The organism is Sphingobacterium kyonggiense (assembly GCF_039536825.1).
Classification (GTDB): domain Bacteria; phylum Bacteroidota; class Bacteroidia; order Sphingobacteriales; family Sphingobacteriaceae; genus Sphingobacterium; species Sphingobacterium kyonggiense.
The window spans coordinates 534187-759499 of record NZ_BAAAZI010000004.1 but is presented as its reverse complement, the minus strand read 5'-3'; the positions used below and the strand labels follow the sequence as shown (position 1 = coordinate 759499).

180 protein-coding genes and 6 tRNA genes (1 of these 186 cut by a window edge) are annotated in these 225313 nt (G+C 38.7%); 109 read left to right on the top strand and 77 right to left on the bottom strand.

Annotated elements, in window-relative coordinates; genetic code table 11:
• Window positions 1-259 precede the first annotated feature (259 nt).
• On the bottom strand, window positions 260-646 hold the full coding sequence (locus tag ABD676_RS04325) for an SRPBCC domain-containing protein (RefSeq protein ID WP_344673442.1): 387 nt from the start codon (window positions 644-646) through the stop codon (window positions 260-262).
• Between the two features lie 60 nt (window positions 647-706).
• Between ABD676_RS04325 and ABD676_RS04320 the strand changes: the two genes are divergently transcribed.
• A complete protein-coding gene (locus ABD676_RS04320) occupies window positions 707-2074 on the top strand; it encodes a methyltransferase RsmF C-terminal domain-like protein (RefSeq protein ID WP_344673441.1) in 1368 nt (455 codons plus the stop codon).
• Here the strand turns inward: ABD676_RS04320 and coaBC are convergent.
• The 4 genes from coaBC to ABD676_RS04300 form a co-directional block, all read right to left on the bottom strand.
• Complete coding sequence (gene coaBC, locus ABD676_RS04315) at window positions 2071-3276, bottom strand: bifunctional phosphopantothenoylcysteine decarboxylase/phosphopantothenate--cysteine ligase CoaBC (protein ID WP_344673440.1); 1206 nt, start codon at window positions 3274-3276, stop codon at window positions 2071-2073. The two genes, ABD676_RS04320 and coaBC, sit on opposite strands and share 4 nt — an antisense overlap.
• 9 nt (window positions 3277-3285) lie before the next feature.
• A complete protein-coding gene (locus ABD676_RS04310; RefSeq protein WP_344673439.1) occupies window positions 3286-3612 on the bottom strand; it encodes a DNA-directed RNA polymerase subunit omega in 327 nt (108 codons plus the stop codon).
• 25 nt (window positions 3613-3637) lie between these two features.
• Window positions 3638-4561 carry an outer membrane protein assembly factor BamD gene (locus ABD676_RS04305; RefSeq protein WP_344673438.1) on the bottom strand — a complete coding sequence of 308 codons (924 nt, stop codon included), beginning with the start codon at window positions 4559-4561 and terminating at the stop codon, window positions 3638-3640.
• 217 nt (window positions 4562-4778) lie between these two features.
• Entirely contained in the window at window positions 4779-5726 is a 948-nt protein-coding gene (locus ABD676_RS04300; RefSeq protein WP_344673437.1) for an AraC family transcriptional regulator, read from the bottom strand.
• An 89-nt stretch (window positions 5727-5815) separates the two neighbouring features.
• Here ABD676_RS04300 and ABD676_RS04295 point away from each other — a divergent pair, with 89 nt between their 5' ends.
• From ABD676_RS04295 to ABD676_RS04285, 3 genes are all read left to right on the top strand, one after another.
• Window positions 5816-8224: a TonB-dependent receptor gene (locus ABD676_RS04295; protein WP_344673436.1), complete on the top strand. Its 2409-nt coding sequence runs from the start codon at window positions 5816-5818 to the stop codon at window positions 8222-8224.
• A 16-nt stretch (window positions 8225-8240) separates the two neighbouring features.
• Window positions 8241-9599, top strand: coding sequence for a hypothetical protein (locus ABD676_RS04290; protein ID WP_344673435.1), 1359 nt, complete (start codon window positions 8241-8243; stop codon window positions 9597-9599).
• Between the two features lie 84 nt (window positions 9600-9683).
• Window positions 9684-11096 (top strand): PepSY-associated TM helix domain-containing protein, encoded by a 1413-nt coding sequence (locus ABD676_RS04285; protein ID WP_344673434.1) that lies wholly within the window; start codon window positions 9684-9686, stop codon window positions 11094-11096.
• A gap of 65 nt (window positions 11097-11161) precedes the next feature.
• Here ABD676_RS04285 and ABD676_RS04280 read toward each other — a convergent pair whose 3' ends face one another.
• On the bottom strand, window positions 11162-12286 hold the full coding sequence (locus ABD676_RS04280; RefSeq protein WP_344673433.1) for a YARHG domain-containing protein: 1125 nt from the start codon (window positions 12284-12286) through the stop codon (window positions 11162-11164).
• A 188-nt stretch (window positions 12287-12474) separates the two neighbouring features.
• Entirely contained in the window at window positions 12475-12822 is a 348-nt protein-coding gene (locus ABD676_RS04275; RefSeq protein WP_344673432.1) for a phage holin family protein, read from the bottom strand.
• A gap of 151 nt (window positions 12823-12973) precedes the next feature.
• Between ABD676_RS04275 and ABD676_RS04270 the strand changes: the two genes are divergently transcribed.
• From ABD676_RS04270 to ABD676_RS04255, 4 genes are all read left to right on the top strand, one after another.
• Window positions 12974-13384, top strand: a complete 411-nt coding sequence (locus tag ABD676_RS04270) for a DUF2147 domain-containing protein (RefSeq protein WP_344673431.1) — start codon at window positions 12974-12976, stop codon at window positions 13382-13384.
• Window positions 13385-14112: 728 nt separating this feature from the next.
• Window positions 14113-15303, top strand: coding sequence for a glycine C-acetyltransferase (kbl, locus tag ABD676_RS04265; protein WP_344673430.1), 1191 nt, complete (start codon window positions 14113-14115; stop codon window positions 15301-15303).
• A 912-nt stretch (window positions 15304-16215) separates the two neighbouring features.
• Window positions 16216-18021 carry a translational GTPase TypA gene (gene typA, locus ABD676_RS04260; RefSeq protein ID WP_344673429.1) on the top strand — a complete coding sequence of 602 codons (1806 nt, stop codon included), beginning with the start codon at window positions 16216-16218 and terminating at the stop codon, window positions 18019-18021.
• 149 nt (window positions 18022-18170) lie between these two features.
• Window positions 18171-18524 carry a Rieske (2Fe-2S) protein gene (locus ABD676_RS04255; protein ID WP_344673428.1) on the top strand — a complete coding sequence of 118 codons (354 nt, stop codon included), beginning with the start codon at window positions 18171-18173 and terminating at the stop codon, window positions 18522-18524.
• A gap of 7 nt (window positions 18525-18531) precedes the next feature.
• Here ABD676_RS04255 and ABD676_RS04250 read toward each other — a convergent pair whose 3' ends face one another.
• The 6 genes from ABD676_RS04250 to ABD676_RS04225 all read right to left on the bottom strand — a co-directional run bounded on the left by ABD676_RS04250 (window position 18532) and on the right by ABD676_RS04225 (window position 24843).
• Complete coding sequence (locus ABD676_RS04250) at window positions 18532-19941, bottom strand: aldehyde dehydrogenase family protein (protein WP_344673427.1); 1410 nt, start codon at window positions 19939-19941, stop codon at window positions 18532-18534.
• 94 nt (window positions 19942-20035) lie between these two features.
• Window positions 20036-20542 (bottom strand): ecotin family protein, encoded by a 507-nt coding sequence (locus tag ABD676_RS04245; RefSeq protein WP_344673426.1) that lies wholly within the window; start codon window positions 20540-20542, stop codon window positions 20036-20038.
• Between the two features lie 88 nt (window positions 20543-20630).
• Entirely contained in the window at window positions 20631-21383 is a 753-nt protein-coding gene (locus ABD676_RS04240; RefSeq protein ID WP_344673425.1) for an aspartate/glutamate racemase family protein, read from the bottom strand.
• A 21-nt stretch (window positions 21384-21404) separates the two neighbouring features.
• On the bottom strand, window positions 21405-22556 hold the full coding sequence (locus ABD676_RS04235) for a serine hydrolase domain-containing protein (RefSeq protein ID WP_344673424.1): 1152 nt from the start codon (window positions 22554-22556) through the stop codon (window positions 21405-21407).
• Entirely contained in the window at window positions 22525-23700 is a 1176-nt protein-coding gene (locus ABD676_RS04230) for a DmpA family aminopeptidase (protein ID WP_344673423.1), read from the bottom strand. The genes ABD676_RS04235 and ABD676_RS04230 overlap by 32 nt, the downstream gene beginning before the upstream one ends.
• A gap of 54 nt (window positions 23701-23754) precedes the next feature.
• Complete coding sequence (locus ABD676_RS04225) at window positions 23755-24843, bottom strand: DUF4407 domain-containing protein (RefSeq protein ID WP_344673422.1); 1089 nt, start codon at window positions 24841-24843, stop codon at window positions 23755-23757.
• Window positions 24844-25003: 160 nt separating this feature from the next.
• On the opposite strand from ABD676_RS04225, the gene ABD676_RS04220 reads away from it, so the two are divergent.
• Window positions 25004-27127, top strand: coding sequence for a M3 family metallopeptidase (locus ABD676_RS04220; protein WP_344673421.1), 2124 nt, complete (start codon window positions 25004-25006; stop codon window positions 27125-27127).
• 369 nt (window positions 27128-27496) lie between these two features.
• On the opposite strand, the gene ABD676_RS04215 is transcribed toward ABD676_RS04220, so the two are convergent.
• Both ABD676_RS04215 and truA read right to left on the bottom strand, forming a co-directional pair.
• Window positions 27497-29260, bottom strand: coding sequence for an ABC transporter ATP-binding protein (locus tag ABD676_RS04215; RefSeq protein WP_344673420.1), 1764 nt, complete (start codon window positions 29258-29260; stop codon window positions 27497-27499).
• Window positions 29261-29268: 8 nt separating this feature from the next.
• Window positions 29269-30018 carry a tRNA pseudouridine(38-40) synthase TruA gene (gene truA, locus ABD676_RS04210; RefSeq protein ID WP_344673419.1) on the bottom strand — a complete coding sequence of 250 codons (750 nt, stop codon included), beginning with the start codon at window positions 30016-30018 and terminating at the stop codon, window positions 29269-29271.
• 205 nt (window positions 30019-30223) lie between these two features.
• Between truA and ABD676_RS04205 the strand changes: the two genes are divergently transcribed.
• Together ABD676_RS04205 and ABD676_RS04200 are read left to right on the top strand one after the other, a co-directional pair.
• Window positions 30224-30685, top strand: a complete 462-nt coding sequence (locus tag ABD676_RS04205; protein ID WP_344673418.1) for a DUF4293 domain-containing protein — start codon at window positions 30224-30226, stop codon at window positions 30683-30685.
• Between the two features lie 10 nt (window positions 30686-30695).
• Entirely contained in the window at window positions 30696-31163 is a 468-nt protein-coding gene (locus tag ABD676_RS04200; RefSeq protein WP_344673417.1) for a hypothetical protein, read from the top strand.
• Window positions 31164-31750: 587 nt separating this feature from the next.
• Here the strand turns inward: ABD676_RS04200 and ABD676_RS04195 are convergent.
• Window positions 31751-32290 carry a tetratricopeptide repeat protein gene (locus ABD676_RS04195; protein WP_344673416.1) on the bottom strand — a complete coding sequence of 180 codons (540 nt, stop codon included), beginning with the start codon at window positions 32288-32290 and terminating at the stop codon, window positions 31751-31753.
• Window positions 32291-32385: 95 nt separating this feature from the next.
• Here ABD676_RS04195 and ung point away from each other — a divergent pair, with 95 nt between their 5' ends.
• Window positions 32386-33057 (top strand): uracil-DNA glycosylase, encoded by a 672-nt coding sequence (gene ung / locus ABD676_RS04190; RefSeq protein WP_344673415.1) that lies wholly within the window; start codon window positions 32386-32388, stop codon window positions 33055-33057.
• Here ung and ABD676_RS04185 read toward each other — a convergent pair.
• Window positions 33054-34118, bottom strand: coding sequence for a DUF6695 family protein (locus ABD676_RS04185; protein WP_344673414.1), 1065 nt, complete (start codon window positions 34116-34118; stop codon window positions 33054-33056). The two genes, ung and ABD676_RS04185, sit on opposite strands and share 4 nt — an antisense overlap.
• Before the next feature lie 6 nt (window positions 34119-34124).
• Window positions 34125-34595, bottom strand: coding sequence for an Lrp/AsnC family transcriptional regulator (locus tag ABD676_RS04180; RefSeq protein ID WP_344673413.1), 471 nt, complete (start codon window positions 34593-34595; stop codon window positions 34125-34127).
• 1401 nt (window positions 34596-35996) lie between these two features.
• Between ABD676_RS04180 and sufB the strand changes: the two genes are divergently transcribed.
• From sufB to ABD676_RS04160, 4 genes are all read left to right on the top strand, one after another.
• Window positions 35997-37448, top strand: a complete 1452-nt coding sequence (sufB, locus tag ABD676_RS04175) for a Fe-S cluster assembly protein SufB (RefSeq protein WP_344673412.1) — start codon at window positions 35997-35999, stop codon at window positions 37446-37448.
• A 63-nt stretch (window positions 37449-37511) separates the two neighbouring features.
• Window positions 37512-38270, top strand: coding sequence for a Fe-S cluster assembly ATPase SufC (gene sufC / locus ABD676_RS04170; RefSeq protein ID WP_344673411.1), 759 nt, complete (start codon window positions 37512-37514; stop codon window positions 38268-38270).
• A 43-nt stretch (window positions 38271-38313) separates the two neighbouring features.
• On the top strand, window positions 38314-39621 hold the full coding sequence (sufD, locus tag ABD676_RS04165) for a Fe-S cluster assembly protein SufD (protein ID WP_344673410.1): 1308 nt from the start codon (window positions 38314-38316) through the stop codon (window positions 39619-39621).
• A gap of 253 nt (window positions 39622-39874) precedes the next feature.
• Window positions 39875-41104 carry an MFS transporter gene (locus tag ABD676_RS04160; protein ID WP_344673409.1) on the top strand — a complete coding sequence of 410 codons (1230 nt, stop codon included), beginning with the start codon at window positions 39875-39877 and terminating at the stop codon, window positions 41102-41104.
• 309 nt (window positions 41105-41413) lie between these two features.
• On the opposite strand, the gene ABD676_RS04155 is transcribed toward ABD676_RS04160, so the two are convergent.
• The 3 genes from ABD676_RS04155 to ABD676_RS04145 form a co-directional block, all read right to left on the bottom strand.
• Window positions 41414-41851, bottom strand: a complete 438-nt coding sequence (locus ABD676_RS04155; protein WP_344673408.1) for a PH domain-containing protein — start codon at window positions 41849-41851, stop codon at window positions 41414-41416.
• 42 nt (window positions 41852-41893) lie between these two features.
• Window positions 41894-41966 (bottom strand) — tRNA-Gly (locus ABD676_RS04150).
• 87 nt (window positions 41967-42053) lie between these two features.
• A complete protein-coding gene (locus ABD676_RS04145; protein WP_344673407.1) occupies window positions 42054-43595 on the bottom strand; it encodes an NAD(P)/FAD-dependent oxidoreductase in 1542 nt (513 codons plus the stop codon).
• 150 nt (window positions 43596-43745) lie between these two features.
• Between ABD676_RS04145 and ABD676_RS04140 the strand changes: the two genes are divergently transcribed.
• The 5 genes from ABD676_RS04140 (at window position 43746) to ABD676_RS04120 (ending at window position 48119) form a co-directional block, all read left to right on the top strand.
• On the top strand, window positions 43746-44324 hold the full coding sequence (locus tag ABD676_RS04140; RefSeq protein WP_344673406.1) for a LemA family protein: 579 nt from the start codon (window positions 43746-43748) through the stop codon (window positions 44322-44324).
• A gap of 35 nt (window positions 44325-44359) precedes the next feature.
• Window positions 44360-44836, top strand: coding sequence for a TPM domain-containing protein (locus ABD676_RS04135; protein ID WP_344673405.1), 477 nt, complete (start codon window positions 44360-44362; stop codon window positions 44834-44836).
• An 11-nt stretch (window positions 44837-44847) separates the two neighbouring features.
• Window positions 44848-45672, top strand: a complete 825-nt coding sequence (locus ABD676_RS04130) for a TPM domain-containing protein (protein WP_344673404.1) — start codon at window positions 44848-44850, stop codon at window positions 45670-45672.
• A 48-nt stretch (window positions 45673-45720) separates the two neighbouring features.
• The gene (locus ABD676_RS04125; protein WP_344673403.1) at window positions 45721-46848 is read left to right on the top strand and encodes a redoxin domain-containing protein; all 1128 of its coding nucleotides are present in this window, start codon (window positions 45721-45723) and stop codon (window positions 46846-46848) included.
• 134 nt (window positions 46849-46982) lie between these two features.
• Window positions 46983-48119: a DUF4932 domain-containing protein gene (locus tag ABD676_RS04120; protein ID WP_344673402.1), complete on the top strand. Its 1137-nt coding sequence runs from the start codon at window positions 46983-46985 to the stop codon at window positions 48117-48119.
• Between the two features lie 9 nt (window positions 48120-48128).
• Here the strand turns inward: ABD676_RS04120 and ABD676_RS04115 are convergent, their stop codons facing one another.
• Both ABD676_RS04115 and radA read right to left on the bottom strand, forming a co-directional pair.
• Complete coding sequence (locus ABD676_RS04115) at window positions 48129-48692, bottom strand: AAA family ATPase (RefSeq protein ID WP_344673401.1); 564 nt, start codon at window positions 48690-48692, stop codon at window positions 48129-48131.
• 2 nt (window positions 48693-48694) lie between these two features.
• Window positions 48695-50083 carry a DNA repair protein RadA gene (gene radA / locus ABD676_RS04110; RefSeq protein WP_344673400.1) on the bottom strand — a complete coding sequence of 463 codons (1389 nt, stop codon included), beginning with the start codon at window positions 50081-50083 and terminating at the stop codon, window positions 48695-48697.
• Between the two features lie 68 nt (window positions 50084-50151).
• Here radA and ABD676_RS04105 point away from each other — a divergent pair, with 68 nt between their 5' ends.
• Both ABD676_RS04105 and ABD676_RS04100 read left to right on the top strand, forming a co-directional pair.
• The gene (locus tag ABD676_RS04105; protein ID WP_344673399.1) at window positions 50152-50658 is read left to right on the top strand and encodes an RNA polymerase sigma factor; all 507 of its coding nucleotides are present in this window, start codon (window positions 50152-50154) and stop codon (window positions 50656-50658) included.
• Window positions 50658-51308 carry a hypothetical protein gene (locus ABD676_RS04100; RefSeq protein ID WP_344673398.1) on the top strand — a complete coding sequence of 217 codons (651 nt, stop codon included), beginning with the start codon at window positions 50658-50660 and terminating at the stop codon, window positions 51306-51308. The genes ABD676_RS04105 and ABD676_RS04100 overlap by 1 nt, the downstream gene beginning before the upstream one ends.
• Window positions 51309-51344: 36 nt before the next feature.
• Here the strand turns inward: ABD676_RS04100 and ABD676_RS04095 are convergent, their stop codons facing one another.
• Together ABD676_RS04095 and ABD676_RS04090 are read right to left on the bottom strand one after the other, a co-directional pair.
• Complete coding sequence (locus tag ABD676_RS04095; protein WP_344673397.1) at window positions 51345-52502, bottom strand: dipeptidase; 1158 nt, start codon at window positions 52500-52502, stop codon at window positions 51345-51347.
• Window positions 52502-54232 carry a serine hydrolase domain-containing protein gene (locus ABD676_RS04090; RefSeq protein WP_344673396.1) on the bottom strand — a complete coding sequence of 577 codons (1731 nt, stop codon included), beginning with the start codon at window positions 54230-54232 and terminating at the stop codon, window positions 52502-52504. The genes ABD676_RS04095 and ABD676_RS04090 overlap by 1 nt, the downstream gene beginning before the upstream one ends.
• Window positions 54233-54318: 86 nt before the next feature.
• Here ABD676_RS04090 and xseA point away from each other — a divergent pair, with 86 nt between their 5' ends.
• From xseA to ABD676_RS04060, 6 genes are all read left to right on the top strand, one after another.
• Window positions 54319-55656: an exodeoxyribonuclease VII large subunit gene (xseA, locus tag ABD676_RS04085; protein ID WP_344673395.1), complete on the top strand. Its 1338-nt coding sequence runs from the start codon at window positions 54319-54321 to the stop codon at window positions 55654-55656.
• A complete protein-coding gene (gene xseB, locus ABD676_RS04080; RefSeq protein ID WP_344673394.1) occupies window positions 55646-55870 on the top strand; it encodes an exodeoxyribonuclease VII small subunit in 225 nt (74 codons plus the stop codon). The genes xseA and xseB overlap by 11 nt, the downstream gene beginning before the upstream one ends.
• Window positions 55871-56068: 198 nt before the next feature.
• The gene (locus tag ABD676_RS04075) at window positions 56069-57193 is read left to right on the top strand and encodes a cytochrome-c peroxidase (protein ID WP_344673393.1); all 1125 of its coding nucleotides are present in this window, start codon (window positions 56069-56071) and stop codon (window positions 57191-57193) included.
• Between the two features lie 84 nt (window positions 57194-57277).
• Window positions 57278-60085, top strand: a complete 2808-nt coding sequence (gene uvrA, locus ABD676_RS04070) for an excinuclease ABC subunit UvrA (RefSeq protein WP_344673392.1) — start codon at window positions 57278-57280, stop codon at window positions 60083-60085.
• Window positions 60086-60096: 11 nt separating this feature from the next.
• Window positions 60097-61737, top strand: a complete 1641-nt coding sequence (gene pafA, locus ABD676_RS04065; protein ID WP_344673391.1) for an alkaline phosphatase PafA — start codon at window positions 60097-60099, stop codon at window positions 61735-61737.
• A gap of 47 nt (window positions 61738-61784) precedes the next feature.
• A complete protein-coding gene (locus tag ABD676_RS04060) occupies window positions 61785-62228 on the top strand; it encodes an RrF2 family transcriptional regulator (protein WP_344673390.1) in 444 nt (147 codons plus the stop codon).
• A 461-nt stretch (window positions 62229-62689) separates the two neighbouring features.
• Here the strand turns inward: ABD676_RS04060 and gloA2 are convergent, their stop codons facing one another.
• The 6 genes from gloA2 to ABD676_RS04030 form a co-directional block, all read right to left on the bottom strand.
• The gene (gene gloA2, locus ABD676_RS04055) at window positions 62690-63082 is read right to left on the bottom strand and encodes an SMU1112c/YaeR family gloxylase I-like metalloprotein (RefSeq protein ID WP_344673389.1); all 393 of its coding nucleotides are present in this window, start codon (window positions 63080-63082) and stop codon (window positions 62690-62692) included.
• A complete protein-coding gene (locus tag ABD676_RS04050) occupies window positions 63082-64386 on the bottom strand; it encodes a UDP-N-acetylmuramoyl-tripeptide--D-alanyl-D-alanine ligase (RefSeq protein ID WP_344673388.1) in 1305 nt (434 codons plus the stop codon). The genes gloA2 and ABD676_RS04050 overlap by 1 nt, the downstream gene beginning before the upstream one ends.
• An 818-nt stretch (window positions 64387-65204) precedes the next feature.
• Window positions 65205-66179, bottom strand: a complete 975-nt coding sequence (gene pfkA / locus ABD676_RS04045) for a 6-phosphofructokinase (RefSeq protein ID WP_344673387.1) — start codon at window positions 66177-66179, stop codon at window positions 65205-65207.
• A gap of 51 nt (window positions 66180-66230) precedes the next feature.
• Window positions 66231-67943, bottom strand: coding sequence for a protein-disulfide reductase DsbD family protein (locus ABD676_RS04040; RefSeq protein WP_344673386.1), 1713 nt, complete (start codon window positions 67941-67943; stop codon window positions 66231-66233).
• Window positions 67944-68020: 77 nt separating this feature from the next.
• Complete coding sequence (locus ABD676_RS04035) at window positions 68021-68473, bottom strand: protein-disulfide reductase DsbD domain-containing protein (RefSeq protein WP_344673385.1); 453 nt, start codon at window positions 68471-68473, stop codon at window positions 68021-68023.
• A 92-nt stretch (window positions 68474-68565) separates the two neighbouring features.
• A complete protein-coding gene (locus ABD676_RS04030; protein WP_344673384.1) occupies window positions 68566-69345 on the bottom strand; it encodes a biotin--[acetyl-CoA-carboxylase] ligase in 780 nt (259 codons plus the stop codon).
• Window positions 69346-69392: 47 nt separating this feature from the next.
• Here ABD676_RS04030 and rsfS point away from each other — a divergent pair, with 47 nt between their 5' ends.
• The 4 genes from rsfS to ABD676_RS04010 are packed head-to-tail and all read left to right on the top strand — an operon-like array spanning window position 69393 to window position 73211.
• The gene (rsfS, locus tag ABD676_RS04025) at window positions 69393-69767 is read left to right on the top strand and encodes a ribosome silencing factor (protein WP_344673383.1); all 375 of its coding nucleotides are present in this window, start codon (window positions 69393-69395) and stop codon (window positions 69765-69767) included.
• A gap of 43 nt (window positions 69768-69810) precedes the next feature.
• Complete coding sequence (ftsH, locus tag ABD676_RS04020) at window positions 69811-71883, top strand: ATP-dependent zinc metalloprotease FtsH (RefSeq protein ID WP_344673382.1); 2073 nt, start codon at window positions 69811-69813, stop codon at window positions 71881-71883.
• A gap of 50 nt (window positions 71884-71933) precedes the next feature.
• Window positions 71934-72581 carry a LutC/YkgG family protein gene (locus tag ABD676_RS04015; protein ID WP_344673381.1) on the top strand — a complete coding sequence of 216 codons (648 nt, stop codon included), beginning with the start codon at window positions 71934-71936 and terminating at the stop codon, window positions 72579-72581.
• A complete protein-coding gene (locus ABD676_RS04010) occupies window positions 72582-73211 on the top strand; it encodes a rhomboid family intramembrane serine protease (RefSeq protein WP_344673380.1) in 630 nt (209 codons plus the stop codon).
• 49 nt (window positions 73212-73260) lie between these two features.
• Here ABD676_RS04010 and ABD676_RS04005 read toward each other — a convergent pair whose 3' ends face one another.
• On the bottom strand, window positions 73261-74796 hold the full coding sequence (locus ABD676_RS04005) for a YifB family Mg chelatase-like AAA ATPase (protein ID WP_344673379.1): 1536 nt from the start codon (window positions 74794-74796) through the stop codon (window positions 73261-73263).
• Between the two features lie 391 nt (window positions 74797-75187).
• Here ABD676_RS04005 and ABD676_RS04000 point away from each other — a divergent pair, with 391 nt between their 5' ends.
• The 3 genes from ABD676_RS04000 to ABD676_RS03990 all read left to right on the top strand — a co-directional run bounded on the left by ABD676_RS04000 (window position 75188) and on the right by ABD676_RS03990 (window position 76565).
• Window positions 75188-75457: a YtxH domain-containing protein gene (locus ABD676_RS04000; RefSeq protein ID WP_344673378.1), complete on the top strand. Its 270-nt coding sequence runs from the start codon at window positions 75188-75190 to the stop codon at window positions 75455-75457.
• Between the two features lie 80 nt (window positions 75458-75537).
• Window positions 75538-75981: a hypothetical protein gene (locus tag ABD676_RS03995; protein ID WP_344673377.1), complete on the top strand. Its 444-nt coding sequence runs from the start codon at window positions 75538-75540 to the stop codon at window positions 75979-75981.
• Between the two features lie 2 nt (window positions 75982-75983).
• Window positions 75984-76565, top strand: coding sequence for a hypothetical protein (locus ABD676_RS03990; RefSeq protein WP_344673376.1), 582 nt, complete (start codon window positions 75984-75986; stop codon window positions 76563-76565).
• Window positions 76566-76574: 9 nt separating this feature from the next.
• On the opposite strand, the gene fcl is transcribed toward ABD676_RS03990, so the two are convergent.
• A complete protein-coding gene (fcl, locus tag ABD676_RS03985) occupies window positions 76575-77510 on the bottom strand; it encodes a GDP-L-fucose synthase (protein ID WP_344673375.1) in 936 nt (311 codons plus the stop codon).
• Between the two features lie 56 nt (window positions 77511-77566).
• Between fcl and trmB the strand changes: the two genes are divergently transcribed.
• Entirely contained in the window at window positions 77567-78223 is a 657-nt protein-coding gene (gene trmB / locus ABD676_RS03980) for a tRNA (guanosine(46)-N7)-methyltransferase TrmB (RefSeq protein ID WP_344673374.1), read from the top strand.
• 36 nt (window positions 78224-78259) lie between these two features.
• Entirely contained in the window at window positions 78260-79696 is a 1437-nt protein-coding gene (locus ABD676_RS03975) for a M28 family peptidase (protein WP_344673373.1), read from the top strand.
• A 35-nt stretch (window positions 79697-79731) separates the two neighbouring features.
• Here ABD676_RS03975 and ABD676_RS03970 read toward each other — a convergent pair whose 3' ends face one another.
• From ABD676_RS03970 to ABD676_RS03940, 7 genes are all read right to left on the bottom strand, one after another.
• Window positions 79732-80442 carry a M48 family metallopeptidase gene (locus ABD676_RS03970; protein WP_344673372.1) on the bottom strand — a complete coding sequence of 237 codons (711 nt, stop codon included), beginning with the start codon at window positions 80440-80442 and terminating at the stop codon, window positions 79732-79734.
• Window positions 80443-80519: 77 nt separating this feature from the next.
• On the bottom strand, window positions 80520-80960 hold the full coding sequence (locus ABD676_RS03965) for a magnetosome magnetite crystal formation protein family (protein WP_344673371.1): 441 nt from the start codon (window positions 80958-80960) through the stop codon (window positions 80520-80522).
• The gene (locus tag ABD676_RS03960; protein WP_344673370.1) at window positions 80936-81343 is read right to left on the bottom strand and encodes a DUF2752 domain-containing protein; all 408 of its coding nucleotides are present in this window, start codon (window positions 81341-81343) and stop codon (window positions 80936-80938) included. The genes ABD676_RS03965 and ABD676_RS03960 overlap by 25 nt, the downstream gene beginning before the upstream one ends.
• A 2-nt stretch (window positions 81344-81345) precedes the next feature.
• On the bottom strand, window positions 81346-81687 hold the full coding sequence (locus ABD676_RS03955) for a TM2 domain-containing protein (RefSeq protein WP_344673369.1): 342 nt from the start codon (window positions 81685-81687) through the stop codon (window positions 81346-81348).
• Between the two features lie 83 nt (window positions 81688-81770).
• Window positions 81771-82742, bottom strand: coding sequence for an oxygen-dependent tRNA uridine(34) hydroxylase TrhO (gene trhO, locus ABD676_RS03950; protein WP_344673368.1), 972 nt, complete (start codon window positions 82740-82742; stop codon window positions 81771-81773).
• An 89-nt stretch (window positions 82743-82831) separates the two neighbouring features.
• The gene (locus tag ABD676_RS03945; RefSeq protein ID WP_344673367.1) at window positions 82832-83047 is read right to left on the bottom strand and encodes a DUF3820 family protein; all 216 of its coding nucleotides are present in this window, start codon (window positions 83045-83047) and stop codon (window positions 82832-82834) included.
• Window position 83048: 1 nt separating this feature from the next.
• Window positions 83049-83807 (bottom strand): glycosyltransferase family 2 protein, encoded by a 759-nt coding sequence (locus ABD676_RS03940; RefSeq protein WP_344673366.1) that lies wholly within the window; start codon window positions 83805-83807, stop codon window positions 83049-83051.
• Between the two features lie 232 nt (window positions 83808-84039).
• On the opposite strand from ABD676_RS03940, the gene ABD676_RS03935 reads away from it, so the two are divergent.
• From ABD676_RS03935 to ABD676_RS03900, 8 genes are all read left to right on the top strand, one after another.
• Window positions 84040-84633 (top strand): RNA polymerase sigma factor, encoded by a 594-nt coding sequence (locus tag ABD676_RS03935; protein ID WP_344673365.1) that lies wholly within the window; start codon window positions 84040-84042, stop codon window positions 84631-84633.
• 70 nt (window positions 84634-84703) lie between these two features.
• Window positions 84704-85888: a FecR family protein gene (locus ABD676_RS03930; RefSeq protein ID WP_344673364.1), complete on the top strand. Its 1185-nt coding sequence runs from the start codon at window positions 84704-84706 to the stop codon at window positions 85886-85888.
• Window positions 85889-86030: 142 nt separating this feature from the next.
• A complete protein-coding gene (locus tag ABD676_RS03925) occupies window positions 86031-89651 on the top strand; it encodes a SusC/RagA family TonB-linked outer membrane protein (RefSeq protein ID WP_344673363.1) in 3621 nt (1206 codons plus the stop codon).
• 25 nt (window positions 89652-89676) lie between these two features.
• Complete coding sequence (locus ABD676_RS03920; RefSeq protein ID WP_344673362.1) at window positions 89677-91110, top strand: RagB/SusD family nutrient uptake outer membrane protein; 1434 nt, start codon at window positions 89677-89679, stop codon at window positions 91108-91110.
• 8 nt (window positions 91111-91118) lie between these two features.
• On the top strand, window positions 91119-92000 hold the full coding sequence (locus ABD676_RS03915) for a putative zinc-binding metallopeptidase (protein ID WP_344673361.1): 882 nt from the start codon (window positions 91119-91121) through the stop codon (window positions 91998-92000).
• Between the two features lie 11 nt (window positions 92001-92011).
• Window positions 92012-93013: a DUF4302 domain-containing protein gene (locus ABD676_RS03910; RefSeq protein ID WP_344673360.1), complete on the top strand. Its 1002-nt coding sequence runs from the start codon at window positions 92012-92014 to the stop codon at window positions 93011-93013.
• A 197-nt stretch (window positions 93014-93210) separates the two neighbouring features.
• Window positions 93211-93897, top strand: a complete 687-nt coding sequence (locus ABD676_RS03905; RefSeq protein ID WP_344673359.1) for a hypothetical protein — start codon at window positions 93211-93213, stop codon at window positions 93895-93897.
• Window positions 93898-93990: 93 nt separating this feature from the next.
• A complete protein-coding gene (locus tag ABD676_RS03900; RefSeq protein ID WP_344673358.1) occupies window positions 93991-94680 on the top strand; it encodes an FkbM family methyltransferase in 690 nt (229 codons plus the stop codon).
• Here ABD676_RS03900 and ABD676_RS03895 read toward each other — a convergent pair.
• A complete protein-coding gene (locus ABD676_RS03895; RefSeq protein WP_344673357.1) occupies window positions 94677-95603 on the bottom strand; it encodes a glycosyltransferase in 927 nt (308 codons plus the stop codon). The genes ABD676_RS03900 and ABD676_RS03895 overlap by 4 nt on opposite strands.
• A 124-nt stretch (window positions 95604-95727) precedes the next feature.
• Between ABD676_RS03895 and ABD676_RS03890 the strand changes: the two genes are divergently transcribed.
• The 3 genes from ABD676_RS03890 to ABD676_RS03880 are packed head-to-tail and all read left to right on the top strand — an operon-like array spanning window position 95728 to window position 99645.
• Window positions 95728-97176, top strand: coding sequence for a lipopolysaccharide biosynthesis protein (locus ABD676_RS03890; protein ID WP_344673356.1), 1449 nt, complete (start codon window positions 95728-95730; stop codon window positions 97174-97176).
• Between the two features lie 5 nt (window positions 97177-97181).
• The gene (locus ABD676_RS03885; protein ID WP_344673355.1) at window positions 97182-98546 is read left to right on the top strand and encodes an asparagine synthetase B family protein; all 1365 of its coding nucleotides are present in this window, start codon (window positions 97182-97184) and stop codon (window positions 98544-98546) included.
• The gene (locus tag ABD676_RS03880; protein ID WP_344673354.1) at window positions 98539-99645 is read left to right on the top strand and encodes a CapA family protein; all 1107 of its coding nucleotides are present in this window, start codon (window positions 98539-98541) and stop codon (window positions 99643-99645) included. Before ABD676_RS03885 ends, ABD676_RS03880 begins: the two co-directional genes overlap by 8 nt.
• 2 nt (window positions 99646-99647) lie before the next feature.
• Here the strand turns inward: ABD676_RS03880 and ABD676_RS03875 are convergent, their stop codons facing one another.
• The 4 genes from ABD676_RS03875 to ABD676_RS03860 form a co-directional block, all read right to left on the bottom strand.
• On the bottom strand, window positions 99648-100391 hold the full coding sequence (locus ABD676_RS03875) for a DeoR/GlpR family DNA-binding transcription regulator (RefSeq protein WP_344673353.1): 744 nt from the start codon (window positions 100389-100391) through the stop codon (window positions 99648-99650).
• 65 nt (window positions 100392-100456) lie between these two features.
• Window positions 100457-101566 carry a DNA topoisomerase 2-like domain-containing protein gene (locus ABD676_RS03870; protein WP_344673352.1) on the bottom strand — a complete coding sequence of 370 codons (1110 nt, stop codon included), beginning with the start codon at window positions 101564-101566 and terminating at the stop codon, window positions 100457-100459.
• Window positions 101567-102509: 943 nt separating this feature from the next.
• The gene (locus tag ABD676_RS03865; protein WP_344673351.1) at window positions 102510-103235 is read right to left on the bottom strand and encodes a YebC/PmpR family DNA-binding transcriptional regulator; all 726 of its coding nucleotides are present in this window, start codon (window positions 103233-103235) and stop codon (window positions 102510-102512) included.
• A gap of 1 nt (window position 103236) precedes the next feature.
• Window positions 103237-104187: an NAD-dependent epimerase/dehydratase family protein gene (locus tag ABD676_RS03860; RefSeq protein ID WP_344673350.1), complete on the bottom strand. Its 951-nt coding sequence runs from the start codon at window positions 104185-104187 to the stop codon at window positions 103237-103239.
• 433 nt (window positions 104188-104620) lie between these two features.
• On the opposite strand from ABD676_RS03860, the gene ABD676_RS03855 reads away from it, so the two are divergent.
• Complete coding sequence (locus ABD676_RS03855) at window positions 104621-105610, top strand: aspartate-semialdehyde dehydrogenase (protein ID WP_344673349.1); 990 nt, start codon at window positions 104621-104623, stop codon at window positions 105608-105610.
• 599 nt (window positions 105611-106209) lie between these two features.
• On the opposite strand, the gene ABD676_RS03850 is transcribed toward ABD676_RS03855, so the two are convergent.
• Window positions 106210-107196: a Kelch repeat-containing protein gene (locus tag ABD676_RS03850; protein WP_344673348.1), complete on the bottom strand. Its 987-nt coding sequence runs from the start codon at window positions 107194-107196 to the stop codon at window positions 106210-106212.
• Window positions 107197-107199: 3 nt separating this feature from the next.
• The gene (locus ABD676_RS03845; protein WP_344673347.1) at window positions 107200-108558 is read right to left on the bottom strand and encodes a DUF4270 family protein; all 1359 of its coding nucleotides are present in this window, start codon (window positions 108556-108558) and stop codon (window positions 107200-107202) included.
• A gap of 277 nt (window positions 108559-108835) precedes the next feature.
• Here ABD676_RS03845 and ABD676_RS03840 point away from each other — a divergent pair, with 277 nt between their 5' ends.
• The 3 genes from ABD676_RS03840 to pncA are packed head-to-tail and all read left to right on the top strand — an operon-like array spanning window position 108836 to window position 111552.
• Window positions 108836-110263 carry a sensor histidine kinase gene (locus ABD676_RS03840; protein WP_344673346.1) on the top strand — a complete coding sequence of 476 codons (1428 nt, stop codon included), beginning with the start codon at window positions 108836-108838 and terminating at the stop codon, window positions 110261-110263.
• A gap of 1 nt (window position 110264) precedes the next feature.
• Complete coding sequence (locus tag ABD676_RS03835) at window positions 110265-110939, top strand: response regulator transcription factor (RefSeq protein WP_344673345.1); 675 nt, start codon at window positions 110265-110267, stop codon at window positions 110937-110939.
• A gap of 22 nt (window positions 110940-110961) precedes the next feature.
• Entirely contained in the window at window positions 110962-111552 is a 591-nt protein-coding gene (pncA, locus tag ABD676_RS03830; protein ID WP_344673344.1) for a bifunctional nicotinamidase/pyrazinamidase, read from the top strand.
• An 84-nt stretch (window positions 111553-111636) separates the two neighbouring features.
• Here the strand turns inward: pncA and ABD676_RS03825 are convergent, their stop codons facing one another.
• Window positions 111637-114477: an outer membrane beta-barrel protein gene (locus tag ABD676_RS03825; RefSeq protein ID WP_344673343.1), complete on the bottom strand. Its 2841-nt coding sequence runs from the start codon at window positions 114475-114477 to the stop codon at window positions 111637-111639.
• Between the two features lie 131 nt (window positions 114478-114608).
• On the opposite strand from ABD676_RS03825, the gene ABD676_RS03820 reads away from it, so the two are divergent.
• From ABD676_RS03820 to ABD676_RS03805, 4 genes are all read left to right on the top strand, one after another.
• Window positions 114609-115151 (top strand): TetR/AcrR family transcriptional regulator, encoded by a 543-nt coding sequence (locus tag ABD676_RS03820; RefSeq protein WP_344673342.1) that lies wholly within the window; start codon window positions 114609-114611, stop codon window positions 115149-115151.
• A 101-nt stretch (window positions 115152-115252) separates the two neighbouring features.
• Window positions 115253-116959 (top strand): glycoside hydrolase family 3 protein, encoded by a 1707-nt coding sequence (locus ABD676_RS03815; protein WP_344673341.1) that lies wholly within the window; start codon window positions 115253-115255, stop codon window positions 116957-116959.
• A 95-nt stretch (window positions 116960-117054) separates the two neighbouring features.
• Window positions 117055-118482, top strand: a complete 1428-nt coding sequence (locus ABD676_RS03810) for an L-serine ammonia-lyase (protein ID WP_344673340.1) — start codon at window positions 117055-117057, stop codon at window positions 118480-118482.
• Window positions 118483-118596: 114 nt separating this feature from the next.
• The gene (locus ABD676_RS03805) at window positions 118597-119424 is read left to right on the top strand and encodes an MBL fold metallo-hydrolase (protein ID WP_344673339.1); all 828 of its coding nucleotides are present in this window, start codon (window positions 118597-118599) and stop codon (window positions 119422-119424) included.
• Here the strand turns inward: ABD676_RS03805 and lipB are convergent.
• The 5 genes from lipB to ABD676_RS03780 form a co-directional block, all read right to left on the bottom strand.
• On the bottom strand, window positions 119421-120119 hold the full coding sequence (gene lipB, locus ABD676_RS03800; protein WP_344673338.1) for a lipoyl(octanoyl) transferase LipB: 699 nt from the start codon (window positions 120117-120119) through the stop codon (window positions 119421-119423). The two genes, ABD676_RS03805 and lipB, sit on opposite strands and share 4 nt — an antisense overlap.
• Before the next feature lie 20 nt (window positions 120120-120139).
• Window positions 120140-121330: a GTPase HflX gene (gene hflX, locus ABD676_RS03795; RefSeq protein WP_344673337.1), complete on the bottom strand. Its 1191-nt coding sequence runs from the start codon at window positions 121328-121330 to the stop codon at window positions 120140-120142.
• A gap of 86 nt (window positions 121331-121416) precedes the next feature.
• Complete coding sequence (recG, locus tag ABD676_RS03790; RefSeq protein ID WP_344673336.1) at window positions 121417-123522, bottom strand: ATP-dependent DNA helicase RecG; 2106 nt, start codon at window positions 123520-123522, stop codon at window positions 121417-121419.
• A gap of 851 nt (window positions 123523-124373) precedes the next feature.
• Entirely contained in the window at window positions 124374-125123 is a 750-nt protein-coding gene (locus ABD676_RS03785; protein WP_344673335.1) for an SDR family NAD(P)-dependent oxidoreductase, read from the bottom strand.
• Between the two features lie 213 nt (window positions 125124-125336).
• A complete protein-coding gene (locus ABD676_RS03780; RefSeq protein WP_344673334.1) occupies window positions 125337-125723 on the bottom strand; it encodes a RidA family protein in 387 nt (128 codons plus the stop codon).
• Window positions 125724-125863: 140 nt separating this feature from the next.
• On the opposite strand from ABD676_RS03780, the gene nagA reads away from it, so the two are divergent.
• From nagA to ABD676_RS03670, 22 genes are all read left to right on the top strand, one after another.
• Window positions 125864-126973 (top strand): N-acetylglucosamine-6-phosphate deacetylase, encoded by a 1110-nt coding sequence (gene nagA / locus ABD676_RS03775; RefSeq protein ID WP_344673333.1) that lies wholly within the window; start codon window positions 125864-125866, stop codon window positions 126971-126973.
• Between the two features lie 78 nt (window positions 126974-127051).
• Window positions 127052-128704 (top strand): glycoside hydrolase family 10-like protein, encoded by a 1653-nt coding sequence (locus ABD676_RS03770; RefSeq protein ID WP_344673332.1) that lies wholly within the window; start codon window positions 127052-127054, stop codon window positions 128702-128704.
• A 478-nt stretch (window positions 128705-129182) separates the two neighbouring features.
• Window positions 129183-132269: a SusC/RagA family TonB-linked outer membrane protein gene (locus ABD676_RS03765; protein WP_344673331.1), complete on the top strand. Its 3087-nt coding sequence runs from the start codon at window positions 129183-129185 to the stop codon at window positions 132267-132269.
• Window positions 132270-132279: 10 nt separating this feature from the next.
• Complete coding sequence (locus ABD676_RS03760; protein WP_344673330.1) at window positions 132280-133851, top strand: SusD/RagB family nutrient-binding outer membrane lipoprotein; 1572 nt, start codon at window positions 132280-132282, stop codon at window positions 133849-133851.
• A 19-nt stretch (window positions 133852-133870) separates the two neighbouring features.
• A complete protein-coding gene (locus ABD676_RS03755; RefSeq protein ID WP_344673329.1) occupies window positions 133871-134692 on the top strand; it encodes a DUF4397 domain-containing protein in 822 nt (273 codons plus the stop codon).
• A 2-nt stretch (window positions 134693-134694) separates the two neighbouring features.
• Entirely contained in the window at window positions 134695-135672 is a 978-nt protein-coding gene (locus ABD676_RS03750) for a phosphodiester glycosidase family protein (protein WP_344673328.1), read from the top strand.
• A gap of 404 nt (window positions 135673-136076) precedes the next feature.
• Window positions 136077-137312, top strand: a complete 1236-nt coding sequence (locus ABD676_RS03745; protein ID WP_344673327.1) for an exo-beta-N-acetylmuramidase NamZ family protein — start codon at window positions 136077-136079, stop codon at window positions 137310-137312.
• Window positions 137313-137556: 244 nt separating this feature from the next.
• Complete coding sequence (locus tag ABD676_RS03740; RefSeq protein ID WP_344673326.1) at window positions 137557-140931, top strand: SusC/RagA family TonB-linked outer membrane protein; 3375 nt, start codon at window positions 137557-137559, stop codon at window positions 140929-140931.
• Window positions 140932-140950: 19 nt separating this feature from the next.
• Window positions 140951-142753, top strand: coding sequence for a RagB/SusD family nutrient uptake outer membrane protein (locus tag ABD676_RS03735; protein ID WP_344673325.1), 1803 nt, complete (start codon window positions 140951-140953; stop codon window positions 142751-142753).
• 31 nt (window positions 142754-142784) lie between these two features.
• A complete protein-coding gene (locus ABD676_RS03730) occupies window positions 142785-144206 on the top strand; it encodes a DUF4623 domain-containing protein (RefSeq protein WP_344673324.1) in 1422 nt (473 codons plus the stop codon).
• A gap of 103 nt (window positions 144207-144309) precedes the next feature.
• Window positions 144310-145758, top strand: a complete 1449-nt coding sequence (locus tag ABD676_RS03725; protein ID WP_344673323.1) for a glycoside hydrolase family 10-like protein — start codon at window positions 144310-144312, stop codon at window positions 145756-145758.
• 38 nt (window positions 145759-145796) lie between these two features.
• Window positions 145797-147644 carry an outer membrane protein assembly factor BamB family protein gene (locus tag ABD676_RS03720; RefSeq protein ID WP_344673322.1) on the top strand — a complete coding sequence of 616 codons (1848 nt, stop codon included), beginning with the start codon at window positions 145797-145799 and terminating at the stop codon, window positions 147642-147644.
• Between the two features lie 10 nt (window positions 147645-147654).
• Window positions 147655-149448 (top strand): glycoside hydrolase family 9 protein, encoded by a 1794-nt coding sequence (locus ABD676_RS03715; RefSeq protein ID WP_344673321.1) that lies wholly within the window; start codon window positions 147655-147657, stop codon window positions 149446-149448.
• 20 nt (window positions 149449-149468) lie between these two features.
• On the top strand, window positions 149469-150128 hold the full coding sequence (locus ABD676_RS03710) for a polysaccharide deacetylase family protein (protein ID WP_344673320.1): 660 nt from the start codon (window positions 149469-149471) through the stop codon (window positions 150126-150128).
• 73 nt (window positions 150129-150201) lie between these two features.
• Entirely contained in the window at window positions 150202-151032 is an 831-nt protein-coding gene (murQ, locus tag ABD676_RS03705; protein ID WP_425565265.1) for an N-acetylmuramic acid 6-phosphate etherase, read from the top strand.
• A gap of 8 nt (window positions 151033-151040) precedes the next feature.
• The gene (locus tag ABD676_RS03700) at window positions 151041-152558 is read left to right on the top strand and encodes a sodium:solute symporter (protein WP_344673319.1); all 1518 of its coding nucleotides are present in this window, start codon (window positions 151041-151043) and stop codon (window positions 152556-152558) included.
• Window positions 152559-152835: 277 nt separating this feature from the next.
• Window positions 152836-153651, top strand: a complete 816-nt coding sequence (locus ABD676_RS03695) for a purine-nucleoside phosphorylase (protein WP_344673318.1) — start codon at window positions 152836-152838, stop codon at window positions 153649-153651.
• A 53-nt stretch (window positions 153652-153704) separates the two neighbouring features.
• A complete protein-coding gene (locus tag ABD676_RS03690) occupies window positions 153705-155693 on the top strand; it encodes a putative porin (RefSeq protein ID WP_344673317.1) in 1989 nt (662 codons plus the stop codon).
• A gap of 355 nt (window positions 155694-156048) precedes the next feature.
• Window positions 156049-156372, top strand: a complete 324-nt coding sequence (locus ABD676_RS03685; RefSeq protein WP_344673316.1) for a DUF6686 family protein — start codon at window positions 156049-156051, stop codon at window positions 156370-156372.
• A 140-nt stretch (window positions 156373-156512) separates the two neighbouring features.
• A tRNA-Val gene (locus ABD676_RS03680) sits at window positions 156513-156587 on the top strand.
• 47 nt (window positions 156588-156634) lie between these two features.
• Window positions 156635-156709: transfer RNA gene (locus ABD676_RS03675), tRNA-Val, on the top strand.
• A 523-nt stretch (window positions 156710-157232) separates the two neighbouring features.
• Window positions 157233-157751, top strand: coding sequence for a hypothetical protein (locus ABD676_RS03670; RefSeq protein WP_344673315.1), 519 nt, complete (start codon window positions 157233-157235; stop codon window positions 157749-157751).
• A 118-nt stretch (window positions 157752-157869) separates the two neighbouring features.
• On the opposite strand, the gene ABD676_RS03665 is transcribed toward ABD676_RS03670, so the two are convergent.
• Complete coding sequence (locus ABD676_RS03665) at window positions 157870-158391, bottom strand: NADPH-dependent FMN reductase (RefSeq protein ID WP_344673314.1); 522 nt, start codon at window positions 158389-158391, stop codon at window positions 157870-157872.
• A gap of 219 nt (window positions 158392-158610) precedes the next feature.
• Between ABD676_RS03665 and ABD676_RS03660 the strand changes: the two genes are divergently transcribed.
• Genes ABD676_RS03660 through lepB form a run of 5 tightly spaced genes read left to right on the top strand, consistent with a single transcriptional unit; the run spans window position 158611 to window position 163273 of the window.
• The gene (locus ABD676_RS03660) at window positions 158611-159408 is read left to right on the top strand and encodes a ParA family protein (RefSeq protein WP_344673313.1); all 798 of its coding nucleotides are present in this window, start codon (window positions 158611-158613) and stop codon (window positions 159406-159408) included.
• Window position 159409: 1 nt separating this feature from the next.
• Entirely contained in the window at window positions 159410-160330 is a 921-nt protein-coding gene (locus ABD676_RS03655) for a ParB/RepB/Spo0J family partition protein (RefSeq protein ID WP_344673312.1), read from the top strand.
• Window positions 160330-161076, top strand: a complete 747-nt coding sequence (locus ABD676_RS03650; RefSeq protein ID WP_344673311.1) for a DUF5683 domain-containing protein — start codon at window positions 160330-160332, stop codon at window positions 161074-161076. Before ABD676_RS03655 ends, ABD676_RS03650 begins: the two co-directional genes overlap by 1 nt.
• A gap of 19 nt (window positions 161077-161095) precedes the next feature.
• The gene (gene dapB, locus ABD676_RS03645) at window positions 161096-161839 is read left to right on the top strand and encodes a 4-hydroxy-tetrahydrodipicolinate reductase (RefSeq protein WP_344673310.1); all 744 of its coding nucleotides are present in this window, start codon (window positions 161096-161098) and stop codon (window positions 161837-161839) included.
• A 3-nt stretch (window positions 161840-161842) separates the two neighbouring features.
• The gene (gene lepB / locus ABD676_RS03640; RefSeq protein ID WP_344673309.1) at window positions 161843-163273 is read left to right on the top strand and encodes a signal peptidase I; all 1431 of its coding nucleotides are present in this window, start codon (window positions 161843-161845) and stop codon (window positions 163271-163273) included.
• 86 nt (window positions 163274-163359) lie between these two features.
• Here lepB and ABD676_RS03635 read toward each other — a convergent pair whose 3' ends face one another.
• Complete coding sequence (locus tag ABD676_RS03635) at window positions 163360-164076, bottom strand: pyridoxine 5'-phosphate synthase (RefSeq protein ID WP_344673308.1); 717 nt, start codon at window positions 164074-164076, stop codon at window positions 163360-163362.
• A 106-nt stretch (window positions 164077-164182) separates the two neighbouring features.
• Here ABD676_RS03635 and cdaA point away from each other — a divergent pair, with 106 nt between their 5' ends.
• The 6 genes from cdaA (at window position 164183) to ABD676_RS03605 (ending at window position 175464) form a co-directional block, all read left to right on the top strand.
• A complete protein-coding gene (gene cdaA, locus ABD676_RS03630; RefSeq protein ID WP_344673307.1) occupies window positions 164183-164977 on the top strand; it encodes a diadenylate cyclase CdaA in 795 nt (264 codons plus the stop codon).
• Between the two features lie 105 nt (window positions 164978-165082).
• Window positions 165083-165991: a DUF1338 domain-containing protein gene (locus tag ABD676_RS03625; RefSeq protein ID WP_344673306.1), complete on the top strand. Its 909-nt coding sequence runs from the start codon at window positions 165083-165085 to the stop codon at window positions 165989-165991.
• A 4-nt stretch (window positions 165992-165995) separates the two neighbouring features.
• On the top strand, window positions 165996-168917 hold the full coding sequence (locus tag ABD676_RS03620; RefSeq protein WP_344673305.1) for an FAD-binding and (Fe-S)-binding domain-containing protein: 2922 nt from the start codon (window positions 165996-165998) through the stop codon (window positions 168915-168917).
• An 840-nt stretch (window positions 168918-169757) separates the two neighbouring features.
• Window positions 169758-172874, top strand: coding sequence for a SusC/RagA family TonB-linked outer membrane protein (locus tag ABD676_RS03615; RefSeq protein WP_344673304.1), 3117 nt, complete (start codon window positions 169758-169760; stop codon window positions 172872-172874).
• Window positions 172875-172884: 10 nt separating this feature from the next.
• A complete protein-coding gene (locus tag ABD676_RS03610; protein WP_344673303.1) occupies window positions 172885-174468 on the top strand; it encodes a SusD/RagB family nutrient-binding outer membrane lipoprotein in 1584 nt (527 codons plus the stop codon).
• Window positions 174469-174501: 33 nt separating this feature from the next.
• A complete protein-coding gene (locus ABD676_RS03605) occupies window positions 174502-175464 on the top strand; it encodes a DUF1735 domain-containing protein (protein WP_344673302.1) in 963 nt (320 codons plus the stop codon).
• 112 nt (window positions 175465-175576) lie between these two features.
• Here ABD676_RS03605 and ABD676_RS03600 read toward each other — a convergent pair whose 3' ends face one another.
• From ABD676_RS03600 to ABD676_RS03580, 5 genes are all read right to left on the bottom strand, one after another.
• Window positions 175577-176425, bottom strand: a complete 849-nt coding sequence (locus ABD676_RS03600) for a DUF2911 domain-containing protein (protein ID WP_344673301.1) — start codon at window positions 176423-176425, stop codon at window positions 175577-175579.
• Between the two features lie 98 nt (window positions 176426-176523).
• Window positions 176524-177789 carry a sugar MFS transporter gene (locus ABD676_RS03595; RefSeq protein ID WP_344673300.1) on the bottom strand — a complete coding sequence of 422 codons (1266 nt, stop codon included), beginning with the start codon at window positions 177787-177789 and terminating at the stop codon, window positions 176524-176526.
• A gap of 212 nt (window positions 177790-178001) precedes the next feature.
• The gene (locus ABD676_RS03590) at window positions 178002-178430 is read right to left on the bottom strand and encodes a hotdog fold thioesterase (RefSeq protein ID WP_344673299.1); all 429 of its coding nucleotides are present in this window, start codon (window positions 178428-178430) and stop codon (window positions 178002-178004) included.
• Entirely contained in the window at window positions 178417-178953 is a 537-nt protein-coding gene (locus ABD676_RS03585) for a DinB family protein (RefSeq protein WP_344673298.1), read from the bottom strand. The genes ABD676_RS03590 and ABD676_RS03585 overlap by 14 nt, the downstream gene beginning before the upstream one ends.
• Complete coding sequence (locus ABD676_RS03580; RefSeq protein ID WP_344673297.1) at window positions 178934-180166, bottom strand: sensor histidine kinase; 1233 nt, start codon at window positions 180164-180166, stop codon at window positions 178934-178936. Before ABD676_RS03580 ends, ABD676_RS03585 begins: the two co-directional genes overlap by 20 nt.
• Before the next feature lie 79 nt (window positions 180167-180245).
• Here ABD676_RS03580 and gltX point away from each other — a divergent pair, with 79 nt between their 5' ends.
• Together gltX and ABD676_RS03570 are read left to right on the top strand one after the other, a co-directional pair.
• Entirely contained in the window at window positions 180246-181775 is a 1530-nt protein-coding gene (gene gltX, locus ABD676_RS03575) for a glutamate--tRNA ligase (protein ID WP_344673296.1), read from the top strand.
• A 27-nt stretch (window positions 181776-181802) separates the two neighbouring features.
• Entirely contained in the window at window positions 181803-182675 is an 873-nt protein-coding gene (locus ABD676_RS03570; RefSeq protein ID WP_344673295.1) for a sugar phosphate isomerase/epimerase family protein, read from the top strand.
• A gap of 848 nt (window positions 182676-183523) precedes the next feature.
• On the opposite strand, the gene ABD676_RS03565 is transcribed toward ABD676_RS03570, so the two are convergent.
• Complete coding sequence (locus ABD676_RS03565) at window positions 183524-186406, bottom strand: DEAD/DEAH box helicase (protein ID WP_344673294.1); 2883 nt, start codon at window positions 186404-186406, stop codon at window positions 183524-183526.
• A gap of 79 nt (window positions 186407-186485) precedes the next feature.
• Window positions 186486-187274 carry a diaminopimelate epimerase gene (gene dapF, locus ABD676_RS03560; protein ID WP_344673293.1) on the bottom strand — a complete coding sequence of 263 codons (789 nt, stop codon included), beginning with the start codon at window positions 187272-187274 and terminating at the stop codon, window positions 186486-186488.
• Window positions 187275-187477: 203 nt separating this feature from the next.
• Between dapF and ABD676_RS03555 the strand changes: the two genes are divergently transcribed.
• The 14 genes from ABD676_RS03555 (at window position 187478) to ABD676_RS03490 (ending at window position 209842) form a co-directional block, all read left to right on the top strand.
• Window positions 187478-189025, top strand: a complete 1548-nt coding sequence (locus ABD676_RS03555) for a Do family serine endopeptidase (protein WP_344673292.1) — start codon at window positions 187478-187480, stop codon at window positions 189023-189025.
• Window positions 189026-189180: 155 nt separating this feature from the next.
• On the top strand, window positions 189181-189621 hold the full coding sequence (locus ABD676_RS03550; protein WP_344673291.1) for a low molecular weight protein-tyrosine-phosphatase: 441 nt from the start codon (window positions 189181-189183) through the stop codon (window positions 189619-189621).
• Window positions 189622-189632: 11 nt separating this feature from the next.
• Window positions 189633-189980 (top strand): hypothetical protein, encoded by a 348-nt coding sequence (locus tag ABD676_RS03545; RefSeq protein ID WP_344673290.1) that lies wholly within the window; start codon window positions 189633-189635, stop codon window positions 189978-189980.
• 42 nt (window positions 189981-190022) lie between these two features.
• A complete protein-coding gene (locus tag ABD676_RS03540; protein WP_344673289.1) occupies window positions 190023-190745 on the top strand; it encodes a peptidylprolyl isomerase in 723 nt (240 codons plus the stop codon).
• Window positions 190746-190748: 3 nt separating this feature from the next.
• A complete protein-coding gene (locus ABD676_RS03535) occupies window positions 190749-191513 on the top strand; it encodes an exodeoxyribonuclease III (protein WP_344673288.1) in 765 nt (254 codons plus the stop codon).
• A 391-nt stretch (window positions 191514-191904) separates the two neighbouring features.
• Entirely contained in the window at window positions 191905-192936 is a 1032-nt protein-coding gene (gene proB, locus ABD676_RS03530) for a glutamate 5-kinase (protein WP_344673287.1), read from the top strand.
• A 14-nt stretch (window positions 192937-192950) separates the two neighbouring features.
• On the top strand, window positions 192951-194201 hold the full coding sequence (locus tag ABD676_RS03525) for a glutamate-5-semialdehyde dehydrogenase (RefSeq protein WP_344673286.1): 1251 nt from the start codon (window positions 192951-192953) through the stop codon (window positions 194199-194201).
• A 5-nt stretch (window positions 194202-194206) separates the two neighbouring features.
• Window positions 194207-194593 carry a hypothetical protein gene (locus ABD676_RS03520; RefSeq protein ID WP_344673285.1) on the top strand — a complete coding sequence of 129 codons (387 nt, stop codon included), beginning with the start codon at window positions 194207-194209 and terminating at the stop codon, window positions 194591-194593.
• 354 nt (window positions 194594-194947) lie between these two features.
• Window positions 194948-197905 (top strand): SusC/RagA family TonB-linked outer membrane protein, encoded by a 2958-nt coding sequence (locus ABD676_RS03515; protein WP_344673284.1) that lies wholly within the window; start codon window positions 194948-194950, stop codon window positions 197903-197905.
• Window positions 197906-197923: 18 nt separating this feature from the next.
• Window positions 197924-199417 (top strand): RagB/SusD family nutrient uptake outer membrane protein, encoded by a 1494-nt coding sequence (locus ABD676_RS03510; protein WP_344673283.1) that lies wholly within the window; start codon window positions 197924-197926, stop codon window positions 199415-199417.
• Window positions 199418-199900: 483 nt separating this feature from the next.
• Window positions 199901-203107: a SusC/RagA family TonB-linked outer membrane protein gene (locus tag ABD676_RS03505; protein ID WP_344673282.1), complete on the top strand. Its 3207-nt coding sequence runs from the start codon at window positions 199901-199903 to the stop codon at window positions 203105-203107.
• Between the two features lie 5 nt (window positions 203108-203112).
• Window positions 203113-204618, top strand: a complete 1506-nt coding sequence (locus tag ABD676_RS03500; RefSeq protein WP_344673281.1) for a RagB/SusD family nutrient uptake outer membrane protein — start codon at window positions 203113-203115, stop codon at window positions 204616-204618.
• 752 nt (window positions 204619-205370) lie between these two features.
• Entirely contained in the window at window positions 205371-208328 is a 2958-nt protein-coding gene (locus tag ABD676_RS03495; RefSeq protein WP_344673280.1) for a SusC/RagA family TonB-linked outer membrane protein, read from the top strand.
• A gap of 17 nt (window positions 208329-208345) precedes the next feature.
• The gene (locus ABD676_RS03490) at window positions 208346-209842 is read left to right on the top strand and encodes a RagB/SusD family nutrient uptake outer membrane protein (protein ID WP_344673279.1); all 1497 of its coding nucleotides are present in this window, start codon (window positions 208346-208348) and stop codon (window positions 209840-209842) included.
• A 68-nt stretch (window positions 209843-209910) separates the two neighbouring features.
• Here the strand turns inward: ABD676_RS03490 and ABD676_RS03485 are convergent, their stop codons facing one another.
• Window positions 209911-211047 carry an acyl-CoA dehydrogenase gene (locus tag ABD676_RS03485; RefSeq protein ID WP_344673278.1) on the bottom strand — a complete coding sequence of 379 codons (1137 nt, stop codon included), beginning with the start codon at window positions 211045-211047 and terminating at the stop codon, window positions 209911-209913.
• 257 nt (window positions 211048-211304) lie between these two features.
• Between ABD676_RS03485 and ABD676_RS03480 the strand changes: the two genes are divergently transcribed.
• Entirely contained in the window at window positions 211305-211940 is a 636-nt protein-coding gene (locus ABD676_RS03480; RefSeq protein WP_344673277.1) for a peroxiredoxin, read from the top strand.
• 447 nt (window positions 211941-212387) lie between these two features.
• Here ABD676_RS03480 and ABD676_RS03475 read toward each other — a convergent pair whose 3' ends face one another.
• From ABD676_RS03475 to ABD676_RS03465, 3 genes are all read right to left on the bottom strand, one after another.
• Window positions 212388-213467 (bottom strand): trypsin-like peptidase domain-containing protein, encoded by a 1080-nt coding sequence (locus ABD676_RS03475; protein WP_344673276.1) that lies wholly within the window; start codon window positions 213465-213467, stop codon window positions 212388-212390.
• A complete protein-coding gene (locus ABD676_RS03470; RefSeq protein ID WP_344673275.1) occupies window positions 213457-214053 on the bottom strand; it encodes an RNA polymerase sigma factor in 597 nt (198 codons plus the stop codon). Before ABD676_RS03470 ends, ABD676_RS03475 begins: the two co-directional genes overlap by 11 nt.
• A 200-nt stretch (window positions 214054-214253) precedes the next feature.
• A complete protein-coding gene (locus ABD676_RS03465) occupies window positions 214254-214610 on the bottom strand; it encodes a DUF4870 domain-containing protein (RefSeq protein ID WP_344673274.1) in 357 nt (118 codons plus the stop codon).
• A 305-nt stretch (window positions 214611-214915) separates the two neighbouring features.
• On the opposite strand from ABD676_RS03465, the gene ABD676_RS03460 reads away from it, so the two are divergent.
• A complete protein-coding gene (locus ABD676_RS03460; protein ID WP_344673273.1) occupies window positions 214916-215146 on the top strand; it encodes a (4Fe-4S)-binding protein in 231 nt (76 codons plus the stop codon).
• 68 nt (window positions 215147-215214) lie between these two features.
• Here the strand turns inward: ABD676_RS03460 and ABD676_RS03455 are convergent.
• The 7 genes from ABD676_RS03455 to ABD676_RS03425 all read right to left on the bottom strand — a co-directional run bounded on the left by ABD676_RS03455 (window position 215215) and on the right by ABD676_RS03425 (window position 218499).
• Window positions 215215-215288 (bottom strand) — tRNA-Asp (locus ABD676_RS03455).
• Window positions 215289-215320: 32 nt separating this feature from the next.
• Window positions 215321-215397: transfer RNA gene (locus ABD676_RS03450), tRNA-Asp, on the bottom strand.
• A gap of 80 nt (window positions 215398-215477) precedes the next feature.
• Window positions 215478-215551 (bottom strand) — tRNA-Asp (locus ABD676_RS03445).
• 75 nt (window positions 215552-215626) lie between these two features.
• Window positions 215627-216700 (bottom strand): peptide chain release factor 1, encoded by a 1074-nt coding sequence (prfA, locus tag ABD676_RS03440; RefSeq protein ID WP_344673272.1) that lies wholly within the window; start codon window positions 216698-216700, stop codon window positions 215627-215629.
• 91 nt (window positions 216701-216791) lie between these two features.
• Window positions 216792-217121 (bottom strand): DMT family transporter, encoded by a 330-nt coding sequence (locus ABD676_RS03435; protein ID WP_344673271.1) that lies wholly within the window; start codon window positions 217119-217121, stop codon window positions 216792-216794.
• A 77-nt stretch (window positions 217122-217198) separates the two neighbouring features.
• Window positions 217199-217762 carry a Crp/Fnr family transcriptional regulator gene (locus ABD676_RS03430; protein WP_344673270.1) on the bottom strand — a complete coding sequence of 188 codons (564 nt, stop codon included), beginning with the start codon at window positions 217760-217762 and terminating at the stop codon, window positions 217199-217201.
• A complete protein-coding gene (locus ABD676_RS03425) occupies window positions 217744-218499 on the bottom strand; it encodes a UDP-2,3-diacylglucosamine diphosphatase (RefSeq protein ID WP_344673269.1) in 756 nt (251 codons plus the stop codon). The genes ABD676_RS03430 and ABD676_RS03425 overlap by 19 nt, the downstream gene beginning before the upstream one ends.
• A 100-nt stretch (window positions 218500-218599) precedes the next feature.
• Here ABD676_RS03425 and ABD676_RS03420 point away from each other — a divergent pair, with 100 nt between their 5' ends.
• Entirely contained in the window at window positions 218600-220750 is a 2151-nt protein-coding gene (locus tag ABD676_RS03420; RefSeq protein WP_344673268.1) for a prolyl oligopeptidase family serine peptidase, read from the top strand.
• 75 nt (window positions 220751-220825) lie between these two features.
• Here the strand turns inward: ABD676_RS03420 and ABD676_RS03415 are convergent, their stop codons facing one another.
• The 4 genes from ABD676_RS03415 to ABD676_RS03400 all read right to left on the bottom strand — a co-directional run.
• Complete coding sequence (locus ABD676_RS03415) at window positions 220826-222064, bottom strand: thioredoxin family protein (protein ID WP_344673267.1); 1239 nt, start codon at window positions 222062-222064, stop codon at window positions 220826-220828.
• A 103-nt stretch (window positions 222065-222167) separates the two neighbouring features.
• Window positions 222168-223349, bottom strand: a complete 1182-nt coding sequence (locus ABD676_RS03410) for a C1 family peptidase (RefSeq protein ID WP_344673266.1) — start codon at window positions 223347-223349, stop codon at window positions 222168-222170.
• A gap of 127 nt (window positions 223350-223476) precedes the next feature.
• Window positions 223477-224532 carry a TerC family protein gene (locus ABD676_RS03405; RefSeq protein ID WP_344673265.1) on the bottom strand — a complete coding sequence of 352 codons (1056 nt, stop codon included), beginning with the start codon at window positions 224530-224532 and terminating at the stop codon, window positions 223477-223479.
• Between the two features lie 6 nt (window positions 224533-224538).
• Window positions 224539-225313: the 3' portion of a polyprenyl synthetase family protein gene (locus tag ABD676_RS03400; RefSeq protein WP_344673264.1), read on the bottom strand. 200 nt of this gene lie beyond the right edge of the window; 775 of the gene's 975 nt are visible here — the last part of the coding sequence; the start codon falls outside the window, past its right edge; it ends in the stop codon at window positions 224539-224541.

The window sequence follows — 225313 nt, the reverse complement described above, 5'->3', positions numbered from 1 at the left end:
TGGCGGTCGATGCATGCAATGACCCTACCGTCATCGGAGGAATTGTACCGGAACTGTATTGGTTATTGGTTACTTCCTATAGGGTTCGGCGTGTTGTTATCCCGCCAATAGGTCTAACTACTCCATACTAATTACTATATACTGCCCACAGGGCTCAGACTCTTCGCTTCGCTCTGAGTTGGAAATAGCATTGATTGGTTCTCTATCCCGCCAATCGGTCTAACTACTCCATACTAACTACTATATACTGCCCCTAGGGCTATTCCTCTTCCTCATAAAACTCCAATAAAGAGGCGATATACGTATTATTCCAACCATCGACTAGGTCATCATAATCTTCATCAGGGATATTGGTTTGTTTAACTTCTAAAGAAGTTCCTTTTTTATGTTCATGAAATTTAAGGGTAACAATAGATTGTTCCTCTTGATCGCCGAAGTACCACTCTTGTACGATTTTGGTGAAAGGTTCTAACTCTAAGAATTTACCTTGGATAGCTCCGTCCCATAAAGAGAATTGCCCTCCAACCGTTGGATCAATTTCAACTAGGTCACCTGTCCATAAGCGAATGGTGATTTCTGTAGTTAATGCTCTATATAATTCTTCGGGTTCAGCGGGTATGATATAATATTTTTTAAAATCTTTCATTCTATATAAAAAGGGATTTGGATAATTCCTGTAAATTTACGCAGATTTATTAGCAAAAGCATGAGTAATTTTCTTCCTAATGCATTAGTACGTAAGCTTGGTGTTAATCCACTCTTTGACCAAGAAGCTTTCCTAGAAGCCCATGAAAACGGATTAAAGCTTACCTCAGTACGTCTGAACCCGTATAAACCAGTCGATTTAGATTTAAAATTATCGGAAGCTGTGCCTTGGTGTCCGGAAGCTTATTATTTGGATGAGCGACCTAAGTTCACCTTGGATCCTTTGTTTCATGCTGGATGTTACTATGTACAAGAGGCGTCTTCGATGTTCTTGGCTCAAATTATTAAGGAACTCGGATTGGATAAGGATACAGTCAAGGCATTGGATTTATGTGCTGCACCTGGAGGAAAGTCAACTCTGTTAAATTCTGTTTTATCGGCCGATAGCTTGCTTATAGCGAATGAAATCATCAAAGCTAGGGCAAATATCCTTGAGGATAATTTAATGCGCTGGGGGCTTTCTAATACGATTGTAACCAATAATGATCCAACAGCATTTAGGAGGTTGCCAGGTTTCTTTGATTTGATGGTTGTAGATGCACCGTGTTCTGGATCTGGGATGTTCCGAAAGGATGAGGACAGTATTGATGAATGGTCAGAAGCTAATGTAAAATTATGTAGTGAGAGACAGCGAAGGATCTTAGCTGATGTTATGCCAGGTTTGGCGACACATGGATACCTGATTTATTCTACTTGTTCTTATTCTGAAGAGGAGAATGAGCAAATCTTAGATTGGCTGATTGATGAGTACGAATTTGAAAGTGTTAGTATCCCAATAGAGGAAAGTTGGGGAATTGAAGTAACACAATCTAAAAAACACGAAGCAAAAGGCTATCGCTTTTATCCACATAAAACCAGGGGCGAAGGTTTCTTTGTCGGAGTTCTACGTTTCAAGGGAATTCAACCGATGTTTAATATCAAAAAGCTTAAGGTAGAGAAGTCTCCTGTTCCAATTGAGTCATTAAAGCATTGGATTAAGGATTATCAACAATTCAGCACTTTTGTTCATCATGATTTCGTTCATATCTTCCCTAAGGAGCTGGAAGTTTATATTAAAGCAGCTCAGCAGGTACTCTATCTAAAGAACGCGGGTACTATGGTGGGTAAATGGTTAGGTAAGGAGCTTTTACCATCGCATGATTTGGCTTTGAGCATTCATTTATCGCAAGATATTCCGACCACAGAACTGAACTTAAAGGATGCGCAGAACTTCCTACGTAAAGAACCTCTAGATCCAAGCTTATTTCCAGAAAATCTGAAAGGCTGGAGTTTGGTCAATTATAAAGGACAAACGCTAGGATGGGTAAAAGTATTGGGTAATCGTGTGAACAATTATTATCCGAAGGAGATTCGGATAGCAAATCTTTAGGATTTGCTTTGTTCTTGAATAATTAAGTTGCAAATATCCTTTGCGACCTCATCTTTTGATTTTAATTCGTAAGATGTAACCTCGCCTGAACGATTAATTACGGTGATTTTATTGGTATTATGCGCGAATCCTGCACCTTTGTCTTGCATAGAATTCAATACGATAAAGTCTAGATTCTTCCGTTCCAGTTTATCTTTAGCATGCGCTAATTCATTATTGGTTTCTAATGCGAATCCAACTAAAGTCTGATTATCACGCTTCTGTTTTCCAAGACTTGCTAATATATCGGTTGTTTTTTTCAAGTCGATACTAAAGTCTTCGGCTTTCTTTTTGATCTTCTGATCAGCCACCTCAACAGGTGTATAATCTGCAACTGCAGCACTCATAACAACAATATCCGATTCTTGGAAATGCTTATCCATTGCTTCGAACATCTGTTGTGCTGAAACTACATCTACACGGTTTACTTGACTCGGGCTATTCAATGCTGTAGGACCTGATACCAAAGTAACTTCTGCTCCTAATGCTTGTAATTGCTTGGCGATTGCATATCCCATCTTTCCACTGGAATGATTCCCAATGAAGCGCACAGGATCAATAGCCTCATAAGTTGGACCTGCAGATACCAATGCTCTTTTACCTTTTAATGGGAGATTGCTCTCAAAATGATTAGTAATAAAAGCAAAGATTTCCTCTGGTTCTGCTAATCGGCCTTCACCAACTAATCCACTTGCTAATTCACCAGTACCCGGTGGGATTATCTGATGGCCATATTGCTTTAGAAGATCAATATTATGCTGTACAGCTGGATGCTTCCACATATCTAAATCCATTGCAGGTGCAATTGCCACAGGACCTTTTGCGGAAAGGTAGACTGCTAAAAGCAGGTTATCACAAAGTCCTTGAGCGCATTTAGCTAAAGTATTTGCGGTAGCAGGAGCAAGCACAATGAGATCAGCTTGTTCGGCGATGTGGACATGATTATTCCATTCCCCGGTTTTTTGTTCGTAATAATCTACGAGAACCGGACGATTAGAAAGGGTGGAAAGTGTAAGTGGAGTAATAAATTGAGTGGCTTCTTCCGTCATGATGACCTGTACAGAAGCTTCAGCCTTACGAAGTAATCTTACTAAGGTTGCAATTTTATAAGCGGCAATACTGCCGCTTATACCAATTACAATATTTTTGTCCTTGAGAGACATCAGATTTCCTTAATCTTGCTCTTTAGAAGGATTTCTAAAGTACACTTTGTCATGTAAGAACTCATCTAAAGCTACTAATGTAGGTTTAGGCATGCGCTCGTAATGCTTCGAGATCTCAATTTGCTCACGGTTTTCAAACACTTCTTCCAAATTGTCATTGCTGCTAGCGAATTCAGATAATTTCTGATTAAGCTCTTCTTTTACATCAACTGCAATTTGATTCGCACGTTTACTGATGATGACGATAGACTCGTACAAGTTGTCTGTACCTTTGTCTAACTCTCTTAAGTCACGCGTTACGGTCGTGTTTGGAACGGTATTTTTATTTTGGCTCATATTTAAATGAATAGATATTTACGTATTATTGTTCGTTTTCTTTTGCTGTTTCAGCAGCTGTACCTGGATTTGAAACCCCAAGTTCTTCTTCGTATTTCTTTCTTGCTTTCTCATCAGCCTCTACGATTTTAATCGCCGTGGTGATTTTACGCTCTGCACTGCTACGTAGACTTTTCAACTCATTGTTGTACTTGCTTTCTGGATAATGCTCCGAGAAAGTCTCGTAATAATCCAACATTTGGTTGAAACGCTCTTCTTGACGTCTCGGTAAGCTGTTGTCAGCAAATAAATATTGTGATTTTACCAATAAGTATTCAATTTCTTCGGAATGCTTTGTATCTGGGTAAACCTTCAATACATTCTCCAGGGCAATAACCGCTGCACGGTAGTCATCTGGCAAGCCCATATTAAAATATAGCTTGGCATTATCGAATGCTTTCTTCTCTAATTTCTCACGAAGATCCTGAATCAGTGTACCAGCTTCTTCTGCTTTCTCCGATTCTGGATACAAGTTCACAAACAATTGCAATTGTTCGATAGCTTTTCTAGTATTCTCCTGATCTAAGTTAGAACGAGGGGAATCCAAATAAAAACAGTAAGCAGACATGAAACGGCACTCCTCAGCACGTTGGCTGTTTGGGTACTTATCTGCGAATTGTTTAAAGTGATAACGAGCAGAAATATAGTCTTTTAACCTATAACTAGAATAAGCGGTATAGTAATATAAATCTTCCGCCTCAGCAGTTCCTCTATAGCGGGTCACCAAATCTTCAAATAAAGTCAAGGCTTTAGAATACTTCCCTTTTTCGTAGTATTTCACAGCTTCTTGATATTTCATTTGAATGTTGTTGCTCGCACGTACTTTCTCAAACTTGCTCTTACAGCTACTCAATCCAGCTAATAGAAAAATGCCGACAATTAGGCTAAATACATGATTCTTCAAAAACATCTTACAAAGATACGTCAATTAATACTAATTTTCAATTATATTTAAAATGCGAAAATAGCTGATTTCAATTTAGCTAAAGTCGTGATGCTGTGCATTTAACAATCTTTAACTATCCTATTAGGTCAAAGAATTGGTCAACAGTCTGAATATCCTACTTCATCAACCATTCTTTATCGTAAAACAAGCCTATCGCTCAGGTAAATAATTAGTGAATAACTTATGGAAGGTTTTGAAGGAAATTACTGATTTCTGGAAGAAGCCGTGCGCCCTCGTGGGCAATCAAAAAGGTATATCTTAAAGAGTTTGGAATAATACCAAAATACTTTTTAAATGCCGTGGTAAAATGGGTGGAATGCTTGTATCCAGTCATTCTTGCTACATCAGAAACCCGATATTTACCCATTAGAATAAGCTTCTTGGCATGCTCCATCTTGGATTCTGTAATGTAATTCATCACGGTCTTTCCAAAATGCTGCTTAAAATACTTCTTCAGGTATTGTTCGTTAGTCCCTACTGCTTTTGCCAGCTCGGAAATACTATGGTTTTTTGACAGATCCTCATCAATCAGTTTCTTTACCAATTGAATCTTATCGTAATGGTCCTTATTAACAATGATCTCCTTACTCTCATTTTCAGCATAAAGACCTTCCACCTGGTGAACCAAGACTTCTAAGAGTATACTCTGTATTTTCAGTTGATTGAGGTAAGAGTCCTCTTCGTATAGGGATAAAATTTGTTGCAAGGACAGATTAATCCTTGAATCTGCCTTTGTGAGCAGCCCATGTTGAAAACGATTTTTATCTGCCAAATACTTGACATGAAAGGCAGGAAGACGATCAGAAGGTATTAACATCAACAGGACTTTATTCTCAGAGCTCATACTTTTGAACTCTAAATAGGAGGCCTTGTTAACAGGTTTCAGAATATTCTCACCAGATTGGATTAAATAGTTTTCAGATTGAATACTAAAGGTGCAATTGGCCGAACTGTCACACAACAAAATATTTAAATATCCCTCGATCGGCGTTGTAAAGCTAAAACGCTGTCTTCCTTTTAGAACCGTGAAATACATAAATGTTCCTAATTCCAGTAAGTTTTCCTTTGGAATAGACAAGGACTCATTAATAATTTCCGATTGTTTAGCTTTTTTTTCCGATTGCGTCATTTTGTTATTTAGAATAATTCTACATTTGCAGCGAAGTTATTTAGACTAGTTCTAAAGAATGTCCAAAACTAAGATATTAATCGGATATAATGAAACAAATTTACTTTACCCTCCTCTTATTATTCTGTACGACCTGCCTTTTTGCTCAAAAAGCAAATATTAAAGGGATCGTGCATTTATTGGATGGTAAGCCTGTTTCCAATGCGACTATTCGTGTTGAGGGCAGCACAATTTTATGTGTTTCTAATGAAAAAGGAGAATACATTTTAAATGAGGTTCCCTATGGCAAGCACATTATTTTGGTAACATCCCTAGAGATTAAAAACAAGAAAGTTTCCTTAAAGGTTGATCGTCCTGTTCATGACCTGCATATACACATCGACCCAAAAGGAAATATTAGCTTAGATGAGGTTCGTGTAGTACGGAATACCGAGAAGAAGGATATTGAAACAAAGGGATTTGCTGTTAATGTTATTGAAACGAAAGAAGCAGCTCTTAGAAACCTCCAAACTAATGAGTTACTTGACAAAACTGTAGGTGTTCGAGTGCGGATGAATGGTGGTTTAGGATCAACTACCAGCTATAATTTGAATGGTATGACTGGTAATTCTGTTCGAATTCTAATTGATGGAATTCCGGTATCTACCTTTGGGTCTTCTTTCAACCTAAATAGTATTCCTCCAGCCTTAATTGAACGAATTGAAGTTTACAAGGGCGTTATCCCAGCACATCTTTCGGATGATGCTTTAGGAGGAGCGATCAATGTGGTACTTAAAAAAGGGAAAAGTAATAACCTAAATGCTTCTGTATCCTATGGATCATTTAATACCACCCAGTCAAACTTGAGTGGAATGTATCGTTTGAAAAACTCAGGTTTTACAGTAAAGGGATCAGCATTCTATAATTATTCAGATAACGATTATGAAGTATGGGGCAAGTTTGTCCGTAATATTCTTCCTAATGGTCGTTATGAGTTTGTAAAAGCCAAACGCTTCAACGACGCCTATAAATCCTATGGAGGTCGAATTGAACTAGGTTACACTGATGTCAAATGGGCCGATCAATTCTTTATTGGCTACAACGGATCTGATGATTATAATGAGATCCAACATGGAGCATACATGTCCATTCCATACAAGGGTAGATTCTCCAAATCCAATGCCCATGTGGGAAGCTTAAGTTATGCCAAGAAAAATCTTTTTGTAGAGGGCTTAGAGTTTACCATGAATGCCATGTATAGCATGCGCAATGAGTTGGTGAGTGATACTGTTTCGCATTATTACAACTGGTTTGGGGAGCAGAGCTTTGGCTTGGACGGTAAACCAATTTTTACTTCACAAGGTGCGCAACAAGGTCCTAGGACCTTAAACCATATCGACCGTAATACTTTGACAGCTCGAGCTGGATTAACTTATCAGCTAAACAACCAACATCAGTTTATTTTGAACAACATCTTTTATGATGTGGATCGTGATCAACGTGATGATATGCGTTCGGTATTAGAAAGAGAATTTATCGGTACCCGTGATTTGCAAAAGAATGTCTTGTCATTGGCTTATGAGAACCAATTAATCAATGGAAAATTACGTTCAACCGTATTTGGTAAATATTATCAACAAAATGTTGACCGTATGGATCCAACATTGGTGACTGAGAACGGCGAGTCCGTAAAAAAGATTGTTACGGATCGAAATACAAAAAGTACAACAGGATATGGTTTGGCGCTTTCTTATGCTTTCAATCCGACCATCATGTTGCTTACATCAGCAGAAAAGGCAGTTCGTATGCCTACAGAAGGAGAAGTGTTTGGTAGCCCTGGTGAAAATATCATTGAGAATTTCGGTATTCGTCCAGAAATTAGCAATAACCTAAATTTAGGTTTCCGCTTAGGTCCATTTGCTCAACAAAACCATCGTTTTTCTATTACCGGATCAGGTTTCCTAAGAAATACAAAAGATAAAATCGCTCGTCGCATCAACTCTAGAATTAATGATGTGATCCAAACGGAGCCTTTCGAGAACATTGGTAAAACACAATCTGTAGGATTCGAAACCGAACTCAAATACCAGTATAAAGACTTGCAGGTATTTTTTAATCTTTCTCGCTTCAATACCCTATTCAAAATGAAGTATGATCAAAACGGGAAAGTCTTTGAACAATATAATCAACAGATTCCTAATGAACCGTTTTTCACGGCCAATGCCGGAGCACAATATGGATTGAAGGATGTAGTAGGGAAAGGCTCCAACTTATCTTTCTATTACGGAGCTGGCTTTGTTGAGTCATTTTATACCACTTCTCTAGTTATCGAGGATTTCAAAACACCAAGGCAATTCATCCAAGACTTGGGTGCAAGCTATCTTTTCCCGAACAAGAGATATGTGATAAGTATAGATGCCAAAAACATTCTTAACAAACAAGCCTACGACAATTTTGCTGTTCAAAAACCCGGAAGAGCATTTTATATCAAATTAAACTATAACATACATAATTTTTAACTCAATACAATATATCATGAAGTTCACATCTTTAAATTATCTAGCCAGTATAGGATTATTAGTATCCACATTAAGCATTATGAGTTGTAAGGACTCCGCAGTTGAAATAGTTCCACCAACAACTAATCCCGATGGAAGATGGATTACCGTTGCAGGTGCTGTTATGGGTACATCAGCCACAAGTAAACCAGGTGATGGAAACGGTGGTACCAAATTGTTTTCAGTAAGCGCAAAAGATGCAAAAGATTTCAACTTTACCATTGATCCATTTACAAATGGTGTAGAGATGAAATCTAATCGTACAGCACGTTTACAAACTTCGGAAGATGGTAATGTCCTTTTCAATATTGCATATGCAGGTGAAAACGGTGGAGAGTTTTCTAGATTTAAAATTAATGGCGGGAATAGCTTCGTCCAAGAAGATGTAACCGTCAATATCTCTCAATATGCTACCACAGCACCAAGATGGGTAAAATTGTTTGATGGAGATAAAACAGGTGTTGCTGTCAATGTAGCTGATGTAAAACCTGTTACCGAAGGAACAACGTATAAATACTCAAGAGGACGTTCAACCGTATTGGCCTTAGATCTACAAAACGTCTTAATCAAGAATTACAAGCAATATGAAATCCCACTTTCTGCTGAAGAAGAGGCAAAGGGATATTACATCAGTCGTTTGGATGCTCCAGTACTTAACAAAGCAGGTAATAAATTAATCATTGGTTTTGCTAGTGGAAAGCACGATCCTAAAACTGGTGCCGGAGATAAAAATCCTTACCCTGCTTTAAGTTCTAAATCCGTAGTTGTTGATTATCCTTCATTGGAAAACCCTAAGGTAATTAGCTCAACCATTTCTAACGGTAGTACAAATGGATACCGTAGCTTCAATGCTTTCCTAGGAAATGATGGAATGATCTACCAAGCTACGCAACGTGACGATAAAGGATCGCATATCTTAAGAATTGGTCAAAATAATGAATATGATAATTCTTACGTATTCAGCTTAGACGCTGCCTTAAAAGTAAAAGGATCATACATCGAGTGTTGGAGATATGTAGGCGATGGTATTGCTTATGTGCTCTATACGCATGATGGTGCGTCTGCTTCCAAATTCGATGCAAATCAACAACAAAGTTATGCTGCACGCGTTGATTTGAATGCTAAAACAGCAACCAAGTTAGATTTACCAGATGATGTAGATGTATATTATTTCCAACATCAAGGTATTGCTGTTGATGGTGATGACGTGTATTTAACCTATGCGCCAGTTGGTAAAGAGGGACGAATCTATGTTATTAACAGAAAAACAGGAGAGGTTAAACCGGGTGCTAAACTAGCAAACAAACCAGGAAACCACTATATCGGAACATTCTAAGATGCCTATATAAAGCCAGAAAATCAGGTGGATTGAAGATCTACCTGATTTTTGGTTTTAAAAAATAATTCAGTAGAAGAGAAAATGAGTAAACCAAAACAACAAAAAACAAACTGGATGAAAGTCCGGAAATTCCTAAATGATATTCACTTATGGGGAGGATTAATATCGGGAATCGTTGTGCTAATTGTCTGTTTAACAGGTACAATCTATGTGTACAATACGGAGATTAGAACATTGGCACAACCCAAGTATTTCAAGGTAAAAGCTGATGGAGAGAAGCTGAATCCCGATGAATTACTTGCCAAAGTAAAACCTGAGATTAAGGGTAAGATTGTTGGTATAAAGATTCCTTTTGCTGACAATGCAACCACTTCTGTTCTGTTTACTAAAAAGGAAAAGGAAGAAGGGAAAGAGTCAAAAGGAAATAAAGGAGAACCATCCAAAGAAAAGGAAGGCAATAACGCTACAGCTAGTCCTAAAGCAGAAAAAGAAGCGAATAAGTCCGAAAAATCCAATGAAGAAGTAGCCAAAGGAAACGAAGTAAAGTCTGAAGGTAAACCATCAAAAGAAAAAAAAGCACCTGCAGGTCCTGCTGGAGGGCGTGGTCCTCGTGCTAATCAATTTGCTGTTAATCCATATACAGGAGAAGCTATCGGAGATCCTTCGGATGAAAAGACGAAGACAGCAGAATTTATGCAAAAGATGTTTGGCTTACACCGCTGGTTATTGCTAAATGAAATCGAAGAACCAATTATTGATGGTGTGGAGAACCGCAAATTAGGATCTTGGATTACAGGCACAGCTACTTTGTTGTTTCTTTTAGGTGTTATTACCGGAATGGTGATCTGGTTCCCAAATAAGATTCGTTCATGGAAGAATGGTCTGAAGATCCGTTGGACGGCCAATTGGAAACGAGTGAACCATGATTTACACAATACCCTTGGTTTTTATAGTTGTATTATCTTGTTCCTAATGGCTGTTACAGGTCCTTTCTGGTCATTCGATTGGTATCGTGCTGGTTGGCAAAAGACTTGGGGAACTTATAAGTCCCCTGATGCGCCAAAAGAAGAGAAAAAGCCACTTCAATCTGTTTTACCATTAGATGGTAAACAACCATTAAGTATTGAAGAGACCATATTAGCTGTCAATAAAATATTGCCTTACGATGGTGATATCAGCATCAATTTCCCAAAGGATAGCCTTGGCACTTTATCGATCAGTAAGAATAGAGTAGGATTCTTTGCGCCATCAGCAGGGGATAAATTGACTTTGGACCAATATACGGGGGAGGCAATTGAGAAAGATATTTTCCGTGAAAAACCATTTAATGAACGTGCTTCTGCATCCATTAAAGCCTTGCATATTGGTGATATCTATGGGCCTTTCAGTAAATTGTTGTATTTCATTTCCTGTCTAATCGCCACTTCACTTCCGGTTACTGGGGTGATGATTTGGTTAAATAAGATGAAGAAGAAACCAAAGGCAGCCAAGTAACTGCATACACATAAAAAAACAGGCAAGGTTCCAATCATTGAACCTTGCCTGTTTTTATTTATTGATTATTGATCCAATTCCTTCAACCAAGCCTTTTCTTTATTGGTCAACTTAGACCGGTCAACCTGATAATTCGGGTTTGCTAAATACCAATCTGTATTCTCATAATAATCTTTCAATAACTTATCCTGAAAAACATAACCTCTTCTAGCAAATGGTAGATTCCGAAGGATCTTCTTTTCATCAGCCTTGTATTTACTCTTTTCAGTTAAGTCTGGTTGCTGATGAATGGAATAGGCGATATAGCCTTCCTCCGGATACAGGATATTTCCATTCCCCCAGTTATTGAAGTTGTACACGTATAATTCGCCTTTTGGTCTAAAGTTCTTTTTCTTAAATACTAGCTTACCTTCTTGAATTTGGAATTTTACAGCATCGCTTTCCATAATCGGGTTATTGCTCTTTGCCACATCGCTGTGTTTTCCACGGCCTTGAAGATCCCATTCTTTCGCATTTTGGAAGAATGATTTATTGATCTGGAATGTTTCGTATGATCCCATATCCAATATCAAGGTGAAATCATCGATTTGTTTATTGGCCCAACGGTTCGCTGCCGTCAAAATATATTCAAATTGATAATTCAGATCTATTGAACCCGAAAGTTTATACCTATACGTATGTTTCAATTTGTTGATGCCCGGTTTAAAAGTCGCTTTGAAATGATACACATAAAAGAAATCAACATAATTACCATCTTTGTTTCCTGAGAATTTACGTAAATCGACCGATTTGATAATTCCTTGTTTCACGTAATTGCTGTCAGCCACATAAGCCACTTGGAACGGCAGGCTTTTATCATTCAGATTAACCTTGAAATCTTTCATATATGGGTGTTTTCCTTCCACGGGAGCACCATCTACATCACCCTCTGGGGAAAAGGCCTCAAATCCAACAACAAGTTCCTTGTTTGTCTTTTTAGGATTAAAGAACTCATAATAAACAGTGACTTCGACCCATTCATTTTCTATTTTCTTCAGGCTTAGAATCTCCTTGCGTACTTGAATATCCGTTTCAACAATAGGTATCAATTGATTCCCGGAAGCATAAAATGCACCATCATTGGCAAATGCCCAAGTTTGCAAACTCAAGAAGATGGTAAATAGGAGAAGAATTCTAAGGATTGATCTCATAATAAGCGTTTCTAAGGTGAATAGCATAAAAGAAAGGACTTGCGAATTAAAATAGGCAAGTCCTTTCATGGTTTAAAAAATTTCCGAATAACGGTAATTTCTTTTTATCATCCAAGCTACATAGCAAGCCACATACTGGATGACGAACAGTGTGATAAATGTTTAATGACTAGGTCTTATCCCAGCAATTAGTTTTTGTCTGCAGTCATTTTACCGATAATCATTTCAATTACGGCAACTACAATTGCAAATAAGAGGGCAGGTAGAAACCCATCAACCTCGAATTTCGTTCCCATGATTTTATCCGAAAGCATAATCATCAATACCGTTATGATGAAGGATACCAATCCGAATGTTAACCAGTTTAAAGGGAAAGTGAATAAACGCAGGATACCACCAACTATGGCGTTTACCAAGCCTATTACTAAACCTGTTACAATTGCCCATCCAAACCCTGCTACCTGTACGCCTGGGACAATTAAAGAAGCTAAAGCAACGACTAATCCTGTAACTAATAGACTAATAATGAATCTCATAACTAATTTGTTGTGTCTGACACCCAAAATGGTCAAAATTGATGCCAATAAGGGCTTTTTAAGGTTGTCATTTTTTTTGGTAACAAAAATAATATTATGCTAACATAGAAAAATATTGTATATTCACTCTACAATTTTAAACAAGAAGGTTATGAAAAAGCTACTGATGACCCTTTGTGCGCTATTTATAGCAGTTGCTGTATTTGCACAAGCAGATCCAATATTAGGTAAGTGGGAAAACCCAAGTGGGGAAGGAAGGATCGAAATTTATAAAAAAGGCGATAAATTTTTCGGGAAATTGTATTGGATCAAAGACTCTGGTAAAAAGGATGCTAAGAATCCAGATCCTGCACAACGGAACCGCAATATCCAAGGCCTAGAAATCCTCAGCAACTTTAAAAAGGAAAGCAAAACTTACGTAGATGGCACCATCTATGACCCTAAGTCAGGTAAAACATACAGCTGTAAAATGACCTTGAAAGGAAATGATCAGCTTGATATCCGTGGTTATATCGGAATTAGTCTGCTTGGACGTTCTGAAACCTGGAAAAGAATTAAATAATTTAAGTAAACAACAAACAAAAGGAAAGGCTGCTCATTTTTTGAGCAGCTTTTTTTTTGAGACCGTTTCACTGTTAGATATGAGATGTGAGACCGCTTCGCTGTTAGATAATAAATTCGAAAAAAGAATCGGTAGGCGTTTTACCACTTACAACACAGAGCAGAGCGAAGAGTCTTAGCCCTGTGGGGGTTATTAGTAGAAAGTATATAGTATAAAGACCAATTGGCGGGGTAGCAGTAACGTCATTTACAACTCAGAGCAGCGCGAAGAGTCTTAGCCCTGCGGGCGGTATTTAGTAGAAAGTATATAGTATAAAGACCTATTGGCGGCGTAGCAGTAACGTCATTTACAACTCAGAGCAGCGCGAAGAGTCTCTGATTCCCCCCTCAAGATCAGGTCATTCTGAGGCTGGCCGAAGAAACCACTCATCTGAAAATCAGAATTGCTTTAGAGAACCTGTGGTAATAATATTTTATTGCGGTCGATGCATGCATCGACCCTACAAACACTCGTGAAATATTAAACCTAATCAACCCTAACCGTAGGGTCGAAGCATGCTTCGACCGTTTAAATATCTCCCTTTTTTTATCCCCATTACTATCTCAAATCTCACATCTCATATCTAATAGCGCAGCGGTCTCATATCTCACACTCACATTTCAAACAAACGATTTCGTAATGGGGTACTGATAAAAAACACTTATCTTAGCTTAACAAAATGAATTGCTATGTATAAAACTTTAAAGCCTGCTTTAGAAAAAGAATTGGCAGACATCAAAGATGCTGGTTTATATAAAGAAGAGCGTATTATTGTTACTCCTCAAGGTGCTGATATTAAAGTAAGCACTGGACAGGAAGTAATTAACTTCTGTGCTAACAACTATTTAGGACTTTCTTCACATCCGAAAGTAATTGAGGCTGCTAAGGCTAGCATTGATTCGCATGGATATGGTATGTCTTCTGTTCGTTTCATTTGTGGAACGCAGGATGTGCACAAAGAATTAGAAGCTAAACTTTCTAAATTCTTGGGTACGGAAGACACCATTCTTTATGCTGCTGCATTTGATGCTAACGGTGGTGTATTTGAACCATTGTTCTCCGCTGAAGATGCGATTATTTCCGATGAGCTTAACCACGCTTCCATTATTGATGGGGTGCGTTTGTGTAAAGCACAACGATTCCGTTATAAAAACTGCGATATGGCAGATCTTGAAGCACAATTACAAGCTGCTTCCGGTGCGCGTCATAGAATCATCGTTACGGACGGTGCATTCTCTATGGATGGTTCTGTTGCTCCGCTTGATAAAATCTGTGATCTAGCTGATAAATATGAAGCATTGGTGATGATTGATGAGTCACACTGTTCAGGTTTCATCGGTAAAACAGGTCGTGGTACACATGAATTGTTTAATGTAATCGACCGTGTTGATATTATTACTGGTACATTAGGAAAAGCCTTAGGTGGTGCATCTGGTGGTTTTACTTCTGGTAAAAAAGAAATTATCGACATGCTGCGTCAGCGTTCGCGTCCTTACTTATTCTCGAATACCTTGGCTCCTGCAATTGCTGGTGCTTCAGTAGCCGTATTGGATATGTTAAGTGAAACAACAGAATTGCGTGATAAATTAGAAAACAACACGCAGTATTTCCGTGAGAAGATGACAGAAGCTGGATTTGATATCAAGCCAGGTTTCCACCCAATCGTTCCGGTGATGCTTTACGATGCCAAATTAGCACAAGAATTTGCGGCTAAGATGTTAGACGAAGGTATTTATGTAATCGGTTTCTACTATCCAGTGGTTCCTCAAGGAAAAGCACGTATCCGTGTACAAATTTCTGCAGGACATGAAATTGAACACTTGGATAAAGCTATCGCTGCATTTACGAAAGTTGGTAAAGAATTAGGCGTTATTAAATAAGCCGATTTATATTTATTATATTTCAATAAATAAAAACCTTAAGAAAAGGGGAATGTCCAAAAGGATATTCCCTTTTTCTGTTTTTGACCTATCCGTTATTCAAGAAGTTTTTTTATAACTGAATAACCCCGATATACCTAATTTTCCGCGGCTAATTCTGATGTTTTTTGTCTCACATCTAATAGCGTAGCGGTCTCATATCTCATGTCTTTTTCACCAGTTTTCTTTGGTACTTCTTCGGATCTCCTTCGGAACTTGTTCGGAACTCCTTCGGATCTCGTTCGGTTAGAAGCGAACGAGATCCGAAGAAGATCCCTATCAGATTCGTAGAAATTCCGCGAGAGTATCGAAGCAATAATTTGGAAAAATGATCGATGAATCCTTGTTGAATGCACGAAACATAAGGAGTTGGAAGACGCATTATTCAGCTTGAAGATTGTTGCTATCCGTTTTATTGATGAAATTAGATTAGGCAGGTAAAACCATTGTTGAAAAGTGCACCAGGATTGTTCGATAAACCTACTAATCGACACATAGATGCTTAACTTATTTTATCCCAATTGATATATTCCCTGTCTAAAAACGCGACTTTTTGTTACATCAGCGGTTTTTATTGTGTTTTGATCGATGGTTGATTTAAGGAATAACTGATGTAAAAAACCGCTTTGAAAGGCTGTTATCGGGCAAAATAAAAAATAATGGCGAGTGCGGATAATAAACGTTTAACCGTGATTAGAAGAAGAAAGTCGAGGTTTTAGTGAGGGCTTGAATGTTGCGGCTTAACACTCAAGTAATTGAAAATTAATCAAAAGGCAACAGTCGCCTAATAAAATATTAACAAAAATTTCTGAATATTGAGGTGATAAATAGTTATCTTTGCACCTCTTATTTTAAATAATACACAATTGCTCGATGCAGAATATCAGAAACATTGCGATTATAGCGCACGTTGACCACGGTAAAACTACCCTAGTTGATAAAATCTTACACTTCACCAACCAATTCAGAGACAATGAGAATTCAGGAGAATTAATCCTGGACAACAATGATTTGGAACGTGAGCGTGGTATTACGATTGTATCTAAGAACGTATCTGTCAAATATAAAGACACAAAGATCAACATTATTGATACTCCAGGTCACGCCGATTTCGGTGGTGAGGTTGAGCGTGTATTGAAAATGGCTGATGGTGTTGTATTATTAGTAGATGCCTTTGAAGGTCCAATGCCTCAAACCCGTTTCGTAACCGGTAAGGCTTTAGCCTTAGGTATCAAACCTATTGTTGTAGTAAACAAGGTTGACAAAGAAAACTGTCGCCCTGAAGAAGTATACGAAAATGTATTTGACCTTTTCTTTAGCTTAGGTGCTACAGAAGATCAATTAGATTTTCCTGTATTATACGGTTCTTCTAAACAAGGATGGATGTCTAAAGATTGGACTAAACCAACGACGGACTTCACCGAATTGTTAGATGCAATCATCGAACATATCCCTGCACCTCAGATATCTGAAGGTACCCTACAAATGCAGGTTACATCATTAGACTATTCGACTTTCGTAGGTCGTATCGCTATTGGTCGTATCGCACGTGGTACTATTAAAGAAAACCAACCGGTTTCCTTAGTAAAACGTGATGGTAAAATCGTTAAATCACGTGTGAAAGAACTTCAATTATTTGAAGGACTAGGACGTGTAAAAGTAACTGAATGTCATGCAGGTGATATCGTTGCTGTAGTAGGTATTGAGGGTTTTGAAATCGGTGATACGATTGCTGATTTTGAAAATCCAGAACAATTAGAAGTAATGCACATCGATGAGCCAACAATGAACATGTTGTTCACGATCAATAACTCACCTTTCTTTGGTAAAGAAGGTAAATTCGTTACTTCTCGTCACATTCATGACCGTTTACAGAAAGAATTAGAGAAGAACTTAGCATTACGCGTTGTTCCTACTGAATCTCCTGATCAATGGTTAGTTTATGGACGTGGTATTCTTCACTTATCGGTATTGATCGAGACCATGCGTCGTGAAGGATATGAATTGCAAGTAGGTCAGCCACAGGTAATCGTTAAAGAAATCAATGGTCAGAAACATGAGCCTATCGAAGAATTGGTAGTAGATGTTCCTGCAGAAGTTTCTGGTAAAGTTATCGAGTTGGTTACTCAACGTAAAGGTGAATTATTAGTGATGGAAACGAAAGGTGATATGCAACACTTGGAATTCTCTATTCCATCGCGTGGTATCATCGGACTTCGTAACAACGTATTGACAGCGACTGCTGGTGAGGCTGTAATGGCGCACCGTTTGAAAGGTTATGAGCCTTGGAAAGGTACTATCCCTGGACGTTTAGCTGGGGTATTGATTTCCTTAGATACAGGTTCTACAACTGCATACTCTATTGATAAATTACAAGACCGCGGACGTTTCTTCGTAGATCCAGGAGTGGATATTTATGAAGGACAAATCTTAGGTGAGCATATCCGTGATAACGATTTGACTATCAACGTTACGAAAGGTAAGCAGTTAACAAACATGCGTGCTTCGGGTTCTGATGACAACACACGTATCGCTCCGGCTATCAAATTCTCTTTAGAAGAATGTATGGAATACATCCAAGCAGATGAGTACATCGAGGTAACTCCTCAAAGCATGCGTCTTCGTAAGATTTACTTGACAGAAAACGAACGTAAAGTTAACTCGAAGAAATTCGTTTAGTCTTTACCTGACTTATAAAATCTAAAAGGCGGCTATCTCAACAGGATAGCCGCTTTTGGTATATGTTGGCTTTTGTTGTTGGGGATAGTTATTTAGCTTCGATGAAATTCAAGTTTTTGAATATGGATAAAAAACAGGAGATTTAGGGTATGGAAGAGGAAAATGATGATTTAACCTGGCATAAGGTGCCGGTAAAGATTGATGATACCCGTAATTATGTTAAAGCCCTGCATGTGGCGGGTAAAAAGCTGTGTTTAATTCGCCAGGATGATGTTTTATCGGTTACTTCCAGCCGTTGTCCTCATGCGGGTGCCGACCTGACCAAAGGTTGGTGTGAAGGGCATAAATTAATCTGTCCTTTCCATAGGCATGAATTTGATATTGTTACAGGCAAAGGGACAGAGAAACAAGGTAATTACATCCGCATGTATCCCCTAAAAAAAGAAGGAGATGACTACTATGTAGGCATTAAACGAAGCCTTTGGGATAAGATATTTGGCTAATTCTATTTTAGAATAGCTTTCTGATTAACTGCAAGAAGCGTTGTGTTTTTTCCGTATAAGGATACCAGAACATGGCAGATAGGGGATAGCCAATTGATTTTGCAACGGCGCGTTCATGAGAGAAGGCTTTGAAACCGTACTTACCTGTAGACTGTCCAATCCCTGAGTTGTTAACACCACCAAAAGGTAAATTAGGATGCATGATTTGAATCAGGGCATCATTTACACAAGTCGATCCAGCAGAGCTGTATCGAATAACATGCTTGTTGAATAAATTATCTTTGGAAAAGACGTAGAGTGCCAGGGGTTTTTCCTTCTTACGAATACTGGCCAATACCTCATCGATCTGACTGTAATAACATACCGGGAAAATAGGGCCAAAGATCTCTTCCTGCATTAAGGTATTGTTTTCAGCTACATTTGTAATTAAGGTAGGTTCAATGTACAGCTCTTTTTCCAAATAATTTCCGCCTGCTAATACCTGAGCACCTAAGCTTTTGGCACTTTCAAGAGCCGAGGTCAATCTTTCAAAATGTTTTTTATTGATGATACGTGCGTAATCTGGAGAATTTAAAGCATCCTTTCCGAAAGCTTCCATTAGTTCTTCCCGAAATATCGATTCAAATTCACCACGTATATGTCGATGTACAAATAAATAATCAGGTGCTATACAGGTTTGTCCTGCATTGACGTATTTTGCCCAAATCAGGTTCTTTACCACCCTGCGGATATTCACATGTTTATCCACAATGGCAGGGGATTTACCCCCTAATTCTAAGGTGATATCAGCCAAATGTTTGCTAGCAGCTTCCATCACAATCTTACCTACTGTCGGAGATCCTGTAAAATGAATGTGGTCAAAGCGAAGGGCTAATAAATGCGAGCTTTCTTCTACTGCGCCTTCCACAACGGCTACATGTGCTTCGGAAAATATCTCTGTAAGGATTTTACGGATGACTTGGTTGGTATGTTCGGCAAATTCCGAGAGCTTAAGAATGCTGGTGTTGCCAGCAGCAATACTTGCCGCCAAATGCACCATAGGCAATTGAAAGGGGTAGTTCCAGGGCGTCATGATGAGGACATTACCTTTTGGTTCATAATGAAGGTAAGCCTTGTTATTGGCAAACATAGCCGACCAAGCGACTGATTTGTCCTTTGCCCATTTTGGAAGGTGCTTAATAATATGCTTGAGTTCCATTTCAACGGCAAGAATTTCCGTTATGCCGGATTCAATTGCCGACTTGTGAAAGTCATCATATAAAGCTTTCTCAATAGCCTGTTCCTCGACCCGAATCTTTGCTAATAGTTTCTTCAAAAAAGCGACACGCTTAGCCACTGACAAGTTTCGAGCTTCAAGGGTGTACTGAAGCTGTTTATTGTATATAGCATCGATTTCAGAAAGACTATTATAGGGCATATGGGTCGCGATTGTGATTTATGGTAATATCGGAAAAAAACCTGGACAAAAATTTGCCCAGGTTTGATTTGTTTTCATAGGTATGTAAAATTTTCTATTTCTTATCCTGAGCTTCGGATGCTATGTAAACATCGTTGTCGGCAGTATAGATTTTGAATTGTACATCATATTCTTCAGGAACATAAATAACCACAGGCATTCTGCCGTTGTAGTTTAAGGTAGTCCCTTGATTGGATACGAATAAATTACGTTTTGGCATATCCGGGCAAGCCATCTGCGTGCTAATGATTTCGCCTTTAGTTTTGAACACGTAGTATTCATATCCCCAACCTTGCAAATCCTTCTTCTCCAATGTTCCTTGTAATCCATAGGAATTACAACCATCGACTTCCATCATCTTTCCAATGGCAAATTCAATTTTCTTGTTTTGATCATTGTTTGAATAGGGCACTTCAATAACCATTTTCTTATATCCTTTTTCAGGAGCAGGGAAAATATTCGTATTTACTTTTACAATTGTTTGTTGTGCCATGGCCATATTTGTCATCATACCTAAGCCTAAAAATAAGGCTGTTGCTAATTGAAGGATCTTCTTTTTCATGTTGTTCATTTCTTTTATGAGTTTATGTGTGTATTGACAGCTTTACCACGCATTAACTGTACATAAGAGCCTAGGAAGTCCAAAAGGTTTAATCTTGGAATGGAATTAATTTACTTGCATCTAATTCGTTAATGAGTGCTCTTGCCAAAATTCTATTTGGGTCAATTACCGGTAATCCGAAATATGATTTTTCGCGAAGTGCTAGTGGAAGCTCAGTACAACCAAGGATAATGACCTGGGCGCCTTGTGTTTTTAAGTCATGAATAGCACTTACTAATTCATCGTGGGCGCGATTGGTAACAGGTGAAGAAATGGCTTTGATACCATAGGTTTCATCATAGATAGCTGCATGAATTTTTTCTTGCAAATCATCATTGGGTTCAATGCAATTCAATTCAAAGCACTCCAATATATTTTTATAAAGACCCGTGCTTCGGGTTCCTGTAGTGGAAAGCACCCCGATTTGGCTGTGCTCATAATGCTGCTTGATAAATTTAGCGGTTTCCTCAATCATGTTGAGCAGCTTTATCTGTGCATTATTTTTAGCTAAATCCTCTAAGATCACCTCAAAGATTCTAGGCGAATGTGCTGTATTACAAGGAATAGCAGCTACGGTAGCCCCTGCACGTTCCAGTTCATAGGTTATCTCCGCTAGGGCATGGCCAGGATTGATGGGTTCTCTTCCCAAGAGGTATTCTGTGCGATCCTTGATGCGGTTCGCTTGTGAAGACAATAAAACCGGCAAATGGTCTTGGTCTTTACGGGCATTTGTCTCTTCGATTATCTTTTTTACAATATCTACCCCCGCTAGAGGGCCGACACCACCTACAATTCCAATCATGGTTCTATATTTTTATTGTTCTTAATCCAATTCCCCCTGACGCCATTTATACATCCAGAAGGTCTGATTATTATTCAAAAATAAAGCCAATATATCGGGTATTGCTCGAAATCCATTGTCTGAATTGCTAAACGCACAAAGGATTTCTTGCGTTTTTGGATAGACTATAAAAAAGCAGCGGAAACCCGGATTTGAGCCTGTATGCCAATAGGCAGTACCAACTTCGTTAATTTGCATACGCAGACCTAAAGCAGTAGGTACATACTTGTCATCAGGGCTGATCTGACCGGATTTTTTAGCCTCTCCTGCCTTACTCAAAAAGAGTTTATAGGTAGTTGCTTTTAAACCCTTTCCCTGTAGAATGGCCTTCTCCAAAAAAGTGCAATAATCCGATGCTGTCGTATAAAGTGTATAGGCAGCGTTGCTTTTACGATACATTCCTAAATTTCTAGCCTTAGCATTGCTGTAATGACCAAAGGCAGCATTGTCTGCTAAGCGATCTTTCCACAGAATTTCTGAATCTTTCAATTTAAAAGGTTTTATGACTTCCTGCTCTACCAGTTCTTGAAAAGACTTTCCTGTGATGTGTTCCAAAGTTTCTTGAAGAAAATAGAAGCCTTCACCAGAGTACATGTAATCTGTTCCCGGTTCAAATTGTGAAGTTAATGCTGATTGACGCCATGCTTGGCTCGGAACATCACCCTCCCAGTTTAATAATCCGCTTTGATGTGTTAATACCATTCGAGCCGTGATTTTCTTAGCTTGTGGATTATTCGCAATGCGGACATACTTGTAGTATTCCCATAGGGGTTTATCCAAGGAGATAAGTCCACGATCATATAGGCGGAAAAAAGTATAGGCCATGACTACTTTGGTTAAGGATGCAGCTTGAAATGCGGTATGCACATTAACATATTCTTTTTGTCCTTGTTTCAGCCAACCGGCTTCGATAAATTCCTTTTTCCCTTTCTTGGAATAGGCTATTTGCAGACCCGGAATAGAATCTCGATCCATAATCCTTCCTAACTCTGTTATCTGCTTTTCTTTCTGTTCTAATTGCTTGATAATTTTATCTGCTTCATCTACTTGGGCAAAGCCAGAATTGAGTGCCAGTAAGAAGATTAAGAATAAGATATTTCGTTTACTTCTGTACAGCTTTTGGTAATTTATCATAGTCCAATGCGTGGTATTTCTTTAGAATGTTCAGTGTTTGTTGAATAGGTAGAGCCTTCACTGTACGACCGTTGATGCCGGTCATATCCGTAGCCATAAACATGGAATTGAGGATAGCTTCTTCGGTCGCTTCCCAGACAGCCATAAATAGAGGAGACATGAAATCATTTCCCAGATCTTCCTGATCAAATACAGGCTTATCCGTCTGATGCGGTATTCTATTTTTTGTATTTGTGCTGAAAGCAATGGAATAGTCGCCACTACCATTGGAAGAGAAAGAGCCCACATTTCCGAAAGCGATATAAGATCTTTTGGCTAACCTCTCCAGGTTTCTGGCAGAAAGGGGTGCGTCTGTAGCAATAATAATCATGCAGGAACCATCGACTTTATGTGCCTCTTTGGGTTCTTGCATATAATAATTGCCCAATTCACGCCCAACAGGTGCACCATTAATCTGCAGCACACCACCAAAATTTGTTTGAACCAAAACACCAACAGTATATCCACCACGAGATGCTGGAAGCTTTCGAGAGGCGGTGCCAATACCACCTTTATAACCCAGGCATTCTGTCCCGGTTCCAGCACCTACATTTCCTTCCAGTACAGGGCCAGATTTGGCCGCTTGAATGGCTTCCAATACATCTTTGGAGGATACATGGCGACCACGTATATCGTTCAACCCACCATCGTTCGTCTCTCCAACAACGGAGTTGACCGAGCGGACTTGCTCATTTCCGGGTAATGAAAGCATATAATCGATGAGACCATCAGCCACTTTGGGTGCATTCAAAGTGTTGGTTAATAGGATGGGTGTTTCTATATTTCCTAGCTCTTCTATTTGGGAGATGCCCATGAGCTTCCCAAAACCATTCCCGACATAAATGGCAGCAGGTACTTTTTCTTGAAAAATATTTCCAGAATGGGGTAGGATGGCTGTAACTCCAGTACGAATTTTATCACCTTGGATTAAGGTTTTTTGCCCTACAGTTACTCCGGCCACATCAGTTATGGCGTTGTTGGTTCCTGTAGGTAATATGCCGATCTGGATTCCAAAATCTCGGATACGGCCTCTTTTTTCTTGTGCTTGGCTTGAGGTTATTAAGGTTAATACTGCCAGCGCTAAAAAGGAAAATCGCTTGCTCATCTGTTTTTTGTTTTTTGTAGATGAGCAAGTATAAGAAATCTTTAGGACGCTTTGTTAATTATCGGAGAATTCTTCCTGTAATCGATCCATTCTTCGTTTGATAGAAGCATCTATTCGATAATCATCAATTTTGTCAATAGCCGATTTTTCTACTCTAACTTCCGTATCTGATTCGTAATAGTTGATTTCTTTTTTATTCTTTAGGGCATTGTCATACGCATCCCGACCACTCATCAGTTTGACAAATACCGGAAGACATTCGAAGAAGATGAAGAGTAAAGCAATAAAAATAACCGCATACTCCGTAGACTTATTGATGGTTCCATCAGGTTTTTTGTGGAGGTTGCTTAATGCGGCATTTCGATCGGCAAATCCAGCTACATTAATGGCACTATCCAAAGACTTGTCTGATAAGATGCGTTGATCCATTAGACCTTCGGCAGTTTTTCGTTGTAGTAATTCAGATTCTTTAGCTTGTATTCTAGTGCGTAAGCTATCCAGGTAAATTTGCTGTTTATTTAATTCGGATTCCTTCATTTTAGCGTAAGGGCCATAGCCCATTACACCTGAGGTCTCATCGGTCTTGGTTCCAAAGATCTCATGGTTCAATTGTTGCCTAGCTGTTTTGATGTTGGAGTCCATAGAATCTGCCTGTGATTTCAAAGCATTTAACTGCCCATACTCCACGAGGTATTTATTCTCGAAGGTTTTATTAAGGGTGTCAATTTTAGCATTTTGCTGAACAAGGTACTCTGCACGTAAATGCTCCCGGATTTCCTTGTCAAAGATTTTAAGTTCTAAAGGTCTGGAGATAACCAAACCGATAAGAATAGCCAATAAAATACGAGGCAATGCTTGCAGTAACTGCATACCACTACTGCGGCTTTTGTCAATACTCAAAACGATGTAACGGTCGAGGTTGAAGATGGCTAATCCCCATATCAAACCGAATATCATTGCATAAAAGAAGGCAAAATCACTACCGCTAAACACAAAATATAAGGCATATCCTCCTGCTAGAGCAGCAAAAAGACCAGTGAAAAATATGGTCGCACCAATGCTCACATATTTATTATGTTCTTCTGGATATTTCGCTAAAGTGTCTGCATGAACACCCGCACACCAGCAAAAGAAATCTTTCATATTATAATACTTTGTTAGTTAGACGTGTATACTTTGTATTTGTTACAGCAAAGATTGTAAAAAATTGAAAAAATTTAGGTTTGTTTGTGAAAGGCTTGGATTGGTATTCTGTATAAAATATCTTTACCTTTGCACAAAAATTGAAACAAACGATCATATAATGAATAAAAGAAGTTTTTTACCCTTCTGCGCTATTGTTGCGAGCATGGTAGTAGGGTGTAACAACGAAACGAAGAAACAACAACCCTTAGATTTGAACAATCCTCTATTAGCGAAATACGAGACAAACTTTGAGGTTCCTCCATTTGACCTCATTAAGGACGAGCACTTTAGACCTGCATTTAAGCAAGCTTTAGAATTGCACAATGCAGAGATCGATTCGATCCTTGAAATCACTGATGAGCCAAGCTTTGCCAATACTATCGTAGCATTAGAAAATGCTGGTCAATTGTTAAGTCAAGTATCAACCGTGTTCTACAACTTAAACTCGGCAAATACTAACGATACCATTCAGGCAATTGCTAAAGACATGGCGCCGGTATTGTCGGCACATGGAGACGAGATTTCATTAAACCCAACCTTATTCAAACGTGTAAAAGCTGTTTATGATAAGAAAGATGGATTAGGTTTGGATGCTGAAGATCAAAAACTTCTTGAAGAAACATACAAAGGATTTGTGCGTTCGGGTGCTAACCTTTCTGATGAAAACAAAGAGAAATTAAAGAAAATCAACGCCGAATTATCGGTATTGACTACGCAATTTGGTCAAAACTTATTGGCAGAGACCAATGCTTACCAATTGGTAGTGGATAAGGAAGCAGATTTAGCAGGACTTCCAAAGGAATTGAAAGCTGCTGCTGCTGCAGAAGCAAAAGCAAAAAACTTGGAAAACAAATGGGTTTTCACTTTACAGAATCCTTCTGTAATGCCTTTCCTTCAGTATGCTGATAACCGTGAATTGCGCAAGCAAATCTGGAATGCTTACCAGAACCGTGGTAACCAAGGAAATGAAACGGATAATAACGAGATTTTAATCAAGATTGCGAATTACCGTTTGGAAAAAGCAAAATTATTAGGCTATAGTTCGCATGCGGCATACGTATTGGAAGAATCCATGGCGGAGAAACCAGCGAATGTAAATGCTTTATTGAATAAAATCTGGACTCCTGCAATTGCAAAAGCTAAACAAGAGGCTGCAGATATTCAAGCAGAGATTACTGCTGCTAAGGATACTTTCCAAGTAGCACCATACGATTGGCGCTATTACCAAGAGAAAATCCGTCAAAAACGCTATGCTCTAAATGAAGAAGAGATTAAACCATACTTCAGTTTAGCGGATGTGCGTGAAGGTGCATTCTCTACTGCCAATAAGTTATGGGGAATTTCATTTGTCGCTTTAAACAATGTTCCTGTTTATCATCCAGAGGTGGAAGTATATGAGGTTCGTGATAAAGATGGATCACACTTAGGTTTATTGTATGCAGATTTCTTCCCACGTGAGTCTAAACGCTCAGGTGCTTGGATGACATCATACCGCAGCCAAAGCCGTAAGGATGGTAAGCGTGTAGCTCCAGTAATTTCTATCGTATGTAACTTTACAAAACCGGTTGGAGATAGTCCAGCATTATTGACTTTTGATGAAGCGACAACCTTGTTCCATGAGTTTGGTCATGCATTACACGGATTGTTCTCTAATGTAAAATATAAAAGCTTAGCTGGAACATCTGTTCCTCGTGATTTCGTAGAATTACCTTCTCAAATCATGGAGAACTGGGCAGGAGATCCTGAAGTATTGAAAAGCTATGCTAAGCACTATCAAACAAAAGAAGCTATTCCTGATGCATTAATTGAGAAAATGCAAAAGGCTGGTACTTTTGATCAAGGATTTGCAACCGTTGAATACTTGGCAGCATCTATCTTAGATATGAACTACCACAGTGCTACTACGGCAATCAAAGGGAAAGCAAATGATTTTGAGAAATCGGCAATGGCTAAGATTGGTTTAATCGATGCGATTATCCCTCGTTATAAAAGTAATTACTTCCAACACATTTTTTCAGGAGGTTATTCAGCTGGATATTACAGCTATATCTGGTCCGAGGTATTGGATTCAGATGCTTTTGCAGCATTCAAAGAAAAAGGCCTATACGACCAAGCAACAGCTGCTGCATTCCGTAGCAATATCCTGGAGCGTGGTGGAACGGGCAACCCAGCAGAGATGTACCGCAAATTCCGTGGTGCAGATCCAAACCCAATCTATTTGATGAAAAAGAGAGGTTTGTAAGGACGTGTCAAAACAAGAAGGAGGAATCAGGTAGCTGATTCCTCTTTCTTGTTTTTAGAGACTGCTACGATGTTAGATATGAGACCGCTTCGCTGTTAGGTATGGTACAGAGTAATTAGAACTATTTTTAAGGGCGGGCAGACATTCCGCTGCGCTTAGTGCTGCCCCTACGCTGGGTGGCTATTAAAGTTAAATTACAAAAACTTTCTAGGTAGCGAGTTAGGTAGGGGCGGTACTTAGTGAGCTTGAAGAAAAGGGATTTATCCCGTTCGAAAGCGAACGGAATGTCCGCCCGTTTTAGTTTAATAACAAATATTCACTTTTCGCCCATAGGTCTAAATACTAACTACTATATACTAACTACTACCATCAAATTCCCGCCGAATTAAACTGCAGATCATACAACCTACGGTAGTAACCATCCATCTCCAATAACTCATGGTGGGACCCCATCTCTTTGATTTCACCCTTATCAAGTACGATGATTTTATCCGCTTTTTGAATAGTAGATAAACGGTGGGCAATGACAATGGATGTACGTCCATCCATCAAATTTTCTATGGCGTGTTGTATTAGGATTTCTGTTTCTGTATCGATAGAAGAGGTTGCTTCATCGAGGATCAAGATCTTCGGATCATGTACTAAGGCACGTATAAAGGAAATTAACTGCCCTTGACCCGCAGATAAAGTTGAGCCACGTTCTTGAACCTGATAGTTGAAGTCTCCCGGTAGACGCATAATAAAATTATAGGCCCCCACTTTCTTGGCAGCATCTACAACTGACTCAAAACTAATATTCGGATTGTGTAAGGTAATGTTGTTTAAAACAGAATCTGAGAACAGGAAAACATCTTGTAATACCGTAGAAATAGTCTGTCTCAGATAACTTAATTCGTATTCTCGAATATCGACTCCATCAAGTAAGATTTCTCCCTTCTGTATCTCGTAAAATCGACTTAAAATATTGATGATGGAAGACTTTCCGGCTCCAGTTGCACCTACTAAAGCAAGTGTTTCTCCGGCATTGACATGGAAGCTGACATCCTTCAATACCCAGTGCTCATCATTGTAGGCAAACCAAACATTCTTGAACGTAATTTCTCCTCGAACATGCTCTGGTTTGTAGGTACCTTGATTGGGGGTGAACTCATCCGTATCCAATACGTCGAATATGCGTTCTGCAGATACCATACCCATTTGTAGGGTATTGAATTTATCAATTAACTCACGGATAGGGCGGAAGATCATGTTGATATACATGATGAAGGCTACAACCACACCCGGAGAGATAACGTCGGCTAAAATCTGTTTAGAGCCATACCAAACCAATAGACCGGTAGCAATGGCCACAATAATCTCCAATACTGGAAAGAAGATGGAGAAATACCAGTTCGCTCGAATATGGGCATTTCTATGCTCTGCATTGATGGCTTTAAACTTGCGCATTTCTTGGTCTTCACGAGCAAAGTATTGGATGACATTCATCCCGGTAATATGTTCTTGAAGGAAGGTGTTTAAATTCGATACCCAAAGACGAACACTTTGAAATGCCGACTTCATAGCCTCCTTGAAGATATATGTGGCAGCAATCATCAAAGGCATCGGAACCAATACTACTAAGGTTAATCGCCAATCGGTATAGAACATGACACCAAGAATAACCACCAGTTGCAGTAAGTCCCCAATGATCTGGATTAACCCTTCAGAGAATATATTGGCAATGGTCTCCAAGTCAGAGATTGTTCTGGTGATCAGACGACCGATAGGGGTATTATCAAAGTATTTTAATCGAAGATTGGTAATATGGTTGAATACTTGAATTCTGATATCGCGAATAACGGACTGACCCAAGGTATTCGTCATTAAAGTGTGGAAATAGCGAATTAATGTCTGCGCGATTAACAGGGCAAACATGATGACCAACATCATCGTTAATCCTTCGGATTTACCTGAAAGGATAAAATGATCTAAGGTATATTCTACTAATAAGGGTAAAGCTGGTGCAACAGCAGCCAACAAAATAGTCAAGATAACCGATACCCAGAAGATGCCCTGATAGGGTCTGATGTATTTGGCTAACCTGCCTAAAAGTTTGCTGTCATAAGCACTGCCCGCTATTTTTTCCTTTTCCAATCGTTAAACTAATTTTCTATATAAGGATACAAAACTTTTGTTAAATATAACCCACAGGCAGGGACAGAAGTTCCAGCTTTTGAACGATCCTTGCTGGCAATAACCTCTTGGATATAGGAAACTGGCTTTTTACCAAGCCCTATCTCCATTAGGGTGCCCACAATTGCACGCACCATATTCCGTAAAAACCGATCTGCACTGATATGAAATATTAATTGATCCCCTTCCCAAACCCATTCCGCACGTTTTATGTCGCAGATATTAGTAAACACCTGCGTATGTGATTTACTGAAGCAAGAGAAGTCCTGCTTACCTAACAATTCTTGCGCTGCAATGTTCATTTTTTCTACATCAGGAACATCCCGCAATTGCCAGGAGAACAGATGCTTGAAAGGATCCTTTTGGAAGTGCACCAAATATTCATAGCTTCTATCGGAAGCATCAAATCGTGCATGCGCATCCGGATGTACCGACAGCAAGCGTTTTGCAGCAATATCAAAAGGAAGTAAGGCATTCAGGGAGTGGATAAAACGCTCCGGATGTTGAAGGATGCTTGCTGCACTATTGAAATGAACATACAATTGTTTGGCATGAACACCCGTATCTGTTCGTCCAGCTCCAGTTGTTTCTACAGGCTCACGAAGTAGAATAGCTAAAGCTTCATTCAACTTCTCCTGAACAGAAACTGCATTCTCTTGCAGCTGCCAACCGTGGTATGCTGAACCATTGTATGAAATCTCAATAAAGTATCTATCCATCGTGTTTTCCACCATGCAAAGGTAATTAAATTCACCTAACCTGCTTCATGGCCAATACTCGATTCCGCTATTTTATCTTTTTATGAAAAATCCCTGACAGGCAGGAATATTACCCCAACATAGAGACATTACCTAGCCAAATAGCCTGAAACTAAATCCAAATTAAGTTGTTTCTATTATATTTGTGTATAAATAACGAAATACTATGATACAGCGTATACAATCCATCTGGTTGTTATTATCGAGCCTTAGCCTAGTTGGCCTATTTTTCTTGCCTTACATGATGTATTCTAATCCAGTCGATTTAGGTAGAAGCATCTTCGTGACTGGAGTTAAACCGCCTTCAGGTGTAGAACCAAGCTTCCTGATGATGACTATTGTGGCAGTCATCCTGACTCTAATCCCTATCTTCATTATTTTTCAGTTTAAGAACAGAAAACTTCAGCTCAAACTGATCTTAGTGCAAGTGATTTTAGTCTGTTTGTTTGCTATTTGGATGTGGATTACTGCAGACGGATTACGTGATGTAAAAGAAAGCGGAATTCATATTGGAAATATTGGTATTGGCTATTTCACTTTGCCGCTATCCATTTTGTTTATAAGCTTTGCGATCCGTGGTATACGTAATGATGAAAAGTTGATCAAATCTGCTGATCGCCTACGTTAAAATCGATCTTATGAAAAAGTTTATATACATAGCCCTTATAGGGCTATTTTTTGCCCTTCCCCGTATTGGAATGGCTCAAGAAGATACAACTGTCAATATTGTCGATGATATTCAATTTGACTTGAAATCTATCAAAAACAACAATGACACCCTACAGGTTGACTTGTTTGTCATTTCCTACGACAAAGACCCTAGGGACTTCCGTCTCAATGTTTTTGCCAGTACCTTAATTGATGCCAATGAAAAATCACACATGCTGCACAGCATTAAGATGGACCGTGTATTGATCCTTTTATCCCAAAGACAGAATTACCTGAACTATCTTTTGAAACAAGATATGCCAGTGCCTATACAACTTAAGTTTACTCCGCTGACAGCAGAAATGAAAAAGGCAAAAGCCATTAAACTTGTCTTTGAGTCACTCGAAGAAGAAGGTAAGTTTGTGGAGGCAGTGGTTAGCCCTTTGGGTAGTATATAGTAGAAAGTATTTAGTATAAAGACCTATTGGCGGGATAAGGCTTGCCACTCAGAGCGAAGCGAAGAGTCTCATTTCTCTCCCCCAGATCCCGTCATCACGACGCTAGCTGAGTGAACTTTCGTCTGTACGATAATTTGAGTTTTTTTATTTTTTATTATGCGGTCGAAGCATGCTTCGACCCTACAGTTATGGCGTTTAGCATTAATAATTTCACGATTGTTTGTAGGGGCGATGCATGCATCGCCCGCGATAAAAACGCCTACCGATTCTTTTTTCGAATTTAATATCTAACTATTGCGGTCGAAGCATGCTTCGACCCTATAGTTAAGGTGGTTAAGAACAATAAAATCACGATTGTTTGTAGGGGCGATGCATGCATCGCCCGGCAATAACACAAATAAAAAATTGTTCATGGTTTATAGTTCCTCCATCTTCGATGGAGGATGACGTAGTCTTAGGGGAGAAACAAAGACTCTTCACTTCGTTCTGAGTTGGAAATAACAAATTTGCTATCCCGCCAATAGGTCTAACTACTAAATACTCCCTACTAAATACTAAAAAAGCCGCAATCTGCGGCTTTTTCAACTTTATCTTGAATAACGAAACTGCTGTTTGTCCATCATTCCCATTTGCGATTTCATGAGTTTGATTTGTTCTTCTAGCAATTTGTTTTTATCTGCTTTCTTGGCTTCGGCAAGAAGTTTTTCTGCTTCGCGTTTATTGCGTTTTGCCATTGCGATGCCTGCAAGGCTTAATTTTGCTAGCGCAACGCTGTGGTCCATGTGAAGACCTAAGGTCAATGCTTTCTTAAAGAATTTTTCCGATTGAAGAGGTGCGCGCTGCGATTCGATTAATCCCAATAACATGTGGTAATAGCCATGCTGTGCCGGAATCAATTCGGACTCGTAATTGTTGATTTTCTTTAACCATACTTCCGCTTTATCCATGCGTTCTTTACGTAAGAACCATTGCGCAAGCAACATCTTCTCATTAAAGAAAACAGTTACCCATGCTAATATGGTTATTAGGATAGCTAAAATCCCCCATCCCCAGTGACCAAACCAGAACAAAGCTATCGTTCCCACGATCAACAAACTACATATGATAATTCGAACTAAATTTGACATAATTATTCTTAATACTGTAAGTTTGCAAATATCCGTTAATTTAGCGTGTTATACAACTTGTTTAGAGTAAAATAATGTAAAAATTGTTGTGCAGTATGTCTGATCGTTTTGATTCCAGTTGGGATAGCATCCTAAAACCTATGTTTCAGTCGGATGAAATGAAAAAGTTGTCGGCTTTTGTGCAACAGGAACGTGAAGCCGGACAGGTATTCCCACCCAATGATTTCGTCTTCAATGCTTTTCGTTTGACACCATTGTCACAAGTAAAGGTGGTTATCCTAGGGCAGGATCCTTACCACAACGATGGGCAAGCACATGGTCTATCTTTTTCTGTTCCAGCAGGTATTGCCGTTCCACCATCCTTACAAAACATTTATAAAGAACTTCAAAATGATATTCCCAATTTTCAAATCCCGAATCATGGTGATTTGTCACATTGGGCAAAGCAAGGCGTGTTATTGCTCAATGCCACCCTCACCGTTCGAGCTCATGTAGCCGGATCTCATCAGAAGAAAGGTTGGGAGAAATTTACAGATTCAATTATCCGAGCAATTTCTGATCAACAAGAACATGTGGTTTTTATTCTTTGGGGAGCATATGCCGCTAAAAAAGCAGCATTAATAGACCAAGCCAAACACCTAGTCTTAACTTCTGTTCACCCATCTCCACTATCGGTCTATCGTGGATTTTACGGCTCTAAACCTTTCTCGAAAACAAATGATTATCTCCAGGCTTCTGGTAAGAAACCAATAGATTGGCAGATTTAAGCGTAACGCTCTTGAAGGTTTTTGTATTTGTAATCCTCTAAAGGGAGGGTCTCGACATGATTGATCTTTATTTTTTGGCCCTTTTGAACGATATGGGTGAAAAGCAAGTGGCTATCGTAGGCAATATCCCAGTCGGCAGAGAAATCGATAGCTTCGCTAGCTTCTCCTAATACAACGTATTCCAATTGTCCATTGCTGGTGTAACGACTAATTTCAATTTGGCTATCTGAACGTTCATGCAAAAAGTACCATGCGCCATCTCCTACACCACCTAGATATTTAGCCATCTTCGGTACGGAAATAGGCTTAGATGCAAACTTGACTGCACCAATGATAATGTCGTTTGGCAATAGGGATGCTTTCCTGTGAAACACATTGTCTCCCAGTTGTTTTGCCAAAAAGAAGAACGATTGGAAACGGTTCATCTTGAAAGTCTTGATGCCTTCTTCCGGACTAAATGAGTTAACCTCTCGTAATTTGTTAACATTAACGATATTACTGATCGGACTAGCTTTAATTGTCTCTGGTATATTAATGCCATGCCAATAATGGTATCGTAAGGAAGATTTCATCAGCATGCGGGTGATAAAGCGAGAGCAGTTATTGTTGTTTCGTGCTACTGCACCATAAGGATAAGTTCCTTGCAAAACGCAGTCATCTCCGTATGCCTTTGCGGACTCAAAATTAATGTCTTCAGCAATATTAAAAAACAGCCTTCCTTCGCCATACATCGCGGGTTTCATCTGCTCGAAATGTGCTAGGATCTCCGGTAGGTTGCTGATTTTGTTGTCTTGGAAAATAGCCTTTACCCCAATGCTCAATCGAGGGTCAGAATCTTTGGAACGTGCGCGACCGTATCCTCTAGGTGTGATGTATCGACCGAAGTCATAGAAATACATCTCGCCGGTTGCCCGTTTTACTAATACAACACCAGTATGGCCAACTTTGAAGTTTAAATTTTTGACAATACCGATCCGTTTGAAAAACATCATCCATTTTTCATCTCCACGTATAGTGGCATCAGGCCATGTTAATATGATCGCTAAATCCTCGAAGGCCATTTTTCATTAGTATTCCAATGGAACAATTGGTTCTTTCTTGCTCGTAGACATAATCATCATGGTTTGGAAAGTCTTCACAAAAGGAATTTTGGAAATCTTCTCCATGATAACCGCCTCATATGCTTTAATATCTTTCACATAAACCTTCAACATGAAATCACAGTTTCCAGTTACGTGGTGACATTCGGTAACTTCAGGTATCGCTCGAACAGCCTCCACAAATTCAGGAATTGCATTGTGCGTATGGAAGTCCAAGGAAATCTGTATAAACGATTTGATGCCCAAACCTAATTTTTCCTCATCAACAAAAGCATGATAGCTCTTGATGAAACCGGAGTTCTCCAGTTTGCGAACGCGTTCTAATGTCGGAGCGGGAGAAAGTCCAATATTGGTAGCGAGCTGCAAGTTCGTTATACGACCATTCTCCTGAAGCAATTTTAAAATCTTTAAATCCGTTTTATCTGGTTGGTACATCATAGGGTTGCCAATAAAAATAAAGAAATATAAATATACAAAATTTAATTTGGTATTATCGCAACTATTAGGCCTTTTAGTCTGATATTTAGCTTATTTGAGCGCCCTTTCAACCTTTTTAACATCCTGTTTTCCTAATAGAAAAATAAATGTTTCTAACGGTGTATTCATGTCAGCTGCACAGTTGCAGCTGGTACTTTCTTTAGTTCTAGGTTGGGACTCCTTGAAAGGAAATTTATTAAATTAAAACGTGATGCCTATTTCTTCGCCCATGCTTTCAAGTAAACGTGTTTTGAAAGTACAAAAGTTGTAACTAACTGGCATTATGAAGCTGTTTTTTATATCCCTTATTATCTCCGTATATCCCTACATATCGAAAGCAATTTTGCTTGTGTTGAGTTCGAGAACCCTAAGGAATTTCTTAGGATCTGATATGGATCTTTTTCGGATCTCGTTCGCTTCTAACCGAACGAGATCCGAAGGAGTTCCGAACAAGTTCCGAAGGAGATCCGAAGGAGTAGCGAATAAAACCCTTGGGAGAGACGTTTAGACATCAGACAACAGACATCAGAAAATGGAAGGGAGAATTAGTAGAAAGTAAATAGATTTGAGATATGACCGTACAATCTAAATTCTTTACAGCTCAAAAAGTCTTAAATCTGTCGTCTTGTATCTTTTGTCTATCTTCTGTTGTCTAAAATTAAATTAAACGGTCGGACATTCCGTTCGTTATCGTCAAGGATAAACCCTTTCCTCAAACTCACCCAGTACTGCCCTTACCTAACGTGCTATCTAGAAAGCTTGATACTAACACTTTAATATCCGCCCAGCGTAGGGGCAGCACTGAGCGCAGCGGAATGTCTGCCCGATTTAAAAATAGATTTGAGATATGAGACCGCTTCGCTATTAGATGTGAGATTTGAGATAGAAATGAGGAAACGGTGGAAAAGGTCAAAGCATGCTTCAACGCTATAGTTAGGGGTGTTTTTTGGTTGTATTTTTATCGTTATCAGTAGGCGCGATGCATGCATCACCTGCCATCAAGTATATCAAAAAGTCTTAAATCTGTTGTCTCACATCTTTTGTCTATCTTCTGTTGTCTCTCTATGGTTCAAATCATAATTTGTAGCTATTGAAATTAATTACAGTTGAGAATGAAGGGGTTTTAGATAGTTTTAGGTTATAAATAATATCTATCGATATAATTAATATCTATGACAATCATGTAATTGTCATAATATAATCGTTCTAAATAGGCTTAATACGCATGGAAATGACTTTTGTCATTTTTTTTCTCAAAAACTGTGTCAGTAGAACACAAACATGGTCTTTAATTGCATTATAAAACGTAACTTTGCAATTCAAATGACTAAGTAAAAAAGTCTAAATTAAAGTGAAAGCGAAATGAGCAGCAAAGACGACGATTTATTAAAAGAGTTAGAGCTCGAAGAATATAAGTACGGTTTTACGACGGATATCGAGATGGACATTGCGCCTAAAGGGCTCAGTGAAGATACCGTTCGTATGATTTCACAGAAGAAGAACGAACCGGAATGGTTACTGGAGTGGCGATTAAAAGCATTTCGTCATTTCCAAACGATGACCATGCCTACATGGCAGAACTTCGAGAACCCTGATGTAGATTTTCAGGATATCTCTTACTATGCAGCACCGAAACCAAAGAAGCAATTAGCGAGTATGGATGAGGTGGATCCGGAGTTAATATCCACGTTTGAGAAGTTGGGTATCCCTTTGGATGAACAAAAGATTTTAGCAGGGGTAGTAGCGGTTGATGCGGTATTTGATTCCGTATCGGTAAAGACTACTTTCCGTGAGAAGCTGAAGGAACAAGGAGTTATTTTCTGTTCTTTCGGTGAAGCCGTTCAGGAGCACCCTGAATTGGTTAAAGAATACCTGGGAACAGTGGTTCCTCAAACGGACAACATTTATGCAGCATTGAATTCAGCGGTATTTTCCGATGGTTCATTCGTGTACATCCCTAAAGGGGTGCACTGTCCAATGGAGCTTTCCACTTATTTCCGTATCAATGCCGAAAACACTGGACAATTTGAGCGTACCTTGATCATCGCTGATGAAGACGCTTATGTTTCCTACCTAGAGGGCTGTACAGCACCAATGCGTGATGAGAATCAATTGCACGCAGCAGTGGTAGAATTAATCGCTATGCGCAATGCAGAGATTAAATATTCTACTGTGCAGAACTGGTATCCAGGAGATAAAGACGGTAAAGGTGGTATTTACAACTTTGTAACTAAACGTGGAATCTGTAAAGGTGATCACTCCAAGATTTCTTGGACACAAGTAGAGACAGGTTCGGCCATTACTTGGAAGTATCCGGGAGTAATCCTAAAAGGTGATCATTCAGTAGGAGAGTTTTACTCCGTAGCGATGACTCGTAACAGACAGGTTGCTGATACCGGTACAAAAATGATTCACTTAGGAAAGAATACCCGTTCAAAAATTATTTCTAAGGGTATCTCTGCTGGATTAAGTCATAACTCTTACCGCGGTTTGGTTAAGATTGGTCCAAATGCAGACAATTCGAGAAACTTTACGCAATGTGATAGCTTGCTGATTGGCGATCGTTGTGGAGCACACACTTTCCCATACATTGAGAGCAAAAACAAAACGGCGAAATTGGAGCATGAGGCTACTACGTCAAAGATTGGCGAGGACCAAGTGTTCTATTTGAACCAACGTGGTATCGATTCAGAGAAGGCTGTAGGCTTAATCGTGAATGGATATGCGAAAGAAGTGTTGAATCAGCTACCTATGGAGTTTGCTGTAGAGGCACAGAAATTATTGGCGATTTCATTAGAAGGGTCAGTAGGATAATTAAAGTAAATGCAATGATATTGGCCCATGCGAATGGCCCCAATTAATACCCAAAATAAAGATATGTTAAGCATAAAGAATTTGCATGCGTCCATCGAGGACAAACAAATTTTAAAAGGATTAAACTTAGAAGTTAAAGCAGGAGAGGTTCATGCCATCATGGGTCCTAACGGTGCTGGAAAAAGTACATTAGGAAATGTTTTGGCAGGACGTGACAGCTACGAGGTGACTGAAGGAACGGCTACTTTGGATGGTGTAGATTTATTGGACATGGCTCCAGAAGATCGTGCTCGCGAAGGTTTGTTTTTAGCCTTCCAATATCCGGTAGAAATTCCTGGAGTTTCTAACATCAACTTCTTGAGAACCGCGGTAAACGATATCCGTGAATATAAAGGTCTTCCTCCAATGGAAGCAAAAGAGTTTTTACAAACGGTAAAAGAAAAGCAAAAATTAGTGGAATTCTCTGCAAACCTAGCGAACCGTTCATTGAATGAAGGTTTCTCAGGTGGTGAAAAAAAACGTAACGAGATTTTCCAATTGGCGATGTTAAATCCGAAATTATCGATTTTGGACGAGACAGATTCAGGTTTGGATATCGATGCATTACGTATCGTTGCGAATGGTGTTAACCAATTGCGTTCGAAAGACAATGCATTTATCGTGATTACACACTACCAACGTTTGTTGGATTATATCGTTCCAGATTTCGTGCATGTTTTGCACAACGGTCGAATCGTGAAATCAGGACCGAAAGAATTAGCATTAGAATTAGAAGAAAAAGGTTACGATTGGTTAAAAGAATTAGATGCGCAGGATGCCTAATCGTTAATAGAAAGAGGTAATGAGCGGATTGACAACAAATAACATGAGTACATTAGTAGCAAACTCCTTATTCCAACAATTGACAGGAACGTTTCAAGAGTTGGAGACGAGTAACGATACTGCCGAGGTAACTGCCTTGAGACAGGAAGCGTTTGCTCGTTTTCAAGAATTGGGATTCCCGACTGTGAAGAATGAGGATTGGAAATATACCAATATCCAACCTTTGGTTAACAAGGCCTACTTGTTGAACGAAGATGTGGATGTTGCTGATATCGACCTTAGTCAGGCTGATATCCCGAACTTAGATGCCCATCAGATCGTTTTGATCAATGGTCAGTATGTTTTGGCTTTCGCATCTTTAGAAGATGAAATCGGATTGACCGTTAAATCTATCGAAGAGGCACAGGAAGAGCCTAATTTTATCAAGCATTTTGCAAAACATGCCGATAAAACGGGGTCCTCAACTGTTGCATTGAATACCGCATTACATACTTCAGGTATCTACCTTTCGGTAGCAAAGAATAAAGTGGTTTCTAAACCCATCCATATTGTTCATGTAGCAACGGGAGGCCAAGATTTCTTTGCACAAACGAGAAATCTATTTGTTTTAGAACCGAATGCGGAGGCTGAGATCATTGAAAGCTTTATCGCTTTGGATGGTACAGCTAAAAACTTGAACAATAAGGTGACGGAAATTGTGACAGAAGAGAATGCCAAATTGCAACATTATTACTTGCAATTGGCTACTGAAAACAGTCACTATATTAACCATATTGAGGTTTACCAAACAAAACATAGTTTATACAATAACTATAACTGTAATTTCCCGGGTGTATCCTTTGTCCGCAACGACATTAATGTTCGCTTAGACGATCAAGAGGTTGAATCGCATTTATACGGTATCAACTTATTGGCAGGAAAGCAGTTTGTAGATAACCATACTGTCGTAGATCACATGAAACCACATTGTGAATCTTACGAATGGTATAAAAACATCCCACAGGATGAATCTACTGCGGTATTTAACGGGAAGATCTTTGTGCGTGAAGATGCGCAGAAGACCAATGCCTTCCAACAGAACAACAACATGTTGATCGGTGATAAGGCTACTGTTTTTACAAAACCACAGTTAGAGATCTTTGCTGATGACGTTAAATGTTCGCATGGATGTACCATGGGTCAATTTGACGATGAGGCATTGTTCTACCTTCGCGCAAGAGGTATTGGCGAAGAAAGTGCAAGAATCCTGTTGGTGCATGCCTTTGCATTTGATGTGACATCCCGTTTCTCCAATGAGGCCGTTAGGACTTTTGTGGAAGACCGTGTTGCAAAGGGTTTAGATCGAAATTAGTAGTGTAGTTTTAGTAATAAGGCGTCTTGGCATTTTTGGCTAAGACGCTTTTTTTGTTTCTAGCGTTCTGTATTTAACTGCATATAAAAATTTGCAGTTCTGAGATAAACTCTTATTTTTGAGACATGAGCCTTTTTAATTATACAACGTACGACTTCAGACCGTGGGTTTGGTAAAGCCTTTTTAGGTCGTTAGAAGTTATTTATTGAATGTTACTCCTCGGTGGAGTTGTATAATTATACCCTTATATTTCATGGAAAAGAAGAATTGGTTTAGGACCTATTTATTTATATGGTTTGGACAGTTTGTGTCCTTATTGAGTAGCTCGGCGGTCAACTTTGCATTGATCGTTTGGTTGAGCTTAGAATTTAAATCGGCAGAGATATTGGCTTACTCGGCAATTGCTGGTTTACTCCCTCAGGCCATTATTGGCCCATTTGCCGGTGTTTATATTGATCGCTGGGATCGGAAGAAGATAATGATCTTCGCCGATGGATTTATTGCGATCTGTACCATCTTAATGACGATTGCACTTCGAGATGGACATGTTCAGTTGAGCTTGGTATACCTATTGATGGCTTGTCGATCTGTTGGTTCGGCATTTCACAGTCCAGCTATGCAAGCGATAGCACCTTTAATTGTTCCCGAGGACAAGCTTTTGCGGGTTTCTGGTATCAATCAGATGTTACAATCAGTAAGCAGTATCGCAGGTCCTGCATTAGGGACTCTAGCGATTGCTAATTTCCCGATCAACCAGGTGCTTTATTTGGACGTTATCGGCGCTGTGTTTGCCATTACTTCCTTGTTATTAATCAGTATTCCACATGTGAAGACGCAAGTATCCGGATCGATACATCAGGTATGGATAGACTTGAAGTTGGGAATGGCTGCTATTTACAAAAATAAGGGCTTAGCCTGGATGTTTATGTATTCAGTAATTGCAACGGTTGGAATTATGCCGGTAGCCATCATGTTTCCTTTGTTGACCATAGATCATTTTGGAGGTAAGGAATTTGAAATGAGTGTAATTGAAGTGATCTGGGGTGTCGGTATGCTAGTTGGTGGATCGATACTCTCGGTTTTTAAAATTTCCTTACGAAAGGTATTGCTAATTAATTCCATGCATATTTTGCTGGGTTTAAGCTTTGTATTCTCCGGTATATTGAGTCCTAGCTTATTTTGGGTGTTTGTTGGCCTGACAGGTTTAGGTGGAATGGCCATGTCCATCTTCTCAGCAGCATTTATGACGACTATTCAAGAAGAAGTCGCACCAGAGATGCTGGGACGTGTATTTTCGCTTTACTTTAGTTTTGCCATTATCCCTAGTTTGATCGGATTGCTGTTCGCAGGTAATATTGCTGATTATATCGGAGTAGCAAATGCCTTTGTTATTTCTGGCTTTATCGTGATTGCTATTGGTCTGGCGTCCTTTTTTACTCCGTCACTGATGGCATTAGGGGTTCGTAAGGATAGTGGGGAGTAGGCGGGAGATTTGAGACCGCTACGCTGTTAGATATAGGAATAGATTTCAGACAACAGATATAAGACATCAGAGGATGGCAGTTTTTCAATTCCCAACTCAGAACGGAGCGAAGAGTCTCTGTTTACCCACGAAGATCACGTAATCCCGAATCTCTGATGAGGGAACTTTAAACTATATAGGTTTTTAAGATAATTTTATTTTTATTTAAGCGGGCGATGCTTGCATCGCCCGCTTAAATAAAATAAACTACTATAATTGTTAATGTCTTAAGAAATCACCTCCCTAGTCGTTCTCCGTTGTTTATCCAGCTTACTTTTCTGTATAATCTATGACTTGGATATTCGGATTAATTTCAAGCAGTGCTTGAACCATCTCTTGATTGTTTTCTGGTGAGATGTAAATCTCATCGTAGCGGTTATAACGGACGATGATTCCATTCTTTGCAGTTGCTGGTTTTATGCCTACGTACATGGTTTTCCCTACTTCTAATTGCCGTACATCTGAAATGGATACTTTCCCAAAAAGAAAGAAAGACCGATATCTTAAGAATTCTCCATCAATTTTATAGCTGGTGGTATACATGATGATTAACAACATGCTGACTAAGATTGCGGAAATAAGCATATTGACTAGCACAGCTTCTTGCCAAGAATCACTGAGAATAGAAATGAGGATGAAAATAGGGATGAGTATTAAAAATGCTAATTTGAATTGGGATAAGTCCCTTTTTGGTTTGAAATGGTGCATACCCTAAAATAAGAAAAGCTTTCTGTATTCAGAAAGCTTTTGAGCGAAAGACGAGATTCGAACTCGCGACCCCAACCTTGGCAAGGTTGTGCTCTACCAACTGAGCTACTTTCGCTTGAAGTGCTACAAAAATACAACAAAAGAGTATTCTTGTCAATTATTTCTCTAAATAATTCTCCTTATTTAAGCGGAGAATTGGTTTCTAGCGCTTTATAGCGTCGATACAGTTCATGCCATCAATAGCTGCGGAGACAATTCCACCAGCATAACCGGCACCTTCAGCACAAGGGTAGAGTCCTTCTATCTGCGGATGTTGCAAGGTATCCTTATCTCTTGGAATTCGAATAGGTGAAGACGTACGTGATTCTACTCCGACCAAGATAGCCTCATTGGTATAATAACCTTTCATCTTTCGTCCAAATATTGGCAAGGCTCCTTGTAATGCCCGATGTACAAAATCAGGTAATACTTCCTGAAGTGCAACTGATCGAGTTCCAGGTTTATAAGAATTGATAGGGAGATCATTGGAGACCTTGTTTTGTACAAAATCAACCATACGCTGTGCTGGAGCAACTAAATTTCCTCCACCATATACAAATGCTCGCTGTTCTATCTGCCTTTGGAATTCCAGTAAGGCAAAAGGATCTTCTGCTGCATTCGGGATATCATCCAAATTGATTTGTATCACAGTTCCGGAGTTGGCATGAGGGTTATTACGTTTGGAAGGAGACCATCCATTCACGACAATTTCATTCTGCTCGGTAGCACAAGGGGCAATAATTCCCCCTGGACACATACAAAAGGAGAATACGCCACGACCATCGACCTGTTCCACCAAGCTGTAGTATGCAGGAGGAAGGTTTTCAGGCCTGATACTGCAATGGTATTGGGCTTGGTCTATAAGTTCCTGAGGATGCTCTATACGTACGCCTAAAGCGAAAGGTTTAGCTTCTAGTAACCATCCCTTTTGACGGAAAAGTTCAAATATATCTCGTGCTGAGTGACCAGTTGCCACTACGACATGTTTTGCTTTTAGGGTTTCACCAGCGTCTGTAATTACGCCTTCAACCTTTCCAAAGTTGGCAATAATGTCTACTACCTTACAATCAAAAAGCACCTCACCACCGTATTCAATAATTCGTTCGCGGATACTTTCAATGATATGCGGTAATTTATTGGTTCCAATATGCGGGCGAGCGTCAACCAAGATATCATCTGGTGCACCATGCTCAACAAATATGCTTAGAACTTCATGAACATCGCCACGTTTATTGGATCGAGTATATAGCTTTCCATCAGAATAGGTTCCTGCACCTCCTTCACCATAGCAATAATTGGATTCAGGATTAACAAAACCCTCTCGATTGATCTTGGCTAAGTCACGACGACGTTCCTGTACCTTTTTGCCACGTTCAATAACGATAGGTTTTAGACCACGTTGTAGACATTTGTAGGCAGCAAACAGTCCAGCTGGGCCAGCGCCAATAATAATGACAGGCTCGGCATCTTGAACATGTTGTAATGGAATATGGAACTCTGGTAAAACGACAGGTTCATCGATAAAATAGACTACACGCATTCGAAATAAGACCTGCTTGCCTCGGGCATCGATAGATCTTTTACGGATATGGAATCCTGAAATACGGTTAAGGGGGATACGGAGTTTCTTTGCACCTTCCTGAAGGATACGATTATCGTCCTGAATAGCCTCAGGAATTAGGGCAATTTCAATTTCTTTTTGCATATGGAATGTTGGGGTTTTATCCCAAAAACAAAGCAAAAGTAGCAAATCCTGCCATTATTTCACGTTTTTTTGCATTTGGTATATGCTTTGATATGATAATTTTATAAAAACAATTTCTTAATTTTAAAGAATACAAGTAAAACATTACACATGAAAAGATTATTAATTGCCTTAGTAGGTTTATTCACAGCACTATCATTCAGTTCTTGTGGTTACAACACCATGGTTTCCAAAGACGAGAATGTAAAGGGGAAATGGGCACAGGTGGAAAACGCCTACCAGCGTAGAGCAGACCTTATCCCGAATTTAGTAAATACGGTTAAAGGTGCCGCGCAACACGAGGAGGGCACATTGACCGCTGTAACCGAAGCACGTGCGAAAGCAACATCTGTAACAGTAGATCCATCTAACTTGTCGGAAGAAGCAATTGCGAATTATCAGCAGACTCAAGATGCCTTATCGCAATCTATCGGTCGTCTTTTAGTGAGTGTAGAAGCTTATCCTGATTTGAAAGCTAACTCTAACTTTCAAGAGTTACAAGCACAATTGGAAGGTACAGAGAATCGTATCTCTGTAGAACGTAGAGCTTATAATGAGGCTGTACAAGATTATAATACAACGGTGCGTTCATTCCCGAACAACATTATGGCAGGTATCTTCGGCTTTAAGTCTAAAGGTACATTCAAAGCTACAGAAGGTTCGGACAAAGCACCTACGGTACAGTTTTAATGAATTTATATTTTTAGAAAGATTTAAAAAGATGAATGTCGTTGATTCGCTTATCGGCATTCATCTTTTCTGTTTTCAACCTTATGGAGATATTCAATCAAGAGGAACAAGAGAAGGTCGTTCAGGCGATTAGCTTGGCGGAGAACCGTACGTCGGGGGAGATCCGCTTGGTCGTAGAGCGCCATTTAAATGGTAAAGAAGCCTATGAACAGGCTAAATCTTTTTTTGAGAAATTAAAGATGCACCATACTGCGCAGCGCAATGGGGTATTGATCTACTTAGCGACTGATGATCATCAATTTGCAATCATCGGGGATATAGGTATTGATCAGAAAGTACCTGCTGATTTTTGGGAGTCAACCAAAGATTCGATGTTGGTACATTTTAGAAGTGGAGATTATGTGAGTGGCCTTATTGAAGGCATAGATCAGGCGGGTCTACAGTTGGCAACCTACTTCCCGAGAAGAGAAGATGATGTCAATGAACTGCCGAATGATATTTATTTTGGTTAATGCGATACCTTATGTATAAGAAAACTCGTTTAGTGAGTACGTCTATAAATTTATTTTTTACTTTCCTTGTCGGGCTGGTTTTTAGTCTCCAAGCCTTTGCACAGGATTTTCCACCGGCACCCAATGCCTTGGTAAGTGACTTTACCAATACCTTAAGTGCCAGTCAAATACAAGCCTTAGAGCAAAAGTTATTAGCTTTTGAGGACTCCACTTCCAATCAGATAGCGGTAGTGGTGATGAGCAGTACTGGAGATTATGATATTGCCGATTATGGTGATCGTCTAGCTCAGAAATGGGGTGTGGGTAATAAGAAATACAACAATGGTGTACTCTTATTAGTGGCGATCAATGATCGTGCAGTAACGATTCGTACAGGTTATGGTATGGAAGGAGCAATTCCTGATATTATTGCCTATCGGATTATAGAAAATGAAATAAAGCCCGCCTTTAGACAAGGCGACTATTATAGTGGATTAGACAATGGTGTAAATGCTTTGATATCCTATTCTAAAGGGGAATATAAGGCAGATCCAAAAGAATCTTACTCTACTGAAGGTGGAGGAGGAATTCCGATCATCTTTATCGTAATCGTTGTTTTTGTGGTAATCGCGCTTATATCTAAGCGAGGTGGCGGAAATAATGGTGGTGGTCGTGTGATGGGAGGTAGAGGTTCTTCGGATTTATTCTGGTGGACTTTATTAAATTCACTTGGACGTGGCGGTGATGACAATGATGGCGGAGGCTTCGGTGGCGGCTTTGGCGGCGGCGGAGGTGGTGGCTTCGGCGGATTTGGTGGTGGAGGATTCGGTGGCGGTGGTGCCAGCGGAAGATGGTAATAATTGGTATAATTGATGTAACAACAATATAAATTTAAAATAAGAACAATGAAAAAGGTGATTTTAAGTGCAATGTTGGCAGTCCCTGCATTGCTATTTGCTCAAGAGGATTTTACGCTTAAGGGAAATATTAAGAATGTCGATGCGCCAGCAAAGATTTTCATCATGTATAGTGATGCCGGACAACGTCATGTGGATTCAGTGAATGTAGTAAAAGGTGCTTTTACTTATAGTGGGATTGTTGCTGAGCCGACTGAGGCGCAGTTAATTTTGTCTCCAGAAGGAAAGGGCCTACGTCAATTGAAAAGTCCAGAAGTAAATTCTGTTTATTTGTCGAAGGGTGTCATCAACATTACTGGAGATGCTTTACGCACAGCGACTTTAAGTGGTAATGAAATCAATAAAGATTATTCCGCTTATAAAAAGTCGTTAAGTGAAATTACAGCAGGTTTTGCAGCTATTAATGCAGAATATGCAGCAGCAACCCCAGAGGTACAACAGAGTGATGAATTCATGGCTGGTTTACAAGCAAAAGCAGGTAAGTTATATGAGAAGCAAGAAGAGATCAATGAAACTTATGTTAAAAATAACCCGAACAGCTATGTTGCTTTAGGTCTTTTAGCAAATATGGTTTCTGCGGATAACTTAAATTCATTGATTATTCCTGCATTTGATAAATTGTCAGCTCCATTAAAAGCATCCAGCAAAGGAAAGGCTTTACAAGAGAAGATCGAAAGAATAAAAACGGTTGCAGTTGGTTCTATGGCTCCTGAGATTTCATTGCCTGATACTGCAGGTAATGTGGTGAAATTATCTTCATTACGTGGTAAATACGTATTAATCGATTTCTGGGCTAGCTGGTGTGGTCCGTGTCGTCACGAGAACCCAAATGTAGTAGCAGCATTCAACAAATTTAAAGACAAAAACTTTACCGTATATGGTGTGTCTTTAGACCGTCCTGATGGTAAAGCAGATTGGATGCAAGCAATCAAAGAAGATAAATTGGAGCAATGGCCTCATGTATCTGATTTGAAATTCTGGCAGTCCGAGGTAGTGAAATTATACGCTATCGAAGGTATTCCACAGAACTTCTTATTGGATCCACAAGGAAAGATTATTGCATCAAATCTTCGTGGTGAAGCATTAGAAGCTAAATTAGCTGAAGTGTTGAAGTAAGAAAATTTGAGAATTTTTTAATTTAAAAGTCCGGATAAAATGCTGTTTTATCCGGACTTTTATATATTTTTAATGGTATTGATAATTTGTCACAACAGTTTTTTAAGCGATATGATTGATTCAAATCTCTAATTATGATGATGATCCGAAATTTAGTTTTACTGTTTTTCATTTTCCAAATCCTACAGGTATCCGCACAAGACCGTGTTGTTAGTTTTAACCAGCAATATGCAAACAGCAATAATAACAAGGTTAACATTGAAGTGAATGAGGTTCAGGAGCTCACTTATATCATGATGGCCATTACAGATTATGGAAGGAGAGATTCAAATATGGTGGATTTTAATACGGATTATTACCGCTCAGTAATAGAAAAATTTTCTCCTTATAAGGATCATGAAGCCATAAAATCATTTAATTCCCTTTTAGAAAAAAGCTTAATCTATTATATTCTTATCTCTTCAAATGCTTATGGTTTTGATTTTACTGGAAATACATTAGCAAGAACACATGTTTATACATTCCCAGCGCAAGGTGTTGGAACAATCGAAATACAAGAGGATCCAATACTCCAGTATAAGGATCAAATTGAAGATTTTGCTCAAGCATCAGGATTTAGAGAATTCTATAAGAACAATAAACCCTATTATGAAAAATTGAAATCTGATTATGTAAAGTATGGTGCTATTATAGAACAAAAAGAATGGCTTGAGGCGAAATTCGATTACAAAATCAATAGCTACAGGGTGTTGACCTCTCCATTAATTGGCGGTATAAATGCAACCAAAACTTTTGAAGATAATGGGTTTAAGGAAATGTTACTCTATTTACCAAGAATTAAACAAAGGCCAGAATGGAGCGATGAGCTTAATAGGGCAATGAACAGTCGAGTAATTTTTACAGAAATTGACCATAACTATGTTGGGCCACTAAGCGCTCAGTATAAGGACAAAATTGATGCAATCTTTCATAGAAGAGATATCTGGGTTGATTCAACAAATAAATCTACCAATCATTATCCGAACCCTATTAAGGTCTTTGATGAATACCTTACTTGGGGATTATTTATTTTGTTTAATATGGATACTGAACACAATAATGAGGCCCTTCATAAAGAAGTTATAGCACATATTGATAGTAAGATGAAACAAAAGGGATTCCCTAAATCTAAGGAGTTTAATATAGAATTAGTTCGCTTGTATAAGCTAAATCCTAATGCAAAGATTAGTGAGCTTTACGATGATTTATTGAAATGGTCTGCTACGCAATAAACTAACCTATCATTTTTGAACTGCCTTAATTACAAAATCTGCTCTTTCATTAACAGTAGTTTTAGGTAATTCTATAATCTGATAGCCATAGCTTTTATAGGTATCTACCATCATTTCATAGGTTAAAACGGCTTCCTCCCATTGTTGCTTTCTTTCCGAATCAGTTTCATAGATTTCCTTCCAAGGGGGCAGCATAAAGACTTGTGTATTGTATCTCCAACGCTCTACATAGTCTATCATCTGTTCGCTGACTTCTGATTGGATAAGTCTTGCATAGCAAATGGAATCTATAAAACTCCGGTCAAAAAAGATAGGTTTGGTCTGACCTTCCACCTGATCTATTTCCTTAAAACTTTGAATAGAACGATCAAACATAATTTCCTTGTACAAGATTTTATCTTTCCAGGGTAGGGCATTGCCGTTTGTAAGCTGCTGCTCTTTAATCAACTCACGGGCAATTTCAGGAGCTATTGCATAACCTCTTTTTTGAAGTTCAAGAAGCAAGCTTGTCTTTCCGGCTGCTGGACCACCGGAAAGAACATAGAAGTTGTCCCTTAAAATTAAACCTAGCATTCTTATCCGAATAAATTCCTAAAGATATCTTCAAGTGTGGCTACAGGTCTGACAAGGATATCGTATTTTTTGACATCCAATCCCTTGGCGTTGTATTTGGAGATGAAGATCTGTTCAAAACCAAGTTTTTCAGCCTCTTGGATTCGTTGTTCTATACGATTGACAGCTCTTATTTCTCCGGATAGTCCAACCTCACCAGCAAAAGTAATGTTTGCCGACAATGGAATATCTTGTTGTGAGGAGATCAATGCTGACACTACAGCTAAATCTATAGCAGGATCTTCTACACGAAGGCCACCAGCAATATTTAAAAACACATCCTGAGCACTTAGGCGGAAACCAAATCGTTTCTCTAGAACCGCCAATAACATATTGAGTCTTTTTGTGTCAAAGCCCGTAGAGCTTCTCTGAGGAGTTCCAAATGCGGAGTTGGACACCAATGCTTGCACCTCGATCATTAGTGGCCTGATGCCCTCTAACATCGCCGCTACGGCAATTCCACTTACCGGCTCCTCCCGCTGTGATAACATGATTTCTGAAGGATTGGAAACTTCCCGCAACCCTGTACCTTGCATCTCATAGATCCCTAATTCTGATGAAGAACCAAAGCGGTTTTTCACAGCACGTAGGATTCGATAGACATGGTGTCTATCACCCTCAAATTGAAGTACCGTATCCACCATGTGCTCCAATACTTTTGGACCGGCAATACTACCATCCTTGGTGATATGGCCAACGATGAATACAGGTGTATTGGTTTCTTTGGCAAAACGAAGTAATTCAGCAGTACATTCCCGAACTTGCGATACAGAGCCAGGAGCAGATTCTATCTGTGCAGAATGTAATGTTTGAATGGAGTCAATGACAACCACATTCGGTTCAACCTGATCAATCTGTTTGAAGATGTTCTGCATGGATGTCTCTGTCAAGATATAACAGTTGGCATTGGAACTCTGTGACAATCTTTCGGCACGCATCTTAATCTGTTGTTCACTTTCCTCACCGGAAATATACAAGGTTTTCACCTTCGGTATGGAAAGAGCAAGCTGTAACATCAAAGTGGATTTACCGATACCCGGTTCACCACCAATCAGTACAAGCGATCCAGGTACAATACCACCGCCAAGTACTCGATTGAATTCTTTATCGGGACTCAGGATACGCTGTTCCTCCGAATAGACAATTTCATGTATGATTGCTGCTTTATTACTTCGTTTATTCGTGGAAGGCGCAATGGTGCTACTTCTCCATTCTGGAACACGTGAAGAGCCCTTATCTACCACCTCTTCTACAAAAGTATTCCATTCCTTACATGAAGGACATTGCCCTAGCCACTTTGACGATTCATAACCGCAGGACTGACAGAAATATGCTGATTTTGTCTTTGCCATGTAGCGAATTTAAAAAAATGTACCTAGATGTTGTAACAATACCTTAGTATTGTCGACAAATACCTAAAATGAATACTAACCTGGAACAAGAATTCGTGGTTCTTCTGGAGGATAATCAAAATATCCTGCATAAGATTTGCAAACTCTATACGACCGATTTAGCGTCGCACCAGGATCTATTTCAGGAAATGGTAATTCAGTTGTGGCGATCATACCCAAAGTTTAAAGGTGATTCGAAGTTCTCGACTTGGGCCTATCGGGTATCCCTTAACACCGCTATCTCTCTTTATCGTTCCAAACGCAATAAAATTACAACAGTAGATTTGGATCATGCCCTAGGGAATATTCGCTATGAGGAATATAATTCCGAAGAAGAAGAGCAACTTCGGTTTTTATATGATGCTGTTAGGCAGCTCAATGATATCGATAAGGCATTGGTGTATATGTATTTAGAAGATAAGGACTATGCGGAGATCGCAGAAACCCTAGGTATTACCGAAGTAAATGCACGTGTAAAAATGAATCGCATAAAAAGTAAATTAAAAGAAATATTGGCTAAAAAAGGAGTGGTATAATGGATGGGTTAGATTTACTTAAACAGCATTGGCAAAAGAACAATGACTTTCCGAAAGTCGATAAAGAGGCTATTCGTGGAATGCTATATAAAAGTTCCTCCTCCTTAGTGAAATGGATATTTATCATTTCCTTAATCGAGTTGTCGCTTGGTATAATTTTCAATGTATGGTATTTCTTCAGTGGAATTAAAGTGGAGTATTCAGAAGAGTCGCTATGGTTGGATTACCTCGATAATACGGCCACCGTGATTGGGTATTTCATTACCTTCTACTTTATTTATGCTTTCTTTAAAGCCTACATGAAGATCCGTAATACAAAGAACACCAAAGACCTGTTAAATGATGTACTGACAGCCAGAAAACGTGTTAGTCAATACATCAGCTTTAACATTTATCTTATCATTTTTTCCATAGGCCTTGGATTTTTATCTTTTATTCTCGAAAACCATGTTTTTGAAAAAGGAACTGGTGAAATTATATTATATCTGACACTAATGATTATAGTCGGCGGGTTGATGGGGTGGTTATTTATCTCCATATTGAAACTGTATTTCCGCGTACTATATGTTCGATTGGTGAAAAAACTAGAAAAAAATTATGATGAATTAATCATTATGGAAAATGAGGATGATATTCCTCCATCCAGATAAACGATATTAATAAAAAATGGGGCTTTTGCCCCATTTTTAGTTTTCATTCTCTTTTAGGATTCGTAAGAAATTTAATCCCATAATCTTGGCAATATCTTCTTGTTTATATCCTCTATCCAATAGAGCTTTCGTCAAAAGTGGAAATTTAGATACATCCTCCAATCCTTGTGGAGTAGAATTTATTCCATCAAAATCAGATCCAATGGCAACATGGTCTATCCCTACTTTTTTCACTAAGTAATCGATATGTTTAAGGACCATTTCCATAGGCGCATTAACTTCATTCTTTTGTTTTTTGGTTAATGTAGCATACATTTTATCTGTAGAAGGTTTTTTGTCCGGATCTACTTTATGGTGTTTTTCATAGAGTTTTTTAACACGCTTAGAATAACCTGAATCTAAGAATTCTGAGAAGAAATTAACACCAATAACACCTCCGTTTTTCTTCAAAGCTTCCAGTTGTTTGTCTTTCAGGTTGCGGTAGTGTGGAGTCAATGCTGCTGCGTTGCTATGAGAAACCAATACCGGCTTGGTACTGACTTCCAATACATCATAAAATGTCTTTTCGCCAGCATGAGAAAGATCTACCATCATCCCCAATTCATTCATCCGCTTGATAATAGCACGTCCATGATCTGTTAATCCCTTTCCTTCATCCCGTTTTGTTTTAACCTCCATGGCTGCCGCAGTTACCCAAGGTAAATTATAATTCCAGGTTAAGGTCAAGTAGCGAGCACCCCGATTATAGAGCTTTTCTAAATTCTCTAAACTACCCTCGATCATGTTTCCTCCTTCAATACCGATTAAGGCAACAATCTTTCCTGATTTTCGAATGCGTTCGATATCAGCAGAATTCTTTGCGATTTCTATTTTATCAGGATTGTTTTTTACCACCTTCTCCAAGGCATCAATTTGATCATTTGCATGCTTAAATGCCCCAGTCTTCCACTTCTTATCATCCGACCAAACCGCAAATACTTGTACATCCACACCGCCTTCTAGTAGACGAGGGATATCCGTATGACCAGTTTTAAGTCGCTTGCCAATATCTTCACCAGGAAGTATGCTTTCAATAATAACATCGTTATGCCCATCGACTACGATAAGATCACGATGGATTTTTTGGTAATCCTGAGCCTGACTGGATAAACTCAACATAGCTATTAGGATAGTGGATAAAATTGACTTATTCATTATTTGGCTTTATTGATGGTTTCATAAATCACATCCTGAATTCTACTGCGCACATTCAAGTCATAAATTTTGGTGCTCACTTGTGGATGAACACGATTAGATAAGAAAATATAGATGAATTGATTTTTAGGATCTACCCAAATACAAGTACCAGTATAACCCGTATGTCCAAATACCGAGCTGTTTGCCAGCTTAGATGGATATTCTGCTTTTGGTTTTGGATCATAGCGGTCAAATCCTAGACCACGTCGGCTAGTTGCCGATTGCTTGGAAGTAAATAGATCAACCGTTTCTGGTTTGAAATATTGTGCTCCACCATATTCGCCACGATTCAACAATAATTGCCCGTAAATGGCCAGGTCATTTGCAGTAGCAAACAAACCGGCATGGCCTGCAACACCCCCTGCCATAGCAGCTCCTTCATCATGAACAAAACCTTCTAACAAGGTCTTTCGGAATACCGTATCGTTCTGTGTTGGAACCATTCTATTCTTAGCAAACCGGCTTCTAGGATTATAACCTGCGGTTTTCATGCCTATTGGTCTGTATAGAATTTGCTGTACATATTCTTGCATCGGTGTAGATGTCTCATGCTCCGCTACTTCCTTCATTACGTACATGCTGATGTCGGAGTAAACATAATTTCCAGATGGCTTAACCGCTGAGTTCAACATCTGAGGCCACATCACATCTTGATAATAATTATTTCGCAGATAAGCATTATCAGCCACCTGTACCTGATGTTGCGCATCAGCTGTGTGTTGTAGGTCTCCAGGTTTTAAACTGCGGTAAAAAGGTATAAATGGCATAAATCCTGCTTCATGCAATAGCACCGTCCGAAGTGGAATATTGGCCTTATTGGTTTCCTTCGCTTGCCATAAGTAATGCCCCATAGTACTGTCCAAATTAATCACCTTGGTTTCTTGTAGATGCATCACAACAGGCGTAGTTCCTACAATTTTGGAAATAGATGCCAAGTCATAAATATCATGAATACTATTGACTTGTTTCTTCTCATAGGTGTGGTATCCATATGCCTTTTCGAAGATCACTTGACCATCTTTTACCGCCATCACCATCATACCTGGTGCAGCATGTTGCGTAATGGCATCATTAGCGATTGCATCGATCTGTCTACTCATATTGGCAATATCCAATCCCGATTGCCTGCCTTGCGTATATTGTAAGCGAGTCTGATTGGTTAATAACTTCCCTTGAGTAATTCCTAATCCTCCGAAAATAGACATTGCAGCATTTTCTTGACCAGAAGCATCTGTTTCAGGGCTCCAAAGAATACTAGCAAAATGACTTAAATTGTTATCGTTTAAGCCTACATGGGTATAATTGTCATTAGCCCCAAAGCGACACAACACAATGTGCTTATTGTTTACGGCGGATTGTAAAACCATTGCCGCATAATTGGAGCTAAATTCTGCAGCTGTTCCCGCTACGATGATGGTATTGAAGTATTTGGTCTTCTCGTCAAATTGCTGAAAATCTACAGGAGTGACCTCTGCATAGCGTTGAAGCTGCGCAATAAAAGGAGCGTATTTTTGATTGTCTGTAGTTACAACTGCAATGCGAAGTTTATCCAGTTTTTTGAAGGGTAGGATGGACTCCTTGTTATAGATCAGCTGCGTTTTGTTGTTTAATACCTGTTTGTACTGAGCTTGGGCGGTTTGGAAAATAAAGATTAGCCCTAGGACTGCCAAGTTTATTCTTCGGATCATTTGTTTTAGGATTTATCATGTAAATGTACTAATAAAACGCACAAACACGCATTGTTCAAGGATTATTTATTGCCTATATTTGGGATATGCCTGAGATTCTGGAGGACAAGACCATATTTACACTTTCAGAAGTGTCGCGAAGTATTCAAAAAACGATAGCTGAGCGGTACAAAAGTTTGTATTGGATTAAGGCAGAGATGAATAAGCTAAACCATTACAGTCACTCAGGTCACTGTTACCCCGAGTTGTTAGAGAAAAAGGATGGAAAGATTATCGCAGAGATGCGTTCTATTCTTTGGAAAATGGACTACCATCGGATCAATAGGCAATTCATAGAAATTCTTGGTGAGCCACTTCGAGAAGGTATTACTATGCTTTTTCAAGCTGGTATTTCTTATGATCCTTTGTATGGCTTCAGTTTGAAGATCGTAGATATTGATCCAACCTTTGTGTTAGGAGAGCTGGAGAAAGAAAAAAGAGCCAGTATCCTAAAATTAAAACAAGAAGGTCTATTCGATGCGAATCGTCTAGTGCCATTTCCCATGGTTCCTAAGCGTTTGGCCATTATTTCCGTAGAAACAAGCAAAGGTTTATCCGATTTTTATAAGATTATCAATGGTAATCCTTGGGGATATCGTTTTTCTACAACCTTATTTCCAGCCTTATTGCAAGGTGACAAATCAATCCCCAGTATTATCCGTCAATTAGAAGTAATTGCAGAACGCATGGAGAATTATGATGCGGTAGCTATTATTCGTGGCGGAGGGGGAGATGTAGGTTTAACCTCCTATAACAATTACTTTTTGGCTAAGGCAATAGCGATATTTCCATTACCAGTACTAACTGGAATTGGGCACTCCACAAATGAGACCGTCAGTGAAATGGTGGCTTATAAAAATGCTATTACACCAAGTGAATTAGCCGACTTCCTGATCCAGAAGTTTCATAATTTCGCATTACCGGTGGATGAAGCAACAGAACGTATCGTTCGTGCAGCGCGTAAATTATTTGAACAAGAACATCTTCATCTAAACGAATTGGTAAATGCGATCAATTGGAATTCTAAAACCCAATTGTTAAAGAATAAAACACAGTTAGAACAAAGTGCACAACAACTATTAAGAGGGTCCAAGCTCTTACTCAAACAAGAGCTCTCTCAGCTACAACAAATGAGTCAGGAAATGCAAAGGATGAGTAAAGTGTTGTTGAAAAATGGAAATACCAGCTTATTACAGATTGAACGATTGATAGGCATGTTGAATCCCATTCACGTCCTTAAAAGAGGGTACAGCATCGTTCGCATAGATGGAAAAGCGGTGCATCAGTTGGATCAGGTAGAGGTAGGAAGTACCTTATATATCCAAGTGGAGGATGGACAAATTGAATCAACCGTAACCCAAAAGATAGAAAATCATGGAAAATAATTACACCTATAAAGACGCTTTTGATGAATTGCAGGAAATTGTCTCGGATATTGAATCTGGTGATGTTGCAGTTGATGAGCTAACAGAAAAAATTAGTCGGGCTACCCTATTGTTAGGGATTTGCAAGGCAAAATTGACTGCTTCCGAAGAAGAAGTTGAAAAACTGTTGAAAAAACTCGAAAAAGAGGATTCTAAAAATCAAGAATCAGAGTAATTCTTTTATTTTCTACAATTGTCTGTATTTTTAAAGTCCTTTTAAGCGATTTTAAAGCATAAATTCTAAATAATTCCCTTATTATTTAGAATTAGTTTAAATTTGCACCAATTCAATCTGAACAAATCCTAATACCCCGCGTGTGAATTCACCAATGGCTTTGTTCAATTGCAATTGGAATAATAAAGGATATTGAACATGAAGCGGATTTTTGTCATAGCGGCAATCGTTGGAGTTACAGTTTTGAGTACAGCTTTTCTTTCTGATAAAGGATTGAATGATCTTCGTGCATTGTACAGCAAACCCGTTAAAGAGTGGCCAAAACCAACAATTGATAGCGGTGTAAACTGGCAAGAGTTTAAATCCCTTCCGAAGATTGATACCAGTTATTTTTCTTTAATGGAACGCCCTGATGTTAAACTGGGTAAATTCTTATTCTTCGATCCTATTCTTTCAGGTTCTAATCAGATTTCATGTAGTTCCTGTCATAATCCACAGACTTCATGGGCAGACCATTCTACAGTTCCTGTAGGGCATGACCATTTAGTCGGCACGCGTAATACCCCTTCTCTATTGAACGTGTATGCCCGTAAAACCATGTTTTGGGATGGGCGAGCACATTCATTAGAAGAGCAAGCCTTAAGTCCAATAGAGGCACATAATGAAATGGCAATGGACCTCACCAAATTGGTTCCTAAGTTAAAAGCCATTCCAGCATATCGAGAATTGTTTAAAGAAGCCTTCGGTGATGATGACTTCTCCATGCCAGAGATTATGAAGGCATTAGGAAGTTTTCAACGTACTTTAACCAGTAGAAGAAGCAGGTTTGATGAGTTTCTAGATGGGAAGCATAATGCTTTAACAGATGATGAGATTGCCGGATTGCACTTATTCCGCACAAAAGCGCGCTGTATGAACTGCCACAATGGGCAATTTATGACCGATGAGGATTTTCACAATATCGGATTGACCTATTACAAACGTAAATACCAAGATCTTGGTCGATATGAAGTTACCAAAGACCCTAAGGATGTTGGAAAATTCCGTACGCCATCTCTTCGTGATGTCATGAATACAGATCCTTGGATGCATAATGGCTTATTTGAGAACATGACAGGCTTGTTGAACATGTACAACAGCGGTATGGGGATGAATAACCCCAAAACAGCAGAGCAAGAGGCCGATCCTATGCACCCTAGAATTGACCCTTTAATGAAGAAATTGGACTTAACTAAAGAGGAAATTAAGCAGATTGAAGCCTTCTTACATGCCATTACAGCGACTAAATATCGCATGAACCGACCAGAGAAACTGCCACGCTAATCTTTGTAACTATATTGCAAGATTGGTAATTTAATCTGCTGACTGCACGATGCATATCAGTAGATTTGCATACCTTTGAAAGTTATGCAAAAAAATGCAAATCATACCCCTAAGTCACACATCCAAATAAAGGGAGCCCGTGTAAATAACCTAAAGAACATCGATACGGACATCCCCAAAAACCAGTTGGTGGTTATAACTGGGATGTCAGGATCCGGAAAGTCTTCTTTAGCCTTTGATACCCTCTATGCAGAGGGACAACGTCGTTATGTGGAGTCCTTGTCGTCCTATGCCCGTCAATTTATGGGAAGGATGAATAAGCCCGATGTGGACTATATCAAAGGGATTGCTCCGGCAATTGCCATCGAACAGAAGGTGATTTCCAGCAACCCCCGCTCTACAGTAGGAACTTCAACTGAAATATATGATTACCTAAAATTACTGTTTGCTCGAATTGGAAAGACTATTTCTCCTGTTTCTGGTCAAGAGGTAAGTAAAGATACCATATCTTCAATTGTTGACCGCCTAACTGCCTATGAGGATGGTTCAACCGTCACGATCTACAGTTCCCTAATCCCTACGAACAAACGTAAGTTGAAAGAAGAGCTTTCTCTCCTACTACAAAAGGGATTCGTGCGTATTAAACGTGGCGATAAGATCCTTAAGATAGAGTCTGTTCTAGAAGACAATACCATAGCCAACAAAACTTTCAAAGAAGGCGAGATCTTTATTGTTATCGATCGTGTGGTATTGGATCATGAGGACGATACGATTAATCGTTTGGCGGATTCCGTACAGACAGCCTATTTTGAAGGTAAAGGTGAATGTGTTGTTGAGGTGAATGAGGACAGGTTTGAGTTTTCCGATAAATTTGAACTTGACGGAATTGTTTTCGAGGAACCAACACCAAATTTCTTTAGTTTCAACAATCCTTATGGTGCCTGCAAGCGTTGTGAAGGCTATGGTAAAGTAATAGGGATTGACCCAGACTTGGTAATTCCTGATAAGAGCCGTTCGGTATTTGATGGAGCTATTGCGCCATGGCGTGGAGAAAAAATGGGAGCCTGGTTAGATAAACTGGTTCGCACAGCCATTAAATTTGACTTCCCTATTCATCGTGCTTATAGTGATTTGACTAAGGCGCAACAAGAAGTCCTTTGGACTGGAAACAATTATTTCCGCGGATTGAATGACTTCTTCTCTGAATTAGAAGAACAAACGTATAAAATACAATACCGTGTTATGCTTTCCCGTTACCGCGGAAAGACCGATTGTCCGGAATGTAAGGGAACACGCTTACGTAAGGACGCTTCCTTTGTGAAGATTAATGGACATTCCATTACTGATATTGTGTTAATGCCTTTAGATGAAGCATTGTCATTATTTCAATCGCTTAAGCTTTCCGATCATGATGCTATAATCGCAAAACGTCTGCTAGCCGAGATTGTCAATCGCCTACAGTTCTTAAGTGATGTTGGGTTAAGCTATTTGACTTTAAATCGCCTTAGCAATAGTCTTTCCGGTGGAGAGTCTCAACGTATTAATCTTGCCACTTCTTTAGGAAGTTCTTTGGTGGGTTCAATCTATGTATTAGATGAGCCGAGCATTGGTCTACACCCAAGAGATACACAACGCCTAATTTCTGTGTTGAAATCACTTCGTGATGCTGGTAACACAGTTATTGTGGTGGAGCATGAGCAAGAGATGATGGAAGCAGCAGATTACCTGATTGATATCGGTCCTGAGGCAGGTATTAATGGTGGCGAATTGGTCTTTGCAGGGACTTATCAAGAGATCTTAAAAGATAAGGAGAGTTTGACAGGGAAGTATTTAAATGGTGAATTGTCCATTCCGGTTCCAGCAAAAAGAAGGAAATGGAAAGAGGCTATTCGTGTAAATGCTGCTCGAGAGAACAATCTAAAAGGCATTACGGTCGATTTTCCATTAAATGTCTTTACGGTGGTATCTGGAGTTTCTGGATCGGGTAAGACTTCCTTAGTAAAACGTATTCTATATCCCGCTTTGCAAAAAGCAGTGGGGAATTATTCCGGAGATCAAACTGGTGCTTTTGATAGCTTAGATGGAGCGATTGATCAGATCGAACAAATTGAGATGGTTGATCAGAATCCTATTGGACGTTCCACACGTTCCAATCCGGTAACATATGTGAAGGCATGGGATGAAATCCGATCGCTATACGCTAGTTTACCAGCGGCTAAGGCTAATGGCTTGAAGCCATCTGCATTTTCTTTTAATGTGGAGGGAGGAAGATGTGAAGTGTGCCAAGGTGAGGGTGTTGTGAAGATCGAGATGCAATTTATGGCGGATATCGTATTGCCATGTGAAGCATGTGAGGGAAAACGCTTTAAACAACATGTTCTGGATGTTCAATTCCAAGGGAAATCTGTATCGGATGTTCTGGACTTAAGTGTGGATGAGGCTATCACTTTCTTTGCAGATCAACCTAAAATATTAAATAAATTAATGCCTCTTCAAGAGGTGGGCTTAGGCTATGTGAAATTAGGTCAATCTTCGAGTACCCTATCAGGTGGTGAGGCACAAAGGATTAAATTAGCTTCTTTCTTGATCAAAGGGAATAATCAGAAGAAAACTTTATTTATCTTCGATGAACCTACAACCGGACTTCATTTTCATGATATAGGTAAATTGCTAAAAGCATTTCAGGCATTAATAGCTCTAGGGAATACCGTTTTAGTCATCGAACATAATCTGGATATGATCAAATCGGCAGATTGGGTTATTGATATTGGCCCTGAAGGTGGTGATAAAGGAGGTAACCTGGTCTTTGCAGGAACACCGGAAGATTTAATAACTTGTAATCAATCCTATACTGGTGACTACCTTAAACGTCACCTAAATTCAAATACTTAAACTCAAATATTATGCGTAAAAAATTTAGTTTTCTGATATTGCTGACTCTTATCAGCAATCTTGTGGCAGCACAAGTAGAAAGGCCTAAATTGGTTGTTGGTTTAATGGTCGATCAAATGCGTTGGGATTACCTCTATCGCTTTGCTGATCGCTACGGTAATGATGGCTTTAAGCGTCTCCTTCGTGAAGGATTTACTTGTGAGAATACCATTATCGACTATGTGCCAACATTTACCGCTATCGGGCACAGCTCCGTTTACACGGGTTCCGTTCCTGCCATTCACGGCATCGCCGGAAATGACTGGATCGAACAACAAACAGGTACTTCCATGTATTGTACACAAGATGATGCGGTACAGGGAGTTGGTACTACTGAAAAAGAAGGTAAACAATCTCCTAGAAACCTACTGGCTTCTACTGTCACCGATCAGTTAAAATTGGCGACTAATTTCCAATCTAAAGTTATTGGTATTGCCATTAAGGATCGTGGTGGTATTTTGCCTGCTGGTCACTTTGCAAATGCGGCTTATTGGTTTGAAGCTAAATCCGGCGATTGGATCAGTAGTACCTATTATATGGAAAACCTGCCAAATTGGGTGCAAGGATTCAATAAACAACAGCTCGCAGATAAATATCTGAAGCAAGACTGGAATACACTATACCCAATTGATACCTATAAAAACAACAGTATTGACGATGATAACGTGTATGAAGGAAAATGGGCAGGCGAGAAGTCACCAACTTTTCCTCGTAAGACTTCGGAACTGATGAAGGATGCAGGTTATGAATTGATCAAAACAACACCATTTGGAAATACCTTCACCCTTGACTTTGCCAAAGAAGCAATTAAGCAAGAAAAGTTAGGTAATAACCCAACTAAAGCTACCGATTTCTTGGCAGTGAGTTTATCAGCAACCGATTATGTTGGTCACCGATATTCACTTTCATCTGTAGAAATTGAAGATATCTACCTTCGCTTAGATCAGGATATTGCAGCTTTCTTAAAATACTTAGACAGTACCGTTGGTAAAGGTAATTATACCTTCTTCTTAACAGCTGACCATGCAGCATCTTATAACTCTCGCTATTTTATGGATATGCGTGGAAATGGTGGCTATTTCTTCTCTAGACAGTTGATTAGAACCTTAAATGAATCCTTAAAAGAAGAATTTGGTGTGGATAATTTGGTGATCAGTTTGATGAATTACCAGGTTCATTTGAACTATGCTGTTATGGAAAGCAAGAAAATGGATGAAGAGAAAGTGAAGAAGTCGATTATCAAAACATTACGTCATGAAGATGGTGTTGCTTTTGTGGTGGATATGGAAGGTGGAGAAAACATGATGATTCCATCTGTACTTCGTGAAAAGATTATCAATGGCTATAATCGCAAGCGATCAGGTGCAATCCAGATCATAACAGAGCCTCAATGGTATGATGGAACACCACGTTCTACCGGTACGACACATGGTACCTGGACACCTTATGATTCTCATATCCCATTGGTATTCATGGGCTGGGGCGTGAATAAGGGAAAAACCAATAAGGTGACCCATATAACGGATATTGCACCTACTATTTCGGCATTATTGCATGTGATGGAACCTAATGGTTCTATCGGGCAACCGATTGTAGACGTATTACAGAAATAGTCTGTTATTTTTAGTATTTTTGAAGATTAGCAAAACAAGCTTATTCTATGCTATCAAAGAAAACGAAATATGCTATTAAGGCCCTGATGGTATTGGGCCGGAATTACGGAAAAGACCCGATGCAAATCGGTAAGATTGCAGAGGAAGAGCGAATTCCCAAGAAATTCTTGGAACAAATCCTCTTAGAAATGCGTAATGCCGGAATCCTATACTCTAAAAAGGGTGCCGGTGGTGGATATAGTTTGAACAAAGCACCAGAAGATATCTATCTTTCGCAGGTTATGCGCTTAATTGATGGCCCTATCGCTTTGTTGCCTTGTGTTAGTTTGAACTTCTATCGTTCTTGTGAAGAATGCGTGGAAGAACATGCTTGCGGTATTCGTGATACCTTTGTGGAGGTTCGTAATGCCATGCTGCAGATACTGAATGACACCAGTATCTCTAATCTGATTAATAAAGAAAAGGAGTTAAACCTGGAAACAGGTAATTAATGGTCAAATTGAAAGAGCTCTCTGCTCTGATAGGACTATTTAATCCATACAAATGAAAATAAGGACAAGTGATTATGCTTGTCCTTATTTTTTGCAAAATGTTTGAAACCAACAAAAAAATGAACTCCCTTTTCGATTGTTTTATGTTGAAATATTAGCCAGATTTCTGTCGTTTTTTGTCAGTTGCCTTTATACTAAATACTCCATACTAAATACTATTCCAATGGGGTTTTATTTGACACTCCTTCGGATCTCCTTCGGAACTTGTTCGGAACTCCTTCGGATCTCGTTCGGTTCCGACCGAACGAGATCCGAACAAGATGCGATTAAGATCCAATGGAATTCCTTGGGAATACCAAAGCAAACCCTAAGCTTTTTTGATTGAAAATATAAGGAGTTAAGGCGTGTATTTTTGGGAACTAGAACAATGGATGTTGGTTTCCTAATAAGTTGATTATTTATTATCCTTCATAGAGCTCTAGAGGTAGACCATCTGGATCTTGAAAGAATGTAAATCTTTTTCCTGTATGAGGGTCTATTCGGATTTCTTCAACGGATATTTTATGGGAAAGCAATTTTTCAATTTCCTCCTCTAAATCTTCTACTTGAAAAGCCAAATGCCGTAGACCGGTGGCTTCGGGATAGGAGGGGCGTTCAGCAGGTTCAGGAAAGGAAAACAATTCGATAATATAATTGCCGTTTAGCGCCAGATCTAATTTATAGGAATTCCGTTCAGACCGATACACTTCACGGATGATATCTAGTCCGAGTATTTCTGTATAAAATTGCTTGGAAACCGCATAGTCTGAACAAATAATGGCTATATGGTGTACTTTTTGCAGGTTTAAGGCCATTACAATAGCTCCATTAGTCGTTCAAAAGCCATTCCTCGAGAGGCTTTAAGTAAAATTAGATTTCCCTCTAAAGGCTTTTCTTTTAAAGCGGTTTTTAGATCTTCGGTGCTTTCAAAATACTGTGCTTCTTCATCTCGTAAGGCATAGAAGGCCTTTCCAACGAAAATCAAACCGTTCAAATTCAATTTCTTTGCTTGTTCAATAACCTTTTTATGTTCTTCCTCGCTCTGATCACCCATTTCGAACATATCACCTAGAATAGCTACTTTCTTTTCTGCTTGAATAACTTGCAGATTCGCAATAGCTGCCGCCATACTGCTGGCATTAGCGTTGTAATAATCGGCTATCACTGTGTTTTTTTCGGTTTTATTTATCTGCGAGCGATTATTCTGAGGGACATAGCCATTCAGCCCTGCATTGATCTCCAAAGCAGATAATTCGAAATGGTGTCCAATCGCCACTGCGGCCAACATGTTTTCAATATTGTAAGCACCAGTAAGATGTGTAGCTACTTCCTGTTGTCCTTTCTCTTCTGCCAATTTCCAAAAGATAGTCAATAATGGATCGGCTATAACCAGACCGCCTTGAATGGAGTTGTTTTCTGAGAATCCATAAGTTATCGCATTGTTAATTCCGCGATCTGCAGCCATCGCCGTTAGGTATTCGTTGTCTCCTTGAATAAATAACTGTCCTTGATTTTCCTTTAGGAAGTCATACAGCTCTCCTTTGGTCTTCATAACGCCCTCAAAGGAGCCAAAACCTTCTAAGTGGGCCTTGCCTACGTTGGTAATAAAACCATGCGTAGGACGTGCGATATCGCACAAGAAAGCAATCTCCCTTATATGATTTGCTCCCATTTCAATAATCGCGATTTCCAAATCCTTTGGTAAGGAAAGAATCGTTAAAGGAACACCGATGTGGTTATTTAAATTGCCTTTTGTGGCAAATGTTTTATACCGTTGTGATAATACGGCATGCACCAATTCTTTACTGGTGGTTTTGCCGTTAGTACCGGTAATACCAATAAATGGGATGTTCAATTGCAAACGGTGGTATTTTGCCAATGCCTGAAGGCTTGCCAATACATCATCCACCAAGATATAAGCCGGGTTGTCTTGATAATAATTTTTATCATCAATTACCACATACTTAGCACCTGCAGCCAATGCTTGCTCAGCGAAGCTGTTGCCATTAAAAGAATCGCCTTTTAAGGCGAAGAAAAGACAATCTGGACTAATCTGACGTGTATCTGTACAAACCTTAGAATAGGTTAAATATAGCTGGTATAATTCTGCAACTTGCATCCTGTGTAATTTTAAACAAATGTAGGGAAAATAGACAACAGATAATAGATGACAGACAACAGACCTGCAGAAGTGCAAAATGTTGTGAAAGGTTTAGTTTTGGACATAGGGTTGGAAAAGGAGAGGTACCAAATCGTAATTGAAATACACTCAAATTTATTTTTAACTTTATTCGAAAAAAATTAGTGTAAAAAACATAAGAATCAATTTTTTAATAAAAGGGCAGTTAATGAGGCAATCCAAAGTCAAAAGAATTATATTATATATCATACTTGTTGTAATATTTGCATATAGTTTTTATGTTAGTACAGCAATTAAGCCTTATTACAGCTCTATATTAGGTGATATTGGAGGGAATCTTTTCTTTATACCATTTCTTTATATCTCCTTGTTTTTACTTAAAAAAGTTCCCGTTAAATCTTTTTTTGTCGATAATACCTTCCTTCTTGTTTTTTTCGTATTTATTGAACTAACCCAATACTTTATTCCTTTGGGAGTTTTCGATTTCCTAGATATCATAGGTTTATTTATCGGCTATGTGACATCTTTGGTCATTTTTTCTTTTTATAAAGAATATGATAAAAAATAAAGGTTGTATTATAGGTTGTCGATAGTAGTTAATTTAAGCCGTGGCGGGAAAGATGAATTTCTATTTACAACTCAGAGCGAAGCGAAGGCGGGCGATGCATGCTTCGACCGTTAAAACATTCAATAAATACTATCCCGCCAATAGGTCTATCTACTAAATACTTACTACTAAATACTATAAAAAAACAGGCAGCGGATTTTCCGCTGCCTGTTTTTTTATATATTTTGCCTTACAAAGAAAGTATCTCTACAATCCTTGTTAAGTTGGTATTGATTTTATCGATGTGTTTGATGGCTTTGCTGAATGGGGTGAATTGTACATTTCCACAGATTAGGCCGGCCATTTCACCTTTTCTACCTTCTAGTAATCCTTCGATTGCAGCTACACCTAGTCGGCTGGCTAACACACGATCCATACAGGTTGGTTTTCCACCACGTTGTATATGGCCTAGGATGGAAACTCGAACATCGTATGCAGGGAAATTAGCTTTGATTTTCTCTGCTACTACTAGTCCACCTTCCTTATCTCCTTCAGCAACGATAATGATACGAGATGCTTTGTTTTTTCTGGTTTTATCCAGACGTTTCATAATCGCATCGTAATCTACCTCCAATTCAGGGATTAATACAGCTTCAGCACCAGTACTGATACCTGAACGCAATGCGATTAATCCGGAGTCACGACCCATTACTTCTACTACAAATAGACGATCGTGCGATTCTGCCGTATCTCTGATCTTATCGACTGCATCTACTACCGTATTGATAGCTGTATCATATCCGATAGTAAAATCAGTACCGTTCAAATCATTATCAATGGTACCAGGCATTCCGATAATGGGAATATCAAACTCTTCAATGAATTTGGATGCACCTGTAAAAGTACCATCACCACCGATTACCACTAGGGCATCAATATTATGTTTTTTTAAGTTTTCGTATGCTTGTTTTCTACCTTCGAGCGTCTTGAATTCTTCGCTTCTCGCTGTTTTTAGGATGGTACCACCACGTTGTATAATGTTTGCTACGGATTTAGCATCCATCGCCATTATATCTCCTTGTACCATGCCGTCATATCCTCTGCGGATACCAAACATGTTCATTCCGTGATAAATACCTGATCTGATTACGGCACGAATGCCTGCATTCATACCTGGAGAATCTCCTCCAGAAGTTAAAACAGCAATGTTCTTAATGTGACTCATAGCTCAAATATACGATTTACTAGCATTTACGAATATTAAATTTAGATTAGCCTACTTCTTATGGTAAGCATCTAAAGCTGATTGCAAGTATGCTTTGTAACTTTCGATTTCGTAATTCGCTCCACTTGTAGGAATCAACAACTCGCCTTCATTATCCAATAAAGCATATAATGGTTGTGAGTTAGAGTTGAATCTTGTGATCTGGAATTCCGAATTTTTCTTACTTACTTTTGTGATTTTCTTGCCACTTACTTCAGAAACATATTGCTCTGCTTCTGGTAATTCCAATACACTGTCATCAACATATAATTCAACGAGAATGAATTTCTCATTGATCATGCTTTTGATGCTAGGATCAGACCATACAGTAGCTTCCATCTTACGACAGTTTACACAGTTCCATCCTGTAAAGTCAACCAATAAAGGTTTGTTCTGTGCTTTGGATGCTGCTAATGCCTCATCGTAATCGTAGTATGGATCCATACCTTTCAATGTAGCACGAGCATGGAAGTGTTGGTAATATTTTCTGCTAGCAGCATCTGCTGAACCAGCATGAGCTACAGCTCCTGTTCCTGAAGAGATATCAAAGTCTTGTGTTCCGATAGGAGGAAGGAATGCTGAAATAGATTTCAACGGTGCTCCCCACATACCTGGGATCATGTAAACAACAAATGAGAATACAATAATGGCGATGATTGTTCTCGGCACAGACATGAATTTCAAGTCGGAGTCATGAGAGAACTTGATCTTGCCGATTAGGTATAATCCCATTAAGCCAAAAATAACGATCCATAGCGCTAAGAAAACCTCACGGTCTAAGAATTGCCAGTTGTAAGCTAAATCTACGTTGGAAAGGAATTTTAAAGCTAATGCTAATTCCAAGAAACCTAATACCACTTTCACACTGTTTAACCAACCACCTGATTTAGGTAGAGATTTCAACATGGATGGGAACATGGCAAATAGGACAAAAGGAATGGCAAGAGCCATAGAGAAGCCTAGCATACCAATAGCAGGGCCTAAGCGGTCACCTTTTGTAGCCGCGTCTACTAATAAAGTACCAATGATTGGTCCAGTACAAGAGAAAGATACAACCGCTAAACTCGCAGACATGAAGAATAATCCTATCAATCCACCTTTGTCTGATTTAGCGTCAATCTTATTGACAAAAGAACTTGGTAATGTGATTTCGAATGCACCAAAGAAGGATGCTGCAAAGACCACAAGAAGTAGGAAGAATAGGAAGTTAAATATACCGTTTGTAGAGAGGGCATTCAATGCATCTGCTCCAAATGTAATTGTGATTAACATACCTAATGCTACATAGATCACAATGATAAACAAGCCGTATAAGAATGCTTGTTGAACAGCTTTCGCCGTACTTCCAGATTTTTTCGTGAAGAAACTTACGGTAAGAGGAACCATCGGGAAGATACATGGCATTAAGAATGCAATAAATCCACCTGCAATACCTTTCAAGAATATCCCCCATAACGAGACACTGCTATCATCTTTGTTTGCATCTGGAGTCGCTGCAACTGCAGCGCTGGTATCTTGTGCACTAGTATCCTGACCATCAGAGAATTCCACATCTTCAAAGTTTGTGATAAGTGCAGAGCCAGTATCAGCAGATTCTTCCTGACCAGAAGAAAATTCTACATCCTCGACATTAATTAAAGAATCTTGTGAAAAACCTACTAGAGGTGCTGTTAATGAAAGAAAAAGCCAACATGTGGCTATAAAAAAATGCTTCAAATTTAACATAATTGTTAGTTTATGGGCGCAAATCTAAGAAAAAGGCAGGGAATCCCTGCCTTTTTGTAAACGATATAACGAAAATCTTACTTAATAGTTACAGTAAATTCGTATTCATCTGGTGGTAAACAACGCTCTTTATCACAAGCCATAAATGTTGCAACTCCTTTAACTTTGGTAGGTTTGCCATTTGCTAATGCTACCTTTTGTTGGAAAATTACTTCACCATTGTAATAAGGAACATTCATTTTGAATACATCCTCGTATTTAGATTTAGGTTCTTTTGCAGCAACTTTTCCACTTACTTTAGCACCATTATCTGGCGTAAAAGTAAATGAAGTAGCAATAGGACCTCCCGAAGGAACATTTAAACCGTAAATGTGCCATCCCTGTTCAACGTTAGCTTTGATTAAAACTACCGCCTCTTTCGCGTTCACCTTCTTAGTAGCTACTGACCACTGTACGGGTTTGAATACCTGAGCAAATGCACCTGTTACAGTGAATAATACTAAGGCGATTAATAGATTTATTTTTTTCATAAAAAACCGTTTTGTTAATTGACTATAAAGTTTTCATAAAGTTTAATTCAAAGTTAGGATTATATGTTCGATAATTTATCCGTGTAATCATTTTATTGCAAAAGAAATTTCAGCTCTTTAAATTGAAAGACCTTTTCTTTTTCATTTATAGTTAGATATAATTGTCCTTCATTATCAACCTTTTGAATGGTTCCCTGAAAGATTTTATTTTCAGACGAATAATATGCCGGTATTCCCCTTTGATATAATTGCTTATTGTATTCATCTAATAAACGTTTGAGATCATCCTTTTGTCCCGAGAAATTGAAGAATCTTTTTTGAAGATGTACTAATATTTGGGCGCATGCTACTTCCAAACTCGGGATAGTCTTGCCTGTTTCTAAAAGTAAGGAGCTAGCCCGTTGTTGAATTTCTTCTGGAAATTCTTCTTGGTTTACATTGATGCCAATCCCAATTATAGATTGACGGATATTATTTCCCTGGGCTGTATTTTCAATAAGGATTCCGCAAATCTTTTTCCCGTTGAGGTAAATATCATTTGGCCATTTTATCTCTGCATGAAGGCCTTGGGTTTCAAGCCAATCACAGATACTTAAACTCACCAGGATATTTAAAAAGAAATGCTGGGATAAGAGCAGGTCTTTTGGGAGTACGAAGGTGCTAAAAGTGAGGTTTTTGTTGGGAGGTACAAGCCAAGTATTGCCTCTTTGCCCTTTTCCGGCGGTTTGGTGTCTTGCCATTATGGCAGTCCATTCAGCAAATGGCTTGAAATTTGACAGTTCAGATTTTAAATAATCATTGGTAGAGCCAATTTCATCCAAAACAATTATGTTTTGAGAGGGTGAATCTCCCGAAAATGTGTTATTTTGCAAAAGATAATGGTTTTAAAATATTTTTATCAAAAGTATAATATTTCTTAATGAGTAGAAACAAAAAAGGTTCCTTATCCGAAAAGCTTGCAGATGTTGTGATTTTAGGGATGCAAGAGAAAAAAGGAAACGAAATAGTGCGGTTGGATATGAGAGAGGTCAATGCGACATTGTCAGATTACTTCGTAATTTGTCATGCTGATTCCGCTGTGCAGGTCAATGCAATCGCTAAAAGTGTAGAAGATGAAGTTTACAAAGCATTCGGTCAAGACCCTTGGCATAAAGAAGGTCAGGGAAATGGCGAATGGATCTTATTGGACTTTGTAGATGTAGTCGTTCATATTTTCCAATCTGAAAAAAGATCCCACTATAGAATCGAAGACCTTTGGGGTGATGCGCACGTAAGTACTTATCAGAGTGCTTAATGGGCCAATAATTAGTTTAAAAATTACGTAGTATAGAGAATAAATGAAGAAAGTTCCGAGTAAGAAAATTACGCCAATGCCACCAAAATTCAATATGATATGGCTTTGGATCGCCATTTTTATAGGATTTTTTGGTCTTCAGTACTTGTTCAGTTCTGATGGGCCAAAAAGAATCACCTATAAAGAATTTGAAAGCAAATCCTTAGTTACTGGAGATGTGGAAAAACTTGTTGCCTATAAGAGCAACGATTTATGGGATGTAGAAGTTTTTATTAAAAAAGATCGTCTAGGTGAAGAAAAGTATAAGGATATCGCTAAAAGCAATAACACCTTAAACTTATCTACTAACCAAGGTCCACAATATGTTTTCTCAGAAGCTTCATCTGAAGTATTGGAGCAGAAGTTAAAAGCATCTCAAGATAGCTTAGCGGCTAATCAGCCTAAGATTGGCCTGTCTTACGAAGACCGTTCAAACCCTTATGCCGGTTGGTTTTTATCGTTCATGCTTCCATTGTTAATCATTGTTGCCATCTGGATTTTCTTGATGCGTAGAATGAATGGCGGTGCTGGAGGTGGCGGTGGTGCTATCTTTAACATTGGTAAATCTAAAGCGCAATTATTTGATAAAGAATCCCAGATAAACATCACCTTCAACGATGTTGCTGGATTGGAAGAGGCAAAAACAGAGGTCATGGAAATTGTTGACTTCTTGAAAAACCCTAAAAAATATACCGATTTAGGAGGTAAAATACCGAAAGGAGCCCTACTAGTAGGCCCTCCGGGAACAGGTAAGACCTTGTTGGCAAAAGCTGTTGCTGGTGAGGCCCAAGTACCATTCTTCTCTTTATCAGGTTCTGATTTTGTAGAAATGTTCGTTGGGGTTGGTGCTTCACGTGTAAGAGATTTGTTTAAACAAGCTAAGGAGAAAGCGCCTTGTATCATCTTTATTGATGAGATTGATGCTATCGGTCGTGCTCGTGGAAAGAACTCCATTATGGGGGGAAATGATGAGCGCGAGAATACATTGAACCAATTATTGGTAGAGATGGACGGTTTTGGTACAAACTTAGGGGTTATCATTCTTGCTGCTACTAACCGTTTGGATGTATTGGATTCGGCATTATTGAGACCAGGTCGTTTTGATAGACAAATCTCCATTGATAAGCCAGATTTAATTGGTCGTGAGCACATTTTCAATGTTCACTTGAAACCATTGAAATTGTCTGAAGGTGTAGACGCTAAGAAATTATCAGCGCAGACTCCAGGTTTTGCTGGTGCTGAAATTGCTAACGTATGTAATGAGGCGGCACTAATCGCTGCGCGTAAGAACAAACGTTCAATTGATATGCAAGACTTCCAAGATGCGATTGACCGTGTAATTGGTGGTTTGGAGAAAAAGAATAAGATCATCTCTCCTGAAGAGAAGAAAATTGTTGCTTACCACGAAGCAGGACATGCTATTGCTGGTTGGTTCCTAGAGCATGCTGATCCATTGGTGAAAGTATCTATCGTTCCTCGTGGTGTAGCCGCCTTAGGATATGCACAATACCTGCCAAAAGAGCAGTTCCTTTATACGACTGAACAACTGATTGACAGTATGTGTATGACGATGGGAGGGCGTGTGGCTGAGGACATTACTTTTGGAAGAATCAGTACCGGTGCACAGAATGACTTGGAGCGAATTACTAAACTTGCTTATGCCATGACTGCAGTATACGGTATGAACCATAAAGTAGGTAATGTATCGTTCCGTGATAGCGCTGGAGATAGTCAATTCCAGAAACCATATTCTGATACGACTGCTGAATTAATCGATGATGAAGTAAGAACATTGATTTCGGAGGTTTACGAGCGTACGAGATTATTATTGCTAGAAAAACAAGACGGACTAATCAAAATTGCTGAGAAGCTTTTGGAGAAAGAAATCTTATTCCAAGCTGATCTGGAGGAAATTCTTGGTAAACGTCCGTTCTCCAACAAAACGACTTACGATGAGTTTGTAAATGGTGGTGCTGATGGTGGAGGTGTTCCACAAACTGATTTGCCTATTCCTACAGGTGATTTAGACGATACAGAGCAAACTGTTAATAACAAAACGAATACAGAAGAACAGTAATAAATTAGCAGACAAGGCAGCTCATGCCTTGTCTGCTTTTATATATAACCATGAATATCCGGAATACGACTGCCAAGGAAAAGATGTTAAAGAAAATCCGTCAAGCGCTTCTTCAAAAGCGTGAGAACCCTCATCCTATGTTTGAGGAAACTCCGCTTTACAAAGATGAAGAGGAGCCATTGGATGTGACTTTTGCTAGGGAGTTTACACAAGTTTCTGGAAAATTTATTTACTGTGATGGTGAGATCAATCTCATTGAGAATCTTATTATCTTGGTAGAGAAGTTGAACCTTTCCAAAATGTATGTTTGGGAGCAGGAGGTTCAGCAGTTATTGGATCAATACGGATTTCCATATCGTAGTACACAGGTTCATTTTGATGAGGCTGAAGCCGGTATTACCGGTTGTGAGGCGCTCATTGCCCGTAATGGTAGCATTATGCTTAGCAATGCTAATGATTCTGGACGTCGTTTAAGTGTTTACCCGCCTATACATATTGTGATAGCAAGAGCTTCGCAGTTGGTTATGGACATCAAACATGGAATGGCTATTATCCGTGAAAAGTACAAACAAGATCTTCCAACGATGATCACGACCGTTACTGGCCCTAGCCGTACAGCTGATATTGAAAAGAGATTGGTGTTAGGGGCGCATGGCCCAAAAGAGCTTTATTTATTTTTACTCGAAGACCGTTTTTAGATGTTGCAACATTATCTATTTAACTTTCCTGTTGCTAGTGTTATTTTCGCTTTGACGATAGGATTAAGCATATACGTTTTTTCAAATCCACAGTGGTTTGGGAAATTGATGTTACATCCTTATAGTATTAGCAGAGATAAGAGTAAATTCTATCTAGTTTTTACTAGTGGTTTGATTCATAAAGATTGGATGCACCTTCTTTTCAATATGATTACCTTCTATTATTTTGGCTTCGCCTTGGAGGGGATCTTTGTGCAAGAGATGGGTTCAATTGGACACCTTATGTTTGCCTTGTTGTATATCGTGGGTTTAATACTAAGTGATATACCAACCATCATTAGACACAAGAATGATTATGGCTATCATAGCTTAGGAGCTTCAGGTGCAATTTCGGCAGTATTGTTTAGTTTTATCCTTTTCTATCCAACGACTAAGCTGTATATTTTCTTCGCTATTCCAATGCCGGCCTATTTATTTGCTGGTCTATATTTGGTTTATTGTATTTATGCTTCTAAGAGAGCGAATGATGGTATCAACCATGATGCTCACTTATTCGGTGCATTAACAGGTTTAATCTTAACCATCTTAATGTTTCCAGGGATCATAAACCACTTTATTGGACAGTTTTAGTTGGTTTTCTTAGTAGATATTCAAATTACTAAATTTATTAACTACTATCTTATCTCCAACTTTCTCTATCCAGACTTCGGAACTGAATAGCTTCAGCTAAATGTTCATTTTTAATTTCTAAGGAATTATCAAGGTCAGCAATGGTTCTTGCTACTTTAAGGATGCGATCATAAGCTCTAGCTGACAGATTTAGTTTTTCCATTGCTCGTTGCAATAAGCCTTTCCCGGTTTCATCGATTACGCAATAATCCCGTATATTTTTTACTTTCATTTGTGCATTGCTGTGTATTAAAGGTTGGTTTTTAAACCGCTCTTCCTGTATTTGCCTAGCTTGAATTACCCTCGCCCTTATATCAACACTTTTTTCTGAGGTACGAACAGTGCTGAGCTCATTGAATTCAACTGGAGTAACCTCAATGTGTATATCGATGCGGTCAAGTAAAGGGCCTGAGATTTTACTGATGTATTTCTGGACAGTTGCAAAGCCGCAGCTGCAGTTTCTATTGGGATGGTTATAATACCCACAAGGACATGGATTCATGGCTGCTATGAGCATAAAACTAGCTGGGTAGTCTACTGTGAAGCGAGCTCGGGAGATTGTAATAGAGCGAGCCTCTAAAGGCTGTCGCATAACCTCCAAAACAGTTCTTTTAAATTCAGGCAATTCATCTAGAAATAAGACACCATTATGAGCCAGTGATATTTCTCCTGGTTGGGGACTTGCTCCGCCACCTACTAAGGCTACATCCGAAATGGTATGATGTGGTGCCCGGAAGGGTCTCACGGTCAATAATGAGCTGGAACTAGGTAAGAGACCAGATACAGAATGGATCTTTGTTGTTTCTAATGATTCATCTATAGTCAATGGAGGCAATATAGTCGGGATTCTCTTTGCTAGCATTGTTTTTCCTGATCCTGGTGGACCGATGAGAATTACATTATGACCACCAGCAGCTGCTATTTCCAATGCGCGTTTGATATTTTCTTGCCCCTTTACATCCGAGAAATCTAAATCATATGAATTAACTTGCTGTTCGAATATTTCGTGGATATCAACCACACTAGGACTTATTTGAATGAAATCATTTAGAAATTCACATGTTTGCTTAAGGTCACTTACGGCAATAACATCAATACCTTCTACAATAGCGGCTTCTTCCGCATTTAACTTAGGCAATATGATGCCTTTGAAACCATCTTTTTTTGCTTGTAAAACAATAGGGAGGACTCCTTTTACGGGTAATATCTTACCATCAAGTGAAAGCTCTCCAAGAATTAAATAGGAGGCAAGTTTGCTTGTTCTAATTTGGTCTGAAGAGGCTAATATGCCGATGGCTATACTTAAGTCATAAGAAGACCCTTCTTTACGAATATCAGCAGGTGCAAGGTTAATAACGATCTTTTGGCGTGGCATTCTATAACCGATAGACAAAATGGCACTTTCTATTCGTTGTAAACTTTCTTTGACAGCATTGTCAGGGAGTCCAACAATAAAATATTTTAATCCGTTTGTTACATTAGCTTCTACAGTGATATTGCTTGCTTCAATGCCAAATACAGCACTACAATAGGTTTTTGTCAACATGTACGAAAATAATTTTATTTAATGTGAAATAAAATTATCTACATCAAGAATAACATAAAATTAACACGAGCATATATTGAATAAAAATGAGGGCAATAACAAATTAAATTAAAGATTTTGAAGATTGGCATTTGCTATGAATCATGATTTTTAATGCAGAATGATAAAATTTATATATGGTTATTGGACTACATAGCTGGAGCTAATCAGCTTTAAAGTTGAATAAGCGCTGTTTTTTTAGTAACTTATGCAATAACGGAAATGAGATAGACACTCGATATCAGATTGAATTACAATAAAGTTTTGTTATTTAAAACGATTCGGTCTATTTTTTGTTATAAATATATAGCTAAAATAAAGAATTGGTTTAACCATTAAATTGCAAAATAAAATGAACGATAACGGTAAAATTGTAACAGCCCTTTTAGCTGGATTAGCAGCAGGTGCAGTATTGGGAATTTTGTTCGCACCAGAAAAAGGAAGCGAGACTAGAGAGAAAATCAACGAATCGCTAGCTGATTTGGGAGATGCTATCAAAGAGCGCGCAGAAGAGCAGTTCGATCAATTGAATGACTTTAAAGAAAAGATCGTTGCTACTTTGAAATCTAAGCTTGGAAAAGCTGAAGGCTTTATCGATGAAGAAATCGAAGAGCACGCATAAGTCAAAGTAGAATAGATTTATACATTAGAAATTGCCAAGCTGCTTTCTTTGGCTTGGCAGTTTCCTTTTAGGGGATATGCATGGAAGAAAAAGAACAAAAATTTTCAATTTCAGATTCATTCGAGAAGTCTAAGGAATACTTAGAAACTCAATTTGAATTACTAAAATTAAAGGGGATATCAAGAATGTCTAGGATTCTAGGATCCTTGATCGTTGATGCCAGTAAGGTCTTATTGACTTTATTGATCGTATTCTTTGTGTCCTTAGCACTTGGATTTTATTTGGGTGAACTCTTAGGAAGTTATTCATTAGGATTCCTTAGTACTGGAGGTATTTTCTTAGTGATCTTGCTTATCATTCGTGCTGTAGAACCAAAGTTGGAAGCCAAATTTATGGATCTTACCATCAAACGTATTTTAACAAAATGGGATGAGGAAGATGATGATGAAGAGGAGTTAAAAGAAGAAATAAGAGAAGAAGTAAAAGAAGAGCAAGAGAATCAATCAAAACAGGAGGGATTGTAAGCATGATTGTGGATAGCAAAAATAAACGTAATAAGGTGACGAATATGACGGAGTTAAATCTAGAGATTGCTCGGTTGAAAAGTCTTAAGAAGGATCAAGAGCTCTTTCTGAAACATCAATATGTCTTGCTTAAACATAAAGTTGAAGCTCCTGCTCGTATCGCTAACTTATTATTAGACCGAGTTCCCGGCGTTGGGATGGTTAAAGGTTTGGTACAAGGAATTGGTAAAGCAACCTCCAAGAATACCAAGGGAGATTGGCTAACAAAGACTTTGCAGGTAGGATTGCCATTAGTACTTAATAAAACACTATTAAGAAATGCTGGCTGGCTTAAAAAAGGATTAGTGCTGTTAGCTTCTGAATCAGCAGCAAGTAGTGTTAATCAGGATAATGTATCCTCATGGATCGGAAAATTAACCGATATCATCAAACCAAAGAAGAAAAAGAAGAAGGAAAAATTACAGGAACCAGTAATTGGTGAAGTAATTAATCCTGCACCACCTCATCATCCGCCAATGATAACCGCTGAAGAGTCGGTGCAAGACAATATATATGGCATTCCTAAAGATAGTGAAGCCTACTAAACCAAGGATCTAAACTCCTTGGTTTTTTCGTTTGAAATCTTCATAAGCTAAAGCAATACCTTCTCTTAAGTTAGTTTTTGCTTCCCATCCCAAGCCTTTCAATTTACTTACATCCATCAGTTTTCGAGGTGTACCATCTGGTTTGCTGCTATCAAATTCCAGCTGACCTTCATAACCTATCACCTCTTTAATCATTAAAGCTAGATCCTTAATCGAGATATCCTCACCAACACCGATATTTACGAATTGTTCCTCATTATAATTGTTCATTAGGAACACACAAGCATCTGCTAAATCATCTGCATACATAAACTCTCGCAATGGTGTCCCTGAACCCCAAATACTTACTGAAGGTGTTCCATTGATTTTAGCCTCATGGAATCGACGAATTAAAGCAGGTAAAACATGTGAGTTTTCTGGATGGTAATTATCGTTAATGCCATATAGATTTGTCGGCATCACGGATATATAGTTATCGCCATATTGAAGGCGATATGATTCTATCATTTTAATACCAGCAATTTTTGCAATGGCATAAGGCTCGTTGGTATATTCTAATGGACCCGTCAATAGCGAATCTTCATTTAATGGCTGAGGGGCCATTTTCGGATAAATACAGCTAGAACCTAAAAACATCAGTTTTTTGACATCACTTTCGTGCGCATAGTGAATGACATTATTCTGAATAGCTAAGTTTTCATATATGAAATCTGCTCGATAAGTATTGTTAGCCATGATTCCACCAACTTTAGCAGCTGCCAAGAATACATAATCAGGTTTTTCCTGCTCAAAGAAAGCTTTAACAGCTTGTTGATCACGCAAGTCCAATTCTTTGGATGTGCGGGTAATCAAATTGGTATAACCTAATTCTTGCAATTTGCGTAGAATGGCTGAACCAACCATACCGCGGTGTCCAGCAACGTAAATTTTAGCTTGTTTTTCCACTTAAATGTCTTGTATACTGCAAATATAAGGTTAATTTTGCGACTTAATATTCAGGTATGGGTAAGGATAAACTTAGAAAATTTGCAGAAGTAGCTACATTTCGAAATGTAGTGCAACTGGATGCAGGTAAAGAATATAAAGGTAAATGGAGTAAAGAGTTCTTTAAGAACGATAAACCGCTAATTTTAGAGCTGGCATGTGGTAAAGGTGAGTACACCGTCAATTTAGCAAAGCTATTTCCAGAGAAGAACTTTATAGGAATTGATTACAAAGGAAATCGTATTTGGCGTGGTGCAAAGACCGCTTTAGAAGAGGGGATTGATAATGTGGGCTTCCTGCGTATTCAGATTGAAACCATCTTGGAACATTTTGATGCAAACGAAGTAAGTGAAATATGGATTACTTTTCCTGATCCGCAACCTCAAGATAGTCGTGAAAAGAAACGTCTGACTAATCCTGTATTCCTTGAGCGATATAAAACTATTCTAGCTCCAGATGGTATTATGCACTTGAAAACCGATAATGATGGTTTCTATGCTTACACCCTCGAGCAAATTGAATTACAAGATCTGCCAAAGCTTAAAGAAACAACTGATCTTTATCGCTCTGATTTAGTGGATGAAGTTTTGTCCATAAAAACATATTACGAGAAAAAATACCTTGCACATGATAAGAACATCAATTATGTGCAGTGGAAAATATCCAAAGCTTAGCTTTAATAATGGGCAGATTTTGTAACTTCAATTATTATGAAAAGAATTTACCTAATCTGCCTTGTGCTTTGCTGCCAAACAGCACTAGCACAGAAAAACCAATTAAAGGATCTGAGGAAGATCGTTAAAGAAGTTAATAGCCATTCCCAGGCTTATGAAAGACTTCAATATAGCACGGAGAATTTAGGACATCGGTTAACTGGTTCTGAAAATGGACGTAAAGCAGAAGAGTATGCTCATGATTTATTCAAGTCATATGGCCTTGATGTTTCCTATCAACCATTTACTTCGGACAGCTGGTCAAGGGAATCACTTGATTTAAGCATTCAAAATAAAGCGGTTAAATCGGTCGCATTAGCACATTCACCAGTTCATGTTGATCTAACTGCTGATTTAATGGATATGGGAAATGGCCTAGAAGCCGATTATCAAAAAGTAGGCGATCAAATAAAAGGTAAGATTGCCTTGGTGTATTTAGGTATTCTCCCTAACTCTGGTAATGGCCTTCGTAATCTTCACCGTTCCGAGAAAACAGCATTAGCTGAGAAATATGGTGCAAAAGGCATTATCTTTATCAATACCGTCAAGAACAATGTCCTATTGACTGGAACAGCTTCTATTACCGGGAAATTGATCAATATACCAGCGATCTGTATTGGTCTGGAAGATGGGATGGCCTGGAAAGATTACTTAAAAACCAATATCACAAATGCAAAGATTCAGATGCGCAATAAGGCTGGATTAACTACTTCGAGAAACATCGTCGTTCATATCAAAGGTAAGGAATTGCCCAATGAGAAGATTGTTGTTGGAGGGCATTTGGATAGTTGGGATTTAGCAACTGGTGCAATTGATAATGGTATTGGTTCTTTTGCAATAATTGATATGGCAAGAACCTTTAAGAAACTGAAGCTGAAAACCAAGCGAAGTATTGATTTTGTTTTGTTTATGGGAGAAGAACAGGGATTATTAGGATCAAAAGCCTATGTGGAAAATGCGCAAAAAGAAGGTACTATTGATCAGATAAAATACATGCTTAATTTTGATATGGTCAATGCACCTACTGGATTTTCGACCATTCGCTATGACATGATGCATCATCTTAACGAATGGGGTAAAACCTATGCCCTAGTTGACACGACCTTTAAAAATAATAATGCCTCGGGTGCAGGATTGCACAGCGATCACCAACCTTTTATGTTGCAAGGTATCCCTACGGGATCTGCAAGAGGGGGAAGATTACCTAATAATGCCGGGATGTATTACCACTCCGATAATGATGTATTTAGTTTAGTGGATAAAGCTGGTTTGGTACAGACTGTTCGTATTGGAACAGCCTATACTTATTTCCTGGCGAATGCTCCTGAGATTGCTGCAAAGAAATTAACAGATTTAGAAATCCGTGACTTCTTGGAAAAGGCAGACCTGAAAACGCCGTTGCAGATATCAGGTGAATGGCGCTGGGGGAATTGAGTTTAACTCAATTCCTCAACCTAAACACAATCAGTTTAGTTTTCATTTGCTGATACCAATTCCTGAAGCTTAGTCCAAGTTTCTTGACGAATACTGTGTTTATATTCTGAGGCTTCGCCATGAAGCCTTTGGATACTTTTATTGATATATTCCTTCCGCTCCATGGATGCAGGATGTGATGATATCCAGCTCAAGTCAGCATCTGAACTGAAATGTATATCAAATAGCTCCATCACGTTGGCTAAGCTTTTAGGGTTAATATTAGCTTCCATTAAGTATTTTACGGCAGTCTCATCAGCCTCTTTCTCCAACTTTCTGGAAAAGGCTTGTCCAGTCAAAAAGTTGGTTACTTCACCAGTTCCTGATCCGGATAACAACAAGTCCAAGCCAAAATTGGTAACTAAGGATTTCATGACATGGTTCTTTTCGCAGTGAGCTACCTCATGCGCGATAATGGCTGAAAGGTAGTCTGCACTATCTAAAAATTGAATTAGACCCGTAGTGATAAGGATATGGTCATCAGGTAAAGCAAAAGCATTAACTTCTGTATCGCGAATGACGTGAAATTTATAATTCGAACTGGAAATAGAATTATCTTTCAAAAGGGGTAGAGCTAGAGAATCAATAATTGATTTGACGCTGTCTTCATCCACTTGTTCATAAAGCTGATCAATGTTCTTGATGATCAAATTACCTAACTTTTTCTCCAGCTTATTCTCATTCTTTTCTACTTGGAAGTGTTTCATCCAATTGATTTGAGATAACCCAATGTATAGACCCGCTAATACGGCCAATAAAAATATAAATTTGCCTAAAACCCTCATTACTTTACAATTTTGTCAGTTAAATCCCCAAATAAAAACCAGCGTACATGCTTTCCCGCTCTAGTTTTTACAGCAGTATAAATCGTGGAAATGATTTCAATAATATTGATAATCAGTATCAAGGTGATATAGCCAAAATAATAGTTGTTTAACTCTTGAGACTGAAAGATAATGGAAACAGTCCACCAAAAGCCTACCGTATTGAAAAAGAAAATAAACAATTGGGATACTAAGGCTTGTGTACAATGCCATTTAACAAACTTGGTCGATTTTCTCATTCCAAAATAAAATATAATGGTAGCAATGAGGTTAAAAATAGGTAAAGGTAAGCCTGCAAGAAGAGCAAATAACGACATCAAATAACTGTTTGATGCGTATTCTCTTTCATCTTCTGTTATCCTAACAGAGTCAAAATTTAAAGTCCCTTCTTGATGTTCCATATCCAATTGGCTAATATTAAAAGAATGAGTAGGATGCTAATTAACTTATTTGTCTTTAGAAATTCTTCGACATTTCGATAAACACGGTAATAGTATTCCTTTTTGAAAATGATATCAATCAACAGTAATAGGATAATACCAATGATGATGATCAGCGAAATGATCCCTAAAGGATTGATCATGATGGCTTCTCTGAAATCGCCCTGTAGAAAAGCTAGGATAGATCTAGAAGAACCACATGATGGGCAAGGATAACCTGTGGCCAATTTAATAGGGCAAACCGTAGCTTCGGCTTCCGAATAATGTATAAAGCCTAACCAGAGTAAACCCAAAAAACAAACTATACCTGTTATTCGATATAGTTTGTTTTTATTGTCTATCATGATTAGTAATTTAATGCAATTACTAACTTTTCAAAGTTCTTATTTTTTGTTGCTCCCATTATTAAAAACCAATCAATGATGGCCCAAATACCCAACCCTCCACAGGTAAGCAATTTAGCAATCCCCAATCCTGTATCACCAATCATAAAACGGTCAATGCCCAAACTTCCTGCTATCAATGAAATGATTAATACAGTGGTCGGATCCTTATATTGTTGAATTTGTACATTTGTTAACTTGCTGTCGTCAGCTTTCGTTAATAAATCTTTGATTTCCATCAAATGATACGATTCAAAAAACTTGTTATTAGACATTAAAAACATGTCAACTTTTTGGCTTTCCATTTTGTTAGTGGTTTATTATTGAATAAAAAAATCCGATTATTCAATGAAGATAATCGGATTTTTTCAATATTTTCTTAAAAAACTTAGTTTTTTATTAATTTCTTATGCTTACGCTTAGATATTTTATCAATGTTTACCGGTTGAGGCACTTTTACATAATATCCAGTACCGTCATATTCGCGTTTATTCGGATGTGTTTTACACGCATCTGAACAACAGCCATCCATTTCCCAACCACATTCATCACATTGCGTGAAATGCTCATTACAGATAGGATTAGCACAGTTAATCATCTTAGAGGTGATTTTACCGCAGTTCTTACAGGTAGAAATAACCGAAGGATTGACAGAGTTTACAGGTACTGTAACTCGGTTGTCAAATACATAACATTCCCCTTCAAAATCCTTACCGCCAGCTTCTTTTCCGTATTTGATAATACCTCCATGTAACTGATAAACATCTTCAAAACCTTCTTTTAATAATAAGGCAGAAGCTTTCTCACATTTAATACCTCCAGTACAATAAGTCAAGATTTTCTTTCCCTTAAGGTGTTCCAACTCCTTTACTTTCTCTGGAAATTCACGGAAGTTGTCAATGTCAAATGTAATGGCATTTTTGAATTTGCCTACATTGTGCTCATAGTTCGAACGAACATCTAAAATCACCACATCCTCTTGATCTTTCATCTCCATGAACTCTTGTGGCTCAAGATGCTTACCGGTTTCAATATTTGGGTTAATGATCTTAGGATCACGAAGTCCTGAATGTACAATTTCCGCTTTATAACGACAGTGCATTTTGATGAAGGAAGGTTCTTCTACATCATCAATTTTAAATTCTGTCTTTGCAAATCGAGGGTCAGCATGTACGGCTTCCATATAGGCTTTACAAGCTTCTGGAGTACCCGATACAGTACCGTTCAAGCCTTCGTCAGCTACGATAATACGGCCTACTAGACCTAATGATTTACAAAATGCTAAGTGTTGATCTGCGAATTGTTCCGCATTTTCGATAGGGCTGTAGCAATAGTACAGCAATGTTTGATATTGTGCCATATATTCATTGATACCGCTGCAAACGGCGTTTAATGTTTTTAAATTTTATGCAAAGATAAACAAATCAGAAAAATAAAAATTGATAGTGATCACTTTTTGATTAATGGTGTCAATAAATACTCCAATCCATTGAGCTTAATTTCATAGAGTGTCTCTAGTAGCATACCGAGTCTGCCAGCAGGAAAGCCATTTTTCTTGAACCATACTAAATACGGTTCTGGCAATCTACAAAGCAAATATCCTTGGTATTTTCCAAAGGGCATTTTACTGTTTGCCAACTCCACTAGAATATTTGGATCCATCATATTAATCTCTCGTTTTCCCCTTTAATAGTCGATGTTTTAGTAATCGAAGGGCAATGATACCATGGTTAATTAAATTGGGAAGATGACCATAGTATTTTCTGAATATTTCAAAGCGCTCCTTTAAACTCTGTTTATGTCGCTGTTGAGACATACCACCCACAAGATATTTCGCCACATAGCAATTGACATTGACTATCTTCTCTGCTTTTTTCGCTGCACGAATTACCCAGTCAATATCCGAACTCAACTTATATTGAAGATCATAAGGTTCAGCAATAGAACGCTTCACATAGATCGCCTGATGACAGACATTCATGCCGTATTTGAAAGATTTCCAGGTGAATTCTTCAGGGGTTTTATGCCTTCGGTCGCCAAGGATCTCCCTTTCTTCATTCACTAACTTCGTCTCACCATAGTAGATATCGGCGTCAGCACCATATTGAAAAATCTGTTCCAAGGTCGTGCAATCGTATAATTCATCACCAGAATTAAGGAAAAGCACATAATCTCCCGTTGCTTGTTTCAATCCCTTATTCATGGCGTCATAGATTCCCTTATCGGGTTCAGAAACCAACTTATCTATGCTAGATTGATATTCCTGAAGAACATTTAATGTGCCATCAGTAGATGCTCCATCAATAACGATATATTCGATGTTTTTATAAGTCTGACCGGCTACAGAATCCAACGTAAATCGAATATCGCGTACATTATTGTACACAATCGTGATGATGGATATTTTGGGAAGCGAGACAGTCATTATATTCTTGAATTATGCTACAAAAATAAGGATTCCAATAAGAATAAACCGAGAATGTTGTTACAAATCTTTTGTAAACTTTTATTCTAAACGGTATGCCTTGTAAGTTCGATTTAACTGTAGGCTTTAATTATTTTAATAGGAAAATCAGACTATGTATAACTAATTGTAGATATTCACATTTTTTTTTGTAAAATCGTATCGAAGTTAACAATAAGTTAATCCAATACCAGTGGAATTACAGGAGATTGATAGGAAGTGTCTTGAGCAATTCATCGCCGGTGATCATAAATCTTTCGAATTAATTTATCGGACATATGGGAAAACCTTATATCGCCGTTTATTTTATATGTTGAAGGATGCTGATCAGGTTGATGAAGCATTGCAATTGATTTTTGTGAAATTATGGATGAAAAGGGATGAGCTTTCCTTAGACCGTAATTTTGCTGGCTATGTTATGCAGATGACCCAAAATACGGCCATCGATTTTATTAGAAAAAATATTAAGAATAGGCTACTCGAAGAAATTGAACAAGCAGAATCTATTTCTTTAGAATCTGTAGAAGATTCTTATTTAATAAAAGAAAGAAGAATGCTTCTTGAAGCAGCAATAAATCAACTACCAGCGCAAAGACAACGCGTATTTACCCTTTGTAAAATCGAAGGCTATAGTTATCAAGAAGTCAGTGAAATGCTGAATATTTCCACCGCAACCATCAGTAACCACCTGACGCTAGCTATGAAATCCATCAAGGATTTTACCTCCAAACATCAGAATGAAATCAAAACCTTGCTGTTTATTATGATCTCTTTAAAAAATATTTAATATCCGATTAGTGACTTTCCCTTTTCTAATCGTAATACCTTTAAACGCCTAGGCGAAATAACCAATTTTAATGAATCAAAATCATATTAAAGACTTACTCCGTAAGCACTTTGAAGGAAATATTTCTTTGGCTGAACTCCATGAGTTGGAACAATTCTTTTTGACGCAGCCGAAAGAGACTTGGGTCAAAATGCTCAATGAAATTGATGTTCCTCAATATTTCGATATAAGCAAGTCTGAGGAAGAGATTGATAACCGTCTTCAAGAAATATATCAAACGATCCAAAAAGAAGCTTTCATGGAAAAGCCTGTCTTGAAATTAAATGAGGGGAAATTTCAATGGAAACCTTTAATTAAATATCTCGCTGCAGCCTGCGCTTTGATAATTGGTTTTGCTATTTATTTCAATCAAAAGACAGAATTGCCACAGGAAATTAAAATAGTGACAGATATATTACCGGCGAAAAATATTGCTCAAATCAATCTGGATAATGGAAAATCCATAGAAGTGGATTCCTCCAAGGTAGGGGTGTTGTATAAAGATGACCAAATTGAGGTGTATAAATCTGAATCTGGTGAAATATCATATCGGGCAGCTAAAGAATCGGATGGGGTGCCACAGTATATAACCGTACGAACTCCAAAGGCAGGTGTAACAACCGTGAAATTAGCTGATGGCACAGTGGTCGAATTAAATGCAGATAGTTATATCAAGTATCCAATTGAATTTGCTGAAGATTTTCGAGAAGTAACTGTTGAGGGCGAACTTTTATTTAAGGTGGCTTCAAATAAATCTTGGCCATTTAAAGTGAAATCTAATAAACAACAATTGGAGGTATTAGGTACAACCTTCAATCTTCAAACACGTGATGGAATTGACAAAACAACTTTAATTGAAGGAAGCGTCAAGATCACTGTGGCAGAAAAAGAGTATTTACTTAAGCCTGGAGATGAGTCCATTGTTTCCGATAAGGTGAATATTAAAAATGTAAATACCACCGAAAAGACCGCATGGTCAGAAAAAAGATTTGTATTTCATAACAGCTCTTTCATCGAAATTCTAAAAGAAATAGAAAATTGGTATGATGTGGAGTTTGTAATGGAGGAACATCTTGATCTGAATGTGCAAATGGTAGGTGAAGTATCACGTAGGATTAAATTAAGAGAGTTATTGAATATTCTCGAAATGAACAGTAAATATAAATTTGAAATCCAAGAAAGGAGGGTGTTTGTAAAGAAGAATACTGCAAACTAAAAAAAAGCTGGAGATGCTGCAACATCCCCAGCGACAGGTTTTTAAAATCTGCATAACTAATTACTAAATTTTATTAACCAGTACAAATATAAGGATATCAACCATATTTTCAGGTTCTTATACTTGTGCTTTATGAACAATTATGATTAGGCAAAAAGTCCTGATGGCATTGCATTGGACCGATGTTCCGCAAGGCCGCACATTAACACCATTATATCGTACGATATTAATTATGAAGTTAACCGTATTTCTGATTTTGTTTTTTATGTTTCAAGCATCTGCTGATATATTCGGTCAGAGTGTCTCTTTGAACATGAAAAACCAACGGTTGGATGTTGTGTTAAAAGAAATCCAGAAACAAACTGGACATAGCTTTCTGATCAATTCAGCCTATTTGAAAAAGGCGAATGCAGTGAGCATTAATATTCAAAATAAATCCATTAAAGCGACTTTGGATGAGATTTTCAATTCCCAACCCTTTGGTTATGTAATCTCCAACAATGTTATAACAGTCAATCCAAATTCCATTGATGAAGTTCCACAAATTAAGATAAGTGGATCTGTACATCGTACAGATGGTTCGGGTATTGCTGGGGTGTCTGTAACGGAAGTTTCATCAGGTAGAACAACACAGACAAATGTTGACGGTAGTTTTACCTTAGATGTCAAATCCAGTGATTCCAATTTAAAATTTTCCTTTTTAGGTTATACAACCCAAACTAAGGCGGCCTCGCAAAACATGAAAGTTACCTTGGTCGCAGAAGACAAAGAAATTGATGAGGTTGTAGTAACAGGTTTCCAAACAGTTGATAAAAGTAAGTTCGTAGGCTCAGTAAGCCAGGTGGATAAAAAGGTGATTGACCGCTCAGGATCTATTGATGTTTCCAGAATGTTGCAAGGAGCTGCTGCAGGGGTAAGTGTACAGAGTACTTCCGGAACATTTGGTTCTACACCAAAAATTCGTATCCGTGGTAACTCGTCCATCAGTGCCAACCAAGAGCCGCTATATGTCATCAACGGCGTACCGATTACATCACCATCCAATGTTTCTGTTTCTCAACTATACAGTGGAGACCCTGCCTCTGTATTAAGCTCGGCAATTGCTGGTCTTAATGCTCAAGATATTGAGGATATCCAAATTTTAAAAGATGGTTCTGCAACTGCACTTTATGGAACGAGAGCAGCAAATGGGGTAATCCTTATCAAAACCAAGAAAGGATCTTATAATTCTAGAAATATTAACCTCTCAACTGCTTATTCCATCGGTGTAAAACCGAATGTAAATCAGTTCAACTTGATGAATTCCAATCAGGAGATGAAGTTGTATAAGGAAATGTATGACCGTGGTTATTTGTCCAATGCCAATTGGCCATCTTCAACCGGGGCTTTTACAGAAACTTACAAGCAACTGGCTTTGCGTAACTATAATTTAGAAGATGCTTATGCGGAGCTAAATACATCTGCAAAAGCCAATACCGATTGGTTTGATGTACTTTTCCGAAACAACTTAATCCAAGAGCATGGTATTTCTTTCTCCGGTGGGGGTGAAAAAAATACCTACTATGCTTCTGGTAGTTATTCCAAAGATGATGGTCAGGCAATAGGATTCAATCTTGACCGATTTACTGCGGATTTAAGAACAACTTTAAAAATTACCTCAGGAATTGATTTAGATGTCAATGTGAACTGGAGTAATAGAAATCAACGTACTCCGGGAACATATAATGCAGGTACTTCGTATTCAGATATAAATCGACAATTTGAGATTAATCCATTTTTATATGCCATGAACACCTCTCGTGCCATGTACCCATATAATCCGGATGGCTCCTATAAATATTATACTGAAAATCTAGCGCCATTCAACATCTTGGAAGAGTTGAATGAGAATTTTAATGATATCCGTGCGCAAGAGATTCGCGGTATGCTTAGACCAACTATTAAGCTATTCAGAAATTTAACTTATGAAGGTACTTTTGCTATCCGTAAAGCCAACAACTCCTATAACCATACCGTAACGGAGAGATCCAACGTAGCTAATGCGCACCGTGTGGATTATAATGATGTCCTAAGACAACAAAATGGATTGCTTTATCAAGATCCAAATGATGCATTTGGTTATAGGGAGACTTTTCTACCTGAAGGTGGATTTATCTTCAAAAGATCAAACTGGATGAACAATTGGAATATGAGAAACCAGTTGAATTTCTCGGACAAATTCAATGATCACCGCCTGGACCTATCTGTTGGTGCCGACATGGAGGATATCTATATTGACCGTGATTATACAAAAGGTACAGGATATCTTTATTATGCTGGCGGTATTATTTCCCCAAGTCGTCTGGCAATGATTAGAGCAGTAAACTTAGACGATAGAACCTATATTTCTTCTTTTGAACGCCTGCGTAAAATTGGATACTACTCTTTTGCACAGTACACCTATAAGGATCGCTACAACCTTGGTTTAAGTGGTCGTGTGGATGGTAGTAATATCTTCGGTAGAATGACCCGTTCCAAATTTTTACCGAACTATAGTGTCGGTGTAGCGTGGAATATTGACCGTGAGAATTTTATTCAAAATTCCAGTTTAAAAGATAAAATTGATTTCTTGAAAATTAGAGCTAGTTATGCACTTCGTGGAAATCAGTTCGAAACTTCGCCTATGTTAGATGCCAACTACGTCAACTTAACCAGATTAGACGCGGCAAATAACGCGAAAGGAATATCAGTATTAAGCCCTGAATTATTCAACTTAAATTGGGAGAAGGATTATACATCCAACTTCGGCTTTGACATTGGTTTATTCAATAAGCTGTCTTTAACAGCAGAGTATTACTACCGTGAAAACAAAGACTTAGTCACTTCACCAAATATTGCACAAGAGGAAGGTTTTACAACCAAACGTATCAATTTCGGATCCATGGTGAATGAAGGAGTAGATGTGACCATTGGCCTTAAAAACATCCTTAACAAAGAGAATTTTATTTGGGATGCCAACTTGATCTATGGATATGTGAAGAATTCCCTGAAAAATGGAGAACTACAATCTTCTTTATTGACCCAGATTACCAGATCCACAGGTTATGCTTTAGAAGGTTATCCATTAGAGGGCTTGTTTGCCTTCCGTTATGCCGGGTTAGGGACCAATGGACAACCTTATTTCTACAAAGGAGATGAGTTGGTGGATGGTATTACATCCTCAGAACGCGATCGAAGCTTAGTAGAATATATGGGTTCTCGCCAACCTTTAGGAACTGGATCTTTTGCTAGTACCATGTCGTATAAAGGTCTTGAGTTTCGCGTATTCTTAACCTATGCATATGGTCATAAAGTATTTATTAGACCTGCTGTGTCTAGGTTCTACGATGATGCCAGCTCAAAATCTGGTGATATGAATTACAGATGGGAAACCATTGGCGATGAACAGTATACCAATATTCCTGGATTGATCAGTACCATTGAACGTATCCACCTTGGTACTGTAAGTAATATTGATGATGTGGCTTACAATAGAAGTAACTTCCGCGTTGCCAAAGCCGATAATTTACGAATTAATGAAATTCAATTATCCTACGATATTGGTCGTATCATCAATAAACAATGGCCAGCTGTTAAGAACTCGAGAATCATGTTCTCCGCAAATAACATACATTATTGGACAAGTGGTCGATTAAGAGGGGTAGATCCAGAACTGTACCTAAATGGTGGTACTTCGTTGCCAAACCCTAGATCCTATACTGTAAGATTAACCTTAGGTTTTTAAGCTTATTATGATGAAGAATATTATAATGATAATTGGAACTGTAATGACTGCTTTGTCATTGAGCTCCTGTGATAAATTTATAGATGCACCCTACGATAATAGGGTGGAATTAAAAAGTACGGAAGAATTAGAAGGAATAATTACCAATGCTTATCCTTTACGTGCTGATATTTTTACAGAGATAATGACGGATAATTTCCATCATTATGCCTCCACTATGCAAGCTTCCAATGGAGCTACTTATATACCCATTTACCTGTGGAAAGATGAGTACTCGGAAAGTATAACGACGGCGACACCAACTTATGCATATTCGCACTATTACAAGAAGATCTACGAAGCAAACTTAGTAATTGAAGAAGCCGAACGAGTAAGCGGTACAGACCTGAAAAGGAAGGCACTACTAGGAGAGGCATTGATGTTAAGAGCATATGGCTATTTTTCCTTAGTAAACTTGTTTAGTCTGCACTATGATGAGGCCAAAAATGCCCAAAACTTAGGTGTCCCTTTGATCACAGAAGTGCCTAAAGAGAACAGAGGAACTTTTGATCGTGCTACTGTTAAAGAAGTCTATGATCAAATTGATGCTGATATGGAAAAGGGGTTAGCCCTATTAAAAGAAGCTTCTCATGAAATTAGTCGATCTCCTTACCGCTTCACTATGGCAAGTATTTATGCCTTCTTCTCAAGAGTCAATCTTTATAAAGGCAAATGGGAAGAAGCAGCAAGATATGCTGATTTAGTTGTAGAAGATCGAGGCACAGTGGTTAGAAAACTATCTGAAGATATTACTAGAAAGAAATCTACCTCTGAAGTCTACTTCGCACAAGAAATCATGAATCCTAGCATTCATCCTAATCTTTTATTAGTGACTCAGACGAATGTGTTTCTTTGTAGACCAATTGGATATCGTTTAGGTGGATTTTACCTGGCACATGACATATTCTATAGAACACCAAGTACGGATTTAAGAAATCAGTTGTACTCTTCTGGAGGTACTGTTATAGACTCTGTGGCACTAATCATCAAGTATGCTACACAACCTAATAACCCTAATGCAGCTGCTTCAAGATACGATGCTTTCACTATGGAGGAAGTACTGTTAAATCGTGCTGAAGCTAATCTGAAGAAAGCATCACCAGATATCGCCAAAGCAATGGCGGATATAGAAGCTATTCGCAAAGAACGTATATCTCCATACAGAGCATTAACTACCCCAGGATCGTTAGAAGCTGCGCTGAAAATCGTATTGGATGAACGTAAATTGGAATTAGTAGGACAAGGATTTAGATGGTATGATATCAAACGTCTCGGATTGAGAATTGAGCACCGATTAGTCAGAACTTCTTCTAAACCGGATGAAGTATTAGAGCCAAATGATTTAAGAACGGCTATTCAAATCCCTATTCCAGCACGTGTCGGAAATCCAAAATTAGAAAATCAGTTAAACCCTAGATAACACTGAATATGAAAAATATATTGCTAATCGTCATCATATTTCTTTGTATCGGATGTACAAAGGAAAATTATCCCTTAGGTGAAGTAGATGATAAAGTAGATTATTTCTCTAAAAGAGAAGTAAAACCAAAATCACAATGGAATGAATTGGATTATTTATGTGACTCCATGCAAAGAGCGTATGGGATAGAAATCATTTATGAATATACACCGCGTATAATCTCGGGTAACACCTTTTTTATGCCACCACAATACGATCTAGCTCTTCCTTATACCAAAGTAGTATTGGATAAAATGTGGTTACAACCGCTGAAAGAGAAATTTCCGGATTTCTTCAAAAAAGAAACACCTATTGAATTTATTCTTGCCGGTGGATATGTACATTTTAACAATGCTACAGCTACTGCAACTGCTGCAGGGGCTGGTATGAATGCACAATTTTACCGCTTAGGTATGGGTGGAGTGAACAATTTCTCCCTCAGTAAATCTTGGTTAAAAGACCACGTGGTGACCTTATACCATGAACATGCCCATCAGATAGACCACAAATATGGTCGTGGTTATTTATATGACCGTGTTTCGCAAGGTAAATACTATGGCTTAAGTGGTTATTATACAAATCCAGCCACTGGTCGCCAAAGAACAGATGATGAAGCTCAAAAAGACGGATTCTTTAAACCTTACGGTGGATATGCTCCAGAAGAAGATTTCGCAACTAGTGTAGAATATATGGTGAAATATCCGGAAAGCACAATCAAAACTTTCATCGCCAAAAACCGAGATCTGGAATCGAAATATAAAATGGTGCACCAAATGTATATGGATATGGGAATCAACTTACATGACTTGTATAAAGTAGTTGATTCTGTTGTGTATAAAGTGAACTATTAATCCTAGAAATTATGAAAAAACTAATTTATTACATGTTATTCGGATTTTGTGCCAGCATTCTATTCGCCGCATGTGAAAAAGATAATATTACAAATGCCCACTTTGATGCTCACCCGAATAGACAAGAAGAGGTGGTTTCTAAACTGAAAAAAGCAATGGTATCTTCGCCCAATGGTTGGGTAATGATGGTCAAAACTTCATTGAGTGAAGATGTATATACACCAATTGTACTTCAATTTGATACCGTTCTTAATAAAGTACAGATTACAACTGTGTATGGAATGACTTCTGAAACAGATGATTTCTTCCGGGTAACTAAAGGAACTGGAAGCCCACAATTGATTTTCTCTACTGGATCAATCATGAGCACCTTGTTCCGTATCGGCGCTAAAGCTTCCGATGTGACAGATCATATGTACAATGTAATTGCTGTTTCAGATGACGAAATTCAAATACAACCCTACAGAAGTGGTAATGTCTATTCTAAAGAAGGGGGTGTTATTTATAAAATGTTCAAAAGACCGGATGATTGGACTTGGGCTAATCAGAATATAGAATTTGACTGGACATCCACTGAATTTAAAACCAATGTGAATGGGGTCTTCGGTGAAATGAAACTCGATTATCAAAACGATACTCCCGATAGAACTGTAGAATGGCGTTTTTGGACTTGGAATAATCCATATCTATATCAAGGAGGTGACCCATTTGCCATTGAGAACAATATAGGTACAGGTGGGTTTAAACCAAATTATTATTTCATCATTACTGGAGGAATTACCAATCAGGTAAATACAACGGTGACCTTGGGCCATAATGCGGTTTCCATCTTTCCTTTCTCCTACAATAACGGGACAAACCAAGCAGCAACAGCATTGAAAAATAATATTAAATCCCATTATCTAGTGTTTAAAAGCATAAGTAGAAATGAAAATAATGTAAAAATGGAATTTGAAGCTTATGGTAAAGATGGTAATGTAATCTTAAAAGCCTCTTACGATAATAAACGATAATCCTAATGTTCAAGTCAAGGAAAATCGGCAGAAATGCCGATTTCCTTTTCTAATTTTATAGTATGCTACGTCTCCTGTTTTTTATTGCTATTCTCCCATTTTTCCTTGCCTGTAATCAGCCGGCTGGACATAAAAATATTCAAGTTCAATTTGATAATATTGCCGCAGACTCCATCGGTTTCCGATTGATCCACTATATGGATGGTGCAGAATTGTTGGATACTTTAATGCCGGTAGGTAAACCAATAGAAATAAAAGATCTCAATGAGGATATGTACTTAGCCGTTTTCTACTGGCCTCGTACATATATCCCCCATAGTGTTATGAGAAGTAAATTCTTTAATAGAGAGGAAGGAGATAATTATCAACTGACCAAGCCTTTTTATGTGGATGCTGAAAACTTAAGAGATTACCAATTTGGATTTATCGAAAAATTAAACCCAGAAGATATTGAGCTTAATCAGATTCGAGATTTTAACTTAAAAACTGATAATTGTGAAGAGTGCGCCTTATCAGAAGTCTATTGGCAAAACTACAATGCCTTCTTTCAAAGAAAAGATTCCCTATCTAAAAAGTTCAATACAGATTACTATAATGCCATTCAACAAAATGATAAAAACCTTAGACAAAAATTTTTAAAAGCAGATTCTATTAAACAAAAGGTATGGATTGATCAAGTTTACCTCAAAGATTTAAACCAACTCATAAAAGACAATGCCGATAAAAAAGTGAGTACATTTTTTCTCTTTTATCAACTCTATTTGTTTCGGGATTTCCCTAAATTCCGCAGTTCTTATGAAAGTCTGAAAGGAGACGCTTTGAAGTCAAGGTACTATCCTATGTTGAAAAAACAGTTTGATAGAGCAGAAAATACAAAAACCTAAGTTATAATATGTTAAATTAACGCTGAATTATTTAATAATCTCCTTGGAGAACTCTAAATTTAATGGACATTAATACGCGTTAATTTAATTTTTATGCCAACACTTAAACAAACTATCCTCAAATACTTCCCGATTCACAAGTTCTTTCATGCGCGATCTTTTTCGCAGGAAGGGGAGGATATGGTCATACGTGGATTTTATGAAGCCAAGAAAGGCTATAAAGGAGTCTACGTCGATGTTGGTGCACACCATCCCTACCGATTCTCCAATACCAATTACTTCTATAAAAAAGGCTGGAGAGGCATTAATATTGAACCATCTCCAGATGCAATGCCCTGGTTTAAGTTCTTTCGACCAAAGGATGTCAATCTAAATATTGGAATTTCTGAAAGTCCTCAAGAGTTAACCTATTATTGCTTTAATGAACCCGCATTAAATGGTTTTTCGAAAGAAGTATCTGAAAGTCGTGATGGGCTACACGCAAAATATAAGCTACTAAAAACCATTCCCGTTCCGACCTTACCTTTAAGAGAGGTTCTTGACAAACACCTGAAGCCTGGAAAACCGATTGATTTTCTCTCCGTAGATGCCGAAGGATTTGATTTGATTGTGCTAAAGTCGAATGACTGGAATAAATACAGACCGATATTTGTATTAGTCGAGGAAGAGCTTTCCATACCAGAACTCCATCAGTCCGAGATATACCAATTCATGCTTCAACAAGGGTATAGTCTTGTCGCCAAAACCAAAAGAACCTTGTTTTTTAAACGTAAAGAAGATTAAGCTTGCTTGTTTTTCTTCGCCTTATAGGCATTTATTTTCTTTTCAAGGAAACGAGCCAATCGTTCAAAGAAGGTGCCTTTACGATGTTTATAGAAATGTTTAATGGCTGCATATGCCGTTGGGTCTTCTTGAATAACAGTAGGGAATCGTTGTACTGCCTTTTTAGCTAATTCAACACGGTACACCTGATCCACATCCGAATGTGTTCCTGAACCATCTGTTCCCGTATTTTGTATGTAGGAACGACGAGGGTATAAAACCAATCCTTGTTGCTTAAAAATCGATAAGTACCAACGAATGGCCCATGAATTAATCTTGCCATCCTTGAATTGTTGAACCTGCTTCCAGAAATTCTCTGTACCGTCTACACTAAAAGCTTTCCGGTCCTTTCGAGTAAAATCCTTCGTGAGTGCCTCAATGTCCGGATTAAAATGCTTCCAAGCCCTTTCCCAGGTCGCCCATCCCCAAGAATTCGCTACCCGAAAGAAAAAGGATTGCTGTAAACTTTTTGGTCGCTCTACCGGATACATATAGCCCGAAATTTCCATCACCTTTTCCTCGTTTTCATATCGATTCAAAGCATCATTGAAATATTCTAAAGCAAAAGGTGAACTCTCTAAATCATCCTCTAAGACAATGATCCGACCATGTTTTTGAATGACCTGACTGACTCCCTCAATGATACTGTTCGCTAATCCTTTGTTTTGCGCACGTTCTATAATGTAGATATGTTTAAACTTCCAAGGTTCACGGATTAAAGACCGAACTTGATTCACACTGTCGATATCATTGGCCGTTTTTGGCCCGTCAGAAAAAATATAAAGATCAGATTCTTCGGCAAGTGGATTAGCCTCTAAAGAAGCCAAGGTTTTTCGGGTATGAACAGGTCTATTGTAAACAAATAGTGCAATTGGTGCTAACATGTAATCACAAAAATCAATCAATTCAAAATCAAATATATGGAGATAAACTCGTATTGCTTAAGTATAATGCTTTTTTATTATACTGTACAAGAATCTTTCCTAAATTTGTTGATTAAAGAAATTCATGAGCGAGAATACAAAAAGCAATACCCTTAAAGGCCTCTTTTGGAATACCATTGACCGCTTCGGCAACCAGGCAATGGTTATTTTGGTCAGTGTTATTATTGCTCGTATTGCCGATCCATCGGCCTTTGCACAGTATAGTGTATTGCTGATCTTCTCCACAATAGCCACCACCTTTGTCAATAGCGGATTGGCAACTTCACTTGTACGTAGCAAAGAAGTCGATCAACTCGACTACTCTACCATGTTTTGCTTTAACCTGACGGTTAGTATTAGCTTATACCTCATACTCTTTTTTGCTGCTCCTTATATGGAACAGTTTTATGGAATTAAGGGATTAGCATTGTTCGCAAGGGTTCTTTTCCTGCAAATTGTTATTCAATCCTTTGGTATTGTACAGAACGTCAAAATTCTACGGAACTTCCAGTTTAACCTCATGATGCGGAGTAATGTCTTAGCGGTTTTTCTATCAGGCGGACTTACGATATTAATGACTTATTTTGGGGCACCTATCTGGGCAATGATTTTACAGCCGGTCTACTATGCGACCTTTCAAACCCTGTTTATGTGGATATGGGGCGACTGGAAAATCGATTTTACCTTTAGTGCTAATTCCCTGAAAAAGCACCTGCATTTTTCCGTATCCTTCATGCTTTCCAACTTATTGGGTAAGGCCCTTTCCCAATTGTATTATAATTTTAATGCCAAACATTTTACAGAAACTGTAGCTGGATATTACTACAACGGTAATAAATGGGGAGAAACGCCCGGAATGCTCATGAGTTCTATTGTTCAGGGGACTACTTTGTCAACACTGGCACCTATTCAAGATCAATCTGCCCGATTCTTGAATGCTTGTCGAAAAACCATGTCCAGCTTGGTATTCGTGTTATTCCCGGTCAACATGCTCGCTATATGTGTTGGCGAACCTGCTTTCCGTTATTTCCTAACCGAAAAATGGATGCCTTCTGTGGTGCCTTTTCAATGGTTATGCTTCGTGGGGATATTTATCGCGATGACTGACCTCAATGTGAATTTTCTGAATATCAAAGGAAAATCTAAATTCTCCTTGATCCTTGAAATCATAAAATTTGGAGCATCAATCATCACCTATTTCTTAACCTACAAGCATGGCATTATGATGATCATTTATGGGCAATTGGTTATCCGCGTGATCTGCTATATCATTGCTTCTGCCATGAGTGGTAAAGTATATGGATACCTGATATTAAATCAACTGAAGGATATTATCCCAAGTTTATTGATCAGTGTTTTTGCTGCTGGAATAGCTTATTTACCGCTTTATTACCACTGGGTAGATCATGATCTTTTACTTCTAATCATACAAACTAGTATATTCGCTGTCCTATATATCGGAATCAACCATGTCCTGAAAAATGAAACTTGGTTGGAGATTTTGGGATTAGTTAAAAAGAAAATTACAAAATAAGGTTAATGGAAGTTGCAAAAGGACAATGGGTAGGCTATGAGACTGTCTTCTATCATGAGAAGACGGGCAAATATGGATTGGCCATCAATGAAGTTATTGATTATAGCAATTTAGAGATTGATCCAGAAGGTTTAGCGGCTTATCTTGATTTTGGCTATGCTGTATTCGGACATACACCCGTTAAGCATGTGAAATTCCTTTTGCCACATCAAAGTCTCAATTTGATCGATGGCCAATTACAGGTCTACAATACAGAGGATACCACTTTAAACCTGATTGGAAAAACCAGTAGGGAGGAAGATGTGCTGAACCAGATAAAAACTTCCCTTAACCAATGGGCAGATGGTTTCTCTGAAAATATTTTGATTCCTACCAGTGGTGGTTTTGATTCTAGACTGATGAATGTGCTCATCGAAGATAAATCTCGAATCCATGCCTATACTTATGGTACTTCCTTTAACCAAGGTCAATCTCGTGAATCGGTCTATGCGGGCCTGCTCTCCGAACGCCTAGGGACACAATGGTCTAGAATTCCTCTGGGTAAATTTAACGGATATATCCCGCAATGGTATGAGCAGTTTGGTCCTGCAGTTGGGGCGTCTGGAACTTACCACATGGAATTTTACCAGAAGATCAAAGAGAAGGAAAACTTCGAAAAACTACACCTATTGAGTGGTATTATTGGTGATGCGTGGGCAGGTGCTGTACATGTACCTCAAATTCAATCGGCCAATGAATACCGTACCTTGGGTTATACCCATGGTATGAGTGCCAACGCCAAATTAGCCTGCAATACCGACTACCTTTCTTTGGTAGAACCGATCTTCGATCGACAAAAAGAACATTTAGCCGATCCAGACTTCCGCATCATTACCGCTATGCGGACTAAAATGATGCTCCTTCAATATTTAATTTCCGTGCCCACCCAAATGGGCTTCCCAGGGTATTCACCTTTCGTAGAAGAGGACATTGCATTGGCCATGCTCAATTTGCCTAAGGATAGAAAGGAAAATAGAGCTTGGCAGCGTGATTTCTTCAGAAAAAATAACCTTCTTTTTGAAGAGGAAAAACACAACCATACTTATCAGAATTCCTTGAATTATTATGCCTTACTCCATGAGAAATTAGAACCATTGGATGTGGAGGTCTTGAAAGAATGCATTAATCCGGAATATCTGCATTGGATCAATGGTAAGATTCAATCTATTGGCCGCAAAGAGCGCCTGTTTCAGACTTTAATGCATACGCCGAAGGTCAAGGGTGTTCTTAAGCTTTTAGGGGCTAAGAACGACTTATTAGAAGCTTATTTTGCGTATATTACCATTATGCCAATCGAAATCTTGTTAAAGAAAAGAAATACCCATGCTTAAGACCAGCAAACTCTTATTCGTCGGAGATGTAGTGCTTAATAGCAAACCCGTATTCACGCCCAAGCTGAAAGATCTTTTTCAGTCGGCGGATTTACGTGTTTGCAATTTTGAAGCTCCATTGAAAGGTGCTGGAAAGCCTATTTTGAAGACAGGGCCTCATGTTGCTCAGGATCCTGAAGCTGTGGCATGGTTGAAACAAGAAGGCTTCAATTTTTTTTCATTGGCGAATAACCATATTTTAGATTACGGCGATGTTGCTCTTCAGAAAACCATAGCGGCAATAGGTGCAGATAACTGCTTAGGTGCTGGAGATGCAAAACAGGCCTATGCCTGCCATACCTTGACAATTAACGATACCCTATATGGCTTTATGGCCTTTGGTGAGAATGGTTTCGGAGCCTTAAATGGCGATCGTGATTATGGGCATGCTTGGGTAAATGATCCACAAGTGGAGACTCAAATTAAAGAAGCCGCGGAAAAGGTGGATGTGCTAATCTTACAAGTGCATGCTGGCGTAGAACTTTTGGATGTGCCAATCCCGGAATGGCGTACAAGGTATAAGCAATTGCTGGATGCCGGAGCAGATGCGGTAGTAGCGCACCATCCCCATGTTTTACAGGGAATGGAATACCATGAAAATAAACCCATCTTCTATAGCTTGGGAAACTTCTATTTCGATTATCCTTCAAATCATCCCCAATGGAATACAGGTGGCCTTTTAGAACTTCGTTATGAAGGAAAAAAACTGCTCGGCTTTACCATGCATGTCGTTAAAAAAACGAACAATAAGCTGGACTTAGGGAATGAAAATGAAGCCGAAAAAATGATGGCTGATTTGAATGTAAAGCTTAATATTCATTCCTACGAAGATTATGTCACGGCTTTTGCTGTTCAAGATTGGGATAAACACCACATACAATATTACGCCAAACCTTTTAACGGATTAGGGAAATATAATATCAAAGCATTGCTGAAACATGTAAAACGTAGTGTTTTCAATAGGGAGGTGGATTACCACATGCTGTGGCATAACCTATTTATTGAAAGCAACAAATGGCTCGTTGAGCGAGCCATTCGGTATAAATTGAAAGCAAAATAAGCTTAGATCACACTGATCTGATTGCTGAACTCTGCTAAACTTGGATGCTTTGGATCTAAATCCGTTATCAAATAGCTGATGTCTTTTAATGGACATACACGCATTTTCTGATTCGAATTTAATTTCTCCACGATACTCAATACGCCTAATTTCTTAGAACACTTGATCATCGCTTTTTTTATCTGAACAACTTCCCAGTCCGAATCGGTTATTCCTTCCTCAACGGAAAGACTATTTGTACCCAATAGACACAGGTCAACCTTGATCTCCGATAACTCATTGATGACTTGTGAGCCTGTAACGACATTGGTGTTGCGGGAAAGTTTCCCTCCCAATAAGATAACCTCAATATTTTCTTTCTCGGCTAATTCTAAAGCTACCAAAGGACTAATGGTGAAAAAAGTACATTGTATATCTTTAGGTACTAATCGCGCCAACTCGATCATACTGGTACCACCGCCCACTAAAACGGTCATACCGCTTTTTATTAAGGTAATAGCTTTTGAAGCAATCTCTTTTTTCGCTTCCTTGGCATATACGTTTCCTTCTTGAAATGGATATTGAAACGATCTTGATAAAGCGCCCCCATAAACCTTTAGAACCTGTCCGCTTTCTGCAAGTTCATTCAGATCCCGACGAATGGTGTCCTCCGAAACATTCAACTGAACACTTAAATCCGAAGATAATACCTTATTGTGGATATTGATCTGATGAATAATATAGGCTTGCCTTTCTTCTTTTAACATAATTCAAATTTACTTATGGGATATAAAATTATAAAAATATTCGATAAGCAATTAGGTTTATCTTCCTAATTGTCATCTTCTTCCTTTTTTGGAGGGTTTATTTTCAGATTCTTAAATCGTGGTGTAAAGCCAGGAGGCTTTTTTGTTGATTCCTCTTCTTTTGGGGTTGAAGACTCTTCTTCGCTGCTTTCTTCTGCCAGTTTAGGTTCTGCCTCAACTGACTTAGGCGGACTACTCGCTTTAAACCTTGGTTTAAAGCCTGTGGGTTTGCTACTGCTCTCCACGCTAGGAGTTTCTTCTTTCTGCTCTTCCTTGCCTGCCTGAATTTCTTCTGCCGGCTTATCCGCTGTTTCTACCTTCTTGACAATGTTACTCGCTTTAAATCTTGGTTTAAAACCCGCTGGCTTACTCGCTGTCTCTTCTGCTTGAGGGCTTTCAGTCGGATTTTCTTGTTTGTTTTCGGTGCTTTCATCAGTTTGAGCTGTTGGTTCTACTTGCTTTGGTAGATTGCTCGCCTTGAACCTGGGTTTGAAACCGGAAGGTTTACTATTTTCAATTTCCTTAGTAGAAGGGTCTAAAGGTTTCTCTTTACTTTCTTTTTCTGATGATTCCTTAGGTTCCACTTTAATTGGTGGATTTCCAGCTTTAAATCTTGGCTTAAACCCGGCAGGTTTACTCGCTTCCGTCGCAGAAGTTGTTGATACATTGGGGTTTTCTTCTGTAATGGAAGATTCTTCCTTTGGTTCTGCGGTTTTTGGCGGAGTGCTTGCCTTAAATCTTGGTTTAAAACCCGCAGGTTTAGCTGTTGGACTTGGAAGGTCTGCTTGTTTTTCTTCGGTACTTTCCGCACTTTCAACAGGCTTAGCTGCAACTTGAGCTTTGAATCTTGGTTTAAAACCTGTAGCAGACTTAGTTGTTTCTGTAGTAGCTGCTTTTTCACCATCTGCTGATGAGCTTCCCGTAACGAGTTTCTGTACGGCGCCTTCCTTATTTTCGATTAATTCAATTTCCGCTAATAGATAATCTTTCCTTAATCGATTGAACCAGAATTTTTTGCTATGGTCAAAACTCTTTTCTCCCATCAAAGCATAATCCCGATCAAATTCCTGATAAAGTTCAGGACGGGCTTTCTGCAATGCATCTAAATCTATTTTCTTCTTTGTGAAAAATTCCAAAAAGGTCAGCATATACAAATGTACAGAGACGAAACACGAAAGACAACATGCATCCGCTTTTTTTCACGAAAAACATTTTAGACGAATTAAATGAGACCGCTTCGCTAATAGATGTGAGATAGGAGATTTGAGATAGAAAAGGTGAAACCCCGACGAGAACGAACGGAATGTCCGCCCGCGTTTTGGAGATTATGGTTAAAAGGCATCAGCCATCAAATGTGATGATTTTGGGAATGTTTATTATCGGTCGAAGCATGCTTCGACCCTACAGTTAAGGTTGTTTTGAAATTATTTTACCCATTTCATGTGGGGCGATGCATGCATCGCCCGCAAACTAATTATTCATTAATATTACATTCAAATACTATGTAAAATTGCATTAGAAGTGAAAACTGTTGTTTTTTTTCATATAGTTTGAACCTCCTTCATCTTGGATTCTGTATGACAGAACCTATTGGTGGTGGAGTTGAGACTCTTCGCTCTGCTTTGAGGTGTAAATAACAAATTTGTTATCCCACCAATAGGTCTAATTACTAACTACTTAATACTGGATACTGCCCGTAGGGCAAAGGGGTTTTCTTAGGTACTCTTTCGGATCTCCTTCGGAACTTGTTCGGATCTCCTTCGGATCTCGTTCGGTTCCGACCGAACGAGATCCGAAGGAGATCCCTATTAGATCCTTGGTAAATCCGTTAGAGTCTCGAAGGAATATAAGAGCAAATCTTAACCATAGACGAAGCATATCCTTTTGAAAAAAGATACAGCTAATAAGAAATTTAAAGTTTAATTGCTCCGAATAGAAGCTTTGTAAGAATAATTTAAACAAACTCTACAGGGAAGTAGAGAAGTTAGGATGCAATTTTCTTTTCAATAATACCAGGCACAAAGGTTTGGAAACAAAAAAAGGAAGGCTCAGCCTTCCTTTTTATTAATTTCTTATCGATTAGTCCATGTTGTGGTAAACCGCTTGCACATCATCGTCTTCTTCAATCTTGTCGATCAATTTTAAGACGTCTGCAGCCTGTTCTTCTGTCAGAGAGGTATGCGATAAGGCAATGCGTTCTAGCTTCGCAGAAGACACCTCAATGCCTTTCTCCTCCAACAAACGTTGCATATTACCAAAGTCTTCAAAAGAAGTCTGTACTACGACTACATCGTTTCCTTCTTCATCAGCCTCTACATAGATTTCTTCTAATCCACCATCAATCAATTCTAATTCCAGTTCATCCATATCCAATTCCTCCGTGGCAGGGAAACGAAAGATAGATTTACGGTTGAAAATAAAATCCAAAGAACCGGTTTTCCCTAAAGAACCACCTGATTTAGTGAAATAGCTACGGATGTTAGCTACCGTTCTGTTGGTATTATCCGTCGCAGTTTCGATAAGGACAGGTACACCATGTGGGCCATATCCTTCATAAACATACTCTTCGTATCCTTTAGCGTCTTTTTCAGAAGCTCTTTTAATAGCAGCTTCCACACGGTCCTTAGGCATGTTTACTGCCTTGGCATTTTGAACCGCTGTACGTAAGCGTGAGTTGTTCTCTGGGTGAGGTCCGCCTTCTTTTACAGCGATTGCAATTTCTTTCCCAAGTCGCGTAAACTGTACGGCCATCTTAGCCCAGCGCTTGAATTTTCTTTCTTTTCTGAATTCGAAAGCTCTACCCATTTTAGTTTAATTTAATTTTAAGATTATCTAACATGTCTTTTGTCATTCCTGTCAGATCAAACGTCGGTGCCCAGCCCCAATCATTTCTTGCTTCGCTGTCATCGATGCTCTTAGGCCATGAGTCCGCAATCGATTGACGTGGGTCGTTCTCTGAGTAGGAAATCTCAAAATTAGGGAGAATTTTTTTAATTTCTTCAGCTATTTCTTTTGGAGTAAAGCTGATGCCCGCTAAATTATAACTTGAACGGATACTTAATTTCGAAGGATCGGCATCCATCAGTTCAATTGTTCCACGAACGGCATCGTCCATGTACAACATCGGTAATTCGGTGTTTTCCGATAAAAAAGAAGTGTATTTTCCTTGACGAATAGCTTCGAAGAAGATGTGTACAGCATAATCTGTAGTACCTCCTCCTGGTTCTGTACGCCAAGAGATAATTCCTGGATAACGTACCGAACGGATATCTAATCCATATTTTTCATGGTAATATTCGCATAGACGCTCACCAGCAAGTTTAGAGATTCCGTAGATACTGTTCGGATCCATCACACAGTACTGTGGAGTTTGCTCTTTTGGAGAGTGAGGTCCGAATACCGCAATCGAACTTGGCCAAAAGATCTTCTTAATACCAAATTCAACAGCTAAATCTAATACGTTCAATAAGCCATTCATGTTCAAATCCCATGCTTTCATAGGATATTGCTCACCAGTAGCGGATAACATGGCTGCTAATAAGTAAATTTGAGTAGGCTTGTACTTTTGAATAAGGGCTCTGATCGCTTCTTTGTCTAAGACATTCAATGTCTCAAAAATCTCTCCCGATGCGATCTCCTTAGGCGCACGGATATCCGATGTTATGACGTTTTCATTGCCAAATTTAAGACGTAATGCCGCTGCTAATTCTGAGCCTATTTGACCGTTTGCTCCGATCATCAAAATGCATTCTTTCATGCTTATGGAGATAGTGTTGTTAAAATTTTATCTATAATTATCCAATGACATTGGAATAAGGCGAAATTACCAATTAAATGGCTGAAAATGATGCTAATTTGAGATTTTACGCAATCGTATGATTTATCCTTTTTTGATTAAAATCTATTAATAATCAACCAAAATCATCGATATTTTAATAATTTTTTATCCATGAAAATCCTGTCCTTCGTATTAACTGCTTATAAAATGATATTATGTCAATAATTTGATGGAATAACTGAATATATTTCATGGATTCTTTCGATCTGTTGAATATTATTCCTCCTCAGCCAAAAAGTATTGTGAATTAGGGAAATATATGAGGGATAATGCGCTTTATTTAGTATGTTTGCTACCTTGAATTAATTAATTAAAATTCTTCTTTTTTATAATCTAAAGTAAAAGAAAAACTATGAAAGTTGCAGTAGTTGGCGCGACAGGTCTTGTCGGGACAGAAATGTTGACAGTATTAGCGGAACGTAATTTCCCAGTAACGGAATTGATCCCAGTAGCTTCTGAAAGAAGTAAGGGTAAGGAAATCGATTTTAAGGGAAAGAAGTATAAGGTGGTTACACCTCAAGAAGCTATTTTACTGAAGCCAGATGTAGCTTTATTCTCTGCCGGTGGTTCTACTTCCACTGAATTTGCTCCATTATTCGCTGAAGCTGGTATTACGGTTATTGATAACTCTTCTGCATGGCGTATGGACCCTAGCAAGAAATTGGTGGTTCCTGAAGTGAATGGTGATGTGCTAACTAATGATGATAAAATCATTGCAAACCCGAACTGCTCTACTATTCAAATGGTGGTGGTGATGAAGCCTTTGCATGAGAAATATAAAATCAAACGTGTTGTTGTTTCTACTTATCAGTCGGTTACAGGTACTGGGGTTAAGGCCGTTGATCAATTGATGAACGAGCGTAACGGGGTAGAAGGTGAGATGGCTTACCCATACCAGATTGACTTGAACGTTATTCCTCATATTGATGTTTTCCAAGACAACGGATACACCAAAGAGGAAATGAAAATGATCCAGGAAACCAACAAGATCATGAGCGATGATAGCATCAGAGTAACGGCTACAACAGTTCGTATCCCGGTTATGGGTGGTCACTCCGAGTCTGTGAATATCGAGTTTGAAAATGACTTTGATGTAAATGAAGTACGTGAGTTATTAGCTGCTTCAGAAGGAATCATCGTTGTGGATAATCCTGCAAACTTAGAATACCCAATGCCTAAGGATGCACATGGAAAAGATGAGGTGTTTGTTGGCCGTATTCGTCGTGATGAGTCACAAGACAAAACCTTGAACCTTTGGATCGTTGCAGATAACCTTCGTAAAGGAGCAGCAACCAATGCGGTGCAAATTGCAGAATTGTTGAACAAAAAAGGATTAGTTTAGTATATAGTAGGGGGTATTTAGTAGATAGACCTATTGGTTGGAAAATAGCTTTGCTACTTCCAACTGAGAGTGAAACGCAACGGTTTTACTACCCACTATTATAGATCAACATCGAGCATCGAAGATGATCGAACTTCCAAGAATATTTTAATACGGTCGGAGCTTGCTTCGACCGTTTATATTTTAGGAGGTAAAGGAAGAATTAAATACATTGATTTTATACCCTTTTAAATTCTCTCAACCTGCCTTGAAATGATAATGCCTAGTAGAAGGTCAGCAGAAACAAATTACTTTACTCTGAGCATCAAATTTCTAATTCAACCCTATATTTCTGCATTTCCAATCTAACAGCGCAGCGATTTCATATCGCACAGCTAATAGCGCAGTGGTCTCAATAAAAGCATAAAAAAACCGACAGTATTTTAATACTGTCGGTTTTTTTATTTCTATAGTTTTAAGTTTTCACAGTTAGCCTCGAGTTGACGAGGTCTAAGTGAGATTTAGCAGATACTCTTCGCTTTGCTCTGAGTTGGAAATGGCATTTCTACCTTTCCCGCCAATAGGTCTATCTACTAAATACTTACTACTATATACTAAAACTATCTTACAGGAACGAATTCCCAGTTGTCATCGAAGTAACTTGTACCGCTAGATCCGGTAGCAATATATCCTTTATCACCAATAGCGAAAGAAACTGCTTTCTCACGTGCTGAAGGTAAAGGTTCGTGTTTTTCAGTCCAGCTGTTATCTGAAGGGCTGAATTTCCATACTGTACCTGATAAACCTGAAGCAGAACGACCTGCAACTACATAACCATTGTTACCAATTACGAAAGTAGAAGCGTTATAACGTCTTGCATCGTAGCTATCTGTTTTAAGACTTCCTAATTTTTCCCATTTGGTACCATCGAATTTGTAGAAATCATCAGTTGCTGTATTGTTAGAATAACCACCACCTACATAAGCAACATTATTGATTACGAAAGCGTAAGCATATGCTTTTTTGAATGCAAATGAAGTAGTTTCATCTTTAGTCCATTTATCAGCAGCAGGATCGTATTTGTAGATATCACTGAATGTTTTATCAGTAGAAGTTGCACCTAAACCTACATAACCGTAGTTACCGATAGAGAAAGCAACTGCTCCGAAACGAGCTTCTCCTGGGAAGTCAGCGATTTTTTTCCAAGTGTTTGCTGTAGGATCGTATTGGTAGAAATCTTTCAATTCACCAACACCTTCACCACCAAAACCTAAACCAACATAACCTTTACCGTTCACTGCGAAACCAACTGCACTATGTCTTGCTGGACCAATGAAATTTGCTTTTGTGCTCCATTGAGAACCATTAAAAGCGTGGTTGTCTGCTAATACCTCATTTGTTTTAAGGTATCCACCTACAACATAAGCAACATTGTTTATCGTGAATGTTGAAGCTCCATTACGTGGATCCTCAGGAAATACTGTAGAGCGCGTCCATTCTGTAGGCCCTGTCTCGGTATCGCCTTCTTCATCTTTTTTACAGGAATTGAAGGATGTAATTGCTAAAGCGGCTACTAGAACTAGTACTAGCCAGTTTTTCTTATTCATAGATTATTTAAATTTTGTATATACGATATTTAATTTAACTTTCGGTTTACTGTTTTGGGTTGCCAAGATGCTGGTATTTCCCGTATTAAACAATGCCGGAGAGCCCAAAGATAAGTATAAAGATTTATTTTGTGCGTCTGGACTGTTTACAGTACGAATGTACTGGATCATATTAAAGATATACTTTCCAGGTTTTCCTGTGTTGTTACCAATAATATAAGTTCCTGTTTGTAGGGTATTCGTAAAAGGTACCGTCAAGAAACTGGTCGGTACACCAAGGTTTGCAATATATAGAATAGGCTGTGGAGCTGCCGTATAATAACCTAAGTGAGAAGAGGAAACCTCAATCTCCAATTCGGCCTTGTTAATGGCAATTCCAGGTTCTTGCATGAAATCCTTCAATGCTGGGAAGGTAAGCTCTGTTGCTACACCTGATCCTGCTTGAAAATAACTTACACCATTGGTTTCTGAAGTTGGAATAGCCTTCGATGTACTCAAATTAGCAAAAGCAGTTCCTGAGCGATCAGCATCATATTGGTTGTATTGGAAGGTCTTTTCACCCATGTTCAATACTTTAGTTCCTTTCTTACGGAAACCATCAGATCCAATATAAGAATAGTTTAATGTTACTTGCAAGGTGTCTTTGAAACCTACCATAGCCGTATTTGTAGCATCAGGCACGATCGTTAATCCTTTTACATAATCTGCAAAATTCGATGCAGAGTTAAAGGCAACATCCGAGTTCTTAATCTTTTGAAAAAACTCCTGACCTAATCCATCATCTAAACGGATATTCAAGGAGTCGATTTTATGCATATGTGGTCTGAAACGGATAGATCCTAATTCTGCAGCATCGTATTTGAATTTCTGATCGGCAAAGATGTTTGCTCCTGGGTAATAAATAGGAAAAGATATGCCCACTGGAGATGGTTTCAACGTGGTAGTTTCTAAAGCTTGCGTCAAACGGTGAACCGTGAATTTCTGTACTTTAGAAGTATCCCCAAATGCGTATCTGTTTGAATTTGGTCGTATAACCAAGTTTAAGGAGTCAAATACTGAATTTGCTGGGAAATCTTTCGTAATGCCCGCAGGGCTTAATCTAAAAGAAGTACTCACACTTAAAGAGCCAATTGCTGGTTGGGATACTTTACCCACCAATAAAGAACCAGTTGCCGCAGTTGGTATATTCGGCATCTGTATCGTTTTGACAACTGCTGATAAGCTGTCTATAGCTGTTACATTCAGATTATTAAGATTCTCGTTTTTCAACGATATAGCCATATCCTTATCACAGCTCGACAAGAATAATGCAGCACTTAAACTGAAAGTAGCAAAAAGAGAAAAACGTAAATTTTTAATCATAAATTCATTAGTCATGCAAAAGTATTGAAACCTTGTTGTTATTCCTTGTTATATTATGTTAAAAATCACCATTTAATAATCTTTAACAGCTTTAAAGGAAATAGCAACCTAGCAACACCTGCTATCAAATTTCATAAATCTTATGCTTTATATTCAACGGTTAAAACGGTTGATATGCGACAACTTATTTGTTAAACTGTTAATCAGTGTTATAAATTGTTAAAAGCATCCATTTCTTTATGCCGTGCAAATCTACTAATTTAAATTTGTTTTAATTATGTTAAAAAAGTATAAAATATTGATGCTAGCCATCGTCCTAACGGCAACAGGAGTGATTCTGGTGCTTAGTGTTTGGTTGTATGGAAGTTATCAGACCCGCAAGCAATATTATTTAGGTTCTGCGGAAAGAGAATTATTCGATGTTATACAAGGTTTTTATCAAGATAATGAAGCTGAAATTCAACGAGATAATCAAAACCAACGTCGAGGAAGAATAGATCGATTCTCCACAGCCTTAAAGAAAAGATATCCCATGGTGGATATTGATACCGTAAAAGGGCTTTTTGAATCGGAGAATTTCTGGCGAAGACCTAATAACGATAAGCCTTCAACGGATACAACCGCCAATGGACGAGCTAAAATGAGTCGTCATTTCATATCTTCTTTTGTGTTTCGCAATATCAATTGGAGTGAGGAAGTATTGGATACTTTAGCTCAGCGCTTATCTGTTGTATTGAAACAAAGGGATATGGATACACCTTTTAAACTCCATATGCTTAACCTGCCGGATGAACAAGAAAGGGATGCCAGCTTCTACCATGGAAGATTTAAGGAAAATAAATCTCGCCCGATTTTAGTAGATCCGGGTGATAACCTTTACCTTGAATTGGACTTCGATAATCCTTGGCGAAATATTGTCATGGCTATTTTCTGGCAGATATGTATTGTTATTTTACTCATCTGCTTGCTTATCGGAACTTTCTTCTATCTTTTGGATACCATCAAGAAACAAAATCAACTAGCTAAAATGCGCAAGGCATTTGTCAATAACATGACCCATGAATTGAAGACCCCCGTATCAACGGTTATGGCAGCAGTTGAATCCATTCAGCGTTTTGGTGCCAAAGATGATAAAGAACGGATGAACCGTTATTTGGCTATTTCTAGAAATGAGCTGGAACATTTATCCGATATGATTGAACGTGTATTGCAGATTGATGTTGCGGAAACAAATGGTCTTGTGCTTGATAAATCCAGTTTTGATATCGTTCTTCTATTGAAAGAATGTGTAGAGAATGCTCAGTTGTTTGCAAAAAAAGCAGTACAAGTTACTTGGGAGAGTAATGTCGAAAGCTATACTTTGATGGGCGATATGGCGCATATTAAAAATGTTTTCAATAACTTGTTGGACAACGCGATCAAATATGCTGAAGAAACAGTGCAGTTAAATATTCGCGTACAAGCTTCTGATAAAGAAATTGAAATTCAAATTCAAGATAACGGAATAGGTATTCCGAAGGCTTATCAGAAGGGGGTCTTTGATTTGTTTTTCCGTGTTCCATCTGGCAACATACATAATGTGAAAGGCTTTGGATTAGGTCTTGCCTATGTAAGGCAGATCGTGACGCAACATCAAGGACAAGTACAGGTCAAGAGCGAGGAAGGCCTTGGCAGTACTTTTATAGTGACTTTACCAAAAGATTGATATGATCAATATTTTATATGTAGAGGATGAGGAAAGCTTGGCAATGATTGTGTCGGATAGCTTGGAAGCCAATGGTTTTATGGTTCGTCATGTGCTAAATGGTCAACAAGCCTTGCTTTTTCACAATAAATATAAACCAGATATCATCATCTTGGATGTGATGATGCCTCTAATGGATGGTTTTACAGTAGCTAAGGAAATCCGCAAAACGGATTTACATACCCCCATTATCTTTCTAACCGCCATGACACAAACTGATGATGTCGTTAAGGGTTTTAAATTGGGAGCCAATGATTACATCCGCAAACCATTCAAGATTGAGGAACTGATTGTTCGAATAGAGGCTGCGATTAAAAAGAGTGGACAAGGGATGTCTTCTTCGAGATTTGTACTCGGTAATTATACCTTAGATACCGTAAAAAATGTCCTCAGTATAGGCGATGAACAAGAGAAATTGTCTTATAGGGAGGCAGAACTATTAAAAAGACTTATAGAGAGTAAGGATAAAGTATTGCCACGTGATGAGATTATTCGGACTTATTGGAGTAATGACACCTATTTCACTGGTCGTAGTTTGGATGTGTTCATCAGTAGAATCCGGAAATACTTGTCCAAAGATGAACGAATTAAGATTACCAATATCCGTGGAGTAGGCTATATGCTGACACTGGATTAATGAAGACATAAGGAATAAGAAAATGAAGGCACTGATTATTGTAGATGTACAGAACGATTTTTTACCGGAAGGCTCTTTAGCTGTATCCAAAGGAGATGAGATCATTCCCATTATCAACCAGCTCCAGAAAGATTACGACTTAATTGTGGCAACCCAAGATTGGCATCCCGCTAATCACTTAAGCTTTGCCAGTCAACATGAAGGAAAACTACCATTCGAACAGATAGACTTGTATGGTTTAGATCAGGTGTTATGGCCAGACCATTGTATTCAGGGATCTTATGGTTCTGAATTTTCGGATGAGCTGGACATGAATAGAGTAGAGGCTGTATTCCGTAAAGGGATGGACCCAAAGATTGATAGCTACTCTGGTTTCTTTGATAACGGTAAACGTAAAGATACTGGACTCGGCGGTTACCTGAGGGCTAGAAATGTGGAAGAAGTACATGTGTGTGGATTGGCAGCAGACTTTTGTGTTTATTTTACAGCAATGGATGCATTGGCAGTTGGGTTTAAGTCGGCCATCATTTCAAAAGCTACCAAGGCTATTGATAAAGGCGCTTTTATGGAGAAAAAGAACGACTTTATACAAGCTGGCGGTATATTGCTATAAGTAGAAATAAAAAATGCCCATTTAAATTATATGTTAATTTCATGTGAAACATAATTTAAATGGGCATTCAAATATTTTGATTTTTTACTGGTTTCTGTTTCGGCCCCCACCGAATCCACCTGAACCACCTGATCTAGATCCTTCTCCTCTGCCTTCACCACGCTCCCCTCTAGGACCATCCATACTTCTTTCGGAGTTATTGCTGCTACGACCACCAAAACTGCGTAGGTTATAGGTTAAACTCAACAAGAAATAACGATTCAAAGTATTGGATTGAATGTTGTTAATCGATGAACCCGTCACATTACGATTAATATTTGTCGCATTGTTTAGCAAGTCAAATCCTTTGATGGATATTTCTGCATTCTTTCTCTTCAACATTTTGTAACCTAATGAAGCATTAAGCAAGGAAATATTATTACCTCCAGAATTCATAATTCCACCATTATAGATGTAGGAATATTGGGAGCTGAAGATCATATTTTTCCAGAACTCCAGAACCAAAGTATTGCTAAGACGATGATCCGTTACCCGGTAATGGGTTACCCTTGCTGTTGGATTATCGCTAAATCGAGTGCTGTAATTGTAATGGAAACCCACAATGATCTTTCTACTGAAAGTCGTGTTCATACCTATTTGTTGGCTAAGACCATAACCATAATTTGGAGTTAACTCATCATTCAAGTAGGTGAAATTCTTATTCATGTATAAGTTGGTGTTCAAAGAAATGTTGAACCCTAATTTCTTTAACGGCAATCCATAGCTGGTTGTCGAACGGATATCGTACTGTCCACTAATATTCGTTGGAACAGTATAGGAACCACCGGCACCTAAGATTACATCATCAAATAATTGAAGCGTGGTATCTGTGATAAAGCGGTTGTCTACAATTCGGTTCTTATAAAAACTCACACTGGCATTACTGGTGAAGCTACGGCCATTAACTTTGTTGACATCCCGATATTGGAATCTTAAATCGTGTCTGTACTCTTGTTTCAAATCCGGATTACCACGTCTGATGTTTAGTTCATTGCCATTATCAATATAATCTTGTAATTGATCGATAGAAGGTACATTGGTATTGGTGTTGTAATTGAACTCCACATTTCTTTCCTTATTGAAGAAATAGACTGCTGTAAAGTTTGGCAAGAAACTACCAAAGTCTGCCACTGTGCGTAAATCATAAGGAACGGTACGATCATTTACACGAACCCCATGCTCATAATCTAATCCTACCTGAATACGTAGTGTATCCCTTTTGTTGTATGAATAGGATAAACCTGCACTTTGATGGGTAAAGTCATTTCTAAATTCATTAGATAGGCGGGCATTCAACTCTTCATATTGACCGGTTTCTGCTAAGAATTCCAGGGTTTTACGATCCGAATAATTATTGGTATTTCGAAGACCATAATTAGCTTGTAATCTAGAGAACCTATTCAAATTCTGGGTAAAGCTGATTTTTCCATTGAACCCAGAGCCATAACCATTGGTCACATTCTGTCTGTCATTGGTATCAATTCGATCCAACACCGCGTTCTTATAATAATCTACAAAGGCTAAAGTTTGCCCTAAAGCATCATTGGAACTTTTATTTCCACTCGCATTTAAACTGATAGTCTGACCCGATTTTCTAAAGCGGTGCATATAGGTCAAGGCACCACCATAATTCAAGCTATTATTGTCGTTATTGTTCTTACGGTCAGACTTATTGATCAGCTCCGTTTGGTTTTTTGTCATTTGGCTACTAGACGAATTATCCCTTCCTGATCCCCTAAATGTTAGATTAGGTGTAAAGTCCAGATTGTTCATACTGTCAATCTGCCATTTTACACGTCCACCAAAGGTATGTTCGTTATTGATAGCAGTAGCCAACTGATGGGAGTTTTGAAATTGATTAGCACGTGCTCCAGCTAAGTATTCAATGTCTGATAAGGTATTTGTGAATGTATTGGAATAGCGGAAATTATAGTTTCCATTGACTTCCAATTTTTTGTCCAGGAAGCTGTTGGAATAGTTGGCAGCACCGGCATAGGTGTCGGCTAATCCGCGTTCCGTATTGTTATTGCCTCGTCTTCCGCCACCTCTTCCTTGTTCGCCCAAGCTAGTTTCATTGATGTTATTAGCCATTAAAGTCATGGAAATCCGTTGATCCCCATTGAATGAATTTAAGGCTGTACTTAAAGCAAATTTATCAGAATCACCTTTGCCGGCATTGGCACGTCCAAAATAACCCTTCCGTTTATCGGGCTTGGTGACAATATTAATAACCTTACTACGCTTACCATCATCAAATCCGGAGAAACGAGCCTGTTCACTCTTTTCATCTATAATTTGCAGCTTATCAATGATATCTGCTGGTAAATTCTTTAAGGCAATCCTAGGGTCTGTGCTGAAGAATTCCTTACCATCGACCAGAATTCGTTTTACATCTTCTCCATGAGCTTTTACATTCCCATCTTCATCAATCGTGACTCCTGGAACTTGTGCCACCATTTCATCAGCATCAGCAAATTCCCGGGTGACGAAGTTCTTCGCATTATACTCCATGGTATCCCCTTTAACGGCAACCATTGGTGCTGCGGTAATGGCGATTTCCTCAATCATAATCTCCCCAGGCTCCATCTCAAAGCTCAATTGAACAGGTCGATCTGTTAATTGAACTTCTGCCAGATATGGCTTAAAACCCAATAAAGTACTGTTAACTGTATATGTTCCAGCAGTCAGCTTGTCAAAAGAAAATTCTCCATTGTCATTGGTCTTTGCCGCATGTTTCGTGGAATCTTTTTTGTTAAGCAATTGAACCGTCACGTTAGAAAGAACGTCACGTTTAGTTTTATCGGTAATTTTGCCGGAAAGTTTCACCTGTGCCTCTATGTTCGTCGTTAGTCCCAAACATAATAGGAGAAACAAAATGTATTTCATGATAAAGGATTGATTAATTGTGTAATAATAACTCAAAATCTTGAAATCTGTTCTATATAATCCGCAAATCACAAAAAAGATACATTCTCACAGGCTAATTGAAAAAAGGATATATTTGTTCCTAAGTTAAAATGAAAGAAACAACCCTAAGTAGAAAAGAAAAGATTTGGCAAACGGCCCTACAGCTATTTGCGACAAATGGTTATTTGGACACATCAACTAAGGAGATTGCTGCGCAGGCTGGTGTCTCTGAAGCTCTTATTTTCAAGCATTTTGGAAATAAGGATGCCCTATTGGCGCATATTGTTAAAGCCGGATACCGAAAGGTATTGATGCAGCACAAAGGGATGATGTCCTATAAAAGTGCTAAGGATTTTCTCAAGAATATGGTGCTTCTACCGAGTCAATTGGTCGCTGAAGAGCCTCTTTTCTGGAAATTACAAGAACGACTTTCACATCATTCCTTCTCTAGAACACAGCATGAGCTCTTTATTAAGCCTGTACAACCCATATTATTACGTGCTTTTATGGAGCTAGGTTATGAGAATCCAGAACTTGAAACACAATTTTTACTTCTAATTATTGATATGCTTTGGAAGAAGGAAGCTTGTGGGGATATTGAGAATTCAGCAGAGTTAGCAAGACTTATTGAGCAAAAATATCACTTAATTTAATGCGTTTTTGTGCATGTTTAATGCAAGCTTCAAACATAAATACGCAATAAGATTTCCATAAATAACCAAAATTTCCTTATTTCGTACCAAACTAATTTGTGATGATAAAAAAAATATCAACTATTTTATTATTTACCCTATTCGTTGCGACCTCTGTATTGGCGCAAAAAAGGCCTGATTTTATCACCTTTGTGAATCAAGATCATGCTTGGGTAGATTCGGTTTTTAAAACCTTGAGCCCAAAGGAAAGAATCGCGCAATTATTCTTGGTTCGCGCCCATACCAACTTGGGACAAAAATATATTGACTCGGTTCAACGTGTCATTGAAAAAGAACAATTAGGTGGATTAGTCGTATTTCAAGGTGGACCTGTTCGTCACGCGAATATGTTTAACAACTACCAAAAGGTTAGTAAGGTTCCTTTGTTAATCACCTTTGATGGTGAGTGGGGATTAGGTATGCGTATGCCGGATTCAACGATTTCTTTCCCTTACCAAATGACCCTTGGAGCGATTCAAAATAATCAACTCCTATATGATATGGGTAGACAAGTAGCCAAGGATTTCCAACGCATTGGAATGCACTTTAACTTTGCGCCTGTTGTCGATATCAACAACAACCCTAAAAATCCGGTTATCAATTTCCGCTCTTTTGGTGACAATAAGTTTAACGTAGTTAGAAAATCCAAAGCATACATGAACGGTATGGTAGATGGCGGTATTTTAGCTTCGCTTAAACACTTCCCAGGACATGGTGATACCGATGTGGATTCTCATTATGACCTTCCACAATTGAACTTCGATCGTAAGCGTTTGGAAAGCCTGGAAATCTATCCTTTTAAAGAGTTGATCAATGAGGGAGCACCATCGGTAATGGTTGCCCACATGAATATTCCTGCATTGGATAATACCCCAAATATGCCTTCTTCCATTTCCAAGAAAGTAGTTACTGACCTTCTTCGTAATGAATTAGGATTTAAAGGCCTTACAGTTACGGATGCGATGGATATGAAAGGGGTGAAGAAATTCTTCCCGAACGGTGAAGCAGATGTTATGGCAATCGAAGCTGGACATGATTTATTAGAGGTGTCTGAAAATAGTGGACGTGCTATCGGTTTAATTGAAAATGCTGTCAAAACTGGTCGTATTTCTCAAGCGGATATCGATAGACGCGTAAAGAAAGTATTGGCAGCTAAACTTTGGTTAGGTTTAAACCGCTCAACAGTGGTTAATACAAATAATCTTTACCAAGATTTAAATACACCTTCTGCACAATCACTGGTACAACGCTTGGCTGATGCATCAATTACCTTATTAAAGTCTGATCGTGGAATCAACCGTTTCGATAAGACTAAGGAAACTGCTATCGTAAGTGTGGGTATTGATAAAGCCCAAGATTTTGAGACTGGATTAACGACACAATTAACTGCTCATAAGCAATATTTCATCAAGGGAGATGAAACGGAAGAGCAATTAAAAGAATTATTGAACGAAATCAGAGAGCATAAACAAATTGTTTTGGCTATCCACGATAATCGCTCAAGACCTCGTAGCGAATTGGTTTTAAATGAGCCAACCGTAAAATTTATTGATAAATTGGCAGGTAGAAGAACGATCTCTGTGATGTTTACAAATCCATACGCGATGAACTCGGTGGATGTAATGCGCAGTGCATCGGTATTGCTGGCTTATCAGAATGATTTCTTTATGCAAAAGGCTGCTTTGAAGGCTGTTTTGAAACAACTAAAACCTACTGGAAAATTACCGGTTACCATTTCCAAAGATTTGAAATACGGAAAAGGGTTATAGTTAAGTAAAATTTAACACATATTTAAGGCCAGTAATTTTTACTGGCTTTTTTATTGATAAAAGAAAGTCTATTTTTGCTTGTAATAAATTAAATTATGGCAAAAGAGCAGATTTCTATTTTTGATATGTTTAAGATTGGGATTGGTCCTTCCAGTTCCCATACTTTAGGTCCTTGGCGTGCGGCTCAGCGGTTCGTACAAGTGTTGGTGGACCGTAATCTGCTGAGCCATGTCCAAACCGTCAATATTCTTTTGTACGGTTCCTTGGCGAAAACTGGGGTAGGGCATGGTACGGATATCGCTGTTCTTTTAGGATTGAGCGGTGATGATCCGGTAACCTTTGATGTACACGATGTGGTCCCTAAAGTGGAACGCATAAAATCCAATAAAAAATTAAACTTAGGAGCGCAGAAAGAAATTGACTTCTGTTACATTGACAACCTCTTATTTCTTTTTGACCAAAGCCTTCCTTTTCACCCGAACGCCGTTACTTTTCAGGCTTTCTTAGAGGATGGTACTGCTGTTTCAGAAACCTATTATTCCATAGGTGGAGGATTCGTCATTCAAGAAAATGATTCCGAAAGTGTCCTTTCTGAAATTGATTTACCTTTCCCGATTGATACAGCACAGGAACTCATGGTGGCTTGTATGCGTACGGGATTGAAAATCTCTGAACTTGTTTTGGAGAATGAATGTTCTTGGCGATCAGAACAAGCGACTCGTGATGGGGTGATGCAAATCTTCAATACCATTAAGGAATGTATCTATAAAGGATGTCATACCGATGGGGTATTACCTGGAGGATTACACGTGGAGCGACGAGCAGCAAAATTGAATAAACGAATGCTGAAAGGCAGAACCTATTCCGATTACGACAGTTGGTTAGAGGCTATTCGCGCGGGTGGACGTGACTTCGGTTATATTCTTGACTGCGTGAGCTGTTTCGCCTTAGCTGTAAATGAAGAAAACGCTTCTTTTGGTCGCGTAGTAACTGCACCCACAAATGGTGCTGCGGGTGTTATCCCGGCGGTACTTCAATACTATCTAGCATTTTATGATGCCTATAATGAAGATAAAATCATTCAATTTATCGCTACAGCATCAGAAATTGGCTCCATCTTTAAGAAGGGAGCTACCATTTCAGCAGCTATGGGTGGCTGCCAGGCTGAAATCGGTGTATCATCAGCTATGGCTGCTGGTGCATTGACCGAGTGTTTAGGTGGTTCACAAAGACAAGCTTTAATGGCTGCAGAGATTGCCATGGAGCATCACTTGGGCTTAACATGTGATCCTATTGGTGGATTGGTCCAGATCCCATGTATTGAAAGAAATACCATGGGGGCTATCAAAGCCATTACTGCGGCTCAACTTGCATTGCAATCAAATCCTGATAAAGCCAAAGTAAGCTTAGATGCGGTGGTAAGTACCATGTGGGAAACAGCATTGGATATGAATGTCAAGTATAAGGAAACTGCCGATGGGGGACTAGCCATTAAGGTGCCTCTGAGCTTACCAGAATGTTAATTCAACAATTAAAATATAAGGCTAACTAACAGCCTATCCTAGAAAAGCCTAAGCAAATGAATTGTTTAGGCTTTTTTACAAATGACTCTGCGCTTCTTTTTTTATCTTTGGACAATGGTCAGATATTGTGCTTTAGCATCAGGAAGTAATGGGAATAGTTATTATATAGCTAAGGGCAATAGCGCCGTATTGGTCGATATCGGTATTAATACCAAAAACATGCTGTTGCGAATGGCCAGCTTAGGGATTAACCCAGCCAATATTGACGCTATCTTTATCACCCACGAACATACAGACCATATTCAAGGATTGTCGGTATTCATCAAGCGTTTTCAAATTCCAGTATACCTTACGGTTGGTACCTACGAATCTTCGCGTTTGCAACTTCCGGATTACTTGTTGAATTTTATTAAGGCCGATTCTATTGTCAACGTAGGGGAACTTTCCATATATGCCATCCCAAAATACCATGACGCACAAGAACCTTGCAGTTTCATGGTTACCGATGGGCACTTGAATATTTCTGTATTAACGGATCTAGGCAGAATTTGTGCTAATGTGCAGAAAGCAATTGAAATATCCGATGTGATTTTCTTAGAATCTAATTTTGATGAAGAAATGTTGGATAAGGGTCGATATCCTTATTACCTAAAGAATAGAATCCGTGGTGGTCTAGGTCACCTTTCTAACCGTATTTCCTTAGAAGCATTTATGGCCCATAAAACCGATCGTGTAAAACACCTGATTTTAGGTCACCTTTCAGGTGAAAATAATCACCCTGAGCTGGTGGAAGAGTTGTTTGCTCCGCACTGCTCAGACATCAAGTTATCCGTAGCACTACGCAGCTGCGCAACCCCTTTGTTTGAAATCTCCCTTGTGGAACAAGAGCATATCCAAACAACGATAACTTATCAGTCGATACGAGTCATTCAGTATACTTAGGATAGCTGCATAGCGAAGAGTTCAGCCAAATGACCTTTTAGTTTCGCTTTTACTTCCTCCATGTCTAATTTATAGCCCAATTCACGTTCCATGGAAGTCACATCCTTATCGTCAATTCCGCAAGGCACAATGTTGCCAAAGTAACTCAGGTCAGCATTGACATTGAAGGCAAAACCATGCATGGTTACCCAGCGAGATGCCCGAACACCCATAGCACATATCTTACGCGCCTTTTCATTATCAGCATCCAGCCAAACACCCGTATATCCTGGGTAACGACCAGCCTCAATGCCATAATCCGCCAAGGTTAGGATAATAGCCTCTTCCAAGGTGCGCAGATAAAGGTGGATGTCCGTAAAAAAGTTGTCCAAGTCAAGTATAGGGTAGCCTACAATCTGCCCCGGACCATGATAGGTGATATCGCCTCCACGGTTGATTTTATAAAACGTGGCATTCTTTTCTTTTAAGCCCTCTTCATCCAATAGCAAATATTCCAAATGACCACTTTTTCCCAAGGTGTACACATGGGGGTGTTCTGTGAAAATAAGGTAATTTGGGGTTGGGTTTTCACTGTTGTTAACCCGGTTATCGTGCTTTATTGCCAAGGTCTCCGCAAAAATTGCTTCTTGCTTATCCCAAGCTGTCTGGTAATCTTGCAATCCCCAGTCTATAAATTTTACTTCTTTATTTTGCATGTTTGAAAATACCTCTCCAATTAATAAAGTAGGTTATTGTATGGATAGCGAGCATTGTGCAACTTGACAATAATCTCATAAAGCTTATCCTTCAACTCCTCTACATTTATTTTATCCGTTGCTGAAATAAAAATTGCCGGATCTGCATTCTTAGCCATCCAGGAATTACGGAAATCATCTAACCCAATCTTTATTTCTTCTCCATCTTCATCAAATTCAACCGCCGGCTTATAAGCATCAATTTTATTGAATACAGTAATGATAGGTTTGTCTACCGCACCGATATCCTTTAAGGTCTCATTTACTGCGATGATATGATCTTCGAAATATGGATGGGAAATATCCACTACATGAATTAATACATCCGCCTCACGAACTTCATCTAAGGTCGACTTGAAACATTCCACCAGGTGATGGGGTAGCTTGCGGATAAAACCTACTGTATCTGATAATAAGAACGGTAAATTTTCAATAACCACTTTACGAACCGTTGTATCTAATGTTGCAAAAAGTTTATTCTCAATCAACACATCTGATTTCGAAATCATGTTCATGATGGTCGATTTCCCAACGTTGGTATAACCCACCAAAGCCACACGAATCATATCGCCACGATTCTTGCGTTGGGTTTCATTTTGCTTATCGATTTGTTTTAAACGTTCTTTGAATAAGGAAATCTTATTCAAGATCATCCGTCTATCACTTTCAATCTGCGATTCCCCGGGACCACGCATACCGATACCCCCACGCTGACGCTCCAAGTGAGTCCACATACGGGTCAATCGTGGTAATAAGTATTGTAATTGGGCTAATTCCACCTGCGTCTTCGCTTGTGCCGTCTGTGCATGTTTCGCGAAGATATCCAAGATCAAATTGGATCTATCCAATACTTTGATTTCAAAATATTTCTCAATGTTTCTTAATTGAGAAGGGGAGAGCTCATCATCAAAAACCACCATATCGATTTCCTCGGCTTTGATGAATTCTTTGATCTCGTCCAATTTTCCGCTACCCACAAAGGTTGCACGGTCCGGATAGGCTAATTTCTGTGTAAAGATGCCTTTGGTTACTCCTCCAGCTGTACTTACCAAAAATTCCAGTTCCTCTAAGTATTCTTTGGCGGTTTCGTCTGAAACATCCGGTGTAATTACACTTACCAATACCGCTGTTTCAGGCTTTAACGCCGTGTCATATATTTTCGTTCTTGCCATGTATGTTATTAATGATCAAACATTATTCCTGAAAGGTTCCATGAGGAACCTTGTTTTTTAGGAACAAGTTTACAAAGGTAAAGTTTTTAAGAGATTTTATCCCATGAAATACTGGGCTGACTACGATGCAAATAGTTATACAATAGTCTATTCTCTGCTTTTATTAATTCAGGGTCATCTTGAAACAGCTGAATGACCGATTGTCTAGCCTCGCTCAATATCGCTTGGTCCTTTGCCAAATCGGCGATTTTCATATCCAATATACCAGATTGTTGTGTGCCCGATATATCTCCAGGACCTCGTAATTGCAAGTCTACTTCGGCAATCTCAAATCCATCATTTGTACGAACCATAGTCTCCAGGCGGGTTCTGCCTTCTCGACTCAATTTGTCGCCTGACATCAATATACAAAAGGATTGCTCCGCACCACGACCTACCCGACCCCGTAATTGATGCAATTGGGACAGTCCAAAACGCTCTGAATTCTCAATGATCATCACCGAAGCATTCGGCACATTCACACCGACTTCAATAACGGTCGTGGCAACCATAATCTGTGTCTCGCCTTTAACAAATCGCTGCATCTCGAAATCCTTATCCTTCACAGGCATCTTACCGTGTACAATACTGATACGGTAATCCGGTAATGGAAATTCCCGCATTAATCCTTCTAATCCTGCCTCCAGATAAAGCAAGTCCATCTTCTCACTCTCTTTTATCAGTGGATAAACAATGTAAACCTGTCTACCTTTGGCTATTTCTTCTCTTATAAAACCAAAAACACGGAGTCGCTGATTCTCAAAGAAATGTACGGTTTTAATTGGCTTACGGCCTGCTGGCAACTCATCGATGATGGATATGTCCAAGTCACCGTACATGGTCATCGCCAAGGTTCGAGGTATAGGCGTTGCGGTCATAACCAACATATGAGGAGGAATCACATTCTTACGCCATAACTTGGCGCGTTGTTCCACACCAAAGCGATGCTGCTCATCAATAACCACAAATCCAATATTCTTGAACTTCACTTTATCCTCAATCAAAGCATGCGTGCCAATGAGAATATCCAAAGTACCTTCTTCCAATTCTTGATGAATTAGGCGACGCGCTTTGGCAGGAGTAGAGCCTGTTAATAGACGTACATTACAAATATCATCACCCAATAGCGATTTAATACCATGGTAATGTTGGGTAGCTAAAATCTCCGTTGGGGCCATCATACAAGCTTGGTAGCCATTATCAATGGCCAAGAGCATGCTCATAAGGGCAACCACTGTTTTTCCAGATCCAACATCTCCTTGAACCAAGCGGTTCATTTGAGCGCCGGTATTACAGTCGATGCGTATTTCTTTTACCACACGCTTCTGCGCATTGGTTAATGGAAAGGGAAGACGATCATTAAAGAAGCGATTGAATTTATCGCCCACTTGATCAAAACGATGTCCCTTATATTTTTGCGTATTCAATTGCTTGTTTCGCAATAATCGCAATTGTATAAAATAGAGCTCTTCGAATTTTAATCGACGAATAGCAGCATGCAATATCTCCTCGTTCTGTGGAAAATGAATGCTCAATAGCGATTGGGCAAGTCCCAATAGCTGATGTTTTTCAATTAAATAGTGAGGTAGCGTCTCATCGACAGTCCTCAAGACAGCATGTAATGCTGTTTCTTGGAGTTTCTGAATTCCTCGCGTATCTAATCCGGCTTTTTTAAGCTTTTCGGTGGAGGAGTAAACAGGCTGCATGGTCATGTTACCGATACGTTGTGCCTGTCGATTGTATAGCTCCATCTCTGGATGACTCATAGACAGTTGCCCATTGAATTCGGAAGGCTTCCCATAAATAATATAAGCAGATCCAACCTGCAAGCTCTTCTTCAACCAAGGGATGCTCTGGAACCAAACCAATTCCATCCTTCCGGTATCATCCTTAAATTGACCTACCAAACGTCTAGCTCGCTTCTCACCAATCTCTTGCAAACTGATTAAACGACCCAATACCTGCGCGCCGATCATCTCCGAATGCAATTCCCGAACCTTATGGAATTTCGTCCGGTCGATATATCGAAAAGGATATTGTTGCAATAAATCCCCAATGCTAAATACCTGCAATTCCTTCTTCAGCAATTCTGCCTTCTGAGGACCTACACCTTTTAAATAGTCTATTGGGGTAATTAATGAAAGTTCAGCCATGAGATAATCCCACTAAATTAAGGAAAATACTGCTTATCCTTCAAATTTGATAATCGTTCAGCAAGTTTTTGGATATCCTTGAAATAATGCGACAGCATGAAGACGATTTACCGTTCAATAACCTCTCCTTTTGTTGGGTTTTTCATGGGAAATTCTTTCTGATTTCTTGGTGCTTTCAAGGGGTTTTATTCGATACTTATTCGGATCTCCTTCGGAACTCCTTCGGAACTCGTTCGGATCTCGTTCGGTTAGAAGCGAACGAGATCCGAATAAGATCCGTACGATATCCCTAGAAATTCCCTAGGTGTATCCAAGCAAACTGGAGCTTAAATAGTATTTAGTACGGAGTATTTAGTAGTTAGACCTATGGCAGGATAGCAAATTTGTTATTTACCACTCAGAGCGAAGATGAAGGAACTTCCAACTATGCACATCAGAATAAGTAAAAGAATTGAAATATAGGTAGATAAGGTGCGGTCGAAGCATGCTTCGACCCTACAGTTATGGTTGTTATCGTCAATAATTTCACGATTGTTTGTAGGGGCAATGCATGCATCGCCCGCTAATAGATAATATTTTTATACCTTAAGTCTCTGGTCTGTTGCCTCTAAAAACAAAAATCGGGCGGACATTCCGTTCGTTCTTGTTAGGGATAAATCCCTTTCCTCGAACTCACTCAGTACTGCCCCAACCTAACGTACTATCTAGAGAGTTTGTTATTTGACATTTTATAGTCACCTTAAAAGGGTGTTTAGTATCAAGTTTTAGTAATTAGACCTATGGTGGAGTTGCTATTCCAACCCAGGTCTAAATACTAAATACTATATACTTTATACCGCCCGCAGGGCATCTTACTGCACCGTTGTTCCACCGTCTACTGGTAAATTAACGCCAGAGATGTATTTGGCATCATCGGAGGCTAGGAATAGTGCGGCATGCGCAATGTCCATGGCATCACCGGGACCTTTTAATGGAACGATGGATTTGATATATTCTTTGTATTGCGGATTCGTTAAATGGGGTTCGCTCATTGGGGTCATGATATAGCCTGGGTTGATCGCATTGACGCGGATTTGGTATTTGCCAAAATCAACAGCTGCAGCACGGGTAATGGCTGAGGTTGCTCCTTTGGATGCAGTGTAGGAACCTGGACCTGCCATACCAGTTAAAGCTGATATAGAAGAAATGTTGACTATACTTCCGCCTTTTTCTTTCATATGTGGCAATACAGCTTGCATGCCCAACATAATGGAGTTAATGTTGATATTATATGTTTTTTGCCAAAGATCTTCTGTTTGTTCTTCAAAAGGTTTCGGAACGGAAATACCCGCATTATTGATCAAAATGTCGATTGAGCCAAAATGTTCCATAGCAGTTGGGACAACTTGCTCGAACCAAGTATTTCGATCGGAGACATCATGCATAATGCCGATAGCTTCTTGTCCTTGGGATTTTATTTTCGAAACAATAATATTGAGTTTTTCAATTTGTATATCGGTTAGGACTACTTTAGCGCCTTCTTGAGCAAAAAGATAGGCCATTGACTCTCCCATACCGGAAGCTGCTCCGGTAATAATGGCGACTTTTCCTGATAATCTCATAAGATTTGTTTTAATGTTTTTCTTTTAACGAATTACGACCTTTTATCGTTCCAATTCCATGATCGATGTTACTTTCTTAAAGGATTTTTTACACTTAATTGTTTTGAGAAAATTGAAATAAAAGGTGCGGTTTATGGAAAGGGGGGTAGAAATAAAAAAGCCGAATATCAATTTCATATTCGGCTTTTGTTCTTAATAAAGAATAAGTTCTTTTTATGCTTTCCAGGCAATTACAGAGATTTCGATATTTACCTCTTTAGGAAGTGTTTTTACCGCAACTGTTTCACGTGCAGGTTGATTTTCTGTAAAATAACCAGCATATACTTCGTTTATTGTAGCAAAATAATCCATGCTGCTTAAAAAGATAGAAGTCTTCACAACATCCTCATAACCATAACCTGCATTTTTAAGGATTTCACCGATGTTTTTTAATACTTGGTGTGCTTCATCTGCTACACCTGTATTGATTAACTCCATGGTCTCCGGAATTAATGGGATCTGTCCCGATACATATAAGGTTTTGTCTGCTTTTACCGCCTGATTGTAAGGACCAATAGCTGCTGGTGCTTTGTCGGTATTTAAAATTTCTTTCTTAGACATAAGATTTTCAGGTTTAATTCTTTAATCAATTTTATTTTTTTTGAATACCAAGAACAAGAATTCCTGCCTAGTATTCATGGGTAAATATACGATTAGCGGATGGCATTTTCAACAACGCTCAACATTAACTAACTTGCATTATGAAACTTAAACTTGCCTATTCCAACGGGAAAATATTCGATGCCTATTCCATACATGAGGGCAAAGCATTATTGATAAATAATGGACATATCGAAGGAATCGTTTCGGAAGATGAAATTCCGGAAGATTATCAGATTCGAGATGTTCAAGGTGCTAATATCTGCCCGGGACTGATTGATCTTCAGATATATGGTACTGGTGTTGATCTCTTCTCTTCGGAGTTAACTAAGGAGTCTTTGCTCAGCATTGATCAGCAACTCTTGGCTCAAGGATGTACTTCCTATATGCTTACTTTGGCTACAAATACCTTAGAGGTTTTTGAAGAAGCTATTCGTGTTTTTCGTGACACAAAAACAAGAGCAGCTTTGGGCTTACATTTAGAAGGTCCTTTCCTTAATCCCAAGAAGCGAGGTGCACATCCCGCTGAATTGATACAACAAGCGACAGTGCCTATTTTGAAAGGTTTGTTAGATGGGAATTCAGATGTGGTGAAAATGATGACCATTGCACCGGAGTTGGTGGAACAGGATTGTGTGGATTATCTGAATGAGCAGCATATTTTACTTTCAGCGGGTCACAGTATGGCAACCTATAGTGAGGCGACACATGCTTTCGACCATGGTGTGCCAACAACGACACATCTATGGAATGCGATGTCTCCTTTACAGCATCGGGAGGTTGGTTTGCCTGGTGCGGTATTTAACCATGCTACTGCATGCGCTTCTATTATTGTCGATGGTATTCACGTGGACTATGAAGCTGTTAAGATCAGTAAAAAAGCAATGCAAGAGCGTTTGTTCCTGATTACAGATGCTGTAGCGGCTTGTCAAAAAGGAATCTACAAACATATCTTGAATGAGGATCACTATGTACTCCCTGATGGAACTTTATCGGGTTCAGCATTGACTTTATTGCAAGCCGTAAAAAATTGCGTAGAAAAGGCGGATATTCCTTTAGATGAGAGCTTGCGGATGGCTACGCTGTATCCATCAAGGTTAATTAATCGAACAGACTTAGGAACCTTAGAGGTAGGAACAGTTGCCAATGTGTTAATATTTGATGCAGATTTTAAAGTTAAAACGGTTGTTTTAGAGGGCGAAGAGCTGTAAGGAACTATAAAGAATGAGTTACAATTTGAAACTGCGGATATAAAAACCGTAGTTTTGTAGGTTAGCAGATAAGTGTATATGAATAGAAGATTATTTCAATTTTGTTTTTTAATCCTTGCCGTAGCGATTATGGCTTCATGTGGATCGAAGAACAAACAGGCAAAAGTATTGGAGCAACCTAAGGCTGAAGTTGCCCAAGGGACGCAAGTACAAACTCCAGTGACCGATCAGGAAAACAAAGTAGCAGTAAAACCTGGTGCAGATGTAGCAAAGAAAAAAAGCGAAGCAATAAAGGAGGCAATAAAGAAAGAGTTCCGTGCCAATCTTCCTGAACCTCCAAGAGAGTTTCGTGCTGCTTGGGTAGCAACCGTAGCAAACATCAACTGGCCAAGTAAGAATAACCTGAGTACAGAACAACAAAAACAAGAAGCTATTGCGCTTTTGGACCTGCTGAAGCAGAATAATTTTAATGCAGTTATTTTTCAAGTACGTCCTTCAGCGGATGCTTTATATAAATCCAATTATGAGCCTTGGTCATATTTCTTGACTGGTTCAATTGGTAAAGCACCATCTCCATATTACGATCCTTTGGAGTTTTGGGTAGAAGAAGCCCATAAACGCGGATTAGAATTACATGTATGGTTGAATCCGTACCGAGCTCACCACTCCAATGGTGGCCAGGTAACGAGTGAATCCATGGTAAATAAGGCATCTGATTATGTTGTTCGTCTACGTAATGGCATGTATTGGTTTGATCCAGCAAATCAGAAAACGCAAGACCATGCTTCCAATGTGGTGATGGATATTGTAAAACGTTACGATATCGATGGTGTTCACTTTGATGATTATTTCTATCCTTATGCTTCGTATAACGGTGGTGGAGATTTTCCAGATGATGCAACTTGGTCAGCATACCGCAGATCGGGAGGTAATTTGAGCCGTTCAGACTGGCGTCGTGATAATGTTAATAAATTTATTAAACGTATCTATACCCAAATTAAGGCAGAGAAGCCGGCAGTTAAGTTTGGTTTGAGTCCATTTGGTATTTGGAAACCTGGTTATCCAGCAGGGGTTACAGGTTCATCACAATATGATGAATTGTATGCCGATGCTAAATTATGGTTAAATGAGGGTTGGATCGATTATTTTACGCCTCAACTGTATTGGCCAATCAATCCGCCAAAACAAAGCTTCACGGCATTGTTGAAATGGTGGGAATCAGAAAATACGCATAAGCGCCATTTATGGCCAGGACTGAATACGGTGGCTGTTTCCACATCTAATCGTGTTCAAGAGATCAAGAATCAAATTGAAGTAACACGTGAGGTTATACCAAACAGTACAGGAGCAGTTCACTGGAGTATTGCAGGATTGACAAAGAACCCTTCTATGTTGAAAGCGCTTCATGAAGGACCATATAGTCAACCGGCATTGGTTCCAGCATCACCTTGGTTAGCACACAACCCTATTCTTAAACCAACCTTGTTGTTAACTAAACAAACAAGTTCAGTCTTTGCGAAATGGTTGCACAAGCAGCCAGAGCAAGTGTTTAAATGGGTAGCTTATGCCCGATATGGAAACACTTGGGATGTGGAGATCTTTGATGCGCCACAAACAGAATTCAGTTTCCCTAAAACAAAGAATGGTCAAAAGTTAAATGCTATCGCGATTAAACCAGTAGACCGTTTAGGAAATGAAGGTGATTACATAGCAGAAGAAGTGACAGAATAATCGCTGTTATAAATAGAATTGGAAAGGCTAAATCGAAAGATTTGGCCTTTTTTGTTACAAAGGGATGTAAGTAAGTGCTGCGATGAATAGGATGGAGACTTTAAAATTACTTGACATAATTACTCTATTTAATTAACCATATGATGAAGTCTGGTTAATATAGGTTGATTTACATTTGTTTATGAAAAATTTTAAAGAACTAGGATGTTACTCAAACGTGCAATGGAGCATGAATATGACAGGTCTACTAACAATGGTTGCGGATTTATGCAGTAAGGCTGAATTTTCTTCGATGTATGTTACATTATTGAGAAAAAAGTTCGTTTTAACTTGCGGTCTTGTGCGGTTTTTAATAATAAAATTAAAAATAGTGCATTAGATTTAGAATTATTTATTAATATTGTTTTAGATACAAACCTACTTCCCGAAAGGGGGTGAAAAACAAACTATACTAAATTATTCAACTAAATTCTAAATTATGAAAGGAAGGCTACTTCTATTCGTTATTGGGCTAATTTTTATTAGTTCCAATCTCTATGCCCAGCGCAGCGTTTCAGGGAAGGTGACGGGTCCGGATGGATCACCTTTAGGGGGCGTTACGATAGTAGAGAAGGGCAAATCAAATCAAACTTCTTCGAATGCCAGTGGTAATTTCACGATTAATGTTTCTGATGGTGCTACGTTGGTATTCCGTTCGATTGGCTTTGTTACAGCAGAGCGTCAAGTGACTGGGTCTACGTTGAATGTTTCCTTACGTGAGGATAAATCAGCTATCGATGAGGTCGTAGTTACGGCATTTGGTATTGAGCGTGATCGAAAATCTCTTGGATATTCTACGCCAAAGGTTTCTGGAGAAGAGGTGGCAGAAACACAGAGAGAGGCTTTTTTTAATGGTCTTCAAGGTCGTGTTCCTGGCTTAACAGTCAACTCATCAAATGGTTTACCAGGTGCATCAGCGCAAATCGTATTAAGAGGTTTTGTTTCCATCTCTGGAGATAACAACGCCTTAATCGTGATTGATGGTGTTCCAGTGGATAACTCAACGGTCAATGAGCACGATATGGTCCATGATGGTACAAACCGGGAGAACGATTATTCTAACCGTGGGATAGACATCAACCCTGAGGATATCGAGAGCTATGTCATCATGAAAGGTGCAGAGGCTACTGCTATGTATGGTAGCCAAGGTGCGGGAGGTGCTATCTTGATTACCACTAAGAAAGGTAAAGCAGGAAAAGCAACAGTGAGCTACAGCTATTCAGGTCGTATTGAAAAGCCTTATCGCTATCCAGATCGTCAGTATGTATACTCTCAAGGTACGAACGGAGTATATACTGGAACTTCTGCTTATGCTATGGGACCTAAGTTTAAAGAAGGAGAACACCTGTTTAAGGACAATGCCCAAAACTTCTTTAGAACTGGTTTCAACCATAAGCACAATGCGACTATTGAGGGTGGTTCTGATGCGATAACTTACCGTTGGTCTAACGAATATTTTGACAACTACGGTGTGGTTCCTAATACCGCTTATCAACGATTTACTTCCAGATTGACCGGAACGACTAAAATTAATAATAAGATTGATGTAAATACCACATTCAGTTATATGGATTCGCATAATGATAAAGCGAATAAAGGGGATGCTGGTTATTTAATGACATTATTGCGTTTTAACCCTAGATGGGATGTTCGGGATTGGATTGATGAAGGTGGTAATCGGGTATTGCATAGTTCCGATATTTACAATGAATTGGATAACCCATTCTGGGATTCCTATAAGAACAGTGCATATGATGATGTAAACCGTATCTTAGGTAATACACAATTTAATTACAAACCGAATAAATGGTTGAGTTTACAAACGACTATTGGTTTGGATTATTCTTTTACCAATGGTTTCAAGATTTACCATGGTCAATCTTATAATGGTTCAGGTAATTCAAGTGATCCAGACCTTGGAGAAATGTATGTATATACCCGTACTGCTAACATCTTGACGGGAACTTTCCGAGCTTCAACAAGACATTCATTTTTCGAGAAAAACTTTAGCTTACAAACCAACTTGACGGCTAACGTTTATAATTATTATTATAACACGGATTCGCAGTATGGTAGAAAAATGTATGATCCAAATTTTTATAACATCAACAATACGGATCCTGAGGAAAGAAAAGCGAAGAACAACATAGACCGTAAGCGCAACATCGGTGTGGGATTACAAGCGATCATAGGCTATAAGTCTTTATTGTACCTAACACTTACGGAACGTGTAGAAGGGGCTTCCCGTTTAATGCCGAATAATCCAGTATATACCTATCCATCTGCATCTATTGCCTTCAACTTTACCGATATCAGCGGCATTAAGGAGAATTTGAGCTGGTTAGATGAAGGTAAATTAAGAGCCTCCATTTCGAGAACAGGTAAAGAGCCATTCCGTTCTTATGCTACTCGTTCAAACCTGGAGACTCAAATGACCTCTGGTGGTGGTTTTGCATATAGCGTTTATGGTGGTAATGCAGACCTATTCATAGAAACTACGGAAGACGTGGAGTTTGGTACTGAACTAAGCTTCTTTAAGAGAAAGTTTACCTTAGATTATACGCATTACAGACGTCGTAGTATTGACCAGATCTTCCAACCTCGTTTAAGCTATGCTACTGGTTTTATCTTGAAGACCATCAACGGTGGTGTAGTAGAAAGTAAAGGGCATGAGATTCAAGCTAACGTAGTTCCAATCGAACGTAAGAATTTCAAATGGAATTTGACATTCAACTTTACGCAACAAGAAAACATCGTTAAGTCATTAGCTAAGGACCTTCCTGAAACTTACGATTCGGATACCTGGTTAACTGGTGGTGTTCGTTCTGCTGTATTTATTGGTAAAAGTATGGGCGCTATTTCCGCTACACAATTTAAGAGAAATGATCGTGGTGACATCTTGATCAATCCACAGTCTGGTCTTCCATTACTACCAACAGAATCTTCTTTTGGTTATGTAGGAGATCGTATTCCTGATTTTACATTGGGTATTGTAAATAAATTCCGCTATAAAGACTTTACACTTAATTTCTTGTGGGATACTCGTTTTGGGGGAGATGTTTACAACTTGTTAGATTATCGTCTTTATACTTTAGGATTAAGTCACCAGACTTTAGATCGTGAGCAACCACGTGTTGTTCAAGGGGTATTAGAAGATGGTTTGGAAAATACAGCTAATCCAACCCCAAATAATATTGCGATTACACCTTATTATTCTTCAGGATATTATTACTCAAGTGTTACAGGAGAAAAATTTGTTGAAAAGGATATTTGGACAGTGAGATTACGTGATATCACGCTTGAATACAGATTGCCAAGAAACAAGATTCCTTTCTTAGGTTCAAAATCGGATTTATCTTTCTTCTGTACGATGACAGATTTAGTGTTGTTCACCAACTATACAGGTTTAGATCCTGAGTCTAACTCGAACACACCTGGTATTGGAGGTATTGGTGGTTATGGTATTGATTATGGTAATATGACCAGACCAATAGGTGTGAACTTTGGATTAAGGTTGAAATTATAAAACGAGCATTATGAAAACGAAAAGCATATTAATCCTACTTATCGCTGCTTTCTCCTTGACGGGGGTAAGTTGTAAGAAGTTTATGGATATCAATTTTAGCCCCTCTTTTCCACAAGAGGTATCTGCAGAATTGTACTTATCACCAATAATATATCAAATTGCCAATGGTTATGGGCAAGATCAGCGTATCATCAACAAGTTTACTCAAGCGATGTTAGGCTACTCTACTGATCGGGCATCCTATATTTGGGAACAACACAGTTTTCCAGGTGGTATTAGCGATGTGGGAGGTGTAATGTGGCGTATGGTGTATTTTAACCACGGTAAAAATCTAGAGAACTTATTGGCAGACGCAAAAGCTAGTAAAAAGTATGAGTTTGCTGCAATTGGTTTTGCTATTAAGGCATTCGATTATCAGTTACTTACCGATTATCACGGGCCTGTTGTTTTAGACGGTGCCTATGAAGAAAAAAGGTTACAATTCGAATATAAAGATCAACCCGATGTTTATAAACGTGTTCAATTATGGTGTGATTCTGCTCTTTATTTTTTAGATCAAAAGAGTTTCTCGGATAATAAAGCCCTATTAAACAAATACGATTACATCTACAACGGTAATATGGAGCGTTGGAGAAAATTCATTTACGGGGTCAAAGCGATGAATTATGCGCGTTATATCAACAAACCTGATTTCATTCAGAACTATGCGGATTCCGTAATGAAGTATACAGCACTTTCCTTCAGTTCTGAGGCGGATAATGCGACTGTTAAATTTACAGGTACGAATTCCAACAACTCCAATGTATATGGACAAGATCAAGCTTTGTTGAATAGTTCCTATTACAACCGTGCTGGCGCACCAATCTTAAGATATTTAACAGGAGGTGTGCGTGGAGATGTAATTGATGAAGCAAAATCTTCTTCTGATCCACGTTTATCTAGAATGTTGAAATTTAATGCAGATAGTATCTATTTGGGTGCTATGCCTGATGGTAGAGCTGCAAATACAGCAGTTCCTGCTGTTGGAAATTTCTACATGTTCAAGAACAAGACAGACTTTCCTATCATGACTTATTCACAGATGCAGTTCATCCGTGCGGAAGTGGCTTTGAAGAAAGGGGAAAAATCTATCGCTCATGAGGCTTACTTAAATGGTATCCGAGGGCACATGACTTTTGTGAATAAATACACACAAATCAGAGATGAGAATGCCGATGAAACGTTGAATAGAACTGTTATAACGAATCCAGAGATTGAGGCTTACATGGACTCTACAGAGGTGGCACAGACTCCAGAGGAGCTAACCCTTACCGATGTTATGGGACAAAAATACATTGCTCTATGGGGATGGGGAGGTTACGACATTTGGGTTGACATGCGGAAATACAAATATGATCCGATAATTTTCAGACAATTCGAACAACTTTCCGGAGTACAGTTATTCCACAATGATTATACGTATCGCGTAAGACCACGTTATAATTCAGAATACATGTGGAATGCTGAGGAGCTTGAAAAATGGGGGGCAATGGAACCGACGTATATCATTAAACCCCTCTGGTTTGTATTGTCGGATTATTAACAGTTTAGATTATTAGAATATGAAAAGATATTGGTTTGTCGTGTTTATAGTAGGCTTAATGGGCCTGGCGACGATACATAGTTGTAAGGAGGAAGAAATCAAGGATTTTGGTTCCGTTGAATATATGGACGGTAATAAATCCATCGTGAAGATCAATATGGCTTCGGTTTATCCTGATGACCGTTATATGTATGTGAAATTTAATGACGTTCGTTATACTCCAAAGATTCGTGCTCGTGAGCCTTATCCGGGAGGTGGATATAACACGAGAGGTCCTTCGAGTTCGGAATTCCTGATGTTAGAAGGTGGTGATGTGGATGTGAAGGTTTGTTTGCCAAAGAAAGTTGATGATGGTTCAGACTCGTTGGTTTTATACCAAACGAAAGTGAATATTAAGGGCGGAAGTCGTTACACCTTTCACGTAGCGGATACTGGAGCAAACACAAGAGTGATTCCTACAGAGGAAACATTTGCCATGCCTGATTCTGCATATGCTTCTTATCGCTTTATCAACTTGATTCCGAATATGCCGGCAGTAGATATTTACTATGGTTTTTATTCTACCGCAGCGTCTGGCCAAAGACCTGACTTGGATTCGTTGGTGTTTAAGAACGTAAAATATGGTGAGATTTCCGAAACGGTTTTACTGAATCGCTCTGTTACGCGTACATGGAAAGTGAGACCTGCAGGAGCGGAGGTGACAAATGCAACCGTAGTAGCCTTTTATGCGAATGCTGGTTCCACATTGAATCAACGTCAGTATACGGCTTTTGCTTTAGGCTGGGCGGGTCAAACATCCACCATCATGAAACCCTATATTTCATTTATGTTAGTTCGATAGTTATGAAAAAGAAATATTTAAAGATATTCTTAGGCGCGGCAATGGCCTATACGGTTTTATTCTCAGCGCAAAGTTGTAAAGTGAGGGATGACTATCCGGAATTTGATCCTCCTGTAGAGGAGGTGCCAGTGAAAGATACCATTCCACCAGATGATATAAAGACAGCTTGGATACAACGTATCATGGATAATACCACGTATATAAAAACTTTCCAGATGGATACTACGCAGACTATCGCCCCTGGATTTGAATATGTACATACGCGATTTATCAATAAGGAAAACTTATCCATTAGTATGCATATCCTTGAAATCGATATGTCGAAAACTAAGGTGACCATGCAGACCTTAACGCCATACAACGATTATTTGTTCTCGGCACAACATCTTCCTGAAATGATTCCATTTAATCAGGTGAGTGCAGAAGGTAAAATTATAGCGGCAATAAATGGAGATGCAGCTACTTCAAATGAGCCTACGGGTTCCTATGTTAAGTTTGGCCGAGTAATGAAGAAGAATACTTCTAAAACCAGACCTTACATAGGCGTTCGCAAAGGATCTGATAAGATCGAGTTTTTTAATAGTCCAGATGCTACCAAGTATCCTGTACCGGAAATTGACTATACACAAATTAAACACCTTGTTGGAGGCAGTTATTTCTTGCTTTACAAAGGAAACAATGTAAGCACAACTTCTAGTGGGGCTGCTCGTATTGCTGTAGGAATTACACAAGATGAATCGAAGATTTACTTGGTAGCTACTGATGGTGTTGTAGCGAATTTCTCAGCAGGGGTGGCACTAGACGATTTACGAGATATTATGCGTGCATTAGGCTGTTATACGGCTATGCAACCAACCAGTGGGAATGTGACATCATTGACTGTTCTTGATGTTTTAAGTAAAGAACAACAATGGATTAAAAAGAACATTACACCAGCATTAGCTGCAGCTCCTAGTGGAATTGGTTTTGTCGTAAAATAATTTGTTGTTAATATTTTAAATATAAACCAGGTTGATCATTCAGCCTGGTTTTTTTGTTTTATACCAATTCTTCCATTAGCATTCAACCATCTAGAAGTTATAGGTGTATTTTGACTTTACATTAGGTGTTTAGTCACATAAATGTTACTTAAATGTGTTTAAATTACACTAAGTAATGCAACCGATTGCATTGTAAAACCATCGCTATTAGCTAATTAAGCAGTTTTCCAGGGTTTTTAAGGAAGTATATAGGTAATAGTAAAGTTCTGCTTTATGCGGTTTTAGCAAATTGATTTGCTGAAAATGACGCAAAAGCTGTAGCGAATTGCTTTATTGTGCGTTATTTCTATTAATTTTAGGGAATTTTTAGCAGTAAATCCGCAAAGAAACGAAATCAATACTTTATGAGAACCTTCTTAGTTCACACTTTATTACTCGGGGTTTTATTAACCAACAGCTGTGGCACAAGCAAACGCAAACCTGTGACTACTCCAAAAGATTCTGCAACAAAAGAAGCATTAACCGCTAAGGTTATTGTTCCTGCTGCTGATCAGCTATCTGCTTACCTTCCGCTATTGAAAGGAAAGAAAGTTGGATTGATGGGAAACCAAACTTCTATTGTTGGAGCTAATAAAGAGCATTTGGTTGATGTACTTCTTCGTGAGAAGGTTGATCTTAAATTTGGCTTTGCTCCAGAGCATGGTTTCCGTGGTGATATTGAGCGTGGTGAAAAGGTTTCCAATGATGTTGATCAAAAAACTGGATTGCCATTGTTTACTCTTTACGGTGGTAATGCAAAACAAGATTCCATTGTTCAGTCTATTGATGTCATGATCTTTGATTTGCAGGATGTAGGTGCGCGATTCTATACCTATATCACTTCCCTTCATCGAGTAATGGAATTATGTGCTAAGCACAATAAAGAACTGATTGTATTAGATCGTCCAAATCCTTGTGGTGATCAAGTGGATGGTCCTGTTCGTAAAGACGATAAATTTAAATCTAATGTTTCTTATCATAAGATTGCTATGGTTCACGGATTAACTGTCGGTGAATTGGCGAATATGATTAATGGTGAGAAATGGTTAGAACAAGGAAGACAATGTAAGGTTACAGTTATTCCTGTTCAGAACTATACTCATGATAGCCAATATGATTTACCAGTAATTCCTTCACCAAGTTTGCCTAATGCATTATCGGTGCGTTTGTATGCATCCTTATGTTTATTTGAAGGAACGGATATTTCGGTAGGCCGTGGTACAGATTGGCCATTCCAAGTGGTTGGTTTTACCAATCCGGTGTATGGTGATTTTACCTTTACCCCTGGAGAGAAAGCAGGCATGGTAAAACATGTGGAAGGAAAAGGAGCTACCAATTATGGATTAGACCTTCGTAATCTAAATCCAGCAGATCAGAAATTTACCTTGAAGTATATACTTCACTTCTATAATAAGATGCCAGACAAATCGAAATTCTTTGCACGTGCAGAGTTCTTCGATAAACTAGCCGGTACAGACGAATTACGTAAGCAAATCATTGCAGGAAAGACTGAGGCGGAAATCCGTGAAAGTTGGAAACCTGAATTGATGGAATACATGCAAATGCGCAAAAAATATCTACTCTACCCAGATTTCAAATGAAAAACATGTGGATGGCTCAATTAGATTGGGCCTATTCGCGTTTCGGGATAGGGATTTAAAGGCGTAGTGCCAAACAATATTAATTCGAGTCGAATTCTACAAGATTTTGAAGAATAGACCAGATTATGATAGCAACAAATTATTAATTATTAATCATTAAGCAATGCGAAGACTTCTACTCTTTTCTCTCGCTCTGGGTCTAACAATGCCGAGTTATGCATCTTTTGCTAATAACTCCGCAAATATGATCTTAGGAAACACGGCGGGTTGGACAAAAGCCACTGCTGTTTTGCAGAATACCGTAACAGGTACAGTTAGCGGGCCTGATGGCGTGGTAGCTGGTGCTACGGTAAGCGTAGTGGGCACAAATTCGACCACCGTAACGGACGGCAATGGTAAATTTACCATCGCAGCAGCCGTAGGTGCCACATTAAGAATTTCTTATGTCGGCATGGAAACACAAAATGTAACCGTAACTGGTAGCACCATGAATGTGACTTTATCAGAGTCCAGCGATGTGTTGGATGAGGTGGTAGTTGTGGGATTCGGTGCGCAGAAAAAGCAACACTTAACAGGTGCTATCTCATCAGTAAATGTGGAGAAGACCTTAGGCTCTCGTCCTATTCCTGATGCAGGTCGCGGTTTACAAGGTGCTGTACCAGGTTTATCAATCGTTATTCCTTCTGGGGAGGTTGGTTCTGATCCGATCATGAAAATCCGTGGTCAGGTAGCATCTATCTCTGGAGGTAGTAATCCATTGATATTAGTGGATAACGTTGAAGTTCCAAGTATCAACGTGATTAACCCGAATGATATCGAAGATATCGTGGTGTTAAAGGATGCGGCTTCAGCATCTATTTATGGTTCTAAAGCAGCTTTCGGGGTAGTATTAATTACGACCAAAAAAGGTGCTAAATCTGAAGTACAAAACATCACGTACAACAACAACTTTTCTTTCCAATCACCATTCAAGCCAATTGATATAGCTGGTGTAGATGGTTTGGAATATACACTAGAGGCTCATGAAAACATGAATGGCTCAGGCCCTGCTGGTGGATTCTGGCGTGTTAGTCGTGAAAGCTTTGAAAAAGTTAAAGAATGGCAACAGAAATACGGTAGCAGTATTGGAAATTCCGATCCTGTAGTATATGGACGTGACTGGTACTTTGATGGTGTTGACAAATTCGGTTACCGTTTATATGATCCAGTGGATGTTATGATCAAGGATAATGCGATGACCAACATTCATAACCTTGGCCTTAATGGAAAGTCTGGTGGGACATCTTATAACTTTAGTGCTGGTATCCTGAACCAAAATGGTATGATGAAAGCTGCAGAACATGACGATTTCAAACGTTATAATGCGACTTTAAGTGTATCGACCAAAGTAACGGACTTCTTAACCATGCGTGGAAGTGCAATGTATTCTAATGGTACAAAACGTTATGCCAACTCCGCAACAGGATTTACAGCTGACCCTTGGTTATATCTTTACCGTTGGTCTAGATTATTCCCAATTGGCGTTCAAGAAAATGGTGTAGACATTCGTGATCCTTATTTCGACACTAAAAAAGCACACACAGCTTCTAAGATTGACCGTTATACTAACTTAAACTTAGGTACAACTGTAAATATTCTTAAAGGTTGGGACTTCAATGCTGATTATACCTTCAGTGCGGAAAACAATGGTAACAATTCATCTATGCCAACGTTCAGAGGTAAGAGCCATTGGTATTCACCAATTGCATGGAATGACAACGATGGCAATCGTATCTATGTAGATGAAAATGGGAACCCTACTGATAATGGAGGTATACCAGGATTTGAATTCCCATCGGAAACCTACATTACGAAGGCTCAATCCAATATCTACAAACGTTCTTTTAATTCAAAAAGACATACTTTCAATGCTTTCTCCACCTTTGGTAGAAAATTCGGTGAAGACCACGATATGAAAGTGATGTTAGGAACTAACATCGTTGCTTTTGAGTGGGTAGATCACTATGCTAGAAGAACGAATCTAATTAACGAAATCAATCCGCAGTTTGACTTTGCTACTGGTGTACAAACCAACGGTAGTAATACCAACTGGGATTCACAAGCAGGTTTCTTCGGAAGGTTAAATTACTCTTACAAAGAGAAATACTTATTCGAGACCAGTTTAAGATATGATGGTACTTCCAAATTCCCATCAGATTTACGTTGGAGATGGTATCCTTCAGTTTCTGCGGGATGGGTAGTGTCTAATGAAAGCTTCATGGAGGACATCAAAAATGTATTAAGCTTTGCGAAATTCCGTGGATCATGGGGTAGTATTGGTGACCAAACTGTTGGGAATGCATTGTATGTTCCTACTATGAGCATTGGTACAAACAACTGGTTAGATGGTTCAGGTAACTATTTCTACCAATTGGGTACACCAGCAAACGTTCGTGACGATATTAATTGGCAAGATATTGAACATTTAAACGTAGGTGCTGATTTTAAATTCTTCAATAAACTGGGAGTAGTATTTGAATGGTATCAAAGAAGTACCAAACACATGATTATCCCAGGAGAATCACTTCCAGCAACTGCAGGTACATCAGCAGCACGTGGTAACTTCGGTAATTTGAGAACACGTGGATGGGAATTAGCAGTAGATTATTCGCATCGATTTGATAATGGTTTAAGATTGTTTGGTAATGCGAATATTGCTGACGCGATCACCATTACAACCAAAGGTTTACAATGGAACCTTCCTTGGGAAAACCGTGGTGTAGGTGGTGGATTTAATACCGGCGCTCGCTATGGAGATATCTATGGTTATGTAACGGATCGTTTATTCCAAAAAGACGATTTCATGTATGATGCGAATGGTGATTTTATCCCTGTTACAATTATTCATGAAGGATCTGCAAAGATTACCAATCAATTAGCAGGTGAAAATCCGATTTACCAAACTTACTTTGAAGATGGAAACGTCTTAAAAATGCACCCAGGTGATGTAAAATTCGTAGATGTGAATGGGGATGGATATATCACGCCAGGAAAAGGCACAAATGGTGATCCAGGTGACCGTGTCGTTATTGGTAACTCAACTCCACGTTTTGACTTCGGTATGCGCTTAGGGGCAGAATTTAAAGGATTTGACTTGTCAGTATTCATGCAAGGTATTGGTAAGCGTGAAATCTGGGGAGCTGGTCAATTAGCTATTCCAGGTTACCACGTAAAAGATGGTGCAATGCCACAAGCAATTGCTGGAGACTTCTGGAAAGAAGACCGTCCAGATGCTTTCTACCCGAGAGCATGGAATTTAGGAGGTGCTAATGAGGGCTACGTGATGCGTCCGCAGACTCGTTACTTATTAGACATGTCTTATTTCAAAATCAAGAACATCAATTTAGGCTATTCTATTCCTGGATCTGTTTTGAAGAATGCTCGCTTGAAAAATGCACGTGTGTATGTGTCATTAGAGAACTTCTTCACATTTGATAATTTGAGAGGTTTACCTATTGATCCAGAGGCAATTTCTGGAAACAGCATGCTATTGACAAATGGAAACTATAACCTAGGCCGTACAGGAACTGGAAACCCATCGTTTAAGTCCGCTTCCTTTGGTATTCAAATAGGTTTATAATTTATAGGAGGATATTATTATGAAAATTAAATATAGCTTATTCATTGCTGCAGCCTTAGTGTTGACCAGTTGTGAGAAATTCTTGGATAGGCCACAGCTTACCGAAGCAAATGATGAAACAGCTTGGACAACGGAAGAGAATGTTCGTCTTTATGCTGCACAATTTTATACTGATTTCTTTACAGGATATGGATTAGGATTCAATGTGGATGGTGCTTTATTAGCATCATATACCTTCAGCGATGACGTGTTGTATCAAGGAAATCAATCAAACTTTACCAGATCTGTTCCTGCAAGCTCCATCTGGGGTTACGGTACGATTCGCTCCATTAACATTATGGTAAATCGTGTACAGGACAGAATGCAAGGAGTATTGACTCCAGAAGCTTACAACCACTGGTTGGGTGTTGGCCGCTTCTTCCGCGCATTCCGTTATTGGGAATTGGTATATGCATATGGGGATATCCCTTATTATGACCGTCCAATTAACGATACGGAGTTGGATGAATTGTATAAAAAGAGAACTCCACGCAACGAAGTAATGGATGCCGTTTATGAAGACATGAAATTTGCATTATCAAATATTCGCGCGAATGATGGTGCCCAAACCGTTAATAAATTTGTTGCTGCTGGATTCATTTCTAGAATCGCTTTATCTGAAGGAACTTGGCAGAAGTATTACTATAAAAATAATGACCGTGCTAAGAAATTCTTAGAACTTGCTATTGAGGCGGGAGATATGGTTAAAGGAAGTGGGAAATATGCAATTGTGACAGATTACCGTTCGCAGTTCACTTCAGATAACTTAGCTGGTAATAAAGATATGGTGATGTATAGACAATATGATGAGGCAATGGCTGTGAAGCACTCCATTCTATCTATTCACAACCTAGCAGATAACGTAACTTACGGGCCTACTTCAGATTTATTGAAATCTTACTTGTGTACAGATGGTAAAACTTGGCAAAATTCAAGTGTAGACAAAGCAAATGATTTCACTACAGAGGAGATGGTGAAATCCAGAGACTCTCGTTTTGAGGCTACTTTCCATACGAAACCTACAGGTAGAAATAGGGCATCTTATTTATACATTACGAAGTTCTTACCTCGTGCAGCACAAGATAGTATTGCCAAAGGTAAAGCACCATTAAATGAACATTCGGGTGCAAACAACATCACTGATGCGCCTGTATTACGCTTTGCAGAGGTACTATTGAACTGGATTGAGGCAAAAGCAGAGCTTGCAACCATAGGTGGTGCAGCCGTTACCCAAGCAGATATTGATGCTTCTATCAATGCAATTAGAAAAAGACCTCTTGCTAAAGAGGCGGCTGATAAAGGTGTTAAGCAAACAGCTCTTATGGATTTAGGAAGTCTACCTTCTGATCCTGAGCGTGACATCTCAGTTAGTCAATTGTTATGGGAAATCAGACGTGAGCGTCGTATGGAATTAACCTTCGAGCACTCGCGTTTTGCTGACTTGAAACGTTGGTCTAAGTTGCAGTATATGGATACCGAAGTAAATCCAGATTTATTAGCAGGCGGATGGGTTAATTTCCCTACAGAAGCCGCAGGTGATCTAAAAGCTACCGTGTCTGTCGTAAAATTGAATGGCCAAATCGAAGTATACAATCCGGCTGATCCAACTAGTAAGGATAAAATGCTTGGATTCTACCGTTACACCCTAAATAAAGATAGGCTACCTTTCTATAACCAAACTAATGTGAACCCGTATTTATCACCGGTTGGAACCAACCAAATTAATGAATACGAAGCACAAGGTTATAAATTGGATCAAACCGAAGGTTGGCCGCAAAACTAATTATGGATCTTAATTAATTTGAGATATGAAAATGAATTTTAATCGTACAATAGGAGGTGTCCTGATCGCTTTAATAGGCTTCGTCGGATTTACATCCTGTTCTGATGATTTCCCATCAAATGTGGAATCGGATAAATACACCGATCTTAAGTCCGTTAAGATCGTGAATGCTGGGGCGCAAGGAAATGAAGTATTGGAAGGTACTATTGATGAAGCAACTAAAACCATTACTTTCCCAAGATTGGATACTTTGACGGATTTCTCAGCCGTGAAATTTGAAGCAGTTACATCAGATGGTGCTACTTTAGAAAAAGATGTGGTGAATATCCCTTTTCAAAAAGGTGATACGCAGAGAGATGTTATCTTGAAAGTGGTCAATTCCCCAAGGTTTAAGGAATATAAGGCGGTAATCCGCTTTAAAGTTCCTGTATATGGAGCTGACTTTACCAAGGGTACCGTATATGATTACTCTTCAAACCCGGTAGGTAATCCTACTTATGCTGGTTTTGGTGGTGGCTTAACTCGCGGAACTGGATTCGATGGTAAACATGTCCTTGTTATTAATAGAGGTAATATGGGCGTACATTTATTGAGTGTTGAAGACTTGAAAAACAATGTTACCAAACCTATTCCTGTTAACACGACTGGAGTTACCGGAGGTACCTATCCTTATAACATGGGTGCTCAAGTAAATGGACGTACATACATTGCTTCTTTATCTACAGCTTTGGCTTCTCCATTGAAACTTTATTATTGGGAAGACCCTGCTGCTGCTCCTCAAGTTATTGCAAATATTAACGTAGGTTCTTTAGCTGGTGCTGGAACACGTCATGGTGATAACTTCTCTATTGGATTAGATAACAACGGAAATGGTTATGCTTACTTTATCAGTATGGGTACTCAAATAATCCGTTTGAAAATTGAAGCGTATAAAAACGTAACTGAAACTTCAGTAATTAATACAGCTGTTGTATATGGTCAATGGTCATTTTATAACCGCATTGGCAATACAGATAATTACTTAATAACAGGCCACGATAAAGTAGTTGGTATAGCCAACAACGGTGGTGGTGTAAGTTACAATATGGCCGCAAGTTCAATTCCTGTACACGCTGGTGATCCACGTGTGATCGAATTTAACGGTGAGCGTTATTTATTAGTGGTGACTGTTCCTCGTGGTGGAAATGCTAATGACTGTAAGATGTATGTGTATAACATTACAAAGGGAGCAAACATTGTAGATGCCATAACTGCCTTTGAACAAAGTGATAACAAGAAAGCAATCTATGAGTTCTCTATCTCTGGCAATACCACTACTGCTCCAGGTACACAATCTGGATACCATATCGTGAAAAATGCTGAGGGAAAAGACGAAAAACTGATGATCTATGGAGCGTCAGCTGACTTCGGATTTACAATTGTAGAATTCCCAGTGAATGTATTAGAAGATTAATAATTACAATTTTACCCATTGAAAGGACAACAACTTATTTAGTTTATAGGCTTTATTAACCGTTGTCCTTTCTTTTTTATCGACTAACCTTTATATCCTTTTTATGATGAAAAAGCTATCTTTTTATACCTGTTTGTTTTTAAGCTGGACCTTATTGTTGGTAAGCTGTAGTAAGGACTCGAATGGTCCAGGAACGGTACTTCCTGATCCTGATCCTCAACCTACTGGATTGAAATTTCCTGCAAAGGAAATGCGTGCTGGATGGATTGCTACTGTCTGGGAACTGGACTGGCCTGGGGTACGTGGTGAGGCTGCGCAAAAAGCAAAGTATATTCAGCAATTGGACAGATTGAAAGAGTTGAAGTTCAATGCTGTGTTTTTTCAAGTGAAAGGAATGGGTGATGCATTTTATGATTCACCTTATGAACCTTGGTCTGCAGCAATCTCTGGTACCAGAGGTGTAGATCCTGGTTATGATGTGATGAAATTCTTAATCGATGAAACTCATGCTAGAGGTATGGAATTCCATGCTTGGATGAACCCTTACCGTATTTCTACGCGTGGAGGTGCTGGCGATGCTTATCCAGCTCTACACAGTTCCGTGAAACCTGAATGGGTATTGGATTTCCCAACCATTCGTATTTACAACCCTGCCTTACCTGAAGTAAGACAGCGATTGAACGATATCGTTAAAGACTTTATTACCAAATTCAATGTGGATGGTATCCACTTTGATGATTACTTCTATCCATCAGGTCAAGCCTACAAGGATGAAGAAGATTACAAAAAATATGGAGCAGGTTATGCTACTATTGCTGATTTCAGAAGAGGCAATGTAGACAAGGCGATTGAAGGGGTCTTCAAAACAGTCTCAGAAACAAAACCTGATATGGTGTTTTCCGTATCTCCGGCTCCAAATAAAAATGACAATTACAATAATCTTTATGCTGATATCGCCAAATGGACATCTTCCGGTTGGGTCGATATCTTAATCCCACAGTTATACCAAGAAATTGGTAACTCCTACAACCCATTTGAAGTAAACCTATCAACTTGGGTACAATTCAGAGGTAAGGCGAAGGTGGTCGTAGGCCATGGATATTATAAATTTGGCAGTGCAGGAAATGGTGCTGCTTTCCAATCTGTCGATGAATTGGAAAAACAATTTAATTTAGTAAGAAAGAACGATAAAGTTTTCGGTAGTGCAATCTATAGTGTTCGCGATGTATTGGCGAATCGAATTGGTATAACCGATAAACTAAAAACATTATATGCCAAAGATGTGCTTATGCCATTCTTTGGACGCGAGGTAGCGGCTAAACCAACCACACCCACCAATGTGAAAATTAATGGTACAGAGCTCTCATGGACGTTGAATGGTTCAAACGTGAGAGCTGCTGTCTATTATTTTGCTACCAAAGAATCCGTTGGTGAATTATTAAGCTTAACTTCTGCTAACAAACTACAGATCTCTAAAAGTGGTTTCTATTGTGTGACCAGCGTGAATGTAGATAACGTAGAAAGTAAAGAATCAGAATTGGTTAAGAAATAAGAATAGACTTTAAAAAAATGAGTAAAATTGAGCGAATTATGAAGAGAACAATTTTAGTAGGTATTTACTTCGTGTTGGGCATACTAACTGTCCATCCATTATTCGCTCAATCCTTCAAGTTTGCCCAAGTGACTGACACTCATGTTGGCGGTTCTACTGGTGCTGATGATCTTCGTCGTACTGTTGCAGATCTTAACCAACAAAAGGATATCGATTTCGTTATTCTCTCTGGAGATGTTACGGAATTTGGTTCTGATGTCGAATTAGCATTAGCTAAACAAATCTTGGACAGCTTGAAATTACCTTTATACGTGGTTCCTGGAAACCACGATAGCAATTGGTCCGAAAGTGGAGCTAATAGCTTCCGAAAAGTATTCGGTGCTGAAACCTTCTTTTTTGAACATAAAGGCTTCCAATTCATTGGAACAACCTCTGGACCCAATATGCGAATGAGCCCTGGACAGATTCCAAGAGAGAATTTGGTATGGATGGACTCCATCTTTAAAGCGAATCCAGATTCGCAAAAGCCCTTAATAGCCATTAACCATTACCCCCTAGACTCTTCTTTAAATAACTGGTATGAATCCATTGATCGTCTAAAAACACGTAATGTTCAATTGGCACTATGTGGGCATGGACATATCAATAAATTATACGATTGGGAGGGGATATCTGGGGTTATGACTCGATCGAATCTTCGTGCAAAAGACCCTATCGGTGGTTATAACATCGTAACCCTTACAACTGATTCTGTGTTTTTCCAAGTTCGCAAACCAGGACAAAGCACAGCGAAAGCTTGGTTGAAACTGGCAATGAAAACAGTGCCTGCAAATTTATCTTTGGGTGTAAAAAGACCGAATTATCAAGTAAATAGCCAGAGTAAAGCCAAGTTGTTATGGGAATATGAAGACCATGGTGATATTGGCGCTGGTATTAGTAGCGATGGTAAATTGTTGTTTACTGCCAATACGGTAGGCGAGGTCTATGCCTTAAACGTAGCAACCGGACAACGTGTTTGGTCCTTTAAAACAGGTGGCAAAGTATATTCCACTCCAGCCGTGCACAAAGGAGTTGTTGTGGTGGGCTCTTCTGATCATTACATCTACGGATTGGATGCCAAGACAGGTGCTTTAAAGTGGAAACTGGAAACAAATAAGGCCGTGTTGGGATCTCCTGCTGTAAAAGATGGAAAAGCTTTTATTGGAGGTTCGGATGGAACCTTTCGTTGTATCCAAGTAAAGGATGGGAAAGTATTATGGACTTTTGATCAAGTAAAAGGTTATGTGTCCACACTTCCAAGTTTAGCCGACGGAAAGGTGATTTTCGGTAGTTGGAGCAATGGTTTCTATGCCTTAGATCAAAAGACAGGCGCTTTAGTTTGGGAATGGAACAATGGACACCAAAACAGAATGTTCTCAGCGGCTGCGGTTTATCCGGTTATAGCCAATAACCGTGTGTTTATTGTGGCGCCAGATCGTTATATGACAGCTCTGGATTTAAAGACCGGGAAGATGATATGGCGTGAGAAGAAAGATGAATACCGTGTCAGGGAGTCTATTGGCTTGTCTAATAATAAGAAATTGGTCTATGCTAAAACCATGGATGGTGAATTGATCGCTGTGCCTGTGGATGCTGAGACTATGAATATTACCTGGAAGGCAAAAACGCAGCTACCTTATGAACTGGCACCTACTGCCATTTATAGCGATAAAAAGAACGTTTTTATGCCTTCTGACAAAGGTCTGTTAAGCGCAATTGATGCCAAGACCGAAGAATTGAAATGGCAATATAAAATATCCAATGGTATGATTAATCCGCCATTGGTATTAAAGAATAAGATTGCAGTAAGTACAATGGACGGCAAAATCGTCCTTTTAACCTACTAAAGGCATACCTATGTTGAAGAAATTATTCATCACACTGCTTGTGGGCTTTCTGAGCCTGAACCTTTATGCGCAGACCACTAACTCATGGATCCGCATCAACCAGTTGGGCTATTTGCCCAATAATAAAAAGGTGGCTGTATGGGTAAGTAAAGAGACAAACACCGTCAAACACTTTGAACTTCGGAATGCCCTGACCAATCAGGTCGTGTATTCCAATAATGCTGGTAAAGCATTTGGTGAATATGGCCCCTTTAAAAAGGGATACCGCTTTGATTTCTCCAAGTTTAAAGGTTCAGGAAAATTCTATTTACAGGCGGATGATGGTACGCGATCTCCGAATTTCAACATCAATGCCAATGTATATGATGGAGCAGCAGATTTTGCCCTGCGTTATATGCGCCAGCAAAGAACCTTATTTAACCCTTTCTTACAAGATAGCTGCCATACACATGATGGGTTTACCATGTATGCCTCCTCTGTTGGAATGCCAGATAGTACCCGTGTTGAAGTAGCTGGTGGATGGCATGATGCCTCGGATTACTTGCAGTATGCAACAACATCAGCCAATGCAACTTATCATCTTTTAGCGGCATATCGCGATTTCCCTAACGTTTTCACCGATCATAAGCAGTCCAATGGATTGGACGGTAAAAACGGAATTCCCGACGTTTTGGATGAAGCCAAGTGGGGATTGGACTGGTTGCTAAAAATGCATCCTACACCAAACATCATGTATAATCAGATTGCGGATGATCGTGATCATACGCGTTTGAGAATGCCCGGACAAGACTCCCTTTATGGTCGAGGGCATGAAAGACCTGTTTATTTTATTGACGGAAACCCTCAACAGCGTGGAAAATTCCTCAATAACACCACAGGAACCAGTTCTACTGCTGCAAAATTTGTGTCTGCATTTGGGTTAGGCTTTCAGTTATTCCAAGCTCAGGATCAAAACTACGCTGCGGTATTAAAAGAAAAAGCTGGAACAGCCTATCAATATGCGCATATCAAACCCGGAGTTACACAAACCGTATCGGTTAAATCTCCCTACATTTATGCTGAAGATAACTGGGTGGATGATATGGAATTGGCTGAAGCTACCTTATTTCAGTTGAATCAAGATCCTAAGCATCTTGAAAAGGCATTGAACTATGCCCGACAAGAAAGTATAACCCCTTGGATATTGAGAGACACTGCCAATCACTATCAATATTATCCTTTTATCAATTTAGGGCATTATGAATTAGTGAAATCAGCTGATAAGAAAGCCCGAAAAGAAGCTTTAAAATATTATAAACAAGGAATAGAGCAAGTATGGAATCGCGCAAAGGAAAACATGTTTTATCGGGGTGTACCCTTTATTTGGTGCAGCAATAACCTGACGACATCCTTTGCTATACAATGTATTTGGTATAGGGAACAAAGCCAAGACAAACAGTTTGAAGAATTGGAGCAAGCCAATATCGACTGGTTATTCGGGCTTAACCCATGGGGAACCAGTATGGTTTATGGTCTTCCAAGTGGAAGCGATACACCTGTCGATCCCCATTCTGCCTTCACCTATTTGCATAATTACCCTATTGATGGCGGATTAGTCGATGGACCAGTCTACTCCAATATTTACAAGAACCTCATCGGAATTAAATTAAATAATCCAGATGAGTATGCTGAATTCCAAAGTGACCTGGTGGTTTACCACGATGATTTTGGCGATTACAGTACCAATGAGCCAACCATGGATGGTACAGCATCATTGATTTACTTGTTATCTGCAAAAGAGAACGAGTCAAAAAAAAAAGAGTAATTGATTCCCAAGGCGCGATCGTGCGAGGGGATGCAACAAAAAAACAAATCAGCTTAATCTTTACCGGTGATGAATTTCGGGAAGGGATTTCGCATATCCGTAAAAGCCTGAATAAGCAAAACGTAAAGGGGAGTTTTTTTGTTACTGGTAGATTTCTGGAAGATGAACTAGCTAAATCAGTATTGAAGAAGCTTTACGAGGAAGGACATGAGGTAGGTCCACATTCCGATCAGCACTTACTTTATGCCCCTTGGGAGAAGAGAGATAGCCTCCTCGTTACAAAAGAAACGTTTAACAAAGATTTAACTGTCAACATCCAGAAATTACATGCACTAGGTATAGTGAATATTGATAAATTTGTGGCGCCATATGAATGGTATAACACACATGTTGCAGCTTGGACGAAAGAATTGGGCTTAAGTCTCTATAATTTCACCCCTGGCTTGCGTACTGCGGCAGATTATACCGATCCAGAAATGGGAAATCGGTATATGAGTTCTGAGGCTATTTTTAACCAATTAGTAAATTATGAAGTAAAAGAAGGTCTCAATGGGTTTATCATTATTATACATATTGGAAGCAATCCTAAAAGAACGGATAAGTTTTTTAATCAATTGGAAAAATTGATGGAGCTACTGAAAGATAAAAATTATAAATTCGTGCCGCTAAACGAATTATAAAATAAGAGTGCGGGTTTTTGCGTTTTTTACTAAAAAGTCGCATATTTACGGAAAGTTATTGAAAGTATTGCACATGCAGAAGGCTATGATCAACACAACGGAGAAGGATTCAAATTATCAAAACTTAGACAAAATGTCGGTTTTGGAGATCCTAAGTAACATTAATGAAGAAGATAAGACCGTTCCGTTGGCGGTAGAGCGAGTAATTCCTCAAATAGAATCACTGGTAAAAGTTATAGTAGATCGGATGAAGGGCGGAGGTCGCTTGTTCTATATCGGAGCAGGTACCAGTGGCCGTTTAGGTATTTTGGATGCTTCAGAATGTCCACCTACCTATGGAGTTCCTTTTGATTGGGTTATTGGCTTAATCGCAGGAGGTGATTCCGCAATTCGTAAAGCAGTAGAATTTGCTGAAGATGATTTGGAACAAGCGTGGAAAGATTTGGAAGAGTACGCCATAAACACCAACGATGTGGTTATCGGTATTGCTGCTTCAGGTACTACACCTTATGTCATTGGTGGTTTAGATAAAGCCAATGAAATGGGTATTGCTACTGGATGTATTGTATGTAACGGCAATTCACCTATTGCTGAACGCGCTCAATACCCAGTGGAAGTTATTGTAGGTCCTGAATTCGTTACAGGTTCTACGCGTATGAAAGCAGGTACTGCACAGAAATTGGTGCTTAATATGATCAGCACGGCTGTCATGATACAATTGGGTCGTGTAAAAGGCAATAAAATGGTCGATATGCAATTGTCTAACCACAAACTTGTGGGTAGGGGAGTTCGTATGGTGATGGCTGAAACTGGAACCGATGAGGAAACAGCGGCAGCACTAATTGAAGAATTCGGCAATGTGCGTCAAGCGATCGATAACTACAATCTGAAAAACAAACACTAAAAGACAGTATGTCACCTATCATCCTATTATCCTTTTTGGTCGTTTACTTCGGTATCCTCTTGGCGGTGTCTCACTTTACCTCCAAGAATTCCGCAGATAACTCTACCTTCTTCGTTGCCAACCGTAACTCCAAGTGGTATATGGTTGCCTTCGGAATGATTGGTACGGCCTTATCGGGTGTAACCTTTATCTCCGTTCCTGGAGATGTAGGTAATACCCCTGCTGGATTAACCGAACCAAACAATTTCTCTTATTTCCAGTTCGTTCTCGGAAATGCCATCGGCTTTATCATCATTGCCTATGTGCTCCTGCCGCTGTACTACCGTATGCACCTGACCTCCATTTACACCTATTTGGAAGAACGTCTAGGGCATAAAAGCTACAAATCAGGCGCTATGATCTTCTTGGTTTCCAGAACTATCGGTTCTGCATTCCGTTTGTATCTCGTAGCTATCGTCTTGCAACGGTATATCTTTGATGCCTGGAATGTTCCTTTTATTCTAACTGTATCCGTGTGTTTAGTCCTCATTTGGTTATATACCAATAAGGGCGGTCTTAAAACCATTATCATTACGGACACACTGCAAACAACCTTCCTTTTATTAGCTGTTGTATTATCCATTTATTTTATGGCCGATGGCCTTGGATGGACCGTAACAGAGGCTTTTGAAAAAGTAAAAGAAAGTTCATACTCCAAAATCTTTATCTGGGAAAATCTATTAGGAGATACCCGTAATATATGGAAACATATCATCGGGGGTATATTCGTAACGATTGCTATGACCGGTTTAGATCAGGACTTAATGCAGAAAAACTTAAGTATGAAGACCATTGGTGAAGCGCAGAAAAACATGATGACTTTTACCTCCATCTTCGTTGTTATCAACCTTTTCTTCCTAGCTGTAGGGGCATTATTGTACTTCTACGCAGAAGCAAATGGAATCAGTATTAAAGATTTAGGTAAGTCCGATTACCTTTATCCAGAGATTGCTTTACGTCACTTAAGTATTCTTCCGGGCATTATATTCATGATGGGATTGACTGCAGCTACTTTTGCCACTACCGATTCGGCATTGACTGCATTGACAACCTCTTACTGCGTGGATTTCTTAAACTTCAATAAAAAGGAGAACCCCAATGATCCAAAATTGGTCAAACAACGTAACTATGTTCACTTCGCTTTCTCGATCGTGATGTTATTGGTGATTTTGTTGTTCCATTGGATCAATGATGAATCAGTTGTATCTGCTATCTTTAAGATTGCTGGATATACCTACGGTCCATTATTAGGTCTATTCTCTTTTGGTATCCTAACCAAACGTAGAGTAAATGATAATCTAGTGCCTTACATCTGTGTATTAGCTCCAATATTAATGTTCTTATTAACCACGTATGTATTGCCACATACCGCCTATAAGATCGGGTTTGAGCTTATTGTGTACAATGGTTTATTGACTTATTTATTACTATTAGTTACTTCTCCAGGAAAGGTGGAAGGAAGAGTAGCTGGTAGTCGTCACGCTTAATAAACAATAAGGATGTCGCCTTATCAGGCGTCTTAATTTGACCTATCAAAAACAAACTATAATAATAACAACAAGAGCCCGATTTATTCGGGCTTTTGTTTTTGCATGGAAGGTGAAGAATTGGTCAGAATCTTAACTTATAAATCCGATTCTATTTGTCGCTTGAATGAACTGTAATGGGGTTTTAATACTGCTTGTTAACTATTGTTAATCAAAAGCTACTGATTTGTCTGTGCAAAAAAAATACAGTAAGTTTGAATACTAAAGAATAACATACATGTACCATCAGATTCAAGAATCTACTACTGCTATACGCCGTAAAATTGGCAAATTTACCCCTGAGTTTGGAATTATCCTAGGAACTGGTTTAGGCAAATTGGTCAATGAAATTGACGTGGAATTTCAGATGATGTATTCCAATATTCCGAACTTCCCGATCTCTACGGTGGAGTTCCATACGGGAAAGTTAATATTCGGAACGTTAAATGGTCGAAAAGTTGTAGCCATGCAAGGGCGCCTGCATTATTATGAAGGATATAGTATGCAGGAAATCACCTTTCCAATACGTGTGATGAAAGAATTGGGTATTCAAAAACTCTTTGTATCGAATGCTTCGGGTTCTTTAAATCCTGAAATTAAGAAAGGGGATATTGGTATTATTGAAGATCATATTAACCTGCTTCCTGATAATCCTTTGCGCGGACGTAATAACGAATCCTTTGGTCCACGTTTTCCTGACATGAGCCAGCCTTATAATTTCGAGATGATCGAACAAGGCTTAGAGATTGCTTCTGAATCTGGAGTAAAGGCCCATAAGGTCGTGTATGTATCTGCACCAGGACCTAATTTGGAAACCAGAGCAGAATACCGTTACATGCGCATTATTGGCGGAGATATTGTTGGTATGAGTACGGTTCCAGAGGTTATAGTTGCCAATCATATGGGATTACCTGTCTTTGCCATTTCTGTTATTACAGACGAGGGTTTTCATGAAGATCTGAAACCTGTTTCTTTACAAGAGATTGTGGCTGTAGCAGCCGAAGCAGAGCCTAAAATGACGCATATTCTAAAAGAATTGGTTGCATTGCAATAATTCTGCTTTTTTGAACTATTTTTGCTGAATAAATTTTTCGAAGCTATCCCTACATGAGTATATTAAAACGCTTGTTGTTCATACTGGTCTTGTTGAGTGTCACCCCTAAGCTATACGCGCAGGTGGAAGAGGAGTTTAGTTCAGCATTAGATTCAGCTCGTGCAAAAGAGGATAACAAGAAGGATTCTGTAGTCTTTACCGCTAAATATGTTCGGTATACCAATTTAGCTACGCTTAAGAGATTGACCAAAACCTATCAGATAGATACTTCTCACGTCAATTTTCAATATTACAATAAGCAAAATCTCCCTTGGAACCCTTCGATAAACTTAGGTTCCTATGGTTTAGCAACGCGCGATTTACTTTTTAACTCGAATAAATCCATTGGTTTCCAATCGGGTTATCATGCCTTGGAAAGGTATTTACTAACCTCTGATTCCATTCAGTATTTTCGGGCTCGAGCGCGTTTTTCTGAACTCTACGCCGTAGGTTTCTTTTTTGATGATCAGGTTTTTCGAGCGCGTTTAGCACAGAATATCAATCCGAATCTTAATATTGGTGCAGAATATCATGCTACCAATACCGACGGTTACTACAATAACCAAACATATAGTGATCGCAAAGGGTCTGTGTTTGCCTGGTACGAATCGCCTAGTAAGCGTTATAATTTAGTTTCCAACTTTACCTTTAATACCTTGGATGCGACGGAAAACGGATCGGTACTCAACGATACCCTGTTTCGAGACACTTCAGACAATACCTCACCCTCTCGTTATCCTGTGCGGTTAAATGGTACTCAAGCCAACCGTCCATATAACAAATGGAAGGATATGAGTGTGTTCTTAAGACAATCTTATTATATCGGACGTATCGATACGGTAAATGGAAAAGGTCCTGACGCCGAAATTCATCCTACAAATGTTATTGCGCATAATTCCATTGTTCGTCAGCAGAAATTTATCTTCTTTAAGAACCAACAGGATTTATATAATGCCTTTCCTTTCAAATCCCTGGAATGGGTAGATGATACCACCAAAATAACGACCATTAGTAATGATTTCACCTATTCCTTTTACTTGAGGGGCAAGGCGATGAAAAATGAGGCTAAGGTGGAGCTAGGCTTTCAGAACGACCTAATATGGTATTCTGACTCCTTAATGAGTAATTTCTATCAGAACTCCATGGTGAAGGGCTCCGTGGGCTATAAATTCTCCGACAAGGTTGATGTTAACTTTGCGGCCAATCAAATTGTATTGGGACGTAATTTTGGAGACTTTCTATATGAGGCATATGCTGATGTACATTTGAGCGAGGCTATTGGAAAACTACGGATAGGTGCCTATTCGCAAAACAAGTCTCCCGAGATGATTTTCCAAAATGCCAATCTTGCTTACCACCAATGGAATGAAGGTGACCTCAATCTCGATAAAATAAAAACCCAAAACCTATCTTTTGCTTATGCCAATAATAAGATCGGCTTCAATGGAAAGGTTGAATATTTTCTAATCAACAATTACACCTATTTCCACGAGATTCCAAATCCGAATAATGAGTTAGCTAGGGCTCGTCAGATAGAAACTTTGCAGGCTGGAAATCTAAACTTATTGAAACTTACGGTAGGACAAAATTTCAAAGTAAGCAAATGGCATTTGGATAATATGGTGGTCTATCAAAAATCCGATGCTATGGATGTGCTTGCCACGCCAGAGCTCTATACCTTCCATAGCTTGTATTATGCGAATATATTGTACAATGTGATGGATTTTAGAATTGGAATGGATGTGCGCTTTAATACACCCTTTAAAACGCCTTCCTACGCCATCAATGCTGGACAGTTTTATAACGATAATTTAGGAATCAAATTTTCAACTTATCCCATTGTTGACTTTTGGTTGACCGCAAACATTGATCGAGTGAATTTATTCTTGAGTTATAACTTCGCTAATCAACATGTATATCCTAAGGGTTATTATACTGTTCGTCGATACCCGATGAACCCTGCATTCCTTCGTTTTGGGGTGTCTTGGAAGTTCTACGATTAATCCCTTTTTCCCATCATTTAACAGATGAATAATAGTTTTCCATCTTGAAAAGGTTGGAAGACTAGTGATTCACTATGTCTAAAAATTTAAACGGCTAGTTTATTTTGCTCTGTTGCTGTAATTAAATCGAATGCTGCTATCGTTCTCGGATTATAATTTAATTGTCAAAACAGGTGTAATTGCAAATATTATTTATAATCATTCTAAATAATCTCTATATTTACAGCGCAAAGGAATTACATAGTTTCTCAAATACATAAGTCCTGTTTACCCGTATGATGATAGGCATACGGGTAAGGCAGGCACAACGAAACAAAAGCGACAACAAGCAAAAGATTACAAGAGCAGCAGATTGATGAATCACAAAAGCTTAAAAATTCTTTCCCAAAGTAAACTAGGCTTTATCAGCATGCCTTGTGGTCATCAAGTCATCCATTTATGTTTTAATAATCTAATGATCAATTTTACGGTAGATGATTTCTTTCGTTTCCGTCAGATCGTGAAAAACATTCAAGGTGAGCAGGAGACCATTGCTTTCCCAGATGGCAGTCAGCGTATCTTATTGCATAGTCCATATGATGGAATAAACTTTTCATTTCACCCGAATGAGTTGAATCAATTGATCCATTCTTTGGATGAAGCCTACTACATGCACCAGATTTACGGGTATTTGGATTAGGTCGGAGCTTGGTAATGCGATGTTTTGCAAAAACTATCTCTTTGGAAAAGAATATTTTGCTGAAAAAATCTAAAAATTAAGTCTAAAATATTTTGTAAATCAGTTTTTAGCCCTATATTTGCACACCGCAAGACGGAAAAGGAGGCTTAGCTCAGCTGGTTCAGAGCATCTGCCTTACAAGCAGAGGGTCACTGGTTCGAATCCAGTAGCCTCCACAACAAAAAAGGGAATCCTAAATCCCATTTGAACATCAAAGAATTTAGGAGGCTTAGCTCAGCTGGTTCAGAGCATCTGCCTTACAAGCAGAGGGTCACTGGTTCGAATCCAGTAGCCTCCACGAAAACCCGCCTTCTGGTGGGTTTTTTCTTTTTATACCCCCAGTCAACCCCCAGGTTCAATTTTCAATTCTATTTTTGATAATTTCTACTTTTCCTTTCCCCTTTTTCCTTTCCTCTATCTCACATCTTATAGCGTAGCGGTCTCATATCTCACATCTATTTCTGTTGTCTTTTGGCTGTATTCTCATCGTCTTTCAGAGGGGTTTTATTCGATACTTCTTCGGATCTCCTTCGGAACTTGTTCGGAACTCCTTCGGATCTCGTTCGGTTCCGACCGAACGAGATCCGAACAAGATCCCTGTCAGATCCTTAGAAATTCCCTAAGAGTCTCGAAGCAAACTGGAAAAAAAATTGGCAAAATATTAAGTCATCTAAGGTTGAAGTGTAGTCCTTTTTCTTGTGTTGGTAGGTGTAAGATAATAGCTAGTAATCAAATGCGGTTAAATCTGGAGATCCTTCTATCGAATATTAGGAAAAGTTGTGGTAGATTTACTTTAACAATTATTACAAACCTATATTTCTATGAAAAAAATAATGATTCTACTGGCCTTTTTGCTGTGCTTGCAGGTAGGCTATGCGCAGAAAACTGCTGCAGAACGGAAAATTGCATTGGATTTTAATGATTTTTGTGCTGACATTTCCGATTCAACTTATCGATTGGGTCTTCAGCTCGGCGGAAAGATTAAAGAAGGAATGGGTACAAGGGAGATGAAGGGTATAAAACCACTCAGTAAACAGATCTTATCCTATCTGGATAAACAGGCTGTTTTGTTGAAAAACAAAAAAATTCCCTTAGAGATGGAGATTCTTCGAACGATGATGCTCACCTACATCAGTGTGGAAAAGGAATTTCTAGCAACTTTTGATGATTTTGAAAATCTACCGAAGGGTTTTAGTGATGAAGCATTCACATTGAAGTACAACAAGCTAATGAGTCATTCGCAAAAGGAGGCAGATGTACTTGCTGATTTCAACAAGGTTGCTGAAGCCTGTGGAATTGTCTTTGGGTATAAAATTCGTGATGACGAAAATGATGATTAAGCTTTTACAGTTAACAGGACTTTAGGTATAATGAACGATAAACACAAAAGAGAGAAACATAACAAATGCTTCTCCCTTTTGCTTGAATTGCTATTTTAATAATGTTGAAAGGTTCTTTTTAGAATCTTCTAATTTCTTCAATTTGTTCTGTTACAAACTTGAGCGTTAATTGGTCGTGAAAATCCAAGTTTTCATCCAGTTCATTGGCGATATGAGGGAGGTGAATTTTTAGGGGTAAAACATGCATGCGCATGTAATTGCACACACCTGTAAAATGGTCCACGCCGCGGATATTTCCGTATTTTCCGGAGGATACACCAACCAAAGCTGCCTTTTTATGGTGGAAGCTGCTTGGGAATGCACAAGCATCAATAAAGAGCTTCAGCACGCCTGGGTAACTTCCATTATATTCTGGAATAATGAATATAAATTTATCCGCATCGAATACTTTCTGTTGAATAACAGCGAATTCCTCTGAGCGCTTACCATAAAGATCAGTTTCCATGAGTTGAGCTGGAAGATCTTCAAGTGAGAGAATTTCATATTCTTCACCTCGTCGCTGTAATTCCTTTTGATAGAATTTGGCGACCTTCAAAGAGTTAGCATGTTTTCTATTCGTTCCGGAGATAATTAAATTCATTGTTTAAATGTTACTTATGAAAAAGCATGACAGTTAAATCACCATACCTAATTCTATTTTTTGTATCTTAGCATCCTGAGTATCTTGAGGAGGAAACTGCTCAAAAGTAGCAAATTTAACATCATTTAAATATCATTTATCGATTGTGAATGTTAATTTGCAGCTTCATGTAGCCTAATAGATGCCACAAAATTAGTTTTCAAAATCTGAGGAATCACAATGGGAAAAATTATTGCCATCGCCAATCAAAAAGGAGGAGTAGGTAAAACTACGACGTCCATCAATCTAGCGGCCAGTTTAGCAGTATTAGAATATAAGACCTTATTGGTGGATGCGGATCCACAAGCAAACTCAACTTCAGGTATTGGGTTTGATCCTCGAGGAATAAAAGCCAGTATTTACGAGTGTCTAATCAATGACTTGAACCCGAAGGACGCTATTCAACATACGGAAACACCAAATCTTGATCTTTTACCTGCGCATATCGACTTAGTTGGTGCGGAGATTGAAATGATCAATTTGGAAGAACGAGAGTTCAAGATGAAACGTGTGTTGGAAGTGGTGAAAGATGACTATGATTTTATCATTATCGACTGTTCTCCTTCGTTAGGTTTGATCACGATCAATGCATTGACAGCATCTGACTCGGTTATTATTCCGGTTCAGTGTGAGTATTTTGCATTGGAAGGGCTAGGTAAATTGTTAAATACGATCAAGATCGTACAAAATAGATTAAATACAGCGTTAGAGATCGAGGGGATCTTGTTGACGATGTACGATGTCCGTCTTCGTTTATCCAACCAAGTAGTAGAAGAGGTGCGTACGCACTTCCATGATTTGGTGTTTGATACTATTATCCAACGTAATACGCGCTTAAGTGAAGCGCCAAGCTTTGGTATTTCGGTTATCATGCACGATGCTTCTTGTAAAGGAGCGATCAATTACTTAAACTTGGCTAGGGAGATCCTTCAAAAGAACGGGTTGTTAAAAGAAAATACGCAAACAGTAACAGTATAGTATGGCAGCATTACAGCGGAAAACAGGATTGGGAAAAGGATTAGGAGCTTTATTGCAACAAGATGATATCGGCACGGCAAAAAGCACGCCTACTGAGGTTCCTGTAGCGAAATCCCCAGCCTCTCCGGCAGGGAGTATCAATTTTATAAAAGTAGAACAAATTTCAATAAACCCTTTTCAGCCACGTACGGATTTTGACGAACAGGCGCTAAGGGAATTGTCGGAGTCCATCGAGATTCAAGGACTTATTCAGCCTATCACCGTAAGACAGGTAGGCAAAAATGAGTATCAGTTGATCTCTGGTGAGCGTCGTCTTCGTGCTTCAAAATTAGCTGGGATAACTGAAATCCCTGCTTATGTGCGCACAGCCAACGACCAACAGATGTTGGAAATGGCATTGATCGAAAACATTCAACGTGAAAACCTAAATGCAATTGAGATTGCATTGAGTTTTCAACGTATGATTGAAGAGTGTAGCCTTAAACAAGAAGAATTGGGTGATCGCGTAAGTAAAAACCGTTCTACGGTTACCAATTACCTTCGTTTGTTGAAATTGCCACCTGTTATTCAAGCGGCAATTCGTGATGGTGACTTGACAATGGGGCATGCACGTGCTTTGATCAATGTGGGTGAGGTTGATAAGCAATTGTTTATTTTCCGCGAAATCGTGGAAAAAGGTCTTTCGGTACGTAAGGCAGAACAATTGGTTCGTGAGGTACAACAAGCAAAGGACAAAAAGCAAAAAGGAAAACAAGATGCTGGATTGAACTTTCAATTTCAAAAGATTGAGGATGATTTGGCTTCCAAATTTGCTACTCGCGTTAAGTTGAACTTAAAATCAGCGAAGGGTAAGGGCGCTATTGAGATCCCTTTTGACTCGGAAGATGATTTAAGCCGTATTTTAGAATTGCTTGATTGGTAATGCAGCGAATACTATGGCTATTGGCTTTGTTGCTGTGTGCGAACTTTGTTTCGGCACAACGTCGGGATACCATTCCTGATTCTACAAAGACCGTTATAATTCCGGACTCTGTTAAGGCTGCGGTGCAAGATACCGCAAAGAAGGAGACGCGTGCTGAGCGCAAGGCTCGGATCAAGGCAGAGAAGGAACGTGCTAAATATTATTACAAGGATATTAAGAAAGATTCTGCTCGTTTGGAGATTGAGCGTTTAACACGCGTTGCGTGGAAGCGTTCAGCTATTTTACCTGGTTGGGGTCAATATACGAATCAAGGACTTTGGTGGATCAAAGTTCCGGTTATCTATGGAGGGTTTGTCGCCTCCTATTTTGTTATTGATTATTGGCAATGGTATTATAAGCTGTTTCTAACCGAATTGCAATACCGGGAACAGTATAATCAGCCTTCACCTGATGGTATCCTTGGTATGAATAGCAATTGGGATACACAAGGTTTGATCAAGTTTAAGGATTATGGTCGTCGTAATCGAGATTTGACAATCTTGGTCACCGTTGGATGGTATGGTCTTAACATTGTGGAAGCTTATGTGGATTCCATACTTAAAAATCGCTGGAACATCAGCAATGACCTAAGTTTTAAATTATCTCCTACCTTTATGCCTACGGGTTCCTATTCGGCGGGTATACCTAATTTTTCGGCGAAAAGTTTGTATGCTCCAGGAATTAAGATGACATTTACATTGAATTAAGATAAAAACCAATTATAATATGAAAATTGTTTTATTGGGATATGGTAAAATGGGGCAGCTGATCGAGCGCTTCGCACTCAAAAGAGGGCATGAGGTGGTCTTGATCGTGGATGAAGAAAATCGTGATTCCATTGAGCTGGAAGATATTGAAGATGCCGATATTGCTATCGACTTCAGTACTCCTCACGCCGCCCTTGATAATATCAGTCTATGTTTTGAAGCCAACCTTCCTCTAGTAGTAGGAACCACCGGTTGGTACGATCATTTGGAAGAAGTGAGAGAAACCTGTTTAGATGCTAATCAGGCTTTATTATATGGCTCTAATTTTAGCATCGGAGTCAATATATTTTTCCATATCAATAAATTACTAGCAAAAGCAATCAATCCTTATAAACAATACGATGTGCAGGTGGAAGAAATCCACCATATCCATAAATTGGATGCGCCTTCAGGTACAGCGATTACCATTGCTGAGGGGATTTTAGATGGAATGGACTCCAAAGCTGGATGGGTGAATTCGGTAGAAGGATCGGGGGAAGAGGTGATTCCTAAGGCAGATGAGTTATTGATTGAAAGCTTGCGTATCGAGGAGGTTCCAGGAACACATACCGTGTTGTATAGTTCCGAGGTCGACCAAATCGAGTTTAAGCATACTGCGCATAGCCGTGAAGGATTTGCTTTAGGTGCAGTTATTGCTGCAGAATGGCTTTTTGGAAAAAAAGGATTTTTCCAGGTTACAGAAATGTTTGATTTTAATAAATAATATATGTGGTATATTTTTGCTGCCATTTTCATTTTAGGTTCTTTATACGGGCTTTACCTACTTTATATTAAAGCGGGTAGACAAGGCTGGGAAGCCATCGTTCCTGTATATAGACAATATGTGATGGCTCAACTCGTAGGAAGGCCAACATGGTGGATTGTATGGCTTTTTGTGCCAATCGTGAATGTGTTTATATTCTATGATTTCTATTTAAACTTTGTAAAAGCTTTTGGTAAACGTCGGTTCTGGGAAAATGCAGCTGCTGTATTAGTGCCTTTTATCGTATTGCCAATGTGGGGTAGAGATCCGAATGTGAAATATTTGGGGCAGTCAACTACAGAGGAATTCAAGAAAAAATATCCATATAAGAAATCACTCGGTAGGGAATGGGCTGATGCCATCATCTTTGCTACCGTAGCTGCTACTTTAATTCGTGGATTCTTGATCGAGGCGTATATGATTCCTTCAGGTTCTATGGAACGCAGTTTATTGGTGGGGGATTTCCTATTTGTAAGTAAGCTGAACTATGGCCCACGTGTGCCTATGACACCAATAGCATTTCCTTTTGCACACCACACCATGCCAATAACTGGCGGAAAGGCTTATTCGGAACTTATCCAATTGCCTTACAAACGTCTTGCTGGTTTCCAAGAGATCAAACGCAACGATGTAGTCGTGTTTAATTATCCAACAGAAACCTTCCGCCCGATTGATAAGCGTGAGAATTATATTAAACGATGTGTTGGGTTGCCTGGAGATGTAGTTTCTATGGAAGATGCAAAGTTATTCGTCAATGGTGAGCCTGCTTATACATCAGTAGAATTTCAGACGAATTACATAGTTCAGACAGAACCAAACTCGATCGATCAACAGAAATTAAAAGATAACCGCTTGGAATTGGATAATTACTATACGAATCCAGCTCAAGGATTATACGTTATCCATATGACCAAGGAAGAAGCAGATCAAGTGAAGACTTGGCCGAACATTCAAAAAGTTGAGGAGTTAATTTATCCAAAAGGTACAACAGATCCTATGAGTGATGCTTACCCGCATTATGAGCATGGTCCTGTATGGAACTTTGATAACTTCGGACCTATTACAGTTCCTAAGAAGGGAGCGAGTGTGAAATTGGATAGCTTATCGGCTCCAATCTACGAATTGGTCATTTCTACTTACGAAGGTAATACTTTCGAGAAACGTGCTGATGGGTACTACATCAATGGGCAGAAATCCGACAGCTACACATTCAAGATGGATTACTATTGGATGCAAGGAGACAATCGCCATAACTCTGCCGATTCTAGAGCATGGGGATTTGTACCTGAAGACCATATCGTAGGTAAAGCATTATTCACTTGGATGAGCTGGGATACGGATGGTTCTGGATTAAGCAAAATCCGTTGGAATAGAATATTTAAAGGCATTAATTAATAGTGGAACTTTAAAAAGAGCATAAAGAGAAAGGCTGAATTTGATGAAAATTCAGCCTTTCCTGTATTATTAAATATTTTGATTGCCTATTTCAATGCTGCTAAATAGCGTTTGATTGTTTCTTCTAAGCCCAAGTATAAAGCATCTGCAATTAAAGCATGGCCAATGCTTACCTCCATTAATTCGGGGATATGCTGATTGAAATATTGCAGGTTGTTTAAATCCAAATCATGGCCTGCATTTAATCCAAGGCCTACTTCTCTTGCTTTTACGGCTGCTTTAAAATAAGGCTCAATTGCTTTCTCTTTATCAAATCCAAACTCTGCTGCATAAGCTTCGGTGTACAGTTCAATGCGGTCTGTGCCTGTCTCAGCAGCTGCTTCCACCATCTCTTCAACTGGGTCAACAAAGATGGATACTCGAATGCCTTCTCCTTTGAATAGTTTCACCATCTCGATAAGATAATCCTTATTGGTAATCGTATCCCAGCCATGGTTGGAGGTAATTTGGTTTAGGGCATCAGGAACCAAGGTAACTTGCGTAGGCTTATTGGCCAATACCAAATCAACAAATTTTTGCTCTTGACAATTACCCTCAATATTGAATTCCGTTTGGATTTCGGCTTTCAGATCATATACGTCTTGGTATCTGATATGTCTTTCATCTGGCCTAGGGTGAACAGTGATCCCTTGAGCACCAAAGCGCTCACAAGCCAAAGCGGTAGCTAATACATTGGGAACATTGCCTCCTCTTGAATTACGGAGGGTAGCAATCTTATTGATGTTTACGGATAGTTTAGTCATGATTCCTGTTTTTTACAAATCTACTGTTTTAGTAGGCCATATTCCTATGATATTCTGATTTATTAACGCTAAATCAATGGATAAAATTTTATAAATTGCAGGAAATATGGATGGACTGGATTTCAATCTCTTAAGTGGCTTTCGCCTACTCGACTTTATCGATATTCTACTCGTAGCGATCATCATATACTATATCTATAGTTTGATAAAAGGTACAATAGCAGTAAATATCCTGATTGGGGTAGGGCTTTTCTATGGGATTTACCTGGTAGTGAAGCAGATGGAGATGCGCCTCTTGACGGAGATTTTCGGCGGTTTTATATCCGTGGGATCCATAGCCCTGATTGTTGTATTCCAGCAGGAAATCAGGCGATTTCTATTACATATTGGTAAGAATATCTCCTTACGTCGTAAAAAATTCTTTTGGACCATCTTTGGTACAAAGAAATCCACTCATGCAGATAATACGGAATATATCCGTCCAATTGTAGAGGCATGTCAAAACATGTCCCGATCAAAGACGGGTGCTTTATTGGTGTTCTCGCGTTACTTCGATGAGGAATATTACCAAACCAGTGGAACGACCATCGATGCACCCATATCAAAGCGTCTGCTGGAAACCATCTTCTTTAAAAATTCCCCTTTACATGATGGTGCGGTAATCATTGTTGATTTCCGTATTATGACAGCGAGTTCGGTATTGCCTTTGTCAGATAGTGAGGATCTGCCACCACAATTCGGGCTTCGACACCGTGCTGCAATTGGCGTTACTGAGGTTTCCGAAGCTATTGCAGTCATTGTTTCGGAAGAAACTGGAGAGATTTCATTTGCAAAGGATGGCAACATCAACATGAACCTTACTGCGGAGGAGTTAGAGAAGATTCTTAACGAAGAACTATAATTTGCTGAATAATATTTTTATTAATATGAATTTTACTGAATAATTGTTTTTATTTATCAATTTTTCGATAACTTTATTCTAATTGTAAATTTAAATTCCGCGATTATGCATTTCGATGAAAAAAAGCCTGTTGACTTTGTTCTAAATGATCTTTTTGAGCATTATAGACGAAACGTAGCCGATGTCGATAAAATTACCAAAGCTCTTTTAGAGCGTCAAGTGGTTTCTTCTCAAGAAGAGATTGTCAATGACCATATAGCCTTCCGTACTTTAGGCGTTCCAAATTTAGGATTGGCTTCTTTTGAGAAGATCTTCCTTTCCTTTGGTTACAAAAAGATGGATTATTTTTATTTTGAAGGGAAGAAATTGGATGCCTATTGGTATGCACCGGCAGATCCAAGCTATCCACGTATTTTTGTCTCGGAACTTCGGGTAAAGGAATTGTCTAAAGAAGCACAAGAAATCATCCAGAAATATACACAGTCCATTACTTCAGATCCAGTTGATCAAATCGACCTGAAGAATGGGGAAGAGGTTGCAGCATTCTTGCAAGAGCCGCTATGGGACTTGCCTACCTCTAGCGAATATGAAACGCTATTGGCAGAAAGTGAATATGCTGCATGGGTTATTTATAATCGCTATTACTTAAACCATTACACCATCAGCATACATGAACTGAAGGATGGTTACAATACCCTAGAAGAGTTTAATGCTTTCTTGGAAAGTATTGGAGTGAAATTGAATACTTCAGGTGGTAAGATTAAGACCAGTGAGGATGGTTTATTGCGCCAGAGTAGTACGGTTTCTGCTTTATATGATGCGAAATTTGCAGATGGGAAGACATTGCCTATTGCTGGAAGTTATGTGGAGTTTGCCGAGCGTAGTGTTTTGCCTCAATTTAAAGATTTACCAAAAGATCAAATTGAACCAAAACATCGTCGAGATGGTTTTGAGACCAATAATGCCGATAAGATTTTCGAAAGTACTTATACCACACAAATAAAAGGAGCGTAAGAATATGGAAGAGCAGCTTTCTTTGCTTGCTCAACAGTTAGAGGGCGAATTGTTTTGGGATGAGCCGATGCGTTTGTTATATGCAACAGACGCATCTGCTTATCGCGAGATGCCCTTGGCTGTGGCTTATCCAAAGAACAAGGAGGATATCAAAAGATTGATTTCTTTCGCTCGTGAACAGCATACTTCTCTTATCCCTCGTACTGCAGGTACTTCCTTGGCAGGTCAGGTTGTAGGGGCAGGGATAGTGGTGGATGTTTCCAGGTATTTCACAGATATTGAAGAGCTAAATGTAGAGAAGAATTGGGTAAGGGTTCAGCCTGGTGTAATACGGGATGAGCTTAATCTTTTCCTCAAACCGTATAAGCTTTATTTTGGACCCGAGACTTCAACGGCCAATCGCGCTATGATAGGCGGGATGGTGGGAAATAATTCCTGTGGTTCTAACTCCTTGATTTATGGTAGTGCTCGGGAGCATACGTTAGAGGTGGAAGGCTTCCTGAGTGATGGCTCTGAAGTAGCTTTCAAAGCTTTGAGTTTTGATGAGTTTGTTGCTAAGAGCCAACAAGATAATCTTGAGGGCAGGATATATCAGCAGATTAAATCCATGTTGGGAGATTATCACAATCAGGAATTAATTCGCGAGAACTATCCGAAAGCAAGTATTCAACGTAGGAATACGGGCTATGCTTTAGATTTGTTATTAGAGTCCGATCCTTTTACTTCAGGAGCTGAGCCTTTTAATTTCTGTAAATTGATTTGTGGTTCGGAAGGGACTTTACTTTTTATTACTTCCATTAAACTTCATGTAAATGTACTGCCTGAGAATCCGAGTGGATTGCTTTGTGTGCATTTTCATTCGCTGCAAGATGCCTTAAAAGGAAATCTGATTGCCTTAAAACATCAGCCTTTGGTAAGTGAGCTCATGGATAATTACATTTTGGAGTGCACCAAAGGTAATCTGGAGCAAATGAATAATCGATTCTTTATAGAGGGCGAACCAGCGGCGATATTAATCGTCGAATACGATGGACTGGATGAGGCAGATATTTTAAGAAAGGTTGCAGAAGTTGAAGTTGATATGCGAGCTCATGGGCTAGGTTATCATTTTCCTTTGGTATTAGGCGCTGATAAGAAGCGGGTATGGAATCTACGTAAAGCTGGATTGGGGTTATTAAGCAATGTGCCTGGAGATGAGAAGCCTGTTGCTGTCATTGAAGATACGGCTGTAGATGTGCATGATCTACCTGCCTATATTGCTGATTTTAACCAGATTTTAGAGCAATATAATTTATATGCGGTGCATTATGCCCATGCTGCTACTGGCGAGTTGCATTTGCGCCCAATAATTAATCTCAAAACAAAAGAAGGCAATTTACTCTTTCGAGCAATCGCATTGGAAATTGCAGAATTGGTAAAGAAATATAAAGGTTCCTTGAGTGGAGAACATGGTGATGGAAGACTTCGAGGAGAATTTATTCCACTCATGATTGGTGACCATAATTACCAACTCTTAATAGATCTCAAAAAACAATGGGATCCTGAAGGGATATTTAATCCGGGTAAGATTGTTGACACGCCTTCGATGAATACTTTCTTACGTCATGAACCCGGACAAGTAGATCGTGAAATAAAGACGGTATTTCGTTATAACGGACAATCTATCCTACAGCATGCTGAACAGTGTAATGGTTCAGGAGACTGCCGTAAAACGCACTTATCTGGGGGTACGATGTGTCCTACTTATATGGCAACCAAGGAAGAGAAGGATACGACAAGAGCACGGGCAAATATGCTGCGTGAAATGCTGACAAATTCCAGTAAACTGAATCCATTTGACCATGAGGAATTAAAGGATGTCATGGATTTATGTATCAGCTGTAAAGGCTGTAAATCAGAGTGCCCTAGTAGCGTTGATATGGCTAAACTAAAGGCCGAGTTTCTACAAGGCTATTATGATGCGCATGGCGTGCCTCTTCGATCGAGAATGATTGCCCATGTGGATACTTTAACGCGCTTGATGCAACCCATATCGGGCATATATAATTTTATGACGGGCAATAAGCTAACTGGGAATCTGATCAAGAAAGTTATTGGTTTTGCTCCAGAGCGTCATATTCCTAAAATATCCAGTCAGACCTTGCGTTCCTGGTATAAGCAAAAGGATAAACCTTCCTTTGATAAAAAAGAAGCTATAAAAACGGTTTATTTCTTCTTTGATGAGTTCACGAATTATAACGATGTTGAGATTGGTAAGAAGGCCATACTGCTATTAGAAGCCTTAGGTTATCAGGTTCTAATGGTAGAGCATGAGTTTTCAGGTCGTGCTTTAATGTCTAAAGGATTATTGCGAGAGGCCAAGAAATTGGCCAATAAGAATGTAGAGATCTTTGAGGGCAGACTCAATGAGAACACGAAGTTAGTTGCTGTGGAACCTTCTACTATTTTGACTTTTCGAGATGAATATGTTGATCTAGTGGATGAACATTTGCTAGAAGATGCAAAACGAATTGCGCCATTAGCCTTGTCTATTGAAGAGTTTATTTTGCAAGAATATGAATCAGGCAATATTCGTAGAGAACAGTTTACCCAAGAAGAGCAAGAGATATTGCTTCATGGACATTGCCAACAAAAGGCATGGGGGATAGTACCTGCTGTTCACCAAATATTGGCTATTCCAGCTAATTATAAAGTGAAGGATATTCCGTCAGGATGTTGTGGTATGGCGGGATCTTTTGGATATGAAAAAGAACACTATGAAGTATCCATGAAAATAGGGGAGTTAGTGCTATTCCCTGCTGTACGAGAGAAGAAGTCAAGCTGTATTGTAGCCGCTCCAGGCGCAAGTTGCAGGCATCAAATTTATGATGGAACAAAAGAATCTGCCCTACACCCAATAGAGATTTTATTTAAGGCTATATTGTAATAATCGAGTTTTCAAGATTAAACAAAAGACCTTTCAACTTAGATGTTGGAAGGTCTTTTGTTTGATTATTTTTTACAATCTTTTTTATTCTATAATCTTTTGTTACAGAATGTAAAATGAGAGATGCTTTTTGATTGAAATTATTTTTCAAGATAGAGGCTCTATGCTGTGCCTTTAACAAATACATTATACAATAAGCTATTCAGAATTTAAAAGTCTTAAAATCACAAAAACGCTGTTATCAGAATTTTTGCAAAAATATCTTAACAGGAAAAAATATTATTTACAACTCTTTTTATAAATAAATAATAAAATTTGTTTAATTAAAATCCTTTGTTAAATTTAATCATAAAGTCATACATATTAAGTTTGTAAGACTAGATAACCAATAGCACTTACAATTAGGTGTTGCTAAATTATGAAGTTGAAGCTATTGTCGAGTTTGTCTGACAGCCTTCCAACTTGCTTTTTTTAATATTTAATTTAATTACCCTTAGGAGTACTTATCGCTATTTTCTTTACGCGCCTAGGTAAAGCAGAATAAAGGTATTCTTTTTGGAGTTTTGGGATTGCTTTTTAAACTAAAAAACTAAATATGAAAAAACAGACATCTACACATTATCCATTTCTTAAGGCTGGTCCTTTCAGTCAAGATTTAATTCGTTTCCAATAGTAAGCTTTAGGGTATAAGTTTACTGGCGAAGCGTCCGTACATCTTTTATTAAAATATAGGAGTCCTTGGGGACTAGGGGCAGAGGTCTAAAAATAGGCCTTAGGGGGAAGTATTGCCTATATTTTTGGGGAAAAACAAACAAATACTAACCAATTCTAATTGAACAAATGAAACAACTCAAAGCAATTCTGCTAATAGGATGTCTCCTGTTAGTTCATCTTGGTTTTGCTCAGACCCGCATTGTGTCGGGTACTGTTTCTGACCAAGAAACAAGAAAGCCAATTCCAGGCGCTACAGTTACGGTTCCATCAACCCGTATTGCAACCATGACTGATGGTTCAGGCCGATTTACCATTTCGGTACCTACCAACAGCAACAGCATTCAAGTAACATCAGTAGGGTATAGCCCCAAAGTAATTTCTGTCTCAAACCTTCGTGGTGAGCGGTTGGATATTTACTTAGAGACTTCTAATAATGTACTTGACGAAGTAGTCGTTACTGGGGGAGGTTTAGTCGCTAAACGTAAGGAAGTAGGTAATGCCAGTACTACCATTAAATCGGAGGTTATCACTCAAGGTAAATCATCCAACTTTGCGTCTGCCTTATCGGGTAAAGTTCCAGGTTTACAGGTAAATGCTGTTAATGGTGGTGTAAACCCTAACTACCGTTTGGTATTACGTGGCCAGCGCTCTATTACTGGTAACAACCAGGCATTATTGGTATTGGATAACATTATAGTACCAAACTCCATGTTAGGGAACTTAAATCCAGAGGACATTGAAAACATTGAAGTGTTAAATGGTGCCGGTGCTGCTGCTGCTTATGGATCGGATGCATCCAATGGTGCGATCGTAATTACTACTAAACGTGGTAAACCAGGTGTAACAAGCATCAAAGCTTCTCATACTTCAACAGTAGAGGCGGTAAGCTACTTACCGCAGATTCAAAATCGCTTCGGATCAGGTACTACTCCAGATGCTGTTAAGACCTATACCCCGTATGAGAACCAGCAATATGGTCCCGAGTTTGACGGTAGCATGGTAGAAATTGGTAAGCCCTTATTCGATGGCTCTATTCAAACAATCCCTTATTCTGCTCGTAATGATAAATACGAATTTTGGCAAAATGGATTAGCTAATCAATCTGATATTAGCGTAACTTCTGGTGATGATAAATCTACTTACTATATCTCCGGACAATTCTTTGCTCAATCTGGTGTTTTACCAAAAGACCTTTACAAACGTGCTAGTATCCGTGCCAATGGTTCTAGAAATATTTACAAAAACTTCCGTGCTAACTACAATGCCAATTACATTCAGAACTGGTATGATTTGACAACAGCAAGTGGAAGTATGTATAACGAGATTCTACAGACCCCTGCGCATGTTCCATTGACTCAGTATAAAGATTGGAAGAACGATCCTTATGCTAACCCGAATGGTTATTACAACGATTATTATGACAACCCTTATTTCTCATTGGAAAACTGGCGTTCTAAAACTAGAAATGAATATTTCCAAGGAAACGTTCAGTTAGAATGGAACCCTATTAAGAATGCATCGGTGACTTACCGTATTGGTATCAGCTCTCAAAATGCACAAAATAAGAGCTACAATGGGGCTTTCCGCTTTACGGAATACACCAAAAACATTTCCTCATCCAAAGGTGATTATGCAGCTAATGTGAGTGATAGCAAATCAACCAGTATTCAATTATTATCCGAGCTTGCATTGGGATATAAAGGAAATATCACTTCCGATATCACGTACAACCTAACAGCTTTAGGTTCCATTCGTGAGAATAACTACAAGGGTCTTAATGTTGGAGGAGCAAACTTAGTTATTGATGATTTATTCAACATCAGCAACTCCAGTTTAAATCCTACAGCTTCAGAATCAAACACCCGCTCAAGACAAGTAGCTTTAGCTGGTGATGCCCGTTTTGGATATAAGGATTTCTTATTCTTACACTTTACAGGAAGAAATGACTGGAGATCTATTCTAGCAAAAGAATTCCGCTCATTCTTCTATCCATCGGTTGACTTTTCATTCATTGCTTCTGATGCGATCCCTGCATTGAAAGCACAGAAATGGATGACCAGCTTGAAAATTAGAGGTGGATACGCTTATGTGGGTAATGTGAACTTATCACCTTATGCATTGAGTACTACCTTTGGACAAGCTGCAGGATATCCATATAATGGTGTATCTGCTTTCACTATTGGTGGAACAATGGTAGCTGATGATTTGAAACCAGAGATTACGAAAGGTCCTGAGGCAGGTTTTGATCTAGAGATGTACAATGGTCGAGTTTCCGTTGGTACAACTTGGTACAAAACAAACACCTTTAACCAAACATTCAGTGTTTCTGTTTCTCAAGCCTCGGGTTATACCAGCTTACGTACGAACGTAGGAGAGGTATCCAATGAAGGTATTGAGTCTTACTTACGCGTTACGCCAATTAGTAATTTAAACGGATGGACACTGACCTTAGGAACTAACTACGCTTACAACAAAAACAATGTTATCTCACTCTCTGATCAGTCGGATATTTTCGTATTGGATGCAGGAACTGGTAACCGTATCGTAGCTAAAGTAGGCAACCCATTCCCTTATTTGGAAGTAACTAAATACAAGCGTGATGATCAAGGACGCATCATTGTAAATCCAAATTCAGGATTCCCAAGTTTTGATGGTACTAACTATGCAGGGGTTGGTATTACTAACCCACCACACGTTTTGGGTGCTGATATGGAATTACGTTATAAACGATTCCGCTTTACCAGTTTATTCGAATACCGTACTGGAAACTTTATCGCAAACCGTGTAACTACAGCATTTGATTTCTCCGGTTCAGGTATCCGTACAACTTGGTTTAACCGCGAGCGTTTTGTTATTCCAAATTCTTCTTATCTAGATCCTGCAACAAACCAATATGTAGAGAACACGAATATCACGACTCGTACTGGTGGTGCTGACTTCTGGACTTCTGGAAACTATAACACCGGAGTAGGTGAGAACTATGTACACTCGGCGGCATTCTGGAAATGGAGAGAGGCTACTTTATCTTACGATGTTCCACAAACCTTGTTAAAAGGATTTGCTAAAGGCGCTACGATTTCCGTTCAAGGAAGAAACTTATTGTTATTCGTTCCTAAGACCAATTTATATACTGACCCAGAGTACAGTTCTGCAGGTTCTACAAGTAATGCCGTTGGTTTTGCAACGATCAGCTTAACACCTCCTGCACGTTATTTTGGTGGTACCATTTCTGTAAATTTCTAATCTGATGAAAATGAAAGCAATTAATAAAATAAAATATATAGGGCTTGCTTGTTGTCTATCATTTGCTTCGTGTAATGACTACTTAGACATCAACGTCAACCCCAATAGTCCAACCTATGTACAGCCCGACTTGATTCTTCCGGGGGCTATTAACACGGCTGCTGCCTACCAGGTCTCATACAGCACCTACGGTGGCAATGTAGTGGGGTATATCGCCAATGCTGGTGGTTTCTCTGGCTTTGGTAACTTGTTAACTTATGACTATGTGGCAGGTACAGGTTCGCAATGGGGATCATATAGTAACTTATTGGATTTAAAATATGTGATCGATGGATCTGCAGAAAATCCAGAGTTAGTTAACTTTAAAGCTGCTGCGGAAGTGATGTCTGTTTACCAATTCCACAAATTGGTTGACCAGCATAATGATATCCCTTATGAAGAAGCACTTCAAGGTAAAGCCAATTATGCACCTAAATATTCCGAAGCATCTTCCATCTATGTGGATCTATTGCGTCGTCTAAACGAGGCTATCACCTTGTTTGATGGGGAATCACAAACCGTGAAAAAGCTAAACGCGTCATCTGATCCTTTATTTAAAGGGGATATTGATCAATGGAAGAAGTTTGCAAATACCTTGAAACTAAGGTTGTTGATTCGTATTTCTGCAGTTGATGCCTTAAAAGCTAAAGTAACAGAGGAATTCGGTAAAATGGATATGACACTTGGTTTTTTAACAAAAGATGCAATTAATAATCCAGGTTATGTGAAAGATAGACCAAACCCTACTTGGTCATCCTGGGGATATTCGACAGCAGGTAACCCTGTTCCAACCTCACGCGTTCCTTCCTTCTTTATCTATGGTTTTTACGATGGAAATAAGATTGATGATAGCTGGAGAGGAAAGGTTATCTATAATGACTTTGGGGTAACCACACGTCCTACGCCTTTGAATCAATTAGGAAACGAGACGGGTAATCCACCAGTACGTTCAGGATACTCTACTTGGTATACAGGCGTTCGTTCTAGTGCTTCCAGTATTACAGATGCCCTTGGTGTGGTGAAAGGACCTACTCAAGGACAACCTATGATGTTAGCTGCGGAGTCTTATTTCTTACAAGCAGAAGCCTTCTTAAAAGGATATTTGACTGGAAATATGACCACCGCATTTGAAAACGGTATCAAAGCATCCTTCAATTATTTATACTTAGATGTGAATGGTGCACTTGCAGCTGGTAAGAATGTAGCAACGGATTTTGCAGCTTATAAAGCAGCCAATGCAGCATCTTATTTAGTAGATATTTCCAAAGCAGGAACCGATGCACAAAAATTAGAAGCTATTATTACCCAAAAGTATATCGCTATGAACATGATCACTGGTGAAGAGGCTTGGAATGATTACCGTCGTACGGGTTATCCTAAGACTACTCCAGGTGGTAGCAAATACGTAGATATGGCTTCTGTAACATCCAATTCACCTCGTCCAGACAAATTGCCAACGATGATTAAGTATCCGACTTCGGAATACAATTACAACGCGGCAAATACAAAAGAGATCAATCACTTTGCTGATCAGATCTTCTGGGCTAAGAAATAATTAATAGGAATAGATATGTATAATCGAAATATAATGAAGAAAATAGCAGCACTTGCAATAGGAACATTTTTCCTATTCATGAATACATCCTGTCTAAAAGATGATCAATATGCATTGCATCCATCAGGAGGACTAAATGTTATCGAATTCTATAATGTGACTGGTCCTACTTCCGCTTATATAGATCCTGTATTGGTTTACAGTGCAGGGACCTTTGAAACGGGTAAGGACGAATTCACCTTTGGCGTAAATTATGCTGGGCCAGAGAATACAGCACCTCAGGATATCGTTGTGCAATTAGCGGCATCTCAACAGGTTGTTGATAAACAAAATGCAGCAAAAGGATCAGGGTATTCCCTAGTAGCAGCAGATTCATATGAAATGCCAACAAGCCTAACCATCAAAAAAGGAGAGAAATTCGCCTTAGGAAAGGTTAAACTAAAATTGGACAAGTTTGACTTGGCTAAAAAGAATGTTTTAGCAATTGCCATCACCAGTAGCTCTCATGGAAATATTTCCGGGAATGGTGGAACAGCCATCTTTACCATGGCCATCAAGAATAAATACGATGGTGTTTATAAGGTGGAAGCTTTATCACCGATGCTTGATGTTACGGCAGGAAATTTAGTTGGTTATTACCCACTTGAAGCAAACTTAGTAACCGTTCTGGGTAACACCAATTTCATGACATCCAATACCTATTTGAACGGAGGAACAGGTCACCCGATTAAAAATGGTACTGCAAATTCATCTTATGGTAACTTCTCACCGATATTTAAGTTTGATGCCAACAACAATGTGGTTGAAGTAACCAACTATTTTGGGCAAGGAACAAATCCAAATGGACGTTCTGCACGCTTAGATATCACTGGTGCAAACAAAATGACTATTGGTACTGATGGATCAAAGGTGATGGAAGTGAAGTATGTCATGGTGGAAAATGGTAAAGATCGTACCTTCTTCCACGAGAAATGGACATTCTTAAAATCAAGATAATCTACCTATGAATTAAATAAGTAAGGGAGGCGCCAGTGGTGCCTCCCTTTCCTTTTATGTTTAAACAATACGGTTTAAATTTTTATATCCAATAAACCGTAAAGCATGATTTTTATTTTTTCTGAGCAGCTTGAAGAGCTTGAGTATTCAACTTCACATATTCTGAATTCTTCTCTTTCTTAGCCATTTCAATTCCTTCTTGAGCAGCTTTAACAGCTCCAGCTTTATCACCCGCCTTAGCTAAGATTAAAGATTTCCAATATTTGATATGTGGAGCATTCGAATTGCCTTTATCCGCTTCTACCATCCACTCGGCAGCTTTCTTTGCATCGATATTGTGGGTATAATAGTATTGCGCTGCCTGGAAGTATGGCTTTTTGTTTCCTTGCATAGCTTCATCAATGCTCGCCATGATCTCCGTCTTCTGATCTACCTCGATCATGAAAGAAACTTTAGTGTTCTCCCATGCCAAAGAAGTTTTCATATGCTGATCATTAACCTCATCAAATGAAATCGTGAAAGATTCAACCTTATCTTTTAGGGTTACCGGTTTTACTTTAACACGTAAAACATCATCTGCTTGATCGTATGTATAGGCACCCCATTGTTTCGCATTGCTGTTAAAAATGATGGTCCATTCGTTTTTCGTCGGAATGGTAAATAAAGCATACGTGCCGGCAGCCAATGTTTTACCTTCAATTTTTACTTCATCTTGAAAGGTAATATTAGTTGCGTTGTTTGCTCCAGTACGCCAAATCTGGTTATAAGGTACAAGATCACCAAAGATTTTACGACCCTTGATATTTGGACGTTGATAAATTATGCTGACTTGACTAATGCCTAAATCTTGTATGATAAATTGCGTACTACTTGCTGGTGGTAGTTTAATTTGTGCATCAGCATCTTGTACGCTGAAGAATAAACCCGATGCGAGCAAGAGGGTAAATGCTATTTTTTTCATAATCAAAAATGTTCTATTCTCCGAAGATACTAATACCATATAAAAAAACAAACGGAGATAGTTGATTATCTCCGTTTGTCTTTTGTCATTTTATGATATTAGTGCTTGCGAACCTTGTGTCCTGAGATCGCATAGTACAAGATAAATAAGTAACATGGTAAAGCAATCCAATAAGCCTGATGCGAATTGGTAAAGTGCGCTAATTGACCATATAACAATGGAATAACAGCACCACCGGCAATACCCATTACTAAGATGCCTGATGCAGCACTTGTAAATTTACCCACACCTTTCAATGCCAATGGCCAAATTGCAGGCCATACTAAGGAGTTAGCTAATCCTAATAATCCTACTAAGGTTAATGATACAATTCCGTCAGTAAATACGATACCGGCAGTTAAGAAAATACCTAAGATAGCACTGATTTTTAAAGCTGCCTCTTGAGAAAGGTATTTTGGAATAGCGATAATACCAATGATATAACCAACCACCATGGCACCCATGGTGAAGGACGTAAAGAATTTAGCGGTTTCCAATGGAATGCCCAAATACTTTCCGTAAGCGATTATTGTATCTCCAGCCAATACTTCTACCCCTACATACATAAATAAGGCTACAAAGCCTAATATGACGTGAGGAAAGTCAAATATACTTTGCTTAGATTCCGTTAAGGTATGGTGCGAAGCATCTTCTTCCTCATCACCTTTCACCTCTGGCAAGTTAGCGCGAGAAATCCAGAATGCTAAGACAAGTAATACAACGACGATACCGATATAAGGATTAACAACCTGAAGTGCAATTTTATCCAATGCTGCCGCTGATTCTTCAGGGCTCATGGTAGCTAATGATTGTTGTACTTTATCTGCTTCTCCAAGGTTTAAGAAGTAACCTAAGATAATTGGTGCAAGTGCACCCGCGAATTTATTACAAATACCCATGATACTGATCCTTTTTGCAGCAGTCTCCACTGGGCCAATGATCGTGATGTATGGATTGGATGCGGTTTGTAGAATAGCTAAACCACCACCCATGATGAATAAACCTGTCAAGAACAATAAGTAGGTACGTGAGTAAGCAGCAGGAATAAATAATAATGCTCCCACAGCCATAATTGCCAATGAAATGGCCATTCCCTTCTTAAATCCAAATTTGTTTAGCACCCAAGTCGATACTGGTGCCATCACTAAATAGGCGATATAAAATGCAAATGTTACGAAATAAGATTGAACCTCTGAAAGTTCACAAGCGATCCGTAAGTAGGGGATCAACAGGGAGTTAAGCCAAGTGGCGAATCCAAAAATAAAGAATAAAGACCCGATAATTATCATTGGTCCTACTGTAGATTGATTTTGTTGATTACTCATAAATTTGATTTATGGATTAATAATTTTAGCTAACCACAAGGCTAATAAAATAATTTGGAATATTAAAATAGAATTTGAAAAGCAAACGATTGCGTTTTTCCATAAAAAGAGGAGAGACTTCGAATGGGCGATGTCTCTCCAAAAACCTAAACCGTATCATAAAACCAAAATGGTATTATTACGGTTGAACAATCCATCATTAAGAAAGTTTGTTAGGTTTGTGGTTTTTTTATCACGGCAATGGTTAATCTGGAAATACAGACTAAAGCATCGCGTTCGTTTGTTATTCGAATGTCCCATACATGGGTCGTTTTTCCGATATGTAATGGGGTGCATGTCGCTTTGACAGTACCTTTCGTCACGGGGCGAATGTGGTTTGCATTGATCTCTAAACCAACACCTGCATAAACATCAGAGTCAATCACTAAATTCGATGCAACACTACCGACAGACTCCGCCAGTACACAAGAAGCACCACCATGCAATAAACCGTAAGGTTGTTTTACCTTCTCATTGACGGGCATTTCCGCGACAATGGCATCATCGGTAATGGATATGGCTTTGATATCCAAAAAACCTGTCATGTTAATAGCGAACAGGTCGTTGATCTCCTCCAGGGTATACGGTCTATGCCAAATCATTATTGTTGTTCTGATCTTTAAGATATCGGGTTTTCAAGATAACCACATGGTGGTTTAAGTGGCCGGCAATGATGTATAAAAAAGCGCGAACGCTGATTAAACGATCGGATGCCATGCCTTTACGAGCAAGCTCTGTTTCATCAAAAGACTCAAATAAATACAAGTTTGCTTTGCGCAAGTGATAAAATTCTTGGGCGATATCTTCTAGCTTACGTTCATCATGACGGCCATTTGCTACAAATTCATCTTGCTCAAATGATGCCAGTGCTGTCATATCATTGCGACCGAAGCGCAATGCCCGATAAGTCATGATACGTTCTGCATCCAAAATATGGCACAACACTTCTTTGATGCTCCATTTGTCTTCTGCGTATTTGTATGTTCCTTGATCTTCCCGAATGCTCGCAATAAACTCAGGGAATGTTGTCAATTGATCGTTTAATTCGACCATGACATCTCCCGTTACGGTTTCGATATAGTCGTTAAAAATTGCTGGATACTCATCAGATTTGAGTGGGCTCATAACGTAGATTGCTTTTTAATATAATTCTAAATGTTGTACCTTTTCCTATTTCAGATTCTTTCACAAAAATCTGACCACGATGGTAATATACCATCCGTTTAGTCAAACTTAAGCCCAGTCCCCAGCCTCGCTTCCGAGTTGTGAATCCAGGTTGAAAGATGGTTTCCCAGTTGGAACGCGGAATGCCTTTTCCGGTGTCACTAATGTCTATAAAAATTTCCTCTTTTGCAATGTTTTCCGAAATGTTAACCCCAATCTTGCCTTCTCCTTCTATCGCATTTACCGCATTTTTTAAGAGGTTTTCAATGATCCAGTCAAATACCTGCACATTTAATTTGGCCTCCACATGTTGATCTCCCGTAAGCTCAAATGTAATACGCTTGCTCGTGCGGATCTTAAAATAATTCACGTAATCTTCCACTACTGCATAGACCACATGATTCGACAAAGATGGGGTAGAACCTATTTTCGAAAAACGATCTGCTACAATTTCCAAACGTTGCACATCCCGCTCCATTTCATTGAAAAGACTGTCATCTTGAGATTCATAAGTCACCCTTGCCAATTCTAGCCACCCCATTAAAGAAGATATCGGAGTACCCAATTGATGCGCCGCCTCTTTGGCCATACCAACCCACACCAGATTCTGCTCGGAATTTCGAATAGAGTTAAAAACGGTATAGGCGATAATCAGGAATATTCCAATCAAGGAAAGTTGGATATAAGGAAATATGCGCAACTGTTGTAAGGCTTCTGAATCTTTGTAATAGACGAACCATTTTTCACCTGTATCCAAATCCAATTGTATAGGCGGATGCGCCTTTTTCATGGTGTGCAGTTCCTTCTCAAAATAGATGGGGTCGTACTGTAGGTTGGATCCGCTGTCCAGAGCAGCCTTTTCAATATTGGTTTTGCTGCTGTCTAAATCTCGCCAAAGGATAATTTTTTCATTCTGGTCGGTGATAATGGCAGGTAGGCTCAAGCTATCCCGAACGGCAAAAATCAAACTGATGAACTCATCGTCCAGATCGGGCATGGTGACCACACTTTTAGTACTCATGGCCCAAACCTGGGCCTTTGTACGCTCGGATTTTGACAGGCTCTTCACCAAATGGTTACTGTACAAAAGCGAAGCTGCTGCAATCATTGCTGCAAATAAAAACAGGAAAAATTTCCATTGTTGTTTATTATACCGGTAAGGGTGTTGCTTCATAGACCTGGAAAATGAACCCAAATTAATCATTTTCCGATAGCTTGGAGAAAGAAATTTAGAAATGCTTAATTTTGTGCCTATGAGTTCACAAAAACAAGTAAGGGTGCGTTTTGCCCCTAGCCCTACAGGCGGTTTACACTTAGGTGGTGTTCGAACCGCACTTTTCAATTATCTATTTGCTAAACAGCATCAAGGAAAATTCATCCTTCGTGTAGAAGATACTGACCAAACCCGCTTTGTGCCTGGAGCCGAAGAGTATATTCAAGAATGTCTAGCATGGTGTGGACTCATTCCAGATGAAAGTCCTTCGAACGAAGGTAAATTTGGTCCTTATCGTCAAAGTGAAAGAAAACCTTCATACCGCAAATTTGCAGAGGATTTAGTGGCTAAAGGAATTGCCTATTATGCTTTTGATACAGCAGAAGAGTTGGATCAACAAAGACAACTGCATCCTAATTTCCGCTATTCCCATGAGAATAGATTGGACTTGCGAAACTCCTTGAGCTTATCTGAAGAGGAAACAGCGAAATTATTAGCGGAAGGTACTCCTCATACTATTCGTATTAAGATGCCTGAAAACGAAGTCGTATCTTTTGAAGATATGATACGTGGTCGTGTGAGTTTTGAAACAAAACTTGTGGACGATAAAGTGCTATTAAAAGCAGATGGGATGCCTACTTACCATTTGGCGGTGGTTGTGGATGACCATGCTATGGAAATATCGCATATCTTCCGTGGTGAAGAATGGTTGCCTTCAGCGCCTGTACATATTCTTTTATGGGAGTACTTGGGCTGGAAAGATGAAATGCCTGAATGGGCACACTTACCATTGATTCTGAAACCTGATGGTAATGGAAAATTGAGTAAACGTGATGGCGACCGTTTAGGATTCCCTGTATATGCCATGAACTGGCAAGATCCGAAAACCGGAGACTTGACAAAAGGCTTCCGTGAACTTGGATTCTTACCAGATGCATTCGTCAATATGCTTGCACTATTGGGTTGGAATGATGGTACAGACCAAGAAATCTTTACGATGGACGAACTGATCGCTAAATTCAGTGTCGATCGGATTAGTAAATCCGGTGCTAAGTTTGACTTTGAAAAAGCTAAGTGGTATAACCAAGAGTGGATTAAACATACCCCGAACAATGAGCTTCTTCCACAGGTAAATGCGGTATTGGAAGAACATCATTTAGCATCTGATAAGTTCGATGATAATTTTACGAACAGCATTCTTGATTTAGTAAAAGAAAGATTAATTTACGTGGAAGATTATTGGGAACAAGCATCTTTCTTCTATGTAAAGCCAGAAAAATATGATGTTGATGCGGTAAAACCTAAATGGAATGCCGATAAAACTGCATTTTTTCAATCCATCGCACAGTTGTTTCAAAAACAAGAAAACTGGACTGCTGAAGTATTAGAGCCTTTGTTTAAAGAACAAATTGCTGCTTCAGGGATGAAAATGGGCGAATTAATGATGCCTTACCGTATCATGTTGGTTGGAGGTAAGTTTGGTCCTGATGTCTTTAAGATCACTGAATTGTTAGGAAAAGAGGAAGTGTTGGAGCGTATTCAACTTGCTCTGCCGGCATTTGAGGGATAAGCTTGAATCAACTTAAAACTAGATAAAATGAAATCTTTCAAACAGCACCTGCTTGCCGCCGTGGCAACAGCAGCCTTATTCTTTTCCGCATGTTCTTCACAGAATCATGTTGCTCAAAATGCCAAAACCGCAGATTTTCCAGAGGAAAAATTGGGTTGGCATTTAGGCGCACAAGCATATACCTTTCGTTTATTCAGTTTTGCGGATGCCTTAAATAAAATCGATAGTGCTGGCTTGCGCTATGTAGAGGCTTTCCCAGGACAGACAATCGGTGCAGGGAGTCAAGAAAAAATGACCTATGAGCTTTCTACGGAAGGAAGAGCATTGGTGAAAAAACTATTAAAGGATAAGGGAATAACGGCATTAGCCTATGGTGTTGTTGGTGCGAAAGATGAAGCAGAATGGGAAAAAGTATTTCAATTTGCTAAGGATTTGAATATCCAGGTGATCAATTGTGAACCGAATGAAACTCAACTGGATTACATCTCGAAGCTTTGCGATAAATACGATATTAAGGTTGCTATTCATAATCACCCCAACCCATCTCATTACTGGAATCCAGATGTGGTATTAAAAGCTATTGAAGGACGCAGTAAAAGAATGGGTGCAGCAGCAGATGTGGGACATTGGATGCGCTCCGGATTAGATCCTATAGCTTGTTTAAAGAAATTAGAAGGCCGTGTGTACCACGTGCATTTCAAAGACCTAAATGAGTTTGGAAGCAAGAATGCCCATGATGTTCATTGGGGAACCGGTAAACTTGGCTTACAAGCTGTCCAAGCAGAACTTAAACGCCAAAAGTTTAAAGGCATGATTTCCGCCGAATATGAATACAACTGGAAAAATAACATGAACGATGTAAAAGTTAGTGCCAGCAATTTTAGAGCTGCACTAAAATAAAACAGTAATTCTATAAAAAGCCGTTAGATGTCTAGTCTAACGGCTTTTTGTATTTATACCTAGCTTTACCTGCCCAAATTATTATGCCGTCCTAATTACTTAAACCCTAAATTTTCTATTAAATTTCATATTCCCATCTTTCCTAACTCAATTCTTAATCCTTCAGTTTTTATAGTAGATCGCCTTGGTTTTCCTTTGATACTCTTGCGGAATTTCTTAGGATTTCAAAAGGATCTCGTTCGGATCTCGTTCGGTCGGAACCGAACGAGATCCGAACGAGATCCGAACAAGTTCCGAAGGAGATCCGTAAGAGTGACGAATGAAACCCCTGGGAGAGAGGTTTAGATAACAGACGAAAGACACCAGAAAGTAGAAAGGAAAAAGATAAAGTGGAAAGGAAAATTAGAAATGAAATAACAGTTTTGCTATTTCCAACTCAGAGCGAAGCGAAGAGCCTGAGCCCTTCGGGCAGTAACTAGTCTTTAGTACGGAGTATTTAGACCTATTGGCGGGTGGTAATTCAGTCATTTACAACTCAGAGCAACGCAAAGAGTCTCATCTCTATTCCCAAAACCGAGTCATTGTGAGGGTAGCCGAACAAACTTTAAACTATAAAGGTTTTATGTATTCGTGCCATAGGCGGGCGATGCATGCATCGCCCCTACAAACAATTGTGATTTTATTATTCCAAACCAACATAACTGTAGGGTCGAAGCATGCTTCGACCGTTAATAATCGATAACTATTAATATTCCAATCTTTCTGAAACTTTCAACTCAAAGCAGTGACATGAGACTATCATCCAAAGGGTTGGGCTCCTATTGAATTTATTTCTTATGGGTGTTGCCCTATCTGAATAATTCGGCTATATCTTCTTTGCTTAAAGATTTTACGAAGGATTCCTCTGTACTGATTAAAGCTGTGGCAATTGATTTCTTCATGCTTTGCAAGGCAAGAATCTTTTCTTCAATACTATCCTTGGCAATGAACTTATAGATAAATACATTTTTGGTCTGTCCAATGCGATGGCTACGGTCGATCGCTTGCTGTTCTACAGCAGGGTTCCACCACGGGTCAAGGATAAAGACATAGTCTGCTTCCGTAAGGTTCAAGCCTACACCACCTGCTTTTATGGATATCAGGAAAACTTGTATGTTATCCTGTTCTTTGAAGCTTTTCACAGCCGCATTGCGATCACTTGTGGCACCATCCAGATAAGCGTATTGGATTTTGTTCTTATCAAAATAGTCTCGGAATATCTGCAAGTGCTTGACGAATTGGGAGAATATTAAAACCTTATTGCCTTCCTGGAGGATGGATTCCATCGTTTCAATAGCAGCATCAAATTTTCCTGATCCATCCTTGTAATTGGAGTCGATCATTAAAGGGTGATTCGCCAATTGGCGGAGCTTGGTTAATCCTTGTAGTAAAGCGATTTGAGAAGCTTTGCCCGAAAAGGCACCGTCCAATAAGGCATTGCGATATTCGGATTTTACAGTTTCGTAGTATTCCTGTTGTTCATCCGTCATGCTACAATAGAAGATCTGTTCTGATTTTGGCGGTAGTTCCGTGGCTACCTGCGATTTTGTCCTGCGAAGAACAAATGGCTTAATGATAGCCTGAAGTTTACGAGATTTTTCCTCATCTTTTTTCTTTTCAATAGTCTGTACAAATTCTTTTTGAAAATAAGTGAAGCTACCAAGTAAACCCGGGTTAACAAAGTGCATTTGTGACCAGATATCAGCTACGGAGTTCTCAATTGGAGTACCGCTTAACGCTAATTTATTTCGTCCTTTAAAATGTTTTATTGCTGTAAAAGATTTAGAACGAGGGTTTTTGATGTTCTGGCTTTCATCGAGAATAATGTAGTTGAAATAATAATTGCTGAACAATTCCTCGTCAATTCGCGCAATTCCATAGGTGCTAATGACCAAGTCAAAGTGGGAGAAAGCAAAGTTATTTTTACTGCGGTTACCGCCCGTATGCAAAAGCACACGCAGTTGGGGAACAAATTTCTCGGCTTCTTTTTGCCAGTTGAAGATTAAGGAAGTTGGTACAATCAATAGCGAGGTTTTAGGAAGATCTGTGCCGGCATTCTCCTCCTTTTGTTTTTGTAGCATGGCAAGAGTCTGGACAGTCTTACCTAAGCCCATATCATCCGCTAGGAGTCCACCAAATCGATATTGTTGTAGGAAATGAAACCAATTATATCCGGCTTTCTGATAAGGGCGCAATTCCCCTTTGAAATGCTTTGGCGATTGCATGTCGGCAATCTCATCAAATTCACCAAGTTTATTCAGCTTTCGTTGAAGACTAACCTGCGCATGTTCGCTGATCTCATTTAAAAGTCCGATATATGTTTTGTTTAGACGTAGTTCTTCTTTATTAGATGAGAATTGAAAGAGGTGTTCATATTGAGAAAACCATTCCTGAGGAATAATGGCAATCTCTCCATTTGGTAATTCGAATTCTTGGATCCTATGTAATATATGCTGCCTTAGTTGGATAAAAGGAATTTCATAATCGCCAAAACGTACTACAGCTTTGATATCAAACCAATCGTTTTTCTCATTGACTTCAATACTCAAGCTGGTTTTTCCTATCAAGAAGCGTTTGTCGTTCTCCGATTGGATCACTTGAAATCCATGTTCTTCAAGTTCATGGAGGTATTCGTTGATCCATTCCACGGCAGACATGCGTTGTCCGAATTTATCGGGAATAGGAGCAAAGGTTCCAAAAAGAGTATCCACTTTTTGTAATCCCAACTGGATTAGTTCGGCAGATTTTTGTTCTTCCCATTTCAAGGAACGTTTTATTCGAAAGAATTGATGTCTATCCTGCTGTTCATCATATACATATTTTACGGTGACAGCATGTTGTCCACCTGCTGGGAAGCTATAATCGCCATATTGGAAACATAATTGTAATTGTGTTTCAGTCTCTGGGGTATAGATAATCCGTAATTGTGGACTGGCGTTTTCTTTATAGACAACGATATCGAATCCCTCGGCATATACATGATGCTTTTCGATGAGGGAAGTAACGAACGTATCAAAATATCGTTTCTCGGTTGCCCTAGGTATTGAGATGAATCTTTTCTGAAGGAATGGAGTTAATTTCTTTCCTTCTAATTCTTCATCGAAATGGTATAAGGTATTCTCCAATAACAGCCATGCCTGTTGGTTGATAATCACTTCCGCATTTTTGAACATAAATTCCATGCGGTGACCATCATATTTCAAAGTAGGGAAATATCGGGTTTCCGTTTCATTTCTTCTAAAATGGAAGAGAATGGAGGTTGTTTTTGGAGCGATCTTTAATTCTTGTTCAGCAGGATAACCATCCTTACTCATCAAAAACAATGGTTTATCGCCTATTAACTGAAGAATAGTGAGCATTTTTTGCTCAATCTTTGGTCGGATAAAATCATAGACCTGCTGATCGAAGATCTTACTGAAGTAATCCATGGGCCTGATGGCCTTCTTGTGGAAACGCTTGATGATCTGTGTTTGTTCCATCTCATCACACAATTTGATGAGCTTTTCATCTGTTTCATCCAGGCAATTCGAGAATTCTCCTACGGTATTGCTGAATACGCGCTTGTAAGAAAGGGAGTAGGAGCCATTTTGATTGAGATGGACAATATGAGGCTCAATGAGAAAACCCAAATATGGATGTTTCCCCAAAGAGTAAACTAAACGGTATGATAAAGAGTTGTCTATCTGCTTCATTACGACGTATTCCTGCTCGAAAAAGCTACTAATATACGGTTATTCGGGCTTTTTCTTGGGAATAAGGCAGATTAAATTATTATGAAATATCGATTTTTCCTTGAAAGACTTGAATAGCTGGTCCTGTTAAATAAACATTACTGAAATGATCACCTTCTTTATGGAAAGATATACGTAATTGACCACCTAATACGCGAATTGGAATATTGAAGTCACCATCTTTACCGGAAGCTACTGCAACAGACATGGCCGAAGCAACTGCACCAGTACCGCAGGCAAAAGTTTCATCCTCTACACCTCGCTCAAAAGTGCGCACAAAATAACCATCACCTTCGGCTTCAATAAAATTCACATTGATGCCTTTTTCTCCATAGGTATCATTATTTCTAATGGCAGAACCCTCAGCGTATACATCTTTTTCAGCTAGCCCTTCTGTAAAGAGTACATAGTGCGGTGAACCTGTATTCATGACGTAAGCTTCAGCATCTCGATGATGCGCATCAACATTTATCATCCCTAAATTGACTTGGTTTTCAACAATACTGGCTTCATGTTCACCATCTACTGCCAAAAAGACAGTTTTGTCTTTTATGATATTTAGGTCCCTGGCAAAAGCGACTAAACAACGGCCACCATTACCACACATACTACCTTCTTTGCCATCTGCATTGTAATAAAGCATTTGGAAATCATAATTTTTACTTTCTTGAAGTAGCATTAGTCCATCGCCACCAATTCCGAATCGTCTGTCGCAAAGTTTTTCTATTAAATCATAGTTATCTGCGTCAAAAGCTGCGTTTCTGTTGTCAATAAGGATAAAATCGTTACCGGCGCCTTGGTATTTATAAAATTGAATTTCTTGAGCCATAAGGTTGAAAATGTGCTGTAAATTTAATATTCTTGTTACAATAAACCACGCTTTTGTTAAATGATGTTAAATGGTTGACAAAGGAGCGAGCTGTTAACATTTTTTAACTGACAAAAGCAATTGATAGCCATCGAATGGTATTACATTTGAATCAAGCAAATATGAAATTAAAAAACAATAGTTAGATTATTCAATATAAGTATATGAAAAAAATAGGAGCAACTTTATTGGCGGCCATTGTTGGAGGAGCTGTAGCTGTAGGAGGTTTCAAGCTTCTGGAAAAGAAACAGATGGACGACATGACGTTTGAAGAACGTCAAAAAGTATATTACGCAAGTAATCCGGGAGAGGAGATATTATCTTCTACAGGGAATCCGGACTTTACACAAGCTGCCGCTGCGGTTTCGCCAGGGGTAGTGCATATTCAAGTAACTGTATCCGGGCGTAATTCACGTGGTGGGGGTGGTGGTTCTCCATTTGATATGTTCGAAGAGTTTTTTGGAGTACCACAACAACGTCGTGGACAAGCGCGTCCAATGACAGCTTCGGGCTCAGGTGTTATTATTTCGCCAGATGGATATATCGTAACGAATAACCATGTGGTGGAAGAAGCTGACAAAATTGAGGTTGTATTAACCGATAAGCGTTCTTATGAGGCAAAAGTTATTGGTCGTGACCCGAACTTTGACTTAGCCTTGATCAAGGTAAATGCTACAGGATTGCCAATGGTAAAACTTGGTAATTCGGATAATGTGCAAATTGGTGAGTGGGTGTTAGCTGTAGGTTATCCACTAGGATTGCAATCAACGGTTACAGCAGGTATTATCTCTGCTAAAGGACGTCAGATTGGTATTCTAGGAGAGCAGCAACAACAACCTCGTGGATTTGGTTATGGTGAAGAGCCGCAGCAAATCATTAATACTGCTGTTGAGTCCTTTTTGCAGACGGACGCGGTAATTAACCGTGGTAATAGTGGTGGTGCATTAGTGAATGCTCGAGGCGAGTTGATCGGTATCAACTCAGCTATTGCTTCGCCAACTGGAACTTATGCTGGTTATGGATTCGCTATTCCAATCAATTTAGCAAAGAAAATCGTTGATGACTTCAAGGAGTTTGGTAGTGTAAAACGTGGTTATATTGGTGTTACTTTCAGTGAAGTAAATGCTGAAATCCGTAAGCAATATGGTATTTCCGATGTTAATGGACTGTATGTGAGTGATGTTGTTAAAGGTGGAGCCGCAGAAGCTGCAGGTATTAAATCTGGTGATTTAATTACCAAGGTAGAAGGAAAGACCATTTATGGTTCTCCAGATTTGCAAGAGCATGTTGCTAGATTACGTCCAGGCGACAAAGTGAAGTTAACCTACAAACGTGATGGCAAAGAAAAAGAAGTGTCATTGACCTTAAAAGGTGAAGAATCCAACAAATCGAAAAGTGCGAGTGGAGCAAATGCATCAGGTACAGAGATCTTCAATAAATTAGGTGGTAGCTTTATTCCTGCACCAGCGAATGTGAAGAAAGATTTAGGAATCAATTCAGGTGTTATTATCTCACAAGTACACCGTGGAGGTATTTTAGAATATTTCGGTGTTGAAAAAGGATTAGTTGTAACCCATGTAAATGGTAAGCCAGTTAACTCAGTAGATGATGTAGAAGCTGCATTATCGAATACAGAAAGAAATGTAGTCCGCTTAAAAGGCGTGTATGAAAGAGGAAGTTCTGTGGAGTTAAATGTTCCATTGAATTACTAGAATAATAAAGCAACAAGGAAGGCTCGCGAATAGCGGGCCTTTTTTTATAGGCTAAGATTAATAGAAAACGACTTGTTTCATTTGAGCGTGTAAAGCACTTTGATACTCCTTAACAATTGTTGTCTTCTATCGCTCATTTCCCTATATTTGAGACCATGAGAATTTTGATGGTTTGTTTGGGTAATATTTGTCGTTCTCCTTTAGCACATGGTATATTGGAGCACATGGTTAAAGCTGAGGGTTTGGATTGGGAGATTGATTCTGCGGGTACTGGAGATTGGCATGTGGGGCAAGCTCCTGATAAGCGATCTGTTCAGATTGCAAAAGACAATGGAGTAGATATTTCCATGCAAAGGGCACAATTCTTTACCCCTGCATTATTTGATGCATTCGACCACATCCTAGTGATGGATCATCAGAACTATAAGGATGTCATTGCCCAAGCTCAACAAGAAGAGGATAAAGAGAAAGTGACTTTGTTCTTGCCTAATGACATGGTGCCCGATCCTTATTACGACTCAAATATGTTTAAACCCGTCTTTGAGTTAATTAAACAGCGTTGCGAGCAGCTGATAGCTGAATGGCGCGAATCATAATGTATATTTAAATGCAAGCAGCAGAAATAAATAAAAAATGGAAAGACCTACAAGCGGTTATTTCCGAAAACTTTGATACCGATATTCCGGATATCAAGGTTATGCTCTTTCTGATAGGTGTTCAGGAATTGGGAAAAGGTCCAGGTGAATTTTCCAAAAGAGAAAAAGAGGAGCTTATGCACATTGCTACCTGTAGATTGTTCAGTAGCCTAGGTTTCTATGAATTAGAAGGTGCTGACGAACAGGGCTGGCCACATTGGAAATTGGTGAAAGCCATTCCAAATTATACCTTAATGGAACAGGAAATGATCATGAAATCCTTGATCATTGATTACTTTGAAGACCAAAATATCTTATAACATATGAGAAAAATATTGTTTTTCTGCGCTTTGTTTTTGGGAATGTCATTCGCCCAAGCCCAAAAGCCTACGCATTATTATGTGGAAATCCATACCAATAAAGGTGATGCTTTATTGAAATTGTATAATGAAACGCGTAAGCATCGTGATAATTTCGTGAAATTGGTTCGTGAAGGCTATTACGATTCTTTGATGTTTCACCGGGTGATTAACAACTTCATGATTCAAGGTGGAGATCCTGACTCCAGGTATGCGGCAAGCCGTCAGAAGCTAGGCGAAGGAGGTCCAGATTATCGCATTCCAGCAGAAATACAATCGGGTTTAATCCATAAAAAAGGAACCATCGGTGCTGCTCGTGATAATAATCCAGCTAAAGAGTCCTCCGCATCGCAGTTTTATCTGGTGCAAGGAAGAGTATTCACGCAGGCTGCATTGGATTCCTTAGAGAAATTTCGTCTAAAAGGAGTCAAGCTTAGTCCATTACAACGCGATACCTATAGTACGGTTGGTGGTACACCTCACCTGGATGGAAATTATACCGTTTTTGGAGAGTTATTAAAGGGAATTGAAGTTGTTGATAAAATCGCAGCTGATAAAACCGATTCTAACGATAGGCCATTGGTGGATGAGCGTTTTTCCATGCGTGTTCTTAATCGTCCAGAGGCTCGTGACTTGGAACGTGAGTTAAAAGGACTTCCCCCAAAAAAAGGATTGTTCACTAAGTTGTTCGATTCTTTCAAATCACGTCAATATAAATTACCATAAACCATGAAAATATTAACTTATAATGTCAATGGTATTCGTGCTGCTCTTAAAAAGGGTTGGTTGGAATGGCTAAAATCAGAGAATCCAGATGTTATTTGTATTCAAGAAATTAAGGCTACTCCAGATCAAGTCCCTGAACTGGTGCTGTTGGAAGAGATGGGATATGAGCATTATTGGTATCCTGCACAGAAAAAGGGCTATAGTGGGACTGCTATTTTCACGAAAATCACGCCGAACCATGTAGAATATGGTTGTGGACATGAAGATTATGATTTTGAAGGTCGTATTATTCGTGCCGATTTCGATAAGGCATCCATTATGAGTGTTTATTTCCCTTCGGGAACTACAGGTGATGTTCGCCAAGATTTCAAATACAAGTTCTTGGATGATTTTCAATTGTATTCAAACGATCTATTGAAGGAAAAGCCAAACCTGATAATCTGTGGTGATTACAATATTTGTCATCGTGCAATTGATATCCACAATCCGAAGTCGAATGCCAATAGTTCCGGCTTTTTACCTGCGGAAAGGGAGTGGATGGAGAACTTTATCAATTCCGGATATATTGACTCCTTCCGTCATTTAAATCCCGATCCTCACCATTATACTTGGTGGTCTTACCGTGCAGGAGCCAGAGGTAAGAACTTAGGCTGGCGTATCGATTATAACATGGTATCTTCAGCATTGAAAGATCAGATTCAATCTTCCAGAATATTACCAAATGCCGTTCATTCAGATCATTGTCCTGTAGAATTGGTACTAGCATAAAACGAAAAGGCCTTAGGGCCTTTTTGCTTTTTTAGACGTTTTCCCATTTATTTTTAGTAGATTAGATTTATGAATAAGTCATTTGCATTGGTATGTTTGGCACTATCGCTCCTGCTGTTAGTCCTAAATGCCATATTGCTGTTTTCTAAATATAGAAATGCAGAAGCAATAGGCTTTTCTGATTTTTTACTCCCCAGTTCTTTAATGCTTTCCTGTTACCTGTTTTATATCAATTGGAGAGCACCCAGACCGAAATCTAGCAACTAGATTTCCAATCCCCATATTTATTCTTTGAATTACACCTGGAATCAGGTCTATTGCTTTCAGAGCAATGGTCTGTGTTAATTGGCGTATTTCTTATTCTCAACCTTTACCTATTGTTCTCATTACAATGAAAAAACCTGTTTTAGTAATCAAATTTGGATCTGCTTCCATTAGTAAGGATGGAGCGATTGATGAAAGGATCGTATTGGAAATAGCGCGTCAATGTGCTCAATTGCAATCGTCCTTTAACCTGGTATTAGTTTCATCCGGCGCTGTAGCTGCGGGGAAACAATTTATTCCGAAATATCGCGGTACATTGGCACAACGAAAAGCTGCAGCTGCCATAGGAAATCCTTTATTGGTCATGACCTATGCTCGTTATTTTCGCCCCTTCAAAATTGCCATTGCACAAAGCTTATGCGAACGACATCATTTCTCCAACAGAAGTCAGTTTTTACAACTAAAGAATACCTATGAAACCTTATGGAAAAACAATGTGATTCCTATTGCCAATGAAAATGATGTGGTCAGCAATAAGGAATTAAAGTTCTCGGATAACGATGAGCTAGCAACACTCATAGCTGTAGGATTTGGAGCAGAGAAGTTGCTTTTCTCTACATCCGTTCCGGGGGTCCTAGATGGGGATGGTCAGTTAATAGCAGAGATAAAAAGAATCGATAAGGAAGTGCTTTCCTTTGCTAGAAAAGATTGTTCGCAGGTGGGACTTGGGGGAATGAGTTCTAAGCTCAATTTTGCTCGATTAGCTACACAGATGGGGATTGAAGTGAACATCTTTTCCATGGAGCAAAATGAGGCGATTCTGCAGGCTCTTAAGGGCCGTACAGGAACTAGGTGTTTGGCGGAAGAAAAACGATTGCCTTCGAGGAGAAAATGGCTGGCAAGCGCGAGTGTAATATCGGGATTGGTTCAAATAGATGCAGGGGCAATCAAAGCATTGTATGCTCGAAAGAGTTTATTGGCTGTAGGTATTAAACAGGTCAATCAGGATTTTATCAGTGGTGAAGTGTTTCACATAGCGGATGAAAACATGGAAATTCATGCAGTTGCTAAATCTAAAATTGATTCGATCAGACTCAGGTCAGGAGTAAATATTAAAGATATGGAAGTGGCGCATGCCAACGATATCGTATTGTTTTAAAATCGGTAAATAACATGGAAAAATCTATTCAAAAACAATTGTTGAATTGTCGTCAGGCAAAAAGGAATATGGCTAAGTTGCGGTCAGAAGACCGTGCTCAGCTATTACGAGATTTATCAAAAACATTACGCGAAAATAAGGATTTGATCATAGCAGCTAACTTAAGAGATCTAAATAAGATGGATTCAAATGATTCCAAATATGATCGTTTGCGATTGGATGAAAATCGCATTGAAGAGTTGGTGAAAGCTGTAGAAAAGGTGGCTTCCCTGTCTGATCCAATAGATGCGCTGTTGACTGAACGGGTTCTGGAAAATGGTTTGCTCCTGCAAAAGAGATCAGTGGCATTGGGTGTCGTAGCAGTTATTTATGAGTCGCGTCCTAATGTGACCATAGATGTGGCTAGTCTTTGCCTTCGCTCAGGAAATGTTTGTTTGCTTCGTGGAGGTTCAGATGCCTGGGAAAGTAATTCGGTCTTGGTTGGATTAATTCAACAAGTTTTAAATAAAGCAGGATTAGATCCAAATATGGTGCAACTTTTACCCGTAGAACGGGAATTGCTCATGGAGTTGCTTCATGCTAAAGGGGATGTTGATATACTCATTCCTAGAGGATCCCAAGGTCTCATAGATTTTGTAAGAACGCATGCAAAGGTTCCGGTAATTGAAACGGGAGCAGGGGTTTGCCATACTTACGTGGACCATACTGCCGATCTCCAAATGGCAGCTAAGATAATTGCTAATGCGAAGATTTCACGTCCTTCGGTTTGTAATGCCTTAGATACTATCTTGGTGGATAAGGAGGTGGTTTCAAATTTGATAGCGTTTTTAGTCCCTTATTTTAAAGCTGCAGAAGTGCAAGTGTTGGCGGATGAAGTAGCCTATCCATATTGGTTAAATTTAGCTTATCCGTATTTGAATTTGGCGGATGCGACTGATTTTGGTCGGGAATTTTTAAGTCTAGCCTGTTCCATGAAATCAGTTTCGGGTTTGGAGTCGGCATTGGAGCATATTTCGGAATATTCTTCCAAGCATTCTGAATGTATTGTGTCATCAAATTCAGAAAATATTTCGAACTTTATGCGAGCAGTTGATGCTGCAGCAGTATATGCCAATGCTTCCACAAGGTTCACGGATGGAGCTGAATTTGGGTTAGGTGCAGAAATTGGGATTTCAACTCAAAAATTGCATGCCCGAGGACCATTCGCTCTGGAAAAGCTCGTATGTGAAAAGTGGTTTGTCACTGGTCATGGTCAAATAAGATAATTAATATGGGAATTAGAATTGAAAAGGATACGATCCTGAATTGGATTAATGAAATGGGTAAGCATCTTCGTCTGTATGTCGATAAATGGGAAAGTGGATTAGAAGATAACGAGAAAATAGAGCTTGATCATTCGGGGTATAAGGAATTCTTTCAGGTAGATCGGGAATACTTTCTACAGGCGGACGAGGCAAAGTTGCTAAGGTTTGTAGATGGATTACAAAAAGAACAGGTTAGGCCATTAGGACTCCTGTTGATGTATGATGGTTTACTTTCAAGAGAATCGAGTCTATTGCAAAAAGCAAAATTTCTTTTGGAGCTAAATATGAAGCGTTCTGGCGACTTTTCATTTGAGGATTATAATTATTTAGCAACTATTGATAAACATATTTAATAGAGAATATTTAAAATAATTGTTTAGCCTACTGTTTTAACAGTAGGCTTTTTTATTGTAATTCAAGAATAAAATTAGATTAGTTTATTTAAGGGTGATCTTGTTGTGTCTTTTATTTTTAACAAAATAGCAATTAATGATTTTATAAATTGAAATAATCAAATAATAACATTTAAAATAATTTAAAAATTAATAAAACAATGTAACAAACATGAAATAATAAACTAAGTGTTAATAATTTGTTAAAATAATATATTAAGTTTGAGCCATAGGAATGAAGCTTATGTGGATAAGGGTGTCAAAGTGCCTGAATTACATAGGTTAAATAAAAACTAAACACATCAAACTTAAATTATGAAAGAAAGATTACTCAGTCTAGTTCTGCTGTATGCCCTTTTTATAGGTGCAGCCTATTCGCAGAGTCGTCAAGTAAGTGGGAAGGTCACTTCTCAGTCAGACGGAAATCCAATCTCCAGTGTATCTATTTCCATTCAAGGTTCCAATGTAGCCACTCAATCTGATGCCAATGGGATGTATTCCATTCAAGCATCAACTGGTTCGACCTTGGTTTTTAGATCCATGGGTTATGTGGAAAAACAAGTAAAAGTAGGGTCATCGAGCAGTTTAAATGTTCAGATGGTTCCAGAAGTGGGGGCAATTGATGAAGTTGTTGTTGTGGGTTATGGGTCTGCACGGCAATTGGGATCAGTTGTTGGTTCCGTGGTTAAAGTAAATCGAGATAATATCTCTGGAAAACCAAGTGCGAATGCTATGGAATCTCTACAAGGAAAGGTGCCAGGATTGCAGGTTTTTACCTCTTCAGGTGAGCCTTCTGCGACTCCTTCCATTCGTTTGGATGGGGTAGGGTCTTTAGGGGCCAGCTCTACTCCTTTAATCGTTTTGGACGGGATTCCGGTAGATGCAGGTTCCTTGGTTTCCATGAATCCTGAGGACTTTGAAAGTATCACTGTATTAAGAGATGCTTCTGCAACATCTATCTATGGTTCAAGAGCTGCAAATGGGGTGGTTTATTTTACAACACGTAAAGGAAAGGCTGGAGAAAGAGCCAGCATTACTGCTCGGACTCAATATGGCTGGAATGACCTGGCATCTAGAAAGGCATTTGATCAATTAATGAATTCAGATGAATTGCTAGGAATGTGGGTGGATGTTGGTTTTGTAGACCAAGAAGAGGCAGATGAAATTAAAGCTGATTTCCCTGAAGACTTTAGATGGGATACTTACTATTACCGCAAAAACTCTCCAGTTAAACAATATGATATAAATGTATCGGGCGGTTCAGATAGGTTGCAGTATTATGTGTCTGGTGGTTTGTTTGATCAAACTGGTATGATGTATCGTTCTGATTTCAAGCGTGTAAACCTAAGGAGTAACATCACGGGAAGGCTTAATAAATGGGTGAATTTTGGGCTGAATCTAGCTGGGGGTTATGACCAACGACAAACCAATGGATGGGGTTCTAATAGCTTAAATGGTGGATTGGCGATGTTGGCATTGCCTTGGTACAAACCATATGATGCGGATGGTAATGAGATATACGATCAATCTACCATTCCGGGTTTAGGGGCTTATTCTCCAAGATACTTGCAGGACATGAACCCTAGTGTTGGTAGAAATCAACAGTTTAATCCTAATATATTTTTGGAGGCTAAACCAATAGCTGGTTTAACCCTAAGAACACAAGGCGGGTTGGACTATTTCAATTATAGAACCTCTTCAAGAAGGATGCCTTCTTTTTTAGGTTTTCCAGGACAAGGAAATGGTAGTGAGGGCTATCAACAAGGGATATCTAGGACTATTACCAATACGATTGAGTATAATTGGGATATAAATGATCAGCATAATTTGATCGTTCTTGGTGGTCATGAATATTCAGATTACGAATATGAAACTTTAAGTGCTGGGGTACAAGGTCTGACAGATGACAGGTTAATCTTGTTGTCTGCTGGTACGACTGGTCAAACTGTTGGTCAAACCAAAACTGCTTATGCTTTTAATTCGTTCTTTGGTCGTGGGTCCTATGCATTTGCTAAGAAGTATTTCGCTGACGTAACAGTTCGTCAAGATGAGTCCTCTCGCTTTGGTAAAAATCAACGAAAGGCAACCTTTTGGTCCTTTGGCGGAAAATGGGAGATGAAAAACGAGGATTTTTTACGTGATGTTTCCTGGTTGAACGCCTTGTCTCTTCGTTCGAGTATCGGTACGCAAGGAAATGCTTCGATTGGAGATTATGAAGCTTTGGCAACTGTAGGTACTACAGTTTATGACCAAAAAACTGGCTGGGGTGTTGCAGCTCCAGGCAACCCAAATCTTACTTGGGAGAATCAACAAAAGTTTTCAGTGGGTTTTGCTGCGCAACTTCTTGATCGTGTGAATCTTGATTTCGAGTATTTCAACAGAAATACGACAAGCCAGTTGATTGATGTGCCTTATCCATACACCAGTGGATTTGGAAGTGTGCTTACGAATGTAGGGCGTGTATTGAATACTGGTTTTAACCTCGGTTTAAGTGCTACAGTTCTTAGAGGTAAGGATTTTGCCTTTACACCTTATGTGAATCTAGGGTTTGTAAATCAAGAGGTAAAGGAATTGTTCCAAGGAAAAGATTATTGGATCATTCCGAATACAGGTGTGAGTTGGGCGGTTGGAAGTCCGGTAGAATTCTTTTATCCGATTCAGGCAGGTGTCAATCCAGATAATGGTTTAATGCAGTGGTATGTTCCTGGTGATAATATTGCGCATGCGAATAAGGATCCGGAGAATGTGACCTCTAGCTTTAATCCGAGTTTGTTACAACAAAGTACAGGTATTAAGTTATATCCTCCTTTTAACGGTGGTTTTGGATTCACCTCTGCTTACAAAGGGTTTTATTTTAATGTTGATTTCACCTTCTCGAAAGGAAAATACCTGATTAATAACGACAGATACTTCTTTGCTAATCCTTATGGTTTCATTGGTTATAACCAAAATAGAGAGGTGTTGGATTATTGGAAAGAACCAGGAGATGTGACTAAATATCCAAAATTTGGTCAAACCAACCAGTTCGATTCAGGCTTAATTGAAGACGCTTCATTTTTAAGATTGAAAGGTGTTTCAGTGGGCTATAATCTTCCTAAAAGCGTACTTGGTCACCAAAATTTCTTTACCAATGCACGCATATTCTATGTGGGTAGAAACTTGATGACTTTCACGAAATATTTAGGGCCAGATCCAGAGATAGATGCTAACTTGACTTTGGGTGCTAATCCAAATTCAAAACAATCTATGATCGGAATCGAGCTACAGTTTTAATCAATTAGACGCAACAACATGAAAAAAATAAAATATATAATGAGTGCGCTGGCATTAGGATTGATGTTTCATTCCTGTGATGTCGAGCGTTTTCCGGAGGGTAGTATTGAATTATCACAGTCCTTCAAAAAGGTTTCTGATGCAGAATATTGGAACAATGCGGTTTATTCATTCCTGAGGGGAAGAGTGTATGGTATTTATTCTTATTCAACAGATATACAGGCGGATCAATTGAATGCAACCCAAGATTTTGGTAATAGAAATGGTGATTTACATCGCTGGGCAGGCTTTCTTTCCACAGATTATACAATTCGCGATGTTTACCGGGGGTATTATGGTGCGATCAATAACATCAACACACAGTTGCAAGGTTTTGATGGCATAGTTCCAGCAAATAGTGCCGAAAAGGCAAAAATGGATGGTTATTATGGTGATGCTTATTTGGCAAGAGCCTATTATTATTTGAATTTAACCCTACGTTTTGCTAAAGCCTATAATGCTTCAACGGCAGCAACAGACCTTTCTGTTCCATTGCTTTTGGTACCGGATTTAGAAGCTAAACCGGCTCGTGGTACTGTTGAGGATGCTTATAAGTTAATTCTTGAGGATATTGGCAAAGCAAAAACTCTTTTAGCGAATAAGGCTGGTGCTGTAGGAGCTTCTCGTTTCAATATCGATGTGGCAACCGCATTAGAAGCTCGCGTAAAATTGTATATGAGTGATTTTTCAGGAGCTTTGACAGCAGCAAAGACGTTGGTTGATGGCGGCCTTTATCCATTAAATTCCACAAAGGCTTCTGTAGAGGCTATGTGGGCTACAACGAACAGTTCGGAAGTTATCTTTCAGCCTAAAGTTGCTAGGCCTAATGAAATGCCCAATTCTAATGCGCCATTTTATGGTTTTAGTGCCGGGAATAATGATTTTAGACCTGATTTTATTCCTTCTCAATGGGTGGTTGACATGTACGACAATGCTGATTTTAGAAAGGCAGTCTATTTTGCGGACACTTTGGTGACGATGTCTACTGTGAATGCTTCAGAGAAAGTTAATATAATCAATAAATACCCGTTTATCGTAGGAGGATTGAATACAGATAAAAGCACAAATTCTGTTGTTCCAAAAGTATTTCGTATAGCGGAAATGTATTTGATTGCAGCAGAGGCAGCTTATCGGTCTAGCCCATCAAATACGGCTGATGCTTTAACTTATCTAAATGCGCTACGTGTTTCCAGAGGGCTTCCTGCTTTGTCGGGAATTTCAGGAACTACTTTATTCAATGAGATTAAGAATGAGCGATTCCGTGAATTGGCATTTGAAGGCTTCAGGCTGGATGATTTAAAACGCTGGGGTGAAGGATTTGAGCGTCGTGCTCCGCAATCTACCGTGTTGGTTCGTTCAGGGGATGAGTATTCCAGTAAAAAGGTGGAAGCTTCAGATTTGAAGTTTGTTTGGGGTCTTCCAGACAATGATGTTAGTATTAATCCGAATTTAGATCAAAATGAAGGGTGGTAATTAAACATCTAGAGATTTAGCATTTTATACTTAAACCAATTTTTTTAAAAGGGTTCCCATTCGTGGGGACCTTTTTTTTATTGGATTATAACTGTCGATTAGGGTAGGGTGGGATATGTAAAGGTTATGTGGGTATTTAAAAAATATAATTTAGTTTTACTAATTAGATAATAATTTTAATAAACTTTATTTAGTTTACTAAAAATTACCGTGGTATTAATATACTGAAACAAAATAAAATATCAAAATAATAAATAATATACATTTCCTCGCTAATAAAATAAATAGTTTTAGAATGATGTAATTAAGAATATTAATTATATAGTATAAAAAAGTTGTAACAAATAACATTATGCAAACATATTGTTAAGAAAGTGTTAAAAAAATATATTAAGTTTGAATTAACAAATTTAGGGCTCTTAATCCATGGGTCCTAAAGTGGATGAAGCTTAACTAAGCAATCAAGTAACTCAAACTTATATTATGAAACAAAAATTACTCAGTTTAATTCTGTTGTATTCGCTTTTTATTGGGATAGCGTATGCTCAGGACCGTCAAATTCGAGGACAAGTTACCTCCAAGGAAGGCGGGAATCCAATTCCTGGTGTTACAGTCACCGTTGTTGGGACAAGTATTGCCACACAGACCAATGCTAATGGTCAGTTCACGATTAATGTCGGCTCAGGCAGTTCACTTTCTTTTTCGATGTTAGGTTATGTTGTTGAGCGTGTGAGAATATCTGATCAATCGGAGGTAAATGTTGCTTTGACATCTGCTCAAACCTTTTTAGATGAAGTCGTTGTGGTAGGTTATGGTACAACCACGAAAGAATCGTTTACTGGTACAGCTAAAAAGGTGAATGCAGAGAATATTGAACGAAAAAGTGTGTCTAATATTTCTCAAGCATTAGCTGGTGAGGTTGCGGGAGTAAGTGTTGTAAACGGTAGTGGTCAACCAGGTACAGCTGCCACCATCCGCATCAGAGGTTTTGGATCCGTAAATGGAAACAGGTCGCCACTTTATGTATTAGATGGTATTCCATTTAATGGGGAGTTAACAGCAATCAATCCTTCGGACATCGAATCTACTACCGTTTTGAAGGATGCGGCCGCTACGGCAATTTATGGTTCTCGTGGTGCAAATGGTGTAATATTAATCAACACAAAAAAGGGAACAGGAAGAAATACATCTTTTGTTGAAGCTGATGTTAATTTCGGGGTAAACATGGCTTTACTTCCTCGTTACGATGTGATTAGAAGTCCTGAGCAGTATATTTTATACGGATGGGAGGGCTTGTATAACTCTGCTCCATCGACAGCTACTAGCCAGGTTGACTTCGCCATGGCGAATTTATTTGATGAAGAAGGTGTTAGGGCAGCCAACAATATTTGGAAAGTTAATTCTGCTGCCGACCTGATTGATCCTGTTACTCGTACCATAAAAAGTGGAGTTACGAGAAAATTTGATCCAGAAAATTGGGCTGATTATGCGTTTCAAAACGCAGCCAGATCGGATATGAATGTTCGATTTGGCGGAAACAATGAACGTGCTAATTATTACAGTTCATTGGGATACCTAAATGATAAGGGTTATTCCATCAATTCCGATTTTAAACGGTTTTCTGCTCGATTAAACGTAGATAATAAAGTGAAATCGTGGCTAAATGTTGGTACTAATATTGGCTATTCTCGTACAGAAAGAAATAATGCCGGCCAATCAGAAGATTCAGGTAGTGTTTTCTGGTTTGTAGACAACATGCCGTCTATTTATCCATTATTTGAGCGGGATGCCAACGGAAATAAAATAGACGATCCTATTTATGGAGGGTACCGTTATGATTATGGTGAACGTAATGCCCGTCGATTTGGTTCAATAACGAATTCAATTTCAGATGCACATAATTCTGTGCGTAGACATGATAGAAATGAAGTTAATGCAGTTGGATATGTTAATTTCAATATTATTAAAGGCTTGACTTTTGAAAATAGCTTAGGGGTTAACTATTACCACAATAAATACACCTCAAGAGATAGTAAATTCTATGGATCTTCCGTTGCGACAAAAGGAAGTATTGGTCAATCACGAACCGAACGTTCTGCTTATAATTTATTGAATTTATTGAGATATAGAACTCAATTTGATGGATTGCATAATGTTGAAGCATTAGTTGCTCATGAGGCTCAAGATTTCCAAAATAATGTTATGTATGCGGGCAAAAATCAATTGGTTAGAGATAATTCTGACGAATTTGATAATGCTGTGGTAATGACTGGAATTTCATCTTATACCGATAGATATACATTAGAATCCTTCTTTGGTCAAGTTAATTATGATTATAACGGTAAATATTATCTTTCAGGAAGTGTGCGTCGGGATGGGTCTTCTCGATTTGTTAACCAAAAATGGGGAACTTTTGGCTCGGTTGGCGCTGCATGGATTGTTTCCAAAGAAGACTTTATGAAGGAGCAGGACATTTTCAGTTTTTTGAAATATAAATTAAGTTATGGGGTAATTGGTGATCAGAGTGTTGGTTCATATTATCCTGGTTTAATCACTTATCCTATTTCTAATCTAAACGACTTGCCTTCAATCGGTTCTGCAACTGTAGGTAACCCTGATCTTACCTGGGAAACTGCTAAAATGTTCCAGACTGGATTCGAGTTCTCCCTTGGTAACTATATTACTGGTTCCATTGACTATTATATCAAGAACACTGATAATTTGATTTTCAACAGAAGTTTAGGGCCTTCAATTGGTTATGCATCCATTCGGGTTAATGATGGTATGTTAAAGAATCAAGGTTTAGAGTTTGATTTAACAGGGCACATTCTGAAAAAGGAAAACTTCTATTTGGACTTAAATATTAACGGTGAATCCTTTAGTAATAAAATCACTAAAATGCCGATAGATCCTTCAACTGGAAAAGAAAAGATTTTAGATGTTCAGGGCACCTATGGTTGGGCTGCAGGTCATTCTATCTATGATTTTTACATTCGTGATTTTGCAGGTGTTGATCCACAGGATGGGAGAAGCACCTGGAAGGTTTTCTATACTGACAAAAATAATAACGGACAATTTGATGATACGGAAGAAATTACTTCGTTGAGTGCATTCACTAATCCGGACAATTTAGAGATTTTAGAAGGTACTACGAAAGTCTATAGTAGAGCTACCTTACATTATGTCAATAAATCAGCTATTCCTAAATTGAGAGGAGCATTAAACTTAAGAACTGGATACAAAAATGTTGATCTAGCTGTTCAGATGCTTTATAGTTTTGGTGGGTATGCATATGATGGGGCATATGCAGGTCTAATGCACAGTGGTTATGCCGGTAGTAATAATTGGCACACCGATATAGCCAATCGTTGGCAAGCTGCTGGAGATATCACCGATGTACCTAGATTATCCAATAATAAAGATCCAAATGTGACTTCGGTTTCTACAAGATTCTTGACAAAAGCAAACTATTTATTGTTAAATAACATAAGATTGACTTATAACTTCACAGAAAAATTACTAGCGCCAATTGGTTTAACAGGTTTAGGTATTTGGGTTTCTGGTGACAATCTATGGCAGCATACTAATCGTAAAGGATTTAATCCTGCTTCATCAGAAACTGGAAGCTCAAATACTTATCGTTATTCTCCTCTTTCCACGTTTACAGCTGGTTTAAGAGCTAAATTTTAACAATCATGAAAAATAAATTTTTATATATAGCAGGTCTTTCTTTCGCAATTTTATCTAGCAGTTGCAGTAAAGAGTTCTTAGAACAAACGCCCACAGATGTAATTTCCGCTAAGGATTTAGAAGAAGCAGTGAATAAAGATCCGGGTTTATTAAGCGGAAATATTGCTGGATTATATACAACCATGATTAATACGGGGACAGGAGGAACTACTGGGCATGACGACTTTGGTCAAAAAGGTTATGATATCTATTCGGATATGCTTTCTGGTGATTTGGCCTTAATGGGAATCAACTTTGGATGGTATTCTGGTTTTTCTAGACTAACAAGTACTATCGATTTTACAAGTAACGTCAATTATATTCCTTGGAGGTATTATTATAGATTGATTTTTGCTGCCAATACAGTGATTGATGCATTAGGTGGCAATGATGCTGTTCCTGAAGGAACAGCAACCAAACACATCATGGGGCAGGCAAAAGCAGTTCGAGCATATGCTTATTTCTATCTAGCCAACTTGTATTCTAGGGAAGGTTATGGTACTGGTCAAGAAAAAATCCTGCCGCTTTATTTGACTACGACCGTTCCTAACCAACCTAAATCTACATCGGAAATTATATATAATCAAATTGTAGCTGACTTGACGATTGCGATAGATTATTTGAAGGATTTTCAAAGAACGTCCAAAGATCAGGTGAATAAATATGTTGCAGAAAGTTTGTTAGCATATGCATTGGCTGCTCGTGGAACCAATCAGGATCTTCAACAGGTGATTACGCTTACTGACGATGTTATTAATAATAGTGGACATCCGCTCACTACAAGAAAACAAGTAGTGGCCAATTTAGATGAAACTGGTAAATTGTTAAATCCGGAATCGGGGTTTAACGATGTAAATACTGCAAGTTGGATTTGGGGGGTCGACCTTACGCAGGAAATTGGCCTTAATTTAATTTCTTGGTGGGGTCAAATGGATGTGTTTACTTACAGTTATGCATATGTTGGTGATAAAAAGGGAATAGACGAATCCTTATTGAAATTGATTCCAAATAATGATATTCGTAAGAAGCAGTTCTTCAGTGATTATACTGCTAGAAATAAATTCTTTGCACCGGCGAGGACTCTAGGCGGTACACGTTATGCCACCATGGACTATGTTTATATCCGAGCGGATGAAATGGTTGTATTGAATGCTGAAGCGAAAGCTCGTCTTAATCGTGATCAGGAGGCGATTACTAGTTTAAAACGTCTGTTAGATCTTAGATTAGATGATACAAATTATCTCACTTCTTTATCCGGACAAGCTTTGAAGAATGAGATTTTCAAACAAACTAGAATTGAGTTCTGGGGCGAAGGGAAGTCTTACTTGTCTATGAAAAGAAATAAATTGTCCGTCAAGCGTGGGACAAATCACCTAGACCATGTTGGTACAGTATTTCCGTTCAATGCAGATGAAATAACTCTAGATATTCCACAGGCTGAGATATTAAACAATCCTAACTTGAATAATTAGTAACTGCATTTTTACCGTGTTTAGTTAAACAAGGCCGCGTCCATAAGGAGCGGCCTTTTTTTGTTTGATGAATTTTGGTGATGGAGTGAACAAGTGACAGTTTTTTTAATAAAAGTAGGTAAATTCTCCATGCTCATTCCTTTAAGTAACATTATGCCTCCAAATAAAGATGGTTTATTATTTGCTATAACAAATGGTTTCTTTAAAAAACAAGGACCCTAGGTGGCCTTGTTTAATATTGCTATAAAAAAAGGGGGGTGACAAAGTTAAGATAGCCATGGTGGCAATTTACCTTATTTTTTGAAGGGGTATTAGTGACAGGAAGGAAAGGGAGGTAGAATTAAAGTAGTCTTTCTAATTATTTTTTTAGGTGAACTAGTGATGATCGATTAGTATGTGGTTTGTTATTAGATGGTTGTACGGGCTAGTTAAATCTTTTAAAATATTATTTGATTTTGTATTAATTAAAATAATGTCATAGTACAACCTAATTTGGTTTAAATTAATCGTATAAATACGAAAGTATATTAATATAAATCATAAGATAAAATTTTAAATAAATAATAATTATAAACGTAAAATACTAAACAAAATATTATAATAAACAGAAAAAAATAAAAACAATGTTAATACTTTGTTAAAAATATATGTTATGTTTGAATAGTGGAATCATGCTAATTTATGATGAAGTGGAATAACCAGCCGCTTTCAAAGTACTGTAAGCAATTATTTAACAACTCAAACAAACTATTATGAAACAAAAATTACTCAGTTTTGTACTGCTGTGTGCACTTTTAATTGGTGTCGCATATGCACAAAATCGTCAGGTGAGTGGAAAGGTTACTTCTCAGACTGATGGTACACCAATTTCAAATGTCTCGGTCCTGATTCAAGGATCAAATTTAGGTACTCAGACTTCTTCCGATGGAACGTATTCCCTTCAAGTAGCGGAAGGGGCAACACTAGTGTTTAAATACATTGGTTTTGTAGAAAAGAGCGTTAAAGTTGGAACATCCAATACCATTAATGTTCAATTGCAATCAGATGAAGGGGCTATTGATGAAGTGGTTGTCGTAGGATATGGTTCTGCAAGACAATTGGGGTCTGTAGTGGGATCTGTAGTAAAAGTAAATAGAGATAATATTTCTGGTAAGCCAAGTGCAAATGCCCTTGAATCTCTACAAGGAAAAGTACCAGGACTTCAGGTGTTTACATCTTCAGGAGAGCCTTCGTCTACACCATCAATTCGTTTAGATGGTGTTGGGTCATTAGGAGCAAACAATTCACCATTAGTCGTATTAGATGGGGTTCCAGTAGGAATGGGATCATTAGTTTCAATGAATCCTGATGATTTTGAAAGTATTACTGTTTTAAGAGATGCATCGGCAACCAGTATTTATGGTTCAAGAGCGGCAAACGGTGTACTATATATAACAACGAGAAAAGGTAAGGCTGGCGAACGTGCAAATATTACTGCTCGTACTCAGTTTGGATGGAATGATTTAGCTTCAAGAAAAGCAGCTGATGCATTAATGAATTCTGAAGAATTGAGAGCGTTTTGGGTGGAAACTGGATTCAGAACACAAGCCCAAGTAGACAAAATTAAAGAAGATTTTCCTGAGGATTTTAGATGGGATACCTATTATTATCGTAAGAATTCGCCAATTAAACAATTTGATTTGAATGCATCTGGTGGTTCGGATAGAATTCAATATTTTGTTTCAGGGGGATTTTTTGATCAAACTGGTATGATGTACCGGTCAGACTTCAAAAGAATAAATCTTAGAAGTAATATCTCAGGGAAACTAAATAAATGGGTTAATTTTGGTGTTAATCTAGCTGGAGGTTATGATGTTCGTGAATCCAATGGATGGGGTGCAAATAGCACAAATGGTGGTTTAGCTTTATTAGCTCTGCCTTGGTACACTCCTTTTGATAAAGATGGAAATGAATATTATGATCAATCTACTATTCCAGGTTTAGGTCGTTATTCTCCACGCTATTTAGCTGATATGAACCCTGATCCTGCTACTAATCAACAGTTCAATCCAAATGTTTATTTAGAGGCTAAACCAATCGCAGGATTGACCTTAAGAACTCAGGGAGGTATGGATTACTTTAATTATCGTAATTCGACTAGAAGAATGCCTTCTTATTTAGGCGCAGTAGGAAAGGGAACTGGTTCAGAATATTGGCAACAAGGGATTGCCAGAACAATGACTACAACTGCTGAGTATAAATGGAATATTGATGATAGAAATGAAGTAATCGTTTTAGGTGGTCATGAATATTCAGATTATACGGAAGATAGTTTTACAGCTAGTGTTGGTGGTTTAACAGATGACCGATTAATCCTTTTATCTGCTGGTACGATTGATAAAAATGTTGCACAGACGAGAACACAATATGCTTTCAATTCATTCTTTGGAAGAGGATCATATGCATTGGATAAGAAATATTTTCTTGATCTAACTATTCGTCAAGATGAATCTTCTCGATTCGGTAAAAACAATACAAAAGCTACTTTCTGGTCTATCGGCGGTAAATGGGAAATGAAAAATGAAGCATTTTTACAAGACGTTTCATGGATTAATTCATTAGCATTAAGAGCGAGTACAGGTACACAGGGTAATGCTGCTATTGGAAATTATCAAGCTTTAGCAACAGTTGGTACAACTGTATATGATGGAATGACTGGCTGGGGAATTTCTTCAGCTGGTAACCCAAATCTAACTTGGGAGAAGCAACAAAAAACATCTGTTGGAATTTCAGCTAATTTATTTAACCGCGTCAACTTAGATTTAGAATATTTCAATAGAAATACAAGCAGTCAATTATTGGCGGTTCCTTATCCATATACTAGTGGTTATTCTAGCATTACTTCAAATGTTGGTAACCTTTCTAACCAAGGTATCAACCTTGCATTAAGTGCGACAGTTGTAAGCGGAAAAGATTATTTCGTAACTCCTTATGTGAATTTTGGATATGTTCAGCAAAAAATAACTGAATTATTCCAAGGAAGAGATTATTGGATCGTGCCTAATACGGGCGTTAGTTACGCAGTTAATTCGCCTGTAGAGTTCTTCTACCCAATTCAAGCAGGTGTGAATCCTGAAAGTGGATTAATGCAGTGGTACCTACCGGGTGACAATATTGCACAAAACAACCAAGATCCTAGTCGAGTTACTACAACTTTTAGTGCAACTGCTTTACAGCAAAGCACAGGAATCAAAAGATTCCCTCCTTTTAATGGTGGTTTTGGATTAAATTCTGGATATAAAGGATTTTATGTAAATCTTGATTTTACATTCTCTAAAGGTAAATACTTGATTAATAATGATAAGTATTTCTTCGCAAATCCATATAATTTCGCTGGATATAACCAAAATAAAGATGTTAGAGACTATTGGAAGCAACCAGGAGATATTGCTAAATATCCTAAATATGGTCAAACTAACCAATTTGACTCAGGTTTAATCGAAGATGCTTCTTTCTTGCGTCTGAAGGGATTATCTGTAGGTTATAACTTGCCTAAATCAATTTTAGGACATCAGAATTTCTTCACCAATGCACGCGTATATTACATTGGAAGAAACTTAGTGACTTGGACTAAGTATACAGGTCCAGATCCAGAAGTTGATTCTAATTTAACCTATGGTGCTAATCCAAATTCAAAACAATCCATGATTGGTATTGAGTTACAGTTTTAATCTTAAGAATTTACAAAATGAATAAAATCAAATATATAACAGGCGTATTAGCGATTGGTTTATTCTTCCAATCATGTGAGATAGAACGCTTTCCTGCAGGGAACATTGAATTGTCACAATCTTTTCAAAAAGTGTCTGATGCTGGATATTGGAATACCGCAGTTTACTCGTATTTAAGAGGTCGTTCATATGGAATGTATACTAGTGCTACTGATATTCAGGCAGATCAATTAAATGCTTCACAAGACTTTGGTAACAGAAGTGGAGATGAACATCGTTGGACTGGATTCTTATCAGGTAATTATACCATTAGAGATATTTATCAAGGATACTACTCAGCTATTAACAATATCAATACCCAACTTCAAGGCTTTGATAAAATTACAGCCACAACTGATGCTGAGAAGGCTCAAATGAATATTTATTATGGTGATGCACATTTAGCGAGAGCATATTATTACTTAAATCTTACTTTAAGATTTTCGAAGCCTTATAATGCCGCTACTGCGGCTACTGACTTAGCAGTACCATTATTAACTGTTCCAGATATGGAAGGAAAGCCTTCTAGAGGAACAGTAGCTGACGCTTATAAATTAATCTTAGATGATATAGCTAAGGCAAAAACATATTTAGCTGGTGTAAAAGGTAAAGTTGGCTCTACTAAATTTAATATTGATGTAGTGACTGCTTTGGAAGCTCGTGTGAAATTATATATGAATGATTTTGCGGGTGCCAAAGAATCTGCTGCTAAATTAGTTGATTTCGGATTATATCCATTGAATAATACACAAGCGGCAATGAATAGTATGTGGTATGCAGACAATGGTTCAGAAATAATTTTCCAAATCAAAGTTCAGCGTCCTTCAGAAATGCCAAATCAGATTGCCAATTACTATGGTTATAGTGCTGGTAATAAGGACTACAGACCCGATTTTCTTCCATCTAAATGGGTGATCGATAAATATGATGCAGCAGACTTTAGAAAGTCAGTGTTCTTTAAGGAGGTTAAGGTGACTATGGCGACTGTGAATGTTTCTGAAACAGCGAAAATTGTTAATAAATTCCCTGGCTCTACTGAAAATGGTTTGAATGTGGATATTAATACGAATTATTCTACTCCAAAATTATTCAGAATAGCAGAGATGTATCTAATTGCAGCTGAAGCTTCGTACAGAGCTAATCCTTCTAATACAGCAGATGCATTAAAATATTTAAATGCATTGCGTGTTTCTCGTGGATTGCCAGCGCTTTCTGGAATTTCAGGTGCAACTTTATTTAATGAAATTAAAGATGAGCGTTTTAGAGAATTAGCATTCGAAGGATTTAGATTGGATGATTTAAAACGTTGGGGTGAAGGATTTCAGCGTCGTGAACCACAATCATTAAATCTAGTTCGAGTTGGGGATGAATATACAACTAAAAAAGTTGAAGCCTCAGATCCTAAATTTATTTGGGGCCTTCCTGACAATGATATATCGCTAAACCCTAATTTGGTTCAGAACCAAGGTTGGTAAGCAATTAATCAAATATAAAACGCCCCGAATTTCGGGGCGTTTGCTTTTTATTTATTATTTCGGAATTCTTACCTCAATACTTCCCTAGCAATAACCAATCGCTGAATTTCTGATGTGCCTTCGTAGATCTGTGTAATCTTGGCATCACGCATTAATCTTTCTACATGGTACTCTTTAACATAACCATAGCCACCATGGATTTGCACGGCTTCTACGCTGTGTTTCATGGCAACTTCTGAGGTGTTCAATTTAGCCATGGCTGCAATTTTACCATAAGGTAATCCCTGATCCTTTGTCCAGGCTGCTTTATAGGTAAGCAATCTCGCTGCTTCGATATCAACTTCCATATCTGCCAATTTAAATTGTATAGCCTGATGATCAGAAATAGGTTTTCCAAATGTTTTTCTTTCTTTAGAATAGGCCAATGCTAGCTCATATGCACCGGCAGCAATACCTAAAGCCTGTGCGGCAATACCAATTCGTCCACCATCTAAGGTCTTCATCGCAAATTTAAATCCGAAGCCATCTTCCCCAATCCGATTCTCCTTAGGTACTTTGACATCAGAGAACATCAAAGAATGCGTGTCAGAGCTTCGAATTCCTAATTTGTTTTCCTTTGGGCCGATATTAAAACCTTCCATTCCTTTTTCTACGATCAAGACATTGATTCCACGGTGCCCTTTTTCAGGATGTGTCTGTGCAATGACTAGGTAGATATCTGCATTACCACCATTGGTAATCCAGTTTTTGGTTCCATTTAACAAATAATAATCGCCCTTATCCTCAGCAATGGTATGTTGCGAAGAGGCGTCAGATCCTGCTTCTGGTTCGGATAGGGCAAAAGCACCTAACTTTTCTCCCGAGGCTAAAGGTTTAAGGTATTTTTGTTTTTGTTCTTCTGTACCATATTCATTGAGACCATAGCAGACCAACGAATTGTGCGCCGACATGATGACTGCTGCTGAGGCATCTATCTTTGCAATCTCTTCTAAAGCCAATACATAAGCTAAGGTGTCCATTCCGGCACCTCCATAAGCTTCGGGTATCATAATACCCATAAAGCCTAATTCGCCCATTTTCTTGACGAAATCATAAGGGAATTTAGCCTCTTCATCACGTTGTATAATGCCTGGCTTCAATTCTTGTGCAAATTCACGTGCTGCATCGCGAATCATTTTATGTTCTTCTGATAGTTCGAAATTCATTGTATTCGTTTATATGGTGTATATCAAATATACATAAATATACTATGCTTGCATAGTAATGATTCTTTTTTAATTGTCAAATTACTTGAACATCAAACTTTAAGACTAACTAAAACGTTTATTAGATAACAGCTAGAATATTCCTCATCGGATTATTTTATTATAATTATTACGTCATTATTTGCTGATTCTTGGAATTAAAAATAAATACTACTATATTGGTAGAGTATTATTCAAAACACTAATAAATTAAATATATGAGCTTAAGATTAGGAGACACCGCGCCAAACTTTCAGGCAAAAACTTCCATTGGAGATATTGATTTCTATGATTTTATAGATGGTAAATGGGCTGTTCTTTATTCACACCCTTCAGATTTCACACCTGTTTGTACAACGGAGTTGGGTAGAACTGCAAAATTAAAGGATGAATTCGAACGTAGAAATGTAAAGGTATTAGCGCTGAGTGTTGATTCGGTTCCAGAACATTTGGAATGGATTAAAGATATTAATGAAACACAAAATACAGAAGTAGATTTCCCAATTATTGCAGACGAGGACCGTAAGGTAGCTGAGTTATACGATATGATTCACCCGAATGCTTCCGCTACTGCAACAGTGCGTTCTGTATTTGTAATTGGCCCAGATAAGAAAGTTAAATTGACTTTGACTTACCCAGCTTCTACAGGTCGTAATTTCCAAGAGATTCTTCGTGTGATTGATTCTTTGCAATTGACAGATGAATATCAAGTTGCAACACCTGCTGATTGGGAAGATGGACAAGATGTAATCGTAGTTCCGGCTATTAAGACAGAGGATATTGCAGGAAAGTTCCCGAAAGGTTTTACCGAAATCAAACCTTATTTGAGAACTACTCCACAACCTAATAAATAGGTTGATCTATATAAAAAAGGAGCCAATTAGTTACTAATTGGCTCTTTCTATTTAAATGTGTTTTTTCTTCTTTTTTGGAGATATGAAAGCAGATATGCTCGCAATCAATACAATTAAACCTAGGTATTTCAGGCTTTCTGCCCAAGTAAATGCCAAGTCCACCGGACCTGATAAATACTTAAATGTCTGTACAAGAATAACTAGCGATAAAAAGATGAAAAAGTAAATCCAAAATGTTCGCATGATAATTATTTTCCTAAATATACTATTAAGTTGTTCTTTTTCAATGGAATAATTTTTAGAGCACTTCATTAATACGCCATTATATTCCATAGCTATTTAATAAAAGTCATTTTGTTGATGTTTCAGCCCTCTTTCATAGTACATCAAATAAAAAAAGGTGTCACATAATTTGTAACACCTTTTAGATACATAAGTCAAATTATTCTAATATACCTTAACCATGTAGATAAAGTCTTGTAACTTTTTGATCTGCTCCGTTCTTGGTAAATTTGATAGGCTATTTTTACTGCTCAATACAATATTGCCTTTTAAAGAATCCTTAGGGATTCTGTTCAAGGTTTCAATTAGAGCTTTTGTTTTAATGGCGAATGCTGCACCATCAATTCCTTTTTGTTTTCCGGAGATAATACCGATGATATTTCCTTGTTTATCAAGTACCGGGCCACCACTGTTACCAGGGTTAACAGGAACGGAAATCTGATAAGCTGTTGTATCACCGCTATATCCTGTGGAAGAGCTTAAATACCCTTCGCCATATACGGCCTCATCTCTTGGATAACCGATGGTGAAGATACCTTCTCCTAAATCCAGTCCTTGGCGTTTGAATGTATATGGGATATTGCTAGCTTGATTGAAACTCGTATCAGAAATATGCAAAATTGCCAAGTCTTTTTCTGCATCGACATGGATAACAGAAGCTCGGAAAGTCTCTCCTTTGTTATTTTGAAGATGAATAGAGTCTGCTCCACTCACTACATGAAAGTTCGTTACTACATAGCCATCTTTGGTCAACATAAATCCCGTTGCACCATATTGTAGTGGGGTAGGGGTCGTTGTTTCCTTATTGATGTTGCTGATCGCGTTCTGGTGAGCACTCACATTACGTTTAACGTTATTTATCTCGCGTTTAAGCGCGCTATAATCTGAAGTCGTCTTACGTAGTGTCGAGAAGTATCCGGTTAAATACAAGGTCGCTAAAGAGGAAAGAACGGCAACTGCGGCTGCGGCTACTGCATTTATTTTTAGCTTCTTCCACATACGGTAAATAATAGGCTGTGTTGGGGTGTTTTTAACCACATTATCCAAGTTGGCCATAAACTCTTTTCTTCGAGCATGCTGACGCATGGCATGAACAAACTCTTTATGGGCAAGAAATTGATTGTTCAGTTCAGAATCTTCTTGGCATAGGGTTTCAAATTCCACACGTTCGCTTTCGGATAATTCTCCAGCAAGATAACGATCGGCCCACGCAATAAAGTCCTTTTGATTCATGTTATTGTTCATCCTTAATCCATTGATCAAAGAATAGTTTCTTTAATCGCTGTAAACATTTATACTTTTGGTTTTTAGCATTGTCAGCATTACTATAGCCTAATTCATCACTGATTTCCTGCATGGATTTCTTGTTGATATAAAAATCCTTTAAAATGGTTGCACATGGTTCACCTAGTTTATTCATGGCTACATCCATTTGGTTAAACTTCATTTCTTCTGCCTCATGATCTTCTAAGGCATCAGCTATATCGGGAATGTCTAAGTTATCTTGCTCGATACTATCAAGCGATAAATTCCGTCTATTCAATTGTTTTAACCACAACCTTCTGCAGATAGCATATAAAAATGTGCTTAGTTTACTGCTCAGCTCAAACCCCTCATCTCGAGTAATCTTGTCATATAAAACGATGACTGCTTCTTGAAAGATGTCCTTCGCTTGGTCTTCAGTTCCCTTATTGTTTAATATCATATGGGAAACCGATGGATAACAAGATTTATAGATAAAAGACACTGCAGCGCTATCGCCTTTCCGCATCCCTTCTAACAACTCACTGTCCGTGCGTGTCTTATTAATTATCTCTCTTATTTTACTCACCTATTAATACCCTTATATTCAAATAGTAACCCATTTACAATAAAAAATCCTTTTTTTAGGAATTCTTTTCCAAACGTAATGGATTTATCATGGAATTACAATAACGTTTGCAATTCATTATAAATTATTCAAAAAAATAGTAAAGACATGCTCTATTTGGGCATGTCTTTACTATTTTTTATTTTCTTGAACAAGCTTCTTTAGATACCAGCAAAAATACGATTAAAGAAATCACCAAGAAAAGGTACGGTCTTTTTATTTCCGCTCGCAGCATGAATAAGTCCAATCATCCATAATATACAGGTCGCTGCTAGACCTATACCCGCGAAGACCCATCCTACCGCAGGAATATAGCTTAATACAAATACGCCAAACATCGTCAGGAATATTCCTAATGATTGTTTAATGTGAAATGTACTGAAATCATTGCGTGATTCATTATTTAATACAAAGGCTACTAGAAGGCCTAATGCTGTTAAATAAGAAATTATGGCCACATTTTTTCCGTCATCCATAGAATCGTCATCCTCATTGAGAGAGGGAGGCTGCTTTTTCATTTTGTTTTTTAGGTTATTAGTTACATTAAATATAGCTAGAATTGTTCATTAATTGGTAAACTATTGATTTAAAATTGGTTAACCCTAAAATTAATTAAATAAAATAGTTTATAGAAAATTTATTTAGACTATATGTAATTACGCATATCTACAGAATGTCACCTCGCCCCTAATTCTAACCCCTCTAAGAGGGATTTTTCTAAAATAATGAATCAGAATAGATAGTAATAAGCAATTGAACTAACCAAACTTAAGTAACAAACAATATAGCCTATCGCTTGTTGAACTTTATAAATAGACGAGTTATGGAAGAAAAGACTATTCGATATCCACATCCAAATGGTGAAATAATCGTTTTATGGAGACCAAAAAGATGTATTCACTCTGGAGTATGTGTCAATTCACTTCCTAAGGTTTATGATCCAAGTGCAAGACCGTGGATAAAGCCAGAAGAGGCTACAACACAAGAGCTGATTGATCAAATTGAAGCCTGCCCATCAGGTGCATTAGGCTATGAATTACATCACAAAAGTTAACGGAAATAGAAACTTTGAATTAGGGATAACGCAAAAAGGTCACAAATTTACATTTGTGACCTTTTTAGCGGTCTGGACGGGACTCGAACCCGCGACCCCATGCGTGACAGGCATGTATTCTAACCAGCTGAACTACCAGACCAAAATCTTTGCAAAACTATTTAATAATATTATTGGCGGTCTGGACGGGACTCGAACCCGCGACCCCATGCGTGACAGGCATGTATTCTAACCAGCTGAACTACCAGACCAATAATTTTGCAATATCGTAAAGAACGTCTCGGTTTCCCGATCTAATTGAAATACCTAATGTACTTCTTGTTTTCTTGAGCGGTCTGGACGGGACTCGAACCCGCGACCCCATGCGTGACAGGCATGTATTCTAACCAGCTGAACTACCAGACCTCAATTACCTTCTTTTTAGAAGGTGTGCAAATATAGTGTTTATTTCCATATCTGCTAATGTTTTTTTGAAAAATATTACTCTACAGCGCCCTCTTTCATCTTTTCGGCATTCTCTGCAAATTGTAATTTATCGATAATATCTTGAATATCACCGTCCATAATAGCCGGTAAATTATACATCGTCAATCCAATACGGTGTTCTGTTACACGACCTTGTGGATAATTATAGGTACGGATTTTTGCTGAACGGTCTCCGGTTGATACCATCGTCTTACGTTTTGCAGCAACATCTCCATGTTTTTTCTGCACCTCTAACTCATAAAGCTTGTTACGTAACATCTCCATAGCTAATTCGCGGTTTGCTAACTGCGAACGTTCTACTTGACATACCACAACAATACCTGAAGGCTTATGGGTCAACTGTACTTTAGTTTCTACCTTATTTACGTTCTGACCTCCAGCACCACCTGAACGGGATGTTTGCATTTCGATATCACCAGGATTGATCTCCACGTCCACTTCCTCTGCTTCCGGCAATACTGCTACAGATGCCGCTGAAGTGTGAACACGTCCTTGGGTCTCGGTGTCTGGAACACGTTGAACTCGATGTACACCAGATTCATATTTCAATTGGCCATAAACGTCATCTCCAATAACTTTTAGGATCACCTCTTTATAACCACCTGAAGTACCCTCTGTTACATCCATAACTTCAGTTCTCCAACCCTTGGTTTCAAAATAGCGGGTGTACATACGGTATAAATCACCAGCAAACAATGCCGCCTCATCACCTCCAGTACCACCTCTGATCTCGATAATGGCATTTTTACCATCTTCAGGATCTTTAGGGATTAACATCAAACGGATTTCTTCCTCTTTCTCTTCGCGTTGTGTGTAAAGTATATCCAATTCCTCCTTCGCCATTTCCCTCAACTCTTGATCCTTCTCGTTGGCAAGGATATCTTTGTTTGTGTCAATATTGCTGACCATATTTTTGTAGATATGGTATTGATCAACAATCTTGGAAAGGTCTTTATATTCTTTATTAAGCTTGGCAAAACGCTTCATGTCGCTGATGGTGTCTGGGTTGCTGAGCTCTGCTTCCACCTCTTGCCAACGCTCTTTTATTGCTTGTAATTTGTCTAACATAGTATTCCTCTGTTGAATGGTGTGTCCTCCTCCTAATTTGGGAGAACTTGTAATCGACAAAAATAAAGATTTTCCTGCTTTTTTGACGAGCCTAATGCGAAGAAACTGCTTTCAGCCCTACAATCGAGCCTATCAGGGTGATAATGAAGAAAATACGCCAGAAATCTGTAGGCTCTTTAAAGAAAAATATACCCATAAGTACTGTTCCGACAGCTCCGATACCTGACCAAACCGCGTAAGCAGTACCCAAAGGAAGCGTATTTGTTGCTTTAATTAACAGACCCATACTGATAGTCACGCTGATAAGAAAACCAAGATACCAAAGGTACATCGCTGTTCCTGTTGCATCTTTAGCACGTCCAATACAATAAGTAAAGGCAACTTCAAATAAGCCACCAATAATTAGGATAATCCAGTTCATTTTTATGATAAAATTTTAAGGTTGCAAATTTGCACTTAAATTACACCATATTCTTTAACAAATGTTAAAAAATTAACCTACTTTTTAATACCACGAATTCTACTTAACGTAACTTGACTAATCCCTAAATAGGAGGCAATGTAGCCTAACTTTATACGGTTGGTAATATTCGGGGCCTTTTTTAATAACTCGTGATAAGACTCCCGAGAAGACTTAAATAAGCGGAGCATCAAGCGTTCTTCGATTTTTACAGATTCCAATTCCGCTAATTTTCTTCCCCAATTGGCTATACCAACAGAATCCTTATATAATTCTTGCAATTGAGCTATGGATAAGCGGTAAAGAATGGAGTCTTCTAAGGCTTGAATACTCTCATAACCTTTTTTGCCATGAATATAACTGTTGAGTGAAAGGATAGCTTCACCTGGAAAGGTAAAAGCCAAAACAACTTCTTTCTCTTCCTTGTGATAGAAGATGCGGCATATTCCTGTTTGTTGAAAATAGAGATATGGGGTCGTTTTCTCTGCTTCAATAAAACAGGTATTCTTGCTGACTTTTTGTATTTCCACTAATTGGGATAATTTTTCCAAATCTTCCTGATTTAGAAGGAAAATAGATTGCGCTATTTCGTTGAATTCCATGTTTTCAAGCTTAAATTTTCACCATCCCACACTGCGTAAGTATTATAATTAATCCACTCTCCTAAATTGATTATCTTCGATTTATTCTTCAATTCCAATTCGTAAGGTAGATGACGATGACCAAAAATAAAGTAGTCAAAATGTTGGTTGTCGAGGATTTCTTTAGCATAGACAATTAACCATTCCTGTTCTTCACCGAGAAATTTTTCCTCATTATTATTGGCTATACGGCTATGCTTAGACCAACGGGTAGCAATGCCGATTCCCAAATTGGGGTGTAATCGAGCGAAAAGCCATTGGCAGATACTTGATCGGAAAATCTTTTTTAAGAATTTATACTTCTTATCACCAGGTCCTAATCCATCACCATGGTGAATATAGAATCTTTTGCCATTCAGCTCAATGATCTTTTCATTGGATACGATATCAGCATGCAGTTCGTCTTTCAGATATCCAAACATCCACATGTCGTGATTGCCTTTGAATAGGGTGATTTTTATTCCTAGGTCTGCAAGCTCAGCTAACTTACCTAAAAACCGTACATATCCCTTGGGGACTACAGTAGCATATTCGAACCAGAAATCAAAGATATCACCAACCAGATATAATTCCTTTGCATCAGCTTTGATATCCTCTAACCAAGCAATGATTCGGCGTTCGCGATCGATGGATTGGGTAGCCGGATAGGATCCCAAATGGAAGTCTGATGCGAAATATATCTTGTCTCGAATGGCCATAAAGGCCAAAACTACCACATTTATAGCGCTTTCACAATATGGTCGGGTTTTGTGAAGCGAATTAATTCCTTAGTTTTGTTATGAACTAATCTTAATCCGTATGATCAAATATGCAAGTTTGGGCGTTCTAGCCCTCATGCTGACGGCATGCCAGCAAGAAAAAGTAGTAGAATCAAACACTAAAATTACTGTGAAACCATACCCTAATTCCAGCAAAGGAACCCAGCAAGACATCTATTTTGGAGTTACTGTCGATGATCCTTATCGCTGGCTAGAAGATGACTTATCCCAAGAAACTAAAAGTTGGGTGAAGGCTGAAAACGAAGTAACCGAAGATTATTTAAGCCAAATCCCTTTCCGTGAGCATATCAGAAAACGTCTTGAGAAGCTTTGGAATTATGAGAAATATTCTGCCCCATCTAAAGAAGGTGATTGGACTTATTTTTCTAAAAATGATGGACTACAAAATCAGTCCGTAATTTACCGTAAGAAAGGGGAGGATGGTAAGGAAGAAGTGTTTCTTGATCCCAATAAATTCTCGAAGGATGGTACTACCTCTTTAGCGGGTCTCTCTTTCAGCAAGGATGGCTCTTTAGCGGCTTATCAGATCTCTGAAGGTGGATCTGATTGGACCAAGGTTATTATCATTAAAGCCGAGGATAAATCCATTATTGGAGACACCTTGACCAATGTTAAATTCTCTGGAATGGCATGGCAAGGAAATGAAGGAATTTATTATTCCTCCTATGATAAGCCAAAGGCCGGTTCAGCACTTTCAGCGATGACGGACCAGCACAAGCTGTTTTTCCATAAACTAAATACCCCACAAAATACAGATGCTTTAGTTTTTGGAGGTCCAAATACCCCAAGACGCTATATAGGTGCAGGATTAACAGAAGATGAAAGATTCTTGGTGGTGACAGCAGCGAATACCACCTCAGGTAATGAATTATATATAAAAGATCTAAAAGCACCTAATTCAGTCTTTGTGCCTATTGTCAATAACATGGAGAAAAATCACTATGTAATAGATAATGAAGGTGATAATCTAATTATTTTCACGGAATTAAATGCACCTAATGGCCGCTTGGTACAAACCAACATTGCGAATCCGACACCTGAGCATTGGAATGATTTAATTCCTGAAACCGAAAATGTATTGAGCCCTTCTACTGGCGGAGGCAAAATATTTGCGACCTATCTGAAAGACGCGACTTCGCTAGTGAAACAATTTGATCGAAACGGTAAATTAGAGCATGAAGTGGAATTACCTGGAATAGGTACTGCAGCGGGTTTTGGTGCTAAGAAAGATGATAAAACCTTGTATTATACATTTACAAATTATGTAAATCCAGGAACCATTTATCAATATGATATTGCATCCGGAAAATCAGAAGTCTATAAAGCTTCAGCGATTCAATTTGATCCTTCGAATTATGAATCCAAACAAGTATTCTATAACTCTAAGGATGGCACCAAAGTTCCGATGATTATTACCTACAAAAAGGGAATAAAATTAGATGGCACTAACCCAACTTTATTGTATGGTTATGGTGGTTTCAATATTAGTCTAACACCTTCTTTCAGTACGAGTAATGTGATTTTGTTGGAGCAAGGTGGTGTTTATGCCGTTGCCAATTTACGAGGTGGTGGTGAATATGGTGAAACTTGGCATTTAGCAGGAACTAAAATGAAGAAACAGAATGTTTTTGATGATTTCATTGCGGCTGCTGAATACCTGATCAAGGAGAAATATACCTCTTCTGAAAAATTGGCCATCGCTGGAGGATCTAATGGTGGTCTGCTTGTTGCAGCTTCCATGACCCAACGCCCAGAACTGTTTAAAGTAGCTTTCCCAGCTGTTGGTGTGTTGGATATGCTTCGCTACCATAAGTTTACTGCAGGTGCAGGATGGGCTTTTGATTACGGAACTGCAGATGATAGTGCCGAAATGTTTAACTACCTCTATAAATATTCACCTTATCATGCCTTGAAACAAGGAGTAGAGTATCCGGCAACAATGGTTAGCACAGCGGATCATGATGATCGAGTAGTTCCTGCGCATTCCTTTAAGTTTGCTGCTCGTTTGCAGGAGTACCATAAAGGACCAAATCCGGTATTAATACGAATTGATACCAAAGCTGGACATGGCGCTGGAAAGTCTACTGCAATGGTTATTGCAGAACAAACCGATAAATGGGCATTTATGTTCCAAAACATGAATGTAGGCTATAAGGATATTCAAAAATAAGCGTGTCCAAAGTTTAACAAAATAAAAAAGGCAATCCACTTCTGGATTGCCTTTTTTATTATCTCAGCATGCTAATTATTCGGTTTCCCAAGTTGGCAAACCTTTTTTCATCAATGCTAATGTTTTCTCGTAGTCAGCTTTAGATTGTGCATCAGCTAAGGTAACAGCCTTTTCCTGAGCAGCAATTGCTTCTTTTGTCTTTCCTGCTTTATGAAGCACGTTAGCATACGTGTCTAATAAAGCAGCAGTTTCTTCTTTCTTCAAACCAGCCTCTGCCCATTTGATAGCAGCATCTAAACATGCTGGATCTGTACAGTTCTCAAAAATAGTCCAAGCAAAGCTGTTGTATTGGCTTGCCTGAGTCTTATCACCTAATACTGCGATGTATGCATTGACAGCATCACGGTATTTAGGCCAATTCTTTTTGGAAGCGTAATAATTTGGTTTATAGCTTGCTAGGATGTTTTTCATATCAACATCGGCATATGTTTTTTCTACTTCTGCAATTACCTGATCTAAAATATCTTCCTTAGATGCACGAACTTTAGAAACGATTTCCGAATTAATAATAGCAATACCTAAGATTTGGTCAGCATAACCTGGTTTTGTTAACTCATCAACTTTAGCTTTGTTTTTTCTGATAACGTCAAATGCTTTTGATTTGGTAGAACTAGCTGCACGACCTAACATAGACACGCTTTCTTTGGTCAATAACTCATCCGTACTCGAGTTATCTATTACAACTCCTAGGGCTTTCTCAGCTGTAGCTTTATCATAGGCTTTAGAGGCTGCTGCTGCCACTACCTTAGCCGTAGCTACATCGTTAGGGTTTGCCTCAAATTTCTTCAACAAAGTCACGTATTGTGTCTCTGGGTTCAATCCTTCACCTGCTAATGCTATAAATTGATCAGCTTCTCCACCACCTACTATGCGGTGTACTAACTCACCGTTAGGATCAAAAATTAGAAAGGTTGGATAGGCAGTAATAGCATAGTCTTTAGCAAAACGTTTCGCTTCGGCACGCCATGATTTTACATCTGCATCATCGCCTTCAGTCTCGTCCATTTGAATCTTTAGGTTCACAAAGTTCTTGTTGAAAAATGTACCTACCTTTTCCTGCGGGAAAATATTGGCTGACATATATTTACAAGGACCACACCAAGTGGTAAATGCATCAACAAAAATATGTTTGTTCTCTGCTTTTGCCTTTGCTTTTACTTTCTCCCAAGTCGTGCCATGCTCGAATTGAATTCCCTTTTCTTGACCTATCGCCAAAAAGGGAATGGTAAATAATAGTAATAATAACTTTTTCATAATCTATACTAATCTATAATTCTTTGTTTATAATAAGGCTAATGTAATTAAAGAAAACTAAAAAGTCCCCGTTTACACGAGGACTTTTTGTAATATCTTTAATTTAGATGCCTAAATTTTTTGACATTTCCTTAGTTAATGCTTTTTTATGCAATAAAAGTGAGATGGTTTTATAGCGAACAAACTCTTTTGTAGCATACATATAACCTTTGTAATCATTTGTAGAACCCCAAGAGTTTTTCACGATATAGTATTCTTTTCCATTCTGATCTTTTACTAATCCAGTGATGTGCATACCGTGATCATCTGTAGTCGTATAGTTATCAAATGCTTCTTGACGTTGCTCTTCCGTGATTTTAGCTTCTGGTTTAGGACCATTGAACATATTGTTCAGCTCTTGTTGGTTCATTTGTTCTACTGGTTTTTCAGGTACATAAGCAATACCGTTTTTCCAGCTGAATGATTTTTCCGAAACGTCAGTAGCCCAAGCAACTGTGTATCCTTTTTCTAATGCTTGGTCAATGATATCTGTAAGGTCATTGATTTTTACATTGTAAAAGCTTTCAAATGACCAGTTGTCAGGAATTAATAAAACAAATGGTTTGTATAATTCATGCTCTTTAAAGGAAGAGATTCCCACATAATCATCAGGATTAATACCAACTACCTGATCAGCAAATGTTCTAGGCGTATAGGTTTTTCCATTGTATTGGAAAGATTCAGGAACCTTTCCTAAATAAGAGTCCATCGCTGCTGTAAAAGCATCTAACCAATGAGCTCCTGGTTTTTTACTGCTAGCAACAGTTTTAGTAATCCCTTGAAGTACCGTACCCATCTCTCCGAAGTTATTACGTGTCTGACCATTTGTAAGTCCTGTATAGGCCTCATAAGGAACCGCACCGTATTTTTTGAAGATAGTTAATACATCATGCAATTGACCGCCGTCTCCTTGTGCTTGATCTCCATGTAGACGAACAAAGTTCTTTGCTTTTTCAATGTATGTATTACGAGCAGTATAGATTTGAGAAATATCAACTGGCTTTTTACCCATACGAATCATTTCTGATTCTAAGAATGAGTTTCCAGAATAAGACCAACAAGTACCTGATGATCCTTGATCTTTAATGGAAGTGTTACCAAGATTGATAACTTCGGTAAAACGGAAACCTTCTTTACTGTTGTCCGAAGCATTTCCTTTTAATGCGTTTATTAGGTTGTCTTGCGCAAATGTTGAGGTTGTAGCAAATAATGCTGCTGCAAATAGAATAGATTTACTCCAATTCATATGGTCTTTTGTTAAAATAAAATGTTTACGAATTTATAAAATTTATAATAGGGCGATTGAGCAATATTGTAAAAATATTAGCACATATAAAGATGGCCCCCGTACTTGGGGGCCATGATATTTTTAATTAAGATTTTTCGAAGTCTTGTTTCTTAGGGAACATCAAGGATGCAACAACACTTATTACCAATATACTTAGAATTACAATCAATGAGTGTGTTGTAGTGAAACCCCAATCTTTCAAGTAGCTATGAAGTAACATTTTTAATCCGATAAAGATTAATAGGAATGCTAGCCCAACTTTCAAATAATGGAATTTGTGGATAATGTTTACCAATAAGAAGAACATGGAACGTAATCCAAGAATTGCAAAGATATTCGAGAAGAATACGATGTATGGATCTTTCGTTACAGAGAAAATCGCTGGAATAGAATCCACAGCAAAGACTAAATCCGTAAACTCGATTACCAATAACACCAAAAATAATGGGGTCATGTACTTTTCGCCATTTTCGATATGGAAGAAACGACCTTGATCCAATTTATGGGTTACTTTAAAGTGCTTAGATGCAAATTTAACAACCGGGTGATTTTCTGGGTCAACCTCTTCCTCTTTATTCCTGTTTCGGTACATGTTGAATCCAGTGATGACCAAGAATCCTCCGAATACATATAGAATCCATCCGAATTTTGTAATTAATGCAGCACCTACGAAAATAAAGATACAACGCATGATAATGGCACCCAAAATACCCCACACCAACACCTTGTGATAGTATTTCTCTGGAATACCAAAGGAGCTGAATAACAGGACCATGACAAAGATATTATCTACTGAAAGGGCATATTCAACCACATAACCTGTCAAATATTCAAGGGTCAGGTTTTTATTATAGATATGTAAACTTGCTGCGAGGTCATTTTCATTGATGGTGATATTATGAAAATGTTTGGCTATGACTTCCTTTAGCCTGGCTATGTCGTGAACATTATGAAGTTCATTTCCCCAAAAATACAATAACAAACCAAAGAGGAGGGCAAATGTAACCCAGATGGCACTCATAATTGCCGCCACCTTAAGGGATACAGGTTTGTCGCTTTTTGAAAATAGTCCTAAGTCAATTGCTAGCATCAGAATTATAAAAACTATAAATCCGATCATAAAGAGTGCTTCGTGGCTCATGTTATTTTATTTCTTTCTTTCTGTTGTAAAACGCACTAATTGTTCTAATCCGGTTTTATAATCACCGCCATTCGGTATCTGTGCTAAGATGTCGAATGCTTCTTGTTGATATTGCATCATACGCTCTGTGGCGTATTCCATCCCTCCATTCACTTTTACGAAATTGATTACCTCCGTCACCTTTTCAGGATCCTCGTTATGGTTTTTCACCAAATTGATAATCTTACGTTTTTGTCCCTTATCAACAACCGATAAGGCATATATCAATGGTAGAGTCATCTTCTTTTCTTTGATGTCATTTCCAACCGGTTTACCAACATCATCCAATCCAAAGTCGAACAGGTCATCCTTTATTTGAAAGGCAATACCAACCTTTTCCCCAAATAAACGTAATTTTTCTACTGTTTCTGCATCTGCACCAGCAGAGGATGCTCCACAAGCACAACATGAAGCTATTAAAGAGGCTGTCTTTTGTCGGATGACCTCAAAGTAAATAGATTCCTCAATGTCCAAATGTCTTGCTTTCTCAATCTGCAATAATTCCCCTTCTGACATTTGCTGAACTGCTTCTGAAACGATTCGTAGTAAATCAAATTCTTTATGTTTAACCGAAAGAAGGAGACCCTGCGAAAGCAGGAAATCCCCAACTAAAACAGCAACTTTGTTTTTCCATAATGCATTGATAGAAAAAAAGCCGCGGCGTTCGTTGGCATTATCTACGACGTCATCATGAACCAAAGAAGCGGTATGTAACAATTCCACTAAAGAAGCACCATGGTAG

What these genes read in the sequence shown, in the direction of transcription:
- ABD676_RS04325 (WP_344673442.1), bottom strand. Translation starts at nt 646, where the DNA reads ATGAAAGATTTTAAAAAATATTATATCATACCCGCTGAACCCGAAGAA.
- ABD676_RS04320 (WP_344673441.1), top strand. Translation starts at nt 707, where the DNA reads ATGAGTAATTTTCTTCCTAATGCATTAGTACGTAAGCTTGGTGTTAAT.
- coaBC (WP_344673440.1), bottom strand. Translation starts at nt 3,276, where the DNA reads ATGTCTCTCAAGGACAAAAATATTGTAATTGGTATAAGCGGCAGTATT.
- ABD676_RS04310 (WP_344673439.1), bottom strand. Translation starts at nt 3,612, where the DNA reads ATGAGCCAAAATAAAAATACCGTTCCAAACACGACCGTAACGCGTGAC.
- ABD676_RS04305 (WP_344673438.1), bottom strand. Translation starts at nt 4,561, where the DNA reads ATGTTTTTGAAGAATCATGTATTTAGCCTAATTGTCGGCATTTTTCTA.
- ABD676_RS04300 (WP_344673437.1), bottom strand. Translation starts at nt 5,726, where the DNA reads ATGACGCAATCGGAAAAAAAAGCTAAACAATCGGAAATTATTAATGAG.
- ABD676_RS04295 (WP_344673436.1), top strand. Translation starts at nt 5,816, where the DNA reads ATGAAACAAATTTACTTTACCCTCCTCTTATTATTCTGTACGACCTGC.
- ABD676_RS04290 (WP_344673435.1), top strand. Translation starts at nt 8,241, where the DNA reads ATGAAGTTCACATCTTTAAATTATCTAGCCAGTATAGGATTATTAGTA.
- ABD676_RS04285 (WP_344673434.1), top strand. Translation starts at nt 9,684, where the DNA reads ATGAGTAAACCAAAACAACAAAAAACAAACTGGATGAAAGTCCGGAAA.
- ABD676_RS04280 (WP_344673433.1), bottom strand. Translation starts at nt 12,286, where the DNA reads ATGAGATCAATCCTTAGAATTCTTCTCCTATTTACCATCTTCTTGAGT.
- ABD676_RS04275 (WP_344673432.1), bottom strand. Translation starts at nt 12,822, where the DNA reads ATGAGATTCATTATTAGTCTATTAGTTACAGGATTAGTCGTTGCTTTA.
- ABD676_RS04270 (WP_344673431.1), top strand. Translation starts at nt 12,974, where the DNA reads ATGAAAAAGCTACTGATGACCCTTTGTGCGCTATTTATAGCAGTTGCT.
- kbl (WP_344673430.1), top strand. Translation starts at nt 14,113, where the DNA reads ATGTATAAAACTTTAAAGCCTGCTTTAGAAAAAGAATTGGCAGACATC.
- typA (WP_344673429.1), top strand. Translation starts at nt 16,216, where the DNA reads ATGCAGAATATCAGAAACATTGCGATTATAGCGCACGTTGACCACGGT.
- ABD676_RS04255 (WP_344673428.1), top strand. Translation starts at nt 18,171, where the DNA reads ATGGAAGAGGAAAATGATGATTTAACCTGGCATAAGGTGCCGGTAAAG.
- ABD676_RS04250 (WP_344673427.1), bottom strand. Translation starts at nt 19,941, where the DNA reads ATGCCCTATAATAGTCTTTCTGAAATCGATGCTATATACAATAAACAG.
- ABD676_RS04245 (WP_344673426.1), bottom strand. Translation starts at nt 20,542, where the DNA reads ATGAAAAAGAAGATCCTTCAATTAGCAACAGCCTTATTTTTAGGCTTA.
- ABD676_RS04240 (WP_344673425.1), bottom strand. Translation starts at nt 21,383, where the DNA reads ATGATTGGAATTGTAGGTGGTGTCGGCCCTCTAGCGGGGGTAGATATT.
- ABD676_RS04235 (WP_344673424.1), bottom strand. Translation starts at nt 22,556, where the DNA reads ATGATAAATTACCAAAAGCTGTACAGAAGTAAACGAAATATCTTATTC.
- ABD676_RS04230 (WP_344673423.1), bottom strand. Translation starts at nt 23,700, where the DNA reads ATGAGCAAGCGATTTTCCTTTTTAGCGCTGGCAGTATTAACCTTAATA.
- ABD676_RS04225 (WP_344673422.1), bottom strand. Translation starts at nt 24,843, where the DNA reads ATGAAAGATTTCTTTTGCTGGTGTGCGGGTGTTCATGCAGACACTTTA.
- ABD676_RS04220 (WP_344673421.1), top strand. Translation starts at nt 25,004, where the DNA reads ATGAATAAAAGAAGTTTTTTACCCTTCTGCGCTATTGTTGCGAGCATG.
- truA (WP_344673419.1), bottom strand. Translation starts at nt 30,018, where the DNA reads ATGGATAGATACTTTATTGAGATTTCATACAATGGTTCAGCATACCAC.
- ABD676_RS04205 (WP_344673418.1), top strand. Translation starts at nt 30,224, where the DNA reads ATGATACAGCGTATACAATCCATCTGGTTGTTATTATCGAGCCTTAGC.
- ABD676_RS04200 (WP_344673417.1), top strand. Translation starts at nt 30,696, where the DNA reads ATGAAAAAGTTTATATACATAGCCCTTATAGGGCTATTTTTTGCCCTT.
- ABD676_RS04195 (WP_344673416.1), bottom strand. Translation starts at nt 32,290, where the DNA reads ATGTCAAATTTAGTTCGAATTATCATATGTAGTTTGTTGATCGTGGGA.
- ung (WP_344673415.1), top strand. Translation starts at nt 32,386, where the DNA reads ATGTCTGATCGTTTTGATTCCAGTTGGGATAGCATCCTAAAACCTATG.
- ABD676_RS04185 (WP_344673414.1), bottom strand. Translation starts at nt 34,118, where the DNA reads ATGGCCTTCGAGGATTTAGCGATCATATTAACATGGCCTGATGCCACT.
- ABD676_RS04180 (WP_344673413.1), bottom strand. Translation starts at nt 34,595, where the DNA reads ATGATGTACCAACCAGATAAAACGGATTTAAAGATTTTAAAATTGCTT.
- sufB (WP_344673412.1), top strand. Translation starts at nt 35,997, where the DNA reads ATGAGCAGCAAAGACGACGATTTATTAAAAGAGTTAGAGCTCGAAGAA.
- sufC (WP_344673411.1), top strand. Translation starts at nt 37,512, where the DNA reads ATGTTAAGCATAAAGAATTTGCATGCGTCCATCGAGGACAAACAAATT.
- sufD (WP_344673410.1), top strand. Translation starts at nt 38,314, where the DNA reads ATGAGTACATTAGTAGCAAACTCCTTATTCCAACAATTGACAGGAACG.
- ABD676_RS04160 (WP_344673409.1), top strand. Translation starts at nt 39,875, where the DNA reads ATGGAAAAGAAGAATTGGTTTAGGACCTATTTATTTATATGGTTTGGA.
- ABD676_RS04155 (WP_344673408.1), bottom strand. Translation starts at nt 41,851, where the DNA reads ATGCACCATTTCAAACCAAAAAGGGACTTATCCCAATTCAAATTAGCA.
- ABD676_RS04145 (WP_344673407.1), bottom strand. Translation starts at nt 43,595, where the DNA reads ATGCAAAAAGAAATTGAAATTGCCCTAATTCCTGAGGCTATTCAGGAC.
- ABD676_RS04140 (WP_344673406.1), top strand. Translation starts at nt 43,746, where the DNA reads ATGAAAAGATTATTAATTGCCTTAGTAGGTTTATTCACAGCACTATCA.
- ABD676_RS04135 (WP_344673405.1), top strand. Translation starts at nt 44,360, where the DNA reads ATGTCGTTGATTCGCTTATCGGCATTCATCTTTTCTGTTTTCAACCTT.
- ABD676_RS04130 (WP_344673404.1), top strand. Translation starts at nt 44,848, where the DNA reads ATGTATAAGAAAACTCGTTTAGTGAGTACGTCTATAAATTTATTTTTT.
- ABD676_RS04125 (WP_344673403.1), top strand. Translation starts at nt 45,721, where the DNA reads ATGAAAAAGGTGATTTTAAGTGCAATGTTGGCAGTCCCTGCATTGCTA.
- ABD676_RS04120 (WP_344673402.1), top strand. Translation starts at nt 46,983, where the DNA reads ATGATGATGATCCGAAATTTAGTTTTACTGTTTTTCATTTTCCAAATC.
- ABD676_RS04115 (WP_344673401.1), bottom strand. Translation starts at nt 48,692, where the DNA reads ATGCTAGGTTTAATTTTAAGGGACAACTTCTATGTTCTTTCCGGTGGT.
- radA (WP_344673400.1), bottom strand. Translation starts at nt 50,083, where the DNA reads ATGGCAAAGACAAAATCAGCATATTTCTGTCAGTCCTGCGGTTATGAA.
- ABD676_RS04105 (WP_344673399.1), top strand. Translation starts at nt 50,152, where the DNA reads ATGAATACTAACCTGGAACAAGAATTCGTGGTTCTTCTGGAGGATAAT.
- ABD676_RS04100 (WP_344673398.1), top strand. Translation starts at nt 50,658, where the DNA reads ATGGATGGGTTAGATTTACTTAAACAGCATTGGCAAAAGAACAATGAC.
- ABD676_RS04095 (WP_344673397.1), bottom strand. Translation starts at nt 52,502, where the DNA reads ATGAATAAGTCAATTTTATCCACTATCCTAATAGCTATGTTGAGTTTA.
- ABD676_RS04090 (WP_344673396.1), bottom strand. Translation starts at nt 54,232, where the DNA reads ATGATCCGAAGAATAAACTTGGCAGTCCTAGGGCTAATCTTTATTTTC.
- xseA (WP_344673395.1), top strand. Translation starts at nt 54,319, where the DNA reads ATGCCTGAGATTCTGGAGGACAAGACCATATTTACACTTTCAGAAGTG.
- xseB (WP_344673394.1), top strand. Translation starts at nt 55,646, where the DNA reads ATGGAAAATAATTACACCTATAAAGACGCTTTTGATGAATTGCAGGAA.
- ABD676_RS04075 (WP_344673393.1), top strand. Translation starts at nt 56,069, where the DNA reads ATGAAGCGGATTTTTGTCATAGCGGCAATCGTTGGAGTTACAGTTTTG.
- uvrA (WP_344673392.1), top strand. Translation starts at nt 57,278, where the DNA reads ATGCAAAAAAATGCAAATCATACCCCTAAGTCACACATCCAAATAAAG.
- pafA (WP_344673391.1), top strand. Translation starts at nt 60,097, where the DNA reads ATGCGTAAAAAATTTAGTTTTCTGATATTGCTGACTCTTATCAGCAAT.
- ABD676_RS04060 (WP_344673390.1), top strand. Translation starts at nt 61,785, where the DNA reads ATGCTATCAAAGAAAACGAAATATGCTATTAAGGCCCTGATGGTATTG.
- gloA2 (WP_344673389.1), bottom strand. Translation starts at nt 63,082, where the DNA reads ATGGCCTTAAACCTGCAAAAAGTACACCATATAGCCATTATTTGTTCA.
- ABD676_RS04050 (WP_344673388.1), bottom strand. Translation starts at nt 64,386, where the DNA reads ATGCAAGTTGCAGAATTATACCAGCTATATTTAACCTATTCTAAGGTT.
- pfkA (WP_344673387.1), bottom strand. Translation starts at nt 66,179, where the DNA reads ATGAGTCACATTAAGAACATTGCTGTTTTAACTTCTGGAGGAGATTCT.
- ABD676_RS04040 (WP_344673386.1), bottom strand. Translation starts at nt 67,943, where the DNA reads ATGTTAAATTTGAAGCATTTTTTTATAGCCACATGTTGGCTTTTTCTT.
- ABD676_RS04035 (WP_344673385.1), bottom strand. Translation starts at nt 68,473, where the DNA reads ATGAAAAAAATAAATCTATTAATCGCCTTAGTATTATTCACTGTAACA.
- rsfS (WP_344673383.1), top strand. Translation starts at nt 69,393, where the DNA reads ATGAGTAGAAACAAAAAAGGTTCCTTATCCGAAAAGCTTGCAGATGTT.
- ftsH (WP_344673382.1), top strand. Translation starts at nt 69,811, where the DNA reads ATGAAGAAAGTTCCGAGTAAGAAAATTACGCCAATGCCACCAAAATTC.
- ABD676_RS04015 (WP_344673381.1), top strand. Translation starts at nt 71,934, where the DNA reads ATGAATATCCGGAATACGACTGCCAAGGAAAAGATGTTAAAGAAAATC.
- ABD676_RS04010 (WP_344673380.1), top strand. Translation starts at nt 72,582, where the DNA reads ATGTTGCAACATTATCTATTTAACTTTCCTGTTGCTAGTGTTATTTTC.
- ABD676_RS04005 (WP_344673379.1), bottom strand. Translation starts at nt 74,796, where the DNA reads ATGTTGACAAAAACCTATTGTAGTGCTGTATTTGGCATTGAAGCAAGC.
- ABD676_RS04000 (WP_344673378.1), top strand. Translation starts at nt 75,188, where the DNA reads ATGAACGATAACGGTAAAATTGTAACAGCCCTTTTAGCTGGATTAGCA.
- ABD676_RS03995 (WP_344673377.1), top strand. Translation starts at nt 75,538, where the DNA reads ATGGAAGAAAAAGAACAAAAATTTTCAATTTCAGATTCATTCGAGAAG.
- ABD676_RS03990 (WP_344673376.1), top strand. Translation starts at nt 75,984, where the DNA reads ATGATTGTGGATAGCAAAAATAAACGTAATAAGGTGACGAATATGACG.
- trmB (WP_344673374.1), top strand. Translation starts at nt 77,567, where the DNA reads ATGGGTAAGGATAAACTTAGAAAATTTGCAGAAGTAGCTACATTTCGA.
- ABD676_RS03975 (WP_344673373.1), top strand. Translation starts at nt 78,260, where the DNA reads ATGAAAAGAATTTACCTAATCTGCCTTGTGCTTTGCTGCCAAACAGCA.
- ABD676_RS03970 (WP_344673372.1), bottom strand. Translation starts at nt 80,442, where the DNA reads ATGAAACACTTCCAAGTAGAAAAGAATGAGAATAAGCTGGAGAAAAAG.
- ABD676_RS03965 (WP_344673371.1), bottom strand. Translation starts at nt 80,960, where the DNA reads ATGGAACATCAAGAAGGGACTTTAAATTTTGACTCTGTTAGGATAACA.
- ABD676_RS03960 (WP_344673370.1), bottom strand. Translation starts at nt 81,343, where the DNA reads ATGATAGACAATAAAAACAAACTATATCGAATAACAGGTATAGTTTGT.
- ABD676_RS03955 (WP_344673369.1), bottom strand. Translation starts at nt 81,687, where the DNA reads ATGGAAAGCCAAAAAGTTGACATGTTTTTAATGTCTAATAACAAGTTT.
- trhO (WP_344673368.1), bottom strand. Translation starts at nt 82,742, where the DNA reads ATGGCACAATATCAAACATTGCTGTACTATTGCTACAGCCCTATCGAA.
- ABD676_RS03945 (WP_344673367.1), bottom strand. Translation starts at nt 83,047, where the DNA reads ATGATGGATCCAAATATTCTAGTGGAGTTGGCAAACAGTAAAATGCCC.
- ABD676_RS03940 (WP_344673366.1), bottom strand. Translation starts at nt 83,807, where the DNA reads ATGACTGTCTCGCTTCCCAAAATATCCATCATCACGATTGTGTACAAT.
- ABD676_RS03930 (WP_344673364.1), top strand. Translation starts at nt 84,704, where the DNA reads ATGAATCAAAATCATATTAAAGACTTACTCCGTAAGCACTTTGAAGGA.
- ABD676_RS03925 (WP_344673363.1), top strand. Translation starts at nt 86,031, where the DNA reads ATGATTAGGCAAAAAGTCCTGATGGCATTGCATTGGACCGATGTTCCG.
- ABD676_RS03920 (WP_344673362.1), top strand. Translation starts at nt 89,677, where the DNA reads ATGATAATTGGAACTGTAATGACTGCTTTGTCATTGAGCTCCTGTGAT.
- ABD676_RS03915 (WP_344673361.1), top strand. Translation starts at nt 91,119, where the DNA reads ATGAAAAATATATTGCTAATCGTCATCATATTTCTTTGTATCGGATGT.
- ABD676_RS03910 (WP_344673360.1), top strand. Translation starts at nt 92,012, where the DNA reads ATGAAAAAACTAATTTATTACATGTTATTCGGATTTTGTGCCAGCATT.
- ABD676_RS03905 (WP_344673359.1), top strand. Translation starts at nt 93,211, where the DNA reads ATGGATGGTGCAGAATTGTTGGATACTTTAATGCCGGTAGGTAAACCA.
- ABD676_RS03900 (WP_344673358.1), top strand. Translation starts at nt 93,991, where the DNA reads ATGCCAACACTTAAACAAACTATCCTCAAATACTTCCCGATTCACAAG.
- ABD676_RS03895 (WP_344673357.1), bottom strand. Translation starts at nt 95,603, where the DNA reads ATGTTAGCACCAATTGCACTATTTGTTTACAATAGACCTGTTCATACC.
- ABD676_RS03890 (WP_344673356.1), top strand. Translation starts at nt 95,728, where the DNA reads ATGAGCGAGAATACAAAAAGCAATACCCTTAAAGGCCTCTTTTGGAAT.
- ABD676_RS03885 (WP_344673355.1), top strand. Translation starts at nt 97,182, where the DNA reads ATGGAAGTTGCAAAAGGACAATGGGTAGGCTATGAGACTGTCTTCTAT.
- ABD676_RS03880 (WP_344673354.1), top strand. Translation starts at nt 98,539, where the DNA reads ATGCTTAAGACCAGCAAACTCTTATTCGTCGGAGATGTAGTGCTTAAT.
- ABD676_RS03875 (WP_344673353.1), bottom strand. Translation starts at nt 100,391, where the DNA reads ATGTTAAAAGAAGAAAGGCAAGCCTATATTATTCATCAGATCAATATC.
- ABD676_RS03865 (WP_344673351.1), bottom strand. Translation starts at nt 103,235, where the DNA reads ATGGGTAGAGCTTTCGAATTCAGAAAAGAAAGAAAATTCAAGCGCTGG.
- ABD676_RS03860 (WP_344673350.1), bottom strand. Translation starts at nt 104,187, where the DNA reads ATGAAAGAATGCATTTTGATGATCGGAGCAAACGGTCAAATAGGCTCA.
- ABD676_RS03855 (WP_344673349.1), top strand. Translation starts at nt 104,621, where the DNA reads ATGAAAGTTGCAGTAGTTGGCGCGACAGGTCTTGTCGGGACAGAAATG.
- ABD676_RS03850 (WP_344673348.1), bottom strand. Translation starts at nt 107,196, where the DNA reads ATGAATAAGAAAAACTGGCTAGTACTAGTTCTAGTAGCCGCTTTAGCA.
- ABD676_RS03845 (WP_344673347.1), bottom strand. Translation starts at nt 108,558, where the DNA reads ATGATTAAAAATTTACGTTTTTCTCTTTTTGCTACTTTCAGTTTAAGT.
- ABD676_RS03840 (WP_344673346.1), top strand. Translation starts at nt 108,836, where the DNA reads ATGTTAAAAAAGTATAAAATATTGATGCTAGCCATCGTCCTAACGGCA.
- ABD676_RS03835 (WP_344673345.1), top strand. Translation starts at nt 110,265, where the DNA reads ATGATCAATATTTTATATGTAGAGGATGAGGAAAGCTTGGCAATGATT.
- pncA (WP_344673344.1), top strand. Translation starts at nt 110,962, where the DNA reads ATGAAGGCACTGATTATTGTAGATGTACAGAACGATTTTTTACCGGAA.
- ABD676_RS03825 (WP_344673343.1), bottom strand. Translation starts at nt 114,477, where the DNA reads ATGAAATACATTTTGTTTCTCCTATTATGTTTGGGACTAACGACGAAC.
- ABD676_RS03820 (WP_344673342.1), top strand. Translation starts at nt 114,609, where the DNA reads ATGAAAGAAACAACCCTAAGTAGAAAAGAAAAGATTTGGCAAACGGCC.
- ABD676_RS03815 (WP_344673341.1), top strand. Translation starts at nt 115,253, where the DNA reads ATGATAAAAAAAATATCAACTATTTTATTATTTACCCTATTCGTTGCG.
- ABD676_RS03810 (WP_344673340.1), top strand. Translation starts at nt 117,055, where the DNA reads ATGGCAAAAGAGCAGATTTCTATTTTTGATATGTTTAAGATTGGGATT.
- ABD676_RS03805 (WP_344673339.1), top strand. Translation starts at nt 118,597, where the DNA reads ATGGTCAGATATTGTGCTTTAGCATCAGGAAGTAATGGGAATAGTTAT.
- lipB (WP_344673338.1), bottom strand. Translation starts at nt 120,119, where the DNA reads ATGCAAAATAAAGAAGTAAAATTTATAGACTGGGGATTGCAAGATTAC.
- hflX (WP_344673337.1), bottom strand. Translation starts at nt 121,330, where the DNA reads ATGGCAAGAACGAAAATATATGACACGGCGTTAAAGCCTGAAACAGCG.
- recG (WP_344673336.1), bottom strand. Translation starts at nt 123,522, where the DNA reads ATGGCTGAACTTTCATTAATTACCCCAATAGACTATTTAAAAGGTGTA.
- ABD676_RS03785 (WP_344673335.1), bottom strand. Translation starts at nt 125,123, where the DNA reads ATGAGATTATCAGGAAAAGTCGCCATTATTACCGGAGCAGCTTCCGGT.
- ABD676_RS03780 (WP_344673334.1), bottom strand. Translation starts at nt 125,723, where the DNA reads ATGTCTAAGAAAGAAATTTTAAATACCGACAAAGCACCAGCAGCTATT.
- nagA (WP_344673333.1), top strand. Translation starts at nt 125,864, where the DNA reads ATGAAACTTAAACTTGCCTATTCCAACGGGAAAATATTCGATGCCTAT.
- ABD676_RS03770 (WP_344673332.1), top strand. Translation starts at nt 127,052, where the DNA reads ATGAATAGAAGATTATTTCAATTTTGTTTTTTAATCCTTGCCGTAGCG.
- ABD676_RS03765 (WP_344673331.1), top strand. Translation starts at nt 129,183, where the DNA reads ATGAAAGGAAGGCTACTTCTATTCGTTATTGGGCTAATTTTTATTAGT.
- ABD676_RS03760 (WP_344673330.1), top strand. Translation starts at nt 132,280, where the DNA reads ATGAAAACGAAAAGCATATTAATCCTACTTATCGCTGCTTTCTCCTTG.
- ABD676_RS03755 (WP_344673329.1), top strand. Translation starts at nt 133,871, where the DNA reads ATGAAAAGATATTGGTTTGTCGTGTTTATAGTAGGCTTAATGGGCCTG.
- ABD676_RS03750 (WP_344673328.1), top strand. Translation starts at nt 134,695, where the DNA reads ATGAAAAAGAAATATTTAAAGATATTCTTAGGCGCGGCAATGGCCTAT.
- ABD676_RS03745 (WP_344673327.1), top strand. Translation starts at nt 136,077, where the DNA reads ATGAGAACCTTCTTAGTTCACACTTTATTACTCGGGGTTTTATTAACC.
- ABD676_RS03740 (WP_344673326.1), top strand. Translation starts at nt 137,557, where the DNA reads ATGATCTTAGGAAACACGGCGGGTTGGACAAAAGCCACTGCTGTTTTG.
- ABD676_RS03735 (WP_344673325.1), top strand. Translation starts at nt 140,951, where the DNA reads ATGAAAATTAAATATAGCTTATTCATTGCTGCAGCCTTAGTGTTGACC.
- ABD676_RS03730 (WP_344673324.1), top strand. Translation starts at nt 142,785, where the DNA reads ATGAATTTTAATCGTACAATAGGAGGTGTCCTGATCGCTTTAATAGGC.
- ABD676_RS03725 (WP_344673323.1), top strand. Translation starts at nt 144,310, where the DNA reads ATGATGAAAAAGCTATCTTTTTATACCTGTTTGTTTTTAAGCTGGACC.
- ABD676_RS03720 (WP_344673322.1), top strand. Translation starts at nt 145,797, where the DNA reads ATGAAGAGAACAATTTTAGTAGGTATTTACTTCGTGTTGGGCATACTA.
- ABD676_RS03715 (WP_344673321.1), top strand. Translation starts at nt 147,655, where the DNA reads ATGTTGAAGAAATTATTCATCACACTGCTTGTGGGCTTTCTGAGCCTG.
- murQ (WP_425565265.1), top strand. Translation starts at nt 150,202, where the DNA reads ATGCAGAAGGCTATGATCAACACAACGGAGAAGGATTCAAATTATCAA.
- ABD676_RS03700 (WP_344673319.1), top strand. Translation starts at nt 151,041, where the DNA reads ATGTCACCTATCATCCTATTATCCTTTTTGGTCGTTTACTTCGGTATC.
- ABD676_RS03695 (WP_344673318.1), top strand. Translation starts at nt 152,836, where the DNA reads ATGTACCATCAGATTCAAGAATCTACTACTGCTATACGCCGTAAAATT.
- ABD676_RS03690 (WP_344673317.1), top strand. Translation starts at nt 153,705, where the DNA reads ATGAGTATATTAAAACGCTTGTTGTTCATACTGGTCTTGTTGAGTGTC.
- ABD676_RS03685 (WP_344673316.1), top strand. Translation starts at nt 156,049, where the DNA reads ATGAATCACAAAAGCTTAAAAATTCTTTCCCAAAGTAAACTAGGCTTT.
- ABD676_RS03670 (WP_344673315.1), top strand. Translation starts at nt 157,233, where the DNA reads ATGAAAAAAATAATGATTCTACTGGCCTTTTTGCTGTGCTTGCAGGTA.
- ABD676_RS03665 (WP_344673314.1), bottom strand. Translation starts at nt 158,391, where the DNA reads ATGAATTTAATTATCTCCGGAACGAATAGAAAACATGCTAACTCTTTG.
- ABD676_RS03660 (WP_344673313.1), top strand. Translation starts at nt 158,611, where the DNA reads ATGGGAAAAATTATTGCCATCGCCAATCAAAAAGGAGGAGTAGGTAAA.
- ABD676_RS03655 (WP_344673312.1), top strand. Translation starts at nt 159,410, where the DNA reads ATGGCAGCATTACAGCGGAAAACAGGATTGGGAAAAGGATTAGGAGCT.
- ABD676_RS03650 (WP_344673311.1), top strand. Translation starts at nt 160,330, where the DNA reads ATGCAGCGAATACTATGGCTATTGGCTTTGTTGCTGTGTGCGAACTTT.
- dapB (WP_344673310.1), top strand. Translation starts at nt 161,096, where the DNA reads ATGAAAATTGTTTTATTGGGATATGGTAAAATGGGGCAGCTGATCGAG.
- lepB (WP_344673309.1), top strand. Translation starts at nt 161,843, where the DNA reads ATGTGGTATATTTTTGCTGCCATTTTCATTTTAGGTTCTTTATACGGG.
- ABD676_RS03635 (WP_344673308.1), bottom strand. Translation starts at nt 164,076, where the DNA reads ATGACTAAACTATCCGTAAACATCAATAAGATTGCTACCCTCCGTAAT.
- cdaA (WP_344673307.1), top strand. Translation starts at nt 164,183, where the DNA reads ATGGATGGACTGGATTTCAATCTCTTAAGTGGCTTTCGCCTACTCGAC.
- ABD676_RS03625 (WP_344673306.1), top strand. Translation starts at nt 165,083, where the DNA reads ATGCATTTCGATGAAAAAAAGCCTGTTGACTTTGTTCTAAATGATCTT.
- ABD676_RS03620 (WP_344673305.1), top strand. Translation starts at nt 165,996, where the DNA reads ATGGAAGAGCAGCTTTCTTTGCTTGCTCAACAGTTAGAGGGCGAATTG.
- ABD676_RS03615 (WP_344673304.1), top strand. Translation starts at nt 169,758, where the DNA reads ATGAAACAACTCAAAGCAATTCTGCTAATAGGATGTCTCCTGTTAGTT.
- ABD676_RS03610 (WP_344673303.1), top strand. Translation starts at nt 172,885, where the DNA reads ATGAAAGCAATTAATAAAATAAAATATATAGGGCTTGCTTGTTGTCTA.
- ABD676_RS03605 (WP_344673302.1), top strand. Translation starts at nt 174,502, where the DNA reads ATGAAGAAAATAGCAGCACTTGCAATAGGAACATTTTTCCTATTCATG.
- ABD676_RS03600 (WP_344673301.1), bottom strand. Translation starts at nt 176,425, where the DNA reads ATGAAAAAAATAGCATTTACCCTCTTGCTCGCATCGGGTTTATTCTTC.
- ABD676_RS03595 (WP_344673300.1), bottom strand. Translation starts at nt 177,789, where the DNA reads ATGAGTAATCAACAAAATCAATCTACAGTAGGACCAATGATAATTATC.
- ABD676_RS03590 (WP_344673299.1), bottom strand. Translation starts at nt 178,430, where the DNA reads ATGATTTGGCATAGACCGTATACCCTGGAGGAGATCAACGACCTGTTC.
- ABD676_RS03585 (WP_344673298.1), bottom strand. Translation starts at nt 178,953, where the DNA reads ATGAGCCCACTCAAATCTGATGAGTATCCAGCAATTTTTAACGACTAT.
- ABD676_RS03580 (WP_344673297.1), bottom strand. Translation starts at nt 180,166, where the DNA reads ATGAAGCAACACCCTTACCGGTATAATAAACAACAATGGAAATTTTTC.
- gltX (WP_344673296.1), top strand. Translation starts at nt 180,246, where the DNA reads ATGAGTTCACAAAAACAAGTAAGGGTGCGTTTTGCCCCTAGCCCTACA.
- ABD676_RS03570 (WP_344673295.1), top strand. Translation starts at nt 181,803, where the DNA reads ATGAAATCTTTCAAACAGCACCTGCTTGCCGCCGTGGCAACAGCAGCC.
- ABD676_RS03565 (WP_344673294.1), bottom strand. Translation starts at nt 186,406, where the DNA reads ATGAAGCAGATAGACAACTCTTTATCATACCGTTTAGTTTACTCTTTG.
- dapF (WP_344673293.1), bottom strand. Translation starts at nt 187,274, where the DNA reads ATGGCTCAAGAAATTCAATTTTATAAATACCAAGGCGCCGGTAACGAT.
- ABD676_RS03555 (WP_344673292.1), top strand. Translation starts at nt 187,478, where the DNA reads ATGAAAAAAATAGGAGCAACTTTATTGGCGGCCATTGTTGGAGGAGCT.
- ABD676_RS03550 (WP_344673291.1), top strand. Translation starts at nt 189,181, where the DNA reads ATGAGAATTTTGATGGTTTGTTTGGGTAATATTTGTCGTTCTCCTTTA.
- ABD676_RS03545 (WP_344673290.1), top strand. Translation starts at nt 189,633, where the DNA reads ATGCAAGCAGCAGAAATAAATAAAAAATGGAAAGACCTACAAGCGGTT.
- ABD676_RS03540 (WP_344673289.1), top strand. Translation starts at nt 190,023, where the DNA reads ATGTCATTCGCCCAAGCCCAAAAGCCTACGCATTATTATGTGGAAATC.
- ABD676_RS03535 (WP_344673288.1), top strand. Translation starts at nt 190,749, where the DNA reads ATGAAAATATTAACTTATAATGTCAATGGTATTCGTGCTGCTCTTAAA.
- proB (WP_344673287.1), top strand. Translation starts at nt 191,905, where the DNA reads ATGAAAAAACCTGTTTTAGTAATCAAATTTGGATCTGCTTCCATTAGT.
- ABD676_RS03525 (WP_344673286.1), top strand. Translation starts at nt 192,951, where the DNA reads ATGGAAAAATCTATTCAAAAACAATTGTTGAATTGTCGTCAGGCAAAA.
- ABD676_RS03520 (WP_344673285.1), top strand. Translation starts at nt 194,207, where the DNA reads ATGGGAATTAGAATTGAAAAGGATACGATCCTGAATTGGATTAATGAA.
- ABD676_RS03515 (WP_344673284.1), top strand. Translation starts at nt 194,948, where the DNA reads ATGAAAGAAAGATTACTCAGTCTAGTTCTGCTGTATGCCCTTTTTATA.
- ABD676_RS03510 (WP_344673283.1), top strand. Translation starts at nt 197,924, where the DNA reads ATGAAAAAAATAAAATATATAATGAGTGCGCTGGCATTAGGATTGATG.
- ABD676_RS03505 (WP_344673282.1), top strand. Translation starts at nt 199,901, where the DNA reads ATGAAACAAAAATTACTCAGTTTAATTCTGTTGTATTCGCTTTTTATT.
- ABD676_RS03500 (WP_344673281.1), top strand. Translation starts at nt 203,113, where the DNA reads ATGAAAAATAAATTTTTATATATAGCAGGTCTTTCTTTCGCAATTTTA.
- ABD676_RS03495 (WP_344673280.1), top strand. Translation starts at nt 205,371, where the DNA reads ATGAAACAAAAATTACTCAGTTTTGTACTGCTGTGTGCACTTTTAATT.
- ABD676_RS03490 (WP_344673279.1), top strand. Translation starts at nt 208,346, where the DNA reads ATGAATAAAATCAAATATATAACAGGCGTATTAGCGATTGGTTTATTC.
- ABD676_RS03485 (WP_344673278.1), bottom strand. Translation starts at nt 211,047, where the DNA reads ATGAATTTCGAACTATCAGAAGAACATAAAATGATTCGCGATGCAGCA.
- ABD676_RS03480 (WP_344673277.1), top strand. Translation starts at nt 211,305, where the DNA reads ATGAGCTTAAGATTAGGAGACACCGCGCCAAACTTTCAGGCAAAAACT.
- ABD676_RS03475 (WP_344673276.1), bottom strand. Translation starts at nt 213,467, where the DNA reads ATGAACAATAACATGAATCAAAAGGACTTTATTGCGTGGGCCGATCGT.
- ABD676_RS03465 (WP_344673274.1), bottom strand. Translation starts at nt 214,610, where the DNA reads ATGAAAAAGCAGCCTCCCTCTCTCAATGAGGATGACGATTCTATGGAT.
- ABD676_RS03460 (WP_344673273.1), top strand. Translation starts at nt 214,916, where the DNA reads ATGGAAGAAAAGACTATTCGATATCCACATCCAAATGGTGAAATAATC.
- prfA (WP_344673272.1), bottom strand. Translation starts at nt 216,700, where the DNA reads ATGTTAGACAAATTACAAGCAATAAAAGAGCGTTGGCAAGAGGTGGAA.
- ABD676_RS03435 (WP_344673271.1), bottom strand. Translation starts at nt 217,121, where the DNA reads ATGAACTGGATTATCCTAATTATTGGTGGCTTATTTGAAGTTGCCTTT.
- ABD676_RS03430 (WP_344673270.1), bottom strand. Translation starts at nt 217,762, where the DNA reads ATGGAATTCAACGAAATAGCGCAATCTATTTTCCTTCTAAATCAGGAA.
- ABD676_RS03425 (WP_344673269.1), bottom strand. Translation starts at nt 218,499, where the DNA reads ATGGCCATTCGAGACAAGATATATTTCGCATCAGACTTCCATTTGGGA.
- ABD676_RS03420 (WP_344673268.1), top strand. Translation starts at nt 218,600, where the DNA reads ATGATCAAATATGCAAGTTTGGGCGTTCTAGCCCTCATGCTGACGGCA.
- ABD676_RS03415 (WP_344673267.1), bottom strand. Translation starts at nt 222,064, where the DNA reads ATGAAAAAGTTATTATTACTATTATTTACCATTCCCTTTTTGGCGATA.
- ABD676_RS03410 (WP_344673266.1), bottom strand. Translation starts at nt 223,349, where the DNA reads ATGAATTGGAGTAAATCTATTCTATTTGCAGCAGCATTATTTGCTACA.
- ABD676_RS03405 (WP_344673265.1), bottom strand. Translation starts at nt 224,532, where the DNA reads ATGAGCCACGAAGCACTCTTTATGATCGGATTTATAGTTTTTATAATT.